A 230,686-nucleotide genomic window follows, 5' to 3' on the forward strand; every position below is an offset into this window, starting at 1 on the left:
ATTCTTACAACAAGCCGATACCGCAGGTTTGCTGAATTTGAAAGGCCACCGTAGCGTCGGTGGTATGCGTGCCAGCCTGTATAACGCGGTGCCTGAGTCTGCGGTAGATGCATTAATTGCGTTTATGGCTGATTTCGAACAAACAAGGGGCTAAATCACCATGTCCAATTCGTCGATCAACTTAGACGAGTTTCGCCAGCGTATCGATCAGCTTGATAGCGAGATTCTAACGCTGATCAGCGAGCGCGCTAGCTGCGCTCAGCAGGTAGCCAACGTTAAGCTGGCTGAAGACAACGACGCGGTATTTTATCGCCCTGAGCGAGAAGCTCAGGTGCTGCGCCGCATTATGGCTTTGAACAAAGGGCCGCTTGACTCCGAAGAAATGGCGCGTCTATTTCGGGAAATAATGTCGGCCTGCTTGGCATTAGAGCAGCCGGTTAAAGTGGCGTATTTAGGTCCTGAGGGTACGTTTACCCAGCAGGCGGCGCTCAAGCACTTTGGTGAAAGCGCCGTTAGCCTGCCAATGGCGGCTATTGATGAAGTGTTTCGCGAGGTAGAAGCGGGTGCCGTTCATTATGGCGTTGTGCCCGTAGAGAACTCCACTGAAGGGGTGGTCAACCACACGCTTGATACCTTCATGGACTCTTCGATCAAAATTTGTGGTGAGGTAGTGCTGCGTATCCATCATCATCTGCTGGTCAGTGAAACGACCCGCCGTGACAAAGTCTCGCGCATCTATTCACACCCGCAATCATTCGGCCAGTGCCGTAAATGGCTGGACGCGCACTATCCTCATGCTGAGCGTGTGCCGGTGTCTTCTAACGCAGAAGCGGCAAAGCTGGTAAAAACCGAGTGGCACAGCGCGGCGATTGCTGGCGATATGGCGGCTAAGCTTTATGGCCTAGAGCACATCGCCGAAAAGATTGAAGACCGTCCTGATAACTCCACGCGGTTTTTGATTATTGGTAATCAGGATGTGCCGGTGGCTGGCGAGGATAAAACCTCCATTGTGGTCGCTATGCGCAACCAGCCGGGTACGTTGCACGCGCTGCTAGAGCCGTTCCATCGCCATCAAATCGACTTAACTCGCCTTGAAACGCGTCCTTCGCGTACCGGTGTTTGGAATTACGTCTTTTTCATTGATTTTAAAGGCCACCGTGATGAGCCTCGTGTTGCGGCGGTGCTGGAAGAAGTGCGGCTGCGCGCAGCTGACTTGCGGGTGTTAGGTTCTTATCCCATCGGCGTGCTTTGACATTGATGGCACCGGAGCATACCTGTCAGTCCTCGCCTCATGAGTCGCGGTTGTTAATTGTTGGCTTAGGGTTAATTGGCGGTTCATTGGCATCAGCGCTTCGCGTTGCAGGCTTTCAGGGGCAGATACTGGCCTGCGATCCTGATGAGCATGAGATCGCTCGCGGGATTGAAATGGGCTTGATCGATTCAGGCGGCACTTGCCTAGCTGAGCAGGTGGAAGGGGCCTCTATGATTGTGCTGGCAGTGCCGGTGCTGGCCATGGAGAGCGTTATGGCTAACCTCGCCGCTGCGCTGCCAAAGGCTGCCCCGAATGTCGTTATAACGGATGTCGGTAGTACTAAAGCCACCATTCGGGCCTGCGCGCTGCGTGTGTTTGGGCGAGTGCCGACTAACCTGGTGTTAGGGCACCCGATTGCAGGTTCGGAAAAAAGCGGTGTGGCAGCCGCTAATCCACAATTATATGTGGATCATAAGGTGATCCTAACGCCAGAGCCCGACGTCGACCGCGATGCTTTGGATCGCGTCCGTAGCTTATGGCAGGCCTGCGGCGCCGAGGTGTTGGAGATGGACGTTGAACGCCATGACCAGGTGTTGGCGCGAACCAGTCACTTGCCGCATTTATTGGCATTTTCTCTGGTTGACACGCTTGCCCGGCAGGACGAAAGACTTGATATTTTTCGCTATGCGGCGGGCGGTTTTCGTGATTTTACGCGGATTGCGGGTAGCGATCCGGTCATGTGGCGAGACATTTTTATTGCCAATAAACATGCGGTATTAGCATCGCTAGATGATTTTGAAGCAGGGCTTGGGCGTCTACGTCATGCGGTAGAGACCGGTGATAGCGATGCGCTGATTGCCACTTTTGATCGAGCCAGCCATGCCCGGCATTATTTCGACTCTTTATTGAATAAAACCAGCTATCAGGCGGAATATCATATGCAACCACAAGGTAAGGTGACCTACCGTGTGCGGCCAGGCGGCCAAGCAAAAGGGCATTTGCGCGTGCCGGGCGATAAATCTATGTCTCATCGCTCTATAATGCTGGGTGCGCTGGCGGAAGGTGTCACGGAAGTTAAAGGCTTTTTAGAGGGCGAAGACAGCTTAGCGACGCTGCAAGCATTTCGTGAAATGGGCGTGGCGATTGAGGGGCCGCATCAGGGGCGCGTTACTATCCATGGCGTAGGCATGCACGGTCTAAAGGCGCCTGCTGGGCCGCTCTACGTGGGTAACTCTGGCACCGCTATGCGACTGTTTTCTGGTTTGCTGGCTGGTCAGGCTTTCGACAGCGAGCTAACTGGCGATGAGTCGCTGACTAAGCGACCGATGGGGCGCGTAGCCGATCCGCTGCGTCTCATGGGTGCTACGATCGATACCGCTGAGGGTGGGCGTCCACCGCTCAAAATTCGCGGTGCCGCTGCGCTGAAAGGTATTCATTACGATATGCCTATGGCCAGTGCGCAGGTGAAATCTTGCCTATTGTTAGCCGGCTTGTACGCGCAGGGCGAAACGCGGGTGCGTGAGCCTGCCCCTACCCGTGATCACACTGAGCGTATGCTTAATGGGTTCGGCTATGCGGTTTCTCGTGATGGCGACACCTGCTGGCTTCAGGGCGGTGGCAAGCTGGCCGCAGGCCCTATCGACGTGCCCTCGGACATCTCTTCAGCGACGTTTTTCTTAGTCGCGGCGGCGATTACGCCAGAGGCTGATATTACCCTTGAGCACGTGGGGATTAATCCAACGCGCATAGGCGTGATTAATATCCTTACCTTGATGGGCGCTAATTTGCTGCTAGAGAACGAGCGCGAAGTGGGCGGTGAGCCGGTGGCAGATATACGTATTCGCTATGCACCGCTAAAGGGAATCGATATTCCCGTTGATCAAGTTCCGCTGGCGATTGACGAATTCCCTGCGCTGCTTATTGCCGCTGCGAACGCAGAGGGGGTAACGCGGCTTAGAGGTGCAGAAGAGCTGCGCGTCAAAGAATCAGATCGAATTCAGGCAATGGCGGATGGCCTGGCTATTCTAGGCGTTCAACATACCGTGGTAGAAGACGGCATCGATATTACCGGCAATGGTAATGCGCAGGTCGCGAGCTACGGCGGTGGACGCATTGATAGCCTGGGCGATCATCGAATTGCCATGGCCTTTGCGATCGCTTCGCTGCGCGCTGGTGATGACATTGTCATTGAAGACTGTGCCAATGTGGCCACCTCTTTCCCAGATTTTGTTGAGTTAGCCACGCGTATTGGCATGGGCATCAGCGTGGAGGGCGCGCATGAATGACCGTGTCCCCATTCTGACGATTGATGGCCCCGGCGGTGCCGGTAAAGGCACTATCAGCTGTTTAGTGGCAGAGCGGTTAGGGTGGCATCTGCTGGATAGCGGTGCGCTCTATCGGCTGACGGCGCAGGCGGCCATTAATCATGATGTGGCCGTAGATGATGAAGTCTCGTTAGCGCGTTTAGCTGAGCAGCTGGATGTGGCGTTCCCGATTGACGGTGGCCGGCCGCGGACAATGCTTGAAGGTGACGATGTCGGCCAAGTCATTCGCACTGAAGAAGCCGGTGAGCGTGCTTCGCAGGTGGCCGCTTTGCCGTTAGTGCGCCAAGCGCTATTGCAACGCCAGCGTGATTTTTGCCAAGCGCCGGGGCTGGTGGCAGACGGCCGCGATATGGGAACGGTGGTCTTTCCTGACGCACCATTGAAGATTTTTTTAACGGCGAGTGCTGACGAGCGAGCGCGCCGGCGCTATCTGCAGTTGCAGGAAGCCGGGGTGAATGCTAGTCTTCCGAGTCTTTTAAAGGAGATTCAGGCACGCGATGCACGTGATATGCAGCGCAGCGTGGCCCCTCTCAAGCCGGCAGATGATGCCATAACGCTTGATACCACGCGTCTGAGCATACCGGAAGTGGTTGATCGACTGACCGAACTGCTAGCCCAACGTGGGCTTGTAAGCGGCGTGTGATTCTCCCTTGCGGCGCTTTTGGATAGGTGTCACGACGTGGCAGGGCACTAAACTCACATCGGTGAGCCCGGTCAGGTCTAACCAGCGTTAACACCCCCGAAGGCTGAGTGACATTAGGCCCGCACTTGCTGGTGGTGCGGAGAAGGCATTTATGCCTCAACAACGTAATTACGTAGGAACACCATGAGCGAAAGCTTTGCTGAGCTGTTTGAACAGTCTCTTAACGACATCAACATGGAGCCGGGCGCTATTGTCGCCGCTCAAGTTGTCGACATTGACGGTGACTGGGTTACTGTCAACGCTGGTCTGAAATCTGAAGGTCAGATCCCTGCATCACAGTTCCGCGATGAACACGGTAATCTGAACATCGCTATCGGTGACGACGTACACGTTGCACTTGAAGCCGTTGAAGATGGTTTCGGTGAGACGCGTCTGTCCCGTGAAAAAGCCAAGCGCGCAGAAGCTTGGAAGATTCTGGAAGCAGCCTTCGAGAAAGACGAAATCATCAAGGGCGTTATTAACGGTAAGGTTAAAGGCGGCTTCACGGTCGAAGTTGACTCTATCCGTGCCTTCTTGCCGGGTTCGTTGGTTGACGTTCGTCCAGTTCGCGATACTGCGCACCTGGAAAATAAAGAGCTAGACTTTAAAGTCATTAAGCTCGATCCGAAACGTAACAACGTTGTTGTATCTCGTCGTGCGGTTCTGGAAGCAGAGAACAGTGCAGAGCGTGAAGCGCTTCTGGCCACTCTGCAAGAAGGTCAGCAGATTAAAGGTATCGTTAAGAACCTGACAGACTACGGCGCTTTCGTAGATCTGGGCGGTGTTGACGGCCTGCTGCACATTACTGACATGGCGTGGAAGCGTATTAAGCATCCGTCTGAAATCGTAGCTGTTGGCGACGAGATCAACGTCAAAGTTCTGAAGTTTGACCGTGAGCGTAATCGCGTTTCACTGGGTCTGAAGCAGTTAGGCGAAGATCCGTGGGTCAACATCAAAGAGCGTTACCCAGAAAGCATGAAAGTGCACGCGGTCGTCACTAATCTGACTGACTACGGCTGCTTTGCTGAGCTGGAAGAAGGCGTTGAAGGTTTGGTTCACGTTTCTGAAATGGACTGGACTAACAAAAACATTCATCCGTCTAAAGTTGTTCAAGTGGGCGATGATGTTGACGTCATGGTGTTGGATATCGACGAAGAGCGTCGTCGTATTTCTCTGGGTATCAAGCAGTGTACTGCTAACCCGTGGGAAACTTTCAACACTGATTACAACAAGGGCGACCGTGTTTCAGGTACCATCAAGTCAATCACTGACTTCGGTATCTTCATCGGCCTTGAAGGTGGTATCGACGGTCTGGTTCACCTGTCTGATATTTCTTGGACTGATACTGGCGAAGAAGCCGTACGCAGCTTCAAGAAAGGTGACGAAGCTGAAGCCGTTATCCTGTCTATTGATCCAGAGCGTGAGCGCATCTCGCTAGGCATCAAGCAGATGGATTCCGACCCCGTTGCTGAGTACCTGTCAGTTAATGACAAGGGCAGTATTGTAACCGGTCGCGTCATTGAAGTTGATGCTAAAGAAGCTCAGGTTGAATTGGCGACTGACGTTATTGCTGTGCTGAAAGCTTCTGAAATTAGTGCTGATCGCGTTGAAGATGCGCGTAATGTATTGAATGAAGGTGACAGTGTCGAAGCACGTATTGTGAGCGTTGATCGTAAGAGCCGTCAGATTAATCTGTCGGTTAAAGCGAAAGACCAAGACGATACGCGTCAGAACCTTAAGAAACTGCGTGATCAAGAGCCGGAAACTGCAGGTGGTCCGACCACTATCGGTGATCTAATCAAGCAGCAAATGGGCCAAGACTAATAGTATATTAGTTATTGGTTTGTAAAAGCGCCGCCCTTATGGGCGGCGCTTTTGTTTGTAATAGCGAATAATCGGGCTTTCATATTGGTTGTAGCTGGTTATGGTTCAAGCTGATTAAAATGCTATAAGTTTTAAAAACGAATAGTAATTGAGTAAAAATCAACTAGACTGTTGTCAGTTAGCTAATTTACAGGAATAATGTCCTAGCATTCTGAACTAGTGGGTGCCAGTGTTGTAAAGTCTGCACCTAAGCCAGTTGGACCCTGTTCAGTTGGATATGATACTAAAGGAACCCCGATGTCATTACTTAACGAATATATTCAAAAAGAACAACAGCTAAAACAGCTGCAAGAAGACCTTCAACGTCTAGAAGGCGATCAGCGGCTAAAAAGCGAATTGGAGTTCAAGGCTAAGCTTGAAGCCCTGATGACAGAATTTGGCAAGCGCCCTAGTGACGTTATTGCTTTGTTAGATCCTGCTGCTGAGCAGCGTGGTGGTGCTAAAGTCACCGCAAGTGGCAATGCGCGTCGCAAGCGTCGTCTTAAAATTTATAAAAACCCTAAAACAGGCGAAGTGATCGAGACACGTGGCGGCAATCACAAAGGCCTGCGTAGCTGGAAAGATGAGCATGGCGATGAAGCCGTTGAATCATGGCTGGTACGCATGGAAGACTAAGTTACTTAGTCGCCGGCATTTCTTTATAGGAATGCCGGTTTTTTATTAGCAACATGCATGTTTATACTTCAACCTCGTAAGCGCTATTCTAATCGCACGTTCACTGGTTTGCTTTCAGTCTGTATAGTTCATCCAGCTATGCTGCCCGTGCCTCAAGTAGGTGTTTGTCATTCTCTGTATAGATATTCTCCCATGCAGGTTTTTTTTGCTGCAAAGGTTTTGTTACGGTGCACGGCAAGTGATCTATGGCCACGTCAGGCTGACAGCAGATGCGATTGCTGGCTTAGTCTAAACTGTTTCAGGCAGTGCTTGAACTATGCAAAATAAGCATGGTCTTTGTTCCTACGACGTAACACATTTGCGCTATATTAATCAGTTAAATGACCGCAATATGGCGGCAACCGATAGCTTTATTTATTTTTCTGTAGGGTGCTTCGCTAGTGGTCGTTCTTATCGTCTTGGAAAAGGTGGCGAGCGTATCGTCATCCAGGCAATTAGATGGTAATGAAATATTGCCTAACCGTTTCGTGTGTTTGATATCTGCTTTAGAGAAAATGCTGCACTGGTAGTCATATTAATCATTTCAAGCAAGGTGTAAATGAAACATCGATGAAATATCAAAAGGTTGAAAAGCAGTTAGATGAGCGCGATAAGCTGCGTAAATTTCGTGAATTAGACGATGCTTTTGCGCAGGCATTGCGCCAGTTAGATGACCCCGATAGTGATTTCGATATTCCTACAGGGCCGCCGGTAAGATCGCTTGCAACGCTTGAACAAGATGATTTGGACGCGAAGCAGGAAGAGCAACAGCAGGAACAGGGGCGTGTTTTTCAGCAGCGCTTTGAAGCATTATTAAGCGAATATGATTTTACGCATTATGATTTGGCGGAACTGTCTGAGACGCTACTTTCCCATGGATTATGGCAGCTAGACACGGTGCCTGGCAGTAAGCAGTCTTAATGCGTGGGAAACATACCCTGCGCTATCGGTAGCGATAAACGCGTATGCTCGGTAAAAACATTTCCTGTTCTATTTTTTCATCACAACGCCGAGCGCGAGTGCGGGTCGTGGGGGGATGTAGAGCAGGCAGGTTAATATGTGGCAGCCGCTGATTATTGTCGGGTACAAATATCGGCATCGCGGCATTTAATGCTCGCCTTGAGTGTCCGTCTGCAAGCGGTTCGGTGAAAAATAAATTCGCACGCATAAGCGGCGCCTGTGTCTGTACCTGAGCAAGAATCTCACCGCTTGGAATGCCCGCTAGTTGACGCAATTGAATGCGGATATGCGCAGCGTCGGTATCCAGCTGTAAGAGCTTACGCTCAGCTTCTTGTACCGTCAGTCGCTTAATGGAACGGCCGCTGCTATACCATGCAAAACGAACGCGTGAAACTGGTGCCTGTGCGATAGGCAGCTGCCGCCAGCTTTGTTTAAGATGTAAACGTGCTAGCCCGTTGCGTTGCAGCACCGCATCAACATGCGGATGGCGCTGAGGTAGGCGGCTTTTAGCATCGCTAAAAGACTGTGGATGAGCTTCTTTAATACGCTGTAGCAGTTCGCTAAATATTTTTTTGGTTTGATTGATAGCGCTTATCGCTGCAAGCAGTTCATCGTTAGCTGCCACGATTGCAATGTAATTGCGTGTTTCACGACCATCTTGATCCTGCTCATGCCACATATCGAGCAGCGCTTCTCGCAGCCAGTGATGCGGGTGGACTGTTTGATGAAAGACCCATGTTGGCGGTGATTGCTGCTCGTATAGCGAGGCGGCGGTATCAATGGTGGCGAGTAAATAGTCAAACTGCTGCTCGAGTTGGAGCAGCAGCTGATAGGCGGCGGGTGACGATGAGCCCGGTTTATTGGTAGACATAGTTATTTACGTGGCTCGCTAAGACCGCTTTGATTGACGTTTTTGTCAAGTAAGGGGCGCATCTTTATCCGCTTGCGCTAACAGCGTTTCGATATCGGCTTCATCCATCGCCGATTCGCCTGATATGCGGTGTGATTCGTCGGCCCAGGCACCTAAATCTAACAGCTGGCAGCGCTTGCTGCAGAAAGGGCGATAAGTGCTTTCTGGTAGCCACTGAACGGGCTTGGCGCACTGTGGGCAGTTAACCTCGAGCGGGGAATCGTTTGCAGGGCTAGCCATAAAAACTCCGGTTGTGGTAACAAATGCGATATATCAGCAGTTAAGCAGCTGACGATAGGATGTATCAAGCCGTGCCACTTGCTTAGTCATGCTGGCGTGGTCACCACTGTTATCAATCACATCATCTGCCTTTGCTAGCCGTTGGTCGCGTGTAAGTTGGGCCGCGAGAATAGCACGCACCTGACTTTCACTCACCCCATCTCGCATCAGGGTTCTGGAGAGTTGCAGCGCTTGAGACACATCCACAACGATGCAGCGGCTGACCAGCTCGCTTTGACCCGATTCAAACAGTAGCGGCGACACCAGCAGCACATACGGCGCGCCCTGGAGTTTAAGCCTCTTCAAGTGCTCTAGAATACGCTCGCGTATTTTGGGATGCGTGACCGACTCTAGCCACTGCCGTTGCTCAGGGTCTTTAAAGACAATGTCACGTAGAGCGGCGCGATTAAGCGTGCCATCTTGGCAGACGATTTGATTACCGAAGCGATTTTTAATGGCAAGCAAAGCGGGTTCCCCGGTGGCAACAACTTCTCTAGCCACATCGTCGGCATCAATCCAGGCGGCGCCAAGCGTTTCAAAGGCACGAGCAACTGTAGACTTACCTGATCCAATTCCCCCAGTTAATCCGATAATCATAAGTGCCTCAAATGGCTAATTTTAAAATGGCTGGGTTTCAAATAACCAAACTGACATACAGCGCCATAAGCTCATCACCGGCTAACAGTGCTACCCAGCCAGCAAGTGCCAGAAATGGGCCAAATGGTAGCGGCTTTCCACGTAAATGTGGCAAAAAGGCCTGTGTGATGAGCCCGATAATGGCTCCAAGTCCTGCGGAAAGTATTAACATTAGCGGTAAAAAACTCCATCCTAGCCAAGCGCCAAGTGCCGCGAGCAATTTAAAGTCGCCAAAGCCCATGCCTTCTTTGCCCGTGATTAGTTTGAATAGCCAATAAAAACCCCACAGGATTAAGTAACCTGCCATGGCGCCAATGACAGCATCCGATAGCATCAATGGCTGGAAGATAAGCTGGAACAGCAAACCTGCCCATAGTAGCGGTAGGGTGATTACGTCGGGTAGCAATTGAGTGCGAAAGTCGATCACGGCGAGGGCTAGCAGCATCATGCAGGCGATATAAATAAATACGGATTCTGCGCTTAGTCCGTGAAGCGCTAACACGGCTAAGGCTAACAGGCCGCCGGCTATTTCGATTAAGGGATATTGTAGGCTAATGCCTGTTTTACACTCTGCGCAGCGCCCACGACGCTTTATCCAGCCGATAACAGGCAGATTGTCGTGCCAAGCGATAGGGGCTTCACAGCGCGGACACATAGAGCCAGGTGTTGCTAAGTTAAAGCGCGTTGATTGTTCTTCATCTAGTTCAAGAGCTGCACGAGCCTCGCCGCGCCAATAGCGCATTAACATGACCGGCAGACGTGTAATCACGACATTGAGAAAACTGCCTAGGCAAAGCCCGACCATTAAAGCCAGTAACCACACGATAAGAGAAGGGTGGTACATGTCGCTCCTCAGCATTTTGAAATGATAGAAACCTTAGAGAGCAGAACCTAGCTCGAAGATAGGTAAATACATCGAGACCACAACGCCACCTACCACAGCACCTAATATAACAATGATAATGGGCTCCATGAGCGACGTTAGCGCATCGACTTTATTATCGACTTCTTCTTCATAATAATCGGCGATACGATTAAGCATGGCGTCTAGTGAGCCAGCCTCTTCCCCGACTCCCACCATTTGAATGGCTATAGGGGGAAAGCAGTTTGTCATACGCATAGAAAAATGTAACGGGTGCCCGGTGGCTACATCCCTACGTGTTTGTAACACCGCACGCTCATAAACCTTATTGCCTGTGGCTCCAGCGCCTATATCTAATCCCTCGACCAGCGGAATACCCGATGCGAACGTCGTTGCTAAAGTGTGTGAAAAGCGAGCAAGGGCGGATTTGTGTGCAATATCGCCTATCACGGGTAAGTGAAGAAGCGCTGCATGCATGCGGTAGGCAGTGCTTGGGGAGCGCTGCAAGCCAATAGCGCTGAGCAAGCTCGGAAAAGTTCACTGTCATCTGCGTCAATGCCGGTAGCTCAGCGCCAAAATTCTGAAACATAGCCTCGAATTCAGGCACTACTTTGATTAACAGCAGCATGGTCACTGCAATGCCGACCGTTAAAACGGCGCAGGGGTACCACAGCGCTTTTTTTACACGCGCTTTTAACGACGCCACTTTTTCCTTGTATGTGGCGACACGATCAAGCATTTGATCCAGCGCACCAGACTGTTCGCCTGCATTTATTAAGTTAACAAACAGTCGATCAAAGTATTTTGGATGATGGCCTAAGGCGTCAGAAAAACTCGAGCCTGACGAAATATCATTCATCACGTGTTGCATGACGGACGCCATAGCAGGTTTCTTCAAGCTTTCAGTGACCACTTGAAGCGCTTGCAGAAGGGGAATGCCCGCTCGAATCATTGTCGCCATCTGGCGGGCAAATAGCGTGATGTCACTAGCGTTAATGCGGCTACTGCCGACTAAGTTGCTTTTCTTGCTAATGTGCCGGACAACAATATCTTGTTTGCGCAATCTTGCGGCTATTTCAGCCTTATTGCGCCCGATCATTTCACCACTTAACGCCCTGTCTTGAGATCCCTTGCCGATCCATTTCCAGCGCGAGAGCCTAGTGGCACGAGTAGGGCGCAGGCGTTTGGTATTGGCCATACCTTACTCCTTGCTCACTCGGTGGATCTCTTCAAGGCTGGTAACACCCTGCATTACTTTTAATAAGCCGTTGCGATGCAGGCTCAGAAAGCCTTCTCGACGGGCCTGTTGGTCGATATCAAGCGCGTTAGCATCGCGCAGTATTAACTGGCGGATGGCATCAGTGATAGGCACCACTTCATAAAGGCCGATCCGACCTTTATAACCTTGCGTGCAGTGGCGACAGCTGGCAGCTTTGTAGATAGTCGAGTGAAGGATTTCTTCATCGCAGAAGCCTTGTTTATGTAATATCTCATGAGGAACTTCCGCAGGCTGTTTGCAATGTGGGCAAAGCTTACGCGCCAAGCGCTGGGCAATAATGAGCGTTACGGCGCTTGCGATGTTAAATGATGAAATACCCATTTGAGCGAGACGGATGAGCGTCTCAGCGGCTGAGTTGGTGTGCACCGTCGACAGCACCAAGTGGCCTGTCTGAGCGGCCTTGACGGCAATGTCAGCTGTTTCAAGATCTCGAACTTCACCGACCATGATCACGTCGGGATCTTGGCGCAAAAATGCCCGCAGTGTGCTGGCAAAATCGAGGCCTATTTTGGGTAGTACGCTTACCTGGTTGATACCGGGTATCTTGATTTCAACAGGATCTTCTGCGGTACAAATATTGCGCTCAACTTTATTAAGAATATTAACACCGGTATAGAGCGAAACGGTTTTGCCACTACCGGTAGGTCCGGTTACTAGGATCATGCCTTGCGGCTGTTTTAACGCTTGCTGGTAGTGGTCACGCTGCTCATCGGTAAAGCCTAGTTGCTCGATGCTTAGCTGGGCGGTAGCGGGATCTAGAATTCGAAGCACAATCTTTTCACCATAGACCGTGGGTAGCGAATTGATCCTGAAATCAAGCGCACGGGTTTGCGAAATATTGAGTTTTAGTGAGCCATCCTGCGGCAGTCGTCGTTCTGATATATCCAGGCGTGCCATGACTTTTAAACGGGCAGCAATCCGCTTGCACAATGCTAGCGGAGGTTGGGCAATTTCAACGAGCAATCCGTCTATGCGAAAGCGCACGCGATAAAGTGTTTCATAGGGCTCGAAATGGATGTCGGATGCGCCACGACGAACCGCATCCAACACGATGTTATTAACAAATCTCACGACGGGCGCATCATCGCTGTCCTGAAAGGACTCTTCCATGGGCTGTTCGCTATCCAAGTGCGGACTCGCCGCAGTGTTTAGATCGTTAATAGCTGAATTAATAGCGTCTAGCTCATGTGGCGTATCATCGTTATATTCACTTAAAGAAAGATAACTATTAAGAGATGCTGTGATTTGGTCTGCAGGTGCGAGTATGCCTTCAATATTAAGCCCCGTGGCTATTTGTAGTTCATCCAGCTTTGTCAATGCCGCAGGATAGGCGACTGCGACGGTTAAATGCTGACCATGGCGTGCCACTGGAAGGGCTTTAAGGCGTCGCAGTAGCTGGGCGGGGTATTTATATGCCGGAGGTAAGCTACTCATATTAACGTCATCAAGACTTATCACGGGAAGCCTATGTTCATCGCCCGCTATTACCGTTGCAGCAACAGGATCAATTAGCCCGCTTTCAATAACATGCTGAAAATAAGATATTTTTAGATTATTGGACGCTCTTTCCAGTGCGCCTGCCTGTGTATCCGTCAATAGCCCATGATGGACAAGGCGGCGCTTAATATTTAAAGCGTCACCATTTGGCATAGGATGCCCTTCCTTAGGTTTTATATATGGCTGACTCATCTGAAGACCTATATTAGATCAGCATGAACGAAAGCGCGTGTCGTTATTAGGCGACTGCTTGCACTAGATTAGCCTTATTTTTAGCAACAATAACAGGGTAATATTTAATTAGATATATTATGTTTTTGGCTTGTAATATTAATTGTAATGAGCTATTTTTTAATTTTACAACTCATTATAATTAACTAATAGTGTGGCTTTCTACCGAGATATCAGGAGCTTAACCGTGCCATTATCATTAAGAGAAACGCGGGTAATCCGATGCAGTAATCAGCGCGGCTTCACGCTGATCGAGCTGATGATCGTTGTGGCTATTATTGGGGTTTTGGCGGCCTTCGCGGTGCCCCAGTATCAGAACTATGTAGGGCGTGCACAGGTGGGTGAGGCCTTGAGTTTAATGTCGCCTGTCAAAGCAGCTATTTCTGAGTACCATATAACGCACGGTGCATTTCCTGATGATAATGAGCAAGCAGGGCTCTCTGCGCCAGACCAGCTCTCGGGTAGATATGTTGCGAGTATTGATGTTTCTCCAGGAGAATCGGGCGTAACAGTAATCACAATGCAAGATAGTTCGGTTGTTAGTGACTTGGCAGGTGGCACGCTAGTTTTTGATCCTAATGGGGAAGGTGGTGAGGGTATTAATTGGGAGTGCAGAGTGGGTGGTGAGAACGAGATCGATCCTAAATTTTTGCCTTCTGAATGTCGTTGAATTAACAACGCTTGGTATCGTCCTCCGTTGATATGAAAAGGGCTGGTCGGTGCTAAATATATTCATTAAAAGCCGCTGCGACTCGAAAATTATCCCTTGTCAGCTTATTGTGTTCAGTTATATCCATTAGTCATCCCCAATAGGAGATTCAATGACTGACCACACGCTATCGTCTCGGCTCAAAATCGCCATTTCCATCGCTGAGGAAGCCGGCCAGATGATTGTTGGCGCTCGCGAGCAGCAGGGGTTTTCGCGGCATTTGAAAAAAGATAATGAGTTGGTCACCGATGTGGATGTTGCTGTTGATCGGCTTATAAGCGAGCGGCTAGAGGAGCACTTTCCCGGTGAAGCACGGCTAAGTGAAGAGCTCGCTCCTGAAAGCGCTCTGCATGTAAAAGCCCAAAGACTTTGGGTCGTAGATCCTATCGATGGCACGGTCAATTTTGCCCAGGGATTGCGGCACGTAGCTGTCTCTATAGGATGGATGGAAGAGGGTGTTGCCAAAGTTGGCGTGGTTCATGCGCCATTTTTAGGCGAAACCTTTAGTGCTGTAGAAGGTGGAGGAGCTTTTTGCAATGGTCAATCCATTCAGCCGAGCAACGCAGATTCCCTGATTCATACCTTGGTTGGTACAGGCTTTCCTTATCGTCATGAGTCGCGTAAACAGCTGCTAAAACGTTTAGAAGCAGTACTAATGCACTGCCAAGATCTTCGTCGCAATGGTGCGGCCGCGCTAGATTTATGCGATGTTGCCTGTGGACGCTTAGATGCCTATTACGAAAGTGTTTCGCCCTGGGATTTTGTTGCAGGATGGGTAATAGCACGAGAGGCGGGCGCACGAGTAGGGCACTTATACGAAGTGCCGTCAGCGGTGCCAGCTGATCTCTACTCAGAGCATTTGCTCGTGGCTGCGCCTGGTGTGTATGACGCCATGGCGTATCTTCTGCTTGAAGCTGATCAACGCGAGTGAAGAGGGTATGAAAGGTAACAGTGGGGTGTGACAAATACTTGAATAGAAACGCTATAAGGGCTTTTCATTTGTTCACGAACCGGCTAGTATACGCACCGTCTTGAGGCAAAGATGTAAAGGCCAATAAAGACTGCGGAGCGTGGCGCAGCTTGGTAGCGCGTTGCAATGGGGTTGCAAAGGTCGCAGGTTCGAATCCTGTCGCTCCGACCAAATATGTTGAAAAACGCCGCTTAGGTTAAAACCGAGCGGCGTTTTTTTGTCTGAGTGTTTCGTGTGGTCCGCTAGTCCATCAGGCCAGCCATCAGCTATTCACTAATGGTGAATACAGGAATGCGCATCAACGTTGCAAGCTGAGAGCGGTCTTGCAATAAGTCGGCAAGGGTATATTGATCTAATACGCTAAGAAATGCCGATAGCGCTTCCGCTAATATCGGTCTCAATCGGCATGAGGGCGTGATTACACAGCTGTTATCGTCACGAAAACACTCGACCAGCGCCATCTCGCTTTCAGTGTCACGAATCAACGCCCCTAAAGAAATTGTTTCTGGCTGTTGGCACAGCAGCAGCCCGCCATTTTTACCTCGTATCGCGGTGAGATATCCCTTTTGATTGAGTTCCTGGACAATTTTCATTAGATGATTGCTTGAAATGAAAAAAGTCTCAGCTATTTCTTTGATCGTCGACCGCTGTTCGCCCTTAACCGCGAGATATAGCAGTACGCGAATTGAGTAATCGGTATAGCGAGTTAAGTGCATAGAAGGCCACCAGCGCAAGAAAAGCTCCATTGTACGGCGTGCCAAGGCATGCTGAAACGATATTCACGATATGTTTACGCCATGAGGAAAGCTTGGTATCTTAAAGATGTATTTAAAATATATCTTATGAGGTGCTTATGTTGACTCCTGCACAAGAAGACATTATTCAAATGACTGCTCCTGTAGTGGCTGAGCATCTGAACGCCATTGCTCAGCGTTTATATCCGCTTATGTTTGAGCGCTACCCTCAGGTAAAACCATTATTTAACTCGACACATCAAAAAAATGGCGGCCAGCCTCGCGCGCTAGCAGGCATGATATTGGCCTATGTTCAACTGCGCCAATCGCCCCAGAAAGCGCGTGAAACCTTAGAAATAGTGGTCAATAAACATGTCGCCTTGGACATTCAGCCGGATCAGTATCCTATTGTCGGTGAGTGCTTAATGGCGGCCATTGGCGAGGTGCTTGGAGATGCCGTTACGCCCGAAATAGCCGATGCGTGGAGTGGGTTGTATCAGGAGCTGGCTGATGTCCTGATAGACATGGAAAAGCAGCGATATAACACCTTTGAACAGCAGCCCGGGGGGTGGCGTGGCACGCGCCGTTTTCGGATTGCGCAAACCAAGCAGGAAAGCAGCGTCATTCGTTCATTCATTTTAGAACCTGAAGACGGTAAAGAAGTCGCCGCCCATCTACCAGGGCAGTATATTGGTGTGAAGCTGTTTATCAACGGGGAGCCGGTTTATCGGCATTACAGCCTTTCAGATGTACCCAATGGCCGCTCTTACCGGCTTTCCATCAAACGCGAGGACCATGGTGTTGCTAGTCGACACTTTCACGATCAGCTGAGTGTCGGTGACACCATTGAGCTGCTGCCTCCCGCGGGTGAGTTGATCTTGGCCGGTGATAACGAGCCGCTGCTGTTGATTAGCGGCGGTGTTGGTCAAACGCCCTTGCTGCCAATTGCTAAGCAGGCGCTTAAGTTAGGCAGAAACGTCACCTATTTGCATGCCGCATTAGATATTGAACATCACGCGTTCGGCGATGCACTGGCCGAGCTGCGCACGTTCTACCCTGAGCAGCTAAATACGGTGACTATTTACGAAAATCAGGCGGGCGGTGATCATCAAGGCCGAGTCAACAACGCGCTGCTAGCTAAATATGTGTCACCAAAGGCCCGCTGCTATTTCGTCGGTCCGCATGCCTTTATGGCGCTGGTCAATCAAGAGTTGGAGCGGTTAGGTGTGCCGGCATCAATGCGTCACTTTGAGCACTTTGGGCCGGCTGAAGCGTTAAATGCGGCTTAAATAACAAATGTTATGCAGGTACGGCTATTCCAGTTAAGCCCCTTTTTAGAGCTAGGGCCGGAAAATCCATGGCGGATGGCTTGGGTCGAACAGAAATCCTATTATTTTGAGTATGCAAAGGGCTCACTAAAAAAAGCCAAGGGCTAGTGGTAGGTAGCGCTTTCCGTTAAGCTCCTCAGCAATTTTTATCTGCTGTTTTGAGGTGGTTGTATGTGGAGCCTTGTCAGGCTGTCTGCCCTATCACTATCGTTGTTGATGATAGCTGGCTGCTCAGACCCCAAAATCGATACTAGCTCCATGCCAGCGTCAGTGGTTTCTGTCGAAAACGTGCGTGAATCGCTGCCCGTTTATAAGCGAAACGATTTTGATAAAGCGCTGATCATCATTGCTACCGCGACCTTCGGTGGTATCGATATTCTCAACCCGCAGCGTATGAATGCCGCTGAAATTGCTGAGTTAGCGAATGCTCAAATGCATGGGCTGACGGGAGACGAAGTCATTCAGCGTGCTGATGAGATACTGCGAGAGCGGCGCTCAAGAGAACGCGAGCAGGCCATTCGAACATTATCCCGCCTTCAAGAAAAGCAGGCGAAAGCAGCAAGCTATAAAGAACAGCTAGCGCGTTTTAGCATTGATGAAGCTCGATTTTATATCAGCGAGAGCCCTTATGGCGCTCCTGAGCCTGTTATTGATCTTAAAATGACCAATGGTACCGCCCAGGCCTTATCGCAGCTTTCCCTGAGGGGCGTTGTGATGAGTCCAGGCCGGGAAACGCCCTGGGTCGATGAAACCTTCTATTACATCATTGCCGGTGGTATTGAGGCGGGAGAAACTCAGTCGCTGAGCCTTGCGCCTAACCGGTTTGGGCCATGGGGGAACGTTCAGATTCCTGATAGCGCGACGCTAACGATCAGCGTGGAGGGTGCGCGCGGCCAAGATGATCAGACGCTGTGGGATTCCTCTGATTTGACTGCTAGTGAAGCAGAGAGGCTAGCGCGCTTGCGTGACCAGTATGGAGATACCGTGTCCGCAGCAAAGTAACGACTGGAAAAATCCCAAAACTTTAAAAGCGCTATCGGTTGCCCGGTAGCGCTTTTTTTGATTGGTTAGAGCTTGCCCGTCGTCGCTACTTTCCTTCCATTTGATCCGCTAAAGCTGCGGCCATTGCCTCTTTCCATTCCCCCTCGCTAAGACCCCAATGGGCCATTTCGGCTTGGTCTGCCTGTCCTTCAACAGCATTACGAAGTTTGTCGGTAGAGCTGCTTTCATAGCAATGTTTTGCAAAGTCTTTCGTTTTGCCACTATTAAGTTGGTCAATCATCGGCATTGTGAATTCCTTTCAGCAGTGAATGAGTGAGGCGTGCGCTCTTTAAGTCATTACATTAGGGCCGATTTTTATAAATAGGTTCCCCTGTATATCTGAACGCTCTGCGTTGGGCTGGGATTGTTACTATCGGATGATCAAGGTATCAACAAAAATTTTGCATGCGATAGTGGCAAGAAGCAGCATGATAAGATTGTCGAACCAGCGGTGAGGCAGACGTTTGCCTAAGCTTGCACCAAACGGCATGGTGATTAGCAGAACCATCAAGGCGGCCATGCTAAGCAGGAAGCGCTCCCATGTGAGAATGCCAGTGGCAATCAGTGCCGGCATTTGAACACTGGTAATCGCGACAAAGAAAACCGATATTGAGCCAATAAATACGCGTCGTTCAAGCTGCATCGCATTAAGAAAAGTCACCGAGGCTGGTGCCGACATGCCGGCTGCGCCTTGAAGAATGCCTGCCATTAGCCCTGCAGGAATAACCACGCGTTTAGCTGTATCAAAAGAGAGTGTGAAGTGGCGCCTGGTCAATTTAATGACGAGATACATGACAATCGCACAGGCCACGCCGAGTGACAGCATGTCTGGCGATAATATGACTAGCCCCCAAGTACCCAATAGGATGCCCAAGCCGCCGGCGATAGAAAAAACCGCTAAAAAACGAAGCGGCAATAAGTCATGGCGGTATTGCCATATCTGTATGGCATTACTAAACAGGTTAGGCGCAATCAGAATCGCGATAGCGAGCTGCACGTCGTAAAGCATTGTGAGAATAGGTACGACAATAACCGGGACACCTGACCCTATCGCGCCTTTGACGATTCCAGCAATTAACAACGTAATAAACGCAATTAGCATGGGCGGGTCCGGTGGTTGCTAAAAAGTCAGCCGCCTTACCTAGGCGGCTGTTTGATCGCTCGCTGTTACGCTGCCTATTACTTCAACACATAGCAGGGCGTATAGGGCTGCCCGTCAAGTTTCATACGACCCTGAGCGACAAAGGAGGTCAATAGCTCATCAAGGCGTTGCATCAACTCAGGTTCAGCTGTCAGCTCGAAGGGGCCGTGGGCTTTAATTGCACGAATACCGGGTTCTTTTACGTTGCCAGCCACAATCCCTGAAAAAGCGCGGCGCAGATTGGCTGCCAGCTCGTGAGTAGGCTGTTGGCGATGCAGTGCTAGGGCGCGCATTGCTTCATGGGTAGGTTCGAAGGGCGCTTGAAAGTCACGTGCAATCGTCAGGCGCCAGTTGTAGTAGAAAGCGTCATGATGCGCGCGCCGGAATTCAGCAATTTCATCGATACCTTGGCGCATGCTGCGCGCAACGGCGACCGGATCCCCGGTAATAATGGTGTAGTAGCGACGGATATCCTCGCCGAGGGTGTAGACTAAAAACTCGTCTATTTTTTGGAAGTAGGCCGCGGAATCAGCAGGGCCGCTAAAAATTAACGGGAAAGGAATATCTTTGTTGCTGGGATGCAGCAGAATGCCCAGTAAATAGAGAATTTCCTCTGCGGTGCCCACGCCCCCAGGGAAAACGATGATGCCATGCCCCAGGCGCACAAAGGCCTCTAAGCGTTTTTCAATATCCGGCATTACGACTAATTCATTGACGATAGGATTAGGCGCTTCGGCCGCGATAATGCCGGGCTCTGAAATGCCTAAATAACGTCCTTCTTTACGCCGCTGTTTCGCATGTGCAACGTTCGCGCCTTTCATCGGCCCTTTCATGGCGCCAGGCCCGCAGCCGGTGCAAATATCTAAGTCGCGTAGGCCCAGATGGTAGCCAACATCTTTTGTGTATTCGTATTCTTCGCGCGAAATGGAGTGGCCGCCCCAGCAGACGACTAAACTTGGGTCGCGGCCGGGCTTTAACGTGCCTGCTTTGCGTAAAATATGAAAAACCGCGTTAGTGGTGCCTTCGCCAGTGCTCAGGTCGAAGCGGTTATGGTGCTGAATCTCATTATAGACGTACACAATGTCGCGAATAATCGACGACAGATGTTCGCGAATACCGCGAATCATACGGCCGTCGACAAAGGCTTCTGCTGGCGCATTAGTCAGCTTTAGGCGAATGCCGCGATCTTGTTGCAATACCTCAATATCGAAATCTTTGTAGGCTTCTAAAATAGCCAAGCTATCGTCGGTAGGATTGCCGCAATTCAGCACTGCCAGCGCACAGCGTCTGAGCAGATCATGCAGACCGTTTTGAGACGTGCTATGCAGTCGGTTTACTTCATGTTGAGAAAGTACTTCGAGGCTTCCCTCAGGGGAAATGATGCTCGAAAGGGTGGCGCGAGGTTGAACGTTTGCGGTCATTAGTGGGGCTGTCCATGATCGTTTGATAACTACTCTACGCATACTATCACGCTCAAGCAGCGGGGACAGCGCAGCGGTAGCGCATTGCAGCTGTGCTATTATAAGCGATGTAAAGTGATGGCGACTAAAGAGCCTCTTGCTTAGTAAGGCTGTTTCGTAGAGGCCGTTTTTTAAGACTATTTTTAAACAACGCCTTGTCAAAATTGCCTCAAAAGACTGTTACCAAAGACTGTTCCCAAGGCCATGGCGATTAACTATGTTTAATGCCCAGTATTTTCGTACCTTTATTACGCTTGTAGAAACAGGGAGTTTTACACGCACCGCGCACCGCCTAGAAATGACGCAGCCTGGCGTAAGCCAGCATGTTCGCAAGTTGGAACGATACTTAAATAAAGAGCTGCTGGAACGTAAGGGGCGTAGCTTTACGCTTACCGAGACGGGGCGCAGAGCCTACGACTACGCCTTGAAGCTGTTTGCCGAGCACGAGCAGTTTCGTCATGGTTTGGACGACGACTCATTAGACAGTGGCGATTGCCGGATAGCATCCCCTGGAAGTGTCGGCCTGATGTTTTACCCGTTTATCTTAGGGCAGCAGCAAATGCATCCTAACTTAACGGTCAATTACAGCTTTGCCTTTAACCATGAAATTGTGAACGACCTTCTTGACGGGCGTTACGACATAGGGATTGTGACGGAGGCGATGAGCCATTCTGAGCTTGATTGCTCGCTTTGGCACCAGGAACCGCTGTGCTTAGTCGTCCCTGCTGATTTCGCCGGCAGTACCTTGTCAGATTTAATGGGCATCGGTTTTCTGAATTATTACGATGGCATTAATCATGCTAACGCGCTGCTGCGCGCGAATTACCCGGATGAGTTTCGTTCAATGACGCATTTCCGGCATCAGGGTTTTACTAATGAAGTGAGTATGGTGTTAGACGCGGTCGCGAGGGGGCTGGGGTTTACGGTGGTATCGCGACTGGTGTTAGAAACCTCGCCCTGGCAGCGTCAGGTTAAAGAGCTTAATTTGCCAAATGCAGTCAATGAAGTGCTGTATCTATTACGTCGGCGTGACTCCGTTTTGCCAAAGCGCTACGAGAAGCTGCTGAACGGATTTCATGCTCAGCGCCTGCAAGAAAAAACGCCTCTGCTGCCGTTGAATATATCGGCAGCAGAGGCGTTGTGATTAATCGACGTTAGGAGTCGCGGTATTCGTCGATGCTAGGGCAAGAGCAAATCAATTGACGATCGCCAAAGACATTGTCGACGCGGTTAACGGCGGGCCAATATTTAGCCGCCTGTACAGCAGGCGTTGGGAACGCCGCAAGCTGGCGGTCATAGGGCCGCTGCCAGTCGTTATCCATAAGGTCCGCCTGAGTATGCGGTGCATTCACGAGCGGGTTGTTATCCAGCGGCCACTCGCCACGCTCGACACGCGCAATCTCTTCCCGAATAGCAATCATCGCATCGCAGAAACGGTCGATTTCATACAACGATTCTGACTCTGTTGGCTCAATCATCAGCGTGCCAGGCACCGGGAAGGACATGGTCGGCGCGTGGAAACCATAGTCCATTAAGCGCTTGGCGATATCTTCTTCGCTAATACCCGAGGCGGCTTTAAGCGGGCGAATATCAATGATGCATTCGTGTGCCACCGTGCCATTTTTTCCGCGATAAAGAATAGGAAAAGATGTTTCTAAGCGCTTGGCAATGTAGTTGGCGTTGAGGATGGCAAGCTCGGTGGCTTCACGCAGCCCGCGAGCGCCCATCATCTTAATGTAAGCCCAGGAAATGGGTAGAATAGACGCGCTGCCGAAGGCGGCCGCGGAGACGGCGCCGCTATCAGCATTAACGCCGCTGATGGGCGTTACAACGTGATTAGAGACATAGGGCGCAAGGTGCGCTTTAACGCCAATAGGCCCCATGCCCGGGCCGCCGCCGCCGTGAGGAATACAGAAGGTTTTATGCAGGTTGAGGTGGGAAACATCGCCACCAAAATCACCGGGTCGCGTTAAACCTACTTGGGCATTCATGTTGGCGCCATCGATATAAACCTGGCCACCGTTGTCATGAACAACGTCGCAGGCTTCCCGCACGCTGGTTTCAAACACGCCGTGGGTAGAAGGGTAGGTCAACATAATGGCAGAAAGCTGGTCGCGGTGCTGCTCGGCTTTAGCGCGCAGGTCCGCCATATCAATGTTGCCGTTTTGGTCGCATTCGACCACCACTACCTTCATTTGCACCATGGCCGCTGAGGCAGGGTTGGTGCCGTGGGCAGAGCTAGGAATTAAGCAGACATCGCGATGGCTTTCACCCTGAGCGGCCTGGTAACGACGAATGGCTACTAATCCGGCATATTCGCCCTGTGCACCGGAGTTTGGCTGCATCGAAAGATGATCGTAACCGGTCACTTCGACCAGAAATGCCGAGAGTTCGTCAATCATCTGGTGGTAGCCCGCGACTTGATCGCGAGGCGCAAACGGATGCAGGTGCGCAAACGATGGCCAGGAGACGGGAATCATTTCGCTGGTGGCGTTAAGCTTCATGGTGCAAGAGCCGAGCGGGATCATCGCATGTGCAAGCGAAAGATCCTTATTCTCAAGACGCTTTAAGTAGCGCAGCATTTCCGTTTCACTGCGGTAGCGACTAAACGTCGGGTGACTCAAAAAGTCGCTTTCACGCTGGCAGCTAGAGGGAATGCCCGATGCGCCGCTTGAAATGACCTGCTCGTCCAGCACCGCGACAGACAGGCCGTGTTCATCGCCAAGTAAAACGTCAAACAGCGTCGCGATGTCGTGGGCCGTGGTGGTTTCATCCAGGCTGATGCTCACATCGCCATTGGCAAAGTAATGTAGATTAATGTCGTGGGTCATGGCGCGGCCATGAATCTTGCCTGCGTCCACACCGGTTAAGCACAGCGTATCAAACCAGCTGTCATGGGCGAGCGATAAACCGGCCTGCTTGAGACCTTCGGCAAGTAACGTTGCCAAGCGATGAACGCGACCAGCAATCTTACGTAAGCCTTCAGCGCCGTGATAGGTGGCGTAGAAACCTGCGATATTAGCCAGTAGCGCCTGTGCAGTACAAATGTTAGACGTCGCTTTTTCACGACGAATATGCTGCTCGCGCGTTTGCATGGCCATGCGTAGCGCCGTATTGCCACGGCTATCTTTAGACACCCCGATAATGCGCCCAGGAATGGAGCGTTTAAGTTTGTCGGAGGTGGCGAAGAACGCCGCATGCGGGCCGCCAAAGCCCATCGGTACGCCAAAGCGCTGCGAGTTACCAACGACAATGTCAGCACCTAGCTGGCCTGGCTCTTTCAGCACTACAAGGCTCAATAGATCTGTGGCAACGCAGGTCATAATGTTGCGTTCAGCGGCTTTAGCTATCAGCGGCGCAAGATCACGCACCTGGCCACTTGCTGAGGGGTACTGAACCAATGCGCCAAACACATCATGCTGGGCTAGGTCTTCAGCAGCACCAACAATCAGTTCAAAGCCAAAAAACTCGGCGCGTGTTTTGACGACATCCAGCGTTTGTGGAAAAACGTCGTCGGCCACGAAAAAGGCGTTGGACTTGCTTTTCTTGTTACCACGTTTGCACAGCGCCATGGCTTCGGCAGCGGCGGTTGCTTCGTCAAGTAGCGAAGCATTGGCAAGCTCCATGCCGGTTAAGTCCATCACCACTTGCTGGAAATTTAGCAAGCCTTCAAGACGGCCCTGGGAGATCTCTGGCTGATAGGGCGTGTAAGCCGTATACCAGCCTGGATTTTCTAATACGTTGCGCTGGATAACCGCGGGCATATGAGTGCCGTAGTAGCCTTGGCCAATATAGCTTTTAACCACGCGATTTTGCCGTGCAAGCTGGGCTAAGTAATCGAGTGCTTCTGCTTCGCTGCGCGGTTCGTCAAGCGCTAGCTCGCGCCCAAGGCGAATATCACTTGGCACGGTTTGCCCAATTAAGTCGTCCATGTCCTTCATGTTGAGCGCTTTTAGCATGCTAGATACGTCGTCGGCGTTGGGGCCGTTATGACGTTTAATAAAAGCATCGTGGTCGGCCAGCTCGGCCAGGCGGCGTGTTTCAAAAGACATGAGGTAGATTCCGGACGTTAAGAGAGAACCGTGCAGCGGCAAAAAGCGAAGAGCCTGCCAGAGAAGGCAGGCCCTACTAGCGTATTAGTCGTCAGCGCCGAGCGTTGCTTGATAGGCATCTGCGTCTAGCAGATCTTCCAGAGCAGCGCCTTCGAGGCGTACTTTCATGATCCAGCCGCCGTCATAAGGGGAGTCATTGACTGTTTCAGGCGAGTCTTCAAGCGCGTCATTGACTTCGATGACTTCACCATTCACGGGTGAGTAAAGATCAGACGCCGCTTTGACCGACTCAATGACACCGAACTCCTGACCTTTCGTAAGCGCTGCGCCTACTTCGGGTAATTCAACAAAAACCACATCGCCTAACGCCTGCTGAGCGTGATCGGTAATGCCTACTGTGACGGTGCCGTCTTGGTGGTCAAACACCCACTCGTGGCTTGCAGCATAACGAAGATTAGCGGGAAGATTGCTCATGATAATTTCCTGTATGAAGCGGTTTTCTGTGTCCAAGCATACTAGCGCTTGTCGCTCGCCTTGGCGACTGTCAGCGGGTAGCCAGCAAACGAATAATAATGCATGTTAACGTGTTTCCAATCGGAAACAAGTTTCTTAATCACTCCTTTGTGGGCTTAATCAGAGCATGGTTTTGTTAGGATCTATGCGATGCGCACAATTATAAAAAAAGCAGCATACGCTATGAGCAAGCGACATCACCCTATGAGCTGACTAAGTATATAGTGTAAAACATGCTTGATAACTCCGTGACAGTGTCATGTTTGATAGCCAAAATAGTTTGCAAGAACAGTTCTTAGAACCAGTTCTTAGAAACTGATCTTAGAAACAGTTCTTGGGATCGGCAGTCCGCCTGTCATGAATAGCCAATAAATGCAAAAAATCCAAGGGTGAGGAGAAGCGTGTGGAAATGTTAACGAACCTGTTAGGAGCCATTAATGGCGTGGTCTGGGGGCCACTCATGCTGGTTCTGCTGCTGGGCGTGGGTATATACCTGCAGCTTGGCTTGAAACTGATGCCGATCAGAAAACTCGGCATGGGTTTCAAGCTAATGTGGGCTGGTCGTGAGTCCAAGGCAAGCGCTGATAAAGCCGCGTCGAAAGGCAGCGATGAAGGGGAAATATCGCCTTTTGATGCCTTGATGACAGCGCTTTCGGCCACCATCGGAACCGGTAATATTGCCGGTGTGGCTACCGCTATTGCGCTAGGTGGACCCGGCGCGGTTTTTTGGATGTGGATTACGGCGTTAGTGGGTATGGCGACCAAGTTTGCTGAAGCAGTCTTGGCCGTTCGCTATCGTGAAACCGATAGCACGGGTTTCCACGTCGGCGGGCCGATGTTTTATATCAAAAATGGCCTAGGTAAAAAGTGGCTATGGTTAGGTGGCGTATTTGCTTTTTTTGGCGCTGTGGCGGCTTTTGGAATAGGTAATACTGTCCAGTCCAACTCCGTGGCCGATGCTATGGACATCACCTTCGGCGTACCTCACTGGCTGACGGGCATCGTCATTATGGTATTGGCAGGTGCAGTGATTCTGGGTGGTATCAAACGTATTGCTAAAGTCGCCGGTAAGCTAGTGCCTATTATGGGGATTGCCTACGTGGTGGCTGGCCTGCTGGTGTTGATCATCAACGCTGGTCAGATTGGCGAAGCGTTTGGCCTTATCTTTTACTATGCATTTAACCCTATGGCGGCGGCCGGTGGCTTTGCCGGCGCTGCTGTCATGGCAGCCATTCGCTTTGGTGTAGCCCGAGGCATCTTCTCTAATGAAGCAGGCCTGGGTAGTGCACCTATTGCACACGCAGCGGCAAAAACTAAAAACCCGGTACGCCAAGGGTTGATTGCCATGCTGGGAACCTTTATCGATACGATTGTCGTGTGCACGATTACCGCGTTGGTGATTTTGACCTCTACCGTATGGATGGAGGGAGAGGCTGGCGCATCGCTGACCGCACTCTCCTTTGATGCAGCGCTACCCGGATATGGTAATCAGATCGTAGCGGTGGCATTGGCTATCTTTGCCTTTACCACCATCCTCGGCTGGTCATTCTACGGAGAGAAGTGTTGTCAATTCCTATTCGGAACCGGCTCTATCATGATCTATCGGGTGCTGTTTGTATTAGCAATACCGCTAGGGGCTATTGCGCAGTTGACCTTCATCTGGCTAATGGCTGATACCTTTAATGCAATGATGGCGATCCCCAACTTGATTGCTCTAGCACTACTTTCACCAGTAGTCTTTAAACTGACCAAGGACTATTTTGACGGCAAAGACGTGTTGCCGGGTGAAGAGCTAGACCACGATCAATAATGCGCTTAGCGCTTGATGCGCTGGCTAAAATAGGTTTATCGCATTAAGCGCATGGTGTCAGTCATAACAGAGGCGGGAAGACACTGAGTCGGTGGCTTCCCGTTCTCTTTTAAGTGATCCATTTAAGTGAGGAATGTCCCATGACAACGTTAAAGCAAACGCCGCTTCACGCCTTACATTGTCGGCTAGGTGCAAAAATGGTGCCTTTTGCTGGTTATGATATGCCGGTGCAGTATCCGCTGGGTGTTAAAAAAGAGCATGAGCACACGCGCCATCAGTGTGGCCTGTTTGATGTTTCCCACATGGGGCAAATCCTGGTCTCAGGCGACAACGTAGCGCAGGCGCTTGAAACGCTGATACCCGCTGATCTGGTCGGACTGGAAAAAGGCGCTCAGCGCTATGGGATTTTCACCAGCGCTGAAGGCGGAATCATTGATGACTTGATGATTGTGAATGCCGGCGATCACTTCTATCTAGTCGTTAACGCCGCCTGCAAAGACCAAGATTTGGCACATTTGCGGCTAAGTTTGTCCGCGACGCATACTATTGAGCCCTTAGAGCGCGGTTTGCTGGCGCTGCAAGGTCCACAGGCTCGTGATGTGATGCAGCGGCTTTGCCCCGAAGCCTGCGAGCTGGTGTTTATGCAGCACGGCCGCTTTACTATTGCAGGTCAGGAAGTGTGGGTTAGCCGTAGCGGCTACACTGGCGAGGATGGCTTTGAAATATCCGTCGCCGCCGATTTTTGTGAAGAATTCGCGGAGCGGCTGCTTGCTGAGCCTGAGGTAGAGGCCATTGGGCTAGGCGCGCGTGACTCGCTGCGGTTAGAGGCGGGGCTATGCCTTTATGGCCATGATATGTATATGCAAACCACGCCGGTAGAAGCTGGGCTCATTTGGGCGATTGGCAAGCCGCGTCGTCATGGCGGTGAGCGTCCGGGTGGGTTCCCAGGTGCTGACGTGATTCTTCATCAAGTGGATGCCAAAGATCATACCCGCAAGCGCGTAGGGCTTTTGGCCGAAGGCCGGGCGCCGGTGCGTGAAGGCGCCGCATTGGTAGATGAGGCGGGCAATGAGGTCGGCGTGGTCACGTCGGGTGGTTTTGGTCCCAGTGTCGGCAAGCCGGTTGCTATGGGCTATGTGAACCGTGAGCAGGAAGCCCCGCAAAGCGTTGTGTATGCGGTAGTGCGCGGTAAACAGCTGCCGATGGTAGTGACGCCCATGCCCTTTGTAAAAGCGGGCTATTACCGAGGTTAATAACAGCTACCGAGGCTAATAACAGCACGTCGCGCAGGGCGCTAGCATGTTTCTAGCGTCTTGCGTCGCGGTTTTAACGAGAATCTAGGCATAGCGACATTGAAATGTGCTCCTCGCCACTAGGGAGTGCGACGAATGAGCGCGGGTGCGAATACAACTCAAATGCGTTGCTTCGCTGTTAACCGCTGTTAATATGGCGGTATCTATGATGCTTAGGAGTATCGGTTTTTGTCCACCTCTCAAGGGACGCGTCGTCCCATTAAAACCCGTGATCATCGTTTTGCTCAACGTATTACTGTCTGGCTGAGTCAACGGCAGATTTCTCCCAATCAAATTTCCCTTGCGAGTATTGGCTTTGCCGCGTTTGCTGCTCTGATGCTGGTGTTTTGGCGCCATGCAGAAGGAGGTGCCGATTGGCTGCTGCCGCTAATGGCTATTGTCGGTATTCAAGGGCGGCTGCTGTGCAATCTTTTCGATGGCATGGTCGCCATGGAGGGTGGCAAGTCGACGCCGTCGGGTGAGCTTTACAATGATATGCCCGACCGGCTTGCAGATACCTTACTGCTTGTCGCCGTGGGCTACGTCGCCGCAAGCTGGCAGCCAGCCGGTATCTGGATGGGTTGGCTGGCAGCTATGCTAGCAGTGGCAACGGCCTACGTTCGCGTGCTGGGTGCTTCGATGGGCGCGCCTATGCGCTTTCTCGGCCCTATGGCCAAACAGCACCGCATGGCGTTATTGACCGCCGCCTGCTTAATCAGCGTATTGGAATCCTTTTGGTGGCCTAAGGGCGTCGCTATGTTTGTGGTAACGCTGGTGTTTATTATTGGCTGTACCTGGACGATTGCGCGCCGTACCCGCGCTATTCATTGCTATCTCGTTGATCAATCGCATGTGATCAGCAGCGATCCTGAGCGGGCGACAGAGCAGGATGCTGATCATGTTTGAGATTGCCCCTCATGCACGAACGGTCGTGCTTGCTGTGCTGGGGCTGCTGTGCGTGGCCAGTTTGTCACGGCTGTGGCTAGCGCAGCGGAACCCAACGCGTGATTATCAGGAGCTAAAGCTGCGCATTCGCTCCTGGTGGTGGATGATTGGCCTGCTATTTGTCGTGCTGATGCTCAATCGCCAGGCGGGAATTGTATTCTTTGCATTTCTTAGCTATTTGGCACTAAAGGAATTCTTTTCGATCGTGCCGACCCGGCTCACCGATCGACGCGTGTTGTTCTGGGCTTACCTGGCTATACCGCTGCAGTACTTCTGGATATGGCATGACTGGTACGGCATGTTCAACGTGTTCGTGCCTGTTTATGTGTTTTTATTCCTGCCTGTTCGAATGTTGCTGCTGGGTGATAATAATGGCTTTATCCGATCCGCCGGTGTTATTCATTGGATGGTGATGCTGGCCGTTTACTGTATTAGCCATCTGGCCGCGCTATTAACGCTGCCGGTAATAAATGACGCCGCAGGGTATCTTGGCCCCGTTCTGTTTGTGATATTTCTGACCCAGTTCAACGACGTATGCCAGTACATTTGGGGCAAACAGGTGGGCAGGCGTAAGATTATTCCCTTAGTGAGCCCGAATAAGACCTGGGGAGGGTTTATTGGTGGCTGTGTCACGGTGACGCTGTGCTCTGGCTTGATTGGTCCTTATCTAACGGGACTTTCCTGGCAGCTGAGTTTGGTGGTTGGGGCAATGATTGCGGTGGCTGGCTTTTTTGGCGATGTCGTCATTTCTTCCGTGAAACGCGATCTTGGTATCAAGGATACCGGGCAGTTAATACCTGGCCACGGCGGCATTCTGGATCGACTCGATAGCATTATTTATACCGCGCCTATCTTCTTCCACTTCTATCGCTATTTTGCTTATTAAGGGAACAGCCATGAAACGCTGGCTAAAGATACTGTCTTTCATGCTTGTGGTTAGGCCACTCATTATCATTGTTATTGGGCTTAATGTTTACCAACGCGAGCGGCTGCCTACGCAAGGGCCGCATGTCATTATTGCCAATCACAATAGCCATCTTGATACGCTAGTGCTGATGAGTCTGTTTCCGTGGTCGCAGTTACACCGGGTTCGTCCTGTGGCGGCAGCGGATTACTTTCTCTCTAATCGCTGGCTGGCTTGGTTTTCGACGAACGTGCTCGATATTATCCCTGTGCATCGTGATGGCAGCGCTGAGCGCAAGGATTTACTGGCGGATTGCCAAACGGCACTGAAAGCGGGCGATATACTTATCCTGTTTCCCGAAGGCAGCCGCGGTAAGCCGGAAGCGATGCAGCCAATGAAAAAAGGCGTTTATCACATGCTCAAGGAAACCCCAGCGATTGGTGTGACCCCGGTGCTACTAAGAGGCTTAGGGCGTGCGTTGCCCAAAGGCGAAGCATTACTGGTGCCACGTAATTGTGACGTGGCGGTGGGGGACAGTATCTACGCAGACCAGACGGTTGAGAACTTCATGAGGGCAGTGGATGAAGCTTTTGTGGATCTCAAGGCGCAGTGTCAGGGCAGTGCCTGGCTCGATGAAGGGCTGTGAGCCACCGGCCAGGCTGTGTGTTTATATTCCGCTGAACTCGTTTATCTAAGTACCTGCCTAGGATCGATCGGCTTGCCGCCTTGGCGTAAATCAAACAACAGGTCATAGCGCTGAGTCGAATCGCTTTGGCCTACTTCACACAGTGCGTCACCGGCGCTGACCTGCTGTCCTACCTTAACCAAAATACGCTCACACAGGGCATATACGCTTTGCAGATTGTCGGCATGATGGACAATGACCACCTCGCCTAGCTGGCGCATCCCGTTTGCAAAGCGAACTTCTCCTGGGGCCACGGACTGGGCGCGGGCACTGGCTTGAGTAGCCAATAGCATGGGCTGCAGCGTGCCTCGGCTATCAGGGCCGAACCTGCGAACCACACGATAATCTTCTAACGGCCAGGGCCAGCGTCGTGCTGATGCGGGCAACGGCTGGCTGGGTGCACTGACGGCCGCCGGCGGGCTGGCGTTTGACGATCCGCCACTTGAGCTCGCTGAGCTTCGCGCCGCCGTGCTGCTCAACGGTAGGCTAATGACTTGGCCTACTCTTAAGCTGGTAGCCGATGTGCCAGCGTTAGCCCCCTGAATACGTCCACTGGTGGTGCCAAAATGCCGAGCGATGCTTGAGAAAGTATCGCCGGGTCGAATTTGATACCGATAAGGCCCGCCGGAAGGCGCGCGCTCTTGCTGAGTGGGAATCAATAGGCGTTGGCCGACTTCAAGGCGGCGTGCGTCCACGCTTGGATTAAAGCGCTGCAGGCGCTCTAGCGGGACGCTAGCTCTTGCGGCCAACGCCCCTAGCGTATCGCCGCGACGTACCTGTACCCAGTCGCCGCTTAGCTGGCTGGCGCTGGGTGCTGCTCCCTGGGACGACGGTTGCGGGCCGCTGGCACAGCCGGTTAGCATCCCCGCGAACAGACAGCAGCTCAGCAGGGCCGTCAGTCGTGCGCGGTTTGGTCGTCCAGCAGGCCATCTTTTTCCAGCCAGAGTGCATTGATCCATGTGTGGAAGCGTTCCTTATGCTGCTTTTCGTCGTGGTGGTCTGGTGTGTTAACCCACAAAGGAATGTCTAATTGCCGTGCGTCCAGCGCAATGGGGGCCTCTTTACCGCACAAAAAACCCCAAAAAGTAGGTGACGGGTTGGTATAGCTTATCGTCACATCTAGGATACCATCCAATTGGTTTCCTAGCAGGCTAAGTACCTGCGCCACGCCGCCTGCCTTAGGACGTAATAAGTGGCGATAAGCACTCTGCTGCGCATCGCGTTTGGCAACGCTAAAGCGCGTACCCTCAACAAAGTTAAAAATGGCAATAGGCGTATTGCGGGCCTGTTGGCACATACGCTCGGTCGCTGAACGATCTATGACGGCTAATTTAGGATTTTTGACTATCTGCTCTCGACTAAACCGACGCATAAAAGGAAATTCTAGCGCCCAGAAAGCCAAGCCAACGATAGGAATCCAAATTAATTGGCGCTTTAAAAAAAAACGCGGCATTGGAATACGCCGGTGCAATGCCATCAGCAGCATGAAAATATCAGTCCAGCTGCGGTGATTGGATATGACTAACCAGCTTTGTTGAGGGCTAAGATGGTCGGGCACGCTGAAGTTTATTTCAGGTTGAAGCCAGCGGCGCATCCACCATAAGTTGCAGCCAATCCAATTGAGCGCGACCGCATTTAAGCCGCACAGTACGCGCTTCTTGAGCCGTTGCCCCGGCGTAATGATTTTCAGCAGGGTCAGTAGAATAAGAGGTACACCCCAAACCAGCGTGTTTAGCACCAGCAGCAGTGCGCTCACCAGTCCTTTTACAATAGGCATACCACGTTTCCTTAACGTCAGACCAATCGCTTATTAATCCTGAATGCTAAAGGATCAAAGCCACGCTGCCCAGCATAAACCGCAAGGTTAGCCTCTAGAAAACGGTTCTTTAGTCGCGAGGTGTCGACGGTGCCTGAACGGTTTCAAGCAATACGTTGCGCAGCGCATGGGCAGCAACCGATAGCTCTTGCTGAGTTACTATGCCCACTTGGCAAGAAATGCCGGGCGCTGTGAGTGGTATGCAGCGTGCGCCCAGTGCCTGCATCTGACCAATACACATTGAAGGAACTGCGCTGACGCCCAGGCCATCCGCGACCATTCGGCCGACGGTCGAAAGCTGATGGCTTTCGAAAGCGACGGGCAGCTCCATCTGCTGATTACGCAGCGCCTGTTCGAGCAAGCGGCGTATTATCGAGGGGCGCTGTAGCGTAATAAAATCGTGTGCTAGCAGCGTCGACCATGACAGCCGTGTGGCTTGATTTAATACCGAAGTGGCGGGCACCACGGCGACAAAGTGATCGTCAAATAAAGGCGTAAACAGAAGGCTGCCAGTGCCTTCGGTAGAGAAGGCGATGCCCATCTCTACCTGTCGGGAGCGCACCATTTCCATCACCTCTTCGTTGATGACATCGTGCACGGTAATATTTATTTTAGGATATTGCTGACGAAATTTAACCAGCGCAGCGGGTAGCAAATTACAGGCAAAGGCAGGCATGGCCGCGACGCTTAGACGGCCAAGCTGCAGCGTAAAACGCTGACGTAGCCGCTCTTCGGTATTGTCCCACTGGGCAAGAAGGTGTTTGGATAGCGGTAGCAGCGACTCTCCCTCTGGGGTTAACCTGACGCTGCGCGTGCTGCGAATTAACAATTTACCGCCCAGAGACTCCTCCAGGCCCTTAATGGCTAAGCTAAGTGCTGGCTGAGAGAGATGCAGCCGCTCGCAGGCCTGAGTAAAGCTGAGTGTTTGGGCGACGGCGAGAAACGCGCGTAGCTGTTTGACGGTCATGCAATACCTTTTATAAGTTTTGTAAATTAATTGATAAGAAAAACAAACTTAACAAATATATCATCTCGAACAACACTGGCACTATCGTTACACGCAGTTTGCGCACTAGCGGCAGTGTTGATTAACCAAATACGCAACGACAACAATGTGAGGCATAACAATGGCAGGTTTCGATAAGCGCGTATCTTCATATGAAGAAGCAATGGAAGGTATCGAAAACGGTATGACGGTGATCGCCGGCGGCTTTGGCCTGTGCGGTATTCCAGAAAATCTCATTGCTGAAATTAAGCGACGTGGCGTTAATGACCTTACCGTGGTTTCCAATAACTGCGGTGTCGACGGCTTTGGCCTGGGTCTGCTACTTGAAGAGCGTCAAATTAGTAAAATTCTGGCGTCTTATGTCGGTGAGAATGCTCTGTTTGAGAAACAAATGCTCAACGAGGAGGTTGAGGTGGTATTGACTCCTCAGGGTACGCTGGCAGAGAAAATGCGTGCAGGCGGGGCGGGTATTCCGGCTTTCTATACCGCGACGGGCTACGGCACGCCGATTGGTGATGGCAAGGAAGTACGTGAATTTAACGGTCGACACTATATTTTAGAAGAAGCGATTATTGGTGATTTCGCCATAGTGAAGGGCTGGAAGGCCGACCGGTATGGCAACGTTATGTATCGTCATACGGCGCAAAACTTTAATCCCATGGCCGCCACGGCTGGCAAAATCACCGTGGTGGAAGTTGAAGAAATCGTTGAGCCAGGTGAGCTTGAGCCTAGCCAGATCCATACGCCGGGCATTTATGTGGATCGGATTATCCAAGGTACGTTTGAAAAACGCATTGAAAAACGCACGGTGCGCAGCTAGTTGGCCGGTTTTTCAAAGGTTTATGTTTCAAGCGTTCTTTAGCTGCTCACTTATCGATTCAATAAAGAGGAAGTCACCATGGCGTTAACAAGAGAACAAATGGCTCAGCGTGTCGCACGTGAACTGCAAGATGGTTTTTACGTCAATTTAGGCATTGGGATTCCGACGCTGGTAGCCAACTATATTCCAGACGGTATCGACGTCATGCTGCAGTCTGAAAATGGCCTGCTGGGGATGGGTCGCTACCCCACCGAAGACGAGCTTGATTCGGATATGATCAATGCGGGAAAAGAAACGGTCACGGCTCGCCCCGGCGCAGCGATTTTTTCCTCGGCAGAGTCTTTTGCCATGATTCGCGGCGGCCACGTGGACCTGACCGTGTTAGGTGCTTTTGAGGTTGATCAGGAAGGTAATATTGCGTCTTGGATGATTCCAGGCAAGCTGATCAAAGGCATGGGCGGCGCTATGGATCTGGTTGCTGGCGCGGATAATATTATTTGCACCATGACCCATGCGTCTAAGCATGGTGAATCCAAGCTGCTGGAAAAATGTGAGCTGCCCTTGACCGGCGCTGGGTGCATTAGTCGGGTTTTAACCGATCTGGCCTATCTTGAAATTAAAGACGGCGCTTTTATTCTCAAAGAGCGCGCTCCGGGTGTCAGCGTTGAAGAGATTATGGAGAAAACAGCGGGTAAGTTGATCGTTCCAGACCACGTGCCCGAAATGACCTTTGACGCCGAATAATAGCAAGTAACTTCCACTACCTGAATGGCGTAAGACGCGCTCGCTAAGGCTAGCGCCTACGCCATTTCACAGCGGGTATGATCAGGTAGAAGGACTTCAGCAATGCGGCCATCCGTGCTTTCAGCGTGCTTTTGAACCAGTGACAAGCCGCCTAAGCAAACGCGGTGCTCATCGCCCTCGCCAAACACTACTTTTTGCGATGTTGTGGGGTAGAACCGGTGGTGCAGCTGCGGTGAAATAGCAAAGACACCATTTTGATGCTCGTTCAAACCGGGCATGCCGAGTTCGTGGAGTTTTTGATCCAGCGCTATTAATGGCTCGCCCAGCTGCGTGCAATCAAAACCTGCATGGTGCAAGCGCGGCCCCATCACTGCCAGCCAGGCGGCAAGCGGATGAGCCGTTAGCAGCTGCTGGTAAAGTGCCCACGACGGCATGGGCCAAGGCCTGCCACGGCATAGCAAATTGTGGCCTTTGCAGTCCTGTGGGTGCGATTGCTGTACCAGCGCTTCAATCGCTTCGCGAGGAGCCTTGGATAGCGTGCCCATTTGCAGTTCGGCCAGTATCAGCCAGCTGCCGCCATCGCTCGGCGCTAAAAGGCTAATCAGGAGGCCTTTATCTGCCATTGCATAGCGGCCGACTGAACGATACCCCATACGAGCCAAGCTTCCCGTTAGGGCAGTGGCGGCAAACGGGCCATGATTAAGAGTTACTAACGTTAGGTAGTCGGCGGTGGTCGATTGAGGCCAAAGCCTCAGCGCTCCGATGTCGGAATGCGTATGTACATAGTCAAGCCACAGCTGCTGAACAAACTCATGACGCTGCATGATGAACTCCTTTGCTCAAAAGCGGCGCACCCTAGCGTGAGCCGTTGAGTCACTGCTCATTATAGGCAAGCAGGATAGGCAAGAGTTCAACGGGTATTAACGAGCGTTTTAACGGCAAGTTTTAGACGAATAGAAAGACTAGGTTAATGTCAGCAACGACTAGGATTAACCGGCAAGCAGCTGTTTGTCGCGCACAAACTGGTCAAATTCAGTAAAGCCACCAACATGCGCCTGATCGACAAACACCTGAGGTACGGTGTGGATAGGCTTACCCGCTGTTTTGGCAATATCTTCTTTCGTCACGCCTTCGGAAGGCATGTCGACATAGCGGTAACCGTCAATTTTACCGGCCTTTTCTAAGTGTTCCGCGAGATGCTTTGCACGCACGCAGAAAGGGCATGACATGCGACCAAAAATAACCACAAACATAGAGGGCACTCCGTTACGATGGGCTGGACAGGTCACTAAGAGGCAATCATTGAGTAATACATCGCCACTAGTGCCGCGATTAATAGGCGGCTATTGTGACTGAGCCCAACGTTTTTCGCCAATAGCCGCTCACTACGCAAGCTATAATTGACGGTTATCGGCCCATAAGTGCCCTATAGTGATTAATGTCATCGCAAACAACCCTGACGAAAGGAAAATGCCTATGCCTTCTCAAGCGACTACCACGCCGCGTGTTGCGTTGGTAACCGGCACTAGTAGCGGTATTGGTGCTGCTGTGGTGGAACATTTTTGCAAGCTAGGGCACCAGGTGCTCGCGGTAGATTTTAACCCGGCGGGAAAGGCTGTTGCGGAAAAAGCGGGCGCTGCGTTTTATGAAGCCGACCTAAGTGATCCGGATGCCTGTAGAGGTGCGGTCGCTGAGGCGGTTAAGCGTTTTGGCAGTGTCGATATACTGGTCAATAATGCGGGTATTCAACATGTCGCCTCCATCGAGACATTCCCTGAAGATAAGTGGCGCCAGATCATCGATTTAATGCTGACCGCACCATTCTTGCTGACCCAGGCAGCATGGCCGCACATGCGTCAAAAGGGCTGGGGACGAATTGTTAACGTGGCGTCAATCCATGCGCAGGTGGCGTCACCGGGAAAAGCGGCTTACATCAGTGCTAAGCACGGCATGATTGGTTTGACTAAGACCGCTGCGCTTGAAGGCGGGGAGCAGGGTATTACCGCAAACGCAGTTTGCCCTGCCTATGTGAAAACGCCGCTAGTGGATAATCAGATTGCCGACCAGGCCAAGCTGAATAATATGGATGAGCAGGACGTCGTCGAAAAAATCATGCTAAAACAGGCCGCGATTAAGCGCTTAATCGAGCCTGAAGAGGTTGCCCAACTAATCGCTTATCTGATCTCTGATGCTGCGGGCGCCGTCACCGGCTCTAGTTTTAATATTGATCTAGGCTGGACGGCGCACTAAACACGCATCGCTTTCAGTGCGCTGGCGATGCTATACGGTCGCCATTGGTTCATCTAACGACGTACCGGACGTTTTTGAAGCTTACGTTGAAGAGTGCGGCGGTGCATGCCTAGTGCCCGAGCGGTGGCAGATATATTGCCGTCGTGCTCTTGCAGCACTTTCTGAATATGTTCCCAGGTGATGCGGTTAATCGAGGGAGGGTTGTCCGCCAGTTCAATATCGGGATCACCGCCTTGATGTTCAAACGCAACCAATACATCGTCGGCATCGACCGGTTTACACAGATAGTTAGCAGCGCCGAGTTTAATGGCTTCTACCGCCGTAGCAATGCTGGAGTAGCCGGTCAGCACAACGATGCGGCAATGAGGCGAGATAGCCAATAGCTCAGGCAGCAGCTTGAGGCCAGAGCTATTTTCAAGCTTTAGATCAAGCGTTGCCATGGTGGGTAAATGCTGCGCGGCCATCGCAATCGCCTGCTCCGCATCGTGAGCAACAATCACGCTATAGCCGCGCCGGGTGAGCGCGCGATTTAATACATGACAAAACATTTCGTCGTCATCAATGATCAGCAGGCGTTGCTCTTGAGTTGGCATGATGTCCTTAATCCATTGCTGGAGATGCTTTGAGCGGGCTTAGATTAGTTTGGCGCCGCGCAGCGAGGTAGCGTCACTTCTGTCAGCGTACCTCCTTCAGGATGATTGTACAGGCTCACGCCGCCGCCAAAGCGGTTAATGGTGGCATGGGTTAAAAATAAGCCGATCCCCATCCCTTTACTTTTAGTAGACACAAACGTTTCGCCTAACTGGTCGGCAATTGACATTGCAACGCCGGGGCCATGGTCGCGAATATCAATCACCACGTTATCGGCCTGCCAGTCTAGGCGGATCGCAACTTGGTCTGGGTTTGCATCAGCGGCGTTATTGAGTAGGTTCGTGAGCGCTTGGTCAAGCGTGGCATCGACTGCTAACCAAGGGCGCCCGCGCTTTTCGGCCACGCTAAACTGATGGTTCACGTCTGGCCGCAGCACTAGCCAGCGCTGTACCACTCCGGCTAGCCATGTTTCAGCGTCGAGCACCTCCGGTTCAGCCATCCGCCGACGGTCAGCATTCAACACTAAATTTTGTAAGCGTGATTTGCACACGTCTACCTGCTGGCGTAGTAGCACGATGTCTTCATGTAGCACTGAGCTGATAGGGGCGTCATCTTGCATTTCTTTAAGCAGAACGGCCATGGTAGACAGCGGTGTTCCCAGCTCATGCGCAGTGCCCGCGGCTTGAGTCGCCACTGCAAGAACCTGTTCGTTTCGCAGCGCGGCTTCCCGCGTACGTGACAGCGCCTGGTCACGGCTACGTAGCGCATGGGCCATTTTATAAATAAAGAAGGTGACTAGCCCAGCCGATAGGCCGAAATTCAGCCACATGCCGAGCACGTGCAGGCTAAGCAGGTTATCGCTATTGATGTGGCCCAGCTGATGAATAGGATGATAAGAGAACATTAAAAACGTATAGCCGGCCATTGAACACACGGCAATGATCCAGGCATGGCGCCAGGGCAGTGTGGCCGCCGCAATGGTAATCGGTACTAAGTAATAGGTAATAAAGGGATTGGTAGAGCCACCCGAAAAGTAAAACAGCAGCGTCAAGCCGGTTACATCCGCGAGCAGGTGCAGCAGGTACTCAATATGCGTCACCGCGCGAGGGCGCCCGAGACGCCACCAGGTGGCAATGTTAAGCGTTCCCATAGCAATCACTACGCCGACTACCGGAATGACCGGTAAGTCGAAGGCCAGCAGCTCAACGCCGACAATGATGGCGATTAAAAAGCCTGTCCAGGTGATGCCGCGTACCATGGTGAGTCTCACCAAGTTACGGTTGGGGGTGGACAGCGGAAGAGGAAGGGCGGTTTGCATGGTGCGTTTACTTCGTTTTGGCTTTTAAACCGTGAATGACAAACTTGATAAATAGAGTCATGACATAGGTTGTCCAGCCGGCAGAGGCCAGTATGTTAAACAGCAGCATTTTAGGCGGCAGCCAGGCGCTACCCAGCAAAGCAGCGAGCATAATGTGGAAGAACATCGCCAGTAAAAGCGGCAGGGCTAAAATATGTATCCACATATCGGTGCGCCGTTTGCGGATATGATAACGGCGCAGTAAGTAGCGCAGTGGCCGGTGAGCCCAGCTAAAAACTACCAGAGCACCTAACACCAACAGCATGGCAAGCGTGGGTTCCGTACTGCCGATATAGACAGACAGCGAGATAGACCACGCGAGACTAAGCCACATCAATCCTTCCAGACTGGCAATAATGTCTGCATAGCGACGCACGTTCTGCATAAACAATCCGATCCTTGCCGATAAACTTGCTTGTGAAAACAGTCAGTGAAAAAGTGTCGTCATGATACGACACTTGAGCAATGCTGTGGGGGCTTGAAGAGTGGATTTATCCAAACGGCTAATTGCGTATACTGTGCGCACCCTTGTTTTAGCGACTTTACTTCAGCACAGGACTTGCCGTGGATACTGTAACTCTGACCCGCCCAGATGATTGGCATCTTCATTTACGCGACGATGGCGCACTAAAAGCCGTGGTAGGCCATACCGCCGCTCAGATGGGACGCGCAATTATCATGCCCAATCTAACGCCGCCTGTGACTACGACTGCTCAAGCGCTTGACTACCGCCAGCGTATTTTAGACGCATTGCCAGCGGGTAGCACTTTCGAGCCGTTGATGGTGCTGTATCTCACCGATACCACGCCGCCCGAGGAAATTGAGCGTGCTGCGCAAAGCGGTATTGTAAAGGCAGTGAAGCTGTACCCCGCTGGCGCCACGACCAACTCCGATTCTGGTGTCACCGATCTGGCGCACTGCGACGCAGCAATTGCCATGATGGTGAAGGTGGGTATGCCTTTGCTGGTGCATGGCGAGGTGACCGATGCGCAAATTGATATTTTTGACCGTGAAGAAGTGTTCATTGAGAAGGTGATGAAACCATTGCTGGGGCGTCATCCTATGTTGAAGGTAGTGTTTGAGCATATCACCACCCAGCAGGCGGCCGAGTTTGTCGCTCAAGCACCGGATAATGTGGCCGCCACTATTACGGCGCATCATCTGCTGTTTAATCGTAATAAAATGCTGGTGGGCGGTATTCGCCCGCACTATTACTGCCTGCCCATTTTGAAGCGTGAGCAGCATCGTCAGGCGCTGTTAAAAGCCGCAGCGAGCGGTAGTCATAAGTTCTTCCTCGGCACCGATAGCGCGCCTCATGCGCAGGGTGCTAAAGAGTCAAACTGTGGCTGTGCCGGTGCTTACACGGCGCCCGCAGCCATTGAGCTTTACGCTATGGCTTTTGACGAGATGAATGCGCTGGACAAGCTGGAAGCCTTTGCAAGTCTTAATGGCCCGCGTTTTTACGGTCTTTCGCCAAATGCTGACAGCATAACGCTGGAGCGGCGTGAGTGGCGTTTGCCTGAAAGTTACCCTTATGCGGAGGGCGAGCAAATTGTTCCGCTGTTAGCGGGCGAGGCGCTGAGCTGGGCAATCAAGGCGTAGGCTTAAACTTAAGCGCTGTACCGTCGGCCATGTTGCCGACGGTACCAGTCACTTAATTCAGCCAGCGCTATAGGTTACCGTTAAGCGGCGTTGCCTAGCTGTTTAAGCATTTGATCGACCATTCTTGACGAGTGATCGGCGGCCATTGCTAAGAACTGATCAAACGAAAGATGGTTGTCACCGCTGCCGGGAATGTCAGAGAGGGCGCGAATGACCACAAACGGGCATTGATAAAGATGGCACGTTTGCGCAATGGCAGCGCCCTCCATCTCGACGGCCAGCATCGTTGGAAACTGAGCGCGAGTAGCGTCTACGCGGGCAGGATCTGCCATAAAGGCGTCGCCGGTAGCAATCAAGCCTTCACGAACCTGCACTTCGCCTAGCGAGGCGATAGCGTTACGAGCAATGCCGCGAAGCCGCGTATCTGCGAGATAAGCAGCGGGCATGCCCGGCACCTGGCCTATTTCGTAGCCAAATACCACGGCATCAACGTCGTGATGGCGTACTTCATCTGAAATAATGACATCGCCAATAGCTAAGTCGGCAGCAAACCCGCCTGCTGAGCCGGTGTTAATGACGGCATTGGGCTGATGGCGTTCTAACAAAATTGCCGTACCTACGGCGGCGTTTACTTTGCCAATACCCGAGAGCAGTACGATGATCTCAAGGCCGTAGCGTTTGCCCGTATGAAAGACAAAGCCTGCGTGCTCATAGCGTTCGGCGTCTTCTAGCTGGCTGACCAAGGCATCAACCTCTTGCGCCATCGCGCCAATAATACCAATGCGCTTCACTGCACAATGCTCCTGAGTAAAAGGGAAATACCGTCCCGAACGTTGTAATTACTGCGTTAGGTCGTGTTGTTCTGCTGCTTCTAGCGTGTTTTCAAGCAGCGTCGCTACCGTCATCGGGCCGACGCCGCCAGGCACCGGTGTGATGAAGCTTGCTCGCTCGGCCGCCACTGCGAAATCGATATCACCGATTAGCGTGCCGTTTTCTTGGCGGTTGATACCCACATCGATAACGACAGCGCCAGGCTTTATCCATTCCCCCTTCACAAGACCCGGCTTGCCGACAGCCACCACCAATATGTCGGCGCGGCTGACGTGCTCGGCAAGGTTTTGCGTAAAGCGATGGCATACGGTGGTAGTGCAGCCCGCTAACATCAGTTCTAACGCCATTGGGCGGCCAACGATATTAGAAGCGCCCACCACGGTGGCATCTAAGCCGCGTAAGGCTATATCGCTTTGAGCGAGTAGGGTCATAATGCCTTTAGGGGTGCAGGGGCGTAGCGCGGGCATACGCTGCGCTAAGCGGCCGATGTTATACGGGTGAAAGCCATCAATATCTTTGTCGGGTCGAATACGCTCTAAGATAGGCCCAGCGTCAAGATGCTTAGGCAGCGGTAGCTGCACCAGTATGCCATCTATATTCGGGTCGTTATTGAGCTGGTCTACCAGTGCTTCTAACGCAAGCTGTGACGTGTTGGTTGGCAGGGCGTGCTGCAGCGAGATAATACCGGCTTGCTCACAGGCGCGATGCTTATTATTGACATAGACTTGAGAGGCGGGATCTTCCCCAACCACAACAACGGCTAGTCCCGGTGCCCGTAAACCTGCTTGTCGGCGTGCGGCGACTTTTTTGGCAACTTGTAGGCGGACAGTAGCAGCGATGGATTTGCCATCGATTAGTTGGGCGGTCATGTTCTGGAATCCCTGTGGACGTTGATAAGGGTGATATCGATAAGGGCTATGCATCGTCGTACTGATGTAACGGCGCGCTTTAAAGGCGGCAATTTTCGCATGCTAGGGCATCCAGGCAAAGCGCCTTAACGAATAACCACTTTAGTGGTTGACTTTAAATTGAAAGATAGTAATATATGCCTCGCTTGGACGGGCAGAGCAGTAGCGTCTAGGGTGATAGAATCGGGATGTAGCGCAGTCTGGTAGCGCGCCTGCTTTGGGAGCAGGATGTCGGGGGTTCGAATCCCTCCATCCCGACCACGCCTAACGTGAAAGCTGATAGTTTGCTTTTCTAAGCATTGGTTGTGGTCTAGTGCTCATCAGTATTCTTATTTCTGAATGCTCTTTGTGCGCCCATAGCTCAACCGGATAGAGCAACGGCCTTCTAAGCCGTAGGTTGCGGGTTCGATTCCTGCTGGGCGTGCCACCGTATTCAGTGGTATCAACCTGTCAGAATCGTATCTTCAATCATGCTTGTATTACGTAAGATTGTCGTTGGTGGGTGTAGCTCAGGGGTAGAGCCCCGGATTGTGATTCCGGTGGTCGTGGGTTCAAATCCCATCATCCACCCCAGTGACAATTTATGCGTTCCCAGTTTTTAGGTTGTGGTGGGTGTAGCTCAGTGGTAGAGCCCCGGATTGTGATTCCGGTGGTCGTGGGTTCAAGCCCCATCATCCACCCCATTCCCTCATCGATCATATCTCTCCTCTTGTTTATATTTAATTTTAATGCCCTTAATTGGGTTTTTTTGCGTTTCTGCGCTTTGATTTTTCCTTTCAGTTTTTCTTTAGCTTGGCCCCGAATAGTCGTGCCTGAGAGCTTTGGCATCAGCAGCTGAAATGCGTCGATGGAAGCGAGATTTGCTAATGTGCCTCTCGTGATAATAGCCATCTATCTACCTTGGTAGTATTAATTGCTAATTTAATAGATCAAAAGAGAGTTTTAAGCTCTATAAAAGCTATTTGTTTAGTGATATTTTTCAATAAGTTGTTTTTATCTTTGTTGGTAGCAGTAATTCTGAATTCGCAAAGGGGAGTGGATTACGATGGCGCGTCAAACGGTGGTTTTAGGTGCAGGCATGGTAGGTGTCTGTATTGCTTGGCATCTGCGCCAGCGCGGGCATGAGGTCACCCTGGTGGACCGCCTTCAGCCAGGTCGAGAAACGTCATTTGGCAATGCCGGTATTATTCAGCGTGAAGCGGTCAGGCCCTATCCTTTCCCGCGTGACGCCAAAACGCTGCTAAGCGTTCTGCCCAATCGCAGAATAGATATACGCTATCGACCATCGGGCATGGTCAATGCTGTCTTTCCTTTGTTGCGCTACTGGATGAACTCGGCGCCTAAGGCGTACCAAAAAATCGTTCCGGAATACGCATCGCTAATTCAGCTTTCACTAAAAACGCATGGGCCGATGATTGATGCCGCTGGCGCGGATCATTTAGTGCGCCGTCAGGGGTGGCTTGAGCTTTACCGCACAGCCAATAAGTTAGCCGCTCGTATAAAAGATGCTGAAGAGGCGCGAAATCTTTACGGCGTTCAGTTTGAGCAGTTGGATCGGGCTGCCCTTCTGGAAAAAGAGCCCTCGTTGAGCGACAGCATTATCGGTGCTATTCACTGGCTCGATCCTTGGACGGTGGCTGACCCAGGTGCGCTAGTGGCCGCCTATGCAAATGCATTTAGTCAGGATGGCGGGCGCATACTGCAAGCTGATATTGAGTCTGTGCAGCAAATGGGTGAGCGTTGGCAGGTAACGACTGCCTGTGAGGTAATAGAAGCAGATGACGTAGTCGTTGCCCTGGGGCCGTGGGCAGGTAACTGGTTAAAGTCGTTGGGCTATCATTTCCCAACTTTTGTAAAGCGTGGCTACCATATGCATTACGCCACACAGGCACCGGCTAAGCTCAATTACTGGCTAATGGATGCAGAGGTTGGCTACTTGCTCGCGCCAATGAATGCGGGTGTGCGGCTAACAACGGGTGCCCAACTTGACCGCTTAGAAGCGCTGGCTGATGCTAAACAGCTAGATGCTGCAGAAAAAGTAGCCCGCCACGTATTCCCGTTAGGCGAGCGGCGCGATGCAGTTCCTTGGAAGGGCGCCCGGCCTTGTCTTCCCGATATGAAACCAGTCATTGGGCCTGCACCGCGTCACCCCGGCCTATGGCTTGCTTTTGGCCATGGCCATCAAGGATTCACCCTAGGCCCTGCCACGGGACACCTGCTGGCGGATATGATGGAAGGCAAAGAAACGGCTATCGATATGGCGCCGTTTCGTGCGGATCGTTTTTAAACGCCTGCATTTTAGGTGTTGATTGGTGCCTTGCCGTGTATTTGCCGCTAAGTATTTTAAAAAACGCTGACACTGTCAGCGTTTTTTTTGACCCTCTAGTAGGTAGTGCGGCCTTGACGTCACCCGCGACAACAACAGCCTCCAGGCGGTACAATTAGCGCAATGGACATTGCTCAACGCGCGGTGATTGTAAAATTGCATGCTGCACTGAGACTACAAATTCGAAGAGGCACAATGAAAGACACTCATTTAGCCCGTGAAGCTGAGCTTCGCAGGACATTCGCTATTATCTCGCACCCTGACGCCGGTAAAACCACTATCACCGAAAAAATGCTGCTGTTTGGAAACGCTATCCAGCTGGCCGGCTCGGTTAAGAGTAAGCGTAATGACCGCCACGCTACCTCGGACTGGATGAAAATGGAGCAGGAGCGGGGTATTTCAGTAACGACCTCGGTGATGCAGTTTCCCTATGGGGGGCGCATCGTCAATCTGTTGGATACGCCCGGGCACGAAGACTTCTCTGAAGATACCTACCGCACGCTAACGGCGGTCGACTCAGCGTTAATGATAATTGATGGTGCCAAAGGCGTTGAAGATCGCACCATCAAGCTTATGGAAGTATGTCGGCTACGCACCACGCCGATCTTAACGTTTATTAATAAGATGGACCGCGATACCCGCGACCCTATTGAGGTCATGGATGAAGTCGAAACGGTGCTGAATATCCAGTGCGCGCCGATGACCTGGCCGATTGGCATGGGGCGCCACTTTAAGGGTGTGTATCATCTTTATAATGACGTTATCCATCTTTACACCCAGGGCCAAGGTAGCCGAATTCCTGATGATAAGCGTATTCAAGGCCTGCATAGCCCCGAGGTAGATGCAGTGCTGGGAGAAGAGCAGGCCGAAGAGCTGCGCATGGAAGTTGAGCTGGTTCGCGGCGCTTCTCATGAATTTGATCTTGAGGCATACCGCCGTGGCGATTTATCGCCCGTTTATTTCGGTACTGCTATGGGCAACTTTGGCGTGCGCGAAATGCTAGACGGTTTTGTTGAATACGCGCCGCCGCCTCAGGCGCACCAAACTGACACGCGTGACGTCATCGCGGATGATGAACGATTTACCGGCTTTGTGTTTAAAATTCAGGCCAACATGGATCCCAATCACCGAGATCGTATCGCCTTCCTGCGGGTATGCTCGGGTAAGTACGAAAAGAATATGAAGATGCGCCACGTGCGTATTGGTAAAGACGTCAAGATTGCCGATGCGCTGACGTTCATGGCGTCTGACCGCTCTCACGTCGAAGAGGCGTGGCCTGGCGACATTATCGGTCTGCACAACCACGGGACTATTCAGATAGGCGATACGTTCACCGTTGGCGAAGATATGCGCTTTACCGGTATTCCTCACTTTGCCCCCGAGCTCTTTAAGCGCGTGCGGTTAAAAGATCCTTTGAAGATGAAAGCGCTTCAAAAGGGCCTGCAGCAGCTGTCTGAAGAGGGCGCAACGCAGGTGTTTATGCCGATGGATAATAACGATCTGATTCTTGGCGCCGTAGGTACTCTGCAGTTTGATGTCGTTGCCCATCGCTTGAAGGAAGAATACAAGGTCGACTGCCTGTACGAAGGGGTCAATGTGCAGACGGCGCGCTGGGTCTACTGTGAAGATGCCAAGAAGTTAGAAGAATTCAAACGTAAGGCCAGTACTAACTTGGCAATCGATGGGGGTGGCTATCTGACCTACATCGCACCAACCCGGGTAAACCTTCAGATGACCCAGGAGCGCTGGCCTGATATCCGCTTCCAGCCTACGCGGGAACACTAGTTTTTTTATAAGTCTAGGAGCTCTATGCTGGTTGACGCCCACTGCCATCTCGATTTTCCTCAGTTCGATCATGACCGAGCTGAGGTGTTTGATGTCGCGAAGGCGGTGGGAGTCTCGCACTTTGTCATTCCTGGCACGACCCGAGAGCGCTGGCAGCATGTGCTGGCGCTGGCAGAGCGGGGTGATACCTCGGTGTGCTTGGGCTTGCATCCTTACTTTATGGCGCAGCATCAGGAAGAAGATCTTGCCGCTCTTGATCAACTGCTCATTAAGCATCTAGACATCGTGGCGGTGGGCGAGTGCGGGATTGATGCTCGCTTTGAGGCGACTATTGATGCGCAGTGGCACTACTTTGATGCTCAGTTAAGGCTGGCCGAGCGCCACTCGTTGCCGGTTGTGGTGCACTGTGTACATGCTAACGATGTGGTTGCAAAGCGCCTGGGCCAGTTTTCGCTTCCTAAAGCCGGTCTTATTCACGCTTTTTCAGGTTCAATTGAGCAAGCTCGTAAGTTTCTAGCGCTGGGTTTCAAGCTAGGCCTAGGCGGGGCGGTTACTTATGAGCGCGCCAAGCGATTACACCGCATGGTAAAGGCACTGCCCGATGACGCTTTTGTACTCGAAACCGATAGCCCCGATATGCCGTTAAATGGCTATCAAGGCATTCGCAATGAGCCAAGCAGGCTGGTCGAGGTGTGCAAAGCGGTGGCTAGGCTGCGCGGGCAAACAACCGAACAGGTAGCGGCGCAGACCAGCGCTGTCGCCGCAACGCTGTTTGGGTTGAGCATACAGCCTTAGCTGTTAAGGCTGACCGCTAGCTGCTCGGGATCTACGCGTTCAATCGCATAGGGCAGCGGTAAAAGGGTAGCGGGTGATCCTGACAAAAAGATGGGCGTCATTTCGTCGGCGATTTTGGTGCTCATAACCGCCAATAGCTCAATGCCACCTAGCGAGTTTGGCGCGCTGATCACCACTTCGCCTACCGATTTATCGTCACTATTCACCAGGCTGGCGCCTGCTTCTGGAAGCGTTTTTGTCTCGACGCTGACGCGCATAAGGCGCTTTTTAACCTGGCCCCGGAAGTGAGCTCTCGCGACGACTTCTTGGCCGGTGTAGCAGCCCTTTTTAAAACTAATCCCGCCAAGCGCTTCCCAATTTATCATCTGGGGTAGGAAGTGGTCCTGCTGAGCATCGGTTAGCCACGCTAAGCCGCTGCGAATATCTTCAAGCTGCCAAGCGTTGCGGCCCGCATCGTCATCCTGTATAGCCACAGCGTCGCCGTTGATGGCACTGTCGAAACAGAATAAAAAGCGCGGTGTCTCACCCAGGCAGCGCACACTGAGCGCCTGCTCGCTGTTAATGTGGGTGGCAACGTGTTCGGGAAGCTGCAAGCCGAGCTGATCCGCCAGTGTCTGTGCACCTTCGCTGGCGCCAATGAAGGTTAGCTGAGGCTGGAGAATCAGCTCAGCGCGATAAAAAGCCGCGAATTTTTTAAGATGACTGGCTAAGCTGTCGACTAATGTCGTGCTCAGCAGGAGACGAAAATGCTCGTTGCTCAAACGCAGCAGCTGGGCATTGGCGAGCATTCGCCCTTTTGGCGTACAGAAACAGGTGAGCGGTGCAAAACGTCCATCAGCCAGGCTGACCTGGGCGCTGGTTTGTCCTTGAAGGAATTTTTCTGCATCGGGACCTTTTATATCCAGTGCCGCTAAATGGGTTAGGCGGACGCAGCCAAGGGCGGGGTTGCTAGCGGAAACGGTCGCCATAAAAACTCCTGAGGTAAATGGTAAGGTGACAGCGTATAAAATACGCGTTGTTGCGTTATTTAATGCGGGCGCCAGGCATCAATTGCAAGGCACTATTAGCGTGCTAAACTCTTCATTTGGTATCAGCTTTACACAGTTTATCAGGTGTTGATCAACAGGTAAGGAAACGGTATGGCGCAGCAATCATTAACATTTCAGGGTGTTAAAACGGTCGAGCAGGTTAATAAAATCACCACGGCGCTGATGATGCTTGAGGGCGTTAATAGTGCCCAGGTGGGAAGGCATGGCGCCGATGTGGATGGCCGGGCCGCGCGACAAACGCTTGTAAGTGCGATTGAAAAACTTAAACTGGGCGTCAAGGTGTCTTAATGCATATACCGATTACCATTATCAGTGAGCGCAACAACGTCTTTAGGCAGCGCATAGACGTTGATGGGTTGGAAGCTCTGTATGCCGATGTACCGGCCATTGTTGGCGGTGATGGCAGCGCGCCGGATCCCCATGACTATTTCGATATTGCCTTAGGTACTTGCAAGGCGATCACGGTGTCGATGTACGCCAAGCGAAAAGAGTGGCCGCTTGAGGGAATCACCGTCACCGTGCAGCGAGATGATAGCCAGGAAAAAAAAGGTATCTATAAGTTAGATGTCGCCTTAACGCTGCAGGGTATTGATGACCCGGCTCAGCGCGCCAGACTGGAAGAAATAAGCCATCGTTGCCCCATCCAGCGCCTGATGACTGAGTCCACCGTTGAGGTCGCCACACGCCTTGTTTAGTTTGTCCTTAGCTAATGTCCCCTCTTTTTTGGAGTCACGATGAGCAAAGCCTTTCGATTGCAGTCTAAATTTCAGCCTGCTGGCGATCAGCCCGCCGCTATTAAAGGGCTGATTAGTGGCCTGGAATCAGGGCTTGCCCATCAGACGCTGCTCGGGGTTACGGGGTCGGGTAAAACCTTCACCATGGCAAATGTGGTGGAACAGCAGCAGCGCCCAACGATTGTCATGGCGCCGAATAAGACGCTCGCTGCCCAGCTTTACGGTGAGTTTAAGTCTTTTTTCCCTGATAACGCGGTCGAGTATTTTGTCTCCTACTACGATTATTATCAGCCTGAAGCCTATGTGGCGGCATCCGATACGTTTATCGAGAAAGATGCATCGATTAATGACCATATTGAGCAGATGCGTCTTTCAGCCACTAAGGCACTGCTTGAGCGCCGTGATGCGATCATTGTGGTGTCCGTGTCGGCTATTTATGGGCTGGGTGATCCCGAGCAATACCTGAAAATGCGTCTTCATTTCTCCCGCGGTGAACTGATTGACCAGCGCGCATTTTTACGCCGTTTGGCGGAGCTTCAGTACACTCGCAATGATATGGATTTTAGGCGTGGCACTTACCGCGTTCGTGGCGACGTTATTGATGTGTTCCCCGCTGATTCTGAAGAAGAGGCGGTGCGAATCGAGCTGTTCGACAATGAAATTGACACGATTCGCATGTTTGATCCACTCACCGGTGCCGTCCATGGCGAGGTGGCGCGAATGACCATCTACCCAAAATCGCACTACGTTACCCCACGGGAAACGATTTTAGGCGCCATCGATGACATTAAAGGGGAGCTCAAAGAGCGTTTAGAGTGGATGCGCAAGCACGAACGATTGGTGGAGGCACAGCGTTTGGAACAGCGTACGCTTTACGATATAGAAATGATGCTTGAGCTCGGTTATTGCAACGGCATTGAAAACTACTCGCGTTACCTTTCCGGGCGTGCCCCGGGCGAGCCGCCGCCGACCTTCTTTGACTACTTGCCAGACGACGCGCTGCTGTTTATCGATGAATCTCACGTCAGCGTACCGCAGGTCGGTGGGATGTATAAAGGCGATCGCTCGCGTAAAGAAACACTGGTCGAGTACGGTTTTCGACTGCCCTCTGCGCTGGATAATCGGCCCATGAAGTTTGAAGAGTGGGAGGCGATTTCACCGCAAACTATTTTTGTCTCCGCCACCCCTGGTCGTTATGAAGCCGAGCATACCGGTCAAACGGTTGAGCAAGTGGTGCGCCCCACCGGCCTGCTCGATCCTGAAATTGAGGTGCGCCCAGCCAGCACTCAGGTAGACGATCTGCTCTCCGAGATTGGGCTGCGAACCGCCGTGGGTGAGCGCGTGCTGGTCACCACGCTGACTAAGCGTATGTCAGAAGATCTGACGGATTACTTTGATGAGCACGGCATTCGAGTGCGTTACTTACACTCTGATATCGACACCGTGGAGCGAGTAGAGATTATCCGCGATTTGCGCTTGGGTAAGTTTGACGTGCTGGTGGGTATCAACCTGTTACGAGAAGGTCTTGATATTCCTGAAGTTTCGCTTGTGGCAATTTTGGATGCCGATAAAGAGGGCTTCTTACGCTCTGAGCGCTCGTTGATACAGACTATCGGCCGCGCTGCCCGTAATGCTCATGGTAAAGCTATTTTGTACGGTGATCGTATTACCGACTCAATGCGCAAGGCCATTGATGAAACGGACAGGCGGCGCACTAAGCAAAAAGAGCATAACGAAGAGCATGGCATTACGCCGACAACGATCACTCGTTCGGTCGCCGATATTCTTGAAGCGGCGCAAGCGCCCGGTAAGAAAAGCAGCCGCCGACGTGGTAATGAGCGCAAAGTCGCTGAGTCAGCCGCTGATTATGATATCACCAGCATGAATAAGCATGATCTAGTTGGTGCGATTAACAAGCTTGAGGATGCAATGTTTGAAGCAGCGCAAAACCTCGAGTTTGAAGAGGCCGCGCGTCTTCGCGACCAGCTGCATCAAATGAAAGAACAGCAATTGGTTGTGGGATAGGAGCTCTATGCCGGAAGGACCCGAAATTCGCCGTGCGGCGGACCGTGTACAACAGCAGATAGGTGAGCGTGAAATAGACGCCGCTTGGTTTGCTTTCCCCGAGCTTGCTGAGCAGGCCTCATCTCTTGTGGGTACGCGTGTTTCGCGGGTTGATACGTGGGGCAAGGCGATGCTGATCCGATTTAGTGATCGGCGCGTGCTGTATTCGCACAATCAGCTATACGGTGTCTGGAAGCTGCATGATGCCCATCAGCCGCCTGATACAAAGCGCACGCTGCGCGTCAGATTGACGGCGCAAGACCGCTGCGCAAGCCTTTACAGTGCCTCTGATATTTCCCTTTGGCACGAAGATAATCTTGCTCAGCATCCGTTTTTATCTCGGCTGGGGCCTGATTTACTCAGCCAGGAAGTCACTGCTGAGGCCGTGCAGCAACGCCTAAATCTTAAACAGTTCCATAAGCGCAGTTTAGGCGCGCTGCTGCTTGATCAGGGTCTGGTGGCAGGGCTGGGTAACTATCTGCGCTCGGAGATTTTGTTTTTTGCCCAGCTTTCGCCCAAAACGCGCCCGGTAGATTTATCGCCAGCGCAGCAGTTGATGCTGGCGCAGTGCATTATTGAAACGACGCTTCAAACGTATCAAACGGCAGGCATTACCAATCGTGATGCTTGGATTAAGCAGGCCAAGACCGCCGGTGAGTCACGTCGACAGTGGCGCTTTGCGGTATTTGACCGTGCCGGGCTGCAATGTCATCGCTGCGGTGAGGTCATTCAGCGGATCATGGTAGGTTCAAGGCGGCTGTATCATTGTCCTCGCTGCCAGTCGAACTAGCGTTTTAAATTTTATACCGTTATCTTAAGTGGTCGAGCTGCCTTTTTACACTCTAAACTCGGTTATCACTGGTATGGCTAGGGATGCTGCCGGGTGTGGGGCAATACGGTATACTTGGCTCACGCTAAGACGGCACTTTCGCAGTTGCGAAAGAAAGCCGCTGACTAGACGATAACCTAGGAGCTGTTAGTCCATGACCGTGATTCGCCAGGACGACGTTATTCAAAGCGTTGCCGATGCTCTGCAGTACATCTCTTACTATCATCCTAAAGATTTTATTGACGCCATGGCGGCCGCCTATGAGCGTGAAGAGAATCCCGCTGCGAAAGATGCCATTGCGCAAATTCTGATTAATTCACGCATGTGTGCCACAGGGCACCGTCCGATTTGTCAGGATACTGGTATTGTCACCGTGTTCGTTCACGTGGGTATGAACGTGACGTGGGAAGCGGAAATGAGCCTGGATGACATGGTGAACGAAGGTGTTCGTCGTGCTTACTTGCTGCCTGACAATATCTTACGTGCCTCGGTCCTGGCGGATCCAGACGGCAAACGCGCCAACACGAAAGACAACACGCCGGCCATTATTCATCACTCAATTGTGCCAGGCGACAGCGTCGATATTCATGTGGCCGCGAAGGGCGGTGGTAGTGAGGCCAAGTCTAAATTCGCCATGCTGAACCCCTCGGATAGCGTTGTGGACTGGGTGATGGAGCAGCTGCCCAAGATGGGTGCCGGCTGGTGCCCGCCCGGCATGCTGGGTATTGGCATTGGCGGTACTGCTGAAAAAGCCATGCTAATTGCTAAAGAAGCGCTGCTTGATCCTATCGATATTCAGGATCTACAGGCCCGCGGCCCCAGCAACCGTGCTGAAGAGCTACGCTTAGAGATATTTGATAAGGTCAATAAAAGTGGTATTGGCGCGCAGGGGTTAGGTGGTTTAACGACGGTCTTGGATATTAAAGTGAGAGACTATCCAACGCATGCGGCTAACAAGCCGGTTGCGATTATTCCCAACTGCGCGGCCACTCGCCATGTCCACTTTACGTTGGATGGCTCTGGCCCAGCCACGCTAGAAGCGCCGAAGCTTGAAGATTGGCCAGAAATCACCCGTGAAGCAGGCGAGAACGTCAAGCGTGTTAATCTCGACACTGTTACTCCTGCCGAAGTCAAAACGTGGCAGCCGGGCGATACGCTGCTATTGAACGGCAAACTGTTAACTGGCCGTGACGCGGCGCATAAGCGCATGATTGATATGCTGGCTAAAGGCGAGCCCTTGCCGGTTGATATGAAAGGGCGGTTTATCTATTACGTCGGGCCGGTTGATCCGATTGGCGACGAAGTGGTTGGCCCCGCAGGGCCCACCACGGCAACACGGATGGATAAATTTACCCGCACAATGCTGGAAGAAACCGGCTTGCTCGGCATGGTCGGTAAGGCAGAGCGTGGCCAAACGGCCATTGATGCCATTCGCGACAACGAAGCGGTTTATCTAATGGCGGTTGGCGGGTCTGCTTATCTCGTCGCCCAGGCGATTAAAAAATCGCGGATAGTGGGTTTTGAAGATTTGGGCATGGAAGCTATTTACGAATTTGAAGTTGAAGATATGCCTGTCACCGTTGCTGTGGATAGCCAGGGAACATCGGTGCATCAAACGGGGCCGGCTAAGTGGAAAGAAATTATTGCCCAGTCTGCTTAGCAGATAAAAACGGTTGATTAGGCTTTAAAACGAAAAGGGCCTCGCTTGCGGCGAGGCCCTTGCCTTTATAAGGACGTAGCTATGGCCTCCTGGTTATTAGGGACCAGCATTTTATTGATACATCTGTTAGGCATCGTCTCGGCCATCATGGCGCTGATGTCTAGCCGCACCTCTCAAGGGGCGGTAGCGTGGATTATATCGCTGCTGACCTTTCCCTATGTGGCACTTCCCGCCTATTGGTTTTTTGGTCGGCCGCGGTTTTACGGCTATGTATCAGCACGCGGGCAGCGTGACACAGTGCTGCGCCGGATCTTGGTTCGTTACCGCGCCAATGTTCAGCCCTATGTGGCGCCATCAAGTAATGCTGATATCCAAGCCGTCGAACAGCTGGCGATGATGCCGTTAACGCGCGGTAATCGGGCGACGCTATTGGTCGACGGGCAGGCTACGTTTGAGAGCCTGTTTGAGGGCATTGACCGCGCTGAAGACTATGTGTTGATACAGTTTTTTATCGTGCGCAACGACGCGCTAGGCCAGCGTTTGTTGAGTCATCTGCAGCGAGCGGCTAAGCGTGGCGTAAGGGTTTATTTTCTTTATGATGAGGTAGGTAGCCGCAAATTAAATGAAGGCTACTTGGGCGATTTAACGCGTGAGGGCGCGTCAGTCAGTGCCTTTAGGTCGTCACGGGGATTTAAACATCGATTTCAGCTCAACTTCCGCAACCACCGCAAAGTCACGGTCGTTGACGGTAAAGAGGGCTGGGTAGGTGGTTTAAACGTAGGTATCGAATACCTGGGTGAGGATCCGCGACAAGGTGCTTGGCGCGACACGCATTTAAAACTACAGGGCCCTAGCGTGCTGGGCTTGCAGGAAGCCTTCTGGGAAGACTGGCATTGGGCAACGGACGAAGTGATTAGCCTGAACTGGATAGCCGATACGTCATCATCAACCGATCATCATGTCGTTATAGTGCCTTCGGGTCCCGCTGACCGTCAGGACACCGCCAGCCTGTTAGTACAGCAGGTGATTCATAGTGCAAAACAGCGCCTTTGGGTCACTAGCCCTTATTTTGTACCTGACCAAGGCGTCCAGGATGCACTGCGGTTAGCGGCGATGCGCGGTGTAGACGTGCGGGTGATGATTCCTGAGCGACCAGACCATCTATTAGTATTTTTATCAGCGTTTTCATTCCTGCCGGATATGTTAAGAGCAGGTGTTAAAATATACCGTTATCTACCTGGGTTTCTACATCAGAAAGTAATGCTTGTAGATGATGAGGCGGCCACGGTTGGGACTATCAATTTAGATAATCGCTCGTTTCGATTAAATTTTGAAATCACTGCATTCATACCAAGCCCCGAATTTGCTGCCAGCGTCGCGGTAATGCTAGAAAATGATTTTGAGCAGTGCCGACGTGTGACAATGGATGAAATTAATCAGCGTTCAATGTGGATGAAAGTGGTGTCGCGCGCGGCTTACTTAACGGCGCCAGTACAATAAAGCAGTCATCGCTTGATAATGGCAGCAACTCTGCGTGAACGATGGGTAGTACAAGGAGTTATGGGTGAATCTTGAAACAAAATGGTTAGAAGATTTCGTAGCGCTTGCCGGCACACGCAGCTTCTCGGCCTCAGCGCGCCAGCGACACGTGACACAGCCGGCTTTTAGCCGACGTATTCGCGCGTTAGAGCAAGCTGTTGATGTAACCTTGGTCGACCGCTCCACAACGCCCGTGGGGCTAACGCCCGAAGGCCAACTCTTTTTAGTCACCGCGCGCAATCTTGTCGAGCAGTTGAATGAATCGCTGAGCCACTTACGTGGCCTATCTATTGCGAATGAAGCGTTGGATATCGTCGCGGCGCACTCTTTAGCGTTAAGTTTTTATCCGCCTTGGATTTCTCGGTTACAAAAAGGTCTGGGGGAGCTGCCCACTCGTTTAGTCGCCATGAATGTAGGAGAAGCCATTCACGTATTGCGGGAGGGCAACTGCGATTTAATGCTCGCGTACTACGATCCTTTTGCCACTATGCAGCTAGACGCCGAAGTATTTCCCTCGTTTTCAATCGGCAAGGTCAATATGCTGCCCGTTTCGTTGCCAGACGAGCAGGGTAAGCCGCTATTTTCATTGCAGCATGACGCCTCCATTCCCTATCTCTCCTATACCCAAGGCGCATTTTTAGGCCGGACGGTGCGCATGCTACTCAAAAATGATCCGCTACGGATGAAGTTACGTACCGTCTATGAAACCGCCATGGCCGAAGGCCTGAAAGGAATGGTTTTGCAGGGTGCTGGCGTGGCGTGGATACCTGATTTTTGTATTCGTGAAGAGCTGAAAAGTGGACGCTTAGTTAGAGCCGGTGAACAGCACTGGGATATCCCGCTTGAGATTCGCCTATATCGCTGCTCTATGGTGCACAAACCCGGCGTCGAGCGTTTGTGGCGACAGATGGTGAAGCTGCCGCGAGACTTTCTACAGGCATAGCCACCATGGTCTTAAATGCGGCAGGCTTGAACTGCTTGCGGCGTTTAACGACGACCAGCATCGGCAAGAGCGACTCATTTGGCACACACGGTAAAAGTCGCCATCCAAGCTTCCCTTTTTTTTAGGGAGCGTGATACGTATTAGAAAACTGCACATAGCGCTGTCGTTAGGTATGCTAGATAAGCGGCATATTGATAAGGCTTACAAAAACGCCTTTATAACGACGACATGGGAAGTGGATATGATTAAACAAACGGCTACCTTCTGGTGGAATGTAGTGCAGGATGCTATTTCACTGTGGCTAGAGCGTAATGCTTTTAGCTATGCCGGCTCACTCGCTTTTTATACGTTGTTCTCATTGGCGCCCACTATCATCATTGCAGTGACGGTTATCGGCGTTGTATTGGGAGAAGAAGCTGCCCAAGGTCAAATAGTCGCGCAACTTCAGGGAACGTTAGGAACCGATGCCGCGACGGCGATCGAACAAGCCGTGGCGCAGTCGCGAATTGAAGAATCAGGGCTATTGCCGACGCTGTTGGGCTTCGCTGCGCTGGTCGTTGGGGCTACGACCGTTTTCGCGCAAATGCAATTTTCGCTTAATACGATCTGGGGAGTAACGGCAAAGCCAACGTCTAATAGTGCCTTCGTGTTCATTAAAAACCGTCTGCTATCGCTTACGGTTGTTCTATCTATCGGGTTTATTCTACTGGTGTCATTAGTTTTAGGGGTCGTGCTGCGAGGAGTGCTGCTAGCGGCAGACAACTTACTACCTTTTGCCAGTTTATTTACGACGTCATTAGAGTCGCTTATTTCAGTAGCCATGGTGACATTGCTATTTGCCACTATTTTTAAGGTATTGCCCGATGTCGTGCTGCGGTGGAAAGATGTGTTTTTGGGGGCTGTTGTCACCGCGGTGCTATTTACGATAGGCCGTAGCGTTATCGCTATTTACCTAGCGCACACCGCTACCGCTTCAACCTACGGTGCAGCAGGTTCTGTTGTGATGATTTTGCTATGGGTTTACTACAGCTCATTGATTTTACTGTTTGGTGCTGCTTTTACGCGCTGCTTGCTGCTGCGTCGCGGTCGGCCGCTGGTACCCAGAAATAGTGCGGTACTTATCAAACAAGAGTACGTTTAAATAGCTCGCAGTACAGTGCATTAAGTTCAGGAGTGTGACTCATCCAGGTTTAAAATGGTGTCCTGGATGAGCTGCTCGCCTTACACCGTTAAGATGTCTTAATCTCGTAAGTGATTGTTAGGCCTTTTTCGCTGAGGTATTTTTCCATTCGCTAATATTGTTCGCCGTTAGGCTAACAATGTTCTGACGGGCCTCGGGTGTTATCCAGGCATTGTGTGGGGTGACAATCAAATTAAGCGGTTCGGCGAGCGCGTCAAGCAGCGGATGGCCGTCTCTAGGGGGCTCTGCAGGCAGTACGTCAACCGCCAGCCCGCCTAGTTTCCCCTCGCGTAGCGCGTCTAATGCAGCCATCTCGTCAATCATGCCCCCACGAGCGCAGTTAACCAGAAGCAGCGATGGCTTGGCTTTTGCTAAGCGCTCCCGATTAATCAAATGTTTAGTAGCGTCGCTCAGCGGGCAGTGCAAACTAATAATGTCGGCATCAGCAAGCAAAGCATCAAGGGACGGCCGTTTGTCGTTGGCCTCATTGCCTGGGCGGGCAGTAAAAGAGACTTTCATTCCGAACGCTTCCGCTAAGCGAGCAACTTCAGAGCCAAGTTCTCCTTGCCCAACCATGACTAAATGTTTGCCTGAAAGCTGTAGCGTGGGATAGTCCTGCAGGCAGAAAAAATCGCTGCGCTGCCACTCACCTGCGGCCACGTCGCGCTGATAAAGAGGGAGGCGATTGGCTAGCGAGAGCATGAGCATTAAGGTGTGCTGTGAAACGCTGGCGGTGCCGTAAGCCGCTACGTTTTTAACCTCAATGTTATTAGCTTTAGCGGTCTCAAGATCAATATTATTAAGCCCCGTTGCCAATACACATATCAGCCGTAGTTTGGGCAGCTGTTGCAGCGTTTTTGCATCGAGAACGACCTTGTTTACAATCGCAATATCCGCTTCAGCAAGGCGTTCAGCCGCCTGTTGTGTTGAGCTTTGCTCAAACACCTCAAGGTGAGAAACCGACTCACGAATGGCGGCTAAGTCAATCTGGGGGCCTAGGCTCTTAGCATCCAATATCACTGCGTGGGGCATTTTCTTATCTCCATTAACTGGCTAGGGCTGCATAACCTTGCTTGGCAGGGGTCACAAAAGGGTATAATGGCGGCGCTTGATCAACCGCAGCCTTGGAATTTATCCCGACTGGCCACATATTGGCAGCCTGGCAGCGTTTATTTTTGCTACTTTTCTGTCAGAAACGCATCTGTCAGAACTGAACCTGTCAGCGTTGAGCTTTAAAGGAGTCATCAACATGCCCATCTATGAATATGAGTGCAAGGCCTGCGGCCATCGTATGGAAAAACTGCAGAAGATTAGTGCTGATCCTTTAAAGGATTGCCCAGCGTGTCATAGCGATGGTTTGGCGCGTTTAGTATCCGCAGCAGGATTTCGCTTGGCCGGTGGCGGTTGGTACGAAACCGATTTTAAAACGGGTAGCAAAAAGAATTTAGCAGCTGATGGTAAAACGGCGTCGACAGATGCTGGCAAAACCAATGATGCCAGTGCTACCTCTAAGAGCGCTACTCCTAAAGACAAGGGCGCCGCGGCATAGCCGAGGCAGCCAGGGTTGGGACGACCCGCGACACATTAATTGCCACGTAACAGAACAGGATTTGACATGCGCAGCCATTATTGCGGCCAGCTGAATGAAACTTTGGTGGATCAAACGGTTACAGTATGCGGATGGGTTCATCGCCGCCGTGACCACGGTGGAGTGATTTTCCTCGACATGCGCGACCGCGATGGTATCGCTCAGTTCGTGGTCGACCCCGATACTGCCGATGCGTTTGCTCATGCCGACCGCGCTCGCAGCGAGTACGTCCTGCGCATTACAGGCCGCGTGCGGCTGCGCCCTGAAGGCACCCAGAATGCCAACATGCCGACAGGCATGATTGAGATATTGGCAAAGGAAGTTGAGGTGCTTAACGCCGCTATTACGCCGCCTTTCATGCTTGATGAGCATGGAAAAGTGGGCGAAGAAGTGCGCTTAAAGTATCGCTACATCGACCTGCGTCGCCCTGACATGATTGAAAAGCTGCGTCTACGCTCACGTATTTCTCACAACGTGCGTGCTTATCTTGAAGGTCAGGGGTTCTTGGATATCGAAACCCCGGTGCTGACGCGCGCCACGCCAGAAGGGGCGCGGGACTATCTGGTGCCAAGCCGCACGCATGCCGGTAGCTTCTTTGCGTTGCCGCAGTCGCCTCAGCTGTTTAAGCAGCTTTTGATGGTGGCTGGTTTTGACCGCTACTATCAAATTGCCAAATGTTTCCGTGATGAAGATTTACGTGCCGATCGTCAGCCTGAGTTTACCCAGATTGATATTGAGGCATCGTTTGTAGACGAGAACGACATCATGGGCATTACCGAAACCATGATTCGTCAGCTTTTCCAAGAAGTGTTGAGCGCAGAGCTTCCTGAGTTCCCGCGGATGACGTGGCAGGAAGCGATGGATCGCTTTGGCTCTGACAAGCCGGACTTGCGTATCCCGCTTGAGCTGACCGACGTTGATGACCTAATGCAGCAGGTCGATTTCAAGGTCTTTTCTGGCCCTGCCAGCGCCGATGATGGCCGCGTAGCGGCGCTAAGAGTGCCCGGCGGTGCCAAGCTTTCGCGTAAAGAGATTGATGAATATACCAAGTTTGTTGGCATTTACGGCGCTAAGGGCTTGGCATGGATTAAGGTCAACGAGCGTGCTAAAGGGCTTGAGGGCCTGCAGTCACCGATCGTTAAGTTTATGGAAAATATCGTCGAAGAGCTGCTTGATCGCGTAGGGGCAGAAGATGGCGATATTATTTTCTTTGGCGCTGATAAAACCCGTATCGTCAACGAAGCCATTGGTGCGCTGCGTGTCAAGCTAGGCGCTGACCTGGAGCTTTACACTCAGGAATGGGCACCGCTTTGGGTTGTCGATTTCCCCATGTTTGAGGCCGATGATAGCGATCGTTTAAGTCCGCTACACCATCCGTTTACGGCGCCGTCGTGCACGCCTGAGGAGCTCAAGGCCGACCCGGCTAAAGCGCTTTCGCGCGCTTATGACATGGTGCTCAATGGTACCGAGCTCGGTGGCGGCTCTATTCGTATTCATGATCAAACCATGCAGAGCACCGTGTTTGATATTCTTGGCATTGGTGAGGAAGAGGCGCAAGAGAAATTCGGCTTCTTGCTGGATGCACTTCAGTACGGCGCGCCCCCGCACGGTGGCTTAGCGTTCGGCCTGGATCGCCTAGTTATGCTGATGGTCGGTGCTAAGACTATTCGTGAAGTCATTGCCTTCCCGAAAACCCAAAGTGCGGCCTGCCTAATGACCAATGCGCCGGGTGACGTTAGCCCAGAGCAGCTGAAAGATCTGAATATCCGCCTACGCCAAAAAGTTAAGGCGGAGACAGCCGCAGAATAAAGCGGTTGTATCGTTGATCAGCACCGACGCTACGGCGTCGGTGTTTTTGTATGCTGCTCTGATAGATAGCCCTAATCCACTTGAGTAACGGTGTCATGGATGAGAGAAAGCCTGCTGTACCCATCCGCATTCTAGGCATTGATCCTGGCTCTCGCGTGACCGGCTACGGCGTTATTGATGTGGTGGGCGTCAAGCCTTGCTACGTAGCGAGCGGCTGTATCCGCACCGCCGACGGCGCTTTAGAGCAACGCTTGGCACAAATTTATGCAGGACTCAGCGAAGTCGTCGGTTTGCACAAACCCTCTCAAGTAGCCATAGAGCGTGTTTTTATGGCTAAAAACCCAGATTCAGCACTTAAATTGGGCCAAGCACGAGGGGCCGCATTAGTGTGTATGGCAAATCACGGATTAAGCCTTGCCGAGTATGCCGCACGGCAAATCAAACAGTCGGTGACTGGCCAAGGTGGTGCTGATAAGGCCCAGGTGCAGCATATGGTGACGGCTATTTTACAGCTCTCGGCCACCCCGCAAGCAGATGCCGCTGATGCGCTTGCCATTGCGTTAACTCATGCCTACAGCGCAACTGGCCTTACTGGCACGGTGACGCGAGGGCGCAGTCGCTCTACAGGGCGCTGGCGTCTTTAATTCGATGCTACGTAAGCTCTTACTACTGGTCATCTGTACATAGTCACTTTATAGTAAACGTCTGTTTTTACCCTATCGTTTTCACCCGAGCGCGAGCGACTTTATGATTGGACGTCTGAGTGGTCAGTTACTGGCAAAGCAACCGCCCTGGATCGTGATCGACGTTCATGGCGTAGGTTACGAGCTAGAAACGTCAATGAATACGTTGGTAGCGTTACCGGCTGTTGGGGAGAGCGTTTCGTTATTCACACATTTAACCATTCGTGACGACGCTCATCTGCTGTACGGTTTTGGAAGAGAGCACGAGCGTGCCCTGTTTCGAGCACTGATAAAAGTGAACGGGGTAGGGCCTAAGCTGGCGTTAGCGATTTTGTCGGGCATGGATGAAGATGCCTTTATGCGTTGCGTTCGAGACGATGACAGTAAAGCGCTAACCAAACTGCCCGGTGTCGGTAAAAAAACCGCCGAGCGGCTGATTATCGAAATGCGCGACCGCTTTCCAGAGTGGGAAGACGGCAGCAATGCGCTACTGCCTCTTGAGGCCACCAATGGCAGGAGCCCTGCACGCGATAGCCTCGCCGATGCGGAGGCGGCCTTGGTAAGCTTGGGGTATAAGCTCACCGAAGCATCGAAAATGCTGGCGGACATCGACCCTAATCAGTCGACGGAGGCGCTTATTAAAGCCGCGTTGACGCAGCGTATGAATGGCTAGTCGTACAAACTGAGCATAGACCGGTGTTGAATTTACGATTAAAAAACGCACTTAAAAAATGCACTTAACAAAAGAGCGCTTATGCTAGAACACGATCGGCTGATCGCCGCTGAGCCTGAGCAGGGTGAGGTGCGCATTGATTACGCAATTCGCCCAAAGCGGCTGGATGACTATATTGGCCAGCCCCGCGTTCGCGAACAGCTGGAAATCTTCATTGGCGCTGCTCGGCTACGTGAAGAGAGTCTGGATCATACGCTGGTGTTCGGGCCGCCGGGGCTCGGTAAAACCACGCTGGCTCATATTATTGCCGCTGAGATGGGGGTCGGCATGAAGTCGACCTCTGGGCCTGTGCTTGAGCGTGCCGGCGACTTAGCCGCCATGCTGACCAATCTAGAGCCTGGCGACGTGCTTTTTATCGATGAAATTCATCGCCTTTCCCCCGTGGTTGAAGAAGTCTTATATCCCGCCATGGAAGATTTCCAGCTGGATATCATGATTGGGGAAGGGCCCGCCGCGCGCTCCATTAAGCTTGACCTTCCGCGTTTCACTTTAGTGGGTGCGACAACGCGTGCAGGACTATTAACCTCACCTCTGCGCGACCGGTTTGGCATTGTTCAACGTCTTGAGTTTTACAACCTTGAAGAGCTTACCGAAATTGTTTCGCGCTCGGCGCGCTTGCTAGGCGTAGAAACTAGCCACGAAGGGGCTGTCGAAGTAGCACGACGTTCACGAGGAACGCCCCGCATAGCGAACCGTCTATTGCGTCGCGTACGCGATTACGCCGAAATGAAGGGAAACGGTCAGGTCGATGTAGCCATGGCAGATGCGGCCCTCAATATGCTTAATGTCGATCATCATGGGCTGGATCATATGGATCGGCGCTTGCTGCTAGCCATGATCGATAAATTTGACGGCGGCCCGGTGGGTATTGATTCATTGGCCGCGGCGATTAGCGAAGAACGAGACACGATAGAAGATGTGATTGAGCCTTATCTCATTCAGCAAGGTTTAATTATGCGGACGCCTCGTGGTCGCGTCGTCACCCGCCAAGCTTGGCTACATTTTGAGCGCGTTCCTCACGAACAGGCGTCCGATATGGAAGGGGAGCGACGCCCGTGAGTGTCCCTACCGCCGCTAGTTATCGCCTGCCGCTACGTGTTTATATGGAAGATACGGATGCAGGCGGCATTGTTTACTACGTTAATTATCTGAAGTTTATGGAGCGTGCGCGCAGTGAATGGTTACGCGAACTAGGCCTTAATCAGCAAACGCTGCTAGACGAAGGTACACAGCTAGTGGTATACCGCTTGGCCTGTGATTATGCAAAGCCTGCCTGTTTGGACGATGCGCTGGAAATTAGTGCACGGGTAACGAGCGTCGGGCGCTGCCGGATGACCTTCGAGCAGCAAGTTTGGCGCGCTGAGGAACTACTATGCACTGCAACAGTCGAGATAGCATGCTTGAGTACAGAGCGATTACGGCCGAAAGCTTGGCCATCCGCGCTTAAGATTTTGATACAGGCCTCTTAACCAAGAGGCCATTCACTGCGTCGGAAATACCGACCCTAATAGATTGATGAGGGCACCTGTGAACGATAACACCATGTCCATTCCCCACCTGATAATGAATGCCAGCACCGTCGTACAGCTGGTAATGCTGCTACTTGTGGTGGCGTCAATCCTCTCTTGGGTGGTGATTTTTCAGCGCAGCATAGCGCTGCGTCGTGCCAAGCAAGAATACAACCAATTTGAAGAATCTTTTTGGTCTGGTGTCGACTTGAATGAGCTGTATCGAGAGATTCCTGTTGATGACCCACGACATGGGGCTGAGCATGTTTTCCAAGCGGGGTTTCGCGAATTTAACCGGTTAATGCCTAAAACGCGTGATGCAGGCAACGTACTAGAAGGCGTACAGCGCAGTATGCGCGTGGCGTGGTCACGGGAAGAAGACCGACTAACACAGCACTTGGTCTTTCTTGCCACTGTCGCTTCAGCAAGCCCTTATATCGGCCTGTTCGGCACGGTCTGGGGCATCATGGGGTCGTTTCAGGCGCTGTCATTAACCCAGCAGGCAACCTTATCTACGGTTGCACCATGGATTGCGGAAGCGCTGATCGCAACGGCGATGGGTCTGTTTGCCGCTATTCCAGCGGTTATTTTCTATAACCGTCTTTCCAATGACGCTTCTCGTTTGCTCGGCAAATATGAAGATTTTGCGGAAGAGTTTCACGCTATCTTGCACCGTAACCTGCAGGGTCGTGATAGCAAGCCGAGCGCAAGTTAAGGGAGACGGCCATGCAAGGACCATTTAATCGTAGCGGTAAAAGCAAGCCGATGGGGGAGATTAATGTCGTCCCCTTTATCGACGTCATGCTGGTACTGCTGGTGATTTTCATGATCACTGCGCCTATGTTGACTCAGGGCGTGCAAGTTGAGCTGCCTCAAGTGTCGTCTCAGCCGATTGATGAGCAGGAAAATGACCCGATCATTATCTCGGTTGACAGTGAGGGTGGCTACTTCATCACCCTCGGCGAGGATTCCACCTCGGTAACGCTTGATGAAATGTCCCAGCGCGTGGTGGCTATTTTGCAACGGCGTCCTGGAACACCGGTGATGGTGCGTGGCGACCGCAATGTGGCCTACGGCCAAATTGTTGTGCTCATGAGTACTCTCCAGGGTGCGGGAGTTGCCAACGTGGGGCTGCTTTCTGAGCCGCCGCAAGATGGGTAAGGGCAAAGCGTATATGGCAGGAAAGTCTTCTCACGACCCCCAGGATGTCGGCTATAAATGGCCCACCGTTTTGGCGATAGGCGTGCACGCCGCTATTGTGCTCTTTAGCTTGATTAGCTTGCCCAGCCGAACGGTGGAGCCTGATAGCTCTTCGATTGTTCAGGCGACGCTAGTGAGTACGGAGACATTTACCGATCAAGCGCAGCAAGTAACGGATCAGCAGGCTGCCATGAGTGCGCCAGCTGACGCTCCTGCAGAGCCTGATGCGCCCGATGAGCCTTCTGCAAGCGAGCAGCAAGCCGACGCAGAACAGCAGGCTGCTGAACAAGCCGCTGCAGAGGCGGCCGAGCAAGCGGCAGCAGACGCTGCTCAACAGGCTTCTCAAGCTGAGGCTCAGGCGTTAGAAGAAGCTCGCGAGGCGGCACAAGCCGAAGCTCAGCGCCGTGCAGCAGAGGCGTCCGAGCAAGCTGAACAGCAGGCGACAGAGGCTGCGGAGCGTCAAGCTGAAGCAGACGCCGCCGCAGAGCGTCAGCGTGAAGTAGAAGATGCCCAACGTCAGCAAGAGGCTGCAGAGCAAAAACGTGAGGAAGAAGCCGCGGCTGAAGCTGAGCGCGAGCAGGCTGCCGCAGAACAGCAGCGCGAAGAAGAAGAGGCAGCTGAGGCCGAACGTCAACGCGAAGCGGCAGAGCAGGAGCGTAAAGAAGAAGAGGCAGCTGAGGCCGCACAAAAACGCGAAGCTGAAGAGAAGCGCGAGCGTGAGGAGCAGGAAGCCGCACGCGAGCAAGAAGCCGAAGCCCAGCGCCAGCGTGAGGCACAAGAGCAGCAGCGTCGTGAAGCTGAAGCTGAAGCGGAGCGCCAACGTCAGGCAGAAGCAGCGGAGGCCGCTATGCAGCGCCAGTTAGCCGGTGAAGCCGAAGCCGCCGCCAATGCACAGCAGGCTGCGCAGGCGGCCAATAGCTTTATCAATATCGTTCGTCGTGCGGTTGAGCAGGCTTGGTTGATTCCGGCCGGTGCAAGTGATTCGATGAGTGCTACGCTACAGGTACGTCTTGGTCCATCGGGTGAACTGTTAGCAACGTCGATTGTGACATCAAGTGGCGATAGTGCTTTTGACAGGTCTGTTATGCAGGCCGTGGAACATGCTGCACCGTTTGGTGAATTGAGAGATTTACCAGCCGATCAGCAGCGTAATTTACGTCAGTTTAATCTGCGATTTACTCCGGGAGATGTTCGCTGATGCAAAGCTTGAACAAAGTGTGGTTATTCTGTGTGCTGCTGTTCGCTAGTAGTATGGCGAGTGCCCAAAACTTAACGATTGAAATCACTCGAGGTAGCGATCAAGCGCTGCCCATTGGCGTGGTGCCGTTCGCAGGTTCAGAGGGGATGCCCGAAGACGTTGCACAGATTGTGCAGGATGACCTGGAGCGTAGTGGCTTGTTTGCACCGCTAGCACGTAGCGCTATGTTTGAGACGCCCAGCCAATCTGATGATGTTCAGTTCGGCACATGGCACTCGCTTGACGTGCGTTACTTGGTCGTCGGTAGGGCACAACCAACCGACGGTGGCTTTGAGCTTCAGTTTGAGCTCATGGACATTAGCGGCGAGCGTAGAATGATCGGTGAGACCGTTACCGTAAGAGGCAACGATCTTCGCGGTGCCGCTCACTATATTAGTGATCAAATCTTTGAAGAAATTACCGATATTCGCGGTGCGTTCTCAACCAAAATTGCTTATGTGACTGCCCAGGGTATCGGCGATAACATGCAGTTTGGTTTATACGTTGCCGATGCCGATGGTCGTCGTAGCGAGCAGGTATTGACCTCTGATGAGCCTATTATGTCACCCTCTTGGTCACCCGATGGCAGTAAGCTTGCCTACGTATCCTTTGAAACAGAACGTCCTGCTATTTATATTCAAGACGTAGCCACCGGTCAGCGCGTTCAGGTCACTTCTTTTGACGGTATTAACGGTGCGCCTTCGTGGTCTCCAGATGGGCGTCGTATTGCTATGTCACTGTCTAAAGACGGCCAGCCCGAAATCTATATTATGGATGTCGGTAGTCGTTCAGTAGAGCGCATCACCAATAATAATAGTATTGATACTGAGCCAGCTTGGGCGCCAGACGGCCAGAGCCTGCTATTTACCTCTGATCGTAGCGGTGGTCCGCAGCTTTATCAGTATTCGATGGGCGGTGGTGAGGCTAAACGCCTGACATTTACCGGCAATTACAACGCTCGCGGTCGCTATTCTCCTGACGGTGAGCAGGTATTCTTGGTGCATCGCTCTAGTCGCGGGTACCAAGTGGCAAGGCAAGATTTAAGCGGCGATCGCTTAGTCGTATTGAGTGAATCAACAAGAGATGAATCTCCTAGTGTTGCGCCGAACGGGACCATGGTAATCTTCGCTACCCAAGAGGGTAATAGCGGGGTGCTAAGTGCTGTTTCTGCCGATGGACGCTCTTCATTTAGACTGCCATCAGCACAAGGTGATGTACGTGATCCAGCTTGGTCACCCTTCTTAAATTGATCGACTTAATTAACTAACATCGAAAATCGAAATTTTAGTTTTCAGGCAAGGAGTCTGATTATGCAACTTAAACCGTTGGCTCGCTCATTAGCAGCAGCGCTATCTATCGTGGTAATCGCTGGCTGTTCCAGCACCGGCGGAACCCAAGATGGTGACTCGTACGGTAGCCAGGATGGCAGCACTACAGGTTCTAACACTTCGGGTACAGGCACGGGCAGCCAGTACGGCTCATCTACTGGTTCAGGCTCAGGTTCTGGCCAGCAAGCTGATTCGCGTATTCCGGAAGTACGCACCATTTATTTCGATTATGATCGTGACACGATCAAGAGCGAATATGAATCTGTAGTGATGGCCCATGCGCGTTACCTACGTGCCAATCCGAATGCCAAAGTGGTTCTCCACGGTCATACGGACGAGCGCGGTACTCGCGAATACAACATGGCGCTAGGTGAGCGTCGTGCTGGAGCGGTACAGCGTTTCTTGAACATCCAAGGTGTTTCCAATTCGCAAATGAGCGTTGTTAGCTATGGCGAAGAACGTCCGGCAGTGAGTGGTCAAGGCGACAGCGCCTATTCACAAAACCGTCGTGTTGTATTTAACTACTAAGTATTTAACTACGGTTGATTTCGGCGTGCTTATGGCACGCCGTTTTTCATCGATGGAGTTGTTATGAATCACAGTCTCAAACGTTACTTTGGGAGGCTGTGCGGTGCGGGAGCCTTAGTGCTCCCGCTGTCCGTATTGCCGTTAATTGCCGTAGCACAACAGCCGCAAGTCCAAGACCTTTCCAGTGCTCCTAGCAATGGCTTTTATCAGCAGGCGCAGCGTGAAGAATCGTCGGGCGGGAATCTGGTGTTGTTTAATCAGGTACAGGAACATCAGCAGGAAATTCAACAGCTGCGGGGGCAAATAGAAGAACTGCGCCACCAGCTAGAGCAGCTGCGTCGTCAGTCTCAGCAGCAGTACCTGGACATTGAAGACCGGCTAATGAGCAGTGGCCCTACTCAGATTGAGCAGTCCACACCGGCTGTAGAGCCTGAAGCCGCTGAGCAAGTAGTTAATGCGCCTTCTACTCGAAACGTAAGTGAAGATGCACAGGCTGATTACCAAGCAGCCTTTGCACACGTTCAAGCACGGCGTTTTTCAGAAGCCATTGCAGCGTTTGAAGCTTTTGTCACCGATCATCCCGATACTAGCTTAACGGCCAACGGCCATTACTGGTTGGGTGAACTTTACGCCGCAGAAGGCGAGCTAGAGGAGGCCGACCAGTCCTTTAGTCGCGTTATCAATGATTATAGCGGTAGCAGTAAAGTGCCTGATGCTCTTTATAAGCTGGGTCTGGTCAAGGCGCGTCAAGGCGAAGCAGAAGGCAGTCGAGAGCTGCTTGAGCAAGTGCGCGACGACTATCCGCAAAGCAGCGCCGCCGGTCTTGCGAACGACTTTTTGCGCCAATCAGCCAGTTAACAACGTTTGTTTCAAGGAATTAGCATGAGCTGCAAGATCGACTATCAACCAGCGCCCAGCCTATTGGAAAATCGCATTGTGTTGGTAACCGGTGCAGGCGATGGAATTGGCCGCGCAGCCGCATTGAGCTACGCTCAGCATGGAGCGACGGTTATTTTGCTAGGGCGCACTATTGCTAAGTTAGAACGCGTTTATGATGAAATTGAAGCGGCAGGCGGGCCTCAGCCAGCGATTTTTCCGCTGAACTTTGAAGGTGCCACGCTTAAAGATTTTCATGATATGGCTGATACCCTGGATAAAGAATTTGGCCGTTTGGATGGCCTATTGCACAACGCCGGGCTGTTAGGCCGTATTACACCGTTTGATCAGTACGACCCGGAGCTGTGGCAGCAAGTGATGCAGGTCAATATCAATGGCCCTATCTGGATGACCCAGGCGCTGCTACCGCTATTGCAAGAGTCTGACGATGCCTCGATAATTTTTACCTCTTCCAGTGTTGGTCGTAAAGGCCGTGCCTATTGGGGCGCTTATTCGGTCTCAAAATTTGCCACTGAAGGGTTTGTCGATGTACTGGCCGATGAATTGGAGAGCCAGCCCAATATCCGCATTAATTCGCTTAATCCAGGCGCTACGCGTACTCAAATGCGCCGCTCTGCTTTTCCTGGAGAAGACCCCGCGGCGCTGCGTTCACCTGAAGCGATTATGCCTACCTATTTATGGCTAATGGGGCCTGACAGTGCTGGCATTAGCGGCCAGAAGCTAGACGCCCAGCCGCCGCGCATATAACCAGTGTCTCGATGCCTGACGGCGCTTAGCGTTTAAACTCGTTCAGGGCATCGACAAGCGCCTCGCACTCTTCGAACCAGATGTCGGCAGGCCAATCACGATAGTTGTCCTCTTTGCTGATATAACCGTAGCCCACCGCTATCGCCGTCATTCCCGCTGCGACGGCGGCCTCTATATCGCGAACATGATCGCCAACATACCAGCACTGTTCCGGCTTAACCTTCAAGCGCTTGGCAGCTTCCCATAGCGGTTCAGGCGCCGGCTTTTTGACGCTCAAATCGTCGGCGCATAGCAATGCCCCTGGCTGTAAATTCAGCGTTTCAAGCAGTGGCAGGGTGTATCGACGCGGTTTGTTGGTCACAATTCCCCATGGTTGCCCATTGCGATGCCACTCATTCAGCCATACATCTAAAGGTGAGAAAACGCGACTGTGAACCGCAACGGCCTGTTCGTAGGCATCAAGCAAAAACTCTCTCGCCTGGATGTGTTCTGACGAATTGATGTCAAGACCAAGCGCCAGTGTCACCAGCGCATTACCGCCGTTAGATACTTCTCTGCGTATCTCCTCAAACGGCAGAGGCGCTAAGCCGTGATGGCTGCGCAGCACATTGGTGGCGTTCGCTAAATCCGGCGCGGTATCGACGAGGGTGCCGTCTAAGTCAAACAGAATCGCTTGCGGTGCTTGCTTAGACATTTAGCTGCTCACCTTACGGCAATACATCATGTAGTTGACCGAGACATCGTGGCTAGCCAGGCGGTAGCGGCGTGTTAAGGGATTATACGTCAGTCCTGTCTGTTCACGCACTTCTAAGCCACTGTGGCGCGACCAGGCGGCCATTTCTGACGGGCGAATAAATTTTGCATAGCTATGGGTGCCGCGGGGTAGCAGTTTGAGCACATATTCCGCACCTAAAATAGCAAACGCGTAGGATTTGGCGGTTCGATTGAGCGTTGAGAAAAACACATAGCCGCCGGGCCTCACAAGAGCGCTACAGGCTCTGATCACCGATGCGGGGTCGGGCACGTGCTCAAGCATTTCCATGCAGGTCACGGCATCATAAAAACCCGGCTGCTGGGCCGCCATGGCTTCTACGCTGATATGCTGATAATCGACCTCAACGCCACGTTCTTGCGCATGCAGGCGGGCGACCGCTAGGGGAGCTTCACCCAGGTCAATGCCCGTCACCTTAGCCCCGCGATGGGCCATGGATTCGCTCAAGATACCGCCGCCGCAGCCTACATCAAGAACCTTTTTACCAGCTAGGCCGGCGCGGGCGTCGATAAAATCCAAGCGCAGCGGGTTTATCTCGTGCAGTGGCTTGAATTCGCCCTGCTTGTCCCACCAGCGGCTCGCAAGCGCTTCAAATTTGGCGACTTCCGCTGCATCGACGTTGCCTTGATAGTGATCAGCAGTGCTATCCTGTGGTGTCGCTTGCATAGTGTGACTCCCGTTGTGATTGCGCGGCGGGTGAAATAATTACACGTTGCCCAATCGTTATCGTCTAATGCGAGGTGGCATCCACCCGCGCCTTCAGTATTATGGACATTCTAAACACTCCTGTGTCGGAACGCATGAAAAGGACTCTTTATGATTCGTAAGGCCGTACTCCCCGTGGCTGGATTTGGGACTCGCTGTTTGCCCGCATCGAAGGCAATTCCCAAAGAGATGATTACAATTGTTGATAGGCCGGTCATTCAGTACGTGGTGGAAGAGGCTATTGCCGCCGGCATTCGCGAGATTGTATTAGTGACGAGCAGTAGTAAGAGTGCTATCGAAAATCACTTTGATACCCATGCAGAACTTGAGACAAGTCTAGAAGCGAAAGGCAAGCACGAGCTGCTAGCTATGCTGCGTAACTTGGTGCCTGATGGTGTCAGCATCATCAGCATTCGCCAGGGTCAGCCGCTAGGATTAGGTCACGCGGTCCTGTGCGCGCGCCCCATTATCGGCGATGACGAGCCTTTTGCGGTGCTGTTGCCCGATGTTTTGGTAGACAACAGTGCCAACCAATCGACAGACTTAGCCGGTATGTTAGCCGCTTTTGATCAACATCAAACTGCGCAGCTGATGGTGGAGGAGGTTGCTTGGGAGCACGTTGAAAAATATGGCATCGTAGCGCCAGCGGGAGCGGTTCCTGCCGCTAACGAGTCGGCTGACCTTATCGGTATGGTTGAAAAACCTAAGCGTGATGCCGCGCCCTCTAACTTAGCGGTGATTGGCCGCTATGCATTGCCCGGTCATATTTTCTCTATTTTAGAAGCCACTAAACCCGGCGCAGGCGGTGAAATACAGCTGACCGATGCGCTAGAAGTTCTGCGCGAACAGTCGGGTGTGCAGGCGTATCGTATGCAGGGTACTACCTATGACTGTGGTCATCCGCTGGGTTACCTTGAAGCTACGCTGGCCTATGCAAGGCGCCATCCTGAGCTTGGAAAAGCCTTTCAAACGCTGCTTTCGCGTTATCACCAAGGAGAGTAATGCATGCGGGTGCTACTTTATGGAAGCGAATTAAGTGCCGCGACTGCCGCTGCCGCGTTAGCGTGGGTAGGCCATCAAGTGCAGTGGTTGCCGCACGCGGACGCGCCCTGGTCCGCTCTTTCGCAGGTCGACTGGCTACGCAGTGAACCTCAACTGAGAGCGCACCTTGATCAGGGCTTGGCAGAGGGCACGCTGCAAGTTATTGAGCAGCTTTCAGACGCCGCCATCCCTGACGTTATTTGGCTAGCGTTATCACCTGCGCAGCGCGATGCCGCAAGCGCTCTGCTTGAAGATCCGCTGCTCGCCGATCAGCACGGCATAGTATTGGTTAATAATTCGACCTTTCCCGTAGGGGAAACCGAGCGCCTGCATACGCTGATGGGCGCTCAGCACACCAGCGTAGCGCTTCCTGACACCTTGGAAGAAGGCCGGGCGTGGGATTCATTTACCCGCCCGACGAGGTGGCTGCTGGGTTGTGATGATGCCACCGGTGAGCAGGTGGCAAGAGAGCTTTTACGCGCGTTTAATCGACGCAGCGAAGTATTTCAGTGCATGCCGCGTCGTGCCGCCGAATTAACGAAGCTGGCCATTAATGGCATGTTGGCGACGCGCATCAGTTACATGAATGAAATAGCCGGTTTGGCGGATACGCTAGGCGTTGATGTTGAACATGTGCGCCAAGGGATGGGCGCTGATACCCGCATCGGCTTTGAATATCTGTATCCAGGCTGTGGTTTCGGCGGGCCTAGTTTCTCGCGTGACTTGATGCGCTTAGCCGATGTTCAGCTGCAGAGCGGCCGCTACTCAGCCCTGCTTGAGCAGGTAATGGACATCAATGAGCAGAAAAAAGAGACGCTGTTTCGTAAGCTATGGTCGCACTTTGGTGGCGAGCTTGCGGGTAAAACAGTGGCGATTTGGGGCGCTGCCTTTAAGCCTGGCACCGCACGTATCGACCATGCCCCGGTGCTGACGCTGCTTGAAGCATTATGGGCCCAGGGCGTGACGGTTCAACTGCACGATCCAGCCGCCGTGCCAGCGCTTCGCGCCGCTGTAGGTGAGCGCGATGATCTGCGTACCTTTACCCATGACCCCTATCAGGCGTGTGAAGGGGCCGACGTGTTGATGCTAGTCACAGAATGGAAAACGTATTGGAATCCTGACTGGCATCGGCTAGCGTCGTTATTAGACGCTAAGCTAGTACTAGACGGGCGTAATATTTATGATCCTGAGTTCGTTGCCAGCTGTGGAATAATGTACCGGGGAATAGGCCGCCGTGCCGACCCGAAGACTCTTTGAGGAAATGTCATGCCAGACGCTAGCGCCTCCTCTCGTATTGTACCCGATGTGGATCAAACCTTGACGACGCAACCTATACGCCATCGAAAAGGGCCGGCGCTCTGGCCGCTGTGGCTATTCATATTTTTAATCATGGGACTCTTGATCGCAGCAGCGGCTGGACTTTGGTATGAACGTGAACGGTTGTTAGATGAAGTGCGCGTGGTCAGCGGAGAATTATCTAATGTACATGCCCGGCTTGATTCAGGCGATGGCGACGTGCAAGACACGATAACCTTTGTCCAAGCGCAGATGTCGACGCTGTTCCAGGAGCAAGAGCAGCTATCTGTTTCGCTTATTAATACTCGCGAAGAGCTGTACGGTCTGCTCACGACTGATGACGATAGAGCGTCAAGTGATTCGATTAATTCTCTCGCGCAGCAGATAAAGCAGTTTCAAGAGCAGGCGGCGCTTCGCGATAGCCAGCTGATGGCGATTCGTGAATCGCTTAATACACTAGAGCAGACGGGCATATCGGGCCGACAGAATTTAGTTGAAGAAGTTGCCCATTTAGAGCAGATCACCGGCCAGCGGCTCGAAGAGCTGGATAGCCAGATCAATAGCGCCAGTCGTTCATGGGAAGGGCAGTTGGCAACGCAAAAAGATGAGTTTGCTGCGCGATTTGATTCCTTTGAAGCAACGCTTGTCGATAGTGAAGACCCGGTTGACCAAGAAGCCTTGCAGGCATTAGAACAGCAGTGGAGCCAGCGCTTAAGCACACTTGAAAGCGATCTTCGCCAAGTGCGTCAGGCGCAGCTAGCCTTCAGTGCTCAGTTAGAAATGTTGCGTTAACGATAGTGTGATCTAACGTCGGCACCTGTGATTTGCTAATGCATTAAGTGGGTAGAACGATGAAGCCGCTGATATAGGTTAGGAAAAAATGTATGGGAAGACAACAGCGATGGACTGCAGCTACAGGGCGCCTTTTTTTTGTAGCGCTACCTCTTTTTTGCGTATCACCTGGGGCGTGGGCCGTTGACGCCACCATTGAGGGGGTCACGGAAGAAGTCGATAGAAACATTAAAGCCTACTTACAGAATGTCGACGCCGAGCAATATACCGACGTCCGCTTAGAGGGCGAAGTTCGCCGTCGTACTCAAGAAGCCATGCGCGTCTATGGCTACTATGAGCCCGAAATCACGCTGGAGAGAAATACCGACGATCGCGTGTGGCTTACCATTGAGCCGGGGCCGCAAGTCAAAGTCGAAATACTGTCCGTTAACGTTGAAGGCGATGCGAGTGATGATCCTCCTTTTCAAGACGCATTAGAGGCGTTTCCTCTTAAAGAGGGCGACGTATTACGCCATGCGCCGTGGGATCGTCTCAGTGGCCAACTTTCCGGTCTGGCCATTGAGCGCGGATATTTTGACTGGGGATTTACCGACAAGCGCATGGAAGTGCGTCCTTATCTACAAAGTGCTCGCCTATATATGGATTTTGACAGCGGTGCGCGCTATCAATTTGGCCCCACCTCGATCAAGGGGAGTCATATTGAGCTTGATCGTCTTCGACGCATACAGCCCTTTGAGTCTGGCGACCCCTATTTAGCTGAAAATTTAGCGCTTTATAGTCAGCGTCTCGCCGAAACGGGCTGGTTTAGCTCTATTTCGGTGCGCCCGCGTCTTGCAACAGCTCAGGAATTAACTATTGCGCCTCCTGGCGGTGGCGACCCTTGGTGGAACGAGGCTACGGCCTCTCAACCACAGCGCCCGCGCTTAAGCGCCATCGCCCTGGCCAGCGCACTGAGGGTTAATTTATCCGATGATAAAGAACTTCCTATTGATGTCAGCGTTGAGCCTGCGGATCGCCACCAGTTTGAGGTAGGCGTCGGTTTTGCCACCGATGTCGGCCCGCGTCTTCGCTTTGGTTGGGAGCAGCCGTGGATCAATCGCTATGGCCATAGCCTTGACCACGATCTTTATTTATCCGCGCCAGAGCAACGTTTCACCGGTGTCTACGATGTGCCCCTTGAAAACCCCTTACGTGATAGCTACCGGCTTCAATACGGCGTTCGAAACCTTGATGACAACGATACTGAACTGCTAGAAGGTACCGTGGAAGTTGCGCGGCGCTGGCAGTTTGAAAATGACTGGGTCCAGTTGCTGTATCTACGCACCAGCTATGTAGACTTTGTGCAGGGCGGCGAAGCCGATAAAGTCTGGCTTTTCTATCCCGGTGTTCAGTGGACGCGTACGCGCACACGACCCCAGCGCTTCCCTCTATGGGGCGATCGTCAGCAGCTATCGTTCGAATACTCAGACACCGTTTGGGGCTCGGATGCTCAGTTCGCACGCATGACGGGTGATACGGAATGGATTCGTACCATCGGCAACGATAACCGCTTTTTAGCGCGCATCAGCGTGGGGGCGATAGAAACGGAAGACTTTGATAAGCTGCCTCCATCGCTACGTTTTTTTGCTGGCGGTGACCGCAGTGTGCGCGGTTACTCCTATGAAAGTCTCTCGCCTCGTAATGATCAAGGACGCCTAAGTGGTGGACAGCAAATGCTGACGTCGACGCTTGAGTATCAGCGGCGCGTTACCGGCGACTGGTGGGCGGCCACGTTTGTTGATAACGGCGATGCCTTTGACGACTGGGGGCCCAATGATCTGAAAACCGGCGCGGGCGCAGGCGTACGCTGGATCTCGCCGGTGGGACCGATTCGCTTAGACATTGCCCATCCCTTTGACGATGAAGACGCTTTTCGTGTGCACTTTTCCATCGGACCGGAATTCTAGGAGAAAGACTTGTCACAGGTTGAATCATCTACGGCTGAAAAGCGCCATGTGCTGTCTTCGAAAGCTCGAATCTGGCTGTTGGTTTGGAGTTTGGTGCGTCTCATTATCGTACTGCCCATTTGGCTGTTTGGGCTTGTCGCGCTAATTCTGGGCACAGCATTATCCCCCTGGGGAACGGGCGTGCTGCTTTCCCAGGGTGAGCAGCGCGATTTTTTCTCATATGCCCACCATGAGGGCGGCTTACTTGATCATTTCGTGCTTGAAGATTTCCAGCTACGGCTAGGTGAAACTCGCATTGGCATTGATGAGTTTGAGTTGGCGTGGGCCGATGACTGTGTGCTGTCAAAGCGCTTATGCATTGATACGCTGCGTGTTGTGGGGGCTGATATTCGGCTAGGGGCTGCAAGTGAGCAGGAGCCTCCTGTCAAAGAGGACGGTGCGCCGCTATCCATCCGCTTTCCCTTTCCTATCGAACTACGCTCATTGCAGCTAGAGGATATCAGCCTACGACTTGCCGATGGCACCACGGTGTCATGGCGGTCGTTAACTTCCTCAGCCGTTGCCGAAGGTAATGAGGTGCGCCTTGCGCCAACGCATTTAGAAGCGCCTCGGGTCTATTTGCCGCCATCCCCCGGCGTTTTGCTAACCCAGGGAATAGATACGCCGCTCTATGGTGAGGCTATTGATGCCGCGATTGCGCTCCATCAGCCGCAAAATGACGCAGCAGAGGTCGCCGAATCAGTCGAGCAGCCGCTTGAAGCACGAGAGCGCCTTGTACTGCCGGATATCACACTGCCCGTCAATATTCAGATACCTGAATTTAACGTCAGTGATTTCCGGTTAGAAGGCGCCGTTGAATATAGTGTTGAGAGTCTTCAATTAGGGCTTTTAACTGAAGGTAGCGACGTTGAAGTAACGCAGCTGTCGGTCGTGACCCAGGATGCCCAGGCAGAACTAACCGCAGAGGCTACCCTGAGTGGCAACTATCCGTTAGCAGCCCGTTTAGATGTAGAGCTTTTCTTACCTGAACTGTTTCCTGAGCTGAGCGGTGAAACGCTGAGCCTGGTGCTGTCTGGCTCAATGGATGCGCTAGAGGCACAGCTTGAGGCCGGCGGCGTGGTGAACGCGACGCTTAGCGGTCAAATTGATGCGCTAGCGCCCACGCTGCCTTTCCAGCTGCGCTTACAAAGTGAGCAAGTTCAGTGGCCTTTGCCAAGTGATGAGGCAGCAATTGCTTCAAGCGAGGTTGCCGGTCAGATTGAGGGCGACGATACCGTCGATCCTTATATCGTCGACGACTTAGATCTACAGCTAACGGGTACCATTAGCGACTACCGTGCCCAGCTCGGCCTATCGGTGCAGGGCCCTAGCGTTCCGAAGACCCAAGTGAATCTCAGTGGTGAAGGCGACCTTGAACATTTCAGCTGGCAGCCTCTCACGCTGGCCGTGGGCGATAGCGCGTTAAGCAGCGAAGGCACCGTCAATTGGTTAGCACCGCTGCAGATAGATGCGAGCGTGCGCTTGGATCAATTTGACCCGGGTCTTTTTGTGGATCAGTTAGACGGTAATTTGAACGGTGACATTGAGCTGTCAGTGCGCCAGCAGGAGGATCAGTGGGCGATCAGCGTGCCCAATCTGGCCATTGATGGTGAGCTGCGTGACTATCCGTTAACTCTGCAGGCCGCCTTTGATGCTAACAGTAATTTAGAAGTTAATATCGATGAACTGCTGTTCACTCAGGGTGATAATCGCATCGAAGCGGCTGGTCAAATCAGCGAGCAAGCGATGTCGTTGAATGCGGATATAGCGCTGCGCCAACTGCAAACGCTGTCACCTGATCTTAGCGGTACCTTGGTGGGCACACTCCAGGCAAACGGTAGCTTTAGCCAACCCCAATTACTTGCCAACGTGCAAGGCGATGCGCTGCGCTTTGCTGAAAACCGTATTGAACAGCTTGAGCTAAGCGCTGATGTGAAAGGGCTAGAAGATCCGCTGCTAGATGTTCAGTTAGCCATGACCAACGTATTCGCGGGTGGTCAGTCACTATCAGATATTACGGCAACGCTGTCGGGCCGTCTTTCGCAACACCAGTTAGAACTGACGGTTCTGGGGCAAGATGATGCGGTGCTAAGCCGTGCCTTGATCGCGTTAGAAGGCCGCTTTAATCAGCAAAGCCAGCAATATCAGGCGCGTTTAACACCCTTAGAAATTGATTCTGAGGCGGGCAACATCCGCCTCGAAGCGCCCCTAGATTTACGCTACAGCCTTGCTGATGGCCAAGCGCGCTTGTCACCATTTTGCTTGCGTCGTGAAGAAGGTGGCCTTGTATGTTCTGAAGAAGCAATTACTGCCTCCGCGGAACAAGGTAATGCGACGCTGACGGTGCGTGAAGTTCCAATGGAGATGCTAGAGCCGTTTTTACCCGAAGAGTGGCAGTTAGAAGGTGATACGACGGCGGATCTTGCCGCAAACTGGCGTCGCGGCGGTGCTCAGTGGCAGGCGGATCTACGCATCTTAAGCGGCGTGGCGATCACGGCTATTAATGACTATGGCCAGCCAGTGCAGTTACCCAAAATCAGTTTAGATGCCCAAATTGAGGCCAATCAGGCGCAGGCTGATGCAAACATTGCGCTATCTCTCGCAGAGGCGGGTGACCTGAATTTAAACCTTTCTATTAATGATCCGTTAGGGCGCGGCGTGCTGAACGGAGAGCTGCGCGCCAATAATATTTCGCTGGAACCTTACCGGCCAATGGTGGTTGGTATGGATCGCCTGGCCGGGGATTTGTCGGGCAACGTACAAATAACGGGAACGACCAGTCAGCCTGATTTACAGGGGCAGCTTGGGCTACGCGGCATTCAGGTTAATGGTCCTGAGATCCCGGTTGACGTGCAAGATGGTGAGCTCATCGTTTCATTCGATGGTGAGCAGGGCGATATTGATGGATTTCTAGCCGCTGAGCGCGGGCGTTTAGAAATAACCGGTGATGCTTACTGGCCAACCGGCGACGACTGGCGTATTGGCGTGGACTTGAACGCCGTGCAGGAGCCTATCCTGATCGTATTGCCGCAGTTTGGAAGGCTTGAAGCGGCGCCGGATATTCGCATACGAGTGACGCCGGAAAGGCTGCAGGTTAGGGGCGATATCAATATACCCTGGGCCCGCCTTGAAATTGGCGATATGCCGTCATCCGCAGTAACTCCCAGCGGCGATGAAGTGATTATTACCGAGCGCGAAGATCGCCAAGCAGAGATTGAAAGACAGCGCGTTGTTGCCAGCGGCGAAGGCCCAAGTACGTCGGACGAACTTGCGGCAACCGGCATGGAGCTGGATATATTGGTTACCTTAACCCTAGGCGAAGATATGCAGTTTGCGGCCTACGGTTTAGAGTCAGGCCTTGGCGGATCGCTAGAAATTCGTCAAAGCGGCGGAGCGCTGCAGCTGTTTGGCGATGTTAATCTGATTGACGGCCGCTTCCAGGCCTTTGGGCAGGATCTGTTGATTCGTCGCGGTGAAATACTGTTTAGCGGCCCGCCTGGTCTACCTCGGCTTGATTTCGAGGCGATTCGCAATCCGGATGTAACCGAGGACGATGTCATCGCTGGCCTACGGGTAACGGGCAGTGCCCAAGAACCCAATGTAGCGATATTCTCGGAACCTGCGATGAATGAATCGAGCGCATTATCTTATCTGCTAAGAGGCCGTGCGCCGGATGCCGCGGGTGGCGGTATTGATAGCGCTTTGACAACCGCGCTCATTGGTATGTCACTGGGGCGGACAGGCGGTGCCGTGGGTTCGATCGGTCAGGCATTTGGTATTGATGACTTGACCTTAGACACCACCGGCGCAGGTGACGATAGCCAGGTTGCCGTGAGTGGTCAGCTGACGGACGATCTGCGAATTAGTTACGGGGTGGGAATTTTCTCGCCGATTGCAGAACTAACCTTACGCTATACGCTTTGGCGTAACCTTTATTTGCAGGCCGTATCAGGCGCCAATCAAGCGGTGGATTTGATTTATACGTTTACCCGTTCTGGTGACCCTGAAATTCTCAAACAGCAATAAGTGAGGGCGATATGTCGCTATTTTCAAGTACTGTTGCAAGCGCAGGCCGCGTATTGCCAGGCCGCGACGCTCCAATTGAAACGAGTGAAACACACACCATTAGTGGCCACTCGTTACATCCACCATTTCCCCAGGGCTATGAGGAAATAGTGCTAGGTATGGGATGCTTTTGGGGCGTAGAGCGGCTTTTGTGGCAGCTGCCTGGTGTTTACGTGACGGCTGCAGGCTATGCCGGCGGCGAAACGCCTAATCCGACCTACGACGAGACCTGCACAGGGCGCACCGGCCACACAGAGGTAGTGCGAGTGATATTTGATCCTCAGCAGGTGACGCTTGAAACGATCTTGCAGGTATTTTGGGAGCAGCACGATCCTACTCAGGGAAACCGTCAGGGAAATGACACTGGCTCGCAGTATCGCTCAGCCATTTTAACGACGGGGCCTGCCCAGCAAGCGGCGGCTGAAAAGAGTGCCGCTGCTTTTCAACAGGCATTGAGTAACGCGGGAAAAGGGCGTATTACCACGGAAATTAAGCCGCTTGATATTTTTTATTACGCTGAGGCTTATCATCAGCAATATCTCGACAAAAATCCTAATGGCTACTGTGGCTTAAAGGGGACCGGCGTTACCTGCGCTATTAATTGAGCTCGTTCTATTTAAGATGGCCTGACTTGTGCTAAAAGCGCGCCTGCCGGGAGCGGCAGGCGCTGTAAGGACGTTTAGTCGCCTTGACTCAGACGATCAATGCGATAAAGCGTTTCTACTTGCTCTAAGCCAGTGATAGTGCAGTTAAGGTCTTTAACACGGCCATCGCTTAATCCGTATACCCACCCATGTACTGAGATATCCTGGCCGCGCTGCCAGGCGCGCTGCAAAATCTTAGTACGACACAGGCTGTTAACCTGTGCTTTAACGTTAATCTCACACATACGGTCAATCTGATCTTCCATCGGAAGATGATCGAGCGATTTTTTGTGGTGGTTGTACTGTTCGCGCACGGAGTGCAGCCAGTAATCGACGACGCCGCACTCGCCTCCGGTCATGGCTGCCTTAATACCGCCACAGCCGTAGTGACCCACAATCATAATATGGCTAACTTTAAGCACGTCCACGGCAAACTGAACCACCGACAGGGCGTTCATGTCAGTATGGTGGAGTAAATTAGCTACGTTACGATGTACAAACACCTCCCCTGGTGGGAGTGCAATGATTTGGTTGGCTGGCACGCGGCTATCGGAACAGCCAATCCACAAGTAGTCAGGATTTTGCTGACTGGAGAGACGTTTAAAGTACTCAGGATCTTCCTCGCACATGCGCTCAGCCCAGGCACGATTATTATCCAGTAGCGTCGCAATAGGATCAGACATAGAGTCTCCATAATGTTAGGTCGTTTGCTGCTTCAGATCATATGAAGCAAGAGCAAGTATAAAATAGTGGCGGATGTTTTTAACCTTCTCTGAGAGCTAGGTCAACAAAGATAAGTTGCAACTGTTGGCATTAATTTTTTTCAATCGATAGGAGCAAACGATGGCTGACGTTTCTGAATACGACTACGACCTGCTGGTGATCGGCGCTGGTTCTGGCGGTGTGCGTGCCGCGCGAATGGCGGCAGCAAGCGGCGCTAACGTGGCAATTGCCGAAGATCGATACCTGGGCGGAACCTGTGTCAACGTTGGGTGCGTGCCTAAAAAACTCTACTCATACGCTGCGCATTTTCATGACAGCTTTGACGATGCGGCGGGGTTTGGCTGGCAGCTTCCGGGGCCTGCGCGTTTTGAGTGGGCGACGCTGCGCGATAATAAAATCAGCGAAATTAAACGTCTCAACGGTATTTATCAGCGCATGCTGGAAAGCGCTGGAGTCACTCTCTTTAATGCCAGGGCGCGGTTGGTTGATGCCCATACCGTAACGCTAAGCGGTGAGCATGGCGACACATCCGTGACCGCGCAAAAAATCCTACTCGCCACCGGTGGCTGGCCTTGGGTTCCCACTTTCCCAGGCAGCGAATATGCCTTAGATTCAAATCAGATTTTTGATCTGGATACGTTTCCTAAGCGTTTTCTTGCGCTCGGTGGGGGCTATATTGCCGTTGAGTTTTCCAGCATCTTTAATGGACTGGGAAGTGAAACGCATCTTGTTTATCGCGGTGAGCTATTTTTGAAAGGCTTTGATCAAGAGGTTCGCGAGTTCACCAGCGCTGAAATGGAAAGAAAAGGCGTCAACCTTCACTTCAATGCCAATATTGAGCGCATTGAAGCGGCGAATAACGCCTATAACGTCTATCTCACTAACGGTGACGTGCTTGAAGTTGATGCAGTGCTAGCCGCCACTGGGCGTAAAGCCAATATTGGCGATTTGGGGCTTGAGGATCTGGGCTTAACGCTGGATGAGTCTGGAAAAGTGGCTGTGAATGAACGTTTTGAAACGGCGCTCCCCTCGGTTCTTGCGCTTGGAGACTTAACTGCCGGCCCTGAGTTAACGCCGGTGGCCCTGGCAGAAGCGATGCAGCTTGTTGATTATCACTTTTCAGACGAAGTGCCCAAGCCGTTAGATTACACCACGATTCCAACGGCTGTTTTTTGCCATCCTAATATTGGCACCGTGGGGCTTTCCGAAGAAGAAGCGCGTGAAAAGTTTACGAATATTCGCGTCTACAGCACCGACTTTCGTGCCATGAAGCACACGCTTTCGGGTAGTCAAGAGCGCACCCTAATGAAGCTGGTAGTGGATGATGCGACTGATGTCGTTGTGGGCGCCCACATGGTCGGTGACGATGCCGGTGAAATCATCCAGGGAATTGCCATTGCGGTAAGAGCAGGTCTTACCAAGCAGGACTTTGATCGCACGGTGGGTATTCACCCAACCGGGGCAGAGGAGTTCGTTACTATGCGAAAGCTCACACGCAGCTGAAGCACTTAAGTTATGTAAGGCACTTAAATTATGTAAGTCGCTTTAGATGCAGATGCGGTCTTCTAGCTTCCGTGCATAACAAATAATTATGGAAATAGGGGTGGAGAATAATATGATTTTTGAATTGCTCATAATCAGCTGTTATAATGGTCGTCAAATTCGCTACAGCAAAGCATAACTATGAGTACGCCGACGCAACCTTTTACTCCTTCTGCAGACCTTGCCAGGCCAACGGTCGCGGACGCCGTGGTAGGGCATGCAGAGACTCCACTATTTATTCGTAAGCCGAATGCAGACGATGGCTGGGGTGTATATGAACTGGTTAAAGCCTGCCCGCCACTTGACGTAAATTCGGCCTACGCCTATTTGCTTTTCGCTACGCAGTTTCGCGATACATGTGCCGTCGCGACAAACGAAGAAGGTGAAATCGTTGGTTTCGTATCCGGCTATGTGAAAGACAATGCTCCCGACACGTATTTCCTGTGGCAGGTAGCCGTTGGTGAAAAAGCGCGTGGTACCGGTCTTGCTCGTCGCTTAGTAGAAGCCATCATGTCGCGTCCTGAACTTGACGATGTACATCATCTGGAAACGACTATTACCCCCGATAACCAGGCTTCATGGGGGCTTTTTCGCCGCCTAGCGGCACGCTGGCATGCGCCGCTTAACAGCCGCGAATACTTCTCTACTGAACAGCTTGGAGGAGAGCATGATCCGGAAAACTTGGTGCGTATTGGCCCGTTCCAAACAGGCCGCATCTAATACGCTGCTTTCATTAAAGTGACAGCGCGTAGTTAACACATAGTTAACATACTGTTTTCCCGCTCATGTTGCTCCGGGCTAGATATGCCCTAAGGCAAAATGATCAACTAAGGAGGTCGCTAATGCAGACCCAGACGCTTGAACGCATGGAATCCAATGTACGTACTTATTCACGCTCATTTCCGGTGGTGTTTACCAAAGCGCAAAATGCGCGCCTGACCGATGAGAATGGCCGTGAGTACATCGATTTCCTGGCCGGCGCGGGCACGCTCAATTACGGCCACAATAATCCGCACATGAAACAGGCGATGATCGATTACCTGGCGACTGACGGTGTTGTCCACGGGTTGGATATGTGGACAAACGCTAAGCGCGATTATCTAGAAACATTAGAAGAAGTCATCTTCAAGCCACGTGGGCTTGAATATAAAGTGCATCTGCCGGGTCCAACAGGTACGAATGCTGTAGAAGCTGCCATACGTTTAGCGCGTGTGGCTAAAGGTCGCCACAACATTGTGACCTTCACCAACGGCTTTCATGGCGTCACCATGGGGGCGCTGGCAACCACTGGTAATCGTAAATTCCGTGAAGCAACCGGCGGTATACCCACTCAAGGCGCTAGTTTTCTGCCTTTTGATGGCTATATGGGTGAGCATACGGACACGCTGGATTATTTTGAAAAGCTGCTTGGCGACAAATCTGGCGGTTTAGACATTCCCGCCGGTGTCATTATTGAAACCGTGCAAGGCGAGGGCGGTATTAACGTGGCAGGCCTAGATTGGCTGAAACGTTTAGAAGGTATTTGTCGTGCCCACGACATCCTACTGATTATTGATGACATTCAAGCAGGCTGTGGCCGTACCGGTAAGTTCTTTAGCTTTGAGCATGCCGGCATTACGCCCGACATTATTACTAACTCAAAATCACTTTCCGGTTTTGGCTTGCCGTTTGCACATGTACTTATGCGTCCTGAGCTGGATAAATGGAAACCGGGTCAATACAACGGTACGTTCCGTGGCTTCAGCCTAGCCATGGTAACGGCTACTGCGGCTCTTAAAAAATATTGGTCCGATGACACCTTTGAGCGTGATGTTCAGCGTAAAGGGCGTATTGTAGAAGAGCGCTTCCAAAAGCTGGCGGCGCTACTGACAGAAAGCGGCATGCCGGCAACTGAACGCGGTCGCGGCCTGATGCGCGGGATTGACGTAGTATCGGGTGATATCGCTGATAAGATTACCAGCAAAGCCTTCGAGAATGGCCTGGTGATTGAAACTAGCGGTCAAGACGGTGAAGTCGTTAAGTGCCTTTGCCCGTTAACCATTAGCGATGAAGACCTGCAGCAAGCCCTTGATATTCTAGAGATGTGTGTCAAGTCGGTGGCTGGCAAGTAAGCTGTTGCTAAGTTGATTAAGACTATGGCCGTACGTTTTTTAATTGAGGATTTAGTGGCGGGCAATCGCCCGTTACTTTGAAACGGAGTACTTTTATGATCGTTCGTAACCTTGAAGAAGCGCGTAAAACAGATCGTCTTGTCACCGCTGAAAACGGTAACTGGGATAGTACTCGTCTTATTTTAGCCAATGATAATGCAGGTTTTTCGTTCCACATTACCCGCATTTTCCCAGGCACTGAGACGCACATTCATTATAAAAACCACTATGAGGCGGTGTTTTGTTATGAAGGTGAAGGCGAGGTCGAAACCTTAGCCGACGGCAAAATTTGGCCGATCAAAGCAGGCGATGTCTATATGCTAGACCAGCACGATGAGCACCTGCTGCGCGGTAAAGAAAAAGGCATGACGGTTGCTTGCGTCTTCACGCCGCCGATTACCGGCACTGAAGTCCATCAGGAAGACGGTTCTTACGCGCCTTCTGAATAATATATGCCTGCCGAACAACAGGTATGCATTTAGATAAGCGCCACTAAGAAATGAAAAAAGCAGCCTTGCTCAAAAGCGGGCTGCTTTTTTATGTTAGTTGATCGCCGAAAACCTTTTATCAGCTATCAGTTTTCTCAAATGCCAAGGTGATTTCACCCAATGTCAGGCCAAATTTACTCATAGCGGTGCGATTGATTAAGCGGCCGTCTTGCTGCAAATACATCCAGTCATCCATGGTGAACGTTATCATGCGCCCACTGACTTCAATTTCTAATGGATAGCGCATATGGAAAACATGGCCATACTGACGCGCTTCAACGGGGCCTTCAACATCACTAGCGGTCCCGGTCCAGTGATGCTCATCAATGCGCTTGAATGTCCAAACGCGTCGGTCGGTTTCACCATCTGAGAACACAAAGGACTCGTCAAGCGTTAGCGTGTCATTTTCATAGCTGCCTTGAACATCAACGCTCAAACGTCGCTGCACCTCGCCTGAATAATCCTGCACCATTCCCCAGGCGCGGGTAGTGCCCGTAAAGTATTCGGCGATATCCAGGCGAGGCTCAGAATCCGCGTAGTCTTCAACATCAACGCCAGCACAGCCAACTAGTAAGAAGAGTAGTGTAAACAAGCCCAAGCGCAGTGATCGAACCATGGGGATATGTCCTGTATGAAGAATGCGTGTTTGTATAATGATAGTGACATATTTACCCAGCATAGAGCACTTTAATATAGCCTTGTTACTGGGTGCCTACAGGTTCGCTTAATATATATTATGTTAAATACGATACGCTATTCATTTTAGCTCATAGGATTTGATCATGGATAACACTTTATTCATTCACGCCAGCCCGCATGGTAAACATGCGTTAGGCTATCGTCTGGCCGAAAAGGTTCTGGCCGCGGAAAGACTCAAAAATCACAGTATGCGTTTGATTGAACGTGATTTGCTCGCCGCCCCGCTTTCGCCGCTGACCCACCGTTACGCCGCCGCGCTTGTCAGCCATAACATCGGTGAACGTCCCGATGCCGCCCTGATAGAGTCTGAGCAGTTGATTAGTGAGCTGGAGCGAACGGACCGCTTGTTAATCGCGATGCCGATGCACAACTTTAGCGTACCGGCTGCGCTGAAACTCTGGATAGATCATGTGGTGCGCATTAACCGTACCTTCATCGCCTCAGCTGAGGGCAAACAGGGATTATTACAAGATCGACCAACCACGGTTTTAGTCAGCGCTGGCGGCATGTTACAGGGAGATAACCCACAGCCGAATTTTCTTACCCCTTACCTGACACTTATTCTCAACACCCTTGGTATTCAGGATATCCACTTCGTGTACCTGCAGGGGTTAGCGTTTGGTGAACCCGCTATCGCCAACGCTTGGCGCCACGCGCAGGCCGCCTTAATTGAGGCTGGCGTACTGAGTCACGAGGTACCATAACGTAAAGCCAGACCCTTATTGGCGATGGCGAGCGATAAGCGCTTTCAACTGCTGATAACTTTCTTCGAGTGCGGGGCCGGATAGATTCGTCACGCCCAACAGCAATCCCTTCCGCGCATTGGCTTGCGTGGCATACCAGGGCGACAGCGGCGCCGGTGCCAAGTTAAAAGCGTTGGCAGCCGCGGCAATAGCAATGTCGTCAGCATCATCATCCAAACTCAGCAGCAATGATAAGCCTGCTATATCATTGACTGAAAACGATGGGCCCATGAGTGCAAGCAGCGCATCCCGATGCTGTATATAAAGGCGTTTCATACGCCGAATATGGCGCAAGTAATGGCTGTCGCGCAGAAATTCCGCCACGGCTAATTGGCTTGGCAATGCGGACGCTGGCGACAAGGCGGCAGCCGTATCGCCGGCGCGCTCTGACAGGCTGGCCGGTACGACCATAAAACCGAGCCGCAGGCGTGGGCTGATGGTTTTGCTGAAGGTGCCGATGTGAATCACCCTTCCGTCGTGGTCCAGCGACGCCAGCGCGGGAGTTGCTTGGCCGCTTAGCTGCAGCTCGCTTAGATAATCATCTTCGATGATCCAGCCAGCATTTTCTCGCGCCCACATCAGTAGTGCCTGGCGCCGATCCAGCGATAGCTGTACGCCCAGGGGGGCTTGCTGGCTAGGCGTCACGATCGCCAAACCCGCATCTGCTGCCAGCGCTATGCCCTGCGCCACGCACATTCCCTGATCATCGACCGGAACAGGAATCGCGGTATATCCTGCCAGCGACAAGGAGTGGCGTGTCAGCGGATATCCCGGATCCTCAATCCACACTTTCCGTGAATCCAGCCGCAGTAAGTGCAATGTCAGACCCAGTGCACCCGCATAACCATTGGTGATAATAATTTGGTCGGCAGAGCAAAGCAGCCCTCGAGAGACCGCCAGATAGGCCGCAATTTCTTTGCGTAAGACCCGCTCTCCGCGCGGGTCTGGATAACGCAGCGGCTCGGCTACCGCCTGTCGCGTACAGCGCAGCATGATGCGTGCCCAATGCTTGAAGGGAAACCCGTCTTGCGACGGTACGCCGACTTGGAAAAGCTTGGGTTCGCTATCCAGGTCCTGATAAAGATCCGGCAATGGCAGGCGCATGGCCCCAGCGGTCACTTTTGGTACCGTGGGTAGCACCGCACTCACGAAGGTGCCGGCAGCCCCCTTAGGAATGACGAGCTGATCGTCGGTTAACCGATCGTAAGCGATTTTAATGGTGCCTCGCGAAACGCCCAGCTGTGCCGCAAGATCACGCCATGAAGGCAGCCGTGCGCCCTCATACAAATGCCCCTGCCGAATGGCATCAGCAATGCTGGAACGTATTTGCTCTGATAGAGATTGCGTGCCTTGGCGATCAAGTGAAAAGCGAAGTATGCTCATAAAATTAGTCTGTTCATAAAGCTATGGTACATAAAAAACTGTCATTCTTGGTGCTTTTTTTTAGACCATCGCATCCTTCAGAATTACCTTCCACAGTATTCTTATCGGCCTCAACAACGATTGAGCCAGGCCATAACAATTTGCCAAAGGGAACAAACCAATGCGCATATCAAACTTGAGGCTTTCAGTTGCGATACTGCTGGCCATGTTGGTCAGCTATGCAGGCTCGGTGCATGCGGGCGAAACCACAGATCAACAAGAAGGCGATCAAACTTACGATCAGAACGCCGACGGTGAACAACGTGCTAAAGCGGCTGGCGAGTCGCTAATCGGTCAACCTGGCCCTGAATTGAGCCTGACCACGCTGGATGGCGATACCATTGATCTGGGCGCACTGTATGGCGTCAAACCGGTGTATATAAAGTTCTGGGCCACCTGGTGTGTACCCTGCCGCCAACAGATGCCGGGATTCCAGGCGTTTCAGGAAGCGCATGGTGACGACATCCAGGTGATCGCCGTGAACACCGGCTACGCTGACACCGCCGAGTCTGCACGTGAGTATCGCGAGGAAATGGGCCTGACCATGCCTATTACGGTAGATGACGGCACGCTGGCCGAAGCACTGAATCTACGCGTCACCCCTCAGCATGTGTTGATCGATCGCAGTGGCCACATCACTCATATTGGCCATCGTGACGACCAGGCATTGGAAGATGCATTGCAGGCGCTGCTGGCGCCCGCTGACACCAATTCGCCAACGACCGAAGGAGCGGCCGTCGAGGATATCGACGACAACGCCTTGGCGGTAGGCGATACGGTTATTGATCTTAGCGTCACCACGCGTGGCGGCGACACCATCGACCTAACCCGAGCAGCGACCGACAAGCCGCTGGGTGTGGTGTTTTTTGCCGCGTGGTGTGAGTCTTATCTTGCCGAGAGCCAGCCGGATACATCCACCGCTTGCCGGCGCGTGCGCGAAACTGTCAACCAGTTGAGCAAGGATCAAAATGTGCAGTGGGTGGGCATTATTTCGGGCCTTTGGACGAAGGATTCCGATGTCGAAAGCTACCTGGATACCACCGAGACGGCGATTCCCGTGCTGCTCGACGCTGAGGGCGAGATACACCGTCGTTTCGGCATTCAACAGATACCCAGCGTTGTGTTAATCGATGCCGACGGCAAGGTAGCCGAAAAGCTTGGGCCACAAGATACTGGATTAGCCGAAGCCGTCGCGCGCGTCAGTCAATAATCTATCGCCATGCCGCGCAGGCCTCTCTGCGCGGCAGCCTTCAATGGAGCAGCCCGCGTCACGCGCGCTGATAGCCAATGCCTCGATTCCTGTACCGCTATTGTGTGCTCTTTTGCCTGATTTTCATGTTGATTCCCCGGATTGGCGCTGCTCAGGAATTTCCCGGCCTTTCGGGCGAGGTACTGATCAAGAGCAGCCTGATCGCTGAAACAGAGCAGCCCGCAGCCGGTAGCTCCAGCACGTTAGCTGTCTTCATGGAGCCGCAGTCAGGTTGGCATGGGTATTGGAAACAGCCGGGCAGCATTGGTCTGGCACCTCAGTTTGACTGGCAGTTACCCGCTGGTGTCAGCGTAGGCGATGCCGCCTATCCAGTGCCGCATACGCTGATGACCGGCGATTTGATGAATCATGTCTTTGAACATCCTTACGCGTTATTGCTACCTATTGAAGTAGATGCCTCGGTGGCGTCGGGAACCTCTTTGCCGATCACCGTCGATTTCAACTATCTTGCCTGTCGCGCTGACGCCTGCGTGCCCGAACAATCAACGCTGTCCATAACGCTCATCGTAGGCGATGGCCGCATTACGCCCGAGCACAAAGCGCGCTTCGATGAATGGCGGCGTGAACTGCCCAGGCCGCTAGGCTCGCAGGCAAGCTTTGTGACGACCGACGATAATCGGCTGCGTGTCAGCGTCCCATTGCCTGCTAGCGTGGAGCTCAATGATCCACACTTGTTTGTCGCTACCGACAGCATTGTAGATCCCGCGTCTGATCAGCTATTCAGCCGTGAGGATGATACGCTGACCATCGAAACTCAGCTGTCAAAATCCTGGTCGACAGGCAGCCCGCCTGATGAGTTCGAGGCGCTTTTGTCACTGGGCACCGGTACCGGTTTGGCATTGGTTGGCTATAGCGATGATGCGCTATCGGCGAACGCAAGCGGATCACAAAGCAGCGTCAGATTGATACTAACCGTATTTCTCGGCGCCCTTTTGGGCGGCGTATTGCTCAATATCATGCCCTGCGTGTTTCCTATTCTAAGCCTTAAGATACTCAGCCTTGCAAGCCTCTCTGGTGGTGAGCGCGAAGCTCGGCGCGAGGCGCTAGCCTACACCGCGGGTGTGGTTATCGTTTGCCTACTGCTGGGTGGGATGATCATTGCTTTGCGGGTAGCGGGCATTCAAGTGGGCTGGGCATTCCAGCTGCAAGATCCGAGAGTCATCGTAGTGTTGACGCTGTTGACCGCCGCCATCGGTTTTAATCTGGCTGGCCTTTTTGAGCTGGGTTCGATCAGTGCCGGTGGCAAACTGGCTGGCCAAGACGGCGTGGCCGGGGCGTTCTGGACGGGTGTGCTTGCTGCTTTCGTCGCAACGCCTTGCTCGGGGCCTTTTATGGCCACGGCGCTTGGTGCAGCATTGCTGCTCCCCACGTTTGCTGCACTGATGATTTTCGCGGGTTTGGGACTAGGGATTGCCCTGCCGTTCCTGTTGCTTGGCTTTATACCGGCGCTTCGCCGCCACCTCCCACGCCCTGGCCCTTGGCTTGCAAGCTTTCGGCATATCATGGCCATTCCCATGTTCCTAACCGCCCTGGCGTTGGCTTGGGTGCTTGGCCGCCAGCTCAACAATAACGGTATGATTGCGAGCCTCGCTCTGATCATGCTGCTGGCGATAGGGCTTTGGTTCACCGGACTGCGCCAACGCAGCGCCAAGCGATTAAGCTGGCTGCCCGCCGGAGTAGCGGCCGGGCTCACGCTGGCAGGAAGTGTGCTTGTGCCAGGCTCATTTGCCCAGCACGAGGTAGACGCCAGTGCGCGTGCTATTTCAGGCGACATACGCATAGTCGAATTCAATGCAGACCGCTTGACCGAGCTTCGTCAGCAACAAAACGCCATTTTTGTCTATTTTTCCGCAGACTGGTGCGTCACGTGCCTGATCAACGAACAGCGGGCGATCAATACAGCCAGCACACAGAAAGCATTTGAGCAGGCGGATGTGATCACTATGAAGGGCGACTGGACCAATGGCGACCCCGCCATTACGGCTTTTTTGGAGCAGCATGGCCGCTCAGGAGTGCCTCTCTATTTATGGTACGCCCCAGGCGAAACAGCGCCTGAGGTGCTTTCGCAGATTCTTGCGCCTAACGTTTTAGCTGGGTTAGCGGGCGAATCGGATTAACCCACTCTCTTTTCGGGTATGCCATAGCGAAGAAATTTTTAGGTGCGGTGTCGCTGCCAGCTTAACGGGCGGCGTCACACGCACCGATAGGGCCCTTTAATCAGCAACGTATTCTCCCTGAAGAGGAAAAGCGCACCGTTTTGGCGAAAATTCTCGGTGATGCTAGTCGTTTCTGGAATACGATAATACCCATCGCTGGTTCATAAGCTAACCGCGATCCAGTCATGTTCACAAACATCATAAGCCGGTATCCTTCTGATTCTATTGATAACCTCGCCCTCCTTGGGCCTTGTCCTGCTATCATGCCCACGAATCTCTAACGCTTTCATTAATTTAGCTTAACGAGGTGGGTGTTTAAAAAGCCTTAATGGCGTTGGACACTAGTCTCCCTTCTCCTTATCATTCTTCAACTTATTGTCCAAGGATATCGCTTATTATGCGCCCAGGTGTTTTGTGGCTAATAGCTGGCTTGTCGCTCTCAATCGCAGGCTGCGCAGCAACCCAGCCGGAACCTAGTGGCCCGCCGCCGTTAAGTGAGGCGTCATTCAATTCACGTATCCTTGAGCTAGAAAGCCAGTTAATGCAGCAATGCGATGCTCGCGCTGACCTGCAGTCGCGTCAACTGGACGAGCAGCAGGTTTTAACCGCGGATGTACGTGAAGTGGGCAGCCTGCTGCGCTACTTGCGCAAAGACGTACAGCAGTTGGAAGCTCGCGATGACGAGCCGGTTATCATTCGCGAAGAATGTGAAGTCGATGAAAGCTTAACCACCAAAACGCTGCTGGGTCGTAGCGAATGGGTGGGTTTGCCCAGCATGGGTACTTATCTTAAAGCGCGGGTGGATTCCGGTGCTAATACGTCATCGTTGTCTGCCTCTGATATCACCCGCTTTGAGCGAGATGGTGAAGACTGGGTGCGTTTCAAACTAGCGCTCAACGAGGACGATATTGCCGTTGAGTCTCAGCGAGATGAATGGATTGAGGCGCCTATTGTTCGTCGAGTGCGCATTGTTCAAGCTTCTGGCGAAGAGTCACGTCCGGTTATCTCTTTATTGATGACGCTGGGCCCAATACGTGAAAACGTTGATTTCACCCTCAATGATCGTACGCATCTTGATTACCCTGTCCTACTTGGTCGGCGCTTCTTGATGGATATTGCTTTGATCGACGTGGCGGGTACGTATTTGCACGATCGACCCGAGTTCCCAGGGGGCGAGTCACCCGATCAAGCTGCTGAAGATGAAGCAGCTGATGAAGACGATACTGAAGAGTAACTGAGCTCCCCTGGCGCTTCACCCTGAAAGGAATCTGCATGTCCCGGTTAATGTTTTATATTATTGTCGGCTTTTTATTGGTTGTTGGTATTGCGTCCAGCGTGCACCGCCATGTGCAGTTTGAAATTCCTTGGCTACCGGGTGAACAGCGTCAGGTATGGGAAATTGAGGCGGGCATTACCTTCAACGCGCAGAATGGGCCCGTGCAGGTCGATATGGCGCTGCCTTCCCACCAAGCCGGCTATCGTGTTTTAACCGAAAACACTGCTTCTTCAGGATACGGGCTGGCTTATCGTGGTGATGAGCTAGGCCGCACGGCTCAGTGGACTATCCGCAACGCTGCGGGTAGTCAGCAGCTGTATTACTCGGTTCAGATGTTGGTGTCTCAAGAAGCTCGCTCTCCGATCCAGGCACCGCCTGAGTTAACGGCCGCAACGCCATGGGAAAGCCCGTATGATTCCGCTGCCAGCCAGCTAATTGAACAAGCCTGGGCACGCAGCGCGAATAACGCTACCTTCGCACGTGAGCTTATTCGTGATCTTAACGGCGAGCGCCAGGAAGAAAATGCGCGCCTGCTGCTCTCACAAGAAGCGCCTGCAGCGCTGGTGGTGCGCTTGCTTAATCAGTCGGGCGTATTGGCCCGTGAAGTCAGCGGCCTTATTTTGGAGGATGGCCGTCGCCGTCAAACGTTAAGCAGCTGGATCCAAGTCTTTGCCGACGACGGTGTACAATGGTCGATTTTCAACCCCGTTACCGGCGAGCAAGGCAAGCCTGACAATCTGCTGCTTTGGGAAACAGGCGGCAGAGCGGTGCTTGAAGTTCAGGGCGGCACAAATTCTCGGGTTACATTCTCAATGATGACCCATGACCAGCCTGCCTCCGCTGCGGTGCGTAATCATTACTCTGACGATACATTGCTAAATTTCTCTATCCATAGCCTGCCATTAGAAGAGCAGGCGCTGTTCCAGACTATCTTGCTTATCCCGATTGGTGCATTGATGGTGGTATTGTTGCGGGTGCTTGTGGGTCTTAAAACATCCGGTACCTTTATGCCGGTATTGATCGCCCTCGCCTTCATTCAAATCTCTCTTACCACTGGATTGATCGGCTTTTTGCTGATCGTTGCCATGGGTCTTATTATTCGTAACTATTTGTCTTATCTTAATTTACTGTTGGTGGCCAGGGTGTCGGCGGTCATCATTACGGTCATTGCGATTATCTCTATCTTTACCGTGTTGGCCTACCGCATGGGGCTCAGCGCCGGGCTTACCATCACCTTCTTCCCGATGATTATTCTCGCTTGGACTATCGAGCGAATGTCGATTTTATGGGAGGAAGAAGGCCCCAAACAGGTGTTAATTCAAGGTGGCGGTAGCTTGGTAACGGCTGTTCTAGCTTACTTGGCGATGAACAATCCTTGGGTGCGCCATATCACGTTCAACTTCTTAGGTGTGCAGTTGATACTGATGGCGCTGATTCTATTGCTGGGCAATTACACCGGTTATCGTCTGTTAGAGCTGCGCCGCTTTAAGCCAATCACTGACGACGAGAAGCTTCCATGAGTTGGTTGAAAAACTGGACCTGGCCAACGCGCCTGCGCGATAAAGGTATTATCGGTATGAATCGGCGCAATATTCGCTATATTGGCCGCTATAACCGTCGTCACCTGTATCCACTCGTCGATGACAAGCTCAAGACTAAGCTGTTGGCTCAGGAGTATGGAATTACCACGCCGAAACTGATCGGCACCGTGACCACCCAGTTTGGCGTGAAGCACATTAGTGAAATGCTGGCTGGGCACGGTGGGTTTGTGATTAAGCCTGCCAAAGGCAGCGGCGGTAAAGGCATACTGGTAATTGAGCATGTAGACGAACACGGTTTCATCAAGCCCAGCGGTATGCGGCAGTCGATTACTGATATTGAGCGGCATGTCTCAAACATTCTCTCAGGCCTCTATTCCCTGGGCGGTTCGCCTGACGTGGCCTTGATTGAAACGCTGATTAACTTCGATGAAAGCTTGATGGACTACACCTATGAAGGCGTTCCCGACATACGGGTAATTGTCTTCAAAGGCTATCCGGTGATGGCGATGATGCGCCTTTCAACCGCCGCATCCGATGGCAAGGCCAACCTGCACCAAGGTGCGGTGGGCGTTGGCTTAAATATTGCCACTGGCGCGGCACTGCGTGCCGTTCAATTTGATATGCCGTGCTTTAGCCATCCGGATACCGGACACGATTTAGCAAGTTTAGTGGTTCCCCAGTGGGACACGCTGCTGCACTTAGCGGCAGGCTGCTATGAGATGACGGGGCTAGGTTATCTTGGCACCGATATGGTGCTCGATCGCGAGCATGGTCCGATGCTGCTTGAGCTTAATGCGCGCCCTGGTCTTGCCATTCAAATGACTAATGGCGAAGGTTTGCGACGCCGGCTTGATCTTATTGAGCAGCAGCCAGACAATGTGCCGACTATTGAGCGCGTGGCCTTTGCACAACATCATTTTGCGCGCCAGAGTGAATTAGTCGAAAGCCAAGACACCTCTTCTGCGAATGCGTAAACTTGGTCTATAAAAACTAGGTTCTAGTCGAAATTTACGCTGACAGCGTTCACTGAGTTGCCCATGACCCAAGCGAATACATTACTGCAGCAGGCTGAATCTCAGTGCCATATCCGTGGCGTGCGATTTACGCCCATTCGTCGGCGAGTATTGGAGTTAATCGCTGAAAATGGTGGTGGGCTGAAGGCTTATGATTTGCTTGATAAGCTTTCCACTGAGCATGCCGCGGCTCGCCCGCCGACCGTTTATCGTGCCTTGGAGTTCTTGATTGATCAGGGGCTTGTCCATCGCATTGAATCTTTGAATGCCTACGTAGCCTGCGCCTGTCCTGAGCATGCTCACGGTTTTCAACTGCTGATCTGCCGTCAATGTGGCTATGTGGAAGAGCTGCATTTAGATGCAATCAGCGAGCAGCTCGTCGCGCTTGCTCAAGGGCAAGGCTTTAAGATCGAGCGCCAAACTATTGAGCTGCAGGGGCTCTGCCAGCGCTGTCGAGCCACTTCTTAATCGAATTGTTAGTGAGTATATTCAATGTCCCGTTTTGATCAGGTTGCGCCAGATGCCCTCTTTAAGCAGTTAGAGGGGGCGTCACCTGACGATAGCCTGCCCTCTGTCGCCACGCTTCTCTCCGCGGTTAAATTCAATGCTGATGGTTTGATTCCTGCCATTGCGCAGCAGCATGATTCAAAAGAAGTATTGATGATGGCCTGGATGAATCGCGAGGCATTAGAGGAAACGCTCACGACTCGTCGCGTTTGTTATTTCTCGCGCTCGCGGCAAACGCTGTGGCGGAAAGGTGAGTCATCGGGTCAGCAGCAGCAGCTAGTCTCCGCAGCCCTTGATTGCGACGCTGACACAGTCCTTCTGTACGTGGATCAAATGGGGCCTGCCTGCCACACGGGTCGTCGCAGCTGCTTCTATATTGCGATCGATGAACATCAGGCCGTAATTACCAGTACGCCGTTAATCGACCCTGAACAACTGTACGGTAAAAAACACGAGTCTTAACCATGGCACGCTGGAAATCAGCACTGCGATCAGGCCCGCGCTGGGCGCTAATGAAAGTAATGATTGGCTTGGTGAGAGTCTATCAGTACACGCTCAGCCCGCTGCTTGGGCCCCGCTGCCGCTTTTGGCCTAGCTGCTCATCTTATACAATTGAAGCTATTCAGGTACATGGCCCTCTAGCCGGTGGCTGGATGGCCATTAAGCGTATCGTTAAATGCCATCCTGGCCATGCCGGGGGCATGGACCCTGTTCCCGGCGGGCGCAGTGAGCAGCTTTGCCGCGAGGACGATGACTCAGACCCAGCACGCCCCACCCGATGCGATCACCCTCCCCGCTAAGCAAGAATTCTTAACGACTATTTTTGCTGTGCAACCAGATAAATTCTTTCAAGCATGGCGTGCAAGCCGTTGCTGCGAGTTGGCGAAAGATGTTTATCCAACCCTAAGTCGGCCAAAAAATGAGGCTTGGTAGCGCGAATTTCAGCCGCCGTTCGTTCACTGTAAATGCGCAGCAGTATCGCAATCAGGCCAGATACAATGGCGGCATCTGACGTTGCTTTGAAAACCAGCCTATCGCCCTGCTCTTCATGACGCATCCATACATTTGACTGGCAGCCCTGTATCTTAAATTCCTCGCTTTTCCACTCATCGGGAAAATCAGTTAGCTGCTTGCCCATATCGATAATGTATTGATAGCGATCCATCCAATTATCGAATATCTCGAAATCATCAATCAGCTCTTGCTGGGCCAGCTCGGCGCCGGAAGTGCTCATGGTATGTCCTTGTAAATAGTGATTGCCTGCTTAAATGCTCTCGTTTTAGAGATTATCAACCTGCCCATTATAACGACTCAACGGCGGCTTGAGGGAGTCATTGGTACCTGAATTATCGTTTAGCTGCTGCAGTCGATGCCGCTGTTGCTCGCGATGCCATTCGTTGTCTTCACTATGCAAATAGCGTGAGGTTGTTTCTAATCGCGCATGGCGCGCGCTTTCCGCTAAATGCCTTAGGCTAATGCCTGACTGGGCTTGATGAGTGATGGAGGTGTGCCGTAACCAATGTGGTGTCGCCTGGCGCAGTGCGGCAATGTGCGCAGGCTCGCCACCTTCATCTTCCAGCGCATCCGCCGCCTCCTGAAAAGTGGCGCGAATAAGTCGATAAAGCTGGTTGTGGCCAAGACCGCGCTGCCCATCCAGTGAGCGCAGCACGGGTGCTACAGCTTCCAGCTCGCCAACCTGCTCAGGCAATCCAAGCGCTTGGCGCCATTGATCTAAACATGCCCGCATATCATCGGGCAGCGGGATTCGCGCTACTTTGTTGCCTTTGCCTACCACGGACCACCACCAGCGCCCTTCGCTGCGCTGAAAATCACCCATTCGGGCATCGGCCATTTCGCTAACGCGTGGCGCAAGTAGATAGGCAAAGCCAAATATGAACTGCCGCCTTGCCTGTTCAAAATAAGCGCGGTTGTTCTGGCCGTCTTCTAACGGCATGTTCAGCCACTGCCATAGCCACGCCCATAGCTCACTTTCCAAATAGCGCTCAATGCGCGGGGTTTGATTATTCAGGCGTCTTGATTTGTCGCGCATCAAGCGAAACGGGTTATGGCTAACCCAGCCTGCCTCCACCAGCCAGCTAAACATTCCTTGCAGTATGACAAGGCTTTGCCGGCGGCTGGGCGGTGATAGCGGGCCGCGAAACGGTCGCCATTCTGGATGCGCGCGTGGCTTTGAAGGTCCTACCCACTGTTCGCTGGGCTGTGGATCAGCAAGAAATGCTTCAAAACGATGCAGCGTTTCGCGATTTATATCGGTAAGCGCAAGAGCCTGGCTGCTCAGCCAAAGCAGAAGCCGCTCTGATTCACGCCGATACGCCTTAAACGTTTGGCGGCTATCCGCATATTCCTTAAGCCATGCCATGACTGCCTGGGCATCATTTCTAGCAGAAATTCTGCCACCAGCCGGATTAGCCGTTAACTCATTGTTTAGCAAAATAAATTGCGCCTCGCTGAGGGGCTGTCTCTCTGGCATTGAATAATCCCCTTCTCTTTGGCTGTGCAATTACTGGCTGGCTATGGCTATGGCTATGGGCAAAGCCTGCACTTATCCCGACATAAATTCAAGATAATACGCGTAATCTTGAATTTATAGGATATAAAATAAATAAAATTACGTAAAACGTAATATGTAATAATTGCGTTTTATTGGAATAGTCACGACAATAGGCGTTACAAATTTAGCGACAAAGGAACGCCCGATGGCCCGCAACGGCATTCAGTACAGTGATGTGCAGCAAGCCATAGATGTGCTGCTAACGCGGGGTGATAATCCCAGCGTACAGCGCATCCGCGATGTCTTAGGCACGGGCAGTTTTACGACCATTAGCGAGCATTTCAGGCTATGGCGAAGCGAGCGCGAACAAAATCGTGACGTTCCTCCGCCCAAAGGCGTACCTGAAGCTGTGGTGACGGCGGCTAGCCAGCTGTGGAAAGAAGCCCAAGAAGCCGCAAATCAAGCGCTAGTGCATTACCGTGAAGAAGCTAATCGGCAGGTAGAAGCCGCCCAGCAGGCGGAACAAGAAGCCAGCCGACAAGCCGCTGACGCCGAGCAACGTGAAAGCGCCCTTGCTGAACATCTACGTCACGTTGAGCAGCGTATGGAAGCGCTCAACCGGGAATTAGCGACGAGTCAGGCAAACGAGCATCATTGGCAGCAGCTAGCACAGGATGCGCGCGATGAAGCCGTTCAGTTAAAGCAGGCGCATCAACAGTGGGTAGTGCAGGCAGAAGAAAATGCGCATGCTAGGGCGACAGAGCTTGATCAGCAGCGTCTAGCGGCAGAACAGCGCCTTGGGCAAGAAGAGCAGCGCCACGAAGCAGCAGAGGGTAGGCTAATGGCGATGCTAGATGCGGCTCAGCAAACGCGAGCACAGGAGGAAAAGGCGTATCAAAAACGTCTTGCTCAGAGCCAGCAGCGCATCGAGACACTAAGCCAAGAATTAAACCTTAAACAGCAGGCGCTACACCAAATGCAGCTGGAATCCGGTGAGCAAGAGCAGCAGCTGAGCGCGAATGATCAGCGCATCGCCGCGTTAACGAAACAGCAGCAATCGTTAATGGAGCAGTTAAACCAGGCTCAGTCAGCGCTAAAGCAGCAGGCCCAACAGCAGGTGGAGAAAGAGGCCTTGCTTCAGCAAGAGTGGCAAGAAAAGCTTTGGAGCCGGATGGAAGCGTTACAGCAGCAGTTAACGGAGTTGCCAGCATCGCTTGCCGATAAAGCGCCACCGTCAGCGTCACCAGAGAGCTGATAGGCCATTTTGCCTCTATGCTCATGAAAACACCCAGCACGGGGGCCGGGTGTTTTGTTCAGCATTTATATCCTATCAACAGCTGTCGCTTATCAACATCAATAGCTAGTTAGTGACAGCGGCTTCAACAGTTTGATGCCGTATTACTGATAATAGGCGTTGGTAGTATCAGAGTGGTCGGTGACGTCGCGAATGCCGGCAAGTTCTGGGATGCGCTCCATCAAGGTTTTCTCCACCCCGTCTTTCAGGGTTAAATCAACCGCTGAGCAGCCCTGGCAACCGCCGCCGAAAGCTAATACCGCGTACTGCTGCTCGGTTAGCTCTATCAATTTTATTTCACCACCGTGCGCCGCAAGCCCGGGATTGATCTCGCTGTAAAGAACGTAATTAATACGGTCTTCAAGGGGACTATCGGCGTTAACCTTGGGCATTTTGGCGTTAGGAGCTTTGATCGTCAGCTGACCGCCCATGCGGTCAGCGTTGAAATCGACGACCGCCTCTTCCAGAAAGGCCAAGCTGTTCTTATCGAGAAACACGTTAATTTTCTCGAGTTCCAGCGTGACATCGGTGGGTTCTTCTTCACCGGGGCGGCAGTAAGCCAAACAGGTTTCCGCGTACGGCGTACCTGGCTGAGTAATGAAAATGCGCACTGCGATACCTTCTACGTTTTGCTTTTCAAGCAATTCGGAGAGATATTCCTGAGCACTATCAGTAATATCGATACCTTGGGTATCGACGCTGGTGTTTTTTTCGCTAGTCGTGGTCATGAGGGGTGTCTTCCTCCCGTGGTAGTGGCTAAGCCTAATGACTAAACCACTTCACATGTCATTTGTTACTATGGTAAGCAAAACAGCGCTCTGACACAATCCCGAGTAATTTAGTAGGCTATTTAAAAGGCTACGTTTGACGGTAGATGGTCACCTGTCTGTCTCACCGGCATTGTCTAAAGGCCTCTAGAGGCGCCTTTTGTACTCCCTTTTGTTATCATTACGCGCCGCTTAACCACTGATGCTGCTTTTTCCGACGATAACAACACCCCCTTTGACGACTGTGACGCTGGAGAATTCCCCCTGCCATGGCTGATAGTGCTTTGATCGCAACCCTCACGCAACGCCTTACCCAACGTATCCTGATTCTGGACGGCGGTATGGGCACCATGCTGCAGAATGCCAATCTGAGCGAGGAGGATTTTCGTGGTGAACGATTCAGCGATTGGCCCTCGGATCTTAAAGGTAATAACGATTTACTGGCGCTCACCTGCCCCGATTTAGTCGCGCGTATTCACCGCGACTATTTAGAGGCGGGCGCAGATATTATCGAGACCAACACCTTTAACAGCACTCAGCTGTCACAGTCTGACTACGGTATGGAAGCGCTGGTCGTAGAGCTTAACTACGAATCGGCACGCCTGGCGCGCAAGGTCTGCGATGCGGTCGCGGCTGAAACCGGCGTGCCCCGCTACGTTGCTGGCGTGCTAGGCCCTACGTCGCGTACGGCTTCGCTATCGCCCGATGTCAATGATCCGGCCAAGCGCAACGTAACCTTTGATGCGCTGCGCGAAAATTACTATGAGGCTGCCGAAGCGCTGATTGCCGGCGGCGCTGATCTGATTATGATCGAAACGATCTTCGATACGCTCAACGCAAAAGCGGCTATTTATGCGTTAGAAGAGCTATTCGATGATCGTGGCGAGAGAATGCCAGTGATGATCTCAGGCACCATCACCGACGCCTCTGGGCGCACGCTTTCAGGCCAAACAACTGAAGCTTTTTGGAACTCAGTGCGCCACGCTCAGCCGCTTTCTGTAGGGCTAAACTGCGCGCTAGGTGCTGAGGAGCTGCGCCCCTATTTGGAGGAACTCTCCAAAAAGGCTGATACCTTCGTTTCAGCGCACCCCAATGCGGGGCTGCCCAACGAGTTTGGTGAGTATGATCAGACGGCTGAAGAAATGTCTGAGATTGTCAGTGAGTTTGCCGCCAGCGGTATGGTCAACATCATTGGCGGCTGCTGCGGCTCAACGCCAGACCATATACGTGCGATTGCCGATTCTGTACGCCATATGGCGCCCCGCGTTGTTCCAGAGCTCAGCCCTGCCTGCCGCTTATCAGGGCTTGAGCCGTTCAATATTCAAGCCGACTCCCTATTCGTCAACGTCGGCGAGCGTACTAACGTCACCGGTTCAGCCCGTTTTAAGCGGTTAATTGTTGAAGAAGACTTCACCACGGCACTAGAAGTCGCCCTTGAGCAGGTCGAGAACGGCGCTCAGGTGATTGATATCAATATGGATGAGGGCATGCTGGAGTCTAAGGAAGCCATGGAGCGCTTTCTTAACCTAATTGCCGGTGAGCCTGATATTGCCCGTGTGCCTATTATGATCGACTCCTCCAAGTGGGAGATCATCGAAGCGGGCCTGAAGTGTGTTCAAGGCAAGGCGATTGTTAACTCCATCTCGTTAAAAGAGGGAGAGGCCGCCTTTCGCGAGCAGGCAACCAAGTGCCGCCGTTTTGGCGCGGCTATCGTGGTAATGGCGTTTGATGAAGAAGGTCAGGCGGATACCTTCGCGCGTAAAACGGAAATTTGTCAGCGGGCCTATCGTTTACTAGTGGATGAGATTGGCTTCCCTGCTGAAGACATTATTTTTGACCCGAATATTTTTGCCATCGCGACAGGTATTGAAGAGCACAATAACTACGCGGTCGACTTTATTGAAGCTACTCAATGGATTCGTGACAACCTGCCCCACGCCATGATTTCAGGCGGCGTCTCCAACGTCTCGTTCTCTTTTCGCGGCAATAACGCGGTGCGCGAAGCGATTCACTCCGCGTTTCTCTATCATGCGATCCGCGCGGGCCTCAGCATGGGCATCGTCAATGCGGGCCAGCTTGCCGTGTACGACGACTTGCCTGCAGAGTTGCGCAATGCCGTCGAAGATGTGGTGTTAAACCGCCGTAGCGACGGCACTGAACGCCTGCTCGATATTGCCGACAAGTTTAAAGGGGACGGCAGCGGCGCGCCCAAAAAAGAGGATCTTGAATGGCGCAGCTGGCCGGTCAACAAGCGTATTGAGCATGCGCTGGTAAAAGGTATTACGGTTTATATTGAAGGCGATGCGGAAGAGGCGCGTAGTCAGGCCGAGCGCCCAATCGAAGTCATCGAAGGTCCGCTCATGGACGGTATGAACGTCGTTGGCGACCTCTTCGGCGACGGTAAAATGTTTTTGCCCCAAGTCGTTAAATCTGCGCGGGTGATGAAGCAAGCCGTGGCTTACCTGATTCCTTTTATTGAAGCTGAGAAAAGCGAAAAGGTGAAAGCCAAAGGCAAGATCGTTATGGCGACGGTAAAAGGCGATGTTCACGATATTGGTAAAAACATTGTCGGGGTGGTGCTGCAGTGTAATAACTACGAAGTGATAGATCTTGGCGTAATGGTGCCCGCTGATAAAATCTTGCAGGCCGCGAAAGATCATAACGCCGATATTATCGGCCTTTCCGGGCTCATTACGCCGTCGCTGGATGAAATGGTCAGCGTGGCCAAAGAAATGCAGCGCCGTGGCATGGACCTACCGCTGCTGATTGGCGGGGCGACAACCTCTAAAGCCCATACGGCGGTCAAAATTGAGCCTCAATATGAGCACCCGGTCATTTATGTCACCGATGCCTCGCGCGCGGTAGGCGTTGCGGGGCGGCTGCTCTCTGCTGCTCAAAAGCCCGCCTATGTGGCTGAAATTCGCGAAGAGTATGAAAAAGTTCGTGAGCGTAACGCTAAGCGCCGCCCTAAAGCGGCAGACCTTGATTATACCCAAGCGCGCAAGCGGCGCTTTCGCACTGACTGGAGCAACCACACTCCCGCTCAGCCCACGATGATTGGATTAAAAACCTTCGATAACTATGATCTCGAAGAGCTCGTGGCGTTTATCGACTGGACGCCCTTCTTCATGAGCTGGCAGCTCGCGGGCAAGTACCCCAAAATTCTCAATGACGACGTTGTCGGTGAAGCTGCTCGTAACCTGTTTGAAGACGCGAAACTCATGCTGCGCAAGCTAATTGATGAAAAGCGCGTGCAGGCACGTGGCGTTATCGGGCTTTGGCCTGCCAATAGCGTTGATGATGACGTGATTGAGGTCTATGCCGACGAGTCGCGCAGCGAGGTTGTTGAGCGCCTCCATCATATTCGCCAGCAAACGACGAAAGGCCGCGACGGTATTTGCTATAGCCTGGCCGACTTTATTGCGCCCAAGGAAAGTGGCAAAGCCGATTGGATTGGCGGCTTTGCGGTGACTACCGGTCACGGTGTCGATGAGCTTTCCAAAGCCTATGGAGCGGCGGGCGACGACTACAACGCGATTATGGTCCAGGCATTAACGGATCGACTGGCAGAAGCCTTTGCCGAACGTATGCATGAGCGTGTACGTAAGGAGTTCTGGGGCTATGTACCAGAAGAAGTGTTAGACAACGATGCGTTAATTGCTGAGAAATACCAGGGCATTCGCCCTGCCCCCGGCTACCCGGCCTGCCCTGACCATACTGAGAAAGCCACGCTGTTTAGAATGCTCAATGCGACCGAGAATACCGGCTTGGCATTGACTGAAAGCTTTGCTATGTGGCCCGCTGCCGCCGTTGCAGGCTGGTACTTTGCTCATCCGCAGTCGAAATATTTCTCGACTGGTAAGATTACTCGCGATCAAGTCGAGGCTATCGCGGCGCGTAAGCCCATGCCGTTTGAGGAGATGGAGCGCTGGCTTTCCCCGGTGCTTTCCTACGACCCAAGCTAATCGATACCAATGGGCCTGTTTGTCACCCACCGTCACGGTAAGGTAATCCGCCTCGCCCTGCCGATTATGTTGGGCATGCTGTCACAAAGCGTGCTCAATTTGATCGATGCAGCACTTGTGGGGCGGCTGGGTGAAGTGGCGTTGGCCGGTGTTGGCGTGGGCGGTTATGCGATGTTTATGCTCACCGCTATTGTCTTTGGCCTCTCCTCCAGCGTGCAGTCACAGACGGCTCAGTGTGTTGGCGTATCCGCTGCAGAACGCTATCATCCGCTGCATTCTGGGCTAATGATAGGCGCTGCCGTGGCGCTTCCACTATCAATATTGGCATGGTGGCAGGCGCCTTTTATCATTGGTTTTATCACCCAGACGCAGGACGTACATGAGGTTGCCGTTGGCTACTTTCGTTGGCGGGTTATCTCGCTACCGGCCATTGCGTTGACGCTATGTTTTCGTGGCTACTGGAACGGCCGCCAGCAGACGCATCTTTATTTGCAGATCATTGTGGCGGTGCACCTGCTAAATGTAGTCGCTAGTGCGGGCTTGATCTACGGCGTTGCTGGCCTGCCACAAATGGGGGCCAGCGGTGCCGGCGCAGGCACGACCCTATCGCTTTTTGCCGGCTTGATGGTGTGGAGTTGGATAAGCTTGAAAAATGCGTTCAATGCGGATTTTTTGACATGCCTGCCAAGCTTCGTCACGCTACGTTCGACCCTCGCGTTAGCCATACCGCACTCTATTCAGCAGCTTTGCTTCGCAGCGGGCTATGCCGTTTTATTTTGGCTATTAAGTCAGCTAGGCACTGCTAGCGTGGCCGTTGGACATGTTCTTATTAATCTATCGCTACTACTAATCTTACCGGGTGTAGGTGTGGGCGTTGCCACGATGAGCTTGGTGGGCGAAGCCTTAGGGCGAGATGCCCAGCAAGAAGCGCACCAGTGGGGCCTGGATGCGCTTCGCGTGGCCTGGCTGCTACTGTTATTGCTGGCGCTGCCTATGCTGCTAATACCTGGAAAGATACTCGGCATCTTCTTTAGCAGCCCCGAGCTTGTCGCAATGGGCGCCTTACCATTACAGCTAACCGGTGTGATGATCGTTATAGATGCCGCGGCGCTGGTGCTTGCTCAAGCGTTAATGGGGGCTGGCGCTCAGCGAACGGTCATGATGCTAACCTTGGGTATGCAGTGGCTGTTTTTTCTACCGCTGGCCTGGTGGGTAGGTGTTGGTCTAGCGCATGGCTTATTAGGTGTATGGCTGATGCAGCTATTATATCGGCTGGTTAATTCCATTGGATTTATGTGGGTCTGGCAACGTCGTCGCTGGGCTTTACCGGCTTTTAAATAGCTTTTAGTGCTAAAAAGATAATTATATATTCTTTTGTAGAATATGATGCCCGCGTTAAGGTGGCACTACACTAACACCCGTCTCAACGTGACCATTTCGCTTTTTAGCAGGATCGTGCCACATGTACCGTTATGATATTCACGACCAAACGCTGGTTGATGAGCGTGTCGCTCAGTTTCGCGACCAGATGGAGCGCTATCGCGCCGGGCGTTTGGGCGAAGAAGAGTTCCGCCCGTTACGGCTGCAAAACGGCCTATATATTCAACGGCATGCGCCTATGCTGCGTATTGCAATCCCTTATGGCATGCTGGCTGGCCATCAGCTACGTGCCCTGGCTGAGATTACTCGCCGCTATGACCGTGGTTACGGACACTTTACAACGCGTCAAAATTTACAGCTGAACTGGCCTGCTCTCGAAGATGTGCCGGATATCTTGGCCGACTTGGCGAAAGTTCAGATGCACGCGATTCAAACTAGCGGCAACTGCATTCGTAATACGACCAGCGATCAGTTTGCGGGCATCGCCAATGATGAAGTGGAAGATCCGCGCGCCTGGTGTGAGTTAATTCGCCAGTGGTCTACCCTTCACCCCGAATTCGCTTATTTGCCGCGCAAGTTTAAAATCGCGGTTAGCGGGGCTGCCCAGGACCGTGCAGCGATTCAAGTGCATGATATTGGTCTGCGCCTTTGGTACAACGACGAGGGTGAGCTGCGCATTAAAGTATTGGCCGGTGGCGGCTTAGGCCGCACCCCCATGATTGCTGACGTGGTTCGTGAAGACCTCCCTTGGCAGCACTTGCTGACGTATTTGGAAGCCTGTGTACGGGTTTATAATCAGTTCGGCCGGCGCGACAACAAGTTTAAAGCGCGGATCAAAATCCTCGTTAAGGCGCTGGGCATTGATGAGTTCCGCCGCCGGGTAGATGAAGAGTGGGCGCACTTAAAAGATGGCCCGCAAACGCTTAATCAAGCCGCTGTCGACGCTGCTAAAGGCCACTTCCCTGAGCCTGATCGTCGCCCAGTAGCCGCCTCAGCCACTGAAGATTTTGATCACTTGCGTGCTGAAAATCGCAGTTTTGCGCGTTTTGTAACCAACAACGTCACCGATCATAAGGTGGCTGGTTACAAAGCGGTGACGCTGTCACTTAAACGCCGTGAGCATGCCCCGGGTGACGTCACCGCTGACCAGATGGAAGCCGTCGCAGATTTAGCCGACCGCTTCAGCTTTGGCGAAGTACGTGTTACCCATGAGCAGAACTTAGTGCTGTCCGATGTCCCTGTTGATGAGATGCAGGCGCTTTGGCAAGAGCTAGAAGCGCTCGGCATGGCAAACCCTACGGTAGGAACGCTTAACGATATTATTTGCTGCCCAGGCGGAGACTACTGCAGCTTAGCCAACGCAGTGTCTATTCCTATCGCTCAAGCCCTGCAGGAACGTTTCGAAGACTTAGACTTCTTATACGATCTTGGCCCGCTGGATCTGAATATCTCCGGTTGCATGAATGCCTGCGGACATCACCATGTCGGCCATATCGGCATTTTGGGGGTCGATAAAAAGGGCGAAGAGTATTACCAGATATCGATCGGCGGTAACTCCACCGACGATGCCTCGCTGGGCAAAATTTTGGGCCCTTCATTCTTCCGCCAGGATGTACCTGACGTGGTTGAAAAAATATTGGCGGTCTATGTAGGCCAGCGCCATGACGACGAACGCTTCTTGGATACTTACCGCCGTATTGGCTTAAAACCCTTTAAGGAGCATGTTTATGCCAAATAAGAACATGCCAACGGCCAATGATGAGACGCAAGAAGAGGCGTTAGAGCTAGCGCCTGTGCACGTCGATAATTTAATTGCTAACGGCGAGCTGGCGGCCGAGAACGCCTGGTGCGCCTCCTATGACACTGACACACTTCCTGAACAGCGCCCGGCGTTTGTGCCATTGGCGCTGTGGCAAGCGAATCAAGAAGACGCTGAGCTAGCGCCGCTGCTTACCAGCGATACCGAATTAACCCCCGCGCTGGGCGAGCAGCTTGGCAGTGTTGCGGCCATTGCGATTGATTTCCCCGCCTTTACCGATGGGCGCGGCTATACGGTCGCTCGGCTGCTGCGTGAGCGCTTTCACTACGCAGGTGAAGTTCGCGCCGTCGGCGATGTCTTGGTTGACCAATTGGACTATATGCGTCGCTGTGGCTTTACTTCAATGGCACTACGCGACGACCAGCATCCAGAAGATGCCTTGCGCGCGCTGAATGCTTTTAGCGTTCGTTATCAAACGGATGTTGAAGAGCGCCAGGCGTTGTTTGAACGTCGCTTAGCTGCCAGCAAGTAACACAGATCATTAGCCGGCAAAGGCACTGCGCCTTTGCCGGCTTTTTTTGATTTTAAAGCGCGAGCCGAAGGTTTGACGCCACTTCGTCTATCAGTGATGCAGGTACACCGTGTTCACTGGCCAGCTTCCGCCATTTTGCAACGTGTGCAATGGTTTCATCGATCATGGCGTTGATCTTTTTACGGGTAAACAAAGGGCTCAGCCTTTCTAACGAATAAAGATCACTGCGAGAAAAATGATCGCGCTTACCATTTAGGCTCATCCAATGGCTGTTCACCCACGGGCTTCCCGGTTTGTAGCTATAAGCAAGGTCATAAGCCGGTGCGAGTGACCAGGCTCCTCCTTTCAGCATAAATGCAAAATTTTTCGCGTGATCATCGTGGTTTCTAGCCACTATATTAAAAATCATACGTCTAAATAATTGTTCGGCGTCTGCTGCAGAAAGCTGTAGCTGTCTCGCCACACCAAATAATTCAGCGTATGAAAATGAGCCTGGCTTTTTATAGTCAACGTGGGCTATGCCGTTCAGCGTTTGCACGTGCAGTTTGCGATTGCCGGTACGGTCAAAGCGTTGCGTTATAAAGTGGCGCCGCGGGCCTTCATTAATCAGCTTACAAGGCATCATCTCAATGCCGCAGGCTTTCGCTAGCAGATGATAAACATACTCCATGGCACCATAGCCTAGCGGGTCGCCAAACGTCTCACGATTTTTATTATGCTCACTGACGCCATCAAACTTCATCAGAAAATGCGTAAATCCATCCGGCACGCGTGTTTGTCCTGAGCGCACCTGGGAAAAATCCTGATTAAACGCAAGAACCGCTTTCGGGCGAGCGCCCCCAGCGCTCATTCCGACAGACAGTAGCGCCATCATGGCTTCTCTGTCTTCCTGCCCCTCCTTATTAAGCTCAACGGCAAAGGTTGAGCGGCTATCGAGTATTTCCTGCGCAATGCCGACTAAGGTGGCTATTTCAACGTGGGCCGAGGCATTGAGACTTTTTAGTTTCGTGGCAGGCGAATACTCCAGCGCCCCCATGCCCCGCTTGCCAGTATATTGCAGCCTCTGCAGCGGCGTAATGTCACTAGCCTGCCCACCTTTGCTGGCGACCCAGGCATTGAGTACGGCATTGCCAAAGTCATCGGGCAGTGAGTCGGCGATGAGTCCCGGCAGGCCCTTAAAGGTTTCAACATTGAGCTCAGGAAAGCTGAATATTTTTTTGCCAAGAGGCATTTTAATGGGAGAAAGCTCAACGCCATCGTTAATAAAGGCACCATCGTATTCAAAGGCACCAACGCCGGTGTGGGTATCGAAACTCACCGCCCCAACGTAGCGGTCGAGATAGTTGACGTTGATAACTTCCATTACCATTCAAGCGGCTCCTCATCCTTGGTTTTTCGCTGGCCAGAGGCGCGCTGACGCTGCTTACTCTGTAGCTTGGAAAGCTGCAGTGGTGAAATAGTTTGTGGCGGTAAAAAGTGCTCCAACTGGGCCGTCAGATCGAGTGCCACCATGATGGCTACCAACCCCTCTAGTTGGACTTTTCCTTTTTCAGCATTCAGCACCACTTTTCTTGATAAGCCGGCGAGAGCGGCTACTTCTGCCTGTGTCATGTCGTGATTGAGGCGCGCCTGTTTAAGGCGCCCTCCTAACGCTTCAGCAATCGCAGCAGGTGATTTATTGTCAGTCATCATAAGGTGCTCTTAAGCGAATATAATGAGGGTAAATATCGTCTATGATCTAAATATAGCACATTATGAAATATTGTTTTTAATCGCAAAACACAGAAAAGCTATGAATATATAAGAGGCGCTAAATAGAACATTAATGGCTAAAAGATTAGCTAATGATCCGAAATTAGCACCTTGTTATATATTGACCAACTATCCACGTCTCTTTTGCTGACGCTCGCGATTATTTGCCTTAGCGCGGCCACTTTTGCGCAGCATTACCCAGGTAGCACCGAGCCCACCCTCTGATGGTTGAGCCGATACGTACGCTTGGACTTCGTCAAACTGGCCGAGCCACTTGGCAAGGTATGAACGTAATACATTGGCCGGGCTGTCGATATCACGCCCCCGGCCGTGAATAATTAACACCGAACGTAAATCGTGAGCATAGGCTTCCTGAATAAAAGGGAAAAGCAGCCGACGGCACTCACTTAAAGGGCGCCTGAGCAGATGAAGCTGGGACTGAACGCTATAGCCGCCGTGCTTTAATTTATCGACAACGCCCTGCTGTATGCCCTCGCGGCGATATTCGATAGGATCAAAAGGAGGCAGCAGGTCGACGAAATCGTCGGATAGAAAATTGCGCGATCCTCTCTCTTCTTCTGCCCATTCACGCCGTGCCAGCTGAGCGTCAGAAGGACATTTACGATGAGCAGTAGGATCGGCGCGATTACTCGCCGGTAGCGGTTTAACATCGCCGACGAGAGCACGAAAATCCATATCATCACGAAGTGGCTGATTCATTGCAGGCTCCTCTGACAGGGTCTAATGGCTATCCTAACAAACTCGAATACTGTGCTTAAACAGATTAACTAAGTCGATAACATAGGGCTTGTCATCATCTATTCAGAGCGCCAAGCTATGCCAGCACTTCTTTACCATTCAGTGAGAGGCACTCTGGTTTGGCTAAAATGGTTTGGTTAAAACGCCTAGCGATCGGTAGCAGCGTGGGGGCTGCAGGCATAGCCGGATGGCTGTGGCTCACCATGCTCAGCCCATGGTTTTATGATCGCCCAGACGATCTTGATGACATTGAGCAGCGCGTCCATCAGGTCTTTGTGTACGGTACGCTTCGCTATGCGCCGGTGCGCTTGGTCGTAATGGGTGGCTTCGGCTCGCCTGAAGAAGCCGTTCTTGAGGAGTATCAGCGCAATGGTCTCGACCTTTCATCCCAACCGGGCAGTTACGTCAACGGGCTGCTACTCACGGTAGATGCCGCTGAGTTGCGCCGCTTAGACCGCTATGAACGACTGGGCGTACGCTATGATCGTGTGATGATAACCCTTGAGGATGGCATCCGGGCCTGGGTCTACTTGCGCCGTCCAGATACACAAAATGCGCTTGCCTCTTACGCGGAGTTGCCGATAGCTCTGGTACCATAGGGCAGATAGGCTTATCCATATTTGCCAAGGCCGCTTTTATGACCTTATTCAGGAATGATGATGAGTGACATGACCCCGTACGTTTTGGTTCTCTACTATTCTCGCTCCGGCGCTACTGCCACCATGGCGCAGCAAATCGCGGCCGGCATAGAAAGCGTACCTGGTATTCAGGCACGTTTGCGGACAGTGGCACCGGTTTCAACAACCTGTGAAGCCATTGATCCAGAAATTCCTGTTGAGGGCGCGGTTTATGCTGACCTAGACGACCTGCGCAACTGCAGCGCACTGGCGTTGGGCAGCCCAACGCGATTTGGCAACATGGCGGCGCCGCTTAAGTATTTTATCGATTCCACCAGCAGCCTATGGATGAACGGTGCGCTGATTGATAAACCGGCCTGCGCATTCACCTCAACCTCAAGCCTGCATGGCGGTCAGGAAAGCACCCTGCTGACAATGCTGGTGCCGCTGCTGCATCATGGCATGGTTTACGCTGGCGTGCCGTATAGTGAAACCACGCTATTAGAGACGCACACGGGCGGAACGCCTTACGGTGCGAGTCATGTCGCTGGCGCTCGTAGCGATCGCTCTGTGGATGAGCATGAGCGCGCGCTGTGCGTTGCGCAGGGAAAACGGCTGGCTCGACTCGCGTTAGCACTGAATGCCATGCGGCAGAACGCTTTATGAGGCAGTGGCTGGAAGATATCGAGGCACGCCATGGATTAGATCAGCTCACGCTTAAAAGCCGCCAGCTGGTGTTAGTCAGCGGTGCCATCTTGCTGGTATTAGTTATTTATCGGGGCTTTTTAGTACAGGGCGATGAATTCAACTGGCGCCCTGTCGTGGCTTTTGTGCTTCCCCTGGTGCTGTTTTTACCTTCTATTATTGGCCAGCGAGCGCGTGGACACGCATGGCTTGCGTTCGTCAGCCTGCTCTATTTCACTCAAGGCGTAATGCTGGCAAGCGTTCCTGGGCAAAGCGTTCGTGGCATTTCGGAAGCTATCGTTTCGCTTGCCCTGTTTGCGGGATGCATGGGCTATGCGCGTTTTCGTAGCCGGCAGTTGCGTCAACAATAGTTACATCAAAAAAACAACGCCGTAAGCACTATACTGGTGAAAGCCCAGCGAATCGCTCTATATTCATTGAGAATCGAGAGCGGCCGTTTGAGGTTTTCAGTGAGACCGGCGACCATGGATGAAATTCAAGGGAGAGTCATTCGATGACACGTAACATAGCCGATATTAGGCGTGATTATGAAGGCGGCAGGCTAGATGAGTCGCTGGCGCCCACCGATCCTTTTGTACTATTTGATGAATGGTTCACCCTCGCCCTGGAAAAAGAAGGCCAGGATGGCAATGCCATGACGCTTGCCAGTGTGGATAGCCAAGGCAGGCCACACGCACGGGTAGTGCTATTAAAAGGCTTTGATGAACGCGGAATGGTGTTTTTCACCAACTACCACAGCCATAAGGGCAGTGAGTTAAGCAATGTGCCCTACGCGGCGATGACGTTTTGGTGGCCATCGCTTTCTCGGCAAGTCCGTATCGAAGGACTCGTTGAGCGGATACCCACCGTAGAGTCAGATGAGTATTTTGCCAGCCGCCCGCGCGGCAGCCAGCTTGGTGCCTGGATTGCTACCCAAAGCGTTGTAATTCCAGGGCGCAACTGGATTGAAGAGCGCCAAAAGCGCTTTGAGCAAGCCTACCACGGACAAGATATACCGCGCCCGATTCACTGGGGCGGCTACCGCGTGGCACCTGACATGATCGAGTTTTGGCAAGGCCAGCCCAGCCGCTTGCACGATCGGCTGCGGTTTGAACGCCGCGACAGCAATGAATGGAGTCGCTTTCGCTTAGCGCCTTAACGCGACGAGCGCATAAAAAAAGTATTTAAAAGGCCTGCAGTGATGACGACAGGCCTTTTGCGGTTAGTCGGGCAGGCTTTCAAGGCGATGCCGCTGCCACTCACTTTCAGGTTCATTGAGGCGTAACACGGCATCAATCACCTGCTCTTCCATGTTGTAACGGCATTTAAAGCCTAGGTGCTTCATTAAGGCCCGCATCGGATGGTTATCAACCATGATTTTGCCAATCATTTCCAGGGTGCCGATGTTAGTGCAGTAGTCGATCATCTTCTTCATTAACAGGCTGCCAATGCCGAGCCCCTGCAGGTCATCACGAATGATGATCGAAAACTCGGTGCGAATATTATCAGGGTCGTTCCACACCCTTGCCACGCCCAGCATCTCTTTTTTGCCATCCGCGCCTAAATATTCAGCGATAAAGGCCATCTGGCGGTCGTAGTTAATATGCGACAAAATCGACAAGTCGCGCTGCGTTAAATTAGATTTATTGTGGAAGTAGCGAAAGCGAATACTCTCTTCTGAGAGTTGGCGGTGGAACGTGGTAATGAGATGCGCATCTTCGGCACGAATAGGCCTGACCTCGACCTGCCAGCCGTTTTTAAGCGTCACCCATTCCCGCAGCTCTTCTGGATAAGGCATGATCGCAAAGCGCGACGGCGTCCCCAGATCCATCGCGAAATCGACGGCAATCATCCCATCGCGATTAAGTATCAACGGATTCACCTCAAGCCCGCGTAGATCGCCAAGGTCTGACGCCATTTGCGATAATTTGACCAGCATTTGGCACAGGTGCTGTATATCCCGCTCAGGGTCGGCGGAGTGTTCACGAATTAACGAGGCCGCATGCGTTCTGCCGACTACGTCGGCGGCTAGGCTCATGTTCAGCGGCGGCAGCGCTACCTGGCGATCAGCCAAGACGTTGACCTTATAGCCGCCGATACCAAAGACAATCAGCGGGCCAAATACCGGATCACGGGTAATGCCTGCGCAGATCTGCATGGAATGCTTGCCGCGTTGCATGGGCTGCAAACAGTATTCGCGGATCGCGTACTCCGGGAATTTTTCCGCGACTTTGTCGCCCAGCTGACGAATACCCTCAGCCACCTGCTCTGGGGTTTCTAAATCCTGCAGCAAGCCTGCCGAAATTTTATGCGGATGCTTGCGGTAGCGATAAGGACGGCAATTGCCTTCATGAACCACCTTGAGCGCTTTGCTTCCAGAAATGCCTGCGGCCTTTTCAAGTGCTTCTTCAGGGCTAGATAAATACACGCTCGGGGCCGTAGGAATACCGTATGCCTCAAGCACTTGAGCAGTTTCAGAGTGAGTTAACGTTTGCCTGCCCTGCTCTTTTGCCTGCTTGATGAGTGTGCGGCACTGAGCGCGTATTTCAGGGCTCGTTGAAAAGGGTAAGCTGGGTGGAATTTCCTGCAGCAGCGCCTGAACACGCTGGTAAATCACCATGTGCATGAAGGCCTTAACGGCCTTTTCAGGTGAAATGTAGGTGGGAATTCCGGCTAAATTGCATATATGACGCGCGTTCAGAGCCTCCTTTAGGCCCATCCAGCTGGTCAGTAAGTTGCGACGAAACTTCTTACGGTTATCGATTAACACTTGAGCCGTGACGAGCGATGGTGCCATGCGAGTAGGCGCGTGAACGACCAGCACGGCATCGACATTGGCATCAGACGCGACAATTTCCAGCGCTTGAACAAACCGCTCTGGCGACGCATTGCCGCCTAAATCCACCGGGTTCTCCCCCGGTTTACTCATATCGACCTGGCTAAGATGCAGCGCCGCCTGCGTTTCAGCGCTAAATTCAGCTAACTTACCGCCAGCGCTAATCAGCTTATCGATAGCCAGCATGGCTGGCCCCAACCCGTTCGAGACAATTGCTAGGCGGTCCCCCTTCAAGGGCTTCATGCGTGAAAGCGTTTCTAGCGCATCAAGCAGCTCATCGGAATCATCAACGCGCACAACGCCAGCCCGAGCAAAGGCCGCATCAAAGACCACATCGCGATTCGCAATGCCTGGCGTCGGCGCCATGCCCGAGATATCCGATTCGGGCGTGCGCCCGCTTTTTATCGCCAGCACTAAGCGGTTACGCGATGCATCGCGTACGGCCGTCATAAAGTGCTGGGCATCATTAATCCGCTCTAGGTGGAGCAATATGGCCTGAGCCGGTGAGTATTGATTAACGTAATCAATAAGATCCGGCAGCAGAACGTCCACGCTATCGCCAACAGTGATCAGATGTGAAAAGCCTACATCACGCCCAGCGGCCCAATCTATCATGGCATTGGCCAGCATGCCGGACTGGCCCAAATAAGCGACGCGCCCCGCTTTGACCGGCTGGCTGGCGTAAGAAACATTAAGATTCTTGCCCGGCACAATCAGCCCCATGCATTCCGGACCCAATACTCGAATGCCCGAAACGCGTGCTGCACTCAGCATCCTTTCACGGATGGAGCCTTTATTGCCCTTATCACGATCAAGATAGGCGCCGCCAGAAAGTACCAGAGCCGCTTTGACACCGGCCTGCCCAAGCTTTTTAATTAAACTGGGGATACCCTCAATAGGTGAGCACACCACGGCTAGGTCGGGTATTTCAGGCAGCTCACTTACGCGACTTACGCACGGCACCCCGAATACCTGAGCATAGCCTTTCAAGTTGACGGCCCAGAGCGACCCTTTGAAGCCGCCATCTTGAATGTTTCTCAGCACTAAACCGCCCAGCGATGCGGGCTTTTCAGAGGCACCAAACACCGCTAGTGTACGAGGTTCAAAAAAATGGTGTAAAAAGCGCGTGCTCACAAATGAGTCTCCCCTGACATAAATAGCGGCTGTACGACTTATTGAGACTGTCGCGTAGGGCCTGGAGGCGATTAAGGTGTCATCAATAATAATGGAGCGTTTGAATGATTACCGCCTACCTTACCCACCCCGATTGCTCATTGCACCATATGGGGCCAGAGCATCCGGAAAGCCCACAGCGTCTGGAGGCTATTCGCGCCCACCTATCGCTTGCGGGAATACTGCAGCAGACCATGCAGGCCGACGCTAAAGAAGCTTGTGAAGAGGCATTAGCCAGGGTACACCCCTTGCGTCATCTTCGCGCGCTGGAAAAGTGTTTACCCAAAGAAGGCATCATCGCATTGGATAGCGATACCATGATGAATCCTGACAGTCTGAAAGCCGCTAGAGTGGCCGCCGGCGCTGTTATTCGGGGGGTTGATCAGGTGTTTAAGTGCCAGGCCGATAACGTTTTTTGTGCCGTTAGGCCGCCTGGCCACCATGCGGAGGCCAGTGATGCCATGGGTTTCTGTTTTTATAATAATATTGCCGTTGGCGCAGCCCATGCCCGCGAAAAATATGGTGCTAAGCGTATTGCCATCCTGGATTTTGATGTGCACCAGTGCAACGGTACGATCGATATTTTCAAAAACGATCCTGAAATTCTCATTTGCACAAGCTTCCAGTATCCGTTTTATCCGTGGCGCTACTTACGCAGTGAGTGGCAAAACGTTGTGAATACTCCATTGGAAGTTGGCACTGACGGGCCCGAGTTTCGGCGCATTATCGAAAGTCATTGGCTGCCCGCCCTGCATGCTTTTAAGCCAGATTTAGTCATGATATCTGCAGGCTTTGATGCCCATCGCGATGATCCAATGGGCGACATTTGCTTGGAGGATGAAGATTTTTACTGGATCACTCATCTCGCTATGGAAATCGCCACTCTATACGCCGATAACCGCATTGTCTCGGTGCTTGAAGGTGGCTATCACCCAAAATCGTTAGCCAGCGGTGTAGAGGCGCATCTAAAAGCGCTGCTAGGACTTCCTTTCGCAGAAGTACCTTAAAGCCCGTATCGAATGGGCGGGCTCAATGGGTGTGAGTATGAGCTGTGATATCATGCTCAGACTCAAATGCCCCACGTTAACGCAGCCAATGTGACGATTTATGACCGCAACCACCGAAGAGCATGCCGCGCTGCGTATCGCATCGGGAAGCAAGCCGTTTGTTGAACCGCTACGCCTGGGCGAAAGGCTTAAGCAAATTCGTCTTGCCAACCAGTGGACGCTGGAAGATGTAAGCCAGCGTACGGGGCTTGCGCGTTCAACGCTTTCTAAAATTGAGAATGACCAAGTATCACCTACCTTTAGCGTGGTGCAGAAGCTAACGACGGGCCTGAACATTGACCTGCCTCAGCTGCTGACGCCACCAAAGCGCGAGCGCTACACCATGGGCCGCCGCGATTTAACCCGTAAAGGCAAAGGGCAGCTACACCCTACGCCGACCTATGAGCATGAATTGCTCGGTCACCAGCTAGCCCAAAAGCGCATGATACCCTTCAAAACTATCGTTCGAGCGCGCAGTTTCGAAGAGTATCAGCAGTGGGTGCGCCATGATGGCGAAGAATTTCTGATGGTGCTGCATGGCGATATAATGCTTCACACCGAGTTTTATGCCCCGCTAGTGTTAGCCGAAGGCGACAGCATCTACTTTGATAGTGATATGGGCCATGCGCTTGTTTCGACCAGCCTGAACGATGCAGTGGTGCTTTCAGTGTGTACGCGTGGCGATATTGTTTAACGTGATAAAACACTGCGCTATAGGCAGTTGGTAGGCTTAGGCAAACCGGCTAGCCGGGCAATCCTTTTAGGCGGGCTGCCCGGAAAAAGCTGCATCAAATAAATGGAACGCCCCTTCTCTTCACCTAGCGCTGTTTTGGTTGCTTTTACCAATGGGCGCATCGCCGGCGCCATTTCATAGCGCTGATAAAAAGCCCGCACTAGATCAATTATTTCCCAGTGCTCAGAGGTCAGTGGCAGCCCCTCCTCGCTGGCCATTAACTCAGCTACTGGCTCGCTCCAGTCACCTTGATTAACAAGGTACCCTTCAGGATCGAGTCCCCATTTTTCTTCTAAATCAAGATAACGGTATATTTTTGGTTTAGTCATGCTTAATACCAGGTTACTGTTTTTTCATTCTGCTCAGTCAGTACAACAAAACCGTCTACATCGACCGTAGGCAGTCCATGATCAGCCGCTATCTTTGCTAGGCCTCTAGAAGTAAGGTCTTCTGAAAGCAAATAAATACGCTGATGAAAGTGCAGCCATGCGCTCCAAGTAGGGTCAAGAGCGGCAGTCACCGCCTCTTCAACCAATAGCACCGTGTCTTGGGCGCCTGCCGCAAGCTGCATTTGAGCAAATGCGCTACTGTCTGACGGCTTGGTGAGGATGTGCAACATAGTGATGGCCCCACTAAAAGCTGAAAATTTTGGCGTGTTGTTGCAATAAATCGGGTATATCTGCATTCGCCATTAGCGTTACGCTGTCTACAAGCGCATCTGCCGGTATATGCAGGCTTTGTAGTGCCTCTCGTGGCACCCAGAGCTTATCAATATCGTACATTTCCAGCATATCAATAGTTGGCAGCGTGGCTTTCTGACCTGGCGCGCCACTGCCCTGCTCTTTTAGCAGCGCCATTATACCCTGCCCCATAAACAACAGTTCCACCGGCTGCCCAAACGCCGCAGCAACCAGTGCCGCATCTAATCCTTCACGTAACCAGTTTGAACCGTGAGGTGCATGGCGAATAATCACCAGTAGCGCATCAGGTGCCACCATTGACTCACCTTTTAAGCAAAAGTAATAAAGCGATCAGAACGCTGCTGTAGTTCAAGTAACTGTCCAAGGCCGGTCAATTCAAAAGGTTTTTCAATATTAACGGCTTGCTTGCCATGCCGCTGCGCTTCCGATTCGCTCATTAGCCCCCGGCGCAGCGCTGCGGCAATACAGACATCTAATTGTACGGTATGCAGACGATGAAGCTCTAACCAGGCTTCATTGAGATTGAGCTCATCCTGCGGAGGTGCCATCAGTGAAGACGCATTATGAACACCGTCGTGATAGAAGAACACACCCGCCAACCGATGCCCCCGCGCAATAACGGCGTGGGCAAAACGCAAAGCAGAATGCGGTGCAGGACTGCTATACGGAGCGCCCATCACCAATAAACCATACTGCATCATATTAATACCTAGTCACAGCTAGCTAAAAAAAAGACAGGCCCTCGCAAAAGGGCCTGTCCTATCGTCTAACGCCGTTCAAAATCAATCGTTACTCATAATACCCAAAATCGACAACAGGCTAACAAACAGATTGTAGATGGATACGTAGAGTGTCACGGTAGCGAGAATGTAATTAGTCTCACCGGCGCGGTGAATGATTTCGCTGGTTTGATACAAAATGGCAGCTGAAGCAAACAGTACAAAGCCCGCAGATACCATTAGTGACAGCGCAGGAATGTTGAAGAAGATGCCCGCAACCATGGCAAGAATCAGCACGATGGCACCTGCCATCAGGAAGTTACTCAAGAAGCTGAAGTCTTTCTTGGTTGTTAGCGCAACGGCTGACAAGCCAACAAACGTAAGCCCCGTCATCGCCAGTGCATTCATGATCAATGCGCCGCCGTTAGGGAGCGTTAGATAGGCTGAAAGGATCGGCCCAAGGGTAAAGCCCATGAACCCTGTAAACGCAAACGTCGCCAGCAAGCCTGCCGCTGAATTCGCCGTTTTGTGGACAAGGAACATCAGTCCATAAGCACCAATAAAGAACACAAAAATGTTCATTTGCTGGATGCCCATTGCAACAGCGGCACCCGCTGTTACTGCAGAAAACAAGAGTGTAATCGCCAGCAGTGCGTAGGTATTACGCAATACTTTGTTAGTACTGACACTGTTTGCCACACCGCCCGACTGGGGGCGTGCCATACGTGAGTCGTTGTAAGCCATGTGTTAATGCTCCCTAATAGTATTCTAACAACGGACAAGAATGCCGTTACTGAGTTCCAGACGCAAGCACTTGTGTTCGACGCAAATGGTAATTCAACGTTGTACCAGTTTATCAAGAATTGACTATGCTTGCTTAACACCTCTTTTGGACACCAAAACGATGAACAAAATACTACTGCCCATCGGCGCAATAACGCTATTGTCGCTCGCCTTACCTGCGCTTGCGTACTCGCCTGCTGGCAATGACATTACCTATAAGATTAATGCAGAAAATTTTCAGGGCTATTTTGTTTCAGCCGGCGAAAATGCTCAGGGAACCGTGCTTATTATTCATGATTGGGATGGTTTAGACGATTATGAACGTCAACGAGCCGATATGTTGGCCGCTGAGGGTTACGATGTATTTGCCGTCGACTTATTCGGTGAAGGTAATCGTCCTCAAACAGTGGAAGATAAACGAGCTGCCACCAACCATCTTTACGACGATAGAGAGCGTATGCGCGAACTAACGCTAGGCGGCTTAGCGCAAGCTAGAGAGCAAGGCGCGGCCGAGCAAACGGTGATCCTAGGATATTGCTTTGGCGGAACCGCCGCACTTGAAATAGCCCGTGCAGGTGACGCACAAGGCATTGCGGCCTATGCAAGCTTTCACGGCGGCCTTACAACACCGGAAGGCCAATCATACTCCAGCAGCACTGCCCCCATATTCATTGCCCATGGCGGTGCCGACAGCGCCGTTAGTCTAAACGATGTTGCACTACTCGCAGATGAGCTTGAAACAGCGGGCATTGCCTACGAAGTCGGTATTTATTCCGGTGCACCACACGCCTTTAGTGTGTTTGGAAGCGATGCCTATCGAGAAAACGCCGACCAGCGTTCGTGGGCGACGTTTAAAGATTGGCTAAATGAGATACCCAAATAAGTCTAACTCTTACGAACACCTAGTGACGCGAGCCGTGCCACTAGGTCATCGTCTGATGGAAGAATTATTTAGCTTTGTGCTTCTTCTTCTTCATCATCTTTATGAGCGGTCACGGTTGTGACTGCCGTTTGACGCGCATCTTGAGGAGAACTGTATAAACGTGCATCAATTACATGCAACACTGCCAATTGCGCAAAAAGCATCGCAAAGCAAACGATCAATCCTTTCAACATGGTAGATCTTCCTTAGTGAATTAATAGCATCAAGCTCACAGCATAATAACGATTATTTTTACAGAAACAACGGGGGAAAACGTGAATTAAATAACGCTAAATGCCTCTAAACGCGGCTGAGATGATACTCTTTCACAATTATCTATCGCTCAAATACTTAACGCCTGGATTAGGCGGGCCGCCTTAGGCAAGGTTGATATTTCTTCCTCCACAGCATCAATCCTGAACGGTTACTTCTCTCAAATCCTCAATGCTTATTCCATCCGGCAGCTCTGACTCGCTGCTTGGCAGCCAAACAGGTGAGAAGTCGCTATCTTCTCTACCATCATCATGAGTATGCCCTGGAATACGATAAACCACTTGTTCGTGCCGATGATCCCATGCAAATACACGATCCATACGCCACTCCTCGTTAAAGAACATTGCAGCTACGACACTAATACGTGTGTTGGCGTTCCGCTACGAGCGAACCTTATTGGCAAGTTGTATTTTACCGCGCTGAGGAATCTTCGCGGATCAATGCCAGCCTATGCTCCGCATTCCCACATCTAAAAACCCTAGTCAATCGACATACACTGCGTGGATGCTGTTAAATGTAGCAGGATTATTTAACTGATAAGGAGCTATCTATGAAAACCCTCATCCCACTATTTCTTATTGCCGCACTACTAGCAGGCTGCAGCTCAGGCCCTTCTTCCTCACGAACAGCGGACTGCCGTGAGGTAGCAGAAAAAATGGGCGACAGGATGGCCTACGGTGACTGTATGCGAGGGACTCAGATTAATACATCTGGTTTTTGATACGGCTCAGCAGGCTTCGCTAGAAAGCTAAAAGCTCTTTTTTCTGCCAAGCCAGGAAGCCCCCGCCGCGAAAAGCGTGGGGCTTAAAGAAAATAATATTAGAGATCAACGATGGCTAGGATTAAATCCTACCCCTAGAATTACTTTTTATCGCCTGTTATGCCACCCGCGATTTTTCGCAGCCCTTTTTCAATGAGATGCTCCTCACCCTCACTTTCAAAGTCTGCTTGCTCGGTTGGCTCACAAAGCGTTGCACCGCAAGAATCACATGTAGGTGTCGCTTTAGATTCCATCTCATCGTCGGGGTTGTATTCCTTACCGCATTTTTGGCACTTATCTACATTGTTCAAGGCAGATCTCCTTTTGCCGTACCCATATGTATGAGCAACAAGCAGGAGAATAGGTTCAACTAAGTATGATGAAAAGATAAGAGCCAGAATGACTCTTTCTTTAAACCCAACATTTCATACAACGCAATCATATGCAGTGCTGGCTTTAAGCTAGGCGATCGCGGCCGGCTTCCGGCTCTCACTTGCGATAACGGCCAGAGACTCCCGATACTCCCAAGCCTCGGCTTTCATCGTCCAATGGACTTCAGCCTGCTGATCGTCTACTACCTCACGCACCTGCGTTAGAGGCACATTGAAGAACTCCTTTCGTGCATTAAGACGATTGACTTGATGGGCTGCAAACCGCCTGTGCAGTTCACGCTCAAGCGTTGGCGCATCCTCAGAAAATATCATCGCATGCACATCAAATGAGAAAGGTACGCTTGCATCACCAAGCTCACGCACACGGTCAAGTGGCTCTAATCGCCGCGTCATACCTATTTTGAAAACGCTTTCACCGAAGGAACCAACATTCGAGATTATATAAACATGGCCGCGTCTAGTCTGCTGGGCCATTGATATAGCACGCTGCTCTTTAGATTCCGCAGCCTCTAATTGCTGTTCAAGCTCTGCGAGTCGGGCTTCATACTGAGACCGCTCAGCCTCAGTGGCATTTGCAAGCTGCTTACGCGCCTCAGCCATTGCCTTAGCCAGCATCCGCTCTTCTTTTTCAGCCTCTTTAATAGCCTTTTCAAAATCCCTTCGCGCTTTCTCTTCTTCGCGCATCTGCTCTCGAATGGCGCGTTGCTCTTCAAGCTCTATTCGGCGTAGCTCCATCACAGATACTGCCCACTTCAATTCTTCAAGCCTAGCCTGCAAGTAAAGATCAGTAATGCGTGCGTCTTTGAAGGGTTTACCATTATGATTAACGAGCGCGAAGGCATCCATTATCCCTTGGCGCAACTTCCCATAGTTGTCGTGCTTTACCTTAGACAGTATGGAATCTACCTTCCCATTGAATGCGTCTACAGCAAAATGGATAGCGTATTCACGGCGGATTCGCTCTACATAGTCACAGTCACCAGCACGGCCATTCTTAGCCATGTCTGAGCTTTGTTTGCGCACCTGCTTCAGTCGCTGGCCTGCATCTTTGTGGGAAAAGTCTTCGGCAAGATCATCCAGCAGGCTGGCATTGGGCACAATGTAGTCGTCATGATAGCCCTCGATAACATTTTTCATGGCCTGTGCCGTACGCTCGTAAAGCTTAGCGTTTTCTACCGCTTTAAGAGCGTTACCAGCGGTTTCCTCAGCCTGCTTACGGGCATTAGCGATAATCTCGCCAGCACGATCATGTGCACCTGCTAGCAATTCCTGGGCCTTACCATCAACACTTTTAGCACGTTCGCGTATAGTTTTGGCCTCTTCACGGGCTTCAGCAATGATATTGTCAGACTTCTCACCTGCCCTTCTCCGTGCATTAAACGCATCTACGTTAGCCTTCTCACGATCGCTTCTTGATTCCGCAAGCAGCCGTTTACACTCCTTATCAGACTCCTGCCACAAGCGGCCTGCTTCTTTTTTAGCATCGATTATCAGTCTGACGGCCTCTGCCTCAGCATCGTCAATAGCTTGATATTTAATTAAACGCTCCATCTTCACGGTCAAGCCTGATATTTCACTGTCCTTAACAGAGAGTGATTCATCTAGACTGGCGACAAGCTTGTCTCTTTTTTTATTTTTCAGCGCTGACTTTGCATAAAGCGCCCAGCCAACAAGGGCTAGCAACAGTGCAAACCCGATCAATATTTCTTCACTCATTGTTTTCCCCTGTTTTTACCTTTTTTTGTACACGGATAACATTAACGAAACCGAAGGGGATTTACTAACTACTTAGCACTCGCGCCAGCCTAGCAGAGCCGCATGCTTTATAGCTGCGACAACAGCAATAGCCGCATCCGGGTTTGCTTAGCTGCATTTTCACCGTCTGCCCATTCTTAAATTATAAGAATACTGTTTTTTTATGAAGGCCCTACAAATACGTCTCTTTCTGGGTAATGCGCACGACCTCTACGCTAACAAGCTCAGCCATGGTCAAAATACAATATGGACACACTGAAAGACCGGTACATTCTATAGAAGGGCTACTTGGCAGGAGGCGCAAAGCCTAGAAACGAAAAAACCCCTGACGAATCAGGGGTTTCAGTATTGAGGTGGCGGAGGGACAGGGATTCGAACCCTGGGTAGGTTATTCACCTACGTCGGTTTTCAAGACCGGTGCATTCAACCGCTCTGCCATCCCTCCGGCTTATGCGTGCATATACTACCAGCTTTTCCTTGTAAGTCAACGCCCTTAGTACAATCGAATACCAACACGAGTAATGTTTCCACCTTCCATCTCGCTGACCACCCAGTGAATGCCGTGCCAGTCCACATCATCCCCTAGCACGGGATGCCCTCCTACGCGCATAGCAACAAATTCAGCCAGCGTTATGTTCGCCTCTCCGTCGCTTAGCGTTAGACCATAAGCAAGGGCCACATCTTGCATGACCGCGGCGCCATCCAACGTAAAGGTACCGAAGAACTCGCGCTCCTGTTTCAATTTTGCGTCGCCATTGAACAAACGATTAAGAGTATTCAAATCCGCTGAGCGACCAATCACGCAAATCACGTCACCTAGCTTTAAGCGCGTACTGCCCTTGGGTTGTAGCATGGCGTGATTACGAAACAGCGCAGAAATTAATGCGCCAGAAGGAAAACGCAGTAGGCGAATGGGCACGTCTTCTAAATCTTGATTCTCTACGCCATAAACGAATAGCTCAAAGTCATTCTCAGGCAAAATGCCCAGGGGACCTCGTCGGTTGGGAACAGTGCCAACCGGCACCTCTACCTTCAGCCATCGGGCCATTAGCGTTAGCGAGCCGCCCTGAACCAGCAGTGACATCAACACCACGGCGAAGGCGATGTTAAAGTAAAGAGAGGCATTTTCGACCCCACCTATGACGGGGAAGATGGCCAACACAATTGGCACCGCGCCTCTCAACCCTACCCATGATATGAACAAGGTTTCACGCCAGCGGAATTTGAAAAATGGCTTAATAGTAATCAGCACGGCCAAAGGGCGGGCGATAAATATCAGCGCCAGCGCTACTAAGCTGGCGGGCAGCGCTACTTCCCATAGTTCACTGGGTGTTACTAGTAATCCCAGCACCAAGAAAAGGCCGATTTGACTGAGCCACGCTAAGCCATCGTGCACAGGCAAAATGAAATTGAGGTGTCGCCCCGGCTGATTGCCAATCATTAGGCCGGTCAGGTAAATCGCCAAAAATCCGCTACCACCCAATACGCTGGTGAAGCCGAAAACGCTAAACCCTAGCGCCAGCGCTAACATTGCATAAAGGCCCGGCGCCAAGTCGAGCCAGCGCAGCAGTTTGGCACTTAGCCAGCCACCGCCAATCCCAACAATTAAGCCAATTCCGAATTGCGAAATGAAAAACAGCAGCGTGTCCGTTGGGCCGCCAATGTCACCTACCAGCAACTCCACTAACATTAGCGTCAGGAAAATTGCCATCGGGTCGTTGGTACCGGATTCTATTTCAAGCGTAGCCCCTACCCGTTCGTTAAGATTAACGCCTCTGCCACTGAGCATTGAAAACACGGCGGCGGCATCGGTTGAACCAACAATCGCGCCTACCAGCAGCCCCTGCACCAGCGTTAGATCAAAAATCCACATCGCAATTAAACCAACGATGGCACTGGTGATAAAAACGCCAAACGTGGCCAAAGAAAGCGCGGGTTTAAAACCAACCCGGAAAGTTTTAAGGCGAGTACGCAAACCGCCATCTAACAAGATCATGGCAAGCGCGAGGTGACCGATAGCAAACGCCATGGAGTAATCGTCAAACACCACGCCAAGCACGCCCTCTTCACCCGCCAGCATGCCCAACCCTAGGAAAATCAGTAGTACGGGGACGCCCATCATTGAAGATAAACGGCTTGCCAAGATGCTCAGCGCCATCAGCGCGCCACCCACCAAGAAGAACGTGTAAATTGCATCCATGACTCTCTGCCTCTACTTCAACACAGCGCTATTATTGCATGTAACCATTGAATTTACTGTGCCTTCTCGGCCTACACTTATGCCTAAAGGGCTGGTCAGGAGCTTTATCCGGCGGCTACACTTCGCCGTCACAAGATTTGGAGTTACTGACTATGCTGCGCTGCCGATCACGCCAGTGGCACTTTGCGTTACTCACCGTTATCGTCACTTTGTTGCTCTTCACCTCAGTTTGTCACGCTGAAAACGACGATCAGAAAAACACCCAGTCAGCGACTCCGCTGACGCTAGATACCGTTGTAGTGGTGCCGCCTTCACTGTGGAATTCCACTGAGAGCGTTAGCGAAGATGAAGTGCCGACCATGGCACTGACGCCTGCGCCTGCACTAGAGCCACCGCCATTAAAAAACGTTACGCTAATGCTGGATTGGTACTTAAGCCCCCAGCATGCAGCGCTAGTGGTGGCCAAAGAACGTGGCTACTATGCCGCCCAAGGCCTTGAGGTAGACATTCAGTCACCGGCAGATCCCTCTATCGCCATCAAGCTACTAATGGCTGGAGAGATAGATTTAGCGTTAACGCGCCAGCCTTTGCTACATCTTTATGCCCACGAGGGCGCCCCTATTATTCGAATTGCGACGTTAATAGAAACAGCGTTAACAGCGGTAATCGTTATGGGGCCTGAGCAGCTTGATAACGTAACAAACCTAGCGGAATTGCATTATGGTTACACTACTCGCGAAGGGCTAAATTTAGCTATTCCACGACTAGTGCCGCGCTCCGTACAGCAAACGGATGATTTTTCTGCCCCTCAAAACCTACACTTTGATCCGACACGAGCATTAAGAGAGGGCCAGGCAGACGCAGTGGCCGATGGTTTTTTTCACTATCTACCGCCGCAGCTAGCAACCGAAGGCATTACCACGCATTTGATTCGCTTTGACGAGCTGGATATCCCCCGCCACGATGGACTAGTGGTACTGGCGAACAGCGATTCCGTCGTGCGCCGGGCAGATACGTGGTCACGCTTCACAATCGCTATTGAGGAGGCCAGCAATTGGATCGTGGAAAACCCTGACGCCGCATGGGCGCTATTAACCAACACTCATCCAGTGCTCGACAATGACATCAACGCAGCCGCTTGGGAGGATATTCTACGCCGCATGGCACTCAGCCCTGCCGCCGTTGACAGTCATCGCTACACCGCGTTTGAAACTTACTTGCTGCAAATGGGCCTTATAGATGACACCTTTCCCCTCTCACGCTTAGCAGTAGACCCACATGTGCTCTAGCTGCTTACTTATCGCTTTGGAGGCGCATGATCGAAAACGCCCTCATTTTTATTGATTTAGAGACCACGGGAACACGCGCGACACGTGACCGTATTACCGAAATAGCGGCCTTAAAAATCGTTAACGGCGAGGTTATTGATCGCTGGTCGAGCTTGATCTACCCCGAGACGAAGGTGCCGGCACAAATTAGCCAGCTGACCGGCATAGACGACCGCATGCTTAGCAACGCACCACGGTTTGTTCAGATAGCGACGTCGTTGCGCGAGTGGCTAGCCGATGGGCATTTAGTTGCTCATAACGCACGCTTTGACTACGGTTTTTTACGCAACGAATTTAAGCGCGCGGGCCTGGATTACCGCACATCGATCATCTGCACTCTGCGCATGTCGCGGCGATTAGCACCTCAAGAGCGCCAGCATAATCTCAAGGCATTACTCAGCCGTTACGCTATCACTCCTCTTCGCCATCATCGGGCTGGAGACGATGTCAATGCGCTGTGGGCTTTATGGCAAGCCTGGCAGCAGGAACACAGTGCAGAGACGTGGCAGAGACTTCTTAGTGAAGAGCAGCGTCACCGCACGCTGCCTGCGCACCTTGATAGCGCCCAACTCGAAGGGTTGCCCGCCACGCCGGGTGTTTATTTATTTTATGGCCACAATCGGCTGCCGCTCTACGTGGGTAAAAGCATTAATCTGCGCAGCCGCGTACTGGGCCACTTTCAGCGTGATCATCAGGACGATAAAGAAATGCGCCTGGCGCAACAGGTTCAGCAGATTGAATGGGAAGAGACAGCCGGCGATTTAGGCGCTCAATTGCGCGAAGCGCAGCTAGTGAAAACGCTAATGCCCATTATGAACCGCCAGCTGCGCAAGCAGGGAAAACTGACGACCTGGCATTGGCCGGAAGGCGCAAACTGCCCCGAACTCATTAGCAGTAGCGTCCTTAGCCAACTTCAGCACGAGAAACTGTATGGGTTATTCCGCAATGCAACGGAGGCTAAGAAGGCGCTGCGCTCAATCGTTGACGAGCAGCAGCTTTGTCCACGCGTTATGGGGCTTGAAAAGGGCAAAGGCCGCTGCTTTGCTAACCAGCTAGGCAAGTGTAAAGGAGCGTGTAACGGCCAGGAGCCCATCGCGACGCATACCCAGCGCGCCCAGACCGCATTGCAGCAACTGCAAATTAATGCATGGCCTTGGTCCGGCAGTATTGCTATCGAAGAGCGCCCGGTAGGTAATGCATCCCCTGCCTGGCACGTTGTTCGCCAGTGGTGCTATCTAGGTAGCGCGGCGAGCATTGAACAAGCCAGAGCGTTTGCCGACGCCTCTACGCTCTTTGATGTTGATAGCTACCGAATTTTAAACCGTTTTTTACGTCACCCAGAACAACACGGGCTTACCGTTACAGAGCTTTAATCGTCATCTCGTTTATTGAGCGTTCAAAAACATCTCAACGGCCTGCTGAAAAGCCTCAGGCTGATCGGCGTGTAGCCAATGACCGGCATGCTTAAGCGTTACGACGCGGGCGCTGGGCATTACCGCACGTAGCGCAGGTAGCATTGAGTCGGCGACATACGGGGAGTCAGACCCACGCAGCACCAGCGTTGGGCCCTCATAGGGCTGCTCACCGTCAGGTTCACCGATAATATCGCTATAGCCCTGTTTGATCTGATCTAACCCTACTCTTAACGACATCACGTTATCGTCGTTTCGCACCAGATTAGTCGCTAAGAAAAGTCGCGTGGGACGAGAATCGACATGCTCGCCAAGCATGGCGTCGGCTTCGCTGCGCGTTTTTGGCTTACCTTCACGGACGCTTTCGAGTGCGGCAAACACATCATCATGGCCATGATCATAGGCAACGGGCGCAATGTCAGCGACGATCAGCGAAACAACTCGCTTAGGTGCTAAGCGGGCCAAACTCATGGCCACTTTGCCCCCCATTGAGTGCCCCAGCACATGCGCACGTTCAATGGAGAGGCTGTCGAGCAGTGCTAAAACATCGTCCGCCATGGTTGCGTAGCGCATGCCGTCAGCATGAGGAGACCGGCCATGGTTACGCAGGTCGACAGCAATAACCCGACGCGAGCGCTGCCACACCTTCAAATGCGAGCGCCAGTTGTCAGCACTCCCCAACAAGCCGTGAATAATCACCAGCGGAGTAGCGTCAGAGGCGTTTTCATCAGCGGGCATATCAATACAGTAAAGATCAACGGCGGCAGCGTCAGTCATGCAGGCTCCTATGTCTTAGCAGTGTTTTTAAAACTGATGTTTTTACCAGCAGCATTTTAGGCAGTGCGCGGCGCGTTATCTATCTGCCCTGTCCAAACAACTAGACGGCGCGTTAACCATGCGAGAAGTAGGCCATACAGCGGCAGAAAGAACAGCAGGCTGATCGCTAATTTGATGGTGTAGTCGACTGCGGCAATTTCAATCCAATGGGCCGCCATGAACGGATCAGGGCTGTTATAAAACGCCGTAGAGAAAAATGCGAACGTATCGGCAAGGTTACCCAGCACCGTTGAAAACACTGGCGCGACCCACCAGGATAACTGGCGTAAACGGTCAAACACCTGGACATCAAGCAGTTGACCTATCACATAGGCTAAGAAGCTAGCGAGCGCGATGCGAGCGACAAACAGATTCCATTCAGTAAGCGCGTCAATACCGGCAAAGCTCCCCCGTGGGAATACAACTGAAACCACATAGGAGACGACTAAGGCGGGAAGCATAACGCGAAGAATAATAGCGCGGGCGGGCCCTTTGCCAAATAAGCGCACCGTTAAATCAGTGGCTAAGAAAATAAACGGAAAGCTGAAGGCGCCCCAGGTGGTATGGAATCCAAACAGCGTAAACGGCAGCTGAACAAGATAATTACTGGCGGCAATAATGCCAATGTGAAAGGCCACCATTACTAATAAGCAGCGGCGGTGTTGAGCGTCACTCAATGCAAACATGTCGATAAGCCTTTTTGTACAGAAGAAGAGGGGTTAGGGAACCCTCGAGGTAATTAGCGCACTCTGAATGTGTCAAGGTGCCGCTAGGGAGCAGCATTATACGGCTTCTACCGGGCAATGAAAGCCGCTCAGCTGTGTGAGCGGCTTAAGGCATCAATCAAGCGGTGTGGCTTTATCGGCGGCCCCCACCGAGCGCTGGCGCATAGCCGTATGAATATCGGCAAGGCTGGCTGGGTCATCAATGGTAGAAGGAATACCAAACTCTTTTCCATCAGCAATAGTACGCAGCAGCTTGCGCAAGATCTTACCCGAACGCGTTTTAGGCAATCGATCAACCACTAACACCTGCTTGAAACAAGCAATAGGCCCAATATGCTCACGGACCCTGGCTATTAGCTCTGCCTCTAGGGTTGCCTCATCGCCAGTGAAGCCATCTTTAGGAATCACAAGCCCAATAGGCAGCTGCCCTTTCAGCTCATCATGGATGCCAATCACCGCACACTCTGCTACGGCAGGATGCGCGCCCACCACCTCTTCTATCTCACCGGTAGAAAGCCGATGCCCTGCAACGTTAATGACATCGTCAGTGCGGCCCATAATGAACAAATAGCCCTGCTCATCATAATAGCCGCCGTCGCCGGTTAAATAGTAGCCGGGATACGCCGCCATATACGCCGAGTGGAAACGCTGCGGGTCTCGCCATACGCCAATTAAGCAGCCTGGAGGCATCGGCTGTTTAATGACGACACTGCCCTGTTCCATAAGCTCAGCTTGGTCTCCTTCGCGATTAAGCACCTGCACATTGAAACCTGGCACAGGGTACGTCGCGGAACCGGCTTTGGTCGGCATAGATTCGATGCCCGGCAAATTTGCCGCAATTGGCCAGCCGGTTTCAGTTTGCCACCAGTGGTCAATAACCGGCACCTCAAGCAAGTCATCAAGCCAATGAAACGTCGGAGGATCAAGCCGCTCACCGGCAACGTAAAGATGCTTCAGGCTGCTAATGTCATATTTTTTCAGCAGTTCGGCGTCAGGGTCCTCTTTCTTCATGGCCCTAAATGCGGTGGGCGCCGTGAAGAAGCTGGTTACTTGATACTCTTCAATCAAGCGCCAGAAACTCCCCGCATCGGGTGTTTTAACTGGTTTACCTTCATATACGACAGTCGTGCAACCCAGCAGTAAGGGGGCATAAACAATATAAGAGTGACCAACCACCCAGCCTACATCGGATGCGGTGAAGAACACTTCACCGGGCTTCATGGCATAGATAGCCTCCATTGAATACGCCAATGCCACCGCGTAGCCACCGGTGTCACGCACCACGCCCTTGGGCTTACCGGTCGTACCTGAGGTGTAAAGTATATAGAGCGGATCGGAGCCCTTCACCGGGACACAATCTGCAAATGGCGCCCGCGCCACTAGCTGATCCCAGTCATAGTCGTTAGCGCCTAGTTCTGATTGATGCGCTGCGCGCTGGTAAACAACACAGGCATCCGGCTTATGAGTACTTAAACCAATCGCTTGATCAATCATCGGCTTATAAGGCTGCACTTTACCTAGTTCGATGCCACATGAGGCTGCCACCACCACCTTGGGCTCAGCGTCTTCGATACGTGCGGCCAGCTCATGGGGCGCGAAGCCCCCAAAGACCACTGAATGAATCGCACCGAGCCGTGCACAGGCATACATCGCCATCAGTGCTTCGGGAATCATCGGCATATAAATAATGACACGATCGCCCTTTTCAACGCCTAGCTGCGCTAAGGCGCCGGCCAAATGCGCGACGCGATCACGCATATCCCGATAGCTAATAGTTTGCTTAGACTGCGTGGAGGGAGAATCCCAGAAAATGGCCGCCTGATCACCTCGGCCCTGCTCAACATGGTAGTCCAAAGCGGCATAACTAAGGTTCATTTCCCCATCGCTGAACCAGCGTGCGTGATGCTGCGCGTCATAGCTGAGTATCGTGCGTGGCGTCACGTACCAGGGGATACGTTTAGCCTGCTCGGCCCAGAATATATCAGGGTGTTCAATCGACTGCTGGAAAGCATCATGGTAGCGACTCATATAGTGTTCTCATTGTTATTATGCAAACGCATTGTTGACACTGTATAAAGTAAACCGCACTAGCACCTTCATACTATTGGCTAACGGGTCGAAAATGCGCAACGTCGCCACCCATTGTCGACAACACGGCAAGGGATTTACCATTGATTAACCGTTAAACAAAGCCTTGGACAAAACTCGCTAAATTACTGATCATTAAACAACTTGGTTTTCGCGACGCGACGATGCCGAGATACATTATAACAATGCATATAAACAAGCTTATGTAACAGTGTAGGCAAGGAGATCACTATGTCTGCTTCTACAAGCGCCGCGACACGTTTGCTTGAACACGACTGCCGAGCTATTGAGGCGGGAACTAGCTTACTGAAAGCATTGGCAAACGAAAAACGCTTACAAATAATGTGCTTACTTGCTGAGAAAGAGCTATCAGTTACTCAGATAAATCAACAGCTTGCCTTGAGCCAGTCGGCTCTATCACAGCATTTAGCGATATTGAGGCGTGATGAGCTGGTGAGCACACGCCGAGAATCACAAACCATTTACTACTCATTGACTAGCGAAAGCGCCATAGCCATTCTTGCTGCATTGGCGCATCACTATTCAGCATAACGTTTAGCGGCGTTGCCACCCGGCCGCGTCGATCAGCCCCAGCGCCTTGAGCGCTGCTTGTTCGACACCCGTTGAAACGGCTAAGCCAAGCTTTCGGCTCATCGTTTTAGGCGCCTCAAGCTTGACGGTATAAACCTGCACCTGCGCCATACGCTCTGTCAGATAGGCTTCGCTGGTGCCCACGCTATCAACAAGCAGCTGGGGCAATGCCTCGCTGCCGTACCAAATTTCACCGGTGGCCAGTGAGTCAATATCCATAGCGGGTCGCCGCTCTGAAACGTAGTGTTTAAATAACCGGTGGGTGTTCTCTAGATCATCCAAGAACTTTTCTTTGCCTTCTTCGGTATTTTCACCAAGCACGGTCAAGGTACGCTTATATTTTCCAGCGGTTAGCAGCTCGACATCAATATCGTGCTTTTTGAGCAGCCTATGAATGTTGGGCACTTGCGCTACTACGCCGATCGATCCAATAACGGCAAACGGAGCCGCTTTAATATGCTGCGCGGTGCAGGCCATCATGTAGCCCCCGCTCGCCGCCACTTTATCAATACATACCGTCGTGATAAGACCCGCAGCGCTTAGCCGATCCATCTGCGCGGCCGCTAAGCCATAGGCATGCACTAGGCCACCCGCGGACTCCAGCCGAATCACTACCTCATCGTCTTTACTAGCCACGTCGATAATAGCGGAGATCTCTTGAGCAAAACGCTCGGTTTGTGAGGCTTTCAAATCACCATGAAAATCCAATACCCAAACACGAGATGCTGGTAGCGTTGGTTGCTCGTTTTTTTGAACCTTTAGGCGTTTTTTTTCGTCGTGACGAAATTTTTTTAGCAGCTTTTTACGCGCAGAAGGCAGCGCAATGGCCAAACGCAGGCGGCGACCGCGATCGATGCGCTGATCATTAAGCTGCTCAACACGCAGCGTCAGGCCATGCTCTTTTGCTTGCTTAGAGCGCGTGACGAGCAGTATACCAATCACTAACAACGCTATCACGATGGCTGTTTGAACCAAAAACGTACCTAATTCTGCGGCCCACTCACTCATTAACGTTCTCCACTAGATAATTGAATTCTTAAACAGGGCAATGCTCTCATGTATCCTCATGAAGCATTAGCGCAGCGCTTGATTGAAACGTACGTATGATACAGCCTCGTGCCGTATAAGATTGTTTCTTTGAATCACTATCGATAACCTTAAGCTAATTTACCTACTTACTTGTGAGATTTACGATGTCAACGAACACCCTTGATAAGCTGAAAGCACGTTTCAATCCAGAAGCCGCCGAGGGGATGAACGAAATTTTTCAATTTCATTTCTCAGATGCGGGCAGCCACTATCTGCACATTCAAGATGGCACGCTCGACGCACAAGAAGGCGAGCACGATGACCCTTCTGTCAGCTTAAGCCTAAGCACCGAGACGCTGAAAGGCATTATGAGTGGCGACATTAACGGCATGACGGCGTTTATGACTGGAAAGCTGAAAGCAACCGGCAATGTGATGCTGGCCACTAAACTGACCAGCCTGTTTCCTAGCAAGTAATCATCTTTAAGCACGCGGCGCTCTTCAGCGCCAGCGTGCTAAATGTGTCTCGATTAGCTCGCGCGATATCGAATACGGCGGTGGCAAAGACGGCAGCTGGCGAGGTGAAAACCACGCCGCATCGCTAATCTCGACACCGTCAATACGGATACGTCGCGTCGTTGCTTCAGCAAAGTAGCCAAACATCAGTGAATGAGGAAAAGGCCACGCCTGACTGTGGTGATAGCGTAGCTGATCAATATGCACGCCGACTTCTTCAAATACCTCACGATGCACGGCCTCTTCCGCAGACTCGCCTGGTTCAATAAACCCAGCCAGCGTCGAATAGCGGCCAGGCGGAAAACGCGGACTGCGGGCTAGCAGCATCGCCTCACCGCTAGTTACCAGGGTAATAATGCACGGCGAAATGCGTGGATAATTGCGATGTCCGCAGGCGTAGCAGTGCATCGCAAATTCTGCAGCCAGCTTGGTGGCAGGAGCTCCGCAGCGGCTACAGAAACGATGATTTTCTAACCAAGCGCCTACCTGTAAGGCTGTCGATAGCAGGCTGAACCATACCGTAGGCAGCTCGCTCATCCACTGGCGGCCATCGATCCAGCCACTTTCAGCCTGAGCGTCCACCAGCAGCGCTACGGGCTCATCATCCCAATAGCACAGCGGCTGCATCTGCTCGGTCCACTGCTGAAAAGGCTGTAGCGGAGTGAGCTGGTCACTTCCGCTAATAGGAGCAGGCGCCAGTAAACTGCGCGATAGCCGAATAACGCGCCCTGCCTGCTCATCGTGGGGAATTTCTCGCCTAAGCATCGTTACCTGCGCCCTCAAACCACGTCAGTTGATGTGCTTCACACTTAGCTTTATGGGCCGCTTGCTCCTGCTCGGTGGGGCGAACCACGCGCAGTTGGCCGGGCGCTAGCGTTAAACGCTGAATCGACAAGCCCTCGTTAGAAGTGTCGGCCTGCTGCTGCTCCGAAGCAGAGGCTGCGTCTAATGTTAGCGCCGTTTGCCCACCCGTCATCGCTAGATATACGTCAGCGAGGATTTCGGCGTCTAACAAAGCGCCGTGCAGCACACGGTGGCCATTATCAATATCGTAGCGTTTGCACAGCGCATCAAGGCTATTGCGCTGACCAGGATGCATTTTCCTGGCCATCGTCAGCGTATCAAGAACGCCGCAGTGCTCACGAACAGGCCCTAACGACACGCCGCTGCGCTGCTTATTGAGCATGCCGAGCTCATGATCAATAAAGCCCACGTCGAAGGGCGCGTTATGGATCACCAGCTCAGCGCCATCAATAAACGCCCAAAATTCATCGGCTATTTTGGCGAACACCGGCTCATTGGCGATTTTAGCGTTATCAATACCGTGAATAGCCACTACTTCAGCATCGATATGGCGCTCGGGATTTATATACTGGTGGTAGGTACGGCCGGTGAAACGACGATTAACCATCTCCACGGCACCAATCTCGACTAAGCGATGCCCGTCTTTAGGATCGATACCCGTTGTTTCAGTATCTAAGATGATTTGACGCATCACGCTCTCCTCTTCTGGTGCTCATCGATAGCCTCATTGGCCAGCGTGTCGGCGTGCTCATTGCCGGGATGGCCGCTATGCCCTTTGACCCAGTGCCACGCTACTTGATGGCGCTGAGTCTCTTCGTGAAGGGTTTTCCATAGCTCGGCATTTTTGACCGGCTGCTTAGCGGCCGTTTTCCAACCCCGCTTAATCCAGTTATGAATCCACTGGGTGATACCTTGGCGCACGTACTGGGAGTCAGTCCACAGCGCCACTTCGCAGGGTGTATTGAGGGTACGCAGCGCCATGATCGCGGCCATCAATTCCATGCGATTATTAGTGGTATCTGCTTCGTAGCCTTTTAAGGTCTTTTTATGCTCGCCACTCGCCAGCACAACGCCCCAGCCACCGGGGCCAGGATTACCCCGACAAGCGCCATCGGTATACACCGTCACACTGGGCAGGTGCTCGGCAGCCTTATTAGTCAATCTCTTGATCTCTCTTTGAATGCGTTGGAGCCTGATGCTCTTGATAGGGTTGCACGTGAGCGGATGAGCTAGTGCGGGTTGCGCCTAATGACGCCCGAGACGCCGGTGCTTTTAATCCAAACTTCAGCCGCTGAACGGGCGCTTGGCGCTGCTTGCGCCGAGCAAGAATCATATAGCTTTCACCGAGTGGCAGGTTATGCCGACGTCCTAAAGACTCCCAATACTCACCGCACTTGGCGTTGATGCGCCCTCTAAAACAGCAATAGTCTACGCGTTGAACATCAAAGTCGACAAACGCCAGCCAGTCGCGAAGACGGCTCGACGTACGCCAAACGCCGTTCCAAGGGTACTGCTGCTGGCGTTTACGCCACTGGCGGGCAAGCCCACTGACGCCAATAGGATTAAAGCCAAAAATCACTAAAATGCCATTATCAGCCGTTACCCGAGCAGCCTCTTTGAGTGTCAGATGAGCATCAGGCAGATCCTCAAGCCAGTGGTGAATAACCATCACATCTAAACAGCGGTCTGGCAGTGCCAGTTGATCAGGTGGACACACTAGGGTGGCGTCTGAATGTGCTTGCTGGCGGGTCGGCGACCAGCGGATGGCGTGTGGAATGGCTGACATTGTCAGCATTGCCGGCCCCATGCTCATTTCCAAACTGTGCCCGCCCACGCGCGTTTCAGCCACGGGACCAAGACACGCCCGCTGAGACTCCCAAAGCGAGCGACCGGCCTCGCTTTGCCAATAGGGCTGGCTATTTATCAAGCGCTTGGCGAGCGTTGTCGCCGTCGTCGAATTTGACATGAACAGCGCTTCCCTCCAAAGTAACGGCTTTTAGCGCCTTTTAAGCACCGATTTAGCGCCAATATGCGCAATGTTTTGTTTTGCATTTTTTGCTGTGTTTTCTATTTATACGTTCTTTTTACCCGTTCTGTTTTCTGACATTTAAAGGATCTCGCCGATGATGAGCGTGACACCGATCCCAGCCCTTAGCGACAACTATATTTGGCTATTAAGACAAGATACCAGTCAAAACGTTTGCGTGGTGGACCCAGGTGAAGCCGCCCCTGTAATCGAGTTTCTTGAGCGGGAGTCACTACGCCTAGAGAGCATCCTGATCACCCATCACCATCATGATCACACCGGCGGCCTAGCCGAATTGATCAAACGTTATTCTCCCCATGTGATCGGCCCCAACAACCCCGCCATTCAAGGTATTGATGAATTTGTGGGGGATGGCGACCAAATTCGCATTATGGGGCGGTTATTTGAGGTCATGGCGACTCCCGGCCATACACTTGACCATATCAGCTATTTTACGCCGGGCATCCCTGCCCTACTGTTTTGTGGCGACACACTTTTCTGCGCTGGCTGTGGCCGTTTATTTGAAGGCACTCCGGAACAAATGTTCACTGCGTTGAAAACATTTGCGGAACTCCCTGAAGATACGCTGGTCTTTGCAGCCCATGAGTACACACAAGCGAATCTTGCGTTTGCTCGTGCTGCGGACCCTGACAATGATGACGTCAAACACGCCTTGCAGGAATGTGAAAAGGCCAGAGCATTGGATCGCCCGACCTTACCCAGCACGATAGGACGCGAGCTGAAAATTAACCCCTACCTGCGCGTGGGTACTGATAGCGTGCGCCAAGCCGCCGGAAGTCAGGGTGTTAACGATAATGACCTCGCAACGTTCACTACTCTACGTGAGTGGAAGAACCGTTTTTAATAACGCTATCGAACCGAAACGAATGCAACTATGACCTATCGAACGATTCGCCAGCGCTTGATGCTGAGCGCTGGCAGCTCCGTCATTATGGGCCTAATTTTAGCCGCCGCGGCCAGTTCTCAAGCATCGGCGTATGAAGCACCAAGATCCTCTACCGCCACCGCGCAATATGCCGCAAATACTGGCATGCCGGCCGCTACTCCAAGCCCCTCTGCTTTCCAGTCGCATTTTTGGGAAGCTTTGGAGCTAGAGCCTCAAGACGCCTGGACGACGCTACGTAAAAGTTTCCAATGGCAAGACGCACCGCTCTCAGCAGATGCCCAAGCAAGGGTAGACGCCTGGATAGAGCACTATCAGTCAAGCCCAGAAAACATCGCCACCATCACTGAACGCGCAACACCTTGGCTTGCCTGGATTAGCCAGCAGGTAAGCGAGCGTGGCCTACCGGGCGAAGTGGCTCTAATTCCCTTTGTAGAAAGCTCGTTTGATCCCGCTGCAAAGAGCCATCGTGGCGCCGCCGGCCTTTGGCAGTTTATGCCCGGCACCGGCGACGCATTAGGCCTGATACGCAACGGCAACTATGACGGTCGGTTAGACGTAGTAACGTCTACCGCTGCGGCACTTGACTACTTAGAAATGCAGGCTGATCAGTGGTATGAAGGTGATTTAATGCTTTCATTAGCTGCTTACAATGCCGGCGCAGGCACTGTTAATCGTGCTCAGCACCAGGCCCAGGGCCAGGGTTTGAACGGCGATTACTGGGACCTCACCCTACCTTACGAAACGATGCAATACGTTCCTAAACTCAAAGCCATCGCAACGATTATCAATGATCCGGAGCGTTACGGTGTCGTTTTGCCTGAGATTCACTCTGACCCAGCGTTTGCCAAAGTGCAGCTAGCCCATGCGGTGAGTCTTTCTGAAGCTTCTCAACTGCTAGATGTGAGCCAAACGGCACTGGCAGAGCTGAATCCCGGCCTGCTTAATGGCAGTATTGATCCGCGAAGTGCGCAGACGCTGCTAGTCCCTGAAGAAGTCGACGCTCAAGTGTTGGCTCAGCTGGCACAAGGCAATAGCCCAGCATTAGCGCAAAACGATAGCAGCGAGACGCATCGCGTTGAGCGAGGCGACAGCCTTTCAGCGATCGCGGCTCATTATAATATCAACCAGCAAGACCTAATTCGCTGGAATGCGATCGATCGTCCCGGTGCTCTACAGCCAGGCCAACTGCTGACGCTCTCTGGGCGCTAACACGAGCCTGAGTAGAAACCGCCAGCTTTTGGTAATAGTCGTTGTTTAGAAGCTGCCATTGATCGTACCGTATTGATAGCATTGTCATAACAGTAGGCTTTTTTCACATAGGAAATCACCAATGCCGCGTGGTGTATTTTTTGCGAAAACGTTGCTATTCGCCAGCTGCTTACTTTTCAACGCATCGGCGCTCGCGACCGAGCAAGCGCTTGATACCCAGGCGCCCTCCTACGTTGATAAAAACAGCGTTGAAAGAAACAGCATTGATAGAAATAGCGTTGTCGGTGATTTAAATACTGACGAAAACAACGTGGTGCCGGTGGAAACAGTTCATGGGCTATCGCTTTATGATAGCCCCGAACTCCCCGAGGACTTTGCCTACTTTCCCCATGTCAATCCCCAGGCTCCCAAAGGTGGCACGATTACGCATACCGCAGTAGGCGGAAGCTTCGACTCCACTAATCCGTTTATTATCCGAGGCACTCCCGCCAGCGGCATTTCGCAAATTTACGACACCCTGATGGCCAGTAATCCCGGCGAGCCGTTTAGTCTTTACGGCCTGCTTGCAGAAGGGGTACGCCTTGATCCTGATCGGCACTGGATTGAGTTTGACCTGCGCCCAGAAGCACGTTTTCAAGATGGCGAGCCCGTCACCGCGTACGACGTTGTTTTCACGCTTAACCTGCTGCGTGAAAAAGGCAATCCGTTTTACGCCAGCTACTATGCAGGGGTGGCCGACGTTATCGCTCTCAACGAGCATCAGGTGCGCTTTACCTTCAACGACACCGAATCTAGAGAGCTGCCATTAATCGTTGCCCAGCTGCCCATACTGCCCCGCCACTATTGGGATCAGCACGAATTTACGTCGCCGACACTCGTGGCGCATCCTGGCTCCGGCCCTTATCGTATTAGTGAAGTGGATCCAGGTCGTCGGATTACGTTTCAGCGCGATGAGAACTACTGGGGTAAAGATTTACCGGTCAACGTTGGGCGTTACAACATTGATCGCATCGTTTATGACTATTACCGCGACCGCGACATTGCCTGGGAAGCATTTAAGGCCGGGCTAACCGACTTTCGTGAGGACGCACGCGCTGCCACCTGGGCCATTGGCTACGACTTCCCTGCGTATGAAGAAGGCTTGGTGAAGCGCCTAACCGTGCCTGACGTCAACCCTTCGATGATGCAGGCATTTGTATTCAACCTGCGCAAACAGAAATTCCAGGATCCCCGGGTACGTGAAGCACTAAGCCTGACTTTCGATTTCCCTTGGCTGAATACCAATATTTTCTACGGTGCTTACCAGCGCACGGAAAGTTTTTTCCAGAATTCAGAGATGGAAGCCACCGGCTTTCCTTCCGAAGAGGAGCTCGCATTGCTAGAGCCCCTGCGTGAAGAACTTGAATTCTCACTTCAATCTGACCGCTTATTCACTGAACCATTGCCGATTGATACACCCACTGACTTGCGTGAACGTCTTCGCTTAGCACTTTCGCTGCTACGTGAGGCAGGTTACGCGGTAGAAGACGGCGTGCTGGTTAATCAACAAACGGGGGAGCCTTTAAGTCTGGAAGTGCTGCTCTACGACTCGGGTCTTGAACGCGTTGTGCAGCCTATGTTGCGCAACATGGCCCGCCTTGGTGTACAAACATCTCTGCGTATCGTTGATATCAATCAGTATTTAAACCGACAGCGCAATTATGACTATGACATAGTGATTAGCCATTTCCCTCAGTCTAATAATCCCGGCAATGAGCAGCGCGACTATTGGACCAGCGCCGCCGCAGAGGCTCCGCAAAGCCGTAACCGCATGTCACTCGCCAGTCCGGCGATAGATTCGCTGGTGGAAACGTTGATTCGCGCTGACGGACGCGCAGAGCTTGATACCGCCACGCGCGCACTCGACCGTGTATTGCGCTGGGGATTTTACGTTATTCCCCACTATCATTCCGGCGAAAAGCGCATTGCGGTGTGGGATAAATTTGGCTATCGCGAACCCTTCCCTGCCTACGGGATGGATCTGGATGCATGGTGGGTCGACTCCGATCGTGAAGCAGAACTGCAGCGCCGCCATCGCCGCCGCTGAACCCGGCTTAATAGCAACGGCTTATTGTCAAAAATTCGTGGAGTGATCTGTGGCCCGCTATACCCTTCGCCGACTGCTGCTGATGATCCCAACCCTGTTGGGGATCATGCTACTCAATTTTATGATTGTTCAAGCGGCGCCGGGCGGGCCAATTGATCAAATGTTAGCGCGCTTTGAGGGCGCTGACGCCATGGCCAGCACCCGTTTAGATATGGGCGGTGCGGACGTGCAGATTAACGACGACTCCCGCGGCGCACGCGGCATTGATCCACGTTTTATCGAACAGTTAGAACAGCAGTTCGGTTTTGACAAGCCCGCGCATGAACGCTTTATCGGTATGATGGCGGACTACCTTAGCCTTGATTTTGGCACTAGCTTCTTTCGTGATCGACCCGTTATCGAGCTGATGATCGAGCGTCTTCCCGTATCTATCTCGCTTGGGCTTTGGACAACGTTGCTGGTGTATTTGATCTCCATTCCATTAGGCATTCAGAAAGCGCTGCGCCATGGCTCTCGCTTTGATGTCTGGTCATCGGGGCTCGTCATTGTCGGCTACGCCATTCCCGGCTTTTTGTTTGCGATCCTACTGATCGTCCTTTTTGCCGGCGGAACCTATTGGGATATTTTCCCGTTACGCGGCTTAACCTCACCGGACTTTGACCAGCTCTCGATGCTGGGCAAAGTGAAAGACTATTTCTGGCATATCACGCTTCCAGTCATCGCTGCCGCCATTGGCAGTTTCGCCACTCTCACGATGCTGACCAAAAACAGCTTCCTTGATGAGATACACAAACAGTATGTGATTACCGCTCGCGCGAAAGGCGCTGACGAACGTCGCGTGCTCTATGGGCATGTCTTTCGCAATGCCATGCTCATCATCATCGCGGGCCTGCCTTCAGCGATGATCGGCATTTTCTTCACCGGCGCACTATTGATCGAAGTCATCTTCTCGCTTGACGGTCTTGGGCTGCTTGGCTTTGAGGCGGTCATGCAGCGCGACTATCCGGTCATTTTCGGCACTCTGTTTCTGTACACCGTCATCGGGCTAATTCTCAAGCTGATTTCCGACTTGACCTACGTGTGGGTAGACCCACGTATCGATTTTTCAACCCGGGAGTCGTGATAATGGCCTTACTATCGTCACGCTTATCACCTATTACTCGCCGCCGCTTGGCCGCGTTTAAAGCCAACCGTCGTGCCCGCATTTCACTCTGGCTATTTGGCGCGTTATTTATCACCAGCCTATTTGCTGAGCTGATTTCCAACGATAAACCCATTGTCATGCACTACGAAGGTCAGTGGTACGTCCCCTTACTGGTGGACTATCCGGAAACCGAATTTGGTGGCTTTCTGCCTACGGGCACCGACTACCTAGACCCCTTCATTCAGCAGCAAATTGATGACAATGGCTGGGCGCTGTGGCCTGCGAACCCTTTCTCTTACCAAACGCTTGATATGTACATGACGCGACCATCGCCTGCAGCGCCGGACCGCCGACATCTGCTGGGAACCGATGACCAAGGCCGCGACGTGCTGGCACGCGTGATCTACGGATTTCGTCTTTCCGTTGCGTTTGCGCTTGTGCTCACCGCAGGGTCACTCATCATTAGCGTTTTTGCAGGCGGTGTGCAGGGCTACTTTGGCGGTAAAGTGGATTTGATCGGTCAGCGGGTGACTGAAATTTGGTCAGGTTTGCCGGTATTGTTCCTACTGATTATTTTAGCAAGCTTTGTGCAACCTGGATTCTGGTGGCTGCTGGGAATTATGCTGCTCTTTTCATGGTTGGGCTTGGTGGATATTGTGCGCGCAGAGTTCCTGCGGGCGCGCAATCTGGAGTACGTACGCGCGGCTAAAGCCATGGGACTTCCATCGCGCTTAATCATGTGGCGCCACGTGCTGCCTAACGCGATGGTCGCGACGCTTACCTTTATTCCCTTTTTATTCACCGGCGCCATTGGCACTCTGACAGCGCTGGATTTCCTTGGGTTTGGCCTGCCGCCGGGCGCTCCTTCACTAGGCGAGCTGGCGGCACAGGGTAAAAATAACCTGCATGCGCCTTGGCTGGGTATTACCGCGTTTATGACGCTCGCAATCATGCTTTCACTGTTGGTATTTATTGGTGAAGGGCTGCGTGATGCGTTTGATCCTCGTCACGTGCAACAGCGCCCAGTCGGCCCTGCCCAGGAGACACAGCATGTCTAATAACCCGCTCCTGCGCCTTGAAAACATAGATATCGCTTTTGATGGCCACCAAGTGGTTCACTCGCTGTCGCTCACCCTTAACGCGGGTGAAACCTTGGCCATCGTTGGCGAATCCGGCTCGGGCAAATCGGTGTCTGCGCTAGGCATCGCCAATTTACTGCCCAGCAATGCCACGATTCACGGCGAGCGCTGGCTGGGAGAAACAAATCTTGCCGGCTTAACGCCAAGCCAGTGGAACGGCATTCGCGGCAATCAGGTTGGGTTTATCTTTCAAGAGCCAATGACCTCGCTTAATCCTCTTCATCGCGTTGGCAAGCAGATCGGTGAGGCTCTGCGCCTACATCAAGGCCTCAGCGGCCAAGCGGCCCGTCAGCGTAGCAAAGTGCTCCTTGAGCAAGTCAAGCTACCGCGCCCCGACGAGCTGCTGGATGCTTGGCCCCATCAGCTTTCAGGCGGCCAGCGTCAGCGCGTGATGATTGCCATGGCCATCGCCAACAATCCATCACTTCTGATAGCCGACGAGCCCACCACCGCTCTGGATGTGACGGTGCAGCAGGAGATCCTCGCCCTGCTGCGCGAACTTCGCGATCACCACGGAATGGGCATGCTGTTTATCAGCCATGACTTAAACCTAGTACGCCGTCATGCTGATCGCATCTGCGTCATGTATCAGGGCCGTATACAAGAAATAGGGTCCGTTGAGCAGGTCTTTGAGCACCCGCAAAGTGATTACTCCAAGGCGCTGCTGGCAGCTGAGCCAGAAGGCAGGCCGCAGGCCGTTAAGCAAGCGGCCCCGCTACTCACCGCTCGAAAGCTCAGCGTCAGTTTTAAGCGCGCTAAAACCGGCTTATTTAAACCACAGCGCCCCGATTTTGTGGCCGTTCACCCGACTGACTTTCATATCGCACCAGGAGAAACGTTAGGCATTGTGGGTGAGTCGGGTTCAGGTAAAACCACGCTGGCATCAGCGGTTATGCGCCTAGTCACAAGTCAAGGCGAGATCATCCTTGGCAACGATGAATTAAGCAGTCTAAGCGGCAACGCATTGCGGCGTCATCGCCACCGCCTGCAGATGGTGTTCCAAGATCCTTATGGCGCGCTCTCGCCAAGGATGCCGGTATTTGACATTGTGAGTGAGGGGCTTCGCTTTCACTACCCTCACTTGAGCGATACAGAGGTCAATCAGCGGGTTAATCAAACCCTTCGTGAGGTAGGATTACCGGAAAGCTGTGCTGCTCGCTATCCGCATGAGTTTTCCGGTGGCCAGCGCCAGCGCATTGCTGTGGCCAGAGCGATTATTTTAGAACCAGAGCTTTTAGTGCTTGATGAACCAACGTCAGCGTTAGACCGAACCGTCCAAAAACAGCTAGTGACACTGCTGCGCGACCTGCAGGCTCGCCGCCAATTGAGCTATCTATTTATTAGCCACGATTTAGCCGTTATCCGCGCCATGGCCCACCGCATTATGGTGCTTAAAGATGGGGAAGTGGTTGAGCAAGGTGATTGCCTGGATGTGCTTGCATCCCCACAGCACGCTTATACTCAGGCGTTGATTTCAGCGGCTCATTTAACAAGCTAAGATAATAAATTAACCGACGTAAAGCAGGCTCCTCTCACGCCAAGAAGAAATGCCTGCCAACCCGCTCAACGGTTTTTTGCACTTTTTCTACAATTGCGCAAGATAACGGTATAAATATGTATGTTAGTAGCAAGCATAGAAAAGCCGCGACACTGGCAAGTGGCGCGGCTTAAAAAAAATTGTCATCTAGAACGTAAAGCTAAAACGTCATATTCGTCAGTAAAAAAGCTCTACTTAAAAACTGGCAATTTCGGCTTCAGTTAATTCGCGCCACTCGCCTGGGGCCAGATTCTCGTCCAACGCCACATCACCGATTGAGCTACGATGCAGTGAATTCACGTGATTCCCCAATGCAGCAAACATGCGCTTCACTTGGTGGTAGCGTCCTTCGGTAATGGTGAGTTCGGCTTGGGTTGGCGAAAGGAAGCGCAGTAAAGCCGGCTGGGTCAGCGTTTCCTCACCATCAAGCATCAAGCCATCAGCAACTTGGCTAATCGCCCACTCCGCGGCTGAGCCTTCCATCGGCTCGGCCAGCTCGGCGATATACACTTTGGCGCAGCGGTGACGTGGTGACGTAACGCGGTGCGACCAGTGGCCGTCATCGGTTAGCAGCAGCAAACCGGTGGTATCTACATCTAAACGCCCTACTGGCTGCAAGCGCTCTACTTTGGGGAGATCGATCAGGTCTATTACCCGCGGATACAGTCCACGGCGAGCGTTACATTCAACGTCCACTGGCTTATGCAGCATAATATAACGAATGCCAACTAGCGCCAGCCGTTCGCCGTTAAGTACGACAACATCGTTATCCGTATCAATCTGGGTCGCCGACTGTTTAATAGGCTCACCATTTAAGGTGACTTCACCATTTTTCAGCGCTCGCTTGGCTAGGCTGCGGGTTAACGGAGAGGTTTCACTTAAAAATCGATCAAGGCGCATCATTGACCCACTCCTGGCAGCAGCTCAAAACGATCGGCATCTTGCCAAGCAGGGAATTTTTCACGAAAAGCATCAAGGGTAGTTTTATCCAACGTGCCCGTTTCTATAAACGGGGTATGGGCGGGGTGATCAATTAGCGGTTCGCCTTTGAAGTCGACCAATAAGGAATCGCCGCTATAGGCAAGCCCCTTAGCATCTTCTCCAACGCGATTGACACCAATGACATAGCTCAAATTTTCTACCGCCCGGGCTTGCAGCAGCGTACGCCAAGGATGGCGACGCGGCGCTGGCCAGTTAGCGACACAGAGAAGCGCATCATACTCGAAATGCTCACCTTCTGCTGGCTGCTGTCGCATCCAAACCGGAAAGCGCAAATCGTAGCAAACGCTTAGCAGCAGCTTAAACCCCTTTAGCTTAACAATAGTGCGCTCTGACCCCATGCCATAGCGTTCATGCTCACCGGCCATACGAAATAGGTGCCGCTTATCGTAATAAGCGATTTCTCCATCAGGCGTCGCCCAAATCAAACGGTTAAAATAAGCCCCCTGCTCTTCAATCGCCACACTGCCTGTCATCACACATTGGCGCGCTTTCGCTTGAGCCTGCAGCCACGCAATGCTGCTGCTTTCCGCCATTGGCTGGGCCATTTCACGCGAGTTCATGGTGAAACCGGTGGCAAACATTTCTGGCAAAACAATCAGATCCGTATCACGACTGTCCAGCTCGCCCAGTAGCTGTTCAAGATGCGCATGATTGGCCTGGGGATCTTCCCAACGTAAATCACACTGCACCAAACTGGTTCTTAGCTCGCTCATTCAACACCTCCATTGCCAGTGTTATTTCAAAGTTTATGCTAGATTAGCATCTTTAAATAATGAGGCTGCTATGCTTCCTACATCAACACGTGATCCTGAAGCAGTCAAAGGCGTTATGTTTGGGCTCTCCGCCTACGCAATGTGGGGATGTTTCCCATTATTTTTTGCCTTATTTGACGGTGTTCCCGCCTTTGAAATATTAATTCACCGCATCATTTGGGCATGCTTCTTTTTAGTCGGCCTCATCACCGTTTTACGTCGCTGGTCCCCGGTTGTCGCCGCGCTTAGCGAGCCTAAACGCTTGGGCCGCGTGTTGGCCTGCGCGCTATTGATTGCCTTGAACTGGGGGATTTATATCTATGCAGTGGAATCCAAGCAGGTACTGCAGGCAAGTTTGGGCTACTTTCTGACACCGCTGGTTAACGTTGCGCTGGGTGTTTTAGTGCTGCGAGAAGTGATGGCTAAACTTCAGCTGGTCGCACTGGGCTTGGCCAGCGCAGCGATTGCCGCGCAGTTTATAATGCTGGGCGAACTGCCTTGGATTAGCCTGATGCTGGCGCTAAGTTTTGGCAGCTACGGTTTGTTTCGCAAACAGGTGCCGCTGGACGGTTTATCGGGGCTGTTTGTCGAGACGCTGCTGCTCTTCCCCTTGGCGCTTATCGCATTAACGTGGCTTAGCTGGAACGGCAGCTCACATTTTTTACAAAATGCCTCATCTACCAGCCTGCTCATTGCCAGCGGCGCCTTGACCGCGCTTCCCCTAATGGCCTTTGCAGGTGCCGCACGCCGATTGCGCTTAGCGACGCTGGGTTTTCTAATGTATATCAATCCTAGCATCCAGTTCCTGATCGCCTTAACCGTGTTCGGTGAGTCCTTAAGCGTTATCCAACTAGCTACCTTTGTGCTTATCTGGATAGGGCTCGCGCTTTATTCATGGTCTGCATGGCAATCACGCCTGAGCAACGTGGCAGCTAGTTAAAACTATTGAATATAAGCGCTGCAACAGAATGAAATATCACTTACCCTTAATCCTCTGCCACATCTACTACGCCTGGAATCCATGCTAAAGCGCTATTTGCCCATTCTGACGTGGCTGCCTCATTATCATAAGCGCCTATTGGGGGCTGACGTGTTAGCGGGGTTGATCGTCACCGTGATGGTTATCCCTCAATCGCTCGCCTATGCGCTATTAGCGGGGCTACCCGCAGTCGTTGGTCTTTACGCCAGCATTCTGCCGCAGCTAATTTATACGCTGTTTGGTACCAGCAAAACGCTTGCGGTTGGCCCGGTCGCTATCATTGCGCTGATGACCGGGGCGGCGCTCTCTTCGGTGGCGGCAACTGGCACGGAGACGTATTTACAGGCCGCGCTGATACTGTCACTGCTTTCAGGCGGCATGCTGATGGTGATGGGTCTGCTGAAAATGGGTTTTTTCAGTAATTTTCTTAGCCATCCGGTTATCTCAGGGTTTTTAACCGCTTCGGGCATTTTGATTGCAGTGAGTCAGCTGGGCAGTTTACTGGGTGTCGAAAGTAGCGGATTCACGCTAGTTGAGCGCCTTGTCACCTTAGTACCCAACCTGGCTACCTATGATTTATTTACCTTACTAATCGGTAGTGGCACCTTAATTTTTTTGGTTGCTATGCGCCGTCGCGGTAAATCCACTCTACATAAAATCGGTTTTCCACTTTTCCTGGCAGATCTTTGCGCCAAAGCAGGGCCAGTATTTGCAGTGGTGATTACCACCTTAATAACGTGGTATTGGCAATTAGCCGATGCGGGCGTGGCGGTGGTGGGCGATATTCCCAGTGGGTTGCCCGCACTCAGCTTTCCCTGGGGCGACTATTCACTCTGGCGCTCGCTGTTAATCCCAGCGCTGCTGATTAGCTTAGTGGGCTTTGTTGAATCGGTGTCCATGGGTCAAATGTTGGCGGCTAAGCGGCGCCAGCGTATTTCACCTAATCAAGAGCTAGTCGGCTTAGGTGCCAGCAATCTTGCCGCTGGTTTTTCAAGCGGCATGCCGGTTACCGGCGGCCTATCACGGACAGTGATTAACTACGACGCAGGCGCGCAAACACCCGCAGCCGGTGCCTTTGCAGCGCTAGGCATTGCGTTAGTAACGATGTCGTTTACCGGCTGGCTCTATTACTTGCCTATCGCGACCCTGGCGGCGACGATTACCGTCTCAATTTTGACACTCGTCGACATCCCTATGCTGCGCCAAACTTGGCGCTATTCACGCAGCGATTTTGCCGCCATTGCAGTCACCATTGTGCTTACGCTGGTTGAAGGCGTCGAAGCAGGTATCATCAGCGGCGTCACGCTTTCAATTGCGCTTTTTTTATACCGTACCAGCCGCCCGCACAGCGCTTTAGTGGGCCGAGTGCCGGGTACCGAGCACTTTAGAAATACCGCGCGCCACGATGTAGAAACGGCTAGCAATGCAGCCCTGCTGCGTATAGATGAGAGTCTTTATTTCGCCAATGCCCGCTATTTGGAAGATACCGTTTATAACTTAGTAGCTAGTCATCCTGAGCTTGAGCACGTGGTATTGATCTGTTCAGCGGTTAATTTGATCGATGCCTCGGCGCTAGAAAGCCTGGATGCTATCAACGCTCGCTTAAAAGACTCTGACGTAAAGCTGCATTTGTCTGAAGTGAAAGGGCCTGTCATGGATCAGCTCAAAAAAAGTGACTTTTTAGAAGCGCTTACCGGGAGGGTTTTTTTGAGCACCTACGCCGCTTGGCGCGAATTCTCCTAGTTAGCTAACGCCATCACGTTTTTGAAAATCATTTCATTGAAAAACCAGGCCATCGCCTGGTTTTTTTATGCCTGCCTGTTCGCCGCCAGATCACCTAACGAGAACGTCATTGACAGCAGCCTAGCGGCTTCTCTACTATCAGCCGACCACTTAGCAAAATACAATACCGCATAGCAAAACTTAAAGTAACTAAACGTAACCACTACCGTCTTCAAAACCACAATAAAGGAGCATTCCAATGCGTCCATTTGCTCATCGCCTACTCCTCGCCACATTACCTTTATCACTGCTGGGTGCTGCGGTAAGCCATGCCAGTGACATTGAGCTGCCTAGCACCATGGCGTGGACCGCCTACGGCACCAATTCCAGCGGCTACGCTCAAGCCGTCGCAATCGGTAATATGCTGCAGAATAAATACGACTCATCGGTACGTATCCTGCCTGGTGACAACGACGTATCACGCATGACACCCCTTAAGCAGGGGCGCGTTGATCTTTGTGCCTGTGGTATCGCCAGCTACTACGGCGCTGAAGGCGTGATGATGTTTGCCGACCGCGACTGGGGCCCTCAGCCGCTGCGTATCATCACCACCTCAACAGCGTCTTTTGGGCTTTCCCTTGCGGTCGCCGGTGATTTAGACGTCGAAACGCCAGCTGATTTGGCAGGTAAACGCATCGCTTATATCCGGGGTGATGACGCCTTAAATAAAGGCACAGAAGCTTATTTGGCCTTCGGTGGTCTTACCTGGGATGACGTTGAGCGCGTTGACTACCCCGGCTACGGGCGCTCATTTGACGGCATTATCGCCGGCGATGTGGATGCCTCATTTACCACCACGGTGACCCCGCCAGCACAGCAGCTCGCCAGCAGCCCGCGCGGTATCAGTTGGCCGGTGCTAGATCCCAACGATGCAGCGGGCTGGGAGCGCATGGCAGAAGTCGCGCCCTATTTTCGCCCTCATGAAGTGACCTCCGGCGCTGGCGACATTAGCGTCGACAATCCGCTGCCCAGCGCAAGCTACCCCTATCCAATCGTGGTTGCTAATCAAGACCTGGATGACAAGGTTGCCTATGGACTGATTAAAGCCATGCAGGAAAATTTTGATGACTACAAAGACAATGCTCCAGGCGCTTTGGGCTATGCCTTAGAGTCGCAAGATCTTCAGTGGGTAGTGCCGTTCCACGATGCGGTAGTGGAGTATTACAAAGAAGTCGATGTATGGACGGATGAAATGCAGGCCCACCAAGACGAGCTGGTAGAGCGCCAAAATGTTCTATTAACGGCCTGGGAAAGCTTTATGGAAAATTCGCCCAGCGATGATGCCGACGCATTTACGGCTGATTGGATGCAGGCTCGCGCCAGCGCATTAAATGAAGCTGGCTTCGAACCTATCTTCGAGTAAAAACGCCACGGGGCGGCGCTCGCCGCCCTTTGCTGATTGACGGATCTTTCCATAACCATAGATACCTCGCCATGACTACAGATACCGCACCTGCGAATACTCAGCAGGTTAAAGAAAAGATCAGCCAAATTCGTCAGCTCCCCGTCGCGCTGCGATGGGTTCCCGCCTCCGTTACCGTCATTTTAATGCTGATGACGTTAGATTATCTTTTTAACCTGGGCTTATTTACCTTTGTCACCGGCCTTGAAACGCAATTCTATTACGCTGTTGTCGCGCTGCTACTTCCGCTGGTATTTTTACTTTGGCCGATGCGTAGCAGCCAGCAAGAACAGCCGATTCCTTGGTACGACTATCTTTTAAGCGCAAGCACGCTGATCGTTGGCGGCTACTTTGTGTATAACGCGGTACCTATTTTGGAACGTGGCTGGGCCTTCGACGCACCCGATATGGCCATCTATGCAAGCTACGCTTACTGGCTATTAATCGTTGAAGCCTCTCGTCGGGCGGGTGGTTTACCGATTGCGATTATTGCCGGCGTATTCTCACTTTACCCCTTAGTAGCCGACATCGTCCCCGGCCCCATTCAAGCCTTTCCCTCGACGCTAGAACAAACGGCCATGTATCACACCATGAGTACCGAAAGCATCATGGGTGTACCGCTGCAAGCCTTTGCGGGGCTGGTGATTGGCTTTTTAGTGTTTGGCGTGGTGTTACAAAAAAGTGGCGGCGGCAAGTTTTTCATCAACCTTGCCTTTGCCCTGCTCGGCCACGTGCGCGGCGGCCCTGCCAAAGTCGCCATTTTCTCAAGCGGCCTGATGGGCTCTATGAGCGGCAGCGTTATTAGCAACGTGCTTACCACCGGGGTTTTATCAATTCCCGCCATGCGCCGCATTGGTATGAGCCGCTCATTTGCAGGCGGCGTCGAAGCCTGTGCCTCCACGGGCGGTGTATTAATGCCCCCAGTGATGGGCGCCACCGCGTTTGTAATGGCCATGTTTCTCGATATTCCCTATTCGGCCGTTGCGCTAGCCGCGGTAATACCCTCGGTGCTTTATTTTTTAGGCCTGTTTATTCAAATTGATGCCTACGCCGCGCGCCACGATATTAAAGGTCTGCCTGCCATAGAATTGCCCTCACTTAAGCAAACGCTGAAAGAAGGCTGGTACTTTATTTTCGTCTTCGCCTTACTGGTATGGATGCTGCTGATTATGCAGCGCGAAGCCGTCGCACCGTTTTACGCTACTGCCCTTTTGTTAGTACTCAATCAGCTTTCTAAGCACAACCGCTGGGGCTGGAAAGACGTAGCAGACACGCTGACATCCGCCGCTAAGCTATTTGCCGAACTAATCGCCATTTTAGCGGGTGTGGGTATGCTGGTCGGTGCGCTTTCGATGACCGGCCTTTCAGGCACGATTGCTAACGACTTTATCAACATTGCCGGTGGCAGCGTCCCACTACTGTTAATCATGGGCGCAGTGACCAGCTTCGTGCTCGGTATTGGCATGACGGTGACCGCTGCATACATCTTCCTTGCGGTAGCGCTGGCACCTGCCTTGATCCAAGGCGGCGGGTTGGATCCGATGGCCGTCCACATGTTCATACTTTACTGGGGCATGCTGAGCTTTATCACCCCGCCGGTAGCGCTGGGCGCGTTTGCTGCAGCCACCGTTGCCGGCGCACGGCCGATGGCCACTGGCCTTCAAGCAATGCGTTTGGGTAGCGTGATTTACTTTATCCCGTTCCTGTTCGTGCTGAACCCGGCGCTGATTATGCAGGGCGCGCCGCTCATGATTGTGGTGGTATTTGTGCAGGCGGTGATTGGCATCATTTTATTTGCCTCTGCGATGCAGGGCTATCTGATGGGCGTTGGTCGGCTGGGCTATGGCGCATTCCAGGAGATCATAATACGCAGCCTGGTATTAATCGCAGGCCTGCTACTAGCGCTACCCGGCGGTGGAATGGTGCCACTTAGCCAGTGGGAGCTAATTGCTCTGGCAGCAGCGGCCCTAGTGCCTGGCGTATTGCTGGCACGCCTGAGCCAGCGTCACCATCAGCGGTCACATAGCGCGTCAGTCATATAGTGTTGGCATCGACAATATTCGTTAAATGCCCCTTTTGGATAGGTCATTATCCATGCCATCAAATACAGTACGGGAGCCAGCCATGTCTGTTCATTATCAGCGCTACGGCGATATTGGCGTTATCCAAATCGACAGCCCGCCGGTTAATGCCCTAGGTCATGCGGTGCGCAGTGGCTTAATCAATGCGCTTGAAGAAGGTATTGCCGATACACACACGAGCGCGTTGGTGCTGTTAGCTAACGGCCGTACGTTTATCGCCGGTGCGGACATTCGCGAGTTTGGTAAACCGCCCCAGGCACCGCTACTGCCCGATGTTGTTTCCCAGCTGGAAGCCTGCCCCAAACCGTTGATTGCCTCTCTGCACGGTACAGCGCTTGGCGGCGGCCTGGAAGTTGCGCTTGGGTGCCATTACCGAGTCGCGCTAGCCGATACGCGTGTGGGGCTACCTGAGGTAAAGCTTGGCCTACTTCCGGGCGCAGGTGGCACGCAGCGTTTGCCTCGCTTGGTGGGTGTCGAGCGTGCACTAGAAATGATCACCAGCGGGCGCTTTGTAGGTGCTGAAGAAGCGCTTGAAGCGGGTATTATTGATGCCATTAGCGATGCTCCAACGCCACTTGAGGCAGGATTAGCCGTGGCGAAAAAAGTGTTAAACGCAGAGCAGGCATGTCGTATCACCGGCGAGCTCCCCCCGCCTGCGGCTAATGCCCAAGCCATAGCCGCCACGCTTGAGCACCTAACTCAGTCATCGCCAGCGCTTTTTTCGCCATTTCGCATTGTTGAAGCGATTGAAGCCTGCGTAACGGCGCAGTCGCTTCAAGCCGGGCTTCGCCGTGAGCGAGAGCTATTTTTAGCCTGCATGGACTCCCCCCAGCGCGCGGGGCTTATCCATCTCTTTTTTGCCGCGCGCAGCCCGCACGTGGTGCCTGATGCTGAAAAAAACAGCGCCGTTAGCTTAAGCAAATATAACAATGTGGCGCTTCTTGGCCAGCATCCGCTGTTTGAGAAACTCAAAAAAGCCGCTCAGCGGGCCGGCATTATCCTGACAAGCAAGCCCACCAATGTAACGGAGCTGTGCTTATTAGCACCGGGTGCGCATATAGGTGAAGGCAGCGTTTCACCTGGCGGCATACCCGTTATTGCACTGCACGAGGTCGATACTCCAGGGTGCAGTGAGGCAACGCTAAGTCTGATCATCGTTGCAAACAGCGACATCGTTGAGCTGGCCAATATTAGCGCTGAGCCACTGATCCAGCAGCAGGCAGCGCTTACCTTGAAAGCACTGCGTATCAACGTGGTGGTAAGCCAGCAGCGTAGCTTACTTAATGCAATGCACGATGCCATGCAGCAGGTTTCAGCTGATGAGCAACAGTCAGCGCTTGAAAAAATAAGTATCAGTATTGCTGAACAGGGCTTCTGCTATCGCGAAAGCGATATCGATTTACTGGCCGTAGAAGCGCTGGGCTATCCACGCCACTTAGGCGGGCCACATCGCCAAGCAACGCTCGCAGCCGCGGCCAAGGACGCACAAAAATGAATCTGACCTTTAGTCCTGAAGAACAGGTCTTTCGTACTGAGGTGCGCCGCTTTCTTAGCGATTCATTACCCGGCGATATCCGCGAGCGCGTTCGCTTAGGACGCTATCTACGTGCGGACGATCATCTTCGCTGGCAAAACATTCTCAGCGAACAAGGCTGGCTGGCATCGAACTGGCCAACAGAACACGGCGGCCCCGGCTGGGGTCCGGTTCAGCGGCATATTTTTGATGAAGAGTGCGCCGCTGCTCATGCACCTACCGTCGTGCCCTTTGGGGTTAACATGGTGGCGCCAGTCATCATGAAATTCGGTACCGCTGAACAGCAACAGCACTATTTGCCGCGTATTCTTAACAATCAAGACTGGTGGTGCCAGGGATATTCCGAGCCGGGCGCTGGTTCTGATTTGGCGAGTTTAACGACCCGTGCAGTGCGCGACGGCGAGCACTACATCGTCAATGGCCAAAAAACGTGGACCACCCTGGGCCAGCACGCCAACATGCTGTTCTGTTTAGTGCGCACTGACTCGGCGGCTAAAAAGCAGGCGGGCATCAGCTTTCTACTGATTGATATGCAAACCCCAGGCATCTCCGTGCGCCCGATTATAACGCTCGACGGTGCCCACGAAGTGAATGAAGTGTTTTTAGACAATGTCCGCGTACCGGTCGAAAACCGCGTGGGTGAAGAAGGCCAAGGGTGGACCTGTGCCAAGTTTTTACTGACTCATGAGCGCACCGGTATCGCAGGGCTTGGCCACGCTAAGCAGGCCTTACGCCATTTGAAATCACTTGCTAGTCGTATTGAGCACCGTGGTAAACCGCTGCTGACGCTACCCAGCTTTCGCCAGCGGGTCGTAAAAGCCGAGCTTGAACTCATGGCGCTTGAAGTGACTAACCTGCGCGTGATTGCCGCTGCCCGCAATGGCAGCGCACCCGGGGCGGAAAGCTCGCTGTTAAAAGTACGCGGGTCTGAGCTTCGCCAAGAGCTAAGCGAACTAACCCGCCGCGCACTTGGCCCTGCCGCCCTGCCATTTTTCCCTGAGTTTCTACATGGCGAAGCCAGTCTAGATGAAGGTTTAGCTCAACGTGCAGCCGCCAGCGCTCAGTATTTTAATCGCCGCAAGCTATCGATTTATGGCGGCGCCAACGAAATACAAAAAACGATCGTCGCTAAAACTATTTTAGGCATGTGAGGAGCGCAGCATGGATTTTGCTTTAACCGATGAACAGCGCATGCTCGAAGAGACGCTCACGCGCCTAGTCGCCGACCAGGTTTCGCCCGAGCAGCGCCGCACGCTGCTTAATGCAGCCGGTACAGAGACATCCGCGCTATGGCGTACGTTTGCTGAACTGGGCATTCTTCACATGCCCTTTAGCGAAGACGTTGGCGGACTAGGCGGCGATGGCACCGACCTGATGATTATCATGCAGGCGCTGGGCCGCGGGCTGGTGCCCGAGCCTTATCTCGCAGGCCTGTTGCTCCCCGGTGAGCTCTTAGCGCTTACCGCCAACAGCGCGCAGCAGCTGCGCTGGTTAACACCGCTGCTAGAAGGTGAACATCAGCTGGCGCTTGCCTGGCAAGAGCATCATGCTCGTTACGATGCCTTTGCCGTTTCTACTCAGGCGATCCAACGTAACGGCCAGTGGCTATTAACGGGCAGAAAGGACGTCGTACTGAACCTTAAAGCCGCGGCGGCGACGCTGGTTACGGCACGTGTCGAGAGCGGTAAACTAGGGCTATTCATAGTCCCCGCTGGCACTGCCGGTAGCACGACGCATCACTACCGCACCATGGATGATCAGTCCGCCGGGGATTTAACGCTGGAAAACGTTACGCTAGCACTAGACAACTGCTTGAGTGAGGACGTCAGTAACGCGCTTTCCGAGGTGTTGGCTATTGGCCGAGCGGCGCTGTGTGCCGAGGCTATCGGTGCCATGGAAACAGCCTGCGATCAGACGCTGGCCTATATTAAAGAACGAAAGCAGTTTGGCTTGCCGCTAGCAGCCTTCCAAGCATTGCAACATCGTATGGTGGATATGCATCTGCACTTAGAGCAGTCTCGCTCGATGGCTATTTTGGCAGCGACTAGCCTGACGCTACCTCCCCACGAGCGCGATTATAAAATCGCGGCGGCCAAGGCATATTGCGGCGAGTCAGCTCGTTTTATTGCCGAGCAGGCCATTCAGCTTCACGGTGCCATGGGTATGACGGATGAGTGCTATGTCTCCAACTACGCCAAGCATCTGGTCATGTTCGACCACTACCTGGGTGACAGCGACTATCATCTAGAAACGGTCAGCGAACGTTTAGAGGTCGCTTAAGGAGCATAGATGCCAAATCAAACTGACGACTTAATTCATATCAGCACTATCGAAAATGGCGTTGTAGAAGTCACCATTGCGCGTCCAGAAGTGCGCAATGCGTTAAATGAACCCACCGCTCTGGCCCTTAATAACGCGCTGGCAGCAGTAGCAAAGGATGCTCAAATTCGCTGCGTGATTTTACGCGGCGAAGGAAGTTCTTTTTGCGCCGGTGCTGACCTGGCAGAGTTTGAAAAGGCAGCCTCGCAGCCAGCCAGCGAACGGCTTGAAACACTCTTTCTGCCCGCCCTGCGCTGCCTGATGACGATGGATAAACCGGTAATTGCAGCAGTCACGGGCGCCGCGGCGGGCATTGGCGTTTCCTATGTTCTCGCCAGCGACATGGTCGTTATGGGACGTTCCGCCTACCTGAAACTTGCTTTTATCAACATAGGATTGATTCCAGACGGTGGCGCCTGCTGGCATTTAGTGCGTACGCTTGGCCATGCCCAGGCGTTTGAAATGGCCGCCCTTGCCACACCCATTTCGGCTGAGCGCTGCCTGGCGCTGGGTCTGGCTAACCGGATAAGCGACGATGACCAGGTACTCGAAGAGGCTCGCCGCTTAGCGCAGATGCTAGTGGCGCAATCCCCCCAAGCCTTGAGCGCCACTAAGCGTGCACTCCGTGAAGCGGCGCAGGTCTCGCTTAATGACACCATGACCCTTGAAGGTGAACTTCAGGATCAATGCAAAGCTTCTGACGATTTTCAGGCCCGGGTGGCAGCGTTTCGTCAAAGCCGCCGCAAATGATCCAGCGCTTTCTGGTAATCATGGCGCAGCGTGGCGACTTCTTCGGCTACGCTGCGAAGCGACGTAATCGCGCCAACGCCCTGCCCTGCGCCCCAAATATCCCGCCATGCTTTTGCCTTACTGCTACCGTCAGAGCCGTAGCGCATTGCGGCTTTATCGCCCTCTGGCAGCGTATCGGGATCAAGGCCTGCCAGCTCAATACTGGCGCGCAAATAGTTACCGTGCACGCCGGTAAACAGGTTGGTATAGACGATGTCTCCTGCCGCAGCATCGAGCACCATTTGCTTATAAGCCGCTTGCGCGTTGGCTTCTTGAGTGGCAATAAAGCGGGTTCCCATATACACCAAGTCCACGCCAAGCGCCCTAGCAGCCGCAATCTGCTCGCCTTTAGTAATCGCGCCTGCGAGCACCAGCGGCCCGTCGTAAAAACGGCGCACTTCAGCCACAAAGGCAAAAGGATTAAGGCTCCCTGCATGGCCGCCTGCGCCGTGGCATACCAAAATTAAGCCGTCGACACCGGCATCGATGGCTTTTCGCGCGTGTCGCAGCGTAGTCACATCGTGGAACACCAGGCCGCCGTACGCATGCACCTGCTCAACCACCCGGTTAGGCGCATGCAGGCTAGTAATAACCAGCGGCACCTTAAACTCGGCGCACAGCGCTACGTCGTGTTCCAGACGATCATTAGTGGGATGGACGATTTGATTAACGGCAAATGGCGCCGACGGACTTTCAGGGTGCTGCTTGTCATAGTCAGCTAAGGTCTGCGTAATATGACTCAGCCACTCTCGGAGTACGTTTGCCGGGCGCGCATTGAGTGCGGGGAACGCGCCGACAATACCTGCCTGACACTGAGCAATGACCAGCTCTGGCCCTGAAACGATAAACATCGGGGAGCCGATCACCGGCAGAGTTAACGAAGCGGTTAGGCGCGATAGCATGGAACGGCTCACTGGTTATTATTTTAAGGGGTATCAATAGCGCAAAAAGGCCCCGCGCAGGGACCCTTATGCATGGCTCGAACGATTACAGCTTACTCTCAAGCTCAGGCAGAATCTCGAACAGGTCACCGACCAGGCCGTAATCGGCCACTTGGAAGATCGGCGCTTCGTCGTCTTTGTTGATCGCGACGATCACCTTAGAGTCTTTCATGCCCGCCAAGTGCTGAATAGCGCCAGAAATACCCACCGCAATGTACAAATCCGGGGCGACAATCTTGCCCGTTTGACCGACCTGCATGTCGTTAGGCACAAAGCCTGCGTCAACCGCGGCGCGAGACGCACCAATGGCAGCACCTAGCTTGTCGGCAATGCCGTCGAGCAGCTTGAAGTTCTCGCCGTTGCCCATACCACGGCCGCCAGAGATCACGACCTTGGCGCCGCCTAGCTCGGGGCGGTCGGACGCCGCCAGCTCTTCTTTGACAAAGCGGGACTGGCTGTTTTCCACAACAATGTCGACCGCTTCTACCGGGGCGTTGTTACCTTCGCCCACCGCATCAAAGCCGGTGGTACGCACGGTCATCACTTTAAGCGCATCGTCGCTTTTTACCGTGGCAATGGCGTTACCGGCATAAATCGGGCGCTTGAAGGTATCAGCGCTTTCGACGGCGATAATGTCAGAAAGCTGGCTGACGTCTTTTAACGCGGCTAGGCGTGGCAGCACGTTTTTACCGGTGGTGGAGGCGCTGGCGAGGACATGAGTGTAATCACCGGCCAGTTCAACCAGCAGCGCGCTCATGGGCTCGGCTAGCTGATGGGCGTAAACGGCATTGTCGGCTACGCGCACTTTGCTCACGCCATCCAGCTTAGCGGCAGAGTCAGCGGCGGCTTGAACGCCTTCGCCGGCAACCAGAACATCAATATCACCACCAATGGCTTTAGCAGCCGCTACAACGTGAGCGGTGGCCCCGGCCAGTTGGCCTTCGTGAAGATCAGCAAGTACCAGAATGCTCATGGAATTAGCTCCTTTCAAAGCCTGTTGTTAATGTACTTTGTTAAAGCACTTTGGCTTCGTTTTTTAGTTTGTCGACCAGCTCGTCTACCGAGGCAACTTTGACGCCGCCTTTGCGCTCAGCGGGCGACTCTACTTTGAGCAGGCTGACCTTGGAGGCCACCTCAACGCCGTAGTCGGCGGGGGTTTTAACATCCAGCGGCTTTTTCTTGGCCTTCATGATATCGGGCAGCTTGGCGTAGCGGGGCTCGTTGAGACGCAGGTCGGTGGTAACGATCGCAGGTAACGTCAGGGCGATAGTTTGCAGACCGCCGTCGATTTCGCGGGTGACGTTAACGCTGTCGCCGTCGACCGCCACTTCAGAGGCGAACGTACCTTGGGGCAAGCCGGTCAATGCGGCGAGCATTTGGCCGGTTTGGTTATTGTCGGTGTCAATCGCCTGCTTGCCGAGAATCATCAGGCCGGGCTGTTCTTCATCGACGACCTTGGCCAGCAGCTTGGCCACCGCCAGGGATTCCACGCGCTCGTTAGTTTCAATATGAATAGCGCGATCAGCGCCCAGCGCCAGCGCGGTACGCAGCTGCTCTTGGGCAGCTTTAGGGCCAACAGAGACGGCGATGACTTCCGTGGCCACGCCCTTCTCTTTCAGGCGCACCGCTTCTTCCACAGCAATTTCGCAGAAGGGGTTCATGGCCATTTTAACGTTCGTCAGATCAACGTCCGAGTGGTCCGCTTTAACGCGAATTTTGACGTTGTAGTCGATGACGCGTTTAACCGCGACGAGTACTTTCATAAGCGATGCTCCGAGCGATTAATCAATTAGCATATTTCGCACTGCAGAATGTTATTTCAATTTACAGCACGAACAGTAAAAAATTGGCCAGTAAAGGTCAAGCGCTATCCATTAGTGCTGCTAGATAGCGCGTCTACTTAAAAAGGCGACCAAGCAAACCACGCTGCCAGTAAAGGGATCGAGGCTATCAAAAACCGCCCATTCCAGCGATAGCCTATCTGCGTCGCGGGCACGCCAGTGAACCTTGATAAGATGAGCATGGAGGCCGTCATTGGCGAGGACATGAGCGCCAGCGCCCAGCCCACCATTAACGACGCGCCAATTAACGCAGGCGTTAGCCCTTCAATACCTAAGGTTGGCAGCAGGCCGACCAATAACGTTACCGTTACGATAGGATTAACGCCGACCTGGGCAAGCCCGACCACCATTAGCATACCCAGCACCGCGTTAAATGCCCCCCACTGGTTGAGCACCACCAGCAGCGGCGCTAATTGCTGGGTATCGACTAGCCCAACGCATAGATGCCCTAAATAGCCTGCAGCCCCTAGCACTACAATCTCATTGGCACTGGGTGACAGCAGCCAGGGCAGCTGGCGATGCACCGCGCTAAGCGCGGCAGGCAGGCCCGCGTAGCCAAGCTTTCGCCGCTGCCAGGCAAGCCAAAGCAATGCGCCGATGGGCGCACCCAATAGCGCCGCAATCGGTAAGCGCAGCGCTAATAGCCATGCAATCGTAAACACCAGCGCCACAATACCCATTAGCAGCACGCTAAACTGGGCCAGCGGGCGCAATGATGGCGTAGAAACTTGATGTCGATTAGCCGGTGGGTGCGGCCCGGTCAAAAAATCAACCGCCCACCCCGTTAAGAAAATTAGCACCGCCGCGCCCAATATATACGGCGCGAGCGCCAGCCAGCTAAGCTCGGGCAGGCTCGATAGCACCACGGCCACGCCGATACCCATAGGAGAAATCAGCGGAGCCAGTGAAAACCCACGCAGCAGCGCCAACATCATGCGCCGTTGACGCGCCTCTTGCACCCAGATACGCCCTTGGGCCGCACTCAGCGTATTGCTTTTTTCAATCATGGCGGCAAACAGATTGAGCACGCCGATATTAAGAATAATGCCAAACAGCGCTGAGCCGAGCGATAAAATCGGATAGCGACGGCTAGGCGGCTGAAGCAGCATGCTCTTACCACACCGGCGCACCAAGCGTGAACGGTACGCTGGCAGCCGTAGCATGCTCAACGCCACCACGAAGGTTGCGAAAAACGCAAAGCGACCGCTGGCTTCAAACAGCAATTGACCCGGCGTGGACGACCGCCAAAGCGCTAACGCAGTGAGCACGCCCGCGGCTAACAATAGCCCTTTTGCCATGCGCGTTAGCTGACCAGCAAGTGTCGACAAATAAAGCAGCAGGGCGGCAATGCCCACGGCCTGCCAAAAAAGGCTTCCGATCACTAGATGAAGCAGCGTTGCGAGAGTCACCACCAGCAAATAAGACACTCGCAGGCGGGCTGTGCTCACTCGACGGGCACGTTGGTCTGAGCTTGCAGCTCGTCGTCAGGCAGGCCTTGCGGCGATTCGCTGCCGCTACGACGACGAAATGATCCTTCACCCATGGCCACTAGGTTGCCAGCGGCATCAACGATATCACCGCTGGACATATAGGTTTTCTGCCCGCCTCCACGCAGCGTTCCCGTTGCCCGCAGCACGCCTTGCTTAGCCGGCCCTACAAACGTAGTCGTCAGTGAAAGCGTCATCCCACGGCGAATATTGCCCGGCACTTCGCAGTGCAAACCAGCCAGGCTTAAGGCGCTGTCTAACATTGAGGCCAACACGCCACCGTGAACATTGCCACTGCGGTTGAGATGCTTGGGCTCGATGGTGAGTTCAACCACGACGCGCCCCGACTGCCACGCCACCACGTGCATACCCAGTAGTTCGTGATAGCCCATTAGCGCCTGTTGAGGTGCTTTATCGCCGTGCGAATCACTCATGAGTCGCTCTCCTGCTGGGCCAAATCACGCAGTCTGCCCTTCAGAATTTTGCCGCTCGCGGTGGAAGGCAGAGTATCCATTAATACAATTTGAGTAGGACGTTTATAGGGCGCCAGCCGCTCGGCGATAAAGGCTTTGAGCTCTGCCATGTCAACATCAACGCCTGGCTCGCACTGCACGAACGCCACGACTTCTTCATTGCCGGCAATTTGGCGCCCCACGACGGCCGTTAAGGTAACCGCAGGGTGTTCGTTGATAACCGCTTCTACGTCCGGTGGGTAAATATTGAAGCCCGAGCGAATAATCAGCTCTTTGCTACGCCCTACAATATACAGCTGGTTTTCATCATCTAGCCGGGCAATATCACCCGTATTCAGCCAGCCGTCATCACTAAGCGTCACACGAGTTGCTTCGGGCTGACGAAAATAGCCTTTCATAATATTGGGGCCACGCACCCATAGCTCGCCGACCTCAACGTCGGGCTGCTCTGCCGTGCCGCTGTCGCTAAGCGGCTCAAGACGATACTCAAGTAAAGGTAGTACTCGGCCAGCGGTGCTATTGGCGTGGCTATCATCTATGCGCGTTTGGCTAATCGTCGGGCTCGCTTCGGTTAAGCCGTAGCCGTTGTGCAGCGTCTGACCAAACACGGCTTCCACGCGCCCCTTGGTATCGCTATCAAGAGGCGAACCACCGGCGGAGATATAAATCAACGCGGGGGCGTCTAACTGGCGCTGCTCACGCTTTAAAAACTCAAGCGCGCGGGAATACATGGCCGGCACGCCTTGGAGAACGGTAATGCGTTCCTGTTTAAGCGCTTCCAGCAGCTGAGCCGCATCAAAACGCGGCACGGTGTAGAGGCAGGCGCCGTTGTACAGCGACCCCATACACACTGAGGCAAGGCCGAAAACGTGTGAAATCGGCAGCACGCCGTACACTCGCTGCCCGTGACTTAAATGGCGCATGCCACCGGAAATCGAGGCGATATAAAGTATGCCGCGATGCGTCAGCATGACCCCTTTGGGCGTGCCTGTGGTACCCGAGGTGTAAATCATGGCAGCCACCTGCTCGGCGCCGCTCGCGCATACCGGTTCGGGCTCGCTTTCATACAGCGCTGAAATAGCCAGCCCGCCCAGCTGAGGATGCTGATAGCGATCAGCATTATGCCGATCGGCGTGCTGACAAGCTTCTGGCGAAGCATCGCAGGTATAAAACACCCGCCGCGGCTGGCAGTTGCCCTGAATAAGATCGATCTCCTGGGCTGAAAGGCGCGAATTGACAATGGCTACCCATACATTCAACTCGCTGGCGGCCAACAGTAGTACCACCAAAGCCCGACAGTTTTCACTCACCGTCATGATGCGATCGCCAGGGCGAATGCCCATCGCCGTTAACCAGTCACAGGCGGCATTGATCTCTTGGCCAAGCTCTGCATAGCTCCAGCGGACGTGACCATCCACAATCGCAGGCTGATCGCCAAAGCGCTGCGCATTTTCAAGCACGCGGGTACTGAGTCGTTCAGGAAGCTCTGCGATTAACTCGCTGGCAAGACGTCCAAAAATAGACTCGTCCGGCGCTTGATAGGAAACCGACAAAGCCATTAGGACGCCTCCCGCACCATATTACGAGCGATCACCAGCTGCTGAATTTGCGTCGTGCCTTCATAAATACGAAATAACCGCACATCACGATAAAAACGCTCCACCGCATACTCAGACATATAGCCCGCCCCACCATGAACCTGCACCGCGCGGTCAGCAACACGGCCTACCATTTCAGCACAGAACAGCTTGCAGCAAGAGGCCAGCGTAGAGACGTTTTCACCGTCATCCTTGCGCCGTGCAGCGTCCATTACCATGGCCTTACCTGCGTAGGCTTCCGTTTTGCTATCTGCCAGCATCGCTTGGATGAGCTGATGTTCAGAAAGCGCCGCGCCAAACTGCTTACGCTCCATGGTGTAACGCAGTGACTCTTCAACTAAACGATCAGCCACACCGACGCAGACGGCTGAAATATGCAGCCGACCGCGGTCGAGTACTTTCATGGCTGTTTTAAAACCCTGCCCCTCTTTTCCGCCGATAATATTTTCAGCAGGCACGCGGCAGTTATCAAAAATAATATCGCAGGTGTGAGCACCTTTTTGACCCATCTTATTATCCGCAGGCCCACGCACTAACCCTGGGGTATCGCCCTCAACAATAAACGCAGAAATACCCCCAGCGCCTTTATTATTAGGGTCTGTGCGCGCCATTACCGTAAACAGATCGGCCTCTGGGCCGTTCGTAATATAGCGCTTGGTACCATTCAAAATATAGTCATCGCCATCGCGCACGGCCGTGGTTCGCAGGCTCGCGGCATCAGAACCAGAGTCTGGCTCGGTAAGGCAAAAGGAACTCAGAATCTCGCCAGTGGCTAAGCGCGGCACGTATTTGGCTTTTTGCTCTTCGGTACCATCAATCAAAATACCCTGAGCACCAATACCGTTATTGGTACCAAACACCGAACGAAACGCTGGCGACGTTTTACCAATTTCCATTGCCACCAGGGCTTCTTCTTCCATCGTCAGACCCAGGCCGCCGTACTCTTCAGGAATAGACAGTCCGAAAAGCCCCATCTCTTTCATTTCGGCTAGAATCTCTGCGGGCACCGCGTCCTCTTCAGCTAGCCGCGCTTCATTAGGAATAAGGCGTTCGCGGACAAAGCGGGCGATGGAATCAACAAGCTGATTAATCAGTTCGGGATCACGGATCATGACGGCTCCAGGTGGCAAAAAATTGCTTATTATCGTTGGACATTAATGCTGACATTAGGCGTGGAGTTAATTAGTTTCGCCATGCAAAACTAGTGTCCACATTACTTGTCAGGCACTTTTGCATAGCCTAGGATATCAGTCAATAATTGAAACACTATTTTGCAATGCAGAATCACAGCGTTAACGATCGCAAAATAAGAACTTAATGGCAGAGAGGATTTGGCGTATGTCTCGCGATTCAATAGCATCCCCCTTCACCACGCTTGGCATTGTGGGCACTGGCGCCATGGGCCGTGGCATTGCTCAGCTGGCTGCCCAGGCTGGTCTTCAGGTCATATTGTTCGATGTTAAAGAGGACGCTGTAAAAGAAGCCAAAAATTTTATTAACGGCCTGTGGGAAAGAAGCGCGGAGAAACAGCGCATCACTAGCGAACAAGCACAGCAATATAGCGGGCGATTGATTGAAGCGCATGAACTTGGCGACCTCGCCCCCTGCGATATTGTCGTCGAGGCTATTATCGAAAAGCTGGAAGCTAAACAGGGGCTGTTTAGCGATTTAGAAGGCATCGTCAGCCAGCAGGCGGTATTAGCGACGAACACCTCATCGCTATCGGTAACGGCCATAGCCGCCACCTGCCAGCATCCTGAGCGGGTAATTGGCTTTCACTTCTTCAATCCCGTTCCGCTGATGAAAATTGCCGAGGTCATCCCAGGCCTACGCACGGGCGAAGACGTGACCCAAAGAGTCAATGCCTTAGGTAAAGCCATGGGCCACTTCACGGCCCAAACCACCGATACGCCTGGATTTCTGGTTAACCATGCCGGCCGCGCCTTCGGCACTGAAGCGCTGCGTATTTTAGGTGAAAACGTCACTGACCCGGCCACCATTGATCGTATTATGGTCGATCAGGGCGGCTTTCGAATGGGGCCCTTTACGCTGCTTGATCTCACCGGGCTGGACGTCTCCCATGCGGTGATGGAGTCGATATACCATCAGTACTACGAGGAAGCGCGCTTTCGTCCTTCGCCATTAACACGCCAGCGCTTGGCCGCAGGCTTACTCGGTCGTAAAACCGGCGAAGGCTTTTATCGCTATGTAGATGGCAAACAGCAGCTGCCTGACGAACCCACTATCGGGGCTGCCCCCCCTTGCCCGGTATGGATCAGCCAGGACGACCCACAAAACGCCACGGCGCTCGCCGAATTAGTCACTGCGGCTGGCTGGCCGTTGGAAACGGGAGCACGGCCTACAGAGGAAGCACTCTGCCTGCTAACGCCTTTTGGTGAAGATACCACTGCCTGTGCGCTCCGCCAGGGGTTAGAGGCCCAGCAGTGCGTCGCGGTCGATATGCTCGCCGGGCTCAATCATCGCCGCAGCCTGATGGCCACACCGATAACTCAAATGGCTTACCTTCAAGCGGCGTCTAGTTTACTCAGTCACGATGGCACGCCTGTGAGCGTTCTTCAGGACAGTAACGGCTTTGTTCTTCAGCGTGTGATTGCCTGCATCGTCAACGTGGGTGCCGACATTGCCCAGCAGGGAGTCGCGGCACCAGCCACTATCGATCGGGCTGTTGAGCTGGGTCTAGGCTACCCCTTCGGGCCGCTACGTATGGGCGACCATTACGGCGCCGCGCGCATTATGACCATTCTCACAAATTTGCTCGATGCTACCGGCGACCCACGCTATCGCCCTAGCCCATGGCTGCGCCGCCGCGCTGCGTTGAACATGTCGCTCACCGCGGCGTAGTTCGCTCATATCAAAAATAAGGAGCATCAGTATGCAAGACGCCTATATTTACGACGGTTTACGCACACCTTTTGGCCGACACGGCGGCAGTTTAGCCAATATTCGCCCTGACGAATTGCTGGGATTGGCACTGAAGGCGCTGGTGGCTCGCAACCCTTTCGCACCCGAGAGTTATGAAGAGGTCTTGGCTGGCTGCACCAACCAGGCCGGCGAGGATTCGCGCAACGTAGCCCGCCATGCTGGCCTATTGGCCGGCTTACCTATCGAAGTGGCAGGTCAAACTGTCAACCGACTTTGCGGCAGCGGTTTGTCGGCGATCATGGACGCTGCACGCGCAGCGCGGCTAGGTGAGGGTGAACTGTTTCTGGCTGGCGGCGTAGAGTCCATGTCACGAGCGCCCTATGTTTTAGGCAAAGCGGATACCGCCTATGCGCGCACTCAACCTATGTACGACACGGTGATTGGCTCTCGCTTTCCTAACCCATGGATTGGCAAAGAGTACGGCAGTCACAGCATGCCCGAAACGGCAGACAATATTGCCCATGATCTACATATTGATCGCGACGCCAGCGATGCCTTTGCAGCCCGATCCCAGGCACGCTATGCCCAAGCGCTGGCAGCCGGTTTTTACGATGATGAAATCGTTGGCATTGAGGTTTCTCAAGGTCGTAAACAGCCGCCCCTGCTGGTAGATAAAGATGAACACCCACGCCCACAAAGCACCGCAGATAAGCTGGGCAATCTAGGCGCTCTATTTGAAGGCGGTGTCGTGACGGCTGGCAATGCCTCGGGGTTGAACGATGGCGCCGCGGCAATGATTGTAGGTACCAAGACCGCCGGTCAAAACGTAGGCATGCGCCCACGCGCGCGAATTGTAGCAAGCGCCGTGGCTGGCGTTGCGCCTCGCGTAATGGGGCTAGGGCCGGTACCCGCCTCTCAAAAAGCCCTGGCTCGCGCAGGCCTTACCCTAGGGCAAATGGATGTTATTGAAATTAACGAAGCGTTTGCCGTTCAGGTGCTTGGCTGCGTTAAACAGCTAGGGCTTAGCGTCGATGACCCGCGCTTAAATGCTAACGGCGGCGCGATTGCTATTGGCCATCCGCTAGGCGCCTCAGGCGCACGATTGGCGCTCACTGCCCTGCGTCAGCTAGAAGCCACCGGCGGACGCTACGCACTGGTGACAATGTGCATTGGCGTTGGCCAGGGTATCGCGACGATCATTGAACGCCTTGATGGCTGAGATAATTTTATAACGGCCGCTTTTCATTGATTAGCCGCAAAGCTGGGCCTAAGTAGATATGCGATACTGGGCGCCATAAGCCACCTATTGTTGGGACACTGCATGCAACCTACCGACACTGATGCCGACGACCTGCAACTGTCCGGAAAAGATCGTAACTTTGTCACCGCGCTTGCGCGCGGCTTAGAGCTGCTGCGCGCCTTTGGCGCTGGAGAAGAGTATTTAGGCAATGCCGAGCTCTCAAACCGTACCAATATCCCGCGCCCTACCGTTTCACGCTTAACCTATACGCTGACTCAGCTGGGCTATCTTCAGCACAACACCCATTTAGAGAAATATCGCCTCGGCCCCGGCGTATTGGCGCTGGGCTACCGTTTTCTCGCTAATATGGGCATTCGCGAGATTGCCCGCCCACATCTGCAAAAATTTGCTGATGCTACCGACTGCAACGTTAGCCTGGGCGGTGCGGACCGAAGTGATATGGTGTATTTGGAAGCCTGCCACGGTCACGGCCCGCTTATCATTCGTTTAGACGCCGGCTCGCGACTGCCCATCGCCACCTCTGCCATTGGTCGCGCTTGGCTGTGTGGCTTATCAGATGAGCGGCGCCAGCAGGTTCTCCAGGAGCTGGCAAAGACGTATGGCAGCGAATGGCCACGCTATCACGCGGGTATTCAGCAGAGCATGCAGGACTATGCGCAATACGGCTTTTGTCTTTCCGAACAGGATTGGCAGCGCGATATTAGCGCCGTCGCCATGCCGCTAATATTAGAAGATGGCGCTGAGGTAATGGCCATTAACTGCGGCGGCTCGAGCCTGCGCCTTGATCATGACCGGCTGGTTAATAATTTAGGCCCGCGCTTAAAAGAAGTGGCCGCCTACATTAAGCAAGAGCTAGCGCCCACATCCCGCTCGACACGATGAGAGTCAAGCTAAGAGACTTTAACTAACGCTCGTTTGAATGCATCATAGCCTTATAAACAAGCGCATTAACATAATGAGCGCAAAGGAGTGGGGATGCCAAGCGAGTGGATAGCAGATGATGACCAAGCACGGGCACTGCAGGGCGAATGGACGCTTGCCAATTATCGCCCTATCAAATCAGCGATTGCGCGAAGTGAGATTGGTAAAAGCCCAGAGGAACGTATCTCATTAAATGCTATTACTCGGCTAGATACGGCGGGCGCGATCCTGGTTATTGAGCTTATTGGCATTGATAAAGCGCTAACGGTCGCGCAATGGGCCGGTGATTTGCCAAAAGAGCAGCAGGCGCTGCTCATCCGTATTGCTGAAGCAATGGACGCACCGCTTGACGTTGCCCCCCCCACTTTCTCACGCACCAGTCAGGCGCTTGCAAACGTTGGCCAGCACATGGTGGCGCTGTGGTCGCAGCAGCGCCAGCTACTGGCGTTTATTGGCCTAGTGGTTGCCACGCTATTTCATCTACTATTTCAGCCGCGTCGCTGGCGATTAACGGCTACGGTTGCCCATATCCAACAGAGCGGCCTTAACGCCGTGCCTATCGTTGCGTTACTAACCTTCATGGTAGGCGCAGTGGTGGCGTTTCTTGGCGCGACCGTATTGGAAGATTTTGGTGCCACGGTTTATACCATCGATCTTGTAGCGTTCTCATTCTTACGTGAGTTCGGCGTGTTGCTTGCCGCAATACTCTTAGCTGGGCGAACCGCCAGCGCTTTCACCGCCCAAATTGGCGCCATGAAATCCAACGAGGAGATTGATGCTCTTCAGGCACAGGGGCTAGACCCTATTGAGCTTTTAGTGCTTCCCCGAGTGATGGCCATGTTAATCAGCCTACCAATGCTGGCATTCGTGGGTATGCTCAGTGGCTTAGCCGGTGGTGCCATGGTAGCGACACTGTCGCTGGATATTTCGCTGACGCAATTTATGAGCATGCTGCAAAAAGATGTGCCCGTAGTGCACTTTTTAGTTGGTCTTAGCAAGGCACCGGTATTTGCCTTTGTGATTGCTGTTATCGGCTGTCTAGAGGGTTTTAAGGTCAGTGGCAGCGCCCAGTCGGTGGGTGCTCATACGACGTCTAGCGTAGTGCAGTCAATTTTCATGGTCATTCTGATCGATGCTCTGGCTGCGCTATTCTTTATGGAGATGGGCTGGTGATGCACTCGGACGCACCGAAACAGGAAAAAGAGCAGCCGGTGATTAAGGTAACCGGGCTAGTCAACCGCTTTGGCTCTCACGTTGTTCACGATCATTTGGATTTAACCCTAGAACGTGGAGAAATTCTCGGCATCGTAGGCGGTTCTGGTACCGGTAAATCAGTGCTTTTGCGCAGCATTATCGGACTGAGACGGCCCAATGAGGGCACGATAGAAGTGCTGGGTACGGCGCTTAACGAACTTAGCGAAACAGAACGCAGCCAAATAGAGCGACGTTTTGGCGTACTGTTTCAGCAGGGAGCGCTTTTTAGCTCGCTAAACTTGCAAGAGAATATTGCGTTGGCGTTGATTGAACACGCCAAGCTACCCCGCGAAGACGCAGAGCATATCGCCAGAGTGAAACTCTCGCTAGTCGGTTTGCCGCCTGAGGCAGCGCTGCAATTTCCCGAGTCACTGTCAGGCGGGATGATAAAACGTGCCGCCCTAGCAAGAGCATTAGCGCTTGATCCCGACATTTTATTTCTCGATGAACCAACGGCCGGGCTTGATCCCATCGGCGCAGCCTCACTCGATGAACTGCTGGTAACACTTCGCAATGCGCTAGGTTTCAGCGTTTTTTTGGTTACCCATGACTTGGATACGCTGTACGCCGCCTGTGATCGAGTAGCCGTGCTGTCGCAAAAGCGTGTGCTGGTGGTAGATACCATCGACAAAGTAGCGCAAACAGACGATGAGTGGATTCAAGACTACTTTCACGGGCCACGTGGTCGAGCCGCACAGCGTGCTCATACCGCCTCTTCGCCTACTACAGACAGCCCGGAGTGACAGCACATGGAAACGCGCGCGCACCACGTATTAATCGGTTTTTTCACGCTGGCAACCGTTGCCGCAGCGCTACTCTTTGCACTCTGGATGAGCTACGCATCTGGAAAGCGTGACTACCAGCCCTATCGCATTTTATTTGAACGCAGCGTCAGCGGTTTATCGATTGGCAGCACGGTACAGTATAACGGCATCGAAGTAGGCGATGTCACCGAGCTTACGCTTGACTCTAATGATCCGCGTAAGGTGGTTGCTAATATTCGGGTATACGAAGACACGCCGATAAAAGCCGACACGCGAGCGAAGCTTGCGTTTGCGAGCATCACCGGCAGCATGTCGGTACAGCTTTACGGCGGCACGCCAGAAAGCCAACGCCTGATTGATCAAACCGACAGTGATGCTCCCTTCATTCAGTCAGACCCTTCCCCCATCGCAACACTGTTCGATGAAGGTGAGGATATGATCGAAAACATTAACTCCATTCTAAAAAGCGTTAACGATCTGTTTGATGATAACAACCGTGAACAGGCAGGTACGATTCTCAACAACATCGCCCGAATCACCGAAATGGTCGCGAGCCAGCAGAGTGCTTTGGACGAAAACATGGCGCTGTTCAGCGATGCGTCTCGGCAAGCGACCACGACGCTTGCAAGCATCGATGAACTTAGCCAAGAAGCCACGCAGCTACTGCGCGAAGATGGCCGATTAGTGATGCAAAGTGCCGCCGACGCCAGCCGCGACGTGGCTAGCGCTGCACAGCGCATTGAACAGTTAGTGGAAACCAATGCTGGCGCCATTGAGGGCAGCCTGCAGGGCGCACAAGATATTGCGCCGGCACTCTCGTCGCTGCGCTCTACGCTGAATACGCTGGACCGCATCACACGTGAGTTAGAAGACAGCCCGACGGACTTCCTTCTGGGCCGAGATCAGATAAAGGAGTTCCGCCCATGAGCTATCGGCATACGGCTTTCGTTTTAGCTGGCACTGCGCTGCTATTCACCAGCGGCTGTTCAATACTGCCCGAAAGCGAGCCTGCAACGCTTTATCGCTTGCCCGCCGCGACTATAGCGGCCACCGCTTCCCATGCGCCGCTGGCTACCCAGCGTCTGGGTATTGCGGCACCGGAAGCGGGTTATTTATTGAGCAGCAACCGGATTGTGGTCTACCCCGAGCACGCTATTGTCAATGTCTATGAAGATGCCCGCTGGCACGAAGATACGCCTGAATTGCTGCAGATGCGTTTAATAGATGGGCTACAGCAGAGCCAGCTGTTTGCTGGCGTAGGCAGTGATCGGCTACCTCATGACTTGCTGCTAGTCAGCGAGCTTCGCCACTTCCAGAGCGACTATGTTACCCAGCCACCGACGGTTAAGGTACAGCTCGACGTACAGCTGCTGGGCACTCAGAACCGCCCCCCCCTTGCTGCCATGGACTTCAGCGCCAGCGCGCAAGCTACCAGCGTCGATATTAGCGACGTCGTTGATGCCTTTGGGCTTGCTAGTGATGAGCTAACAGAGCAGTTAGCAGCGTGGTTGGCACAGCAGTCAGACGTGATTGCCAACGCGGACAGGCACTAGGTTGCCCGCTTTTTCACATATTCCCGCGGGTCGCGGGGATAAAAGCGCTCAGGCTGCTTTTCAAGGTGGGTAAAATAGCGGGTGTCTTTATAAGGCATTTTCATAAACCCGGACACTCCCAGGCCTTCAATTTCGCTAACCGATGCCAGAATTTTGTCCAGTAGCTTGCCAAATTCATGCTCTTTACTGGGGTCGAGTAACCGGTAATAACTGTGGATTTTGAGGTGCTGAGGCAGCGCTTCAAAAATAATCATACCGGTGTGGTGAATATCGTTAAGCTGCTGCAGCACTCGCATTATTGAGGCAGGCAGCACCAGCAGCTCTTCAGGATCCGGGCCGTCTTCAAAATAGCTGTGCTGTCGCGTTCGGTCTTCAAGCTCTGGCATCGCGCTTAGCTCGTAGCTGATGGCCATCGTTGATTCACGGACAAAGACGTCATCTGCTGAAGCACGCTCTAAGTGCAGGGTCTGGCGGGCATTAAACAAGCAGCTTTTAAATACCCCCTGGCGATGAATAGCCCGCGCCAAGTGAACCATATTATTTACCGCTTCAATAAAGGCAGGCTTCAGCGCCGGGTCGTGCAAGTTTAGCGATGAGTCAATATAGACGCCTTCACGCTCCCAACGCACCGCCAGCCCACCCACCACAGGATATTTACCCAGCCGGCTCACTGACGCTAAAAACGCTTTTTCAGTTTCTCCCATTCCTTGCATAAACTGCTTGTAGTAGCGGTCTAGCTGGACATCATTGACGTCATTCAGCGTTTCTTGCGCATTGGCCTCATGTGAAAAGGCTTCGCGTAAAAAGGCTTTGCGCGAGCTATAAACCACCGTATCGATTTCTTGCTGAGCCGGGCGCCCCCAAACAGGCACCAGCGGCACATTAACCGTTTCAGGCAGATCGATCATTACCGCTTTGGCCATGCGCGGCATATTGCGCACAAAATAGTCGCCGGCTTTGCGACGCACGTGAGGGTCGGGGTCCAGCATGCCATCCAACGTGCGGGCAAACTCTATAGGCAAGCCCAGTGAACTGGCGGGAATAGCGCGATGGCCAAAGCGACACGACTGCGCTGAGGCCAGCGCGTAAAGCGCCCCCGCGGCGCCCTGCTCATCAAATCGCGGCGATGACAGCGCACCGTTCAGCTGCTCTTCACCAATAAAGTAGACATCTCCCAGGCGGGCATTCGTCTGCTGCAGGTTGTCCGACATCAGCTCCATCACGTTGGTGCCTACAAACTGCAGCTCGGCGTCTAGCTGAGCAAACACCGATGAGCCCCAGTCAATAAGCGCAATAGACTCATGCTCAGGGTCGTACACCAAATTGGATGGTTTGATATCACCGTGAACGACCGCTCGAAACTTAGGCCCAGACTCTCGCCGTAGGGCCATAATAATATCTGCCAACTGAGCGGCAATGCGCACGATCAAGCGCGCAGAGAGGCGCCCGTGCTTAAGCGATATCTGCTCTAAATTCCAGCCGGGTGCACGCTCCATCACTAGAATAGACTGGCCTCGTGAGCGCTGATAGGCGATCAAGCCGGGGATTCGCGGGTGCGAGACTTGATCAAGCATAAACGCCTCTTCCTCAAGGCGCTCTTGCAGATGGGTTGGCAAGGTAATGCGTGAAAACTTAAATACGTAATGGGCGGTAGCGCCCTGGTGCGTGGCACTACCGCCAAAAACGAAGCCGTAAGCCCCTTTACCGATTAACTCAATGCCCTGATAGCCTAACTGGGTAAGCTGTGCTTGGCACAGCGCCACCCAGTCTTTCAACTTACGGGCATCGTGATGACTCAGCAGATATACCGACTGCTCTTCGGGTATATAAAACTGCTGAAGCGGTGCCTGAGACATCACGTTACGCCAAGTGGAGCAGCATGGCGTCCGGCGTTTCCAGAAAGCCCTTCCAGGTATTGCAGAAGCGCGCGATAGTACCGCCATCGATAAAGCGATGATCGCCTGCCCAGGTAATGGTCATAATGGCACGACGCACCACCGCGCCGCTTTCATCAAAACGCGGCAGCCACTGGGTTTTACCAATGGCAACAATGGCAGCCTCCGGCGCGTTGATAATCGGTGAGGCGTAGGTACCGCCTAAAGCGCCAATGTTCGATATGCTAATAGTGCCGCCTTTAAGATCAGCTTGATCAACTCGCCCCTCGCGGGCTGACGTCGTTAGCCGGCCTACTTCACGAGCGATTTCCAGCAGGGTTAGCCGCTCAACGCCTTTCACGTTGGGCACCATCAAGCCCGCTTTGCTATCCACCGCCATACCAATATTGCACTGCGGGTAGTAATGCAGCTCATTGCCCGCCGCATTTAACTGCGCATTGAGAATAGGCGTTTCGGCAACCGCCAGCGCCATCGCTTTCATAAAAAACGGCATTAGCGTTAGCCGCTCGCCCTGTGCTTCTGCCAGCGGTTTTAAGCGCTCCCTTAAGGACAGCAGCCCGGTGACATCAATCTCTTCGCCATAGTGAAAATGCGGAATCGTACTGGCCGCCTCCACCATACGTTTCGCCATGACGGCCCGCACGCCGCGCAAAGGCTCAACTCTAGGTTCGATGCCTTTGGCGGACACTTCTAGCGCCGCTTTGCCCGGTGTCACGTTAGCTGAGGCCTTGGTTTGCGAAGCTTGATCTAGATGCGCCAGCACATCCTCTTTTAGCACTCGGCCATCTTTGCCGCTGCTAGCAATGTCCGTAAGCTGCAGAGAGTGCTCTCGGACTAAGCGCCTAACGGCGGGGCTGGCAGGGACTTTATGCTGGCCGCCCGACTCGCTGGCGGACACCTGAGTCGTCGCGCCCGTCGATGAGCCTGAACCATATTCAGGCAGCTCTACCGGCATTTCATCAGCACCGGACTGATCGGCTACGGATGAGGCTTCGGCATCGCCTGGCGCATGCTCAGCGTCAGTTTGGTAGGCATAAAGCGGCGCGTGCACTTTAGCAATTTGGCCCTGCGGCACGTAAAGCTTGGTAACGACACCCGCTTCAGGCGCGGTAATTTCAACCAGTGCCTTATCAGTCATTACTTCAACGATCGGCTGATCTTCAGCGATGACGTCACCTTCAGCAACGTGCCACTCGACGACTTCACACTCGACAATGCCTTCGCCAATATCCGGTAGTAAGAAATCACTCATTGTTATTCTCCCCATGCGTTCTTAGGCGCTTTCAGCCGCTAAAAGTTGACGCTTTCGCGAATCGCTTCAAAGATTTTCAGATGATCAGGCATGTACTCTTTTTCCAATACCAGCGGAAAAGGCGTATCAAGCCCTGTCACCCGGGCAATGGGCGATTCAAGGTAGAGAAAACAACGCTCCTGAATGGTGGCCGCGATTTCGCCAGCGAAGCCGCCGGTTAACGGCGCCTCGTGGCTCACAACTAGGCGACCTGTTTTAAGTACCGACTCCACGACCGTATCGGCATCCCAGGGCAGCAGCGTGCGCAGGTCAATGACGTCACAGGCGATGCCCTGCTCTTCAGCCAACTCAACCGCTTTACCAATCACTTCCATCTGCGCACCCCAGCCGACCACGGTGATATCCGTGCCCTCTTTGATGACTTCAGCTTCACCAATCGGCAGCTGATAATCTTCTTCAGGCACGTCGCCGACCGCGGCGCGATAAAGGCGTTTAGGTTCTAGAAAAAGCACGGGGTCCGGGTCGCGAATAGCGGCAAGCAGCAGCCCTTTGGCCTGATAAGGGTTACGCGGCACCACCACTTTTAAGCCTGGCGTATGGGTAAAATAGGCTTCTGGCGATTGGGAGTGATAGAGACCGCCCGCGATACCGCCACCATAAGGCGTGCGAATAGTCAGCCCACCGACGTTGAACAAGTCACCTGACCGGTAGCGAAACTTAGCGGTTTCATTAACGATTTGATCGAATGCCGGAAAGATGTAGTCGGCAAACTGAATTTCCGCTACGGGCACCGAGCCTTGGGCTGCCAAGCCATTGGCAAAACCGATAATGCCCTGCTCAACCAGCGGCGTATTGAAGCAGCGCGATTTGCCAAACTTCTCCTGCAGATGGCTAGTGGCACGAAACACGCCGCCAAAAATACCCACATCTTCGCCAAAGCAGATGACTTTTTCGTCTTCGGCCATGGCAATATCCAGCGCGTTATTGATTGCCTGGAGCATATTCATTGTGGCCATGTTATGCCTCTCCCTGAGAATCAGTGCCTGTACCGACGTCTAAATCTAGCGACGCGGCGCCGCGAGGGTAGGCTTCCGGATAACGACGAATATGCCGCTTAAGCTGATCAAATTGTCGCTGTAGCGCGGGGGTAATGTCGGCATAGACATCACTGATCAAACTCTCAAGGGGCGGTGATGAGCGTTTCTCGGCGCGCTTCATGGTCTCAAGGACTTCACGGCGCAGTGTCTCTTGCTGAGTGGTCTCTTCTTCTTCGCTCCACCACTGCTTTTTCAAAAGCCATTTTTGTAGCCGTAGCACCGGGTCTTTGGCGCGCCAGACTTCTTCTTCGTCTTTTGAGCGATAGCCTGAAGGGTCGTCAGAGGAGGAATGTGCCGCAAGGCGATAGCTCATCGCTTCAATCAGTACCGGCTGGTTGCGCTCCACGGCGATTTTGCGTGCCTGACGGGTCGCTTCATAGACGGCCAGCACATCGTTACCGTCAACGCGAATAACGTGCATATGATAGCCAAAGGCACGCGGCGCAATGCCGTCAGCCGCAAACTGCTCAACGGCAGGCGTTGAAATGGCATAGCCGTTGTTGCGGCAGAAGAAAATGACCGGGACCTGATGCACCGACGCCATATTTAACGCAGCGTGGAAATCACCTTCTGATGCAGCGCCTTCACCAAAAAAGGTGAGCGTGCAGTGACCGTTACCCGCGAGCTTCTGCCCATAGGCATAGCCCGTTGCCTGAGGAATTTGCGTCGCTAGAGGCGACGAGATCGTCATATAGTGAAGCTTACGCGACCCATAGTGAATCGGCATTTGCCGACCCTTGCCGTAATCTAGATCATTGCCGAAAAGCTGATTCATAAATTCGTCAATAGAGAAGCCGCGATACATCAAGGCGCCCTGCTCACGGTATTGCGCCATGATCATATCGGCGTCATTAAGCGCCGCAGCGGCGCCCACAACGGCCGCTTCCTCCCCGGTGCACTGCATATAGAAGCTGAGACGCCCTTGGCGCTGAGCTGCCAGCATCCGCTCGTCTAAAATACGCGTGGCAAGCATCGCCTGATAAATACGCCGAGCGTGGTCACGCTCAAGCTCGGGTTCTACGGCGCCTGGGTATAGATCACCTTCAGGATCAAGCAGACTAAACGTGGGTATCGAAAGCTCATCACCGGTCATAAAATCCGGCTGGTGTACGTACTTCGTCATGAATATTATCCTTGTTTTACCCCTTATGAGGGCAGTGTTGCTGGTTAAGACCATTCATGCCAGTGGATTTATCTGCCATTGGCCAACACAACTACTGCGACAGTAACGCAGCGCAAGGATTTTAGGGATGCTACTTAAGACGCAGAGAGACGCGAACGCAGCTGGCGTTGCAGTACTTCAAACAGGCTATCGACCGACAACGCCAGTAACGCAATCGTCAGTGCACCCTGAACGATATAGGCCATATTGCCATTAACAATGCCGGAAATAATCGGGTCGCCCAGGTTGCTGGCCCCGACGGTCGCGCCTAGAGCGGCGGTGGCGATGTTAATCGTCACCGACGTGCGGATGCCTGCCAATATAACCGGGGCCGCTAAGGGCAGCTCTACGTGGCGTAATATTTGTAACGGTGTCATGCCCATTGCATGAGCCGCAGTTATAAGCTCGGCATCGACTTCTTGGAGCCCGGTAAGAGTGTTACGCACGATGGGCAGCAGCCCGTAAAGCATTAAGGCGACAATGATCGGCAGCGTGCCAAAGCCTAGTACCGGCACCGCCAGCGCTAAAACGGCCACCGGCGGAAAGGTTTGGCCCAATGAGGCTACCTGACCTACCAAGGGGAGAAAATCGCTGCCCCGCTTACGAGTGACGGCAATCCCCGCTGATACGCCAACGCTAATCGTCACCAGCGCCGCAATGCCGACAACAAAAAGATGACGCCCAAGCAGCACATAAAACTCGGCGCGACTGTAAATCACCTGCCGAGCATCGGGTTCTATCCAGTGAAAAACAGGCTCAGCAGCAGACATCCCCACAACGCTGATGAACAGCAGCACGATCCATAGCAGCGGCCATCGCCATAGCGGATTACTCACGCGCACTGCCCTTGTCCAGCTGGGCTTCTTTGACAATTTTACGCAACGACAGCTCGCCGACGGGAACGTCGTGCTGATCGACAACGGTTAGCCGGTCGCTATGGTCGCGTAACATCATAGATAGCGCCTGGCGCAGCGAAAAGTCGGCAGGAATACGTGACTGGGCTGGCAGCGCCGATCCCATCGAGGTCATATGGTCTTTAACCCGCGCCAGTGCCGCTTGTTTCAGGCCTCGCTCAAGGCCGCCGAGCAGCGATTCAACAAAAGGATCTGCGGGATGTTTTAACAGTGCCAGGGGTGAGCCCTGCTGAACGATCCGCCCCTCTCGCATGACAACCAAGTGATCGGCTAGCTTTAGCGCTTCGTCCATATCGTGAGTCACAAACACGATGGTTTTGTGCATGCGCGCCTGTAGTTTCGCTAGCTCATCCTGGAGCTTTTCACGGGTGATGGGGTCAAGCGCGCCAAAGGGCTCATCCATCAGCATAATATCGGGATTAGCAGCGAGTGCGCGCGCAACGCCTACCCGCTGCGCTTGGCCACCCGAAAGCTGATGTGGATATTTGTGCCCGAACTCGTCCACCGGCAACCCCAGCAGCTGCATTAACTCCTCTACTCGCGCCTGAACGTCTGCTGATGACCACTTTAACAAGCGCGGAACCAGCCCGATGTTGCGCGCAACGTTCCAGTGAGGGAATAGCCCGGTATGCTGAATAACATAGCCAATCCGACGACGTAATTTCACCGGGTCGTAGGTTTCGATCGACGCTCCATCAAGCGTTATTTCGCCCTCGCTATGTGCGATTAAGCGATTGATCATACGCAGCGTCGTCGACTTACCGCAGCCGGAGGTGCCGACTAAGGCGCAGAACTTACCTTTGGGTATCCGCAGCGATATGTCGTTTACCGCGATTTCATTACCAAATCGTTTAGAGACATTCGCAAGCTCAATCATCTTGTTCCCCCGGGGCGTAGCGCTTCGGCAAGCGCCCCCAACCCTGCATCCACTATGAGAGCCAGCATTAAAATGGGCAATGCGCCAAGTAAGACCATATCCATGGCCGCCTGGCCTAAGCCTTGAAAAATGAAGGTACCAAGGCCTCCTGCCCCAATCAGCGCAGCCACGGCGGTCAGTCCAATCGCCTGAACAGTGGTAATACGAACGCCCTCTAACAGCACCGGTAGCGCCAGCGGTAGCCGCACCTGCCAAAATCGCTGACTAGCACGCATGCCCATTCCTTTGGCCGCTTCTAATGTCACGGGGCTAACTTCTTCGAGCGCGATATAGGTGTTACGCACCATAGGAAGCAGGCTATAGGCTATCAGCGCGATTAAGGCGGGCGTCGTGCCAATACCACTAACGCCAAGACTGGCTAAAAAAGGCACGTTCGCGGCAAGCCAGGCAAGCGGCGCCAGCAGTAAGCCAAATAGTGCAATGCTCGGAATCGTTTGAAGGAAATTGAGTAACGTGAAGGCGACCTTCTGCAGCCGCGCGTAGCGGCGCATTAATAGCGCTAGCGCAAGCCCCAATACAATGCTCACGCTAACGGCAATACCCACCAGCGTCATATGCTGGCCAACAGCGCGGATAAACAGCTGATCACGCGCTTTAAACTCTTGCACCAACGCAAGGCTATCTAACCATAGCGTGGCGCACAGCCACCACACTAAGGCAATGCCGCTGAGCAGCAGCGTGGGCCATAGCCGCGTAAGGTTTAGACGTAAGCGCAGCTCCACTAGGCTAAGCAGTAGTATAAACAGCGTCACCCAGTACCCGGCTCCCAGGCCTAAACGCGCCTGGGGCAGCTCAGGTTCAATCAATAAAAAACTGCTGGCTATTAAGCCGAATGGCATTAAGGCCATTAGCATGACCACCACCGCTAGCAGCGCCTGGTAGTGGCGCTGGCTTGGCTGCCACGCTAAAAAAAACATGGCGCTGAAAAGTAGCGTGGCTAACAGCGCACCGGGCCAGCCAAACGCTGCCGGTGCGCTATAGCCTGTCCCTAATACAATTCTATTGGGGGCCATGCTCACCATGTCTAATGTCCAGAATGCCGCCAGCATCACAACGCTCAGGCTAACCAGCACGACATTAGGGTGCAGCCCATCTCGGTGGATGCGCAGTGTGGGCAGTGCATCCCGTAGCGACATTAATGGATCATCCTAAGCATCAAACACTAGTGATTAACAAGATCAGGCGCTACTGATCCAGCGTGTCAAGATAGTCGCTGGCCACCTGGGTCGGCGACAAGCCATTAACAGCCACATCGGCATTCAGCGTTTGCAGCGTCTCTAAGTCGAGAGTGACAAACACTTCGTTAAGTAATGTCTCCATTTCCGGATGCTCGGCCAGGACACTTTCACGCACAACGGGGGCAGGCTGATAAACGGGCTGTACACCCTTGGTATCTTCAAGCACCACTAGACCTAGGGCTTTTAATCCGCCGTCCGTGCCATATGTCATAGCGCCGTTAACACCGCTGGTCTGCTGCGCGGCGGCCCGCATGGTGGCGGCGGTATTTCCTCCAGAAAGCACCAATAACTGATTATCGTCCAATGTAAAGCCATAGGCTTCCTGGAACGCCGGAAGCGCCAACGCCGATTCTACAAACTCAGCGCTTGCCGCAAATTTGAACGCACCGCCGTCAGCTAAGTAGGCGGCAAGATCGTCGAGGCTGACTAGATCATTCTCGGTGGCGACGTCTTCACGGATACTCATTGCCCAGGTGTTGTTAGCGCTAGCAGGCTGCAACCACACTAAGCCTTGCTCGGCATCGCGCTCTCGAACGGTTTCATACGCCTGATCAGAGTCATTCCACACGCCGCTGTCGGTCATATCAAAGAAGAACGCGCCGTTGCCCGTGTATTCTGGATACACATCAATTTCGCCAGCTTCTAAGGCTGTACGAACCACGCTGGTCGCGCCTAGCTGCAACCGATTTTCGGTAGCAATGTCATTGCGCTCCAGGGTCTGAATAATCAGCTCACCCAGCACCGAACCTTCCGTGTCAATTTTGGATGAGACGACCACCGGCTCATTGGCGCGGGCGTGAGAGAATGCAGCTAGGGACACAGCACAGGCAGCGATTAAGGGCTTAACAATAAATGAATTAGCCATGAAAGAATTAGCTGAAAAGCGCATCTTGGAATTCCTTTTGCAGTGGGCTTTTTGTCGACTTAGGCTCTTATCCAGTATAAGAGCCTTCAGCACTTTGAGTATAAAAGCCTTCAGCGTCTTGAGTATAAAAAGACCATTAGCGTTTAAGTCAGAGCCTATCTCAGCCAAATCATTTTAATGGTGATGCGCTAAGGCGCCTCAAATATCCAAGACGTGCCTTCTCGGGCATCTTTAAGAATAATCCCTAGCGCTGCAAGCTCATCGCGGATCGCATCGGCCTGGGCGAAATCTTTATTCGCTTTGGCCGCTATGCGCTGCGCTATTTTAGCGTCAATCTCGCTTTCGCTAAGTGGCATCGCCTGTTGCGTACCTTGCAAAAAGGTTTGCGGCACTTGCTGAAGCAGTCCCAAAATAGCCCCAAGCTGCTTTAACTCAGCGGCAAGGCGAGGCGCTTCTGCAGGCTTTTCCTGCTTGGCGCGATTGAGTTCTCGCGCTAATTCAAACAACACGGCCAGCGCTTCTGGAGTGTTGAAATCATCGTCCATGACGTGAGTAAAACGCTCACGATAAGCCGACGCTGCGCTACTGGCGGCGCTGCTTTCCACATCCTGCAGCGCCGTGTATAAGCGCGTCAGCGATTTTCTTGCATCCGTCAGTGAATCTACCGAATAGTTAATAGGACTACGGTAATGACTCGCCACCAGCAGAAAACGCACGACTTCGGGGTCGTGTTCAGCCAACACGTCACGAATGGTAAAGAAGTTACCCAGCGATTTGGACATCTTCTCTTGATTCACGCGCACGGCCCCAGCGTGCATCCAGGTATTAACGTAGGTTTTGCCAGTGGCCGCTTCGCTTTGGGCAATTTCATTTTCATGATGCGGAAAGGTTAAATCCGGCCCGCCGCCATGAATATCGAACGTATCGCCCAAACAGCAGGTCGACATCGCAGAGCATTCAATATGCCAGCCGGGGCGACCGTCGCCCCAGGGCGATGCCCAGTGAGCCTCGCCCGGCTTAGCCGCTTTCCAGAGCACGAAATCTAGCGGATCCTCTTTACTGACATCAATATCAACCCGCGAACCTGAGCGCATATCGTCAAGCTGGCGGTTGTTAAGCTTGCCGTAATTCGCAAATTTACGTACCCGATAATAGACATCACCATTATCAGCCGCGTAGGCAAAGCCTTTTTCAATCAGCGTTTCAATCATTGCCACGATATCGCCGATATGCCCGGTGGCGCGAGGCTCGTGGCTGGGCGGCAAGACAAATAAACGCGCCTCATCTTCGTGCATGGCTGCGATCATACGCTCAGTCAGCGCCGCGATGCTTTCACCATTTTCATCAGCGCGTTTGAGGATTTTGTCGTCGATATCTGTAATGTTGCGTACGTAGTTAACCTCATAACCACGCTCGCGCAAATAGCGCGTGATGACATCAAAGGCGACCATTACGCGGGCATGCCCAAGGTGGCAATAGTCATACACGGTCATACCGCAAACATACATGCTCACTTTTCCCGCGACCAGCGGGGTGAAAGGTTCTTTGCGTCGCGTCAGCGTATTGTAAATATGCATATGCCTATCCATGTTTCTCAGCCCTTAACCCTTCTGCTTGATTTTAGCCCAGCTATCTTTCAGACCTACGGTACGGTTAAACACGAGCTTTTCGGGCGTGGTGTCGTGGCGATCAGCGCAGAAGTAGCCGACACGTTCAAATTGAAAGCGTGACTCAGGAGCTGCTTGCGCAAGGCTAGGCTCGCCGATGGCTTGGCATACAGTGAGCGACTCAGGATTGAGGTGATCAAGAAAATCGCCATCTTTATCACGATCAGGTTGCTCAATGGTGAACAGGTTGTCATACAGACGCACTTCTACCGGCACGCCGTGAGGTGCGCTAACCCAATGAATCACACCTTTAACCTTACGCCCTTCAGGGTTTTTGCCCAGGGTGTCAAAATCAACCGAACAGTGCAGCTCGCTAATTTCGCCGGCGGCATCTTTAATTACTTCATCGCAGCGAATCACGTAGCTATTGCGTAAACGGACTTCTTTACCTGGCGCCAGGCGGAAGAACTTTTTGGGCGCATCTTCCATAAAGTCTTCTTGGTCGATGTAGAGCTCCCTAGTGAACGGCACCTTGCGCATCGGCATATCATCCCGCGCGGGGTGCCCAGGCACTTCGTACATTTCTTCGTGGTCTACCGGAACGTTGGTCAGCACGACTTTCAGCGGCTTCAATACACACATGGCGCGCGGCGCATTGTCTTCGAGATCCGAGCGAATCGCATGGGTCAGCATTGCGATATCGACCAAGCCACCATCAGCACGGGTAACGCCAATCATCTCGCAGAACTTACGAATAGACGCCGCCGTATAGCCACGACGACGCATACCAGAAATAGTCGGCATGCGAGGGTCGTCCCAGCCATTGACAATGTTTTCGTCAACCAGCAGCTTCAGCTTGCGCTTGGAGGTCAGCGTGTAATCCAGATTGAGCCGGGCAAACTCGATTTGGCGGGGTTTTGCAGGCACCGGCAGGTTGTTCAAAAACCACTCATAAAGGGGCCGGTGATCTTCAAATTCCAAGGTGCAGATTGAGTGGGTAATGCCTTCAATGGCATCCGACTGACCGTGGGTGAAATCATAAGAAGGATAAATTTTCCATTTATCGCCCGTTTGGTGATGGCTGGCGTGACGAATACGATAAAGGATGGGATCGCGCAGATTGATATTAGGAGACGCCATATCAATTTTTGCACGCACGACTTTTTCACTTTCACCAAATTCACCTTCACGCATGCGCGCTAGCAAATCCAGGTTCTCTTCGGCGCTGCGCTCGCGATAAGGGCTGGGCTTGCCTGGCGACGTCAGCGTGCCGCGATACTCCCGAATTTCATCCGGTGAAAGATCGTCGACATAGGCTTTGCCTTCACGCATCAAGTGCTGCGCCCAGGCGTAAAGCTGATCGAAGTAGTCCGACGCAAAACGCACGGGGCCTGACCACTCAAAGCCTAACCAGCTAACGTCTTCTTTGATCGCATCGATGTAAGCCTGCTCTTCTTTCGCCGGGTTGGTGTCGTCAAAACGTAGATGACACTCGCCACCCAACTGCTCCGCCAACCCGAAGTTTAGACAGATCGACTTCGCATGGCCGATATGTAAAAAGCCGTTCGGCTCCGGGGGAAAGCGTGTCACGATTTTAGTGACCTGGCCGCCCTCGATTTCGTCGCGTACTTGGTTGCGAATGAAGTTCGGCGCTGGGGTGGTCTCGTTGGTCATGGTGGTGTTGATAACCTCTGGTGGATGGCGTACTAAGCAGTGAAGGCATGCCGTGAAAATATCCCTTAAAAACATCCCTTAAAAACATAGGATACTCCTATGGGCCTTCGCGGTGCAGGGCAAAACAGCTATTATAACGTGACGCCGATGCACAGCGCCAAGGCGAACGCCTTTATTGAACAGGAATTTACCAATGATCGTATTACAGACGAACCACGGTGACATCACCATCGCTCTTAACTATGAAAAAGCGCCGATCAGCGCGGCGAACTTTGAACAGTACGTCCGCGACGGGTTTTATGACGGCACGTTGTTTCACCGGGTAATCGACGGCTTCATGGTCCAAGGCGGCGGTTTCGATAAAGACTTTGAGCAAAAGCCTACCCGTGACGCTATAGACAATGAAGCCGACAATGGCTTGAAAAACACGATTGGCACGCTAGCCATGGCTCGTACCCAGGATCCAAACTCTGCGACGGCGCAGTTTTTCATTAATGTGGGCGACAATAGCTTCCTGAATCATAGCGGCAAAAATCTGCAAGGCTGGGGCTATGCGGTATTTGGTGAAGTCGTTGAGGGTATGGATGTTGTGAACGAGATCAAAAACGTAGCCACCACGCGCCGCGGCATGCACGCCGATGTGCCTGCTGAAGATGTCATTATTGAGCGCGCCTACGTCAAAGACGCTGAATAACGAATGCCGGGAGCTTTATGCGCACACTGCTTGTTGCCGACCTGCATCTAAGTAGCGATACCCCTGAGCTTAATCAGGGGTTTTATGACTACCTGGAACACACCGCCCCTGGCGCCGATGCCCTATATATCCTGGGTGATCTGTTTGATGCCTGGATTGGCGATGATCTTATTGACGCTAACGCTGAACCGCTCAGCCGCGTTGCACAAGAGGTCATTCAGCGCTTACGTAAGCTGAGCGACGATGGCACTCATATTTACCTGATGCACGGTAACCGCGATTTTCTGCTCGGTGAGCGCTTCGTAACGGCCTGCCAGGCAACGCTGTTACCCGATGTTCACGAAGTAGAAATTCAGGGTATCTCCGTCGTGCTGCTGCACGGCGATAGCCTGTGCACCATGGATCAGGCCTATATGGCTTTTCGTGCTCAGTCGCGTAATCCAGAGTGGCAAGCACAGATGCTTGCCCTACCTTTAGAACAGCGCCTGGAGCTGGCTAAAAGCCTGCGTATGCAGTCGGGCGAAGCCAATGCAACGAAGGCCGAGGCAATCATGGATGTAACCCCGCAAGAGGTCACTTCGCTGATGGAGCGCTACGGCGTTGCCACCATGATTCATGGTCACACGCATCGTCCGTTGGTACATGATGTGACGGTGGAAGGCGTTCCCGCCAAGCGCTATGTGCTTGGCGACTGGGATGCACAACACGGCTGGGATATTGTCATTGAGTCCGCGGACGTAGCTTCGCCACAGCTACGTCAATTCACGTTAGCACAACCGCCCAGCGCCTGATTATTAAGCCGCCCTACTAAAAAAGCCGATCACAAAGATCGGCTTTTTTTCAAACAGGCAATACGCCGTTAACGCTTGATGTCTGCATCGCTGTACAGATCCTCAATCAATCCTTGTAGAACCGATTGAGCGCGTAGCTGCTCAGACATTTGGGTGACAAACGCCTCCATCTGCTCGTCGACGTCCCCATCGCTAACGCTATCGAGCGCCACAATGGCAACGCCTTGCGGCAGCTCAACCGATGCATAGACGCTTTGATCTTCTTCAGGGTGCGTCATGCGGAAAGCTTCTTGCACAATAACCTGAGGCACCGTTGTATCGGCCTGACGACTAACGTTATCAGCGTCTAACCAGTCAATATCGGCTTGGCCGCTGTCTTTTAGCTGAGTAATTAACGCCTGCGCTTCTTCACGCAGCGCCTGCTGCTGCTGCTCGGCTGCTACAGAGATTTCAACCTCTTCGCGAACATCGTCTAGCGATAGCAGCGTAGCATCGCGCTGCTCGGCAATCCGCAGTACCATGCGGCGATCAGGATCGAGTTCAATCACTTCGCTGTTATAGCCTTCCTCCAGCACATCACTACTGAAGGCAGCCGACATCACGCCAGGCTCAGACAGCACGCCCTCGCCTTGGTCATCGCGGCTAAGCCAATCGCTTTCATTGAGCGTTAAGCCAATCTGGTCGGCAACACCCTGCAAGTCATCCGCGGCAAAGCTCTCATCGATTAGCTTCTGAGCCTGCTGATTAAAATCGCTATCAACATCGCGCAGGGCTACTTCACGCGCTAGCTCATCACGCTGCTCTTCAAACGAAGGGCCTTGTATATCCGTTACTTGGATAATATGGAAAGCACCGTCCAGCTCGACCGGCTGAGAAATATCACCTTCTTCAAGGCCAAAGGCGGCCTCATCAAAGGCATCGCCAAAGAAGCCGCGGCTAATAACGCCAAGATCGCCGCCCTCTTCAGCGCTAGCAGTATCATCAGAATAGCGTAACGCGGCGTCCTCAAAAGATTCACCGTCATCCAATGCGTCGCGAGCGGTTTCTGCTAAGGCCTGAGCCTCATCACGAGAGCGCTCACCACCGAAGGTCACCATGATGTGAGAGACGCGACGATCCGCCGCGCGGTTTTGCTCGCGCCATGCATCCATTAATGCGTCTTCATCGACCTCACGATCTTGCGCCATTGCGCTACGGTCAAGTAATACGTATTCAAGACGTACTTGTTCAGGACGTTCAAAGCGGGCCTGATTAGCATCGTAATAAGCCTGCATTGCCTCTTCGTCGACGGCGGTATCAGCCTCTAGAGTCGAGCCATCCAATACGACATAGCGGAAATCACGCTGCTGGCGCTGTAGCTCCGCTAGTCGGCTCTGCTCATTAGGTAGGCTAAAGTCGCTGAAGGCGAGGCCTTGCTGCAAATGCTGGCGCTGGATATCAACGCGTAGCTCTTGACGGAACGACATCGGCGTATAGCCGGCGCCCGCTAAGCGATTACGAAATACGTCGGCGGAGAAACGCCCATCCTGATCATGAAACTCAGGCAGGCCAACAATCATCTGATCTAACTGCTGATCAGAAACGCTAAAACCACCGTCTTTAGCATATTGAGACAGCAGTTGCTGAGTGATGAGCTGATCGAGCATGTCGCTACGCAAGGCGCGCTCTTGCTCTGGAGGCACTTGCCCTGAACGAAGCGCTCGCTGCACCTCTAGCTCAACCTGCTGACGCATAATTGGCTGGCCATTGACGCTCGCCACTTCATTCGGATCGCTACCAAAAAGCCCGAACAGTGACTCAATCCCGAAAAATGCCATGGCCGCAACCATAACACCGATAATAATTTTGGCACCCCAGCTCCTGGAGCCATCTCGAATACTTTGCAGCATACTAGCCTCAGATAGTCACAGCCAAACACATCGACCCGCCAAATCCTAACAAACAGGGGGCCAGAAAATAACATGGGCGCATCGCCAGTGCGATGCGCCCATTGGTTACAACACACGCTGCCAAATTAGTTAACGGCGTCTTTCAGCGCTTTACCTGCTTTGAAGCTGGGCACTTTTGCAGCACTGATCTGGATCGGCTGACCGGTTTGTGGATTGCGACCAGTTCGAGCGGCTCGCTCTTTGATTGCGAAGGTACCAAAACCTACCAACGATACGCTTTCACCTTTCTTCAGGCTATCGGTGACAGACTCCACCATGGCATCCAATGCGCGGGTTGCCGCTGCTTTAGGAATATCTGCAGACGCGGCAATGGCTTCAATCAGCTCGGACTTATTCACTCTTCACCCCTTGACTATTTCAAAAAAAATGGCTCTGAACGGCATGGCACCGATGGGTATGACTATCAAAGCATAGCTGCGTTTTATAGCAATGCCTCGAAAGCTATGTCAAGCAACCCATGTCGAGCAACCATGCCTCGAAACACCCGCCACACAAGACGGCGGGCAAAATATTAAGTAAAATTAAAGCTCAAAAAGAGCCTCAACCGCTTAATGAGTACTGGCAACGACGTCACTGTTAAACGATGCTTCAGTATTTTTTAACTGTGCACCTTTTTCTACTTTATCAGCTAACGCTACGGCTAAAACATCATCGATCCAGCGTACAGGACGAATATCCAGTGCACCTTTGATATTATCCGGTACTTCCTTGAGATCACGGCGGTTTTCTTCAGGAATCAGCACTGTCTTTATACCACCGCGGCGGGCTGCCAGCAATTTCTCCTTCAACCCACCAATAGGCAGCACTTCACCGCGCAGATTAACCTCACCGGTCATAGCAACATCGCAGCGCACTGCGCGCTGGGTATAAGCGGAAACAATCGCCGTCACCATCGCAATGCCGGCACTGGGACCATCCTTCGGCGTGGCGCCTTCAGGCACGTGGATATGCAGATCCTCTTTCTCAAATCGATCGGGATCAATTCCATAGGCTTCGGCCCTAGCGCGAACCACCGTTTGGGCAGCGCTTACCGACTCTTTCATCACATCGCCAAGAGAGCCCGTTTTGTTGATGCGCCCTTTACCCGGCGTAACGACAGACTCAATATTGAGCAGCTCACCACCCACCGATGTCCACGCCAAGCCTGTAACTCGGCCAATTTGATCTTCCTGCTCAGCCAAGCCGTAGCTATAGCGACGCACGCCAGCATAGTGTTCAATCTGCTCGTCCGTTAAGCTCTGCCCCGCCTGACTAGCCTGCGGGTCATTTTCTTTTTCCAGCCGCTCGCGTAAAACTTTACGCGATACCTTGGCGATTTGTCGTTCAAGTTCGCGCACACCCGCTTCACGGGTGTAATAGCGGATAAGCTCTAGCAACGCGCTATCTTCCAACGTCAGTTCATCGCCTTTTAAACCGTTAGCTTCTAACTGCTTCGGCAATAAATAACGCTTAGCAATTGCTAGTTTTTCATCTTCGGTGTAACCGGGCAGACGAATAATTTCCATGCGATCAAGCAGCGCGCTGGGAATATTCATCGAGTTAGCCGTGCAGATAAACAGCGTCTCAGAGAGATCATAATCCAGCTCTAGATAATGATCGCTAAAGCTGTTGTTCTGCTCAGGGTCCAGCACTTCAAGCAGCGCAGAAGCAGGATCACCACGATGATCCATACCCAACTTATCAACTTCGTCTAATAAGAAAAGCGGGTTCTTAACACCAGCACGGCTCATTCGCTGCATCAATTTACCTGGCAACGAACCGATATAGGTCCGGCGGTGTCCGCGAATTTCTGACTCATCGCGTACGCCGCCCAGTGCCAAGCGCACATATTTGCGATTGGTGGCACGGGCAATCGATTGACCAAGCGAGGTTTTACCCACCCCAGGCGGGCCGACTAAGCACAGCACAGGCCCTTTCATCTTGCGCACGCGCTTCTGCACGGCAAGATATTCGAGAATGCGTGCTTTCACCTCTTCTAGACCGTAATGGTCCTCATCCAGCACCTGCTGAGCCTTTACCAAGTCATGCTTAACGCGGGTACGTTTTTTCCACGGCACCGCTACTAACCAATCCAGATAAGAGCGTACAACGGTAGCTTCTGCAGAATTAGAAGCCATCATTTTTAATTTATTAAGCTCTTGAGTGGCTTTGTCAGAGGCCTCTTTGGGCATGCCAGATTCTTTAATCGCCTGCTCGTACTTCTCAGCTTCATTAGGCACATTATCAAGATCACCCATCTCTTTTTGGATGGCCTTCATCTGCTCATTGAGATAGTACTCGCGCTGGGTCTTTTCCATCTGCTCTTTAACCCGAGAGCGGATGCGTTTCTCTACTTGAAGCAAATCAATTTCAGATTCGATCAGAGCCATCAAATGCTCTATGCGATCACGCACCCGATCCATCTCAAGTAGCTCTTGCTTATCACCAATTTTGAGCGATAAGTGCGCGCAGATGGTATCTACCAAGCGACTTGGATCTTCAATTCCTGAAAGCGAATTCAATACTTCATTGGGGACTTTCTTGGATAACTTAACGTACTGTTCAAACTGGTTCAGCAGCACCCTTACCAGCGCTTCTTGCTCACGAGAGGTCAACGGCTCGCTTTCCCGAGGCGTCAAATACGCCTGGGTATAGCCAGCAGCATTTTCTTCAACGTCCAAAACATCCGCGCGAAAACTACCTTCAATAAGTACTTTAACCGTTCCATCCGGCAGCTTAAGCAGCTGCATAATGTCAGCCACGGTACCCATGGCATAGAGATCGGCGTTATCTGGATCGTCCTGAGAAGCTTCTCGTTGAGCAACCAGCAATACACGCTTATCAGCCTCCATCGCCGCTTCGAGCGCCTGGATAGACTTTTCACGACCTACAAAAAGAGGTATTACCATTTGCGGATAGACAACGACATCACGCAATGGCAAAAGGGGTAAACACTGAGTCTGTTCGGCGTTCTGCTGCATCGCAGACGTTCCTCGGCAAATCGGATGAGTACTTAAGGAGTACTTGGAAAAGTACTGCACAGTCTTCACAACGCTTGCCTAATTAAGCATTAGCATTGAGCAGACTACGTAGTAACACTTCACAACAGCGCTTTCATAAAAACAAGGGGCCGCCTAGGCGACCCCCTGGATTAGCGCAAGCGGTTAAGCTGGGCCACGACACTCGACTAGAACACTAGCCATCCGTGCCGTCGACGCGGGCTTCTTCTTGCTGAGAGTAAATCAGCAGAGGCTCACTTTCACCCGCAATCACTGAGCCATCAATGACCACCTTGCTAACGCCTTCAAGCGATGGGATTTCATACATAGTGTCAAGCAGTACCGACTCTAAAATAGAGCGAAGCCCGCGTGCACCTGTCTTACGTTCCATGGCTTTTTCAGCAACCGCACGCAGGGCCTCATCTTTGAACTCAAGCGCTACGTCTTCCATTTCGAACAGCTTGGCGTATTGCTTGATCAGCGAGTTTTTCGGCTCGGTTAGGATCTGCACCAGCGCATCGTCAGTCAGTTCCATCAGCGTTGCGATAATCGGCAAGCGGCCTACAAACTCAGGAATCAGACCGAATTTCACCAGATCTTCTGGCTCAACATCGGCGAGCAGTTCGCCAACGCCGCGGGAAGACTCTTTGCTCTTAACCGCAGCGTTGAAACCGATACCGCCTTTTTCCGCACGGTCACGAATAACTTTGTCTAGGCCTGCAAATGCGCCGCCGACGATAAACAAAATATTACTCGTATTGACCTGCACAAACTCTTGCTGAGGATGCTTACGGCCACCTTGCGGAGGCACGGAAGCAGTAGTCCCCTCAATCAATTTGAGCAGCGCCTGCTGAACACCCTCACCCGACACATCACGCGTTATGGAAGGGTTGTCAGATTTACGTGAAATCTTGTCGATTTCATCGATATAAACGATGCCGCGCTCGGCTTTTTCGACATCGTAATCGCACTTCTGCAGCAGCTTCTGGATAATGTTTTCAACATCTTCACCGACATAGCCGGCTTCCGTTAGCGTTGTTGCATCAGCGATCGTAAACGGCACATTCAATAAGCGCGCCATGGTCTCAGCCAACAACGTTTTACCGCTACCGGTAGGCCCAATCAGCAAAATATTTGATTTGCCCAGTTCAACATCACCGTCGCGTCCATCTGTTTTCAGGCGTTTGTAGTGGTTATATACCGCTACGGATAGCACCATTTTGGCGCGATCCTGCCCAATGACGTAATCATCCAGAGTATGACGTATTTCGCGGGGCGTAGGTAAACGCTCCTCGTCGCTCTCGGCATCGGCTTCGAGAACTTCCTCGCGAATGATGTCATTACATAAGTCGACACACTCATCGCAGATATAGACGGACGGGCCCGCAATCAGCTTACGTACTTCATTTTGGTTTTTGCCACAAAACGAGCAGTAAAGGAGTTTGCCACCTTCGTCCTTGCCTTTGCCGTCGGCCATTCGTATACCTCTGTCACTGCGGCGGCTAACGCCGCCGAAAAAGCTCGTTAGAAAAGCAGAATCCTATCACGCTATCAGGATGTAGGCCGCTTATCCAGCACTGCATCAATCAAGCCATACTCTTTGGCTCTATTGGCGCTCATGAAATTATCGCGGTCTGTATCACGCGAAACGGTTTCAATATCTTGCCCGGTATGATGAGCAAGAATTTGATTCAGCTTCTCACGAATACCGAGAATCTCACGGGTATGAATTTCAATGTCAGACGCTTGGCCTTGGTAACCACCTAGCGGCTGATGAATCATCACGCGCGAGTTAGGCAGGCAATAACGCTTGCCTGCAGCGCCTGCGGTCAACAGCAGTGCGCCCATGCTAGCCGCCTGGCCAATGCAAACGGTGGACACATCGGGCTTAACAAACTGCATCGTGTCGTAAATAGACATGCCCGCAGTGACCGACCCACCTGGCGAGTTGATATACAGATGAATGTCTTTATCCGGATTTTCAGACTCTAGGAACAGCAGTTGCGCGACGACCAGGTTAGCCATGTAATCTTCTACAGGCCCTACCAGAAAAATGACACGCTCTTTCAACAAGCGTGAATAGATGTCGTAGGCTCTTTCCCCTTTGGCGCTCTGCTCAACCACCATGGGCACTAAACCGCCGGCATTTTGAATATCGAACTCACTCATTCAGGTGATTCCTTGCGTCCGGAAAGGGAAAGGCGCACCGAACTCAGGATGCGCCACGTTCCAGGGTGTTAGGCGCTTGCTTGCTCGCCGTCTTCTTCGGCACCCTCATCTTGCTCGGCCTGCTTTTGCGCAGCGGCAAGGGCTTGCTGATACGACATTTCAACGTCTTTCACGTTCGTTGATTCAAGTAGTTTCGCTACTGCTTTTTCTTCGAGAATGGCAGATTTCACCTGGGTTTTCAGCTGCTCGTTACCCATGTAATAGCTGACAACCTCATCAGGATCTTGGTACTGCTCAGCAAGCTCGGCCACTTTAGCTTTGATTGCATCATCGTCAGCATCAAGCTCATTCGCTTTAATCACTTCAGCCAGCAACAAGCCAACCTGAACGCGTCCTTTAGCCTGCTCTTCGAACAGCTCATTGGGCAGCTGGCTGACATCGAAATCTTCGCCTAAACCAAACTGCTGCGCAGCCTGACGCTTCATGCCGTCCGTTTCTTGCTGAACTAAGCCACTCGGCACGGGAATGTCATTGACGCTTTTAAGCGCATCAAGAACTTGCTGCTTAACGCGATTATCAACCGCCTGCGACGCTTCACGTGTCATATTTTTCTTGATTTCAGCGCGGAATTTTTCCTGGTCGCCGTCTTCAACGCCAAAACGTTCGATGAACTCAGCATCAACGTCAGGCAGTTTCTGACTGCTGACCTTGTGAACCGTCACTTTAAAGGACGCTTCTTTGCCGGCTAAGTGCTCTGCCTGATAATCCGCTGGGAAGGTAACGCTAAGCGTTTTCTCTTCTCCCGCTTTTGCACCAATCAACTGCTCTTCAAAACCGGGAATGAAGCTGTTTGAACCGATAACCAGGGAGTGGCCTTCGGCGCTGCCGCCTTCAAACGGCTCATCATCGATAAATCCCTGAAAATCAATAGTAACTTGATCTCCGTCAGCAGCAGCGGCATCAACTTCTTCCCAGCCTGCATTTTGCTTGCGCAGCGTATCGATCATTTCATCAACGTCGGCATCGCTAACTGAAACGACAGGACGCTCAATCTCAGTCCCTTCGATTGAAGCGAGCTCTATCTGCGGATAGATTTCCATCACCGCAACGAACTCTAAATCTTTACCGGCTTCGTTGACGGAAGGCTCAATTTTGGGGAATCCGGCTGGATTTAAGCCTTCATCAGTAATGGCACGTACATAGCGTTCGCGCATCACTTCATTAACTACTTCATTGCGCGCATCTTGGCCGTAACGCTGATTAACGACAGCCATTGGCACCCGACCCTGGCGAAAGCCGTTCAAACGAACATTCTTCGCTGTGTCTTTCAAGCGAGCACTAACAGCCTCGTCGATTTCGGCCGCCGGCACTTGAATAGTAATACGGCGTTCGATCTGGGAGGTCGTCTCGACAGAAACTTGCATGAATTGTCCTCTAACGGCTGGGCGTTGTGTTGATTGCATGTAATAAGTTCAAGGGGGTAATTTTAAGAACCCCGACGCATGGTCGCAAGCGCCATGCTCGCAACATGGGGGCAGTGATTTTAAAAAACAAGGCAATACGTGAGCAATTAGGTGCCTTAGAACGTATTTAAGGTCGTTATTAGCCCCATGTTACGTAATCTCTGCCATTCTACTGCTTTGTACCTCTTGCAGCGAATTTTTCAATCTTTACTTCCAAAACTATTCTGCCTGGCGTTCTTTTTTCCACCACAGGCTCAGCGTATGCATGAGTACGCCAAGGGTTGCGCCGTGGGAAATAAACACCTGCCAGCTGATCCAGTCGGTAAATAGCGCATGCCAGCACCCCATAGCGATCATACCTAACAGCATCATCACAATAAGGCGTTTGAGCAATGCCGGTAGTTTTTGGCGCGCAGTGGATGACAGCATTCGCCACTGAACGATAGCCGCAGCGGCCACCAAGGCAAAAGCAGCTACGATCAAAATCTGGCGCGTTTCGTGACCACCGGCCAGATAGCGCGGCAGCGCTGCAAGCATCAGCACACATAAGCCGAGCGCTACGCTGATACGTTCAGGTGAGGTAGGAGCTCGCTGCATTACTTAATCTACCTTCAGCTGCTGGGCAACAATCCACTCTTCAACCCAGGGAATGGCAGCATCATCGGCCATAAACGTTTCCATCGCATCGATGTCTAGGCGCTCACCTAACCGAGTAGCGCCATGATCTTCAAGCAGCATATCTAATGCCCTGCCTGCGCCACAAAATGTATCGCCATAGGAGCTATCGCCCAGGGCAATTAAACCGTAGCGCAACGATGAGAGCGATGGGCTTTGATCGCGCAGATGACGTACAAAAGGCACAAAATTACCGGGAAAATCGCCGCTGCCCGTTGTTGATACACAAAATAGCGTCAAATCAGCGTCATTTTCGGTAATGTCGACCAAGGCTGGCTGCTCAGAAATAGTCACCGTGTAACCGGCCTGCTCAAAAAGAGGCTTTACCTGCTCTGCAACATCTAACGCGCCGCCATACATTGTACCCACTAAAATGTTCAGCTTCGGCATCGTCACTCCCCTATCAAAAGTACCCGCCATCAAGTCGGCAAATACCCGATGAATTTGCTCAAATATTAACATGGCTGAATAAAATGACATACGTCTCAGCGCGGTCGGCGAATACGACGCAAAAAAAAGAGCGCCTCAAGAAGCGCTCATTTCTGTACTTTAAAAGCGTTTATTTAACGTCACTACTTAACGCAAGCTATTCTATGGGAAGATCACTCGCCACCTAAGTAGTGCTCTACCTGCTGTTTGAGCTTTTGGCCTGGCCTAAAGGTCACCACACGCCGGGCAGAAATTGGAATTTCTTCACCCGTTTTAGGGTTTCGCCCAGGACGCTCTCGCTTATCACGCAAATCAAAGTTACCGAAACCCGACAACTTTACCTGCTCGTTCTCACGCAGGCAGGCTCGAATCTCTTCAAAAAAAGCTTCGACCATGGCCTTTGCTTCTCGCTTAGACAGGTCTAGCTCTGCATGCAAATGTTCAGCCAGCTCTGCTTTGGTCAACGCACCCATAGGGCTTCTCCTTTTCATTGAGGCAAACACAGCAGCAAACGCATTGCCAAGAACGTGATAAGCGGCGTAGCGTAATCTTAGCTGTTATCAGCCGCGCAGCTCAGCATCAAGTTTGACACGCACTTGTGTCACGATTGAATCGACCAACTGATTGATTTCTTCATCGTTTAGCGTGCGCGATGGATGCTGCCAGGTCAAGCCCAACGCAATACTCTTGCACCCATCCGCAACGCCTTTGCCTGAATAAACATCAAATAGTTTGATATTTTGCAAGTAATCACCGGCATTCTGCTTCGCACAGTCAAGCAGCGCCTGAACGGGCGTTGCATCGCTAAGTATAAACGCGAGATCTCGGCGCACCTCAGGAAAACGCGATAACGGTTCGAACGCTGCAATCTGGCCCTGGCTTAGCGCATCTAGCCGCACTTCAAACAGCACCGCATCCATCTTCAAGCCCAGCGTTGCACGAACCTGCGGGTGCAACGTCCCAATCCAGCCTGCCGACTTGCCATTATGCAATAGCTGAGCACTTTGCCCTGGATGAAGCGCCGGATGCTCTGAAGGCTCAAAACGCCAGGCGTCTGACTCCCCGCCCAGTGCCAGCAAGCTCTCCAAATCACCTTTCAAATCGTAAAAATCAACGCGCTCTTTAGCACCACCCCAACCTTCTGCTTCCCGCGTTCCGCAGACTAATGCACCTAGCATCGGCACTTGCGACAATGCGTCCAACTCACCGTTGAATACTAGCCCGGTTTCAAAAAGACGCACGCGCGATTGCTGGCGATTGAGGTTGTATTCCATGGCACGTACTAAGCCCGGGAACAGGCTCGCGCGCATTACCGACAAATCAGCCGAGATAGGATTAGCGAGCACGGGCGAAACGGCGTCAGGCAAAATAGCGGCCTGCAGCTCTGGTGCAACAAAACTATAGGTGATCGCCTCTTGGAAACCGCGGGCAACCATCTGGCGACGTAGCTGTGATGTAGTGAGCGTTGCTTCGTCAGCAGATCGCAGGGCTAAGCGTGCCGCTGGACGACGCACCGGCAGATTGTTATAGCCGTGAATACGCGCAATCTCTTCAATGAGGTCTTCTTCAATAGCAACATCAAAGCGCCAGCTGGGCGCAACCACGTTCCAATCACCCTCCTCCAGGCTGACACTTAGTCCCAAGCGCTGCAAGATATCGGTCACGTCGTTGCTATCAAGCGACTTGGAAAGCGCCATCTCTAAACGAGCGCTGCGCAGTACTATCGAGCGCTGCTCAGGCATATTGCCAGCACTTTGCACGTCAATTACCGGCCCGGCCTGGCCGCCACAGATATCAATCAGCAGCTGAGTTGCTCGCTCAACGGCGAGTGACGTTAACTGCGGGTCGACGCCGCGCTCAAAGCGATGCGAGGCGTCGGTGTGCAGCCCGTAAGAACGCGCTTGACCAGCAATGGCAAGCGGTGTAAAGAAAGCAGACTCAAGGAAAATAGTATGCGTATTTTCATTAACGCCGGAATTTTCGCCGCCCATCACCCCTGCCATCGCTAACGGGCCAGAATGATCAGCAATCACTAGCGTCTCAGGGCGCAGCGCCACGTCACTGCCATCAAGCAGCGTTAAACGCTCGTCAGGCTTGGCCATACGCACAACGATAGCGCCTTGAAGATTGTCACGATCAAAGGCGTGCAGCGGCTGCCCCAACTCAAGCATCACGTAGTTAGTGATGTCGACCACGGAGTCTATGGATCTCACGCCGCTACGACGTAAACGCTCGACCATCCAGAGCGGCGTTTCAGCCTGCACATTGACGCCTTTAATAACGCGGCCAATATAGCGCGGGCACTGCTCTGGCGCCTCGACACTGACAGCAAAGCTATCGTCAATATCGGCAGCTACAGGCGTGATTTCAGGGCCATTGACCGCCAAACGATTGAGCACCCCAACTTCGCGCGCCAGCCCCTTAATACTTAAGCAGTCACCACGATTGGGCGTCAGATCAACCTCAATCGTCATATCATTGAGGTGCAGATACTCTCTAAAATCGGCCCCCACAGGCGCTGATGCCGACAGCACCAGAATGCCGGGTGACGTTTCTTCTTCAAGCCCCAGCTCGGATGCTGAGCAAATCATGCCACGCGACTCAACGCCGCGCAGCTTAGCTTTTTTGATCTTAAAGTCGCCCGGCAGCACACCGCCCACCTGTGCAAAGGCAATTTTCTGACCTACATCGACATTGGCAGCACCACAAACGACCTGAACAGGATCCTGGGAGCCGTCGTCAACGGTGCACACATTAAGCTTATCAGCATCGGGGTGTTTCTCTTTACTCAACACCTTTGCCACCACCACACCACTAAAGGCAGCGGCCACGGCTTCAATAGCATCAACTTCCAAGCCGGCCATGGTGATTTGATCAGCGATTGTCTGCGTATCAAGCTGCGGCGAGACCCACTCACGCAGCCACTGTTCTGAAAATTTCATGGTTTTTCCTGTATTCGGCAGCGGCTTTAAGCGAATTGGCGTAGAAAACGCAGATCGTTTTCAAAAAACAGGCGTAAGTCATTAACGCCATAGCGCAGCATCGCTAAACGCTCTGCCCCCATTCCGAAAGCAAAGCCGGTGTAGCGTTCAGCGTCGATACCAGCGTGACGGAAAACCTCAGGATGCACCATGCCGCACCCCATCACTTCTAACCAGCCGCTATGAGAACAAACGCGACAGCCCGACCCACTACACATCACGCACTGAATATCCACTTCGGCAGAAGGCTCAGTGAATGGAAAGTACGAAGGACGGAAACGTACAGAAAGATCATCGCGCTCAAAAAATGCTTGTAGAAAGTCTTCGATCGTCCCTTTAAGATCCGCAAAGCTAACCCCTTCATCGACCAATAAGCCTTCCACCTGGTGGAACATCGGTGTGTGGGTCAAGTCTGAATCGCTGCGATAAACACGGCCTGGGCAAACGATACGAATGGGCGGCTCGCGATCTTTCATCGTACGCACTTGCACTGGCGAGGTGTGAGTGCGCAGTAAGCGCGTAGCATCAAAATAAAAGGTGTCGGCCATACCACGAGCAGGATGGTGCGCCGGAATATTTAGCGCTTCGAAATTGTGATAATCATCTTCAATTTCAGGCCCAATCGCCACATCGTAGCCGATGCGTGTAAACAGCCCTTCGATACGCTCAAGCGTGTGGGTAACCGGATGCAAACCGCCCTGGGACTGATTGCGCCCTGGCAACGTGACATCGATGCTCTCTGCAGCCAAACGCGCATTTAACGCAGCGCTATCAAGCTGCTGGCGCTTAGCATCAATTTCGCTGGCCAGCGTTTGCTTAGCCTGGTTAATACGCTCACCCGCAGCAGGTCGCTCTTCTGCTGACAGCTTTCCCAGCCCTTTCAGCAAGGCAGTCACCTCACCTTTCTTACCTAAGTAGCTTACTCGTAACTCGTCTAGTGCGGCGACACTCTGCGCGGCCTGAATGGCGTCGCGAGCCTCAGATACCAGAGTAGGAAGGTGATCCATCCGTTTCACTCCGAATTAAGCGATGTCCATCCCTGAAGATGGCGTAGCACGTTGAAGGTGGCAAAAAAACAGGGGAAGAGCGGCTGCTCTTCCCCTGGATGGGTCACTCTAAAATGACCTCAGGTACTTTACACGGGCAAGCGCCCAGTGCAATTTACCTTATTGGGCAGCCTTGGCTTTTTCCACGATGGCAGCAAATGCAGCCTTCTCGTGTACTGCCAAATCGGCCAATACTTTACGGTCGATTTCGATCCCAGCTTTCTTAAGGCCACCAACAAAGCGGCTATAAGACATACCGTTGATGCGAGCACCGGCGTTAATACGCTGGATCCACAGTGCACGGAACTGGCGCTTACGGTTACGACGATCACGGTAAGCATACTGACCAGCTTTGATAACGGCTTGCTTGGCAACGCGGAATACACGCGAACGCGCACCGTAATAACCTTTAGCAAGTTTCAGTACTTTTTTATGGCGACGACGCGCTACTACGCCACGTTTAACTCGAGTCATAACACACTCCTGACTTTAAGGCTGAGGCAAAAAAATTGTGCACTCAGAAAAACGAAAACCCGAATTATAAATTCGGCAGCATACGCTGGATAAGCGCTTTATCGGACGCGTGAACCTGCTTCATACCGCGCAGTTGACGCTTACGCTTAGTCGATTTCTTGGTCAAGATGTGGCTACGAAAAGACTGCTTGTGCTTAAAGCCATTAGCGGTCTTTTTAAAGCGCTTAGCAGCGCCGCTGTTGCTTTTGATTTTCGGCATGAGGAATACTCCGCTCGATATTTTTTAGAAAATCCAGGGCCGACCACCGTATTACCGGTAGCCCGTTGGCATCGCCGTTGGATCACTTCTTTTTCGGGGCAATAATCATAATCATCTGGCGGCCTTCCATTTTCGGGAAAGACTCTACCAAGCCGATCTCTTCCAGATCAGCCGCAATCCTTTCCATCAGCTTACGGCCGATATCTTGGTGCGCCATTTCACGACCACGGAAGCGCAATGTGACTTTGCCCTTATCACCACCTTCAAGAAAGCGCGTCAGGTTTTTCAGCTTAACCTGATAATCGCCCTCATCGGTGCCAGGACGGAATTTAACTTCCTTAACCTGGATTTGCTTTTGCTTCTTCTTTTGAGCCGCTTTCTGCTTCTTGCTCTCAAAAACAAACTTACCGTAATCCATTATCTTACAGACAATGGGATCGGCATTTGAAATTTGCACGAGATCTAAGCTTTCAGATTCAGCACGCTCTAACGCTTCGGTGGTAGGCACTACGCCTAACTGCTCACCGTCGCTACCGATAAGACGTACTTCTTCTTCGACAATTCGCTCGTTCATTGGTGGGCGTTTATCTGCTGGACGCCCTCTCTGGTTGCTTCGCTTGATCGCTCCGTCTCCTTAGGCAATTGACGATGTCGCCAGGGCTGCTCTCTCGGCGGTGTGGCGTTCAATAAATTCATCGACCGTCATAGTACCGAGGTTTTCGCCGCTGCGAGTTCGCACGGCCACTGAGTCAGCTTCGACTTCCTTATCTCCCACCACAAGGAGATAGGGAACTTTCTGTAACGTATGCTCACGGATTTTAAAGCCGATCTTCTCGTTCCTCAAGTCCGCTTTAACGCGTAAGCCACTTTTTTGCAGTCGTTTCTCCAATTCAAGCGCATATTCGCGCTGCGAATCGGTAATGATCATAACCACCGCTTGCTGTGGGGCAAGCCATAATGGCATAGCGCCAGCATAATGCTCAATTAGAATCCCCAAGAAACGCTCGAAGGAGCCTAAAATCGCGCGGTGGAGCATCACAGGGGTTTTTCGTGCGCCGTCTTCATCAACGTACTGAGCCCCTAAACGCCCTGGCAAGTTAAAGTCGAGCTGTAGGGTACCACATTGCCACACACGATTCAGACAATCGCGCAATGCAAATTCAATTTTTGGGCCATAAAATGCCCCTTCACCCGGCTGAAGATCCCACTCAAGCCCCGTTGCGTTCAATGCAGCTTCAAGCCCTTGCTCTGCCTGATCCCACATTTCAGCCTCTCCCAGGAAATCCTCTGGGCGAGTTGAAAGCTTTAACTCTACGTCGTCAAAGCCAAGCGTTTTGTACACTTGCAGCGTCAGCGCTATAAAATCTTCCGCTTCCGCTTGAATCTGCCCCTCAGTACAAAAGATATGCGCATCGTCCTGAGTAAAACCACGCACGCGCATCAGGCCATGCAGCGAACCAGAAGGCTCATTACGATGGCAGCTGCCAAATTCAGCTAGGCGCAGCGGCAGGTCACGGTAACTCTTCAAGCCTTGATTAAACACCTGCACGTGGCAAGGACAGTTCATAGGCTTAACAGCGTATTCGCGCTTTTCAGACTCCGTGGTAAACATCAGCTCACTGTAGTGTCCCCAGTGGCCTGATTTTTTCCATAGCGATAAATCGACTACCTGCGGCGTTTTAATTTCTTGATAGCCATGCTCGCGCTGAACATTGCGCATGTACTCTTCCAATGCCTGGTACATAGTCCAGCCATTAGGGTGCCAAAACACCATGCCCGGCGCTTCTTCCTGAATATGGAACAAGTCCATTTTACGGGCAAGCTTGCGGTGGTCACGCTTTTCAGCTTCTTCCAAACGCTTGAGATAAGCCTTTAGCTGCTTTTTATCGCCCCAAGCCGTGCCATAGATGCGGGTCAGCATGGTATTAGAGGCATCGCCACGCCAATAGGCCCCCGCTAGCTTAGTAAGCTTAAAGGCCTTTAAATGGCGAGTATTCGGCACGTGCGGGCCGCGGCACATGTCGGTATATTCTTCATGATGATAAAGGCGGATGGAGGCGCCATCAGGAATACCGCTAATAATATCCTGCTTATAGGGCTCATCACGCTGCACAAATGCCTGCATAGCCTGATCGCGATCTACGTATTCGCGCACCACATCGTACTCGCGCTCAATCAGAGACTGCATTCGCGCTTCGATCGCTTCTAGATCATCTGGCGTGATAGATTGGCCAAACTCAATATCATAATAAAAGCCGTCATCGATGACCGGCCCAATGGCCATTTTGGCAGCAGGATACATCTGCTTAACCGCATGACCAATTAAATGGGCACAGGAGTGACGAATAATTTCTACGCCTTCATCATCCCGAGCAGTAATAATTGATACGCGGGCATCTTGCTCAATCAGATCAGCTGCATCGACCAGCACACCATCAATCTTTCCAGCAATGCAGGCCTTAGCCAAACCAGGGCCAATGGATTCTGCAAGCTGCATAATGGTTAGCGGCGCTTCAAACGTTTTTTGACTGCCATCAGGCAGAGTCACAATAGGCATTCAGATTCCTTGAGCGCAGTGGTGATCCATACCAAGGATCACATATCGCTATCAATGGTCTTGGGAGGCAAAGAGCTTAACAACATAAACAGCGGCAAGCCTAACAGACTTAGCGCTGCCTCAAAATAAAAACGGGAGGCCAAGGCCTCCCGCTTCTGTACCAAACTCTTGCTGACTAATCGCTATCTGCGCTTAGCACAACCAGCAAAAATAGGTGTGATTACTTCCACTCGTCCAATTCTACACGACGGTTCTCGAAGCGACCTTCTTCAGTTTCGTTAGAAGCAACTGGCTGCTCTTCACCGAAACCTACAGACTGCATGCGGTTAGAAGCTACACCGCGGCTAGCTAGGTAGCGCGCAACAGACTCGGCACGCTCTTGTGACAAGTTTTTGTTGTACGCATCAGGACCACGTGAATCAGTGTGACCTTCGATGCTTACACGTACGTCGGTGTTATTTACTAGACGCTCAGCAACACCGTTAAGTACGTTACGTGCATTAGAAGTCAAATCTGCAGAGTCAAATTCAAAGTTAACGTCACGCAGTACAACGCTGTCCGGGCAACCCAGGGCATTAACTTCTACGCCTGCAGGGGTGTTCGGGCACTGGTCACGATAGTCAGGCACACCGTCGTTGTCGGAATCAAGCGGGCAACCGCTAGCGTTAACTTCTACGCCAGCAGGTGTGCCTGGGCACTGATCACGGAAATCAGGCACACCATCACCATCAGAATCTAGCGGGCAGCCCTGTGCGTCAACTGCAACGCCAGCAGGCACTTCACCGAAGCTAGGGCACTGAGGAGCGACAGGCTCAGGCGTACGATCAGCACACAGCAGACCACCAATAGCACCACCAACAACAGCGCCGGTAGCGGCACCACTTTCTTCGTCAGAATCACTGCTAACTGCATAGCCAATGCTGCCAGCGATAACACTGCCTGCCAAACCGCAAACAAACGGATGGTTGTACCAGCTGCTGTCACTGCTAGCATTACTAGCGCTTGATTGGCCGGAAGACTGAGAGGCCGAGCTGGCACAGCCAGATAGACCTACTACCAGTGCGGAACCGATTAGCAAGCCAGTCGTTGATTTTTTCATGCAAGACTCCTTCTTGATCCAATGCTGAAATGGTCATAAGTGACCAAATCTATCCAATGCTTCTTATTTGCGAGAGCATCCATTTTTCGCCTGTTTCGCATTACTAAGTACAGCGCACTCAATCATAACGAAACGGTGTGCCTATCATTAACGCTTAAGCGCAAGAAGGCAACAATGCCAAGATATCAACTTCTTGCCAATACCGACATCATTCAGCATAGCAAAAATGCCACAATGGGCACTAAAAAATTTGCGATGCCTTTTGGCGGCTCAATACCGCACAAAACTGATATTTCTTAATATAATCTCAATGCAATGCATCTGCACCTTTGGCCCGCCATTCTAATACAGCTTTAGCCGCCTCCACTACCGCTTCTCGCATATCATCTTCTGCTGCTAATCTTTCTTTATCTTCTTGCATACGTTCACGGGCTGTCAGCTGCTGACGAGCCGAGTGAGTTTTCAAATGTCTCGTACGATTAAAGTGCTCACTAAATGCTTGAAATTCTGGCCTTTCAGCCAAGCTAGGATCAATGATCTCTAGCAGCACCTTACAACGCCAAGCCCCCTCGGTTATATCGACCTGCTGCTGCACTAACGCACTCGCCACATAGTCGAGATTTTCCAAACTGTTCTGCAGCGCACGACTGTCTTCATCGCGTCGATACGCTTCTCTGCGAGCAACCTCTTTACGCAAGCGCCATGCATACAGGCACAGACCGATAACGGCAGCCATCGCCACCACTAATAAAATTAACGCCCCCGTTGAGCTCATAAAACTCCTCATTAAGCGTGTAAATTGCTAGACGAAAATTGTACACCCTTATACCCCTAATAAGCTAATGGCGTATAGTGATGCATATTAACGACACCACCAGCCTCTTTGACAAGCACCCACCAAACTTACAAAAACCCCATCACAACGACAGAATGTTCTGGTCGACATCATCTCAGTAAACAAAGCGAATAATCTGCAGCTCAGGGAAGATATCTATGCATTTACATGCAGACAGATGCAAATCTATAGTTTTAGATGTGTAATAATCAACGCTAACTTATACGAATCGCACCACCCGATGGAGTGCCTCATGATTAAGCGTCGCCCTACGTTGCGCATCAAAAGCGGCTTAGCTCTTGCACCGCTTTTACTATTGGCCGGCTGCACTACTTACACTTGGCCAGATGGCTCGAAGGAAACCGTCATTGGCGTGGTGCCCGATGATGAAAATCAACGCTATGAAGAACAACAAGCTGATGGGGTACGATATCGCATTCCCGATGAAATCCCGGATACCCGCAGTGAATAAAGATGCAGTGAATAAAAATAGTTTGGCTAGCATAAACGAGGTCAGCTCACGGCTGACCTCGCTTCTTAGTATACGACGTCGCAAGCGCCGTTAGCGGGTCTTCCGGCCATGGGTGCTTGGGATATCGGCCGCGCATTTCCTTGCGCACGCCTGGATAACCATTTTGCCAGAAGCTGACTAAATCCTGGGTGACTTGCAGTGGCCTGCGCGCAGGCGAAAGCAAATGAATCATCACTGCAACGGCTCCATTCGCCACCGTCGGCGTTTTCCGCCAACCAAACGCTTCTTGTAACTTTAAAGCGAGCACTGGCGGGCGCTGTGTAAGGCAAGGCAAATAATCCAAACCAATCTGCTTACCACTGGGCACATCGAGCGCTAACGGCGCTAGCTGGTCAAACTCGCGCTGCTGTTCCCACGTCAATGTATTAAGCAAATAGCTCCCTAGCGGCAATTTCTCAATTTGACTCAGCCGATTGACGCCGCTTAAGTAGGGAGCCAACCATCGTTCTAGCGATGCTAATAACGCCTCCTCCGACCAATCCGGCCACGGCGCTCCAACACTGTCATTCAACAGTGCCATCCTGCCTCGCAGCGACTGGAGCTGATCGCCTAGCAACCACCCTGGCTGCTGTCGAAGCGCGCTCAGCAGCGCCTGCTTCACGGCCTCTTCGGGCAAGTGGGCTAGAGGCCGCCGAGCAATTACAAGGCTGCCGTGCGCCTGTACTTCTTCACCAACCAAGCGGCCCTGGTCCTGCGACCATGCAACCCGTGACTGCCACCGGCTAACGTCAGGATATAGGGAGCACAGTGACGCTAGCGTTAACGACTCGCCTGTGACTATTCGCACCTGGCCATTTGCCGCGCTATTGATCGCGACCGCCACTATATATGTCTGATGTGCCAGGGAATTACTTAACGACAGCGTGGCCGTTTTTCCATTGGCGAGCCGAAATTGGCCAGGGCTTATTTGCTGGCCAATACGCTCAGGATAGGCCAGCGCTAAAAGAGGGCCTATGGGCTCTAGCACCGCGCCGCTCATCCGCACGCCTGCTTTTTTAGCCAGCCTTAGCGCCTCACGCTGCCAGCTTGGAAAATGCTTAGGCTGGCGAAGCCGCTGTGCTAATTCGTCAGCCAGAGAACCCTGCGCGTCGCGCCCTTCCAGCAGCGCTGCCAGGCCACAGGCCAGCGGCAGCGCTGTTAAATCACCGGCACGCTCTAGCATTGCGGCTATCCGGGGTGCTACCGGCCACTTGGCACAGCGAGCACCTAGCGAGGTTAACTTGTGGTGTCGATCTAATACGCCTAGCCGTATCAGCAGCGCCTGACCGCTAGACCAAGCGCCTTTTGGCGGCGGTGTGACCCACAGCAAATCGTCTGGCGACGAAACTCCCCAACAGGCCAGTTCAAGCACAACGGCGGAAAGATCCGCTTGCTGAATTTCCGGCTCGCCATAAGGGGTCAGCGTCTGCTCTTGCGCCCAAAGCCGAAAACATATCCCCTCACGCTGGCGCCCTGCCCGCCCCCTGCGCTGATCAGCGCTCGCTCGGTTAATGCGCCGCGTCGTTAGTCGGGTTAACCCGCTTCGCGGATGAAAAAGGGGCACCCGCTCTAGGCCACCATCAATGACTACGTTCATTCCATCAACGGTAATGCTCGATTCAGTAATGGCAGTAGAAACAATAATGCGTTGCTGCGAAGCATTGGGTGCTAAAACCGCCTGCTGCTCAGCAATACTCATCCTTCCGTGCAGCGGCCGTACCATCATATGAGGCATAGCGATGCTCAGGGCGGCAACGACACGATTGATCTCTGCAACCCCGGGTAAAATCACCAGCACATCTTGCGTGCCTGGCATTGAAAGCGCTTCGTTGACCACGCGCAGCGCATGGCTGGCATCACTTTCACCGCTTAGACCAGGACGATAAGCGGTTGCTACGGGATACTGACGCCCTTGGCACTCAATAACAGGAACCTGATCGCCCAGCACTCGTTTGAGAGCGTCAACATCTAGCGTTGCCGACATCACCAGCAGACGCAAATCGTCACGAATGCTGGCTTGAACATCTAATGCCAGCGCCAGCCCGACATCGGCATCGACGCTGCGCTCATGAAATTCATCAAAGATGATACCGGCAACGCCTTCTAACAGCGGATCATCTTGCAGCATCCGCGTGAGCACGCCCTGAGTCACTACCTCTAAACGCGTTTGCGCACTGACGCAGCTGTCACCACGCATGCGATAGCCTACCGTTTTCCCAACCGGCTCACCCAGCTGCTGAGACATAAAGCTCGCGGCTAAACGAGCGGCAACGCGGCGCGGCTCTAGCAAAAGCAGCTTCTGACCTTTCGCCCACTCTGCCGTTAGCAGCGTTAATGGAACACGCGTGGTTTTGCCCGCTCCCGGCTGAGCAATCAGCATGAGCCGATTGCTGGAGGCTAGAACGGTTTTAATAGCATCAAGATGCTGATCAATGGGTAAGACGCTCATTGCAGGCTCACGTTTCCGCCAAAGAGACACCAGAGCTAGCCTGAATAACACCGCAACCTTTTAGAATAACGTGTTCTAGAAAAGCCGATATTGATGCCAGGTCACTCTCAGTCAATGCATCCCGGCCTAGAATACCGCTGACTTGGACACTATATTCAGTATAGTGCTGAGTTGAAGACCAAATTAGAAAAATCAGCCATCTCGGATCTACATCGTCCATTTTTCCCCGTGCAGACCACTGGCTAATAATCGCGGCGCGTGAAGTTACCCATTCACGCAACTCTCCAGCCAAGTAATCATTTAAAAAGGGCGCGCCCGCTAAAATTTCCGCCGCGAACAGTTTTGAGCCCTCAGGATAACGCTGACCAAGCACCATTTTAGTGCGAATAAAATCGCTTAATACAGTGGCTGGATCACTTTCTGGGGTAATGTCCTCTAACACTTCGTTCCAGCGACACATCATGCGGTTAAGTAACCGCACATAAAGCGCTTGTTTGCTACCCATATAATAAAGGATATTGGCTTTGGGGAGACTGGCCCGATCTGCAATTATTTGTAAACTCGCGCCACGATAACCGTGTTGAGAAAACACCAGCTCAGCGGCAGTAAGAATACTGGCCTCTATTTTTTCACGACTAGAGCCTTCATGGCTGACAGATACAGCAGTCATCAAACGTGTTCCTTAAATGATTTCCTAACGTGCTTGGAACCCATTATTCGCCAGGGTTATTGACTGCACTTAAACGTCACATTTTACACAAACCTGCACCACGGCGGTGCTGCGAGCAAACACTTGCAAGGAGCAAGGTTTTGTCCCAAGCTCAATTCACATTGACCGATTGGTCAGCACAATCCCGATCTATACGATCACAGTGGAGTTTGGCATGGCAACGATTGCGTTCCTACTCAATGGTACCCTTCAACGGTGTGACGTTTCACCAGATACGAGCGTTTTAACTTTATTACGCGAGCATTTGGCTCAAACAGGCACTAAAGAAGGCTGCGCATCGGGCGATTGCGGCGCCTGTACCGTGGCGATCGGTGAATCGACGACTGGAACACAAACGTTTAGTAGCGCTAATGCATGTATTACACCAGCCCATCAACTACAAGGACGACACTTAATTACCGTTGAGGGATTGGCGAAAGAAAAGTACTTACACCCGGCACAACAAACAATGATTGAATGCCATGGTAGCCAATGTGGCTTTTGTACGCCGGGCATTGTCATGTCTCTTTTTACGCTGCATGACGATATACACCAACGACCTGCTCCGCTATTACCAGAGCTGCCACAAGAACTCTCACAAAAACTCTCACAAGAACTATCGCAAGTGCGTCTTGAAGCAACACTGGGTGGCAATTTGTGCCGCTGCACAGGCTATCGACCTATCCGCGATGCGGCGTTGCGCATGAATGATGTGCCTTATGAGCGCCCTCAGTGGTTTGACGCCACGCTGCCCGCGGAAGAAGGTGGACTACCATTAATCGAGTCAGGAGATAGCGCTGTTTTTTTTGCCCAGCCAGAATCTCTTGCTGCACTCACGCAGTTACGTCATAGAGCTCCTGAAGCGCGTTTTGTGGCGGGCGGTACCGACCTGTGGCTGGAAAGCACTCAGCGATTGGCACCTCTTGATCAGTTAATTGATATTTCACGAGTTAGCGAGCTTTTAATCATTGAAGATACAACGTTTGAGAACCAGTCCGGCTGGTGGATAGGCGCAGGGGTCACTTATTCCAGGCTCGATCCATTATTTAAAAAGCACTTACCCGCTTTTTCTCACCTTTTGCACCGGCTGGGCTCTCAGCAGATTCGCAACCGAGGGACCCTAGGGGGCAATATCGCTAATGCCTCGCCCATCGGCGATACACCGCCAGTGCTGCTCGTATTAGGTGCCCAGGTAGAACTTGCCAACACAAAAGGACGTCGTTACTTGCCGTTAGAGAACTTCTTCCTCGACTATAAAAAAACTGCGTTAGCCGCCGATGAAGTTATCTCTCGAATCTTCATTCCCCAGCCTGCTGAAGACCAACAGCTACGGGTATGGAAGCTATCCAAGCGTCGCGAAGATGATATCTCTGCAATACTTGGCGCTTTTAGCTATCGTCTGGAAAAGAATATTATGCGAGATGTACACATTGCATTTGGCGGTATGGCCGCAACGCCCAAAAGAGCCTTGAACAGTGAAGCGGCGATCGAGGGTCAACCGCTTTCCCCAGACAGCTTTCGAGCGGCCCAAGAAGCTCTCGTCGGCGACTTTCAACCGATGGGAGATGTGCGCGGCAGTCAGAACTATCGCCAACAAGCCGCGGCCAACCTACTAGAGCGGCTCTACCTTACTCTTTCAGCGCCTGATCAGGAGGTCATGCTCCATGCGTACGCTCACTAAACTGGATGGCGATAGCATCCGTGCCCGTCGCGAACTGCATGACCATATTCAAGGATCAGGTCCGCTAGCCCGCCATACCGTTGATAGCCATGGCTCACGCCAAGCGGGCAGCGCTAGCTATCATGAAAGTGCCGAAAAACACGTTACTGGAAAAGCAGCGTATATCGACGACTTAAAAACACCCGCCGATGCACTGCATATTGCACTTGGCCTATCCCCCATTGCGCATGGCACGTTAACCAAGCTTAACCTTGACGCTGTGAAGCAAGCGGCAGACGTTGTCGATGTCATCACCTTTCACGATGTACCTGGTCATACTGATATAGGCCCGGTGTTTCCTGGCGATCCTATTTTTGTTGATAAAGACATTAGCTACGCTGGCCAATGCTTGTTTGCCGTTGCTGCCACATCACTACAAGCGGCCCGTCGTGCAGTAACGCTCGTGAAGATAGACGTTGACGAGCAACCCGCCAGCCTGGATCCCGTATCGGCCACTGAGCGCGAAGAATTTGTGCGGCCAACTCACATACAGGAACGTGGAGACTGGCAACAAGCGTTACATGATGCAGAGCAACTGATCGAAGGTGATCTGTTTATTGGCGGGCAAGAGCACTTTTATCTAGAAGGGCAGGCTTGCGTTGTGCTGCCTACCGAAGATGAAGGCGTAATTGTGCATACCTCCAACCAGCATCCGAGTGAAACACAAAAGCTCGTTGCTGAGGTGCTAGGTATTCCCTTTCACGCGGTAACAGTTGAAGTTCGACGCATGGGTGGAGGCTTTGGAGGAAAAGAAACCCAGGCATCGCCTTGGGCTTGTATAGCCGCCATCATTGCCCGTCGTACCGGCAAAGCAACCCGCTTACGATTGCCTCGCCGCGAGGATATGCACGCCACGGGGAAACGTCACCCCTTCCATAATCACTATAAACTCGCAATTAATTCGCAAGGGGTTATTCAAGGCGGTGAAATTATCGTTATTGGTGACTGTGGGTACTCTCCCGATCTTTCCGACGCTATCGTTGATCGCGCGATGTTCCATGCCGACAATGCCTACTCTCTAGGCGATATAAAAGTAACCGGGCATCGCGCCAAAACACATACGGCGTCCAACACGGCATTTCGAGGCTTTGGTGGCCCCCAGGGCATGATGATCATAGAAGCTGCCATGGACGACATCGCTCGCCACGTGGGTGAAGACCCCCTAACGATCCGAAAACGTAATTTTTATCGTGAGGGTCGCGACGTTACTCACTACGGTCAACAAGTCGATCAGCGCCAACTTCTTCATACGCTGGTCGAGACGCTGGAAAAAGACAGTGATTACTGGGCTCGTCGAAAAGCCATCAGTACGTTTAATGTTAATAGCCCGGTGATTAAAAAAGGCCTTGCGCTCACACCGGTTAAGTTTGGTATTTCATTTACCGCCCAGCACCTCAATCAAGCCGGCGCATTGCTTCACGTATACACTGACGGCAGCGTTATGATTAACCATGGTGGCACGGAGATGGGCCAAGGGCTACATACCAAAATTTGCCAAGTGGTCGCCCGTGAGCTGGGCTTAAATTTAGATAATGTGCGCATTAGCGCAACGCGCACCGACAAAGTTCCCAACACCTCACCAACCGCTGCGTCTAGCGGCGCTGATCTGAATGGTATGGCGGCGCGCGATGCGGCGAGCAAGCTCCGTGAACGTCTTTTTGACTTTGCGACCGAGCACTTTTCTGATGGGCTAGATCGTGAAGGAATGCGCCTGGAAGATGGCATGCTGGTAGCGGGTTTCGGCGAAAGTGAACGTCGTATTCCATGGGGCGAGCTGATTCAAACGGCTTACCTACACCGTATTTCGCTATCAGAAAAAGGCTTCTATGCCACTCCGCTGATTCACTATGATCGCTCAGTCGGCCAGGGTCGCCCTTTTTACTACTATGCGTTTGGCGCGGCGGTGGCTGAAGTCAGCGTGGATACGCTAAGTGGAGAGTATCAGGTAGATCGTGTTGACATCTTGCATGACGTGGGCGAATCAATGAACCCGGCTATTGATATGGGTCAAGTAGAAGGTGGCTTTATACAAGGGATGGGCTGGCTGACGAGCGAAGAACTTAAATGGAACGACAAAGGCGTGCTCGTTACAGATGGCCCTGCGACTTATAAAATCCCTACCTTTGGCGACGTACCCACAGTTTTTAACGTTGCTCTGTTGGAAGGCCACCCTAACTCCATGGCCAGTCTCTATCGCTCAAAAGCCGTTGGCGAGCCCCCTTTTATGCTTGGTATTTGCGTATGGTCAGCGCTGCGTGATGCGCTTTCAAGCCTAACGGATTATCAGCGATCACCTCACTTAGATACGCCCGCAACGCCAGAGCGCGTTATGCTGGCGGCAAATTTGGTTAGGAAGAAAGCGCTGTGACTCTGCAAATTGCCAACACATGGCACGCGGCGCTTGATTACTTTCAGCGCACAGGCACACCACACGTTCTTGCGACTCAGGTCACCAGTGCGGGATCGACCCCCCGTGAACCTGGCGCTCGAATGATCATTACCGCGGACGCTATCTTCGATACGCTAGGCGGCGGTACATTTGAGTGGCAAACCATCGCCGCCGCACGTACGTGCTTAGCAGAACAACGCTATGGGCTCAGCTTAGAGGCCTTTTCGTTAGGTGGACGCAGCGGCCAGTGCTGCGGAGGTTTCGTCAACATACTGTTAGAAACCTTTCCCGGGTCGGTAGCAACGCTTGCCGTGTTTGGTGCAGGCCACGTTGGCCGTGAAATCGTTAAGCTAAGCGCCCCGCTTCCTTGGCAGCTATATTGGTACGACAGCCGCAGTGATGCCTTTGAGAATATTTGCAAAAACACGCAACAGCATCCACGCCTGACGTATCAAGCGCTTCATGATCCTCAGCAATGTGTGCCCGAACTATCGTCATGCACGCATGCACTGGTACTCACGCATCACCACGATGAAGATTACGCACTGATTGCGGCGCTTATTCAGCGAGATGACCTGGGTTCCATTGGGTTAATTGGCTCTGAAAGCAAATGGGCAAGCTTTCGTGGACGCCTCCAGCGTGACGGTTTTACAGCTGAGCAAATTCAGCGAGTGCGCAGCCCCATCGGCTGCTTACATGGCAAAAAATTGAGCAATAAGACGCCCTATGCGATTGCCTTAACGGCAATCACTGAGCTGCTTTGGCTGGCAGATACGCCTAGCCCCCAGGACACCCGCGGCCTTGATCCTCAAGCGTTGCGAACACTACTTGACGAATCCTCTACTGCCACGAGTTGATATGACTTCCTCTACCGATACGCTTATTCGCGCCGAATTGATTAGCTTTGCACGCGATCCTGGAGATGGTGATACGCCACAGCCGGGTAGCCTTGAGCACTACGGCGATGGGTTACTTTGGTTAAAAGGCCAGCACATTCATGCCGTGGGACACTTTTCAGAGATAGCACCCTCGCTGCCAGAGGGCAGCCATGTGCTGGACTATCGCGATAAATTAATCATGCCTGGGTTTATTGACACTCATGTGCACTATGTCCAGCTCGATATTATGGCATCGTATGGCCGACAACTACTGGACTGGTTAAACGACTACACGTTTCCGGAAGAGTGTCGCTTTGCCAATCATGCGCACGCTGAAGCTTTATCCAGTGCGTTCTTAAACGAAATGCTGCGAGCAGGTACAACGACCGCTCAGGTCTTTGGCTCAAGCCATCCGGGGTCCGTCGATGCTTTCTTCAGCGCGTGTCAGAAACGCCATCTGCGTATGCTGGTGGGCAAAGTACTAATGGATCGTAATGCACCCGAAGCGCTGATGGATGGCCAGTCGGGTATTGCTGACAGCGTGCGCCTAATTGAGGACTGGCACGGCAAGCAGCGCCTGGGTTATAGCGTGACACCACGTTTCGCTCCAACTTCCACTAAAATCCAAATGGACGCCGCCGGAGCGCTACTGCGTAATGACCCTACTTTGTGGTTACAAACGCACTTAGCAGAAAATAGTGGCGAGCTCGACTGGGTAGCCGAGTTATTTCCCGGCAGCCAAGACTATTTATCTGTATACGAAGAAGCAGGCCTGGTTGGCCCACGCAGCACCTTTGCTCATGGTATCCATCTCGATAACGGCATGCGCAAGCGTCTAGCAGATCGCGGCGCTAATATCGCTTTTTGCCCCAGCTCCAACCTGTTCCTCGGTAGCGGTTTGTTTGATCGTCACGCTGCTCAAGAAACCGGTATGGCGTTTACCTACGCCAGCGATATCGGTGCAGGCACAGACATTTCAGGCTTTGGTACGCTTAAAAGCGCCTACCAGGTTGGGCAGCTACGAGGTCAGCCACTCACCGCTTGGCAAGGGTATTACGGGCTAACTCACGGCAATGCAAAGGCACTTTCATTAGATAGTCATATCGGCCAACTAGCGCCTACCTATGAAGCCGATTTTGTTGTTATTGATCCACAGGCGACATCGTTACTTAGTCGTCGAATCAAACACTGCACAACACTTGGCGAGCGCTTATTTGCGCTGATGATGTTAGCGGATGATCGTGCCATTTACGAAACTTGGGCGGCGGGTCAGTGCCAGCATCATAGAGATTAAAACCTCCTATCAGCGATTCTTTCTCTGGGCGGCCTACGTCGCCCGTTTTATTTTATTGTTCGGTATTGCTGGGTGGTAATTATCTTTTCTGGCGGCAAAAAAAATCCCCCGGGGCATGTGCCCTGGGGGATTTTTCATATAAGTGCCTGACGATGACCTACTCTCGCATGGGGAGACCCCACACTACCATCGGCGCTAAGCGGTTTCACTTCTGAGTTCGGCAAGGGATCAGGTGGTTCACGCGTGCTATGGTCGTCAGGCGTAACTGGTGGTATATCATGCTGATGTGACTGTTTTATCTTTTTACGTGCCACCTGCCTGTCTCACTTTTGTGAGTTAGCTTAGCCACACGCTGCGTATCCGGCTTTTTTGATGCGTTAACATCATCACGTTATCATTTTGAGCCAGACCCCTTGGGTGTTATAGGGTCAAGCCTCACGGGCCATTAGTACACGTTAGCTCAACGCCTTGCAGCGCTTCCACACCGTGCCTATCAACCAGCTGGTCTCGCTGGGCCCTTCAGGAGGCTCTAGGCCTCAGGGATGTCTCATCTTGAAGGGGGCTTCCCGCTTAGATGCTTTCAGCGGTTATCCCGTCCGACCATAGCTACCCGGCAATGCCACTGGCGTGACAACCGGAACACCAGAGGGTCGTCCACTCCGGTCCTCTCGTACTAGGAGCAGCCCTTCTCAAACATCCAACGCCCACGGCAGATAGGGACCGAACTGTCTCACGACGTTCTAAACCCAGCTCGCGTACCACTTTAAATGGCGAACAGCCATACCCTTGGGACCGACTTCAGCCCCAGGATGTGATGAGCCGACATCGAGGTGCCAAACACCGCCGTCGATGTGAACTCTTGGGCGGTATCAGCCTGTTATCCCCGGAGTACCTTTTATCCGTTGAGCGATGGCCCTTCCATACAGAACCACCGGATCACTAGAACCTGCTTTCGCACCTGCTCGACGTGTCTGTCTCGCAGTCAAGCACCCTTATGCTCTTGCACTCAATGCACGATGTCCGACCGTGCTGAGGGTACCTTCGTGCTCCTCCGTTACTCTTTAGGAGGAGACCGCCCCAGTCAAACTACCCACCACACACTGTCCTCGATCCGGATAACGGATCTGAGTGAGAACGCCAATGATGCCAGGCTGGTATTTCAAGGTTGGCTCCCTTCGAACTGGCGTCCGAAGTTCAAAGCCTCCCAGCTATCCTACACAGGCAACATCAGCGTCCAGTGTGAAGCTATAGTAAAGGTTCACGGGGTCTTTCCGTCTAGCCGCGGGTACACCGCATCTTCACGGCGATTTCAATTTCACTGAGTCTCGGGTGGAGACAGCGTGGCCATCATTACGCCATTCGTGCAGGTCGGAACTTACCCGACAAGGAATTTCGCTACCTTAGGACCGTTATAGTTACGGCCGCCGTTTACCGGGGCTTCAATCAAGAGCTTCGCCTTGCGGCTAACACCATCATTTAACCTTCCGGCACCGGGCAGGCGTCACACCCTATACGTCCTCTTACGAGTTAGCAGAGTGCTGTGTTTTTAATAAACAGTTGCAGCCACCTGGTATCTTCGACCGGTTCGGGCTAGGAGAGCAAGTCTCTTCACCCTACGCCGGCGTGCCTTCTCCCGAAGTTACGGCACCATTTTGCCTAGTTCCTTCACCCGAGTTCTCTCAAGCGCCTTGGGATTCTCACCCTGACCACCTGTGTCGGTTTGGGGTACGGTCGCACATGATCTGAAGCTTAGAGGCTTTTCCTGGAAGCGTGGCATCAGTGACTTCCTGACCGTGGTCAGTTCATCTCGTGTCTCGGCTTTAAGATCCCGGATTTTCCTAAGATCTCGGCCTACTCACTTTCACCAGGACTACCAACGCCTGGCTCACCTAGCCTTCTTCGTCCCCCCATCGCAACCATGTCCGGTACGGGAATATTAGCCCGTTTTCCATCGACTACGCCTTTCGGCCTCGCCTTAGGGGCCGACTCACTCTGCTCTGATTAGCATCGAACAGAAAACCTTGGTCTTCCGGCGAGGGAGTTTTTCACTCCCTTTATCGTTACTCATGTCAGCATTCGCACTCGTGATACCTCCAGCAGACTTCTCAATCCACCTTCATTGGCTTACACGACGCTCCTCTACCGCTCATTCCGAAGAATGAACCCGTAGCTTCGGTACCTGGTTTAGCCCCGTTACATCTTCCGCGCAGGCCGACTCGACTAGTGAGCTATTACGCTTTCTTTAAAGGATGGCTGCTTCTAAGCCAACCTCCTAGCTGTCTAAGCCTTCCCACATCGTTTCCCACTTAACCAGGATTTCGGGACCTTAGCTGACGGTCTGGGTTGTTTCCCTTTTCACGACGGACGTTAGCACCCGCCGTGTGTCTCCCACGCTGTACTCACCGGTATTCGGAGTTTGCCTCGGGTTGGTAAGTCGGGATGACCCCCTAGCCGAAACAGTGCTCTACCCCCGGCGGTAATACGTGAGGCGCTACCTAAATAGCTTTCGAGGAGAACCAGCTATCTCCGAGCTTGATTAGCCTTTCACTCCGATCCACAAGTCATCCAAATCTTTTTCAACAGATCCTGGTTCGGGCCTCCAGTTGATGTTACTCAACCTTCACCCTGCTCATGGATAGATCGCTCGGTTTCGGGTCTATATCCAGCGACTGTGTCGCCCAGTTAAGACTCGGTTTCCCTACGGCTCCCCTATACGGTTAACCTCGCCACTGAATATAAGTCGCTGACCCATTATACAAAAGGTACGCAGTCACAGAACAAGTCTGCTCCTACTGCTTGTACGCACACGGTTTCAGGATCTATTTCACTCCCCTATCCGGGGTTCTTTTCGCCTTTCCCTCACGGTACTGGTTCACTATCGGTCAGTCAGGAGTATTTAGCCTTGGAGGATGGTCCCCCCGTCTTCAGTCAAGGTTTCTCGTGCCCCGACCTACTCGATTTCACATGATCAGATTTTCGACTACAGGGCTATCACCTGCTACGGCCAGACTTCCCAATCTGTTCGTCTAATCAGTCACATGCTTAAGGGCTGGTCCCCGTTCGCTCGCCGCTACTAGGGGAATCTCGGTTGATTTCTTTTCCTCAGGGTACTTAGATGTTTCAGTTCCCCTGGTTCGCCTCTTACACCTATGTATTCAGTGTAAGATACTGACCTTATGGTCAGTGGGTTTCCCCATTCAGAAATGTCCGGGTCACAGGTTGTTGCCACCTCACCGAACCTTATCGCAGGCTACCACGTCTTTCATCGCCTCTGACTGCCTAGGCATCCACCGTGTGCGCTTCATTGCTTGACCCTATAACCCGAAGGAGTCTGGTATCTCGCAATGATAACGTTCATTTGCCGGATACGTATAAAACGTATCACAATATAAGAACCCACCTTGCGGTGTGTTCTTGTCAGCATGATATACATTGTTAAAGAGCGACTGTTCAATAAACAGTGATAAAGCGACGTGCGACAAACAACAGCACAGCGACTTATCAGTGGTCACGAAACATTTACAAACGGTATTAAGGTTAAAACTTAAGATACTAAATAATGGTGGAGCCAAGCGGGATCGAACCGCTGACCTCCTGCGTGCAAGGCAGGCGCTCTCCCAGCTGAGCTATGGCCCCATCTAGCAACCAACTTTCCGGGTAATTTTATTCAAGACAAGGCATTTTATGGTGAAGCATGGCATTTCATGCGAGTCATAAAATGACGCCGTATTGGATAAAATTTGGTGGGTCTGGGCAGACTTGAACTGCCGACCTCACCCTTATCAGGGGTGCGCTCTAACCAACTGAGCTACAGACCCGGTTTACTATCACCTCGAAGGCATGGCTAACTAGCCAACCTCACACTACTTTTTACTAAAAGCGGAGAGTGCGCTCTAACCAACTGAGCTACAGACCCAAGAGGGGATCGTGCTTAAACCGTTTGCTCTATGATCTGATCAGGTAATTCATTGTGGACGCTTACTGACTGTGACGCATCGTTTAAGGAGGTGATCCAGCCGCAGGTTCCCCTACGGCTACCTTGTTACGACTTCACCCCAGTCATGAACCACACCGTGGTGATCGCCCTCTTGCGTTAGGCTAACCACTTCTGGTGCAGTCCACTCCCATGGTGTGACGGGCGGTGTGTACAAGGCCCGGGAACGTATTCACCGTGACATTCTGATTCACGATTACTAGCGATTCCGACTTCACGGAGTCGAGTTGCAGACTCCGATCCGGACTGAGACCGGCTTTAAGGGATTCGCTGACTCTCGCGAGCTCGCAGCCCTTTGTACCGGCCATTGTAGCACGTGTGTAGCCCTACCCGTAAGGGCCATGATGACTTGACGTCGTCCCCACCTTCCTCCGGTTTGTCACCGGCAGTCTCCTTAGAGTTCCCGACATTACTCGCTGGCAAATAAGGACAAGGGTTGCGCTCGTTACGGGACTTAACCCAACATTTCACAACACGAGCTGACGACAGCCATGCAGCACCTGTCTTATAGTTCCCGAAGGCACAATCGCATCTCTGCAATCTTCTATAGATGTCAAGGGTAGGTAAGGTTCTTCGCGTTGCATCGAATTAAACCACATGCTCCACCGCTTGTGCGGGCCCCCGTCAATTCATTTGAGTTTTAACCTTGCGGCCGTACTCCCCAGGCGGTCGACTTATCGCGTTAACTTCGCCACAAAGTGCTCTAGGCACCCAACGGCTGGTCGACATCGTTTACGGCGTGGACTACCAGGGTATCTAATCCTGTTTGCTACCCACGCTTTCGCACCTCAGTGTCAGTATCAGTCCAGAAGGCCGCCTTCGCCACTGGTATTCCTCCCGATCTCTACGCATTTCACCGCTACACCGGGAATTCTACCTTCCTCTCCTGTACTCTAGCCTCACAGTTCCGGATGCCGTTCCCAGGTTGAGCCCGGGGCTTTCACAACCGGCTTATAAAGCCACCTACGCGCGCTTTACGCCCAGTAATTCCGATTAACGCTTGCACCCTCCGTATTACCGCGGCTGCTGGCACGGAGTTAGCCGGTGCTTCTTCTGCGAGTGATGTCTTTCCTAATGGGTATTAACCACTAGGCGTTCTTCCTCGCTGAAAGTGCTTTACAACCCTAAGGCCTTCTTCACACACGCGGCATGGCTGGATCAGGGTTGCCCCCATTGTCCAATATTCCCCACTGCTGCCTCCCGTAGGAGTTCGGGCCGTGTCTCAGTCCCGATGTGGCTGATCATCCTCTCAGACCAGCTACGGATCGTTGCCTTGGTAGGCCTTTACCCTACCAACTAGCTAATCCGACATAGGCTCATCCAATAGCGGGAGCCAAAGCCCCCTTTCTCCCGTAGGACGTATGCGGTATTAGCCTGGGTTTCCCCAGGTTATCCCCCACTATCGGGCAGATTCCTATGCATTACTCACCCGTCCGCCGCTCGTCACCCAAGAAGCAAGCTTCTCTGTGCTACCGCTCGACTTGCATGTGTTAGGCCTGCCGCCAGCGTTCAATCTGAGCCATGATCAAACTCTTCAGTTTACAATCATTGTGATCCTTACTTGTCACCCGAGGACAACAAAAGCGGAATCAAACTTGGCTCAAGGTTCAAACGAATTCATTCAAAACGGATTAAAAAGGCAATGCCTTTAAAATCTTATTGCTTGAGTCGCTTGCCTTGATATTGGGTGATTTGTCACCAACATCAGCAAGCGCCCACATGAATTACCTGATCAAATTGTTAAAGAGCTGGTCGCTGAGGCCGTGCCCCGTTGACGTGTGGCGTATACTACCCGATTTCCTGAAGGGGTCAACAGCAAATCACATATTTATTAGCAAAAACCTCACATTGGGCTCAACAACATCTATTAAAGGGCCAATAACCAGTGGCTTAATACCTTAAAAGATATAAGCCTACAGCGCTGCCAAGCGAGCACGCAATTCCTCACGCCGATCATGAGTAACGAAGGCTTCATTGATAGCATTTAGGGTCAATTGCCGAAACATTGCCTCATCCCACCCGAATGCTTCCGCGCAAGCCAAATGATTCGATAGCATGCCGCCGCCAAAGTAGGCTGGATCATCTGAGCTAATAGTGACTTTCAGCCCTTCCGCCAAAAGCTTCGGGAGGGGGTGGTCACATAGGTTTTCAACCACCTTCAAACTGACATTGGAAAGCGGACATACCGTGAGAACAATCTGCTCACGACGCAAACGGGCCACGACCTCATCGCTTTCTAAGCAACGCACTCCATGGTCGATGCGCTGAACATCAAGAATATCCAATGCATCATTGATATATTCAGCCGGGCCTTCCTCACCCGCATGTGCCACGCGCACAAGATCTAGCTGTTTAGCACGATCAAATACAGCAGCGAACTTTGCCGGCGGATTGTTTTTCTCAGCACTATCTAAACCAATGGCATCCAGCATTTTCCAATAAGGCGCCGCCTGCTCCAGCACATGCAGTGCCTCTTCTGCAGGACGATCACGCAGAAAAGCCATGATCAAACCTATCGTAAGATCCAGCGTTTCCTCAGCCTCTTGCTTGGCCTTTAACAGTCCGGTCATCACGACTTCTAACGGCACGCCGCGCTGAAGGTGTGCCTGAGGATCAAAGTGCATATCTATATGGACAACGCCCTCACCTCGCGCACGCTTAAAATAGTCCATTGCCAGATCATAAAAGTCCTCCTCATTGCGGAGCACATTCATCCCCTGAAAATAAAGAGCCAAAAACGCCTGCAGGTTGTTAAAACGATAGGCATCTTTAGCCTCCTGCACCGTCGCGTAAGGCAAATCAATGCCATTGCGCTGCGCCAAAGCAAACATTAGCTCCGGCTCAAGCGAGCCCTCGATGTGCAGGTGGAGCTCTACTTTAGGAAGGTCACGTAAAAAATCATGCATTGCGGGCTCCTTACTGTTGCACGTCTTAGCTGCTGCGCTTATCCAATTCAAGAAGCTTACCGGCATCAAGGTGCCAGTGATACTCAACGCTAGGTAGCAGATCCAACGAGCTAACCTGATGAATAAAAAAGATAGTGCTTCGATTGACCAGCCACAGATCCAGCGAGTGAGCAATATGCTGAGCAGTGGATGCATCGAGGCCGGCGAAAGGTTCGTCAAGAATGACCACGCTAGGATCGCGTAGCATCAAGCGTGCCAATGCTACACGCCGCGCCTGTCCACCCGAAAGCTGCTGCCCCCTTTCACCTACCGCAGTATCTAACCCACTAGGGAGTTGACCTACCCAGTCGTGCAGCGCGACAGCCTTTAATACCTCATGAAGCATTGCATCGCTCGCGTCGGGGCTAGCAATACGCAGATTTTCTGCTAACGAGGCATCAAACAAATCTACCTGCTGCGTGAGCATAGCAAACCGGCTGGCACGGCTCTCTGCCGATAGTTGCCACGCATGAATACCGGCAATCTTAATATCGCCCTGCGTTGCTTTTAGGCGCCCCATCAACAGGCTGGCCAGTGACGACTTTCCTGCTCCAGAGTTGCCGGTAATCACGGCACGCTTTCCAGCGGGCAATTCAAAGCTGATATCGCTTAACGCCGGAATAAATGACTGCGCATAGGTTATAGAAAGCTTGCGAGCAGTGATGGCTAAACCTACGCCTTCTGGCAACTTAACGGGCGAGTTAACCGGCTCGCGACCAGCCGTTAATTTATTTAGCCGGCGCACTGCGGCGTAGCTAGCACCGAGTTTCATAAAGCTCGCGGGCAAAGCAATAAACGCCTCATTAGCACCTAGCGCAATCAGCACCGCCATAACTAAAATAGGGCCCGTCACCCACTGCTGATGAAAGGCCAGACTTGCAAGCCACAAAACGCCAATCACCATTAATCCACTGACGGCACCGACAAAGCAGTTTATCAACGCAGTCCTGCGGCCTAAGGAGCGCTGATTACTAAATGCCTGCTGCTCCTGACTGGCAATAAGCGCCCGATGCCATTGTGAACTTTGATAACTAATTAACTCCGCGCAGGCCTGTACCTGATCGACAGTCAAGCGACGAAGAAGCTGCTGATCAACGACCTGCTGGTAGCTTTGCGAAAACCCCCAGGTAGCCGCAAACAATGTCACTATCAGCCAAAGCAAACCCAACGTGATCGCCATTAGCAACGCAACGCTTGGCAACCATATAGCCACGAACAATGACACCGCCAACACGCTAAGCAGCGCCACGACGGGTGGCACTAGTATGCGTAAATAAAAATTATCCAAGGTGTCGATATCAGCCGTTAAGCGGCTCAGCCAATCACTCGCCCGCTCTGCGCGCAGACGCGCATCGTCAAACCCTGTTAAATAGCCGAATACGCGATAACGCAGATCAGCCAGCAGCGTTAGCACCGTATTGTGGTTATAGAGCCGTTCAACATAGCGGGCAACTGTGCGCACAAGCGCGAAAAAGCGAATGCCTCCACCGGGCACATAAACGTCTAGCCGCGCCGGAATACCCAGCGCAAAGGCGATACCGGTTAATGCACTTGCGGCAATAAACCAACCGGAGAGTCCCAGTAGCGCAAGCCCAGCCATTAAGGTAATCCACACTAGAAGAGAACCGATTAAAAAGCGCCGACGCCGCTGTATTAAAAGCCGCAACCAGGGGCGAAAATCATGATAAATATTCATCATGAGCAGACCCTTTCCAGCAGGCCCTTTTTAAACACAAAATGCCGCTGAGCAGAGGCAATCACAGTCATATGATGGGTCGCAATCACCAGCGAACGTCCCTCTTTGGCTAGCGCTAGCAATGCTGTCAATACAAACTGCTCAGTCTCTACATCTAAACTCGTCGTGGGCTCATCTAATAACACTAGCGGGGCATTACTGAGGTATACACGAGCGAGAGCCAGGCGCTGCGCCTGCCCGCCCGACAGGCCCACGCCACGCTCACCAATCAGCGTATCTAGGCCTTCAGGCAACTGCGCCAAGAGAGAGCCCAAGCCTGCACGCTGAAGCGCGGCCGACATTTCGTCACGGGTAGCTTCTGGCGCCGCTAAGCGCAAGTTCTCCTCTAGGCTGCCATATAGTAGGCATGGCTGCTGATCCAACCAGGCGTAGCGGGCACTCTGCCAGCGCACCTTGCCAGCACTCGGTGCGACAAAGCCTGCGAGCAACGCTAGCAGCGTCGACTTACCGCTTCCCGATTCACCGCTAATCACTACCACTTCGCCCTGCTGAATGGTTAGATCGATAGGCCCTACAACCTGGCCACGCCCAGGGTAAGCAGCGCAAGCAGCCGTTAACTCGATAGCCGATGCGCGCGATATTGGCTTCACGTACTCATTGGCACTAACCATGTCAGGCACATTAAATATATTCACTACGCTTTCAGCGGCGCCGAGAGCCGCTGCACGGTCATGATAATGCTGTGAAAGCGTGCGCAAGGGCTGGAAAAACTCAGGCGCTAACAGCAGTACGGCTAGCCCCGTAAACAGTGTCAATGAGGGTGACGGCCCATAGTCAATGTAGCCCAGCAGCCCAAACCCCACGTACATAGCCACAACAGCAATCGCCACTGAGGCAAAGAACTCAAGGACTGCTGAAGAGAGAAAGGCCAAACGTAAAGTGCGCATACTTAGGCGGCGATAATCGTCGGTGGCATACCAAACATCCTGCTGCACAGCGCCGGTACGACCAAATAGCTGTAGCGTTGTCATGCCGCGCACGCGGTCAATAAAATAGGCAGACAGTCGGGATACGGCGACAAACTGGTCGCGATTAAGACGCTCAGCGCCCATACCCACAAGCGCCATAAAAAGAGGAATTAACGGCGCTGAAAGGAGTAGAAAAATAGCCACTAAATAATCCAGCCACCCCACTACTATCAATATTATGAGAGGTAGAAAGAGGGTAATTAGCAGCTGGGGATAAAATCGAGCGAAATAGCCTTCCAGGGCATCGACATGCTCAACCACCTGGTTGGCTAGAGAGCCGCTATGCTGACTGGTTAACCATATTGGGCCTAATGCAGAAAGCTTGTCCAACAGCTGCGTTCTGGCCAGCTGACGAATACGCAGGCTGGCTTCCAAACTCAGCGTCTCATAACACCACTGGAACAATGCTCGCAGCATCACACAGCCAGCTAGCAAACCAAACACAGGCAAAAGGGCTAACGGCGAGCGAGCCTGCACCACCAGCTGTTCGATAAGCCATGCAAGCCCTACGACCAAAACGATAGTTTGGCTACCCGCCAGCACTCCGCAAAGCGCCGCACCGAGCAAGCGCTTGCGTTGCGTTAAAGCCAATTCCTTCAGCCAACTACGCGGCGTTAAGGCTGCCACTTGCGTTACCATGCGCTCAGTGATATCCCTCACCTACACGTACTTTGCCGCGAAAAACCCAATATGTCCAAGCGGTGTAGGCCAAGATGACAGGAATAACAAACACCATACCTACCAGCAGGAACAGCTGAGATTCTGGTGCAGATGCTGCATCCCACAGCGTGTAATTCGGTGGCACGATAACCGGCCATTTGCTGACAATCAGGCCTAAATAGGTAAAGAAGTAGATACCAATCGTGGCGAGGAAAGGCGCAAGTTCACGACGTTTTTGCACCGAGCGATAAACGATAAAGGAACACATCAGCGCCATCGCCGGGAATATCCAAATTAGCTGAATATTGCCAAACCAGCGTTCCCACACACGAGGATTTACAAAGGGCGTCCAGAGGCTAATCACCGCAAACACGAACAGCACCAGCGCGAGTAACATAGGCGTGATTTTATACGCCCAGTCCTGAACATGACCTTCAGACTTCAGGATCAGCCAAGTAGCACCGAGCAATGCATAGCCGGCCATTAAGCCAAGACCAGTCAGCACAGAGAAAGGCGTCAGCCAATCAAACGCGCCGCCAACATAGACGAAGTCCTCAACGGGAAAGCCTTGAATATAGGCCCCTACCACTGCGCCCTGAGCAAAGGCCGCAATGGCCGACCCCCAGCAAAAAGCACGGTTCCACCAATGCCGATTACGCTTTGATTTGAAGCGAAACTCAAAGGCAATGCCGCGAAATATCAAACCGGCAAGCATCAGGAAAACGCCGATATAAAGCGCTGGCAGGAAAACTGAATAAACCAATGGGAATGCGCCTAACAGGCCAGCGCCACCCAGTACTAACCACGTTTCGTTGCCGTCCCATATCGGTGCGACCGAATTCATCATTACATCGCGAGCATCCTCATCGGGCGCAAAGGGATAGAGAATTCCCAGCCCTAAATCAAACCCATCCATCAGCACATACATCATGATGCCGAAACCAATGATGAAGGCCCAGATTAACGTCAGATCAAACATTTCCATGCTCAGCTCCTCACCGGGTCAACGTCATCATCAAAAGAGGTATGCGCAGCAGATAGCGGCCGCATAGGACGATGGACATTGTGATCAGTCGTTTCACGCTCGTCTTCCGGCAACATACCGTTACGCACGACTCGTGTTAGATAATAAATGCCTGCGTAGAACACCACGGCGTAAACCAGGATATAGCCAATCAGTGAAAACAATGCCATGGGGCCGGTGAGTGACGGCGTTAAGCCCTCAGCATGCGTCATTATGCCGTAAACCAACCAGGGCGCGCGCCCAGACTCCGTCACGATCCAACCTGCCAACACCGCGATAAAAGGCAGTGCGATCATGCCGGTTAAGGCCCTCAAAAATAATCGCTGACTATAAATACGCCCGTTGCGACGCAAAATCAGCCCCATCAGCGACACACCAATCATTAATAGCCCAATGCCGACCATGACTCGGAAAGCCCAAAATACAATAATCACTGGCGGCTGTTCATCAACAGCTACTTCATTAAGGCCAGGTATTTCACCATCAGGCGAGTGCGTCAGAATAATGCTGGCCAGGCTAGGAATACCGAGTTCAAATTTATTGGCTTGCGCCTCTTGGTCTGGAATAGCGAACAGCAGCAGCGGTACGTTAGTAGAAGTCTCCCAGTGCCCTTCCATAGCGGCGACTTTAGCCGGCTGGTGCTCTAACGTGTTTAAACCGTGGAAATCACCCACCACTGCCTGCGCTGGGGTTAAAAACAGCAGCAGCCAGAGACACATAGATAGCGCACGACGATTGGCCTCTGGGTCGCGACCTTGCACCAAAAACCAAGCGCTCACGCCTGCCACCACAAAGCCACCGGTGATAAACGACGCCAGGGCCATATGGGCAAAGCGGTAAGGAAAAGAGGGATTAAAAATTGCCTCAGACCAGGAAGTAACGTGGAATCGATTGTCAATTAGCTCGACGCCAGCCGGCGTATGCATCCAGCTGTTGGCTGACAATATCCAGAAAGCGGATATAAAAGTCCCTACCGCGACAGTAATGGCCGCAAACAGGTGAACGCCTTGGGGAACTTTGCCGCGTCCAAAAAGCAATATCCCTAGGAAGGCAGCTTCTAGGAAAAAGGCTGTCACAACTTCATAGCTAAGCATGGGGCCTAAAAAGTTGGAGGCCGCCATCGAGTAATTACTCCAGTTCGTACCGAACTGAAACGACATTACGATGCCAGACACTACGCCCATGCCGAAAACCACAGCAAAGACTTTCGTCCAGAATAGCGCCAAACGATCCCAGGCAGGATTATGAGTTTTAAAAAACAGCCCCTGAAGCAACGCAATGTAGGAAGCGAGGCCGATGGTAAACACCGGGAAAATAGTGTGGAAACAGATCACAAATGCAAACTGCAATCGTGATAACAACAGTGGATCAAGTTCCATATCACTCTCCCAAAACCTGAATCGGCATCCCGTTAATGGGCTAACACAAGCCTAGCTAAAGCTTAGCCGACAAAAAACTTCTAGCTAAACTCGCTAAGCTTATTTGGCCACTAAAATGGCCCTTCTAAAGCACCCTCTTAGGCAAACATCATATAACAAGTGCTACGCAGCAAAGATGAGTCGCATTGACGCACCGCGCTGCATAGCTGCTCTTTTCTCGGTTTTATCCATGCAACTTTACTGAGACATCACAACGATACTCACCATATACCCGGTGTAAGCAACAAATAGCGCTAGTAAGATACCGCCTTCTAAACGATTAATTCGACGCGGACGCCCACGCCAAGAAAATGCAAATAGGATCATAAGCAGCGTCATACACGTCATAACGCTCCAATCGCGCACCAACACTTCACGCCCTGTTTCAATCGGCGCGATCAGTCCAGCAATCCCCACGACGGCCAGGCTATTAAACAGGTTAGAGCCTACGACGTTACCCAGCACCATATCGTGCTCTTTACGGCGCAAGGCACTGATAGAGGATGCAAGCTCTGGCAAAGACGTGCCGACGGCAACAACGGTCAACCCGATGATCAAGTCGCTGACGCCAAAACGCACGGCGATTTCAACCGCCCCCCACACCAGTAACCGCGAGCTTGCCACCAATAAAACCAACCCTACCAGCGTCCACATGATGGACTTACCGCGGGACATTGGCTTACTTTCAAGGGTT

At 52.5% G+C, this 230,686-nt stretch carries 205 protein-coding genes, 8 tRNA genes, 3 rRNA genes and 1 pseudogene (2 of these 217 running past the window's edge); 113 read left to right on the forward strand and 104 right to left on the reverse strand.

All coding sequences use genetic code 11. From position 1 onward, the window contains the following. The 7 genes from serC to KUO20_RS07375 all read left to right on the forward strand — a co-directional run. Window positions 1-154, forward strand: partial view of a 3-phosphoserine/phosphohydroxythreonine transaminase gene (gene serC, locus KUO20_RS07345; protein ID WP_235042209.1) — the end only. Its footprint begins 950 nt before the window's first position; only the last 154 of its 1,104 coding nucleotides appear in the window; its start codon lies off the left edge, out of view; its stop codon occupies window positions 152-154. Between the two features lie 6 nt (window positions 155-160). Next, window positions 161-1,252 carry a prephenate dehydratase gene (gene pheA / locus KUO20_RS07350; protein WP_235042210.1) on the forward strand — a complete coding sequence of 364 codons (1,092 nt, stop codon included), beginning with the start codon at window positions 161-163 and terminating at the stop codon, window positions 1,250-1,252. 5 nt (window positions 1,253-1,257) lie between these two features. Next, on the forward strand, window positions 1,258-3,537 hold the full coding sequence (locus tag KUO20_RS07355; RefSeq protein ID WP_235042440.1) for a bifunctional prephenate dehydrogenase/3-phosphoshikimate 1-carboxyvinyltransferase: 2,280 nt from the start codon (window positions 1,258-1,260) through the stop codon (window positions 3,535-3,537). Next, window positions 3,530-4,219: a (d)CMP kinase gene (gene cmk / locus KUO20_RS07360; RefSeq protein ID WP_235042211.1), complete on the forward strand. Its 690-nt coding sequence runs from the start codon at window positions 3,530-3,532 to the stop codon at window positions 4,217-4,219. The genes KUO20_RS07355 and cmk overlap by 8 nt, the downstream gene beginning before the upstream one ends. 183 nt (window positions 4,220-4,402) lie before the next feature. After that, complete coding sequence (rpsA, locus tag KUO20_RS07365; RefSeq protein WP_235042212.1) at window positions 4,403-6,082, forward strand: 30S ribosomal protein S1; 1,680 nt, start codon at window positions 4,403-4,405, stop codon at window positions 6,080-6,082. A gap of 297 nt (window positions 6,083-6,379) precedes the next feature. Next, window positions 6,380-6,757, forward strand: a complete 378-nt coding sequence (locus tag KUO20_RS07370) for a histone-like nucleoid-structuring protein, MvaT/MvaU family (RefSeq protein ID WP_235042213.1) — start codon at window positions 6,380-6,382, stop codon at window positions 6,755-6,757. A 609-nt stretch (window positions 6,758-7,366) separates the two neighbouring features. After that, window positions 7,367-7,717: a hypothetical protein gene (locus KUO20_RS07375; RefSeq protein WP_235042214.1), complete on the forward strand. Its 351-nt coding sequence runs from the start codon at window positions 7,367-7,369 to the stop codon at window positions 7,715-7,717. Window positions 7,718-7,739: 22 nt separating this feature from the next. On the opposite strand, the gene KUO20_RS07380 is transcribed toward KUO20_RS07375, so the two are convergent. The 6 genes and pseudogenes from KUO20_RS07380 to pilB form a co-directional block, all read right to left on the reverse strand. Then, window positions 7,740-8,627 (reverse strand): DNA replication terminus site-binding protein, encoded by an 888-nt coding sequence (locus KUO20_RS07380; RefSeq protein ID WP_235042215.1) that lies wholly within the window; start codon window positions 8,625-8,627, stop codon window positions 7,740-7,742. Window positions 8,628-8,672: 45 nt separating this feature from the next. After that, entirely contained in the window at window positions 8,673-8,906 is a 234-nt protein-coding gene (gene yacG, locus KUO20_RS07385) for a DNA gyrase inhibitor YacG (protein WP_235042216.1), read from the reverse strand. A 33-nt stretch (window positions 8,907-8,939) separates the two neighbouring features. Further along, on the reverse strand, window positions 8,940-9,542 hold the full coding sequence (gene coaE / locus KUO20_RS07390; protein ID WP_235042217.1) for a dephospho-CoA kinase: 603 nt from the start codon (window positions 9,540-9,542) through the stop codon (window positions 8,940-8,942). A gap of 37 nt (window positions 9,543-9,579) precedes the next feature. Beyond that, window positions 9,580-10,425: a prepilin peptidase gene (locus KUO20_RS07395; RefSeq protein ID WP_235042218.1), complete on the reverse strand. Its 846-nt coding sequence runs from the start codon at window positions 10,423-10,425 to the stop codon at window positions 9,580-9,582. 33 nt (window positions 10,426-10,458) lie between these two features. Then, window positions 10,459-11,641: pseudogene (locus tag KUO20_RS07400) on the reverse strand (type II secretion system F family protein). A 3-nt stretch (window positions 11,642-11,644) separates the two neighbouring features. Then, on the reverse strand, window positions 11,645-13,372 hold the full coding sequence (gene pilB / locus KUO20_RS07405) for a type IV-A pilus assembly ATPase PilB (RefSeq protein WP_235042219.1): 1,728 nt from the start codon (window positions 13,370-13,372) through the stop codon (window positions 11,645-11,647). 265 nt (window positions 13,373-13,637) lie between these two features. On the opposite strand from pilB, the gene KUO20_RS16770 reads away from it, so the two are divergent. The 3 genes from KUO20_RS16770 (at window position 13,638) to KUO20_RS07425 (ending at window position 15,300) form a co-directional block, all read left to right on the forward strand. Then, the gene (locus KUO20_RS16770; protein ID WP_275415682.1) at window positions 13,638-14,120 is read left to right on the forward strand and encodes a pilin; all 483 of its coding nucleotides are present in this window, start codon (window positions 13,638-13,640) and stop codon (window positions 14,118-14,120) included. A 151-nt stretch (window positions 14,121-14,271) separates the two neighbouring features. Further along, complete coding sequence (locus KUO20_RS07420) at window positions 14,272-15,090, forward strand: inositol monophosphatase family protein (protein WP_235042220.1); 819 nt, start codon at window positions 14,272-14,274, stop codon at window positions 15,088-15,090. A 133-nt stretch (window positions 15,091-15,223) separates the two neighbouring features. Beyond that, window positions 15,224-15,300, forward strand: a tRNA-Pro gene (locus tag KUO20_RS07425). Between the two features lie 95 nt (window positions 15,301-15,395). Here KUO20_RS07425 and KUO20_RS07430 read toward each other — a convergent pair. Next, window positions 15,396-15,845 carry an RrF2 family transcriptional regulator gene (locus KUO20_RS07430; protein ID WP_235042442.1) on the reverse strand — a complete coding sequence of 150 codons (450 nt, stop codon included), beginning with the start codon at window positions 15,843-15,845 and terminating at the stop codon, window positions 15,396-15,398. 137 nt (window positions 15,846-15,982) lie between these two features. Between KUO20_RS07430 and KUO20_RS07435 the strand changes: the two genes are divergently transcribed. Together KUO20_RS07435 and KUO20_RS07440 are read left to right on the forward strand one after the other, a co-directional pair. Beyond that, window positions 15,983-17,152, forward strand: a complete 1,170-nt coding sequence (locus KUO20_RS07435) for a globin domain-containing protein (protein ID WP_235042221.1) — start codon at window positions 15,983-15,985, stop codon at window positions 17,150-17,152. Between the two features lie 297 nt (window positions 17,153-17,449). Then, complete coding sequence (locus KUO20_RS07440; protein ID WP_235042222.1) at window positions 17,450-18,193, forward strand: DUF6694 family lipoprotein; 744 nt, start codon at window positions 17,450-17,452, stop codon at window positions 18,191-18,193. A gap of 85 nt (window positions 18,194-18,278) precedes the next feature. Here KUO20_RS07440 and KUO20_RS07445 read toward each other — a convergent pair whose 3' ends face one another. From KUO20_RS07445 to ppnN, 3 genes are all read right to left on the reverse strand, one after another. Beyond that, window positions 18,279-18,479 (reverse strand): hypothetical protein, encoded by a 201-nt coding sequence (locus KUO20_RS07445; protein ID WP_235042223.1) that lies wholly within the window; start codon window positions 18,477-18,479, stop codon window positions 18,279-18,281. 123 nt (window positions 18,480-18,602) lie between these two features. After that, window positions 18,603-19,334, reverse strand: coding sequence for a sulfite exporter TauE/SafE family protein (locus KUO20_RS07450; protein WP_235042224.1), 732 nt, complete (start codon window positions 19,332-19,334; stop codon window positions 18,603-18,605). A 77-nt stretch (window positions 19,335-19,411) separates the two neighbouring features. Continuing rightward, entirely contained in the window at window positions 19,412-20,794 is a 1,383-nt protein-coding gene (gene ppnN / locus KUO20_RS07455; protein ID WP_235042225.1) for a nucleotide 5'-monophosphate nucleosidase PpnN, read from the reverse strand. A 256-nt stretch (window positions 20,795-21,050) separates the two neighbouring features. Between ppnN and KUO20_RS07460 the strand changes: the two genes are divergently transcribed. Further along, the gene (locus tag KUO20_RS07460; protein ID WP_235042226.1) at window positions 21,051-21,977 is read left to right on the forward strand and encodes a LysR family transcriptional regulator; all 927 of its coding nucleotides are present in this window, start codon (window positions 21,051-21,053) and stop codon (window positions 21,975-21,977) included. A gap of 10 nt (window positions 21,978-21,987) precedes the next feature. Here the strand turns inward: KUO20_RS07460 and gcvP are convergent, their stop codons facing one another. Both gcvP and gcvH read right to left on the reverse strand, forming a co-directional pair. Continuing rightward, window positions 21,988-24,885, reverse strand: a complete 2,898-nt coding sequence (gene gcvP, locus KUO20_RS07465; protein ID WP_235042227.1) for an aminomethyl-transferring glycine dehydrogenase — start codon at window positions 24,883-24,885, stop codon at window positions 21,988-21,990. Window positions 24,886-24,969: 84 nt separating this feature from the next. Continuing rightward, complete coding sequence (gene gcvH, locus KUO20_RS07470; protein ID WP_235042228.1) at window positions 24,970-25,359, reverse strand: glycine cleavage system protein GcvH; 390 nt, start codon at window positions 25,357-25,359, stop codon at window positions 24,970-24,972. A 442-nt stretch (window positions 25,360-25,801) separates the two neighbouring features. Between gcvH and KUO20_RS07475 the strand changes: the two genes are divergently transcribed. The 5 genes from KUO20_RS07475 (at window position 25,802) to KUO20_RS07495 (ending at window position 30,995) form a co-directional block, all read left to right on the forward strand. Further along, entirely contained in the window at window positions 25,802-27,208 is a 1,407-nt protein-coding gene (locus KUO20_RS07475; RefSeq protein ID WP_235042229.1) for an alanine/glycine:cation symporter family protein, read from the forward strand. 140 nt (window positions 27,209-27,348) lie between these two features. After that, window positions 27,349-28,461, forward strand: a complete 1,113-nt coding sequence (gene gcvT / locus KUO20_RS07480; RefSeq protein ID WP_235042230.1) for a glycine cleavage system aminomethyltransferase GcvT — start codon at window positions 27,349-27,351, stop codon at window positions 28,459-28,461. 228 nt (window positions 28,462-28,689) lie between these two features. Next, the gene (locus KUO20_RS07485) at window positions 28,690-29,406 is read left to right on the forward strand and encodes a CDP-alcohol phosphatidyltransferase family protein (protein ID WP_235042231.1); all 717 of its coding nucleotides are present in this window, start codon (window positions 28,690-28,692) and stop codon (window positions 29,404-29,406) included. Further along, window positions 29,399-30,331 (forward strand): phosphatidate cytidylyltransferase, encoded by a 933-nt coding sequence (locus KUO20_RS07490; RefSeq protein WP_235042232.1) that lies wholly within the window; start codon window positions 29,399-29,401, stop codon window positions 30,329-30,331. Before KUO20_RS07485 ends, KUO20_RS07490 begins: the two co-directional genes overlap by 8 nt. A 10-nt stretch (window positions 30,332-30,341) precedes the next feature. Beyond that, a complete protein-coding gene (locus tag KUO20_RS07495) occupies window positions 30,342-30,995 on the forward strand; it encodes a lysophospholipid acyltransferase family protein (RefSeq protein WP_235042233.1) in 654 nt (217 codons plus the stop codon). Window positions 30,996-31,036: 41 nt separating this feature from the next. Here the strand turns inward: KUO20_RS07495 and KUO20_RS07500 are convergent, their stop codons facing one another. The 3 genes from KUO20_RS07500 to KUO20_RS07510 all read right to left on the reverse strand — a co-directional run bounded on the left by KUO20_RS07500 (window position 31,037) and on the right by KUO20_RS07510 (window position 33,817). After that, complete coding sequence (locus tag KUO20_RS07500; protein WP_235042443.1) at window positions 31,037-31,897, reverse strand: M23 family metallopeptidase; 861 nt, start codon at window positions 31,895-31,897, stop codon at window positions 31,037-31,039. A 32-nt stretch (window positions 31,898-31,929) separates the two neighbouring features. Then, window positions 31,930-32,811 (reverse strand): acetyltransferase, encoded by an 882-nt coding sequence (locus KUO20_RS07505; RefSeq protein WP_235042234.1) that lies wholly within the window; start codon window positions 32,809-32,811, stop codon window positions 31,930-31,932. A gap of 109 nt (window positions 32,812-32,920) precedes the next feature. Continuing rightward, window positions 32,921-33,817, reverse strand: a complete 897-nt coding sequence (locus tag KUO20_RS07510; RefSeq protein ID WP_235042235.1) for a LysR family transcriptional regulator — start codon at window positions 33,815-33,817, stop codon at window positions 32,921-32,923. Window positions 33,818-33,977: 160 nt separating this feature from the next. Between KUO20_RS07510 and KUO20_RS07515 the strand changes: the two genes are divergently transcribed. Then, window positions 33,978-34,676 carry a CoA transferase subunit A gene (locus KUO20_RS07515; protein WP_235042236.1) on the forward strand — a complete coding sequence of 233 codons (699 nt, stop codon included), beginning with the start codon at window positions 33,978-33,980 and terminating at the stop codon, window positions 34,674-34,676. A 78-nt stretch (window positions 34,677-34,754) separates the two neighbouring features. Next, window positions 34,755-35,420 carry a CoA transferase subunit B gene (locus tag KUO20_RS07520; RefSeq protein ID WP_235042237.1) on the forward strand — a complete coding sequence of 222 codons (666 nt, stop codon included), beginning with the start codon at window positions 34,755-34,757 and terminating at the stop codon, window positions 35,418-35,420. 56 nt (window positions 35,421-35,476) lie between these two features. Here the strand turns inward: KUO20_RS07520 and KUO20_RS07525 are convergent, their stop codons facing one another. Together KUO20_RS07525 and KUO20_RS07530 are read right to left on the reverse strand one after the other, a co-directional pair. Beyond that, window positions 35,477-36,244: a VOC family protein gene (locus KUO20_RS07525; RefSeq protein WP_235042238.1), complete on the reverse strand. Its 768-nt coding sequence runs from the start codon at window positions 36,242-36,244 to the stop codon at window positions 35,477-35,479. A gap of 165 nt (window positions 36,245-36,409) precedes the next feature. Continuing rightward, window positions 36,410-36,673 (reverse strand): GrxA family glutaredoxin, encoded by a 264-nt coding sequence (locus tag KUO20_RS07530; protein WP_235042239.1) that lies wholly within the window; start codon window positions 36,671-36,673, stop codon window positions 36,410-36,412. A 223-nt stretch (window positions 36,674-36,896) separates the two neighbouring features. Here KUO20_RS07530 and KUO20_RS07535 point away from each other — a divergent pair, with 223 nt between their 5' ends. Beyond that, the gene (locus KUO20_RS07535; RefSeq protein ID WP_235042240.1) at window positions 36,897-37,670 is read left to right on the forward strand and encodes a 3-hydroxybutyrate dehydrogenase; all 774 of its coding nucleotides are present in this window, start codon (window positions 36,897-36,899) and stop codon (window positions 37,668-37,670) included. A 53-nt stretch (window positions 37,671-37,723) separates the two neighbouring features. Here the strand turns inward: KUO20_RS07535 and KUO20_RS07540 are convergent, their stop codons facing one another. The 3 genes from KUO20_RS07540 to KUO20_RS07550 are packed head-to-tail and all read right to left on the reverse strand — an operon-like array spanning window position 37,724 to window position 40,003. Then, entirely contained in the window at window positions 37,724-38,263 is a 540-nt protein-coding gene (locus tag KUO20_RS07540) for a response regulator transcription factor (RefSeq protein ID WP_235042241.1), read from the reverse strand. Window positions 38,264-38,307: 44 nt separating this feature from the next. Next, window positions 38,308-39,579 (reverse strand): ATP-binding protein, encoded by a 1,272-nt coding sequence (locus tag KUO20_RS07545; protein ID WP_235042242.1) that lies wholly within the window; start codon window positions 39,577-39,579, stop codon window positions 38,308-38,310. A gap of 7 nt (window positions 39,580-39,586) precedes the next feature. Next, window positions 39,587-40,003: a hypothetical protein gene (locus KUO20_RS07550; RefSeq protein ID WP_235042243.1), complete on the reverse strand. Its 417-nt coding sequence runs from the start codon at window positions 40,001-40,003 to the stop codon at window positions 39,587-39,589. A 179-nt stretch (window positions 40,004-40,182) separates the two neighbouring features. On the opposite strand from KUO20_RS07550, the gene pyrC reads away from it, so the two are divergent. Next, window positions 40,183-41,220 (forward strand): dihydroorotase, encoded by a 1,038-nt coding sequence (gene pyrC, locus KUO20_RS07555; RefSeq protein WP_235042244.1) that lies wholly within the window; start codon window positions 40,183-40,185, stop codon window positions 41,218-41,220. A gap of 80 nt (window positions 41,221-41,300) precedes the next feature. Here the strand turns inward: pyrC and mtnN are convergent, their stop codons facing one another. Next, complete coding sequence (gene mtnN / locus KUO20_RS07560) at window positions 41,301-42,011, reverse strand: 5'-methylthioadenosine/S-adenosylhomocysteine nucleosidase (RefSeq protein ID WP_235042245.1); 711 nt, start codon at window positions 42,009-42,011, stop codon at window positions 41,301-41,303. A gap of 48 nt (window positions 42,012-42,059) precedes the next feature. Then, window positions 42,060-42,920, reverse strand: a complete 861-nt coding sequence (gene folD, locus KUO20_RS07565; protein WP_235042246.1) for a bifunctional methylenetetrahydrofolate dehydrogenase/methenyltetrahydrofolate cyclohydrolase FolD — start codon at window positions 42,918-42,920, stop codon at window positions 42,060-42,062. 223 nt (window positions 42,921-43,143) lie between these two features. On the opposite strand from folD, the gene KUO20_RS07570 reads away from it, so the two are divergent. From KUO20_RS07570 to KUO20_RS07600, 7 genes are all read left to right on the forward strand, one after another. Next, window positions 43,144-43,220: transfer RNA gene (locus KUO20_RS07570), tRNA-Pro, on the forward strand. Between the two features lie 89 nt (window positions 43,221-43,309). Next, window positions 43,310-43,386: transfer RNA gene (locus tag KUO20_RS07575), tRNA-Arg, on the forward strand. A 71-nt stretch (window positions 43,387-43,457) separates the two neighbouring features. Next, window positions 43,458-43,532: transfer RNA gene (locus tag KUO20_RS07580), tRNA-His, on the forward strand. Window positions 43,533-43,567: 35 nt separating this feature from the next. Continuing rightward, window positions 43,568-43,642 (forward strand) — tRNA-His (locus KUO20_RS07585). 362 nt (window positions 43,643-44,004) lie between these two features. Then, window positions 44,005-45,246, forward strand: coding sequence for an NAD(P)/FAD-dependent oxidoreductase (locus KUO20_RS07590; RefSeq protein ID WP_235042247.1), 1,242 nt, complete (start codon window positions 44,005-44,007; stop codon window positions 45,244-45,246). 234 nt (window positions 45,247-45,480) lie between these two features. Continuing rightward, the gene (locus KUO20_RS07595; protein WP_235042248.1) at window positions 45,481-47,070 is read left to right on the forward strand and encodes a peptide chain release factor 3; all 1,590 of its coding nucleotides are present in this window, start codon (window positions 45,481-45,483) and stop codon (window positions 47,068-47,070) included. Window positions 47,071-47,094: 24 nt separating this feature from the next. Then, window positions 47,095-47,865: a TatD family hydrolase gene (locus tag KUO20_RS07600; RefSeq protein ID WP_235042249.1), complete on the forward strand. Its 771-nt coding sequence runs from the start codon at window positions 47,095-47,097 to the stop codon at window positions 47,863-47,865. Here KUO20_RS07600 and ygfZ read toward each other — a convergent pair. Then, window positions 47,862-48,833, reverse strand: a complete 972-nt coding sequence (gene ygfZ / locus KUO20_RS07605) for a CAF17-like 4Fe-4S cluster assembly/insertion protein YgfZ (RefSeq protein ID WP_235042250.1) — start codon at window positions 48,831-48,833, stop codon at window positions 47,862-47,864. The two genes, KUO20_RS07600 and ygfZ, sit on opposite strands and share 4 nt — an antisense overlap. A 171-nt stretch (window positions 48,834-49,004) precedes the next feature. Between ygfZ and KUO20_RS07610 the strand changes: the two genes are divergently transcribed. From KUO20_RS07610 to KUO20_RS07645, 8 genes are all read left to right on the forward strand, one after another. Then, window positions 49,005-49,202: a hypothetical protein gene (locus tag KUO20_RS07610; RefSeq protein WP_235042251.1), complete on the forward strand. Its 198-nt coding sequence runs from the start codon at window positions 49,005-49,007 to the stop codon at window positions 49,200-49,202. Continuing rightward, a complete protein-coding gene (locus tag KUO20_RS07615; RefSeq protein WP_235042252.1) occupies window positions 49,202-49,609 on the forward strand; it encodes an OsmC family protein in 408 nt (135 codons plus the stop codon). Before KUO20_RS07610 ends, KUO20_RS07615 begins: the two co-directional genes overlap by 1 nt. Window positions 49,610-49,648: 39 nt before the next feature. Continuing rightward, a complete protein-coding gene (uvrB, locus tag KUO20_RS07620) occupies window positions 49,649-51,673 on the forward strand; it encodes an excinuclease ABC subunit UvrB (RefSeq protein ID WP_235042253.1) in 2,025 nt (674 codons plus the stop codon). A 7-nt stretch (window positions 51,674-51,680) separates the two neighbouring features. Beyond that, on the forward strand, window positions 51,681-52,502 hold the full coding sequence (gene nei, locus KUO20_RS07625) for an endonuclease VIII (RefSeq protein WP_235042254.1): 822 nt from the start codon (window positions 51,681-51,683) through the stop codon (window positions 52,500-52,502). 193 nt (window positions 52,503-52,695) lie between these two features. After that, complete coding sequence (locus KUO20_RS07630; protein ID WP_235042255.1) at window positions 52,696-54,201, forward strand: fumarate hydratase; 1,506 nt, start codon at window positions 52,696-52,698, stop codon at window positions 54,199-54,201. A gap of 81 nt (window positions 54,202-54,282) precedes the next feature. After that, the gene (gene cls, locus KUO20_RS07635) at window positions 54,283-55,701 is read left to right on the forward strand and encodes a cardiolipin synthase (RefSeq protein ID WP_235042256.1); all 1,419 of its coding nucleotides are present in this window, start codon (window positions 54,283-54,285) and stop codon (window positions 55,699-55,701) included. Between the two features lie 64 nt (window positions 55,702-55,765). Continuing rightward, window positions 55,766-56,683, forward strand: coding sequence for a LysR substrate-binding domain-containing protein (locus KUO20_RS07640; protein WP_235042257.1), 918 nt, complete (start codon window positions 55,766-55,768; stop codon window positions 56,681-56,683). Between the two features lie 241 nt (window positions 56,684-56,924). Beyond that, the gene (locus tag KUO20_RS07645; RefSeq protein ID WP_235042258.1) at window positions 56,925-57,824 is read left to right on the forward strand and encodes a YihY/virulence factor BrkB family protein; all 900 of its coding nucleotides are present in this window, start codon (window positions 56,925-56,927) and stop codon (window positions 57,822-57,824) included. Between the two features lie 117 nt (window positions 57,825-57,941). Here the strand turns inward: KUO20_RS07645 and KUO20_RS07650 are convergent, their stop codons facing one another. Beyond that, entirely contained in the window at window positions 57,942-58,895 is a 954-nt protein-coding gene (locus KUO20_RS07650) for a D-2-hydroxyacid dehydrogenase (RefSeq protein WP_235042259.1), read from the reverse strand. A 217-nt stretch (window positions 58,896-59,112) separates the two neighbouring features. Here KUO20_RS07650 and KUO20_RS07655 point away from each other — a divergent pair, with 217 nt between their 5' ends. The 13 genes from KUO20_RS07655 (at window position 59,113) to KUO20_RS07715 (ending at window position 70,121) form a co-directional block, all read left to right on the forward strand. After that, window positions 59,113-59,412, forward strand: a complete 300-nt coding sequence (locus tag KUO20_RS07655; protein ID WP_235042444.1) for an FmdB family zinc ribbon protein — start codon at window positions 59,113-59,115, stop codon at window positions 59,410-59,412. Window positions 59,413-59,478: 66 nt separating this feature from the next. After that, the gene (gene aspS / locus KUO20_RS07660) at window positions 59,479-61,260 is read left to right on the forward strand and encodes an aspartate--tRNA ligase (protein ID WP_235042260.1); all 1,782 of its coding nucleotides are present in this window, start codon (window positions 59,479-59,481) and stop codon (window positions 61,258-61,260) included. 95 nt (window positions 61,261-61,355) lie between these two features. Continuing rightward, window positions 61,356-61,904, forward strand: a complete 549-nt coding sequence (gene ruvC, locus KUO20_RS07665; RefSeq protein ID WP_235042261.1) for a crossover junction endodeoxyribonuclease RuvC — start codon at window positions 61,356-61,358, stop codon at window positions 61,902-61,904. A gap of 103 nt (window positions 61,905-62,007) precedes the next feature. Beyond that, on the forward strand, window positions 62,008-62,616 hold the full coding sequence (gene ruvA / locus KUO20_RS07670) for a Holliday junction branch migration protein RuvA (protein WP_235042262.1): 609 nt from the start codon (window positions 62,008-62,010) through the stop codon (window positions 62,614-62,616). Window positions 62,617-62,697: 81 nt separating this feature from the next. Beyond that, a complete protein-coding gene (gene ruvB, locus KUO20_RS07675; protein WP_235042263.1) occupies window positions 62,698-63,735 on the forward strand; it encodes a Holliday junction branch migration DNA helicase RuvB in 1,038 nt (345 codons plus the stop codon). 44 nt (window positions 63,736-63,779) lie between these two features. Next, complete coding sequence (ybgC, locus tag KUO20_RS07680) at window positions 63,780-64,145, forward strand: tol-pal system-associated acyl-CoA thioesterase (protein ID WP_422823139.1); 366 nt, start codon at window positions 63,780-63,782, stop codon at window positions 64,143-64,145. Between the two features lie 58 nt (window positions 64,146-64,203). Next, window positions 64,204-64,899, forward strand: a complete 696-nt coding sequence (tolQ, locus tag KUO20_RS07685; RefSeq protein WP_235042264.1) for a protein TolQ — start codon at window positions 64,204-64,206, stop codon at window positions 64,897-64,899. Between the two features lie 11 nt (window positions 64,900-64,910). Continuing rightward, window positions 64,911-65,345 carry a protein TolR gene (gene tolR, locus KUO20_RS07690; protein WP_235042265.1) on the forward strand — a complete coding sequence of 145 codons (435 nt, stop codon included), beginning with the start codon at window positions 64,911-64,913 and terminating at the stop codon, window positions 65,343-65,345. A gap of 13 nt (window positions 65,346-65,358) precedes the next feature. Beyond that, window positions 65,359-66,582, forward strand: coding sequence for a cell envelope integrity protein TolA (tolA, locus tag KUO20_RS07695; RefSeq protein WP_235042266.1), 1,224 nt, complete (start codon window positions 65,359-65,361; stop codon window positions 66,580-66,582). Then, on the forward strand, window positions 66,582-67,871 hold the full coding sequence (gene tolB, locus KUO20_RS07700; protein WP_235042267.1) for a Tol-Pal system beta propeller repeat protein TolB: 1,290 nt from the start codon (window positions 66,582-66,584) through the stop codon (window positions 67,869-67,871). Before tolA ends, tolB begins: the two co-directional genes overlap by 1 nt. Before the next feature lie 60 nt (window positions 67,872-67,931). Next, window positions 67,932-68,477 carry a peptidoglycan-associated lipoprotein Pal gene (gene pal / locus KUO20_RS07705; RefSeq protein ID WP_235042268.1) on the forward strand — a complete coding sequence of 182 codons (546 nt, stop codon included), beginning with the start codon at window positions 67,932-67,934 and terminating at the stop codon, window positions 68,475-68,477. 63 nt (window positions 68,478-68,540) lie between these two features. Then, complete coding sequence (gene ybgF / locus KUO20_RS07710) at window positions 68,541-69,335, forward strand: tol-pal system protein YbgF (protein WP_235042269.1); 795 nt, start codon at window positions 68,541-68,543, stop codon at window positions 69,333-69,335. A gap of 24 nt (window positions 69,336-69,359) precedes the next feature. Further along, complete coding sequence (locus KUO20_RS07715) at window positions 69,360-70,121, forward strand: YciK family oxidoreductase (protein WP_235042270.1); 762 nt, start codon at window positions 69,360-69,362, stop codon at window positions 70,119-70,121. A gap of 25 nt (window positions 70,122-70,146) precedes the next feature. On the opposite strand, the gene KUO20_RS07720 is transcribed toward KUO20_RS07715, so the two are convergent. Together KUO20_RS07720 and ubiG are read right to left on the reverse strand one after the other, a co-directional pair. Further along, entirely contained in the window at window positions 70,147-70,815 is a 669-nt protein-coding gene (locus KUO20_RS07720; protein WP_235042271.1) for an HAD-IA family hydrolase, read from the reverse strand. Beyond that, window positions 70,816-71,559: a bifunctional 2-polyprenyl-6-hydroxyphenol methylase/3-demethylubiquinol 3-O-methyltransferase UbiG gene (gene ubiG, locus KUO20_RS07725; protein WP_235042272.1), complete on the reverse strand. Its 744-nt coding sequence runs from the start codon at window positions 71,557-71,559 to the stop codon at window positions 70,816-70,818. Window positions 71,560-71,709: 150 nt separating this feature from the next. On the opposite strand from ubiG, the gene galU reads away from it, so the two are divergent. The 6 genes from galU to msrA all read left to right on the forward strand — a co-directional run bounded on the left by galU (window position 71,710) and on the right by msrA (window position 81,382). Then, window positions 71,710-72,600, forward strand: a complete 891-nt coding sequence (gene galU, locus KUO20_RS07730; RefSeq protein ID WP_235042273.1) for a UTP--glucose-1-phosphate uridylyltransferase GalU — start codon at window positions 71,710-71,712, stop codon at window positions 72,598-72,600. 3 nt (window positions 72,601-72,603) lie between these two features. Further along, a complete protein-coding gene (locus KUO20_RS07735; RefSeq protein WP_235042274.1) occupies window positions 72,604-73,896 on the forward strand; it encodes a nucleotide sugar dehydrogenase in 1,293 nt (430 codons plus the stop codon). Between the two features lie 9 nt (window positions 73,897-73,905). Further along, window positions 73,906-74,727 carry a coiled-coil domain-containing protein gene (locus KUO20_RS07740; protein ID WP_235042275.1) on the forward strand — a complete coding sequence of 274 codons (822 nt, stop codon included), beginning with the start codon at window positions 73,906-73,908 and terminating at the stop codon, window positions 74,725-74,727. Window positions 74,728-74,819: 92 nt separating this feature from the next. Continuing rightward, a complete protein-coding gene (gene tamA / locus KUO20_RS07745; protein WP_235042276.1) occupies window positions 74,820-76,673 on the forward strand; it encodes an autotransporter assembly complex protein TamA in 1,854 nt (617 codons plus the stop codon). A gap of 9 nt (window positions 76,674-76,682) precedes the next feature. Next, window positions 76,683-80,738 (forward strand): autotransporter assembly complex protein TamB, encoded by a 4,056-nt coding sequence (gene tamB, locus KUO20_RS07750; RefSeq protein ID WP_235042277.1) that lies wholly within the window; start codon window positions 76,683-76,685, stop codon window positions 80,736-80,738. 11 nt (window positions 80,739-80,749) lie between these two features. Continuing rightward, on the forward strand, window positions 80,750-81,382 hold the full coding sequence (msrA, locus tag KUO20_RS07755; protein WP_235042278.1) for a peptide-methionine (S)-S-oxide reductase MsrA: 633 nt from the start codon (window positions 80,750-80,752) through the stop codon (window positions 81,380-81,382). 74 nt (window positions 81,383-81,456) lie between these two features. Here the strand turns inward: msrA and can are convergent, their stop codons facing one another. After that, entirely contained in the window at window positions 81,457-82,104 is a 648-nt protein-coding gene (gene can, locus KUO20_RS07760; RefSeq protein ID WP_235042279.1) for a carbonate dehydratase, read from the reverse strand. Window positions 82,105-82,264: 160 nt separating this feature from the next. Here can and gorA point away from each other — a divergent pair, with 160 nt between their 5' ends. The 4 genes from gorA (at window position 82,265) to KUO20_RS07780 (ending at window position 86,285) form a co-directional block, all read left to right on the forward strand. Then, window positions 82,265-83,647: a glutathione-disulfide reductase gene (gorA, locus tag KUO20_RS07765; RefSeq protein WP_235042280.1), complete on the forward strand. Its 1,383-nt coding sequence runs from the start codon at window positions 82,265-82,267 to the stop codon at window positions 83,645-83,647. 180 nt (window positions 83,648-83,827) lie between these two features. Further along, a complete protein-coding gene (gene ectA / locus KUO20_RS07770; protein ID WP_235042281.1) occupies window positions 83,828-84,406 on the forward strand; it encodes a diaminobutyrate acetyltransferase in 579 nt (192 codons plus the stop codon). Between the two features lie 122 nt (window positions 84,407-84,528). After that, a complete protein-coding gene (gene ectB / locus KUO20_RS07775; RefSeq protein ID WP_235042282.1) occupies window positions 84,529-85,797 on the forward strand; it encodes a diaminobutyrate--2-oxoglutarate transaminase in 1,269 nt (422 codons plus the stop codon). A gap of 95 nt (window positions 85,798-85,892) precedes the next feature. Next, a complete protein-coding gene (locus tag KUO20_RS07780; protein WP_235042283.1) occupies window positions 85,893-86,285 on the forward strand; it encodes an ectoine synthase in 393 nt (130 codons plus the stop codon). Window positions 86,286-86,403: 118 nt separating this feature from the next. Here KUO20_RS07780 and KUO20_RS07785 read toward each other — a convergent pair whose 3' ends face one another. Beyond that, window positions 86,404-86,940 carry a DUF3833 domain-containing protein gene (locus tag KUO20_RS07785; RefSeq protein ID WP_235042284.1) on the reverse strand — a complete coding sequence of 179 codons (537 nt, stop codon included), beginning with the start codon at window positions 86,938-86,940 and terminating at the stop codon, window positions 86,404-86,406. Between the two features lie 166 nt (window positions 86,941-87,106). Here KUO20_RS07785 and KUO20_RS07790 point away from each other — a divergent pair, with 166 nt between their 5' ends. After that, a complete protein-coding gene (locus tag KUO20_RS07790; RefSeq protein ID WP_235042285.1) occupies window positions 87,107-87,727 on the forward strand; it encodes an FMN-dependent NADH-azoreductase in 621 nt (206 codons plus the stop codon). A 15-nt stretch (window positions 87,728-87,742) separates the two neighbouring features. On the opposite strand, the gene pdxR is transcribed toward KUO20_RS07790, so the two are convergent. Next, window positions 87,743-89,149, reverse strand: a complete 1,407-nt coding sequence (gene pdxR, locus KUO20_RS07795) for a MocR-like pyridoxine biosynthesis transcription factor PdxR (protein WP_235042286.1) — start codon at window positions 89,147-89,149, stop codon at window positions 87,743-87,745. Between the two features lie 160 nt (window positions 89,150-89,309). Here pdxR and KUO20_RS07800 point away from each other — a divergent pair, with 160 nt between their 5' ends. The 8 genes from KUO20_RS07800 (at window position 89,310) to yidD (ending at window position 97,751) form a co-directional block, all read left to right on the forward strand. Continuing rightward, window positions 89,310-90,398, forward strand: a complete 1,089-nt coding sequence (locus tag KUO20_RS07800) for a TlpA family protein disulfide reductase (RefSeq protein WP_235042287.1) — start codon at window positions 89,310-89,312, stop codon at window positions 90,396-90,398. 125 nt (window positions 90,399-90,523) lie between these two features. After that, on the forward strand, window positions 90,524-92,575 hold the full coding sequence (locus tag KUO20_RS07805; RefSeq protein ID WP_235042288.1) for a protein-disulfide reductase DsbD family protein: 2,052 nt from the start codon (window positions 90,524-90,526) through the stop codon (window positions 92,573-92,575). 436 nt (window positions 92,576-93,011) lie between these two features. Then, entirely contained in the window at window positions 93,012-93,848 is an 837-nt protein-coding gene (locus tag KUO20_RS07810) for an ATP-dependent zinc protease family protein (protein WP_235042289.1), read from the forward strand. 38 nt (window positions 93,849-93,886) lie between these two features. Further along, window positions 93,887-95,410, forward strand: a complete 1,524-nt coding sequence (locus KUO20_RS07815; RefSeq protein WP_235042290.1) for an inactive transglutaminase family protein — start codon at window positions 93,887-93,889, stop codon at window positions 95,408-95,410. Then, complete coding sequence (locus KUO20_RS07820; RefSeq protein ID WP_235042291.1) at window positions 95,407-96,405, forward strand: alpha-L-glutamate ligase-like protein; 999 nt, start codon at window positions 95,407-95,409, stop codon at window positions 96,403-96,405. The genes KUO20_RS07815 and KUO20_RS07820 overlap by 4 nt, the downstream gene beginning before the upstream one ends. A gap of 63 nt (window positions 96,406-96,468) precedes the next feature. Then, entirely contained in the window at window positions 96,469-96,912 is a 444-nt protein-coding gene (locus KUO20_RS07825) for a transcriptional repressor (RefSeq protein WP_235042292.1), read from the forward strand. A gap of 24 nt (window positions 96,913-96,936) precedes the next feature. Continuing rightward, entirely contained in the window at window positions 96,937-97,413 is a 477-nt protein-coding gene (gene hisI, locus KUO20_RS07830; protein ID WP_235042293.1) for a phosphoribosyl-AMP cyclohydrolase, read from the forward strand. Between the two features lie 2 nt (window positions 97,414-97,415). After that, window positions 97,416-97,751 (forward strand): membrane protein insertion efficiency factor YidD, encoded by a 336-nt coding sequence (gene yidD, locus KUO20_RS07835; protein WP_235042294.1) that lies wholly within the window; start codon window positions 97,416-97,418, stop codon window positions 97,749-97,751. Between the two features lie 17 nt (window positions 97,752-97,768). Here yidD and KUO20_RS07840 read toward each other — a convergent pair whose 3' ends face one another. Continuing rightward, window positions 97,769-98,185 (reverse strand): SufE family protein, encoded by a 417-nt coding sequence (locus KUO20_RS07840; RefSeq protein WP_235042295.1) that lies wholly within the window; start codon window positions 98,183-98,185, stop codon window positions 97,769-97,771. A gap of 45 nt (window positions 98,186-98,230) precedes the next feature. Then, window positions 98,231-99,442: a tyrosine-type recombinase/integrase gene (locus KUO20_RS07845; protein WP_235042296.1), complete on the reverse strand. Its 1,212-nt coding sequence runs from the start codon at window positions 99,440-99,442 to the stop codon at window positions 98,231-98,233. Window positions 99,443-99,668: 226 nt separating this feature from the next. Here KUO20_RS07845 and KUO20_RS07850 point away from each other — a divergent pair, with 226 nt between their 5' ends. Continuing rightward, window positions 99,669-100,718, forward strand: a complete 1,050-nt coding sequence (locus tag KUO20_RS07850; protein WP_235042297.1) for a DNA-binding protein — start codon at window positions 99,669-99,671, stop codon at window positions 100,716-100,718. A gap of 143 nt (window positions 100,719-100,861) precedes the next feature. Here the strand turns inward: KUO20_RS07850 and nfuA are convergent, their stop codons facing one another. Then, window positions 100,862-101,485, reverse strand: a complete 624-nt coding sequence (nfuA, locus tag KUO20_RS07855; protein ID WP_235042298.1) for a Fe-S biogenesis protein NfuA — start codon at window positions 101,483-101,485, stop codon at window positions 100,862-100,864. A 308-nt stretch (window positions 101,486-101,793) separates the two neighbouring features. On the opposite strand from nfuA, the gene metH reads away from it, so the two are divergent. From metH to KUO20_RS07875, 4 genes are all read left to right on the forward strand, one after another. Then, a complete protein-coding gene (gene metH / locus KUO20_RS07860; protein WP_235042299.1) occupies window positions 101,794-105,489 on the forward strand; it encodes a methionine synthase in 3,696 nt (1,231 codons plus the stop codon). Between the two features lie 9 nt (window positions 105,490-105,498). Further along, the gene (locus tag KUO20_RS07865; protein ID WP_235042300.1) at window positions 105,499-106,830 is read left to right on the forward strand and encodes an MATE family efflux transporter; all 1,332 of its coding nucleotides are present in this window, start codon (window positions 105,499-105,501) and stop codon (window positions 106,828-106,830) included. A gap of 121 nt (window positions 106,831-106,951) precedes the next feature. After that, entirely contained in the window at window positions 106,952-108,607 is a 1,656-nt protein-coding gene (locus KUO20_RS07870) for a nitrite/sulfite reductase (protein ID WP_235042301.1), read from the forward strand. Beyond that, a complete protein-coding gene (locus KUO20_RS07875) occupies window positions 108,597-109,160 on the forward strand; it encodes a DUF934 domain-containing protein (RefSeq protein ID WP_422823132.1) in 564 nt (187 codons plus the stop codon). Before KUO20_RS07870 ends, KUO20_RS07875 begins: the two co-directional genes overlap by 11 nt. A gap of 52 nt (window positions 109,161-109,212) precedes the next feature. On the opposite strand, the gene KUO20_RS07880 is transcribed toward KUO20_RS07875, so the two are convergent. From KUO20_RS07880 to smrA, 3 genes are all read right to left on the reverse strand, one after another. Then, window positions 109,213-110,529, reverse strand: coding sequence for a type II toxin-antitoxin system HipA family toxin (locus KUO20_RS07880; protein WP_235042303.1), 1,317 nt, complete (start codon window positions 110,527-110,529; stop codon window positions 109,213-109,215). After that, window positions 110,523-110,852, reverse strand: a complete 330-nt coding sequence (locus tag KUO20_RS07885; protein ID WP_235042304.1) for a helix-turn-helix transcriptional regulator — start codon at window positions 110,850-110,852, stop codon at window positions 110,523-110,525. The genes KUO20_RS07880 and KUO20_RS07885 overlap by 7 nt, the downstream gene beginning before the upstream one ends. A 189-nt stretch (window positions 110,853-111,041) precedes the next feature. Further along, a complete protein-coding gene (gene smrA / locus KUO20_RS07890; RefSeq protein WP_235042305.1) occupies window positions 111,042-111,632 on the reverse strand; it encodes a DNA endonuclease SmrA in 591 nt (196 codons plus the stop codon). Window positions 111,633-111,799: 167 nt separating this feature from the next. On the opposite strand from smrA, the gene KUO20_RS07895 reads away from it, so the two are divergent. The 4 genes from KUO20_RS07895 to pdxH all read left to right on the forward strand — a co-directional run bounded on the left by KUO20_RS07895 (window position 111,800) and on the right by pdxH (window position 114,131). Next, a complete protein-coding gene (locus KUO20_RS07895) occupies window positions 111,800-112,270 on the forward strand; it encodes a gamma-glutamylcyclotransferase family protein (protein ID WP_235042446.1) in 471 nt (156 codons plus the stop codon). A 60-nt stretch (window positions 112,271-112,330) separates the two neighbouring features. Further along, window positions 112,331-112,954: an NAD(P)H:quinone oxidoreductase gene (gene wrbA / locus KUO20_RS07900; RefSeq protein ID WP_235042306.1), complete on the forward strand. Its 624-nt coding sequence runs from the start codon at window positions 112,331-112,333 to the stop codon at window positions 112,952-112,954. Next, a complete protein-coding gene (locus KUO20_RS07905) occupies window positions 112,951-113,343 on the forward strand; it encodes a DUF2069 domain-containing protein (protein ID WP_235042307.1) in 393 nt (130 codons plus the stop codon). Before wrbA ends, KUO20_RS07905 begins: the two co-directional genes overlap by 4 nt. Window positions 113,344-113,486: 143 nt before the next feature. Further along, window positions 113,487-114,131: a pyridoxamine 5'-phosphate oxidase gene (gene pdxH, locus KUO20_RS07910; RefSeq protein WP_235042308.1), complete on the forward strand. Its 645-nt coding sequence runs from the start codon at window positions 113,487-113,489 to the stop codon at window positions 114,129-114,131. A 63-nt stretch (window positions 114,132-114,194) separates the two neighbouring features. Here pdxH and KUO20_RS07915 read toward each other — a convergent pair whose 3' ends face one another. Then, complete coding sequence (locus KUO20_RS07915; RefSeq protein ID WP_235042309.1) at window positions 114,195-116,942, reverse strand: bifunctional acetate--CoA ligase family protein/GNAT family N-acetyltransferase; 2,748 nt, start codon at window positions 116,940-116,942, stop codon at window positions 114,195-114,197. A gap of 104 nt (window positions 116,943-117,046) precedes the next feature. Between KUO20_RS07915 and KUO20_RS07920 the strand changes: the two genes are divergently transcribed. Both KUO20_RS07920 and KUO20_RS07925 read left to right on the forward strand, forming a co-directional pair. After that, window positions 117,047-117,988, forward strand: a complete 942-nt coding sequence (locus KUO20_RS07920) for a histone deacetylase family protein (protein WP_235042310.1) — start codon at window positions 117,047-117,049, stop codon at window positions 117,986-117,988. 100 nt (window positions 117,989-118,088) lie between these two features. Continuing rightward, window positions 118,089-118,721, forward strand: coding sequence for a helix-turn-helix domain-containing protein (locus KUO20_RS07925; RefSeq protein WP_235042311.1), 633 nt, complete (start codon window positions 118,089-118,091; stop codon window positions 118,719-118,721). A 17-nt stretch (window positions 118,722-118,738) separates the two neighbouring features. Here KUO20_RS07925 and KUO20_RS07930 read toward each other — a convergent pair whose 3' ends face one another. The 5 genes from KUO20_RS07930 to KUO20_RS07950 all read right to left on the reverse strand — a co-directional run bounded on the left by KUO20_RS07930 (window position 118,739) and on the right by KUO20_RS07950 (window position 120,924). Next, on the reverse strand, window positions 118,739-119,089 hold the full coding sequence (locus KUO20_RS07930) for a TusE/DsrC/DsvC family sulfur relay protein (RefSeq protein ID WP_235042312.1): 351 nt from the start codon (window positions 119,087-119,089) through the stop codon (window positions 118,739-118,741). Window positions 119,090-119,091: 2 nt separating this feature from the next. Beyond that, window positions 119,092-119,379, reverse strand: a complete 288-nt coding sequence (gene tusB, locus KUO20_RS07935) for a sulfurtransferase complex subunit TusB (RefSeq protein WP_235042313.1) — start codon at window positions 119,377-119,379, stop codon at window positions 119,092-119,094. Between the two features lie 13 nt (window positions 119,380-119,392). Continuing rightward, window positions 119,393-119,758, reverse strand: a complete 366-nt coding sequence (gene tusC, locus KUO20_RS07940; RefSeq protein WP_235042314.1) for a sulfurtransferase complex subunit TusC — start codon at window positions 119,756-119,758, stop codon at window positions 119,393-119,395. Between the two features lie 11 nt (window positions 119,759-119,769). Next, window positions 119,770-120,159: a sulfurtransferase complex subunit TusD gene (gene tusD, locus KUO20_RS07945; RefSeq protein WP_235042447.1), complete on the reverse strand. Its 390-nt coding sequence runs from the start codon at window positions 120,157-120,159 to the stop codon at window positions 119,770-119,772. A gap of 84 nt (window positions 120,160-120,243) precedes the next feature. Further along, entirely contained in the window at window positions 120,244-120,924 is a 681-nt protein-coding gene (locus KUO20_RS07950; protein WP_235042315.1) for a Bax inhibitor-1/YccA family protein, read from the reverse strand. Window positions 120,925-121,084: 160 nt separating this feature from the next. On the opposite strand from KUO20_RS07950, the gene KUO20_RS07955 reads away from it, so the two are divergent. After that, on the forward strand, window positions 121,085-121,846 hold the full coding sequence (locus tag KUO20_RS07955) for a dienelactone hydrolase family protein (RefSeq protein WP_235042316.1): 762 nt from the start codon (window positions 121,085-121,087) through the stop codon (window positions 121,844-121,846). 68 nt (window positions 121,847-121,914) lie between these two features. Here the strand turns inward: KUO20_RS07955 and KUO20_RS07960 are convergent, their stop codons facing one another. The 6 genes from KUO20_RS07960 to KUO20_RS07985 form a co-directional block, all read right to left on the reverse strand. Continuing rightward, complete coding sequence (locus KUO20_RS07960) at window positions 121,915-122,079, reverse strand: hypothetical protein (protein WP_235042317.1); 165 nt, start codon at window positions 122,077-122,079, stop codon at window positions 121,915-121,917. Window positions 122,080-122,295: 216 nt separating this feature from the next. Further along, the gene (locus KUO20_RS07965) at window positions 122,296-122,478 is read right to left on the reverse strand and encodes a hypothetical protein (protein ID WP_235042318.1); all 183 of its coding nucleotides are present in this window, start codon (window positions 122,476-122,478) and stop codon (window positions 122,296-122,298) included. A gap of 541 nt (window positions 122,479-123,019) precedes the next feature. After that, a complete protein-coding gene (locus KUO20_RS07970) occupies window positions 123,020-123,229 on the reverse strand; it encodes a hypothetical protein (protein ID WP_235042319.1) in 210 nt (69 codons plus the stop codon). 150 nt (window positions 123,230-123,379) lie between these two features. After that, window positions 123,380-125,026 (reverse strand): SNIPE associated domain-containing protein, encoded by a 1,647-nt coding sequence (locus KUO20_RS07975; RefSeq protein WP_235042320.1) that lies wholly within the window; start codon window positions 125,024-125,026, stop codon window positions 123,380-123,382. Between the two features lie 393 nt (window positions 125,027-125,419). Further along, window positions 125,420-125,510 (reverse strand) — tRNA-Ser (locus KUO20_RS07980). Between the two features lie 48 nt (window positions 125,511-125,558). Further along, on the reverse strand, window positions 125,559-127,265 hold the full coding sequence (locus KUO20_RS07985) for a potassium/proton antiporter (protein ID WP_235042321.1): 1,707 nt from the start codon (window positions 127,263-127,265) through the stop codon (window positions 125,559-125,561). 152 nt (window positions 127,266-127,417) lie between these two features. Here KUO20_RS07985 and KUO20_RS07990 point away from each other — a divergent pair, with 152 nt between their 5' ends. Both KUO20_RS07990 and KUO20_RS07995 read left to right on the forward strand, forming a co-directional pair. Beyond that, window positions 127,418-128,554 (forward strand): ABC transporter substrate-binding protein, encoded by a 1,137-nt coding sequence (locus KUO20_RS07990; protein ID WP_235042322.1) that lies wholly within the window; start codon window positions 127,418-127,420, stop codon window positions 128,552-128,554. A gap of 26 nt (window positions 128,555-128,580) precedes the next feature. After that, window positions 128,581-129,966: a 3'-5' exonuclease family protein gene (locus KUO20_RS07995; RefSeq protein ID WP_235042323.1), complete on the forward strand. Its 1,386-nt coding sequence runs from the start codon at window positions 128,581-128,583 to the stop codon at window positions 129,964-129,966. Window positions 129,967-129,978: 12 nt separating this feature from the next. Here KUO20_RS07995 and KUO20_RS08000 read toward each other — a convergent pair whose 3' ends face one another. From KUO20_RS08000 to KUO20_RS08010, 3 genes are all read right to left on the reverse strand, one after another. Beyond that, window positions 129,979-130,782 carry an alpha/beta fold hydrolase gene (locus tag KUO20_RS08000; protein ID WP_235042324.1) on the reverse strand — a complete coding sequence of 268 codons (804 nt, stop codon included), beginning with the start codon at window positions 130,780-130,782 and terminating at the stop codon, window positions 129,979-129,981. A gap of 56 nt (window positions 130,783-130,838) precedes the next feature. Beyond that, window positions 130,839-131,507: a 7-cyano-7-deazaguanine/7-aminomethyl-7-deazaguanine transporter gene (locus tag KUO20_RS08005; protein ID WP_235042325.1), complete on the reverse strand. Its 669-nt coding sequence runs from the start codon at window positions 131,505-131,507 to the stop codon at window positions 130,839-130,841. Between the two features lie 153 nt (window positions 131,508-131,660). Continuing rightward, the gene (locus tag KUO20_RS08010) at window positions 131,661-133,574 is read right to left on the reverse strand and encodes a propionyl-CoA synthetase (RefSeq protein WP_235042326.1); all 1,914 of its coding nucleotides are present in this window, start codon (window positions 133,572-133,574) and stop codon (window positions 131,661-131,663) included. 291 nt (window positions 133,575-133,865) lie between these two features. Between KUO20_RS08010 and KUO20_RS08015 the strand changes: the two genes are divergently transcribed. Continuing rightward, window positions 133,866-134,186 (forward strand): ArsR/SmtB family transcription factor, encoded by a 321-nt coding sequence (locus KUO20_RS08015; protein WP_235042327.1) that lies wholly within the window; start codon window positions 133,866-133,868, stop codon window positions 134,184-134,186. A gap of 3 nt (window positions 134,187-134,189) precedes the next feature. Here KUO20_RS08015 and sohB read toward each other — a convergent pair whose 3' ends face one another. Further along, window positions 134,190-135,233 (reverse strand): protease SohB, encoded by a 1,044-nt coding sequence (gene sohB / locus KUO20_RS08020; protein WP_235042328.1) that lies wholly within the window; start codon window positions 135,231-135,233, stop codon window positions 134,190-134,192. A 185-nt stretch (window positions 135,234-135,418) separates the two neighbouring features. Between sohB and KUO20_RS08025 the strand changes: the two genes are divergently transcribed. After that, a complete protein-coding gene (locus tag KUO20_RS08025) occupies window positions 135,419-135,730 on the forward strand; it encodes an SCP2 sterol-binding domain-containing protein (protein ID WP_235042329.1) in 312 nt (103 codons plus the stop codon). 24 nt (window positions 135,731-135,754) lie between these two features. On the opposite strand, the gene nudC is transcribed toward KUO20_RS08025, so the two are convergent. From nudC to KUO20_RS08045, 4 genes are read right to left on the reverse strand one after another with little or no spacing between them, the layout of a single operon-like run. Beyond that, on the reverse strand, window positions 135,755-136,534 hold the full coding sequence (gene nudC / locus KUO20_RS08030) for an NAD(+) diphosphatase (protein ID WP_235042330.1): 780 nt from the start codon (window positions 136,532-136,534) through the stop codon (window positions 135,755-135,757). Next, window positions 136,527-137,264 carry a DNA polymerase III subunit epsilon gene (dnaQ, locus tag KUO20_RS08035; RefSeq protein WP_235042331.1) on the reverse strand — a complete coding sequence of 246 codons (738 nt, stop codon included), beginning with the start codon at window positions 137,262-137,264 and terminating at the stop codon, window positions 136,527-136,529. The genes nudC and dnaQ overlap by 8 nt, the downstream gene beginning before the upstream one ends. After that, window positions 137,264-137,734, reverse strand: a complete 471-nt coding sequence (gene rnhA, locus KUO20_RS08040; RefSeq protein ID WP_235042332.1) for a ribonuclease HI — start codon at window positions 137,732-137,734, stop codon at window positions 137,264-137,266. The genes dnaQ and rnhA overlap by 1 nt, the downstream gene beginning before the upstream one ends. Beyond that, complete coding sequence (locus KUO20_RS08045) at window positions 137,727-138,539, reverse strand: class I SAM-dependent methyltransferase (RefSeq protein ID WP_235042333.1); 813 nt, start codon at window positions 138,537-138,539, stop codon at window positions 137,727-137,729. The genes rnhA and KUO20_RS08045 overlap by 8 nt, the downstream gene beginning before the upstream one ends. A gap of 157 nt (window positions 138,540-138,696) precedes the next feature. Between KUO20_RS08045 and gloB the strand changes: the two genes are divergently transcribed. From gloB to KUO20_RS08075, 6 genes are all read left to right on the forward strand, one after another. Then, on the forward strand, window positions 138,697-139,464 hold the full coding sequence (gene gloB / locus KUO20_RS08050; protein ID WP_235042334.1) for a hydroxyacylglutathione hydrolase: 768 nt from the start codon (window positions 138,697-138,699) through the stop codon (window positions 139,462-139,464). A 30-nt stretch (window positions 139,465-139,494) separates the two neighbouring features. Next, window positions 139,495-140,715, forward strand: coding sequence for a transglycosylase SLT domain-containing protein (locus KUO20_RS08055; RefSeq protein ID WP_235042335.1), 1,221 nt, complete (start codon window positions 139,495-139,497; stop codon window positions 140,713-140,715). 121 nt (window positions 140,716-140,836) lie between these two features. Then, window positions 140,837-142,801 carry an extracellular solute-binding protein gene (locus tag KUO20_RS08060; protein ID WP_235042336.1) on the forward strand — a complete coding sequence of 655 codons (1,965 nt, stop codon included), beginning with the start codon at window positions 140,837-140,839 and terminating at the stop codon, window positions 142,799-142,801. Window positions 142,802-142,850: 49 nt separating this feature from the next. After that, on the forward strand, window positions 142,851-143,924 hold the full coding sequence (locus KUO20_RS08065) for a microcin C ABC transporter permease YejB (RefSeq protein ID WP_235042337.1): 1,074 nt from the start codon (window positions 142,851-142,853) through the stop codon (window positions 143,922-143,924). Window positions 143,925-143,926: 2 nt separating this feature from the next. Then, window positions 143,927-145,003, forward strand: a complete 1,077-nt coding sequence (locus KUO20_RS08070) for an ABC transporter permease (protein ID WP_235042338.1) — start codon at window positions 143,927-143,929, stop codon at window positions 145,001-145,003. Beyond that, window positions 144,996-146,582, forward strand: a complete 1,587-nt coding sequence (locus KUO20_RS08075; RefSeq protein WP_235042339.1) for an ABC transporter ATP-binding protein — start codon at window positions 144,996-144,998, stop codon at window positions 146,580-146,582. Before KUO20_RS08070 ends, KUO20_RS08075 begins: the two co-directional genes overlap by 8 nt. Before the next feature lie 234 nt (window positions 146,583-146,816). Here the strand turns inward: KUO20_RS08075 and KUO20_RS08080 are convergent, their stop codons facing one another. Both KUO20_RS08080 and KUO20_RS08085 read right to left on the reverse strand, forming a co-directional pair. Continuing rightward, entirely contained in the window at window positions 146,817-147,521 is a 705-nt protein-coding gene (locus KUO20_RS08080) for a pseudouridine synthase (RefSeq protein WP_235042448.1), read from the reverse strand. Then, entirely contained in the window at window positions 147,521-148,336 is an 816-nt protein-coding gene (locus KUO20_RS08085; protein ID WP_235042340.1) for an amidohydrolase, read from the reverse strand. The genes KUO20_RS08080 and KUO20_RS08085 overlap by 1 nt, the downstream gene beginning before the upstream one ends. A 70-nt stretch (window positions 148,337-148,406) precedes the next feature. Between KUO20_RS08085 and rarD the strand changes: the two genes are divergently transcribed. From rarD to KUO20_RS08125, 8 genes are all read left to right on the forward strand, one after another. Beyond that, a complete protein-coding gene (gene rarD, locus KUO20_RS08090) occupies window positions 148,407-149,315 on the forward strand; it encodes an EamA family transporter RarD (RefSeq protein ID WP_235042341.1) in 909 nt (302 codons plus the stop codon). Between the two features lie 81 nt (window positions 149,316-149,396). Continuing rightward, window positions 149,397-151,097, forward strand: coding sequence for a SulP family inorganic anion transporter (locus KUO20_RS08095; RefSeq protein ID WP_235042342.1), 1,701 nt, complete (start codon window positions 149,397-149,399; stop codon window positions 151,095-151,097). Window positions 151,098-151,335: 238 nt separating this feature from the next. Next, window positions 151,336-152,499: a TAXI family TRAP transporter solute-binding subunit gene (locus tag KUO20_RS08100; protein WP_235042343.1), complete on the forward strand. Its 1,164-nt coding sequence runs from the start codon at window positions 151,336-151,338 to the stop codon at window positions 152,497-152,499. A gap of 71 nt (window positions 152,500-152,570) precedes the next feature. Beyond that, a complete protein-coding gene (locus KUO20_RS08105) occupies window positions 152,571-154,580 on the forward strand; it encodes a TRAP transporter permease (protein ID WP_235042344.1) in 2,010 nt (669 codons plus the stop codon). Window positions 154,581-154,662: 82 nt separating this feature from the next. Next, the gene (locus KUO20_RS08110) at window positions 154,663-156,114 is read left to right on the forward strand and encodes an enoyl-CoA hydratase/isomerase family protein (protein ID WP_235042345.1); all 1,452 of its coding nucleotides are present in this window, start codon (window positions 154,663-154,665) and stop codon (window positions 156,112-156,114) included. Then, window positions 156,111-157,304: an acyl-CoA dehydrogenase family protein gene (locus tag KUO20_RS08115; RefSeq protein WP_235042346.1), complete on the forward strand. Its 1,194-nt coding sequence runs from the start codon at window positions 156,111-156,113 to the stop codon at window positions 157,302-157,304. The genes KUO20_RS08110 and KUO20_RS08115 overlap by 4 nt, the downstream gene beginning before the upstream one ends. Before the next feature lie 10 nt (window positions 157,305-157,314). Beyond that, on the forward strand, window positions 157,315-158,433 hold the full coding sequence (locus KUO20_RS08120) for an acyl-CoA dehydrogenase family protein (protein WP_235042347.1): 1,119 nt from the start codon (window positions 157,315-157,317) through the stop codon (window positions 158,431-158,433). A gap of 9 nt (window positions 158,434-158,442) precedes the next feature. Continuing rightward, entirely contained in the window at window positions 158,443-159,222 is a 780-nt protein-coding gene (locus KUO20_RS08125; protein WP_235042348.1) for an enoyl-CoA hydratase/isomerase family protein, read from the forward strand. Here KUO20_RS08125 and KUO20_RS08130 read toward each other — a convergent pair. From KUO20_RS08130 to KUO20_RS08160, 7 genes are all read right to left on the reverse strand, one after another. Then, window positions 159,204-160,163, reverse strand: a complete 960-nt coding sequence (locus tag KUO20_RS08130; protein WP_235042349.1) for an NAD(P)H-dependent flavin oxidoreductase — start codon at window positions 160,161-160,163, stop codon at window positions 159,204-159,206. The two genes, KUO20_RS08125 and KUO20_RS08130, sit on opposite strands and share 19 nt — an antisense overlap. Before the next feature lie 85 nt (window positions 160,164-160,248). After that, window positions 160,249-161,175, reverse strand: a complete 927-nt coding sequence (locus KUO20_RS08135; RefSeq protein WP_235042071.1) for an electron transfer flavoprotein subunit alpha/FixB family protein — start codon at window positions 161,173-161,175, stop codon at window positions 160,249-160,251. 40 nt (window positions 161,176-161,215) lie between these two features. Next, window positions 161,216-161,965, reverse strand: a complete 750-nt coding sequence (locus KUO20_RS08140; protein WP_235042350.1) for an electron transfer flavoprotein subunit beta/FixA family protein — start codon at window positions 161,963-161,965, stop codon at window positions 161,216-161,218. Window positions 161,966-162,102: 137 nt separating this feature from the next. Next, the gene (locus KUO20_RS08145; protein ID WP_235042351.1) at window positions 162,103-163,491 is read right to left on the reverse strand and encodes a hypothetical protein; all 1,389 of its coding nucleotides are present in this window, start codon (window positions 163,489-163,491) and stop codon (window positions 162,103-162,105) included. After that, window positions 163,488-163,964: a PaaI family thioesterase gene (locus tag KUO20_RS08150; protein WP_235042352.1), complete on the reverse strand. Its 477-nt coding sequence runs from the start codon at window positions 163,962-163,964 to the stop codon at window positions 163,488-163,490. The genes KUO20_RS08145 and KUO20_RS08150 overlap by 4 nt, the downstream gene beginning before the upstream one ends. Beyond that, on the reverse strand, window positions 163,961-165,562 hold the full coding sequence (locus tag KUO20_RS08155) for a class I adenylate-forming enzyme family protein (protein ID WP_235042353.1): 1,602 nt from the start codon (window positions 165,560-165,562) through the stop codon (window positions 163,961-163,963). The genes KUO20_RS08150 and KUO20_RS08155 overlap by 4 nt, the downstream gene beginning before the upstream one ends. After that, complete coding sequence (locus KUO20_RS08160) at window positions 165,562-166,713, reverse strand: acyl-CoA dehydrogenase family protein (RefSeq protein ID WP_235042354.1); 1,152 nt, start codon at window positions 166,711-166,713, stop codon at window positions 165,562-165,564. Before KUO20_RS08160 ends, KUO20_RS08155 begins: the two co-directional genes overlap by 1 nt. 226 nt (window positions 166,714-166,939) lie before the next feature. Here KUO20_RS08160 and KUO20_RS08165 point away from each other — a divergent pair, with 226 nt between their 5' ends. From KUO20_RS08165 to KUO20_RS08195, 7 genes are all read left to right on the forward strand, one after another. Continuing rightward, entirely contained in the window at window positions 166,940-168,463 is a 1,524-nt protein-coding gene (locus tag KUO20_RS08165) for a 3-hydroxyacyl-CoA dehydrogenase (protein ID WP_235042355.1), read from the forward strand. A gap of 31 nt (window positions 168,464-168,494) precedes the next feature. Next, window positions 168,495-169,703: a 3-oxoadipyl-CoA thiolase gene (locus KUO20_RS08170; protein ID WP_235042356.1), complete on the forward strand. Its 1,209-nt coding sequence runs from the start codon at window positions 168,495-168,497 to the stop codon at window positions 169,701-169,703. 102 nt (window positions 169,704-169,805) lie between these two features. After that, complete coding sequence (locus KUO20_RS08175) at window positions 169,806-170,627, forward strand: IclR family transcriptional regulator (RefSeq protein WP_235042357.1); 822 nt, start codon at window positions 169,806-169,808, stop codon at window positions 170,625-170,627. A gap of 93 nt (window positions 170,628-170,720) precedes the next feature. Next, complete coding sequence (locus KUO20_RS08180) at window positions 170,721-171,839, forward strand: MlaE family ABC transporter permease (RefSeq protein ID WP_235042358.1); 1,119 nt, start codon at window positions 170,721-170,723, stop codon at window positions 171,837-171,839. Further along, window positions 171,839-172,663: an ABC transporter ATP-binding protein gene (locus KUO20_RS08185; RefSeq protein WP_235042359.1), complete on the forward strand. Its 825-nt coding sequence runs from the start codon at window positions 171,839-171,841 to the stop codon at window positions 172,661-172,663. Before KUO20_RS08180 ends, KUO20_RS08185 begins: the two co-directional genes overlap by 1 nt. A gap of 6 nt (window positions 172,664-172,669) precedes the next feature. After that, window positions 172,670-173,611 (forward strand): MlaD family protein, encoded by a 942-nt coding sequence (locus tag KUO20_RS08190; protein ID WP_235042360.1) that lies wholly within the window; start codon window positions 172,670-172,672, stop codon window positions 173,609-173,611. After that, entirely contained in the window at window positions 173,608-174,237 is a 630-nt protein-coding gene (locus KUO20_RS08195) for an ABC-type transport auxiliary lipoprotein family protein (RefSeq protein WP_235042361.1), read from the forward strand. Before KUO20_RS08190 ends, KUO20_RS08195 begins: the two co-directional genes overlap by 4 nt. Here the strand turns inward: KUO20_RS08195 and KUO20_RS08200 are convergent. The 10 genes from KUO20_RS08200 to KUO20_RS08245 form a co-directional block, all read right to left on the reverse strand. After that, window positions 174,234-176,093, reverse strand: coding sequence for a protein kinase domain-containing protein (locus KUO20_RS08200; protein WP_235042362.1), 1,860 nt, complete (start codon window positions 176,091-176,093; stop codon window positions 174,234-174,236). The genes KUO20_RS08195 and KUO20_RS08200 overlap by 4 nt on opposite strands. 4 nt (window positions 176,094-176,097) lie before the next feature. Continuing rightward, window positions 176,098-177,384, reverse strand: coding sequence for a 2-oxo acid dehydrogenase subunit E2 (locus KUO20_RS08205; protein ID WP_235042363.1), 1,287 nt, complete (start codon window positions 177,382-177,384; stop codon window positions 176,098-176,100). 38 nt (window positions 177,385-177,422) lie between these two features. Next, complete coding sequence (locus KUO20_RS08210; protein ID WP_235042364.1) at window positions 177,423-178,400, reverse strand: alpha-ketoacid dehydrogenase subunit beta; 978 nt, start codon at window positions 178,398-178,400, stop codon at window positions 177,423-177,425. 1 nt (window position 178,401) lies between these two features. Further along, a complete protein-coding gene (locus tag KUO20_RS08215) occupies window positions 178,402-179,604 on the reverse strand; it encodes a thiamine pyrophosphate-dependent dehydrogenase E1 component subunit alpha (RefSeq protein ID WP_235042365.1) in 1,203 nt (400 codons plus the stop codon). A 134-nt stretch (window positions 179,605-179,738) separates the two neighbouring features. Further along, window positions 179,739-180,479, reverse strand: a complete 741-nt coding sequence (locus KUO20_RS08220) for an ABC transporter permease (RefSeq protein WP_275415686.1) — start codon at window positions 180,477-180,479, stop codon at window positions 179,739-179,741. Next, window positions 180,472-181,434 (reverse strand): ABC transporter ATP-binding protein, encoded by a 963-nt coding sequence (locus tag KUO20_RS08225; protein WP_235042366.1) that lies wholly within the window; start codon window positions 181,432-181,434, stop codon window positions 180,472-180,474. Before KUO20_RS08225 ends, KUO20_RS08220 begins: the two co-directional genes overlap by 8 nt. Next, on the reverse strand, window positions 181,431-182,630 hold the full coding sequence (locus KUO20_RS08230; RefSeq protein WP_235042367.1) for an ABC transporter permease: 1,200 nt from the start codon (window positions 182,628-182,630) through the stop codon (window positions 181,431-181,433). Before KUO20_RS08230 ends, KUO20_RS08225 begins: the two co-directional genes overlap by 4 nt. Window positions 182,631-182,679: 49 nt before the next feature. Continuing rightward, on the reverse strand, window positions 182,680-183,597 hold the full coding sequence (gene osmF / locus KUO20_RS08235) for a glycine betaine ABC transporter substrate-binding protein OsmF (protein ID WP_235042368.1): 918 nt from the start codon (window positions 183,595-183,597) through the stop codon (window positions 182,680-182,682). A 188-nt stretch (window positions 183,598-183,785) separates the two neighbouring features. After that, a complete protein-coding gene (gene cysS / locus KUO20_RS08240) occupies window positions 183,786-185,174 on the reverse strand; it encodes a cysteine--tRNA ligase (protein ID WP_235042369.1) in 1,389 nt (462 codons plus the stop codon). A 24-nt stretch (window positions 185,175-185,198) separates the two neighbouring features. Continuing rightward, a complete protein-coding gene (locus tag KUO20_RS08245; protein WP_235042370.1) occupies window positions 185,199-186,878 on the reverse strand; it encodes a glutamine--tRNA ligase/YqeY domain fusion protein in 1,680 nt (559 codons plus the stop codon). A gap of 193 nt (window positions 186,879-187,071) precedes the next feature. Between KUO20_RS08245 and KUO20_RS08250 the strand changes: the two genes are divergently transcribed. Both KUO20_RS08250 and KUO20_RS08255 read left to right on the forward strand, forming a co-directional pair. Then, on the forward strand, window positions 187,072-187,572 hold the full coding sequence (locus tag KUO20_RS08250; protein WP_235042371.1) for a peptidylprolyl isomerase: 501 nt from the start codon (window positions 187,072-187,074) through the stop codon (window positions 187,570-187,572). A 17-nt stretch (window positions 187,573-187,589) separates the two neighbouring features. Then, window positions 187,590-188,363, forward strand: a complete 774-nt coding sequence (locus KUO20_RS08255) for a UDP-2,3-diacylglucosamine diphosphatase (RefSeq protein WP_235042372.1) — start codon at window positions 187,590-187,592, stop codon at window positions 188,361-188,363. Between the two features lie 68 nt (window positions 188,364-188,431). Here the strand turns inward: KUO20_RS08255 and KUO20_RS08260 are convergent, their stop codons facing one another. From KUO20_RS08260 to KUO20_RS08340, 17 genes are all read right to left on the reverse strand, one after another. Beyond that, window positions 188,432-190,252, reverse strand: coding sequence for a SurA N-terminal domain-containing protein (locus tag KUO20_RS08260; RefSeq protein WP_235042373.1), 1,821 nt, complete (start codon window positions 190,250-190,252; stop codon window positions 188,432-188,434). A 125-nt stretch (window positions 190,253-190,377) separates the two neighbouring features. Beyond that, window positions 190,378-190,650 carry an HU family DNA-binding protein gene (locus tag KUO20_RS08265; RefSeq protein WP_007114333.1) on the reverse strand — a complete coding sequence of 91 codons (273 nt, stop codon included), beginning with the start codon at window positions 190,648-190,650 and terminating at the stop codon, window positions 190,378-190,380. 210 nt (window positions 190,651-190,860) lie between these two features. Next, entirely contained in the window at window positions 190,861-193,272 is a 2,412-nt protein-coding gene (gene lon, locus KUO20_RS08270; protein ID WP_235042374.1) for an endopeptidase La, read from the reverse strand. A gap of 214 nt (window positions 193,273-193,486) precedes the next feature. Further along, entirely contained in the window at window positions 193,487-194,767 is a 1,281-nt protein-coding gene (clpX, locus tag KUO20_RS08275) for an ATP-dependent Clp protease ATP-binding subunit ClpX (protein ID WP_235042375.1), read from the reverse strand. Between the two features lie 74 nt (window positions 194,768-194,841). Beyond that, window positions 194,842-195,459 (reverse strand): ATP-dependent Clp endopeptidase proteolytic subunit ClpP, encoded by a 618-nt coding sequence (clpP, locus tag KUO20_RS08280; RefSeq protein WP_096279853.1) that lies wholly within the window; start codon window positions 195,457-195,459, stop codon window positions 194,842-194,844. Between the two features lie 68 nt (window positions 195,460-195,527). After that, window positions 195,528-196,883, reverse strand: a complete 1,356-nt coding sequence (gene tig, locus KUO20_RS08285) for a trigger factor (protein ID WP_235042376.1) — start codon at window positions 196,881-196,883, stop codon at window positions 195,528-195,530. A 258-nt stretch (window positions 196,884-197,141) separates the two neighbouring features. Then, window positions 197,142-197,519 carry a hypothetical protein gene (locus KUO20_RS08290; RefSeq protein WP_235042377.1) on the reverse strand — a complete coding sequence of 126 codons (378 nt, stop codon included), beginning with the start codon at window positions 197,517-197,519 and terminating at the stop codon, window positions 197,142-197,144. A gap of 3 nt (window positions 197,520-197,522) precedes the next feature. Then, window positions 197,523-197,987, reverse strand: coding sequence for a flavodoxin (locus tag KUO20_RS08295; RefSeq protein ID WP_235042378.1), 465 nt, complete (start codon window positions 197,985-197,987; stop codon window positions 197,523-197,525). A 212-nt stretch (window positions 197,988-198,199) separates the two neighbouring features. Further along, window positions 198,200-198,499, reverse strand: coding sequence for an integration host factor subunit alpha (locus KUO20_RS08300; protein ID WP_235042379.1), 300 nt, complete (start codon window positions 198,497-198,499; stop codon window positions 198,200-198,202). 87 nt (window positions 198,500-198,586) lie between these two features. Next, window positions 198,587-200,968 carry a phenylalanine--tRNA ligase subunit beta gene (gene pheT, locus KUO20_RS08305; RefSeq protein WP_235042380.1) on the reverse strand — a complete coding sequence of 794 codons (2,382 nt, stop codon included), beginning with the start codon at window positions 200,966-200,968 and terminating at the stop codon, window positions 198,587-198,589. 26 nt (window positions 200,969-200,994) lie between these two features. Further along, window positions 200,995-202,014 (reverse strand): phenylalanine--tRNA ligase subunit alpha, encoded by a 1,020-nt coding sequence (gene pheS, locus KUO20_RS08310; protein WP_235042381.1) that lies wholly within the window; start codon window positions 202,012-202,014, stop codon window positions 200,995-200,997. A gap of 159 nt (window positions 202,015-202,173) precedes the next feature. Next, window positions 202,174-202,527, reverse strand: a complete 354-nt coding sequence (gene rplT, locus KUO20_RS08315) for a 50S ribosomal protein L20 (RefSeq protein ID WP_078087679.1) — start codon at window positions 202,525-202,527, stop codon at window positions 202,174-202,176. A gap of 64 nt (window positions 202,528-202,591) precedes the next feature. Further along, window positions 202,592-202,786 (reverse strand): 50S ribosomal protein L35, encoded by a 195-nt coding sequence (gene rpmI, locus KUO20_RS08320; protein WP_039181842.1) that lies wholly within the window; start codon window positions 202,784-202,786, stop codon window positions 202,592-202,594. 82 nt (window positions 202,787-202,868) lie between these two features. Continuing rightward, on the reverse strand, window positions 202,869-203,360 hold the full coding sequence (gene infC, locus KUO20_RS08325) for a translation initiation factor IF-3 (protein ID WP_141393037.1): 492 nt from the start codon (window positions 203,358-203,360) through the stop codon (window positions 202,869-202,871). Window positions 203,361-203,420: 60 nt separating this feature from the next. Continuing rightward, entirely contained in the window at window positions 203,421-205,343 is a 1,923-nt protein-coding gene (gene thrS, locus KUO20_RS08330) for a threonine--tRNA ligase (RefSeq protein ID WP_235042382.1), read from the reverse strand. A 220-nt stretch (window positions 205,344-205,563) separates the two neighbouring features. Next, window positions 205,564-206,442, reverse strand: coding sequence for an OmpA family protein (locus KUO20_RS08335; protein ID WP_235042383.1), 879 nt, complete (start codon window positions 206,440-206,442; stop codon window positions 205,564-205,566). A 307-nt stretch (window positions 206,443-206,749) separates the two neighbouring features. Then, window positions 206,750-207,217: a DUF2489 domain-containing protein gene (locus KUO20_RS08340; RefSeq protein WP_235042384.1), complete on the reverse strand. Its 468-nt coding sequence runs from the start codon at window positions 207,215-207,217 to the stop codon at window positions 206,750-206,752. Between the two features lie 313 nt (window positions 207,218-207,530). On the opposite strand from KUO20_RS08340, the gene KUO20_RS08345 reads away from it, so the two are divergent. Next, complete coding sequence (locus KUO20_RS08345; RefSeq protein ID WP_235042385.1) at window positions 207,531-207,749, forward strand: hypothetical protein; 219 nt, start codon at window positions 207,531-207,533, stop codon at window positions 207,747-207,749. Window positions 207,750-207,795: 46 nt separating this feature from the next. On the opposite strand, the gene hrpB is transcribed toward KUO20_RS08345, so the two are convergent. Beyond that, window positions 207,796-210,237, reverse strand: coding sequence for an ATP-dependent helicase HrpB (gene hrpB / locus KUO20_RS08350; RefSeq protein WP_235042386.1), 2,442 nt, complete (start codon window positions 210,235-210,237; stop codon window positions 207,796-207,798). A 7-nt stretch (window positions 210,238-210,244) separates the two neighbouring features. Then, window positions 210,245-210,907 (reverse strand): TetR family transcriptional regulator C-terminal domain-containing protein, encoded by a 663-nt coding sequence (locus KUO20_RS08355; protein ID WP_235042387.1) that lies wholly within the window; start codon window positions 210,905-210,907, stop codon window positions 210,245-210,247. 214 nt (window positions 210,908-211,121) lie between these two features. On the opposite strand from KUO20_RS08355, the gene xdhA reads away from it, so the two are divergent. From xdhA to guaD, 4 genes are read left to right on the forward strand one after another with little or no spacing between them, the layout of a single operon-like run. Continuing rightward, window positions 211,122-212,627: a xanthine dehydrogenase small subunit gene (xdhA, locus tag KUO20_RS08360; protein WP_235042388.1), complete on the forward strand. Its 1,506-nt coding sequence runs from the start codon at window positions 211,122-211,124 to the stop codon at window positions 212,625-212,627. After that, window positions 212,611-215,034, forward strand: coding sequence for a xanthine dehydrogenase molybdopterin binding subunit (gene xdhB, locus KUO20_RS08365; protein WP_235042389.1), 2,424 nt, complete (start codon window positions 212,611-212,613; stop codon window positions 215,032-215,034). The genes xdhA and xdhB overlap by 17 nt, the downstream gene beginning before the upstream one ends. After that, complete coding sequence (xdhC, locus tag KUO20_RS08370; protein WP_235039438.1) at window positions 215,031-215,912, forward strand: xanthine dehydrogenase accessory protein XdhC; 882 nt, start codon at window positions 215,031-215,033, stop codon at window positions 215,910-215,912. The genes xdhB and xdhC overlap by 4 nt, the downstream gene beginning before the upstream one ends. A gap of 1 nt (window position 215,913) precedes the next feature. After that, on the forward strand, window positions 215,914-217,227 hold the full coding sequence (gene guaD, locus KUO20_RS08375) for a guanine deaminase (protein WP_235039439.1): 1,314 nt from the start codon (window positions 215,914-215,916) through the stop codon (window positions 217,225-217,227). Window positions 217,228-217,371: 144 nt separating this feature from the next. On the opposite strand, the gene rrf is transcribed toward guaD, so the two are convergent. The 11 genes from rrf to KUO20_RS08430 all read right to left on the reverse strand — a co-directional run. Beyond that, window positions 217,372-217,487: ribosomal RNA gene (gene rrf, locus KUO20_RS08380) — 5S ribosomal RNA — on the reverse strand. Window positions 217,488-217,651: 164 nt separating this feature from the next. After that, window positions 217,652-220,541 (reverse strand): 23S ribosomal RNA (locus KUO20_RS08385). 246 nt (window positions 220,542-220,787) lie between these two features. Then, window positions 220,788-220,863, reverse strand: a tRNA-Ala gene (locus KUO20_RS08390). A 105-nt stretch (window positions 220,864-220,968) separates the two neighbouring features. Then, window positions 220,969-221,045: transfer RNA gene (locus KUO20_RS08395), tRNA-Ile, on the reverse strand. A gap of 182 nt (window positions 221,046-221,227) precedes the next feature. After that, a 16S ribosomal RNA gene (locus KUO20_RS08400) occupies window positions 221,228-222,762 on the reverse strand. The 16S, 23S and 5S rRNA genes sit together here with 2 tRNA genes alongside, the layout of an rRNA operon. Before the next feature lie 372 nt (window positions 222,763-223,134). Further along, window positions 223,135-224,127: an adenosine deaminase gene (locus tag KUO20_RS08405; protein ID WP_235039440.1), complete on the reverse strand. Its 993-nt coding sequence runs from the start codon at window positions 224,125-224,127 to the stop codon at window positions 223,135-223,137. A gap of 25 nt (window positions 224,128-224,152) precedes the next feature. After that, a complete protein-coding gene (gene cydC / locus KUO20_RS08410; RefSeq protein ID WP_235039441.1) occupies window positions 224,153-225,865 on the reverse strand; it encodes a thiol reductant ABC exporter subunit CydC in 1,713 nt (570 codons plus the stop codon). Further along, the gene (gene cydD / locus KUO20_RS08415) at window positions 225,862-227,529 is read right to left on the reverse strand and encodes a thiol reductant ABC exporter subunit CydD (RefSeq protein ID WP_235039442.1); all 1,668 of its coding nucleotides are present in this window, start codon (window positions 227,527-227,529) and stop codon (window positions 225,862-225,864) included. Before cydD ends, cydC begins: the two co-directional genes overlap by 4 nt. A gap of 4 nt (window positions 227,530-227,533) precedes the next feature. Beyond that, complete coding sequence (gene cydB / locus KUO20_RS08420; RefSeq protein WP_235039443.1) at window positions 227,534-228,535, reverse strand: cytochrome d ubiquinol oxidase subunit II; 1,002 nt, start codon at window positions 228,533-228,535, stop codon at window positions 227,534-227,536. Window positions 228,536-228,537: 2 nt separating this feature from the next. Continuing rightward, entirely contained in the window at window positions 228,538-229,953 is a 1,416-nt protein-coding gene (locus KUO20_RS08425) for a cytochrome ubiquinol oxidase subunit I (RefSeq protein ID WP_235039444.1), read from the reverse strand. A gap of 237 nt (window positions 229,954-230,190) precedes the next feature. Next, window positions 230,191-230,686, reverse strand: partial view of a calcium/sodium antiporter gene (locus tag KUO20_RS08430; protein WP_235039445.1) — the 3' portion only. It continues 482 nt past the right edge of the window; the window shows 496 of its 978 coding nt (coding positions 483-978); its start codon lies off the right edge, out of view; it ends in the stop codon at window positions 230,191-230,193.

Origin of the sequence: Vreelandella profundi (genome assembly GCF_019722725.1) — a bacterium.
GTDB lineage: Bacteria > Pseudomonadota > Gammaproteobacteria > Pseudomonadales > Halomonadaceae > Vreelandella > Vreelandella profundi.

Excerpts from the sequence above, each read along its gene's own strand:
- ruvC (WP_235042261.1), top strand. The coding sequence starts at position 61,356 with ATGGATGAGAGAAAGCCTGCTGTACCCATCCGCATTCTAGGCATTGAT.
- sohB (WP_235042328.1), bottom strand. The coding sequence starts at position 135,233 with ATGAGTGAGTGGGCCGCAGAATTAGGTACGTTTTTGGTTCAAACAGCC.
- KUO20_RS08405 (WP_235039440.1), bottom strand. The coding sequence starts at position 224,127 with ATGCATGATTTTTTACGTGACCTTCCTAAAGTAGAGCTCCACCTGCAC.
- KUO20_RS08290 (WP_235042377.1), bottom strand. The coding sequence starts at position 197,519 with ATGCAGCGAGCTCCTACCTCACCTGAACGTATCAGCGTAGCGCTCGGC.
- ybgC (WP_422823139.1), top strand. The coding sequence starts at position 63,780 with ATGGAAGATACGGATGCAGGCGGCATTGTTTACTACGTTAATTATCTG.
- KUO20_RS07430 (WP_235042442.1), bottom strand. The coding sequence starts at position 15,845 with ATGCACTTAACTCGCTATACCGATTACTCAATTCGCGTACTGCTATAT.
- KUO20_RS07740 (WP_235042275.1), top strand. The coding sequence starts at position 73,906 with ATGCCAGACGCTAGCGCCTCCTCTCGTATTGTACCCGATGTGGATCAA.
- KUO20_RS08170 (WP_235042356.1), top strand. The coding sequence starts at position 168,495 with ATGCAAGACGCCTATATTTACGACGGTTTACGCACACCTTTTGGCCGA.
- KUO20_RS07505 (WP_235042234.1), bottom strand. The coding sequence starts at position 32,811 with ATGCCTATTGTAAAAGGACTGGTGAGCGCACTGCTGCTGGTGCTAAAC.
- nudC (WP_235042330.1), bottom strand. The coding sequence starts at position 136,534 with ATGCTTAGGCGAGAAATTCCCCACGATGAGCAGGCAGGGCGCGTTATT.
- KUO20_RS07885 (WP_235042304.1), bottom strand. The coding sequence starts at position 110,852 with ATGATGACTGACAATAAATCACCTGCTGCGATTGCTGAAGCGTTAGGA.
- KUO20_RS07975 (WP_235042320.1), bottom strand. The coding sequence starts at position 125,026 with ATGAGTGAAGAAATATTGATCGGGTTTGCACTGTTGCTAGCCCTTGTT.
- KUO20_RS07460 (WP_235042226.1), top strand. The coding sequence starts at position 21,051 with ATGTTTAATGCCCAGTATTTTCGTACCTTTATTACGCTTGTAGAAACA.
- osmF (WP_235042368.1), bottom strand. The coding sequence starts at position 183,597 with ATGGCTAATTCATTTATTGTTAAGCCCTTAATCGCTGCCTGTGCTGTG.
- KUO20_RS07920 (WP_235042310.1), top strand. The coding sequence starts at position 117,047 with ATGATTACCGCCTACCTTACCCACCCCGATTGCTCATTGCACCATATG.
- xdhA (WP_235042388.1), top strand. The coding sequence starts at position 211,122 with ATGGCAACGATTGCGTTCCTACTCAATGGTACCCTTCAACGGTGTGAC.
- KUO20_RS07545 (WP_235042242.1), bottom strand. The coding sequence starts at position 39,579 with ATGCAAACCGCCCTTCCTCTTCCGCTGTCCACCCCCAACCGTAACTTG.
- KUO20_RS08080 (WP_235042448.1), bottom strand. The coding sequence starts at position 147,521 with ATGCGCCTTGATCGATTTTTAAGTGAAACCTCTCCGTTAACCCGCAGC.
- dnaQ (WP_235042331.1), bottom strand. The coding sequence starts at position 137,264 with ATGCGTCAAATCATCTTAGATACTGAAACAACGGGTATCGATCCTAAA.
- KUO20_RS07850 (WP_235042297.1), top strand. The coding sequence starts at position 99,669 with ATGGCCCGCAACGGCATTCAGTACAGTGATGTGCAGCAAGCCATAGAT.
- cysS (WP_235042369.1), bottom strand. The coding sequence starts at position 185,174 with ATGCATATTTACAATACGCTGACGCGACGCAAAGAACCTTTCACCCCG.
- KUO20_RS07395 (WP_235042218.1), bottom strand. The coding sequence starts at position 10,425 with ATGTACCACCCTTCTCTTATCGTGTGGTTACTGGCTTTAATGGTCGGG.
- wrbA (WP_235042306.1), top strand. The coding sequence starts at position 112,331 with ATGAGTGACATGACCCCGTACGTTTTGGTTCTCTACTATTCTCGCTCC.
- can (WP_235042279.1), bottom strand. The coding sequence starts at position 82,104 with ATGTCTGATCCTATTGCGACGCTACTGGATAATAATCGTGCCTGGGCT.
- KUO20_RS07530 (WP_235042239.1), bottom strand. The coding sequence starts at position 36,673 with ATGTTTGTGGTTATTTTTGGTCGCATGTCATGCCCTTTCTGCGTGCGT.
- KUO20_RS08200 (WP_235042362.1), bottom strand. The coding sequence starts at position 176,093 with ATGTCTCAGGCACCGCTTCAGCAGTTTTATATACCCGAAGAGCAGTCG.
- KUO20_RS07655 (WP_235042444.1), top strand. The coding sequence starts at position 59,113 with ATGCCCATCTATGAATATGAGTGCAAGGCCTGCGGCCATCGTATGGAA.
- KUO20_RS08190 (WP_235042360.1), top strand. The coding sequence starts at position 172,670 with ATGGAAACGCGCGCGCACCACGTATTAATCGGTTTTTTCACGCTGGCA.
- KUO20_RS08335 (WP_235042383.1), bottom strand. The coding sequence starts at position 206,442 with ATGAAAAAATCAACGACTGGCTTGCTAATCGGTTCCGCACTGGTAGTA.
- hrpB (WP_235042386.1), bottom strand. The coding sequence starts at position 210,237 with ATGAGCGTCTTACCCATTGATCAGCATCTTGATGCTATTAAAACCGTT.
- KUO20_RS08010 (WP_235042326.1), bottom strand. The coding sequence starts at position 133,574 with ATGAGTCGCTACCATGATGCTTTCCAGCAGTCGATTGAACACCCTGAT.
- gloB (WP_235042334.1), top strand. The coding sequence starts at position 138,697 with ATGATGAGCGTGACACCGATCCCAGCCCTTAGCGACAACTATATTTGG.
- KUO20_RS07650 (WP_235042259.1), bottom strand. The coding sequence starts at position 58,895 with ATGCCCCACGCAGTGATATTGGATGCTAAGAGCCTAGGCCCCCAGATT.
- KUO20_RS08245 (WP_235042370.1), bottom strand. The coding sequence starts at position 186,878 with ATGACCAACGAGACCACCCCAGCGCCGAACTTCATTCGCAACCAAGTA.
- tolA (WP_235042266.1), top strand. The coding sequence starts at position 65,359 with ATGGCAGGAAAGTCTTCTCACGACCCCCAGGATGTCGGCTATAAATGG.
- KUO20_RS07815 (WP_235042290.1), top strand. The coding sequence starts at position 93,887 with ATGTCCCGGTTAATGTTTTATATTATTGTCGGCTTTTTATTGGTTGTT.
- KUO20_RS07715 (WP_235042270.1), top strand. The coding sequence starts at position 69,360 with ATGAGCTGCAAGATCGACTATCAACCAGCGCCCAGCCTATTGGAAAAT.
- KUO20_RS08095 (WP_235042342.1), top strand. The coding sequence starts at position 149,397 with ATGCTAAAGCGCTATTTGCCCATTCTGACGTGGCTGCCTCATTATCAT.
- ectB (WP_235042282.1), top strand. The coding sequence starts at position 84,529 with ATGCAGACCCAGACGCTTGAACGCATGGAATCCAATGTACGTACTTAT.
- KUO20_RS07990 (WP_235042322.1), top strand. The coding sequence starts at position 127,418 with ATGCTGCGCTGCCGATCACGCCAGTGGCACTTTGCGTTACTCACCGTT.
- KUO20_RS08105 (WP_235042344.1), top strand. The coding sequence starts at position 152,571 with ATGACTACAGATACCGCACCTGCGAATACTCAGCAGGTTAAAGAAAAG.
- rarD (WP_235042341.1), top strand. The coding sequence starts at position 148,407 with ATGCTTCCTACATCAACACGTGATCCTGAAGCAGTCAAAGGCGTTATG.
- KUO20_RS08230 (WP_235042367.1), bottom strand. The coding sequence starts at position 182,630 with ATGTCGCTACGGGATGCACTGCCCACACTGCGCATCCACCGAGATGGG.
- KUO20_RS07785 (WP_235042284.1), bottom strand. The coding sequence starts at position 86,940 with ATGGTTCGATCACTGCGCTTGGGCTTGTTTACACTACTCTTCTTACTA.
- KUO20_RS07720 (WP_235042271.1), bottom strand. The coding sequence starts at position 70,815 with ATGTCTAAGCAAGCACCGCAAGCGATTCTGTTTGACTTAGACGGCACC.
- KUO20_RS08115 (WP_235042346.1), top strand. The coding sequence starts at position 156,111 with ATGAATCTGACCTTTAGTCCTGAAGAACAGGTCTTTCGTACTGAGGTG.
- nei (WP_235042254.1), top strand. The coding sequence starts at position 51,681 with ATGCCGGAAGGACCCGAAATTCGCCGTGCGGCGGACCGTGTACAACAG.
- KUO20_RS07905 (WP_235042307.1), top strand. The coding sequence starts at position 112,951 with ATGAGGCAGTGGCTGGAAGATATCGAGGCACGCCATGGATTAGATCAG.
- metH (WP_235042299.1), top strand. The coding sequence starts at position 101,794 with ATGGCTGATAGTGCTTTGATCGCAACCCTCACGCAACGCCTTACCCAA.
- KUO20_RS08210 (WP_235042364.1), bottom strand. The coding sequence starts at position 178,400 with ATGGCCACAATGAATATGCTCCAGGCAATCAATAACGCGCTGGATATT.
- KUO20_RS07435 (WP_235042221.1), top strand. The coding sequence starts at position 15,983 with ATGTTGACTCCTGCACAAGAAGACATTATTCAAATGACTGCTCCTGTA.
- cmk (WP_235042211.1), top strand. The coding sequence starts at position 3,530 with ATGAATGACCGTGTCCCCATTCTGACGATTGATGGCCCCGGCGGTGCC.
- KUO20_RS07895 (WP_235042446.1), top strand. The coding sequence starts at position 111,800 with ATGGTTTGGTTAAAACGCCTAGCGATCGGTAGCAGCGTGGGGGCTGCA.
- gcvP (WP_235042227.1), bottom strand. The coding sequence starts at position 24,885 with ATGTCTTTTGAAACACGCCGCCTGGCCGAGCTGGCCGACCACGATGCT.
- KUO20_RS08055 (WP_235042335.1), top strand. The coding sequence starts at position 139,495 with ATGACCTATCGAACGATTCGCCAGCGCTTGATGCTGAGCGCTGGCAGC.
- KUO20_RS07380 (WP_235042215.1), bottom strand. The coding sequence starts at position 8,627 with ATGTCTACCAATAAACCGGGCTCATCGTCACCCGCCGCCTATCAGCTG.
- KUO20_RS07550 (WP_235042243.1), bottom strand. The coding sequence starts at position 40,003 with ATGCAGAACGTGCGTCGCTATGCAGACATTATTGCCAGTCTGGAAGGA.
- guaD (WP_235039439.1), top strand. The coding sequence starts at position 215,914 with ATGACTTCCTCTACCGATACGCTTATTCGCGCCGAATTGATTAGCTTT.
- yacG (WP_235042216.1), bottom strand. The coding sequence starts at position 8,906 with ATGGCTAGCCCTGCAAACGATTCCCCGCTCGAGGTTAACTGCCCACAG.
- pheS (WP_235042381.1), bottom strand. The coding sequence starts at position 202,014 with ATGGATCACCTTCCTACTCTGGTATCTGAGGCTCGCGACGCCATTCAG.
- KUO20_RS08175 (WP_235042357.1), top strand. The coding sequence starts at position 169,806 with ATGCAACCTACCGACACTGATGCCGACGACCTGCAACTGTCCGGAAAA.
- KUO20_RS08075 (WP_235042339.1), top strand. The coding sequence starts at position 144,996 with ATGTCTAATAACCCGCTCCTGCGCCTTGAAAACATAGATATCGCTTTT.
- KUO20_RS07800 (WP_235042287.1), top strand. The coding sequence starts at position 89,310 with ATGCGCATATCAAACTTGAGGCTTTCAGTTGCGATACTGCTGGCCATG.
- pdxH (WP_235042308.1), top strand. The coding sequence starts at position 113,487 with ATGACACGTAACATAGCCGATATTAGGCGTGATTATGAAGGCGGCAGG.
- tusB (WP_235042313.1), bottom strand. The coding sequence starts at position 119,379 with ATGTTGCACATCCTCACCAAGCCGTCAGACAGTAGCGCATTTGCTCAA.
- tig (WP_235042376.1), bottom strand. The coding sequence starts at position 196,883 with ATGCAAGTTTCTGTCGAGACGACCTCCCAGATCGAACGCCGTATTACT.
- KUO20_RS07875 (WP_422823132.1), top strand. The coding sequence starts at position 108,597 with ATGCCAAATAAGAACATGCCAACGGCCAATGATGAGACGCAAGAAGAG.
- tamA (WP_235042276.1), top strand. The coding sequence starts at position 74,820 with ATGGGAAGACAACAGCGATGGACTGCAGCTACAGGGCGCCTTTTTTTT.
- KUO20_RS07615 (WP_235042252.1), top strand. The coding sequence starts at position 49,202 with ATGCATATACCGATTACCATTATCAGTGAGCGCAACAACGTCTTTAGG.
- KUO20_RS07790 (WP_235042285.1), top strand. The coding sequence starts at position 87,107 with ATGGATAACACTTTATTCATTCACGCCAGCCCGCATGGTAAACATGCG.
- KUO20_RS08300 (WP_235042379.1), bottom strand. The coding sequence starts at position 198,499 with ATGGGTGCGTTGACCAAAGCAGAGCTGGCTGAACATTTGCATGCAGAG.
- KUO20_RS08295 (WP_235042378.1), bottom strand. The coding sequence starts at position 197,987 with ATGCCGAAGCTGAACATTTTAGTGGGTACAATGTATGGCGGCGCGTTA.
- KUO20_RS07780 (WP_235042283.1), top strand. The coding sequence starts at position 85,893 with ATGATCGTTCGTAACCTTGAAGAAGCGCGTAAAACAGATCGTCTTGTC.
- clpX (WP_235042375.1), bottom strand. The coding sequence starts at position 194,767 with ATGGCCGACGGCAAAGGCAAGGACGAAGGTGGCAAACTCCTTTACTGC.
- clpP (WP_096279853.1), bottom strand. The coding sequence starts at position 195,459 with ATGAGTGAGTTCGATATTCAAAATGCCGGCGGTTTAGTGCCCATGGTG.
- ectA (WP_235042281.1), top strand. The coding sequence starts at position 83,828 with ATGAGTACGCCGACGCAACCTTTTACTCCTTCTGCAGACCTTGCCAGG.
- rpsA (WP_235042212.1), top strand. The coding sequence starts at position 4,403 with ATGAGCGAAAGCTTTGCTGAGCTGTTTGAACAGTCTCTTAACGACATC.
- KUO20_RS07840 (WP_235042295.1), bottom strand. The coding sequence starts at position 98,185 with ATGAGCACTTCCGGCGCCGAGCTGGCCCAGCAAGAGCTGATTGATGAT.
- KUO20_RS08205 (WP_235042363.1), bottom strand. The coding sequence starts at position 177,384 with ATGAGTGATTTCTTACTACCGGATATTGGCGAAGGCATTGTCGAGTGT.
- rplT (WP_078087679.1), bottom strand. The coding sequence starts at position 202,527 with ATGACTCGAGTTAAACGTGGCGTAGTAGCGCGTCGTCGCCATAAAAAA.
- KUO20_RS07950 (WP_235042315.1), bottom strand. The coding sequence starts at position 120,924 with ATGGCTTACAACGACTCACGTATGGCACGCCCCCAGTCGGGCGGTGTG.
- KUO20_RS07925 (WP_235042311.1), top strand. The coding sequence starts at position 118,089 with ATGACCGCAACCACCGAAGAGCATGCCGCGCTGCGTATCGCATCGGGA.
- KUO20_RS08250 (WP_235042371.1), top strand. The coding sequence starts at position 187,072 with ATGATCGTATTACAGACGAACCACGGTGACATCACCATCGCTCTTAAC.
- KUO20_RS08045 (WP_235042333.1), bottom strand. The coding sequence starts at position 138,539 with ATGTCAAATTCGACGACGGCGACAACGCTCGCCAAGCGCTTGATAAAT.
- KUO20_RS07880 (WP_235042303.1), bottom strand. The coding sequence starts at position 110,529 with ATGGTAATGGAAGTTATCAACGTCAACTATCTCGACCGCTACGTTGGG.
- KUO20_RS07810 (WP_235042289.1), top strand. The coding sequence starts at position 93,012 with ATGCGCCCAGGTGTTTTGTGGCTAATAGCTGGCTTGTCGCTCTCAATC.
- KUO20_RS08060 (WP_235042336.1), top strand. The coding sequence starts at position 140,837 with ATGCCGCGTGGTGTATTTTTTGCGAAAACGTTGCTATTCGCCAGCTGC.
- KUO20_RS07590 (WP_235042247.1), top strand. The coding sequence starts at position 44,005 with ATGGCGCGTCAAACGGTGGTTTTAGGTGCAGGCATGGTAGGTGTCTGT.
- KUO20_RS08100 (WP_235042343.1), top strand. The coding sequence starts at position 151,336 with ATGCGTCCATTTGCTCATCGCCTACTCCTCGCCACATTACCTTTATCA.
- gcvH (WP_235042228.1), bottom strand. The coding sequence starts at position 25,359 with ATGAGCAATCTTCCCGCTAATCTTCGTTATGCTGCAAGCCACGAGTGG.
- KUO20_RS08185 (WP_235042359.1), top strand. The coding sequence starts at position 171,839 with ATGCACTCGGACGCACCGAAACAGGAAAAAGAGCAGCCGGTGATTAAG.
- pal (WP_235042268.1), top strand. The coding sequence starts at position 67,932 with ATGCAACTTAAACCGTTGGCTCGCTCATTAGCAGCAGCGCTATCTATC.
- KUO20_RS08120 (WP_235042347.1), top strand. The coding sequence starts at position 157,315 with ATGGATTTTGCTTTAACCGATGAACAGCGCATGCTCGAAGAGACGCTC.
- infC (WP_141393037.1), bottom strand. The coding sequence starts at position 203,360 with ATGAACGAGCGAATTGTCGAAGAAGAAGTACGTCTTATCGGTAGCGAC.
- KUO20_RS07965 (WP_235042318.1), bottom strand. The coding sequence starts at position 122,478 with ATGGATCGTGTATTTGCATGGGATCATCGGCACGAACAAGTGGTTTAT.
- smrA (WP_235042305.1), bottom strand. The coding sequence starts at position 111,632 with ATGAATCAGCCACTTCGTGATGATATGGATTTTCGTGCTCTCGTCGGC.
- KUO20_RS07370 (WP_235042213.1), top strand. The coding sequence starts at position 6,380 with ATGTCATTACTTAACGAATATATTCAAAAAGAACAACAGCTAAAACAG.
- KUO20_RS08340 (WP_235042384.1), bottom strand. The coding sequence starts at position 207,217 with ATGAGCTCAACGGGGGCGTTAATTTTATTAGTGGTGGCGATGGCTGCC.
- KUO20_RS08005 (WP_235042325.1), bottom strand. The coding sequence starts at position 131,507 with ATGTTTGCATTGAGTGACGCTCAACACCGCCGCTGCTTATTAGTAATG.
- KUO20_RS07820 (WP_235042291.1), top strand. The coding sequence starts at position 95,407 with ATGAGTTGGTTGAAAAACTGGACCTGGCCAACGCGCCTGCGCGATAAA.
- msrA (WP_235042278.1), top strand. The coding sequence starts at position 80,750 with ATGTCGCTATTTTCAAGTACTGTTGCAAGCGCAGGCCGCGTATTGCCA.
- pilB (WP_235042219.1), bottom strand. The coding sequence starts at position 13,372 with ATGCCAAATGGTGACGCTTTAAATATTAAGCGCCGCCTTGTCCATCAT.
- cydD (WP_235039442.1), bottom strand. The coding sequence starts at position 227,529 with ATGGTAACGCAAGTGGCAGCCTTAACGCCGCGTAGTTGGCTGAAGGAA.
- KUO20_RS07515 (WP_235042236.1), top strand. The coding sequence starts at position 33,978 with ATGGCAGGTTTCGATAAGCGCGTATCTTCATATGAAGAAGCAATGGAA.
- KUO20_RS07645 (WP_235042258.1), top strand. The coding sequence starts at position 56,925 with ATGATTAAACAAACGGCTACCTTCTGGTGGAATGTAGTGCAGGATGCT.
- tusD (WP_235042447.1), bottom strand. The coding sequence starts at position 120,159 with ATGCAGTATGGTTTATTGGTGATGGGCGCTCCGTATAGCAGTCCTGCA.
- hisI (WP_235042293.1), top strand. The coding sequence starts at position 96,937 with ATGTCCCGTTTTGATCAGGTTGCGCCAGATGCCCTCTTTAAGCAGTTA.
- KUO20_RS08160 (WP_235042354.1), bottom strand. The coding sequence starts at position 166,713 with ATGATCCGTGATCCCGAACTGATTAATCAGCTTGTTGATTCCATCGCC.
- KUO20_RS07825 (WP_235042292.1), top strand. The coding sequence starts at position 96,469 with ATGACCCAAGCGAATACATTACTGCAGCAGGCTGAATCTCAGTGCCAT.
- pheA (WP_235042210.1), top strand. The coding sequence starts at position 161 with ATGTCCAATTCGTCGATCAACTTAGACGAGTTTCGCCAGCGTATCGAT.
- KUO20_RS07375 (WP_235042214.1), top strand. The coding sequence starts at position 7,367 with ATGAAATATCAAAAGGTTGAAAAGCAGTTAGATGAGCGCGATAAGCTG.
- KUO20_RS08355 (WP_235042387.1), bottom strand. The coding sequence starts at position 210,907 with ATGACTGCTGTATCTGTCAGCCATGAAGGCTCTAGTCGTGAAAAAATA.
- KUO20_RS08260 (WP_235042373.1), bottom strand. The coding sequence starts at position 190,252 with ATGCTGCAAAGTATTCGAGATGGCTCCAGGAGCTGGGGTGCCAAAATT.
- ruvB (WP_235042263.1), top strand. The coding sequence starts at position 62,698 with ATGCTAGAACACGATCGGCTGATCGCCGCTGAGCCTGAGCAGGGTGAG.
- gorA (WP_235042280.1), top strand. The coding sequence starts at position 82,265 with ATGGCTGACGTTTCTGAATACGACTACGACCTGCTGGTGATCGGCGCT.
- KUO20_RS07495 (WP_235042233.1), top strand. The coding sequence starts at position 30,342 with ATGAAACGCTGGCTAAAGATACTGTCTTTCATGCTTGTGGTTAGGCCA.
- KUO20_RS07510 (WP_235042235.1), bottom strand. The coding sequence starts at position 33,817 with ATGACCGTCAAACAGCTACGCGCGTTTCTCGCCGTCGCCCAAACACTC.
- KUO20_RS08155 (WP_235042353.1), bottom strand. The coding sequence starts at position 165,562 with ATGGCTTTGTCGGTTTCCTATCAAGCGCCGGACGAGTCTATTTTTGGA.
- ubiG (WP_235042272.1), bottom strand. The coding sequence starts at position 71,559 with ATGCAAGCGACACCACAGGATAGCACTGCTGATCACTATCAAGGCAAC.
- yidD (WP_235042294.1), top strand. The coding sequence starts at position 97,416 with ATGGCACGCTGGAAATCAGCACTGCGATCAGGCCCGCGCTGGGCGCTA.
- KUO20_RS07735 (WP_235042274.1), top strand. The coding sequence starts at position 72,604 with ATGCGGGTGCTACTTTATGGAAGCGAATTAAGTGCCGCGACTGCCGCT.
- nfuA (WP_235042298.1), bottom strand. The coding sequence starts at position 101,485 with ATGACCACGACTAGCGAAAAAAACACCAGCGTCGATACCCAAGGTATC.
- ppnN (WP_235042225.1), bottom strand. The coding sequence starts at position 20,794 with ATGACCGCAAACGTTCAACCTCGCGCCACCCTTTCGAGCATCATTTCC.
- KUO20_RS08000 (WP_235042324.1), bottom strand. The coding sequence starts at position 130,782 with ATGACTGACGCTGCCGCCGTTGATCTTTACTGTATTGATATGCCCGCT.
- rpmI (WP_039181842.1), bottom strand. The coding sequence starts at position 202,786 with ATGCCGAAAATCAAAAGCAACAGCGGCGCTGCTAAGCGCTTTAAAAAG.
- uvrB (WP_235042253.1), top strand. The coding sequence starts at position 49,649 with ATGAGCAAAGCCTTTCGATTGCAGTCTAAATTTCAGCCTGCTGGCGAT.
- KUO20_RS08195 (WP_235042361.1), top strand. The coding sequence starts at position 173,608 with ATGAGCTATCGGCATACGGCTTTCGTTTTAGCTGGCACTGCGCTGCTA.
- KUO20_RS07610 (WP_235042251.1), top strand. The coding sequence starts at position 49,005 with ATGGCGCAGCAATCATTAACATTTCAGGGTGTTAAAACGGTCGAGCAG.
- KUO20_RS08070 (WP_235042338.1), top strand. The coding sequence starts at position 143,927 with ATGGCCTTACTATCGTCACGCTTATCACCTATTACTCGCCGCCGCTTG.
- KUO20_RS07440 (WP_235042222.1), top strand. The coding sequence starts at position 17,450 with ATGCCAGCGTCAGTGGTTTCTGTCGAAAACGTGCGTGAATCGCTGCCC.
- KUO20_RS07600 (WP_235042249.1), top strand. The coding sequence starts at position 47,095 with ATGCTGGTTGACGCCCACTGCCATCTCGATTTTCCTCAGTTCGATCAT.
- coaE (WP_235042217.1), bottom strand. The coding sequence starts at position 9,542 with ATGATTATCGGATTAACTGGGGGAATTGGATCAGGTAAGTCTACAGTT.
- lon (WP_235042374.1), bottom strand. The coding sequence starts at position 193,272 with ATGCAGCAGAACGCCGAACAGACTCAGTGTTTACCCCTTTTGCCATTG.
- KUO20_RS07955 (WP_235042316.1), top strand. The coding sequence starts at position 121,085 with ATGAACAAAATACTACTGCCCATCGGCGCAATAACGCTATTGTCGCTC.
- KUO20_RS07845 (WP_235042296.1), bottom strand. The coding sequence starts at position 99,442 with ATGCCAGAGAGACAGCCCCTCAGCGAGGCGCAATTTATTTTGCTAAAC.
- KUO20_RS07450 (WP_235042224.1), bottom strand. The coding sequence starts at position 19,334 with ATGCTAATTGCGTTTATTACGTTGTTAATTGCTGGAATCGTCAAAGGC.
- KUO20_RS07595 (WP_235042248.1), top strand. The coding sequence starts at position 45,481 with ATGAAAGACACTCATTTAGCCCGTGAAGCTGAGCTTCGCAGGACATTC.
- gcvT (WP_235042230.1), top strand. The coding sequence starts at position 27,349 with ATGACAACGTTAAAGCAAACGCCGCTTCACGCCTTACATTGTCGGCTA.
- tolR (WP_235042265.1), top strand. The coding sequence starts at position 64,911 with ATGCAAGGACCATTTAATCGTAGCGGTAAAAGCAAGCCGATGGGGGAG.
- thrS (WP_235042382.1), bottom strand. The coding sequence starts at position 205,343 with ATGCCTATTGTGACTCTGCCTGATGGCAGTCAAAAAACGTTTGAAGCG.
- KUO20_RS07420 (WP_235042220.1), top strand. The coding sequence starts at position 14,272 with ATGACTGACCACACGCTATCGTCTCGGCTCAAAATCGCCATTTCCATC.
- cydC (WP_235039441.1), bottom strand. The coding sequence starts at position 225,865 with ATGATGAATATTTATCATGATTTTCGCCCCTGGTTGCGGCTTTTAATA.
- pheT (WP_235042380.1), bottom strand. The coding sequence starts at position 200,968 with ATGAAATTTTCAGAACAGTGGCTGCGTGAGTGGGTCTCGCCGCAGCTT.
- KUO20_RS07870 (WP_235042301.1), top strand. The coding sequence starts at position 106,952 with ATGTACCGTTATGATATTCACGACCAAACGCTGGTTGATGAGCGTGTC.
- KUO20_RS08140 (WP_235042350.1), bottom strand. The coding sequence starts at position 161,965 with ATGAAAGTACTCGTCGCGGTTAAACGCGTCATCGACTACAACGTCAAA.
- KUO20_RS07630 (WP_235042255.1), top strand. The coding sequence starts at position 52,696 with ATGACCGTGATTCGCCAGGACGACGTTATTCAAAGCGTTGCCGATGCT.
- cls (WP_235042256.1), top strand. The coding sequence starts at position 54,283 with ATGGCCTCCTGGTTATTAGGGACCAGCATTTTATTGATACATCTGTTA.
- KUO20_RS07535 (WP_235042240.1), top strand. The coding sequence starts at position 36,897 with ATGCCTTCTCAAGCGACTACCACGCCGCGTGTTGCGTTGGTAACCGGC.
- KUO20_RS08345 (WP_235042385.1), top strand. The coding sequence starts at position 207,531 with ATGATTAAGCGTCGCCCTACGTTGCGCATCAAAAGCGGCTTAGCTCTT.
- KUO20_RS07500 (WP_235042443.1), bottom strand. The coding sequence starts at position 31,897 with ATGCTAACCGGCTGTGCCAGCGGCCCGCAACCGTCGTCCCAGGGAGCA.
- KUO20_RS08180 (WP_235042358.1), top strand. The coding sequence starts at position 170,721 with ATGCCAAGCGAGTGGATAGCAGATGATGACCAAGCACGGGCACTGCAG.
- ruvA (WP_235042262.1), top strand. The coding sequence starts at position 62,008 with ATGATTGGACGTCTGAGTGGTCAGTTACTGGCAAAGCAACCGCCCTGG.
- KUO20_RS08225 (WP_235042366.1), bottom strand. The coding sequence starts at position 181,434 with ATGATTGAGCTTGCGAATGTCTCTAAACGATTTGGTAATGAAATCGCG.
- KUO20_RS08110 (WP_235042345.1), top strand. The coding sequence starts at position 154,663 with ATGTCTGTTCATTATCAGCGCTACGGCGATATTGGCGTTATCCAAATC.
- KUO20_RS07445 (WP_235042223.1), bottom strand. The coding sequence starts at position 18,479 with ATGCCGATGATTGACCAACTTAATAGTGGCAAAACGAAAGACTTTGCA.
- KUO20_RS08125 (WP_235042348.1), top strand. The coding sequence starts at position 158,443 with ATGCCAAATCAAACTGACGACTTAATTCATATCAGCACTATCGAAAAT.
- KUO20_RS08085 (WP_235042340.1), bottom strand. The coding sequence starts at position 148,336 with ATGAGCGAGCTAAGAACCAGTTTGGTGCAGTGTGATTTACGTTGGGAA.
- KUO20_RS08150 (WP_235042352.1), bottom strand. The coding sequence starts at position 163,964 with ATGAGTGATTCGCACGGCGATAAAGCACCTCAACAGGCGCTAATGGGC.
- KUO20_RS07525 (WP_235042238.1), bottom strand. The coding sequence starts at position 36,244 with ATGCAGCGTCATGAGTTTGTTCAGCAGCTGTGGCTTGACTATGTACAT.
- cydB (WP_235039443.1), bottom strand. The coding sequence starts at position 228,535 with ATGGAAATGTTTGATCTGACGTTAATCTGGGCCTTCATCATTGGTTTC.
- KUO20_RS08135 (WP_235042071.1), bottom strand. The coding sequence starts at position 161,175 with ATGAGCATTCTGGTACTTGCTGATCTTCACGAAGGCCAACTGGCCGGG.
- KUO20_RS08130 (WP_235042349.1), bottom strand. The coding sequence starts at position 160,163 with ATGCTATCGCGCCTAACCGCTTCGTTAACTCTGCCGGTGATCGGCTCC.
- KUO20_RS08165 (WP_235042355.1), top strand. The coding sequence starts at position 166,940 with ATGTCTCGCGATTCAATAGCATCCCCCTTCACCACGCTTGGCATTGTG.
- KUO20_RS08025 (WP_235042329.1), top strand. The coding sequence starts at position 135,419 with ATGTCAACGAACACCCTTGATAAGCTGAAAGCACGTTTCAATCCAGAA.
- KUO20_RS08425 (WP_235039444.1), bottom strand. The coding sequence starts at position 229,953 with ATGGAACTTGATCCACTGTTGTTATCACGATTGCAGTTTGCATTTGTG.
- KUO20_RS08255 (WP_235042372.1), top strand. The coding sequence starts at position 187,590 with ATGCGCACACTGCTTGTTGCCGACCTGCATCTAAGTAGCGATACCCCT.
- galU (WP_235042273.1), top strand. The coding sequence starts at position 71,710 with ATGATTCGTAAGGCCGTACTCCCCGTGGCTGGATTTGGGACTCGCTGT.
- KUO20_RS07995 (WP_235042323.1), top strand. The coding sequence starts at position 128,581 with ATGATCGAAAACGCCCTCATTTTTATTGATTTAGAGACCACGGGAACA.
- KUO20_RS07520 (WP_235042237.1), top strand. The coding sequence starts at position 34,755 with ATGGCGTTAACAAGAGAACAAATGGCTCAGCGTGTCGCACGTGAACTG.
- KUO20_RS07930 (WP_235042312.1), bottom strand. The coding sequence starts at position 119,089 with ATGACTAAACCAAAAATATACCGTTATCTTGATTTAGAAGAAAAATGG.
- ygfZ (WP_235042250.1), bottom strand. The coding sequence starts at position 48,833 with ATGGCGACCGTTTCCGCTAGCAACCCCGCCCTTGGCTGCGTCCGCCTA.
- KUO20_RS07540 (WP_235042241.1), bottom strand. The coding sequence starts at position 38,263 with ATGCCAACTCAAGAGCAACGCCTGCTGATCATTGATGACGACGAAATG.
- pdxR (WP_235042286.1), bottom strand. The coding sequence starts at position 89,149 with ATGAGCATACTTCGCTTTTCACTTGATCGCCAAGGCACGCAATCTCTA.
- tusC (WP_235042314.1), bottom strand. The coding sequence starts at position 119,758 with ATGGTGGCACCTGATGCGCTACTGGTGATTATTCGCCATGCACCTCAC.
- KUO20_RS07490 (WP_235042232.1), top strand. The coding sequence starts at position 29,399 with ATGTTTGAGATTGCCCCTCATGCACGAACGGTCGTGCTTGCTGTGCTG.
- ybgF (WP_235042269.1), top strand. The coding sequence starts at position 68,541 with ATGAATCACAGTCTCAAACGTTACTTTGGGAGGCTGTGCGGTGCGGGA.
- KUO20_RS08015 (WP_235042327.1), top strand. The coding sequence starts at position 133,866 with ATGTCTGCTTCTACAAGCGCCGCGACACGTTTGCTTGAACACGACTGC.
- KUO20_RS07355 (WP_235042440.1), top strand. The coding sequence starts at position 1,258 with ATGGCACCGGAGCATACCTGTCAGTCCTCGCCTCATGAGTCGCGGTTG.
- KUO20_RS07960 (WP_235042317.1), bottom strand. The coding sequence starts at position 122,079 with ATGTTGAAAGGATTGATCGTTTGCTTTGCGATGCTTTTTGCGCAATTG.
- KUO20_RS07865 (WP_235042300.1), top strand. The coding sequence starts at position 105,499 with ATGGGCCTGTTTGTCACCCACCGTCACGGTAAGGTAATCCGCCTCGCC.
- KUO20_RS08215 (WP_235042365.1), bottom strand. The coding sequence starts at position 179,604 with ATGACGAAGTACGTACACCAGCCGGATTTTATGACCGGTGATGAGCTT.
- KUO20_RS07805 (WP_235042288.1), top strand. The coding sequence starts at position 90,524 with ATGTTGATTCCCCGGATTGGCGCTGCTCAGGAATTTCCCGGCCTTTCG.
- KUO20_RS07985 (WP_235042321.1), bottom strand. The coding sequence starts at position 127,265 with ATGGATGCAATTTACACGTTCTTCTTGGTGGGTGGCGCGCTGATGGCG.
- tolB (WP_235042267.1), top strand. The coding sequence starts at position 66,582 with ATGCAAAGCTTGAACAAAGTGTGGTTATTCTGTGTGCTGCTGTTCGCT.
- folD (WP_235042246.1), bottom strand. The coding sequence starts at position 42,920 with ATGACCGCCCAACTAATCGATGGCAAATCCATCGCTGCTACTGTCCGC.
- aspS (WP_235042260.1), top strand. The coding sequence starts at position 59,479 with ATGCGCAGCCATTATTGCGGCCAGCTGAATGAAACTTTGGTGGATCAA.
- xdhB (WP_235042389.1), top strand. The coding sequence starts at position 212,611 with ATGCGTACGCTCACTAAACTGGATGGCGATAGCATCCGTGCCCGTCGC.